General features: G+C 43.4%; 165 protein-coding genes (1 of these 165 cut by a window edge). 133 read left to right on the forward strand and 32 right to left on the reverse strand.

The features are described from left to right. The 16 genes from flhA to rfbA all read left to right on the forward strand — a co-directional run. Positions 1–1,646, forward strand: the 3' portion of a protein-coding gene (gene flhA / locus AC0J20_RS01030) for a flagellar biosynthesis protein FlhA (protein WP_473020272.1). It extends 454 nt beyond the left edge of the window; only the last 1,646 of its 2,100 coding nucleotides appear in the window; its start codon lies off the left edge, out of view; its stop codon occupies positions 1,644–1,646. Positions 1,647–1,673: 27 nt separating this feature from the next. Further along, positions 1,674–3,062, forward strand: coding sequence for a flagellar biosynthesis protein FlhF (gene flhF / locus AC0J20_RS01035; protein WP_229529429.1), 1,389 nt, complete (start codon positions 1,674–1,676; stop codon positions 3,060–3,062). Continuing rightward, a complete protein-coding gene (locus AC0J20_RS01040; RefSeq protein ID WP_229529428.1) occupies positions 3,059–3,925 on the forward strand; it encodes a MinD/ParA family protein in 867 nt (288 codons plus the stop codon). Before flhF ends, AC0J20_RS01040 begins: the two co-directional genes overlap by 4 nt. Beyond that, on the forward strand, positions 3,922–4,647 hold the full coding sequence (locus AC0J20_RS01045) for an RNA polymerase sigma factor FliA (protein WP_229529427.1): 726 nt from the start codon (positions 3,922–3,924) through the stop codon (positions 4,645–4,647). The genes AC0J20_RS01040 and AC0J20_RS01045 overlap by 4 nt, the downstream gene beginning before the upstream one ends. Before the next feature lie 43 nt (positions 4,648–4,690). Further along, positions 4,691–5,074 carry a chemotaxis response regulator CheY gene (cheY, locus tag AC0J20_RS01050; protein ID WP_229529426.1) on the forward strand — a complete coding sequence of 128 codons (384 nt, stop codon included), beginning with the start codon at positions 4,691–4,693 and terminating at the stop codon, positions 5,072–5,074. Between the two features lie 33 nt (positions 5,075–5,107). Next, positions 5,108–5,866, forward strand: a complete 759-nt coding sequence (locus AC0J20_RS01055; protein WP_229529425.1) for a protein phosphatase CheZ — start codon at positions 5,108–5,110, stop codon at positions 5,864–5,866. Between the two features lie 14 nt (positions 5,867–5,880). Next, positions 5,881–8,142, forward strand: a complete 2,262-nt coding sequence (locus AC0J20_RS01060) for a chemotaxis protein CheA (RefSeq protein WP_473020273.1) — start codon at positions 5,881–5,883, stop codon at positions 8,140–8,142. Between the two features lie 32 nt (positions 8,143–8,174). Continuing rightward, positions 8,175–9,302: a protein-glutamate methylesterase/protein-glutamine glutaminase gene (locus AC0J20_RS01065; RefSeq protein ID WP_229529423.1), complete on the forward strand. Its 1,128-nt coding sequence runs from the start codon at positions 8,175–8,177 to the stop codon at positions 9,300–9,302. A gap of 62 nt (positions 9,303–9,364) precedes the next feature. After that, positions 9,365–10,144 carry a ParA family protein gene (locus AC0J20_RS01070; protein ID WP_229529422.1) on the forward strand — a complete coding sequence of 260 codons (780 nt, stop codon included), beginning with the start codon at positions 9,365–9,367 and terminating at the stop codon, positions 10,142–10,144. After that, positions 10,141–10,887 carry a chemotaxis protein CheW gene (locus AC0J20_RS01075; RefSeq protein ID WP_473020274.1) on the forward strand — a complete coding sequence of 249 codons (747 nt, stop codon included), beginning with the start codon at positions 10,141–10,143 and terminating at the stop codon, positions 10,885–10,887. Before AC0J20_RS01070 ends, AC0J20_RS01075 begins: the two co-directional genes overlap by 4 nt. Positions 10,888–10,919: 32 nt before the next feature. Beyond that, the gene (locus AC0J20_RS01080; RefSeq protein WP_229529420.1) at positions 10,920–11,411 is read left to right on the forward strand and encodes a chemotaxis protein CheW; all 492 of its coding nucleotides are present in this window, start codon (positions 10,920–10,922) and stop codon (positions 11,409–11,411) included. A gap of 69 nt (positions 11,412–11,480) precedes the next feature. Beyond that, positions 11,481–12,833 carry a phosphohexomutase domain-containing protein gene (locus tag AC0J20_RS01085; protein ID WP_473020275.1) on the forward strand — a complete coding sequence of 451 codons (1,353 nt, stop codon included), beginning with the start codon at positions 11,481–11,483 and terminating at the stop codon, positions 12,831–12,833. Between the two features lie 8 nt (positions 12,834–12,841). After that, positions 12,842–14,269 (forward strand): mannose-1-phosphate guanylyltransferase/mannose-6-phosphate isomerase, encoded by a 1,428-nt coding sequence (locus AC0J20_RS01090; RefSeq protein ID WP_473020276.1) that lies wholly within the window; start codon positions 12,842–12,844, stop codon positions 14,267–14,269. A 45-nt stretch (positions 14,270–14,314) separates the two neighbouring features. Then, the gene (locus tag AC0J20_RS01095; RefSeq protein ID WP_229529417.1) at positions 14,315–14,779 is read left to right on the forward strand and encodes a DUF2802 domain-containing protein; all 465 of its coding nucleotides are present in this window, start codon (positions 14,315–14,317) and stop codon (positions 14,777–14,779) included. A 107-nt stretch (positions 14,780–14,886) separates the two neighbouring features. Then, positions 14,887–15,933: a dTDP-glucose 4,6-dehydratase gene (gene rfbB / locus AC0J20_RS01100; protein WP_473020277.1), complete on the forward strand. Its 1,047-nt coding sequence runs from the start codon at positions 14,887–14,889 to the stop codon at positions 15,931–15,933. Next, positions 15,923–16,804: a glucose-1-phosphate thymidylyltransferase RfbA gene (gene rfbA / locus AC0J20_RS01105; protein WP_229529415.1), complete on the forward strand. Its 882-nt coding sequence runs from the start codon at positions 15,923–15,925 to the stop codon at positions 16,802–16,804. Before rfbB ends, rfbA begins: the two co-directional genes overlap by 11 nt. A gap of 53 nt (positions 16,805–16,857) precedes the next feature. Here the strand turns inward: rfbA and AC0J20_RS01110 are convergent, their stop codons facing one another. Together AC0J20_RS01110 and AC0J20_RS01115 are read right to left on the reverse strand one after the other, a co-directional pair. Further along, a complete protein-coding gene (locus AC0J20_RS01110; RefSeq protein ID WP_473020278.1) occupies positions 16,858–17,172 on the reverse strand; it encodes an EscU/YscU/HrcU family type III secretion system export apparatus switch protein in 315 nt (104 codons plus the stop codon). A gap of 1 nt (position 17,173) precedes the next feature. Further along, positions 17,174–19,339 carry a hypothetical protein gene (locus AC0J20_RS01115; RefSeq protein WP_473020279.1) on the reverse strand — a complete coding sequence of 722 codons (2,166 nt, stop codon included), beginning with the start codon at positions 19,337–19,339 and terminating at the stop codon, positions 17,174–17,176. A gap of 287 nt (positions 19,340–19,626) precedes the next feature. Here AC0J20_RS01115 and ccmA point away from each other — a divergent pair, with 287 nt between their 5' ends. Genes ccmA through AC0J20_RS01165 form a run of 10 tightly spaced genes read left to right on the forward strand, consistent with a single transcriptional unit; the run spans position 19,627 to position 27,470 of the window. Next, on the forward strand, positions 19,627–20,250 hold the full coding sequence (gene ccmA / locus AC0J20_RS01120) for a cytochrome c biogenesis heme-transporting ATPase CcmA (RefSeq protein WP_473020280.1): 624 nt from the start codon (positions 19,627–19,629) through the stop codon (positions 20,248–20,250). Beyond that, complete coding sequence (gene ccmB, locus AC0J20_RS01125; RefSeq protein ID WP_473020281.1) at positions 20,250–20,915, forward strand: heme exporter protein CcmB; 666 nt, start codon at positions 20,250–20,252, stop codon at positions 20,913–20,915. The genes ccmA and ccmB overlap by 1 nt, the downstream gene beginning before the upstream one ends. After that, positions 20,915–21,661 (forward strand): heme ABC transporter permease, encoded by a 747-nt coding sequence (locus AC0J20_RS01130; RefSeq protein WP_473020282.1) that lies wholly within the window; start codon positions 20,915–20,917, stop codon positions 21,659–21,661. The genes ccmB and AC0J20_RS01130 overlap by 1 nt, the downstream gene beginning before the upstream one ends. A gap of 2 nt (positions 21,662–21,663) precedes the next feature. Beyond that, on the forward strand, positions 21,664–21,885 hold the full coding sequence (gene ccmD / locus AC0J20_RS01135) for a heme exporter protein CcmD (protein WP_473020283.1): 222 nt from the start codon (positions 21,664–21,666) through the stop codon (positions 21,883–21,885). A 36-nt stretch (positions 21,886–21,921) separates the two neighbouring features. Then, positions 21,922–22,401: a cytochrome c maturation protein CcmE gene (gene ccmE, locus AC0J20_RS01140; RefSeq protein ID WP_473020284.1), complete on the forward strand. Its 480-nt coding sequence runs from the start codon at positions 21,922–21,924 to the stop codon at positions 22,399–22,401. Next, positions 22,401–24,398 carry a heme lyase CcmF/NrfE family subunit gene (locus tag AC0J20_RS01145; RefSeq protein ID WP_473020285.1) on the forward strand — a complete coding sequence of 666 codons (1,998 nt, stop codon included), beginning with the start codon at positions 22,401–22,403 and terminating at the stop codon, positions 24,396–24,398. The genes ccmE and AC0J20_RS01145 overlap by 1 nt, the downstream gene beginning before the upstream one ends. Beyond that, a complete protein-coding gene (locus tag AC0J20_RS01150; RefSeq protein ID WP_473020286.1) occupies positions 24,391–24,978 on the forward strand; it encodes a redoxin family protein in 588 nt (195 codons plus the stop codon). The genes AC0J20_RS01145 and AC0J20_RS01150 overlap by 8 nt, the downstream gene beginning before the upstream one ends. Beyond that, a complete protein-coding gene (locus AC0J20_RS01155) occupies positions 24,971–25,450 on the forward strand; it encodes a cytochrome c-type biogenesis protein (RefSeq protein ID WP_473020287.1) in 480 nt (159 codons plus the stop codon). Before AC0J20_RS01150 ends, AC0J20_RS01155 begins: the two co-directional genes overlap by 8 nt. After that, positions 25,447–26,715 (forward strand): c-type cytochrome biogenesis protein CcmI, encoded by a 1,269-nt coding sequence (gene ccmI / locus AC0J20_RS01160; protein WP_473020288.1) that lies wholly within the window; start codon positions 25,447–25,449, stop codon positions 26,713–26,715. The genes AC0J20_RS01155 and ccmI overlap by 4 nt, the downstream gene beginning before the upstream one ends. After that, entirely contained in the window at positions 26,715–27,470 is a 756-nt protein-coding gene (locus tag AC0J20_RS01165) for an MlaA family lipoprotein (RefSeq protein WP_473020289.1), read from the forward strand. The genes ccmI and AC0J20_RS01165 overlap by 1 nt, the downstream gene beginning before the upstream one ends. A gap of 40 nt (positions 27,471–27,510) precedes the next feature. On the opposite strand, the gene AC0J20_RS01170 is transcribed toward AC0J20_RS01165, so the two are convergent. Next, entirely contained in the window at positions 27,511–27,789 is a 279-nt protein-coding gene (locus AC0J20_RS01170; RefSeq protein ID WP_473020290.1) for a DUF6170 family protein, read from the reverse strand. A 263-nt stretch (positions 27,790–28,052) separates the two neighbouring features. On the opposite strand from AC0J20_RS01170, the gene AC0J20_RS01175 reads away from it, so the two are divergent. The 39 genes from AC0J20_RS01175 to AC0J20_RS01365 all read left to right on the forward strand — a co-directional run bounded on the left by AC0J20_RS01175 (position 28,053) and on the right by AC0J20_RS01365 (position 72,790). Then, the gene (locus AC0J20_RS01175; RefSeq protein ID WP_473020291.1) at positions 28,053–29,561 is read left to right on the forward strand and encodes a peptide MFS transporter; all 1,509 of its coding nucleotides are present in this window, start codon (positions 28,053–28,055) and stop codon (positions 29,559–29,561) included. Positions 29,562–29,759: 198 nt separating this feature from the next. Continuing rightward, positions 29,760–32,513 (forward strand): SLBB domain-containing protein, encoded by a 2,754-nt coding sequence (locus AC0J20_RS01180; RefSeq protein WP_473020292.1) that lies wholly within the window; start codon positions 29,760–29,762, stop codon positions 32,511–32,513. A gap of 8 nt (positions 32,514–32,521) precedes the next feature. Further along, positions 32,522–33,598, forward strand: coding sequence for a UDP-N-acetylglucosamine--undecaprenyl-phosphate N-acetylglucosaminephosphotransferase (gene wecA, locus AC0J20_RS01185; protein ID WP_473020293.1), 1,077 nt, complete (start codon positions 32,522–32,524; stop codon positions 33,596–33,598). 67 nt (positions 33,599–33,665) lie between these two features. After that, positions 33,666–34,064: a type II secretion system major pseudopilin GspG gene (gene gspG / locus AC0J20_RS01190; RefSeq protein ID WP_229529399.1), complete on the forward strand. Its 399-nt coding sequence runs from the start codon at positions 33,666–33,668 to the stop codon at positions 34,062–34,064. Beyond that, on the forward strand, positions 34,061–35,710 hold the full coding sequence (locus AC0J20_RS01195) for a GspE/PulE family protein (RefSeq protein ID WP_473020294.1): 1,650 nt from the start codon (positions 34,061–34,063) through the stop codon (positions 35,708–35,710). The genes gspG and AC0J20_RS01195 overlap by 4 nt, the downstream gene beginning before the upstream one ends. Then, a complete protein-coding gene (locus AC0J20_RS01200) occupies positions 35,710–36,915 on the forward strand; it encodes a type II secretion system F family protein (protein ID WP_473020295.1) in 1,206 nt (401 codons plus the stop codon). Before AC0J20_RS01195 ends, AC0J20_RS01200 begins: the two co-directional genes overlap by 1 nt. Positions 36,916–36,930: 15 nt before the next feature. Further along, the gene (locus AC0J20_RS01205) at positions 36,931–37,311 is read left to right on the forward strand and encodes a type II secretion system protein (RefSeq protein WP_473020296.1); all 381 of its coding nucleotides are present in this window, start codon (positions 36,931–36,933) and stop codon (positions 37,309–37,311) included. Beyond that, positions 37,308–37,730, forward strand: coding sequence for a type IV pilus modification PilV family protein (locus AC0J20_RS01210; RefSeq protein WP_473020297.1), 423 nt, complete (start codon positions 37,308–37,310; stop codon positions 37,728–37,730). The genes AC0J20_RS01205 and AC0J20_RS01210 overlap by 4 nt, the downstream gene beginning before the upstream one ends. After that, positions 37,727–38,416, forward strand: coding sequence for a type II secretion system protein (locus AC0J20_RS01215; protein ID WP_229529394.1), 690 nt, complete (start codon positions 37,727–37,729; stop codon positions 38,414–38,416). The genes AC0J20_RS01210 and AC0J20_RS01215 overlap by 4 nt, the downstream gene beginning before the upstream one ends. Beyond that, positions 38,409–39,206: a hypothetical protein gene (locus tag AC0J20_RS01220; RefSeq protein ID WP_473020298.1), complete on the forward strand. Its 798-nt coding sequence runs from the start codon at positions 38,409–38,411 to the stop codon at positions 39,204–39,206. Before AC0J20_RS01215 ends, AC0J20_RS01220 begins: the two co-directional genes overlap by 8 nt. A gap of 2 nt (positions 39,207–39,208) precedes the next feature. After that, positions 39,209–40,330: a hypothetical protein gene (locus AC0J20_RS01225; protein WP_473020299.1), complete on the forward strand. Its 1,122-nt coding sequence runs from the start codon at positions 39,209–39,211 to the stop codon at positions 40,328–40,330. Beyond that, positions 40,323–40,868, forward strand: coding sequence for a hypothetical protein (locus AC0J20_RS01230; protein ID WP_229529391.1), 546 nt, complete (start codon positions 40,323–40,325; stop codon positions 40,866–40,868). The genes AC0J20_RS01225 and AC0J20_RS01230 overlap by 8 nt, the downstream gene beginning before the upstream one ends. Continuing rightward, complete coding sequence (locus AC0J20_RS01235; RefSeq protein WP_229529390.1) at positions 40,861–41,391, forward strand: hypothetical protein; 531 nt, start codon at positions 40,861–40,863, stop codon at positions 41,389–41,391. The genes AC0J20_RS01230 and AC0J20_RS01235 overlap by 8 nt, the downstream gene beginning before the upstream one ends. Positions 41,392–41,405: 14 nt before the next feature. Beyond that, positions 41,406–43,463: a secretin N-terminal domain-containing protein gene (locus AC0J20_RS01240; RefSeq protein ID WP_229529389.1), complete on the forward strand. Its 2,058-nt coding sequence runs from the start codon at positions 41,406–41,408 to the stop codon at positions 43,461–43,463. Positions 43,464–43,683: 220 nt separating this feature from the next. Beyond that, positions 43,684–45,084, forward strand: a complete 1,401-nt coding sequence (locus tag AC0J20_RS01245) for a hypothetical protein (RefSeq protein WP_229529388.1) — start codon at positions 43,684–43,686, stop codon at positions 45,082–45,084. Between the two features lie 135 nt (positions 45,085–45,219). Next, the gene (locus tag AC0J20_RS01250) at positions 45,220–46,827 is read left to right on the forward strand and encodes a tetratricopeptide repeat protein (RefSeq protein WP_473020300.1); all 1,608 of its coding nucleotides are present in this window, start codon (positions 45,220–45,222) and stop codon (positions 46,825–46,827) included. Beyond that, a complete protein-coding gene (locus tag AC0J20_RS01255; protein ID WP_473020301.1) occupies positions 46,827–47,972 on the forward strand; it encodes a glycosyltransferase in 1,146 nt (381 codons plus the stop codon). The genes AC0J20_RS01250 and AC0J20_RS01255 overlap by 1 nt, the downstream gene beginning before the upstream one ends. Before the next feature lie 177 nt (positions 47,973–48,149). Beyond that, positions 48,150–49,838 (forward strand): Wzz/FepE/Etk N-terminal domain-containing protein, encoded by a 1,689-nt coding sequence (locus AC0J20_RS01260; protein ID WP_473020302.1) that lies wholly within the window; start codon positions 48,150–48,152, stop codon positions 49,836–49,838. A gap of 23 nt (positions 49,839–49,861) precedes the next feature. Then, positions 49,862–50,986, forward strand: a complete 1,125-nt coding sequence (gene wecB / locus AC0J20_RS01265) for a non-hydrolyzing UDP-N-acetylglucosamine 2-epimerase (protein ID WP_473020303.1) — start codon at positions 49,862–49,864, stop codon at positions 50,984–50,986. Between the two features lie 46 nt (positions 50,987–51,032). After that, complete coding sequence (wecC, locus tag AC0J20_RS01270) at positions 51,033–52,313, forward strand: UDP-N-acetyl-D-mannosamine dehydrogenase (protein ID WP_473020304.1); 1,281 nt, start codon at positions 51,033–51,035, stop codon at positions 52,311–52,313. Positions 52,314–52,333: 20 nt separating this feature from the next. Continuing rightward, positions 52,334–53,524 (forward strand): UDP-N-acetylglucosamine 4,6-dehydratase, encoded by a 1,191-nt coding sequence (locus AC0J20_RS01275; protein WP_473020305.1) that lies wholly within the window; start codon positions 52,334–52,336, stop codon positions 53,522–53,524. Positions 53,525–53,528: 4 nt separating this feature from the next. After that, positions 53,529–54,689, forward strand: a complete 1,161-nt coding sequence (locus tag AC0J20_RS01280) for a LegC family aminotransferase (RefSeq protein WP_473020306.1) — start codon at positions 53,529–53,531, stop codon at positions 54,687–54,689. Further along, complete coding sequence (gene neuC, locus AC0J20_RS01285; RefSeq protein ID WP_473020307.1) at positions 54,629–55,852, forward strand: UDP-N-acetylglucosamine 2-epimerase; 1,224 nt, start codon at positions 54,629–54,631, stop codon at positions 55,850–55,852. The genes AC0J20_RS01280 and neuC overlap by 61 nt, the downstream gene beginning before the upstream one ends. Next, positions 55,852–56,925, forward strand: a complete 1,074-nt coding sequence (neuB, locus tag AC0J20_RS01290; RefSeq protein WP_473020308.1) for an N-acetylneuraminate synthase — start codon at positions 55,852–55,854, stop codon at positions 56,923–56,925. Before neuC ends, neuB begins: the two co-directional genes overlap by 1 nt. After that, positions 56,918–57,565, forward strand: coding sequence for an acetyltransferase (locus AC0J20_RS01295; RefSeq protein ID WP_473020309.1), 648 nt, complete (start codon positions 56,918–56,920; stop codon positions 57,563–57,565). The genes neuB and AC0J20_RS01295 overlap by 8 nt, the downstream gene beginning before the upstream one ends. After that, the gene (locus tag AC0J20_RS01300; protein ID WP_473020310.1) at positions 57,562–58,620 is read left to right on the forward strand and encodes a nucleotidyltransferase family protein; all 1,059 of its coding nucleotides are present in this window, start codon (positions 57,562–57,564) and stop codon (positions 58,618–58,620) included. Before AC0J20_RS01295 ends, AC0J20_RS01300 begins: the two co-directional genes overlap by 4 nt. After that, the gene (locus tag AC0J20_RS01305) at positions 58,617–59,585 is read left to right on the forward strand and encodes a Gfo/Idh/MocA family protein (RefSeq protein WP_473020311.1); all 969 of its coding nucleotides are present in this window, start codon (positions 58,617–58,619) and stop codon (positions 59,583–59,585) included. The genes AC0J20_RS01300 and AC0J20_RS01305 overlap by 4 nt, the downstream gene beginning before the upstream one ends. Next, entirely contained in the window at positions 59,582–60,292 is a 711-nt protein-coding gene (locus AC0J20_RS01310) for an acylneuraminate cytidylyltransferase family protein (protein ID WP_473020312.1), read from the forward strand. Before AC0J20_RS01305 ends, AC0J20_RS01310 begins: the two co-directional genes overlap by 4 nt. Further along, positions 60,285–61,037 (forward strand): oxidoreductase, encoded by a 753-nt coding sequence (locus AC0J20_RS01315; protein WP_473020313.1) that lies wholly within the window; start codon positions 60,285–60,287, stop codon positions 61,035–61,037. Before AC0J20_RS01310 ends, AC0J20_RS01315 begins: the two co-directional genes overlap by 8 nt. Positions 61,038–61,055: 18 nt before the next feature. Further along, positions 61,056–62,201, forward strand: a complete 1,146-nt coding sequence (locus tag AC0J20_RS01320) for an N-acetyl sugar amidotransferase (protein ID WP_473020314.1) — start codon at positions 61,056–61,058, stop codon at positions 62,199–62,201. Continuing rightward, complete coding sequence (gene hisH / locus AC0J20_RS01325; protein ID WP_473020315.1) at positions 62,198–62,809, forward strand: imidazole glycerol phosphate synthase subunit HisH; 612 nt, start codon at positions 62,198–62,200, stop codon at positions 62,807–62,809. Before AC0J20_RS01320 ends, hisH begins: the two co-directional genes overlap by 4 nt. Next, positions 62,809–63,582 (forward strand): HisA/HisF-related TIM barrel protein, encoded by a 774-nt coding sequence (locus AC0J20_RS01330; RefSeq protein ID WP_473020316.1) that lies wholly within the window; start codon positions 62,809–62,811, stop codon positions 63,580–63,582. The genes hisH and AC0J20_RS01330 overlap by 1 nt, the downstream gene beginning before the upstream one ends. Before the next feature lie 45 nt (positions 63,583–63,627). Further along, positions 63,628–64,602 carry a Gfo/Idh/MocA family oxidoreductase gene (locus AC0J20_RS01335; protein ID WP_473020317.1) on the forward strand — a complete coding sequence of 325 codons (975 nt, stop codon included), beginning with the start codon at positions 63,628–63,630 and terminating at the stop codon, positions 64,600–64,602. Further along, the gene (locus AC0J20_RS01340; protein WP_473020318.1) at positions 64,587–65,552 is read left to right on the forward strand and encodes a Gfo/Idh/MocA family oxidoreductase; all 966 of its coding nucleotides are present in this window, start codon (positions 64,587–64,589) and stop codon (positions 65,550–65,552) included. Before AC0J20_RS01335 ends, AC0J20_RS01340 begins: the two co-directional genes overlap by 16 nt. A gap of 35 nt (positions 65,553–65,587) precedes the next feature. Beyond that, complete coding sequence (locus tag AC0J20_RS01345) at positions 65,588–66,850, forward strand: polysaccharide biosynthesis protein (RefSeq protein WP_473020319.1); 1,263 nt, start codon at positions 65,588–65,590, stop codon at positions 66,848–66,850. Further along, positions 66,847–67,524 (forward strand): SGNH/GDSL hydrolase family protein, encoded by a 678-nt coding sequence (locus AC0J20_RS01350; RefSeq protein WP_473020320.1) that lies wholly within the window; start codon positions 66,847–66,849, stop codon positions 67,522–67,524. Before AC0J20_RS01345 ends, AC0J20_RS01350 begins: the two co-directional genes overlap by 4 nt. Before the next feature lie 29 nt (positions 67,525–67,553). Next, positions 67,554–68,762 carry a hypothetical protein gene (locus AC0J20_RS01355; protein WP_473020321.1) on the forward strand — a complete coding sequence of 403 codons (1,209 nt, stop codon included), beginning with the start codon at positions 67,554–67,556 and terminating at the stop codon, positions 68,760–68,762. Between the two features lie 64 nt (positions 68,763–68,826). After that, on the forward strand, positions 68,827–70,602 hold the full coding sequence (locus AC0J20_RS01360) for a hypothetical protein (protein WP_473020322.1): 1,776 nt from the start codon (positions 68,827–68,829) through the stop codon (positions 70,600–70,602). 217 nt (positions 70,603–70,819) lie between these two features. Beyond that, positions 70,820–72,790 carry an O-antigen ligase family protein gene (locus AC0J20_RS01365; protein WP_473020323.1) on the forward strand — a complete coding sequence of 657 codons (1,971 nt, stop codon included), beginning with the start codon at positions 70,820–70,822 and terminating at the stop codon, positions 72,788–72,790. Positions 72,791–72,866: 76 nt separating this feature from the next. Here AC0J20_RS01365 and AC0J20_RS01370 read toward each other — a convergent pair whose 3' ends face one another. Beyond that, a complete protein-coding gene (locus tag AC0J20_RS01370; RefSeq protein ID WP_473020324.1) occupies positions 72,867–73,763 on the reverse strand; it encodes a sulfotransferase in 897 nt (298 codons plus the stop codon). 589 nt (positions 73,764–74,352) lie between these two features. Between AC0J20_RS01370 and AC0J20_RS01375 the strand changes: the two genes are divergently transcribed. The 16 genes from AC0J20_RS01375 (at position 74,353) to AC0J20_RS01450 (ending at position 92,997) form a co-directional block, all read left to right on the forward strand. Beyond that, positions 74,353–75,813: a hypothetical protein gene (locus AC0J20_RS01375; protein WP_473020325.1), complete on the forward strand. Its 1,461-nt coding sequence runs from the start codon at positions 74,353–74,355 to the stop codon at positions 75,811–75,813. Positions 75,814–76,375: 562 nt separating this feature from the next. Then, a complete protein-coding gene (gene asnB, locus AC0J20_RS01380; RefSeq protein ID WP_473020326.1) occupies positions 76,376–78,211 on the forward strand; it encodes an asparagine synthase (glutamine-hydrolyzing) in 1,836 nt (611 codons plus the stop codon). A 6-nt stretch (positions 78,212–78,217) separates the two neighbouring features. Further along, complete coding sequence (locus tag AC0J20_RS01385; RefSeq protein WP_473020327.1) at positions 78,218–79,885, forward strand: heparinase II/III family protein; 1,668 nt, start codon at positions 78,218–78,220, stop codon at positions 79,883–79,885. Between the two features lie 21 nt (positions 79,886–79,906). Further along, entirely contained in the window at positions 79,907–81,055 is a 1,149-nt protein-coding gene (locus AC0J20_RS01390) for a glycosyltransferase family 4 protein (RefSeq protein ID WP_473020328.1), read from the forward strand. A gap of 24 nt (positions 81,056–81,079) precedes the next feature. Further along, entirely contained in the window at positions 81,080–82,048 is a 969-nt protein-coding gene (locus AC0J20_RS01395; protein WP_473020329.1) for an NAD-dependent epimerase/dehydratase family protein, read from the forward strand. Positions 82,049–82,058: 10 nt separating this feature from the next. Next, entirely contained in the window at positions 82,059–82,751 is a 693-nt protein-coding gene (locus AC0J20_RS01400) for a PIG-L deacetylase family protein (protein ID WP_473020330.1), read from the forward strand. Then, positions 82,744–83,310, forward strand: a complete 567-nt coding sequence (locus AC0J20_RS01405) for a sugar transferase (protein WP_473020331.1) — start codon at positions 82,744–82,746, stop codon at positions 83,308–83,310. The genes AC0J20_RS01400 and AC0J20_RS01405 overlap by 8 nt, the downstream gene beginning before the upstream one ends. Positions 83,311–83,320: 10 nt before the next feature. Further along, the gene (locus tag AC0J20_RS01410; RefSeq protein WP_473020332.1) at positions 83,321–84,142 is read left to right on the forward strand and encodes a formyltransferase family protein; all 822 of its coding nucleotides are present in this window, start codon (positions 83,321–83,323) and stop codon (positions 84,140–84,142) included. A 272-nt stretch (positions 84,143–84,414) separates the two neighbouring features. Continuing rightward, the gene (locus tag AC0J20_RS01415) at positions 84,415–86,184 is read left to right on the forward strand and encodes a polysaccharide biosynthesis protein (protein WP_473020396.1); all 1,770 of its coding nucleotides are present in this window, start codon (positions 84,415–84,417) and stop codon (positions 86,182–86,184) included. A 79-nt stretch (positions 86,185–86,263) separates the two neighbouring features. Next, a complete protein-coding gene (locus tag AC0J20_RS01420; protein WP_473020333.1) occupies positions 86,264–87,466 on the forward strand; it encodes a lipopolysaccharide biosynthesis protein in 1,203 nt (400 codons plus the stop codon). Then, on the forward strand, positions 87,457–88,560 hold the full coding sequence (locus AC0J20_RS01425) for a glycosyltransferase (protein WP_473020334.1): 1,104 nt from the start codon (positions 87,457–87,459) through the stop codon (positions 88,558–88,560). The genes AC0J20_RS01420 and AC0J20_RS01425 overlap by 10 nt, the downstream gene beginning before the upstream one ends. Next, the gene (locus AC0J20_RS01430) at positions 88,538–89,617 is read left to right on the forward strand and encodes a glycosyltransferase (protein ID WP_473020335.1); all 1,080 of its coding nucleotides are present in this window, start codon (positions 88,538–88,540) and stop codon (positions 89,615–89,617) included. The genes AC0J20_RS01425 and AC0J20_RS01430 overlap by 23 nt, the downstream gene beginning before the upstream one ends. 91 nt (positions 89,618–89,708) lie before the next feature. Beyond that, positions 89,709–90,395 carry a glycosyltransferase family 2 protein gene (locus AC0J20_RS01435; RefSeq protein WP_473020336.1) on the forward strand — a complete coding sequence of 229 codons (687 nt, stop codon included), beginning with the start codon at positions 89,709–89,711 and terminating at the stop codon, positions 90,393–90,395. Between the two features lie 25 nt (positions 90,396–90,420). After that, complete coding sequence (locus tag AC0J20_RS01440; protein ID WP_229529343.1) at positions 90,421–90,789, forward strand: DUF2304 domain-containing protein; 369 nt, start codon at positions 90,421–90,423, stop codon at positions 90,787–90,789. Further along, the gene (locus AC0J20_RS01445) at positions 90,790–91,704 is read left to right on the forward strand and encodes a Wzz/FepE/Etk N-terminal domain-containing protein (protein WP_473020337.1); all 915 of its coding nucleotides are present in this window, start codon (positions 90,790–90,792) and stop codon (positions 91,702–91,704) included. A gap of 21 nt (positions 91,705–91,725) precedes the next feature. Next, positions 91,726–92,997 carry an O-antigen ligase family protein gene (locus AC0J20_RS01450; RefSeq protein ID WP_473020338.1) on the forward strand — a complete coding sequence of 424 codons (1,272 nt, stop codon included), beginning with the start codon at positions 91,726–91,728 and terminating at the stop codon, positions 92,995–92,997. Here AC0J20_RS01450 and AC0J20_RS01455 read toward each other — a convergent pair. After that, positions 92,963–93,394: a divergent PAP2 family protein gene (locus AC0J20_RS01455; RefSeq protein WP_473020339.1), complete on the reverse strand. Its 432-nt coding sequence runs from the start codon at positions 93,392–93,394 to the stop codon at positions 92,963–92,965. The two genes, AC0J20_RS01450 and AC0J20_RS01455, sit on opposite strands and share 35 nt — an antisense overlap. Continuing rightward, the gene (locus AC0J20_RS01460; RefSeq protein WP_473020340.1) at positions 93,391–94,254 is read right to left on the reverse strand and encodes a decaprenyl-phosphate phosphoribosyltransferase; all 864 of its coding nucleotides are present in this window, start codon (positions 94,252–94,254) and stop codon (positions 93,391–93,393) included. Before AC0J20_RS01460 ends, AC0J20_RS01455 begins: the two co-directional genes overlap by 4 nt. Before the next feature lie 39 nt (positions 94,255–94,293). Here AC0J20_RS01460 and AC0J20_RS01465 point away from each other — a divergent pair, with 39 nt between their 5' ends. From AC0J20_RS01465 to AC0J20_RS01480, 4 genes are read left to right on the forward strand one after another with little or no spacing between them, the layout of a single operon-like run. Then, positions 94,294–94,704, forward strand: a complete 411-nt coding sequence (locus AC0J20_RS01465) for a GtrA family protein (protein WP_473020341.1) — start codon at positions 94,294–94,296, stop codon at positions 94,702–94,704. Between the two features lie 6 nt (positions 94,705–94,710). Next, on the forward strand, positions 94,711–96,027 hold the full coding sequence (locus AC0J20_RS01470; protein WP_473020343.1) for an FAD-binding protein: 1,317 nt from the start codon (positions 94,711–94,713) through the stop codon (positions 96,025–96,027). Further along, entirely contained in the window at positions 96,024–96,761 is a 738-nt protein-coding gene (locus AC0J20_RS01475; RefSeq protein ID WP_473020344.1) for an SDR family oxidoreductase, read from the forward strand. Before AC0J20_RS01470 ends, AC0J20_RS01475 begins: the two co-directional genes overlap by 4 nt. Continuing rightward, positions 96,758–98,173, forward strand: a complete 1,416-nt coding sequence (locus tag AC0J20_RS01480) for a hypothetical protein (RefSeq protein ID WP_229529335.1) — start codon at positions 96,758–96,760, stop codon at positions 98,171–98,173. Before AC0J20_RS01475 ends, AC0J20_RS01480 begins: the two co-directional genes overlap by 4 nt. 101 nt (positions 98,174–98,274) lie before the next feature. Here AC0J20_RS01480 and AC0J20_RS01485 read toward each other — a convergent pair whose 3' ends face one another. Further along, on the reverse strand, positions 98,275–99,057 hold the full coding sequence (locus AC0J20_RS01485; protein WP_473020345.1) for a sulfotransferase domain-containing protein: 783 nt from the start codon (positions 99,055–99,057) through the stop codon (positions 98,275–98,277). 48 nt (positions 99,058–99,105) lie between these two features. Between AC0J20_RS01485 and AC0J20_RS01490 the strand changes: the two genes are divergently transcribed. The 11 genes from AC0J20_RS01490 to galU all read left to right on the forward strand — a co-directional run bounded on the left by AC0J20_RS01490 (position 99,106) and on the right by galU (position 110,133). Next, positions 99,106–99,309: a hypothetical protein gene (locus AC0J20_RS01490; RefSeq protein WP_473020346.1), complete on the forward strand. Its 204-nt coding sequence runs from the start codon at positions 99,106–99,108 to the stop codon at positions 99,307–99,309. Then, on the forward strand, positions 99,302–100,633 hold the full coding sequence (locus AC0J20_RS01495; protein ID WP_473020347.1) for a flippase: 1,332 nt from the start codon (positions 99,302–99,304) through the stop codon (positions 100,631–100,633). Before AC0J20_RS01490 ends, AC0J20_RS01495 begins: the two co-directional genes overlap by 8 nt. A gap of 1 nt (position 100,634) precedes the next feature. Beyond that, entirely contained in the window at positions 100,635–102,065 is a 1,431-nt protein-coding gene (locus AC0J20_RS01500) for a Coenzyme F420 hydrogenase/dehydrogenase, beta subunit C-terminal domain (RefSeq protein ID WP_473020348.1), read from the forward strand. A gap of 88 nt (positions 102,066–102,153) precedes the next feature. Next, the gene (gene rffA / locus AC0J20_RS01505; RefSeq protein ID WP_473020349.1) at positions 102,154–103,347 is read left to right on the forward strand and encodes a dTDP-4-amino-4,6-dideoxygalactose transaminase; all 1,194 of its coding nucleotides are present in this window, start codon (positions 102,154–102,156) and stop codon (positions 103,345–103,347) included. Between the two features lie 84 nt (positions 103,348–103,431). Next, positions 103,432–103,926, forward strand: coding sequence for a PssD/Cps14F family polysaccharide biosynthesis glycosyltransferase (pssD, locus tag AC0J20_RS01510; RefSeq protein ID WP_473020350.1), 495 nt, complete (start codon positions 103,432–103,434; stop codon positions 103,924–103,926). Then, positions 103,923–104,375 carry a PssE/Cps14G family polysaccharide biosynthesis glycosyltransferase gene (gene pssE, locus AC0J20_RS01515; RefSeq protein ID WP_473020351.1) on the forward strand — a complete coding sequence of 151 codons (453 nt, stop codon included), beginning with the start codon at positions 103,923–103,925 and terminating at the stop codon, positions 104,373–104,375. The genes pssD and pssE overlap by 4 nt, the downstream gene beginning before the upstream one ends. 18 nt (positions 104,376–104,393) lie before the next feature. After that, positions 104,394–105,578 carry a polysaccharide pyruvyl transferase family protein gene (locus tag AC0J20_RS01520; protein ID WP_473020352.1) on the forward strand — a complete coding sequence of 395 codons (1,185 nt, stop codon included), beginning with the start codon at positions 104,394–104,396 and terminating at the stop codon, positions 105,576–105,578. Next, complete coding sequence (locus AC0J20_RS01525) at positions 105,575–106,528, forward strand: glycosyltransferase family 2 protein (protein ID WP_473020353.1); 954 nt, start codon at positions 105,575–105,577, stop codon at positions 106,526–106,528. The genes AC0J20_RS01520 and AC0J20_RS01525 overlap by 4 nt, the downstream gene beginning before the upstream one ends. A 30-nt stretch (positions 106,529–106,558) precedes the next feature. Continuing rightward, positions 106,559–107,665, forward strand: coding sequence for a glycosyltransferase family 4 protein (locus AC0J20_RS01530; RefSeq protein ID WP_473020354.1), 1,107 nt, complete (start codon positions 106,559–106,561; stop codon positions 107,663–107,665). 232 nt (positions 107,666–107,897) lie between these two features. Continuing rightward, entirely contained in the window at positions 107,898–109,241 is a 1,344-nt protein-coding gene (locus tag AC0J20_RS01535) for a UDP-glucose dehydrogenase family protein (RefSeq protein WP_473020355.1), read from the forward strand. Between the two features lies 1 nt (position 109,242). Then, positions 109,243–110,133 carry a UTP--glucose-1-phosphate uridylyltransferase GalU gene (gene galU / locus AC0J20_RS01540; protein ID WP_473020356.1) on the forward strand — a complete coding sequence of 297 codons (891 nt, stop codon included), beginning with the start codon at positions 109,243–109,245 and terminating at the stop codon, positions 110,131–110,133. Between the two features lie 77 nt (positions 110,134–110,210). Here galU and AC0J20_RS01545 read toward each other — a convergent pair whose 3' ends face one another. The 4 genes from AC0J20_RS01545 to AC0J20_RS01560 are packed head-to-tail and all read right to left on the reverse strand — an operon-like array spanning position 110,211 to position 114,161. After that, a complete protein-coding gene (locus AC0J20_RS01545) occupies positions 110,211–111,158 on the reverse strand; it encodes a class I SAM-dependent methyltransferase (RefSeq protein WP_473020357.1) in 948 nt (315 codons plus the stop codon). A 53-nt stretch (positions 111,159–111,211) separates the two neighbouring features. Further along, positions 111,212–112,540, reverse strand: a complete 1,329-nt coding sequence (locus AC0J20_RS01550) for an asparagine synthase-related protein (RefSeq protein WP_473020358.1) — start codon at positions 112,538–112,540, stop codon at positions 111,212–111,214. Continuing rightward, entirely contained in the window at positions 112,524–113,456 is a 933-nt protein-coding gene (locus AC0J20_RS01555; protein WP_473020359.1) for a glycosyltransferase family 2 protein, read from the reverse strand. The genes AC0J20_RS01550 and AC0J20_RS01555 overlap by 17 nt, the downstream gene beginning before the upstream one ends. 12 nt (positions 113,457–113,468) lie before the next feature. Continuing rightward, on the reverse strand, positions 113,469–114,161 hold the full coding sequence (locus tag AC0J20_RS01560) for a WbqC family protein (RefSeq protein ID WP_473020360.1): 693 nt from the start codon (positions 114,159–114,161) through the stop codon (positions 113,469–113,471). Positions 114,162–114,341: 180 nt separating this feature from the next. On the opposite strand from AC0J20_RS01560, the gene AC0J20_RS01565 reads away from it, so the two are divergent. Next, the gene (locus AC0J20_RS01565) at positions 114,342–114,719 is read left to right on the forward strand and encodes a GtrA family protein (RefSeq protein WP_473020361.1); all 378 of its coding nucleotides are present in this window, start codon (positions 114,342–114,344) and stop codon (positions 114,717–114,719) included. A gap of 125 nt (positions 114,720–114,844) precedes the next feature. Here the strand turns inward: AC0J20_RS01565 and AC0J20_RS01570 are convergent, their stop codons facing one another. Both AC0J20_RS01570 and AC0J20_RS01575 read right to left on the reverse strand, forming a co-directional pair. Further along, positions 114,845–116,542, reverse strand: a complete 1,698-nt coding sequence (locus AC0J20_RS01570; RefSeq protein ID WP_473020362.1) for a tail fiber domain-containing protein — start codon at positions 116,540–116,542, stop codon at positions 114,845–114,847. Continuing rightward, positions 116,532–117,002: a hypothetical protein gene (locus tag AC0J20_RS01575; protein WP_473020363.1), complete on the reverse strand. Its 471-nt coding sequence runs from the start codon at positions 117,000–117,002 to the stop codon at positions 116,532–116,534. The genes AC0J20_RS01570 and AC0J20_RS01575 overlap by 11 nt, the downstream gene beginning before the upstream one ends. 791 nt (positions 117,003–117,793) lie before the next feature. Here AC0J20_RS01575 and AC0J20_RS01580 point away from each other — a divergent pair. The 4 genes from AC0J20_RS01580 to AC0J20_RS01595 all read left to right on the forward strand — a co-directional run bounded on the left by AC0J20_RS01580 (position 117,794) and on the right by AC0J20_RS01595 (position 139,005). Further along, positions 117,794–131,506 (forward strand): tandem-95 repeat protein, encoded by a 13,713-nt coding sequence (locus AC0J20_RS01580; protein ID WP_473020364.1) that lies wholly within the window; start codon positions 117,794–117,796, stop codon positions 131,504–131,506. A gap of 143 nt (positions 131,507–131,649) precedes the next feature. Further along, positions 131,650–133,560: a cytochrome c3 family protein gene (locus tag AC0J20_RS01585; protein ID WP_473020365.1), complete on the forward strand. Its 1,911-nt coding sequence runs from the start codon at positions 131,650–131,652 to the stop codon at positions 133,558–133,560. Continuing rightward, a complete protein-coding gene (locus tag AC0J20_RS01590; RefSeq protein WP_473020366.1) occupies positions 133,557–136,724 on the forward strand; it encodes a CRTAC1 family protein in 3,168 nt (1,055 codons plus the stop codon). Before AC0J20_RS01585 ends, AC0J20_RS01590 begins: the two co-directional genes overlap by 4 nt. Next, positions 136,702–139,005 (forward strand): thioredoxin domain-containing protein, encoded by a 2,304-nt coding sequence (locus AC0J20_RS01595; RefSeq protein WP_473020367.1) that lies wholly within the window; start codon positions 136,702–136,704, stop codon positions 139,003–139,005. Before AC0J20_RS01590 ends, AC0J20_RS01595 begins: the two co-directional genes overlap by 23 nt. 56 nt (positions 139,006–139,061) lie before the next feature. On the opposite strand, the gene AC0J20_RS01600 is transcribed toward AC0J20_RS01595, so the two are convergent. From AC0J20_RS01600 to queF, 7 genes are all read right to left on the reverse strand, one after another. Beyond that, positions 139,062–139,373, reverse strand: a complete 312-nt coding sequence (locus tag AC0J20_RS01600; RefSeq protein WP_229529324.1) for a ComEA family DNA-binding protein — start codon at positions 139,371–139,373, stop codon at positions 139,062–139,064. A gap of 181 nt (positions 139,374–139,554) precedes the next feature. Next, positions 139,555–140,559, reverse strand: coding sequence for an isocitrate dehydrogenase (locus AC0J20_RS01605; protein WP_473020368.1), 1,005 nt, complete (start codon positions 140,557–140,559; stop codon positions 139,555–139,557). 106 nt (positions 140,560–140,665) lie between these two features. Continuing rightward, complete coding sequence (locus AC0J20_RS01610) at positions 140,666–142,465, reverse strand: hypothetical protein (RefSeq protein WP_473020369.1); 1,800 nt, start codon at positions 142,463–142,465, stop codon at positions 140,666–140,668. Further along, positions 142,455–142,847: a DUF3192 domain-containing protein gene (locus tag AC0J20_RS01615; protein WP_229529321.1), complete on the reverse strand. Its 393-nt coding sequence runs from the start codon at positions 142,845–142,847 to the stop codon at positions 142,455–142,457. The genes AC0J20_RS01610 and AC0J20_RS01615 overlap by 11 nt, the downstream gene beginning before the upstream one ends. Positions 142,848–142,946: 99 nt before the next feature. Next, the gene (gene ppnN, locus AC0J20_RS01620; RefSeq protein WP_473020370.1) at positions 142,947–144,311 is read right to left on the reverse strand and encodes a nucleotide 5'-monophosphate nucleosidase PpnN; all 1,365 of its coding nucleotides are present in this window, start codon (positions 144,309–144,311) and stop codon (positions 142,947–142,949) included. 2 nt (positions 144,312–144,313) lie between these two features. Beyond that, positions 144,314–145,828: a GGDEF domain-containing protein gene (locus AC0J20_RS01625; protein ID WP_473020371.1), complete on the reverse strand. Its 1,515-nt coding sequence runs from the start codon at positions 145,826–145,828 to the stop codon at positions 144,314–144,316. A gap of 176 nt (positions 145,829–146,004) precedes the next feature. Further along, positions 146,005–146,841 (reverse strand): NADPH-dependent 7-cyano-7-deazaguanine reductase QueF, encoded by an 837-nt coding sequence (gene queF / locus AC0J20_RS01630; protein WP_473020372.1) that lies wholly within the window; start codon positions 146,839–146,841, stop codon positions 146,005–146,007. Positions 146,842–146,892: 51 nt separating this feature from the next. Between queF and syd the strand changes: the two genes are divergently transcribed. Then, positions 146,893–147,453, forward strand: coding sequence for a SecY-interacting protein (gene syd, locus AC0J20_RS01635; RefSeq protein WP_229529317.1), 561 nt, complete (start codon positions 146,893–146,895; stop codon positions 147,451–147,453). On the opposite strand, the gene AC0J20_RS01640 is transcribed toward syd, so the two are convergent. Genes AC0J20_RS01640 through AC0J20_RS01650 form a run of 3 tightly spaced genes read right to left on the reverse strand, consistent with a single transcriptional unit; the run spans position 147,447 to position 150,264 of the window. Further along, positions 147,447–147,731, reverse strand: coding sequence for a hypothetical protein (locus AC0J20_RS01640; protein WP_229529316.1), 285 nt, complete (start codon positions 147,729–147,731; stop codon positions 147,447–147,449). The two genes, syd and AC0J20_RS01640, sit on opposite strands and share 7 nt — an antisense overlap. Positions 147,732–147,758: 27 nt before the next feature. Beyond that, positions 147,759–149,234 (reverse strand): tryptophan halogenase family protein, encoded by a 1,476-nt coding sequence (locus AC0J20_RS01645; RefSeq protein WP_229529315.1) that lies wholly within the window; start codon positions 149,232–149,234, stop codon positions 147,759–147,761. Position 149,235: 1 nt separating this feature from the next. Continuing rightward, complete coding sequence (locus tag AC0J20_RS01650) at positions 149,236–150,264, reverse strand: LacI family DNA-binding transcriptional regulator (RefSeq protein WP_229529314.1); 1,029 nt, start codon at positions 150,262–150,264, stop codon at positions 149,236–149,238. 249 nt (positions 150,265–150,513) lie between these two features. Here AC0J20_RS01650 and AC0J20_RS01655 point away from each other — a divergent pair, with 249 nt between their 5' ends. The 8 genes from AC0J20_RS01655 to AC0J20_RS01690 all read left to right on the forward strand — a co-directional run bounded on the left by AC0J20_RS01655 (position 150,514) and on the right by AC0J20_RS01690 (position 161,919). Continuing rightward, entirely contained in the window at positions 150,514–153,189 is a 2,676-nt protein-coding gene (locus tag AC0J20_RS01655) for a TonB-dependent receptor (protein ID WP_229529313.1), read from the forward strand. A 150-nt stretch (positions 153,190–153,339) separates the two neighbouring features. After that, positions 153,340–155,901, forward strand: a complete 2,562-nt coding sequence (locus AC0J20_RS01660) for a family 20 glycosylhydrolase (RefSeq protein ID WP_473020373.1) — start codon at positions 153,340–153,342, stop codon at positions 155,899–155,901. A gap of 79 nt (positions 155,902–155,980) precedes the next feature. Next, positions 155,981–156,913, forward strand: a complete 933-nt coding sequence (locus tag AC0J20_RS01665; protein ID WP_473020374.1) for a glucosamine kinase nucleotide-binding domain-containing protein — start codon at positions 155,981–155,983, stop codon at positions 156,911–156,913. 11 nt (positions 156,914–156,924) lie between these two features. After that, the gene (gene nagB-II, locus AC0J20_RS01670; RefSeq protein WP_473020397.1) at positions 156,925–157,923 is read left to right on the forward strand and encodes a glucosamine-6-phosphate deaminase NagB-II; all 999 of its coding nucleotides are present in this window, start codon (positions 156,925–156,927) and stop codon (positions 157,921–157,923) included. A 15-nt stretch (positions 157,924–157,938) separates the two neighbouring features. Beyond that, positions 157,939–159,081, forward strand: a complete 1,143-nt coding sequence (gene nagA / locus AC0J20_RS01675) for an N-acetylglucosamine-6-phosphate deacetylase (RefSeq protein WP_473020375.1) — start codon at positions 157,939–157,941, stop codon at positions 159,079–159,081. A gap of 2 nt (positions 159,082–159,083) precedes the next feature. Then, positions 159,084–160,406, forward strand: a complete 1,323-nt coding sequence (locus AC0J20_RS01680) for a sugar MFS transporter (protein WP_229529309.1) — start codon at positions 159,084–159,086, stop codon at positions 160,404–160,406. 254 nt (positions 160,407–160,660) lie between these two features. Beyond that, entirely contained in the window at positions 160,661–161,029 is a 369-nt protein-coding gene (locus tag AC0J20_RS01685) for a DUF3192 domain-containing protein (protein WP_229529308.1), read from the forward strand. A gap of 245 nt (positions 161,030–161,274) precedes the next feature. Then, positions 161,275–161,919, forward strand: coding sequence for an N-acetyltransferase (locus AC0J20_RS01690; protein WP_229529307.1), 645 nt, complete (start codon positions 161,275–161,277; stop codon positions 161,917–161,919). 9 nt (positions 161,920–161,928) lie between these two features. Here AC0J20_RS01690 and AC0J20_RS01695 read toward each other — a convergent pair whose 3' ends face one another. Together AC0J20_RS01695 and AC0J20_RS01700 are read right to left on the reverse strand one after the other, a co-directional pair. Further along, positions 161,929–162,234: a DUF3301 domain-containing protein gene (locus tag AC0J20_RS01695; RefSeq protein ID WP_229529645.1), complete on the reverse strand. Its 306-nt coding sequence runs from the start codon at positions 162,232–162,234 to the stop codon at positions 161,929–161,931. 2 nt (positions 162,235–162,236) lie between these two features. Continuing rightward, entirely contained in the window at positions 162,237–163,247 is a 1,011-nt protein-coding gene (locus AC0J20_RS01700) for a DUF3549 family protein (RefSeq protein WP_473020376.1), read from the reverse strand. A 196-nt stretch (positions 163,248–163,443) separates the two neighbouring features. On the opposite strand from AC0J20_RS01700, the gene AC0J20_RS01705 reads away from it, so the two are divergent. Genes AC0J20_RS01705 through AC0J20_RS01715 form a run of 3 tightly spaced genes read left to right on the forward strand, consistent with a single transcriptional unit; the run spans position 163,444 to position 165,042 of the window. Beyond that, the gene (locus AC0J20_RS01705) at positions 163,444–163,821 is read left to right on the forward strand and encodes a YqcC family protein (RefSeq protein WP_473020377.1); all 378 of its coding nucleotides are present in this window, start codon (positions 163,444–163,446) and stop codon (positions 163,819–163,821) included. Further along, complete coding sequence (gene truC / locus AC0J20_RS01710) at positions 163,805–164,611, forward strand: tRNA pseudouridine(65) synthase TruC (protein ID WP_473020378.1); 807 nt, start codon at positions 163,805–163,807, stop codon at positions 164,609–164,611. Before AC0J20_RS01705 ends, truC begins: the two co-directional genes overlap by 17 nt. Next, positions 164,599–165,042 (forward strand): flavodoxin domain-containing protein, encoded by a 444-nt coding sequence (locus tag AC0J20_RS01715; RefSeq protein ID WP_473020379.1) that lies wholly within the window; start codon positions 164,599–164,601, stop codon positions 165,040–165,042. The genes truC and AC0J20_RS01715 overlap by 13 nt, the downstream gene beginning before the upstream one ends. Before the next feature lie 110 nt (positions 165,043–165,152). Here AC0J20_RS01715 and dapD read toward each other — a convergent pair whose 3' ends face one another. Genes dapD through map form a run of 3 tightly spaced genes read right to left on the reverse strand, consistent with a single transcriptional unit; the run spans position 165,153 to position 169,477 of the window. Next, a complete protein-coding gene (gene dapD / locus AC0J20_RS01720) occupies positions 165,153–165,977 on the reverse strand; it encodes a 2,3,4,5-tetrahydropyridine-2,6-dicarboxylate N-succinyltransferase (protein WP_229529644.1) in 825 nt (274 codons plus the stop codon). 38 nt (positions 165,978–166,015) lie between these two features. Next, complete coding sequence (glnD, locus tag AC0J20_RS01725; protein WP_229529302.1) at positions 166,016–168,646, reverse strand: [protein-PII] uridylyltransferase; 2,631 nt, start codon at positions 168,644–168,646, stop codon at positions 166,016–166,018. Positions 168,647–168,682: 36 nt separating this feature from the next. Continuing rightward, positions 168,683–169,477, reverse strand: a complete 795-nt coding sequence (map, locus tag AC0J20_RS01730) for a type I methionyl aminopeptidase (RefSeq protein WP_229529301.1) — start codon at positions 169,475–169,477, stop codon at positions 168,683–168,685. 321 nt (positions 169,478–169,798) lie between these two features. On the opposite strand from map, the gene rpsB reads away from it, so the two are divergent. The 18 genes from rpsB (at position 169,799) to tilS (ending at position 190,375) form a co-directional block, all read left to right on the forward strand. Continuing rightward, positions 169,799–170,530 (forward strand): 30S ribosomal protein S2, encoded by a 732-nt coding sequence (gene rpsB, locus AC0J20_RS01735; RefSeq protein ID WP_229529300.1) that lies wholly within the window; start codon positions 169,799–169,801, stop codon positions 170,528–170,530. Positions 170,531–170,710: 180 nt separating this feature from the next. After that, a complete protein-coding gene (tsf, locus tag AC0J20_RS01740; protein ID WP_473020380.1) occupies positions 170,711–171,583 on the forward strand; it encodes a translation elongation factor Ts in 873 nt (290 codons plus the stop codon). Positions 171,584–171,785: 202 nt separating this feature from the next. Then, entirely contained in the window at positions 171,786–172,514 is a 729-nt protein-coding gene (gene pyrH, locus AC0J20_RS01745) for a UMP kinase (RefSeq protein WP_229529298.1), read from the forward strand. Between the two features lie 19 nt (positions 172,515–172,533). Then, positions 172,534–173,091 carry a ribosome recycling factor gene (gene frr, locus AC0J20_RS01750; RefSeq protein WP_473020381.1) on the forward strand — a complete coding sequence of 186 codons (558 nt, stop codon included), beginning with the start codon at positions 172,534–172,536 and terminating at the stop codon, positions 173,089–173,091. A gap of 11 nt (positions 173,092–173,102) precedes the next feature. After that, positions 173,103–173,849, forward strand: a complete 747-nt coding sequence (gene uppS, locus AC0J20_RS01755) for a polyprenyl diphosphate synthase (RefSeq protein ID WP_229529296.1) — start codon at positions 173,103–173,105, stop codon at positions 173,847–173,849. A 12-nt stretch (positions 173,850–173,861) separates the two neighbouring features. Then, positions 173,862–174,725 carry a phosphatidate cytidylyltransferase gene (locus AC0J20_RS01760; RefSeq protein ID WP_229529295.1) on the forward strand — a complete coding sequence of 288 codons (864 nt, stop codon included), beginning with the start codon at positions 173,862–173,864 and terminating at the stop codon, positions 174,723–174,725. A 15-nt stretch (positions 174,726–174,740) separates the two neighbouring features. Beyond that, on the forward strand, positions 174,741–175,934 hold the full coding sequence (gene ispC, locus AC0J20_RS01765) for a 1-deoxy-D-xylulose-5-phosphate reductoisomerase (protein ID WP_473020382.1): 1,194 nt from the start codon (positions 174,741–174,743) through the stop codon (positions 175,932–175,934). After that, on the forward strand, positions 175,934–177,283 hold the full coding sequence (rseP, locus tag AC0J20_RS01770; RefSeq protein ID WP_473020383.1) for a sigma E protease regulator RseP: 1,350 nt from the start codon (positions 175,934–175,936) through the stop codon (positions 177,281–177,283). The genes ispC and rseP overlap by 1 nt, the downstream gene beginning before the upstream one ends. 57 nt (positions 177,284–177,340) lie before the next feature. Continuing rightward, positions 177,341–179,815: an outer membrane protein assembly factor BamA gene (gene bamA, locus AC0J20_RS01775; protein WP_473020384.1), complete on the forward strand. Its 2,475-nt coding sequence runs from the start codon at positions 177,341–177,343 to the stop codon at positions 179,813–179,815. A gap of 51 nt (positions 179,816–179,866) precedes the next feature. After that, positions 179,867–180,382, forward strand: a complete 516-nt coding sequence (locus AC0J20_RS01780) for an OmpH/Skp family outer membrane protein (RefSeq protein ID WP_377306809.1) — start codon at positions 179,867–179,869, stop codon at positions 180,380–180,382. 14 nt (positions 180,383–180,396) lie between these two features. Continuing rightward, a complete protein-coding gene (lpxD, locus tag AC0J20_RS01785) occupies positions 180,397–181,413 on the forward strand; it encodes a UDP-3-O-(3-hydroxymyristoyl)glucosamine N-acyltransferase (RefSeq protein ID WP_229529291.1) in 1,017 nt (338 codons plus the stop codon). Positions 181,414–181,494: 81 nt separating this feature from the next. Then, positions 181,495–181,941 carry a 3-hydroxyacyl-ACP dehydratase FabZ gene (fabZ, locus tag AC0J20_RS01790; protein ID WP_229529290.1) on the forward strand — a complete coding sequence of 149 codons (447 nt, stop codon included), beginning with the start codon at positions 181,495–181,497 and terminating at the stop codon, positions 181,939–181,941. Between the two features lie 3 nt (positions 181,942–181,944). Next, entirely contained in the window at positions 181,945–182,712 is a 768-nt protein-coding gene (lpxA, locus tag AC0J20_RS01795; RefSeq protein WP_473020385.1) for an acyl-ACP--UDP-N-acetylglucosamine O-acyltransferase, read from the forward strand. A gap of 34 nt (positions 182,713–182,746) precedes the next feature. Continuing rightward, entirely contained in the window at positions 182,747–183,895 is a 1,149-nt protein-coding gene (lpxB, locus tag AC0J20_RS01800) for a lipid-A-disaccharide synthase (RefSeq protein ID WP_473020386.1), read from the forward strand. Between the two features lie 2 nt (positions 183,896–183,897). After that, positions 183,898–184,461 carry a ribonuclease HII gene (rnhB, locus tag AC0J20_RS01805; RefSeq protein WP_267498235.1) on the forward strand — a complete coding sequence of 188 codons (564 nt, stop codon included), beginning with the start codon at positions 183,898–183,900 and terminating at the stop codon, positions 184,459–184,461. 13 nt (positions 184,462–184,474) lie between these two features. Next, complete coding sequence (gene dnaE, locus AC0J20_RS01810) at positions 184,475–187,951, forward strand: DNA polymerase III subunit alpha (protein WP_229529287.1); 3,477 nt, start codon at positions 184,475–184,477, stop codon at positions 187,949–187,951. Between the two features lie 67 nt (positions 187,952–188,018). Beyond that, a complete protein-coding gene (gene accA, locus AC0J20_RS01815; protein ID WP_229529286.1) occupies positions 188,019–188,975 on the forward strand; it encodes an acetyl-CoA carboxylase carboxyl transferase subunit alpha in 957 nt (318 codons plus the stop codon). A 62-nt stretch (positions 188,976–189,037) separates the two neighbouring features. Continuing rightward, positions 189,038–190,375, forward strand: coding sequence for a tRNA lysidine(34) synthetase TilS (tilS, locus tag AC0J20_RS01820; protein WP_473020387.1), 1,338 nt, complete (start codon positions 189,038–189,040; stop codon positions 190,373–190,375). Between the two features lie 5 nt (positions 190,376–190,380). On the opposite strand, the gene AC0J20_RS01825 is transcribed toward tilS, so the two are convergent. Beyond that, positions 190,381–191,274, reverse strand: coding sequence for a GGDEF domain-containing protein (locus AC0J20_RS01825; protein ID WP_473020388.1), 894 nt, complete (start codon positions 191,272–191,274; stop codon positions 190,381–190,383). A 101-nt stretch (positions 191,275–191,375) separates the two neighbouring features. Between AC0J20_RS01825 and AC0J20_RS01830 the strand changes: the two genes are divergently transcribed. Then, positions 191,376–193,340 carry a monovalent cation:proton antiporter family protein gene (locus AC0J20_RS01830; protein WP_473020389.1) on the forward strand — a complete coding sequence of 655 codons (1,965 nt, stop codon included), beginning with the start codon at positions 191,376–191,378 and terminating at the stop codon, positions 193,338–193,340. A gap of 62 nt (positions 193,341–193,402) precedes the next feature. Further along, the gene (locus tag AC0J20_RS01835) at positions 193,403–193,675 is read left to right on the forward strand and encodes a SemiSWEET transporter (RefSeq protein WP_229529282.1); all 273 of its coding nucleotides are present in this window, start codon (positions 193,403–193,405) and stop codon (positions 193,673–193,675) included. Here AC0J20_RS01835 and AC0J20_RS01840 read toward each other — a convergent pair. From AC0J20_RS01840 to AC0J20_RS01850, 3 genes are read right to left on the reverse strand one after another with little or no spacing between them, the layout of a single operon-like run. Beyond that, on the reverse strand, positions 193,670–194,329 hold the full coding sequence (locus tag AC0J20_RS01840; protein ID WP_473020390.1) for a patatin-like phospholipase family protein: 660 nt from the start codon (positions 194,327–194,329) through the stop codon (positions 193,670–193,672). The two genes, AC0J20_RS01835 and AC0J20_RS01840, sit on opposite strands and share 6 nt — an antisense overlap. After that, the gene (locus AC0J20_RS01845; protein ID WP_473020391.1) at positions 194,326–194,799 is read right to left on the reverse strand and encodes a patatin-like phospholipase family protein; all 474 of its coding nucleotides are present in this window, start codon (positions 194,797–194,799) and stop codon (positions 194,326–194,328) included. The genes AC0J20_RS01840 and AC0J20_RS01845 overlap by 4 nt, the downstream gene beginning before the upstream one ends. A gap of 18 nt (positions 194,800–194,817) precedes the next feature. Continuing rightward, the gene (locus AC0J20_RS01850) at positions 194,818–195,402 is read right to left on the reverse strand and encodes an HD-GYP domain-containing protein (RefSeq protein ID WP_473020392.1); all 585 of its coding nucleotides are present in this window, start codon (positions 195,400–195,402) and stop codon (positions 194,818–194,820) included. Between the last annotated feature and the right edge of the window lie 64 nt (positions 195,403–195,466).

Consider the following 195,466-nt stretch of genomic DNA (forward strand, 5'->3'; position numbering starts at 1 on the left):
GTGCTCGCTTTACCTTAGATGCTATGCCAGGTAAGCAAATGGCCATTGATGCAGACTTAAATGCAGGTTACATAGATTCTGATGAAGCGCGTAAACGCCGGGAAGAAATCACCGCTGAAGCGGACTTTTACGGGTCGATGGACGGTGCTTCAAAGTTTGTAAAAGGTGACGCCGTCGCCGGTTTGTTTATCATGCTGATCAATATTGTTGGGGGCTTGTTTATCGGCATGATCCAGCATGACCTGGGATTCGGTGATGCAATTGAGATATACACCCTGCTGACTATTGGTGATGGCCTGGTAGCGCAAATTCCGAGCCTGTTACTGTCTGTTGCAACCGCCATAATTGTGACGCGGGAGAATGACACCCAGGAGATGGGCAGCGAGTTAACAAATCAGCTGGCAAATCCACAAGCCATGTATGTTACTGCTGGTATTTTGTTTGTTATGGGTATTGTTCCTGGTATGCCGCATCTGGCGTTTTTAGGCTTCAGTGCCATTATCGGTGGCTATGCTTACTATCAGCAATATCGTGCCAAAAAAGAAGCTGAGCAACCTGCGGTGGTTGAGAAGAAAAAAGATTCAACTCCGCAGCCTTCAGAGATTAAAGAGTTAGGCTGGGATGATGTACAACAGGTGGATACGATTGGTCTGGAAGTGGGCTATCGCTTGATTCCGCTGGTGGATAAAACCCAGGGCGGCGAATTGTTAACGCGTATCAAAGGGGTGCGCAAGAAACTATCGCAGGAGTTAGGCTTCTTAATTCCGCCAGTGCACATCCGTGACAATCTGGATTTGACACCAAACAACTACACCATCTCCATGATGGGGGTAAATGTGGGCGAAGCCGATATTCATCACGATGAAGAGCTGGCCATTAACCCCGGGCAGGTATTTGGCAAATTAAACGGCACAGCCACTAAAGATCCCGCATTCGGGTTGGACGCATTGTGGATCAAGCCTTCTCAGCGGGAACACGCACAAACCCTGGGCTATACGGTCGTTGATGCCGCCACAGTGGTGGCCACTCATCTTAGTCAGCTTCTGACTAACAACGCTTATCAGTTATTGGGCTACGAAGAAGTGCAACAGTTGCTGGATATGTTGGCGAAATCTAATCCTAAACTGGTAGAAGGCCTGGTACCAGATATCTTACCACTCAGCACTGTGGTGAAGGTATTACAAACGCTACTTTACGAAGGTGTGCCAATTCGCGATATGCGCACTATTATTCAGACCTTGTCTGAGTATGGCATTAAGAGTCAAGATCCCGACGTTCTGGTTTCTGCTGTTCGCATCGCACTAAAACGCCTTATTGTTCAGGAAATCAATGGCGGTACCAAAGAAATTCCGGTTATCACGCTTTCTCCGGAGCTGGAGCAGATGTTACATCAGTCGTTGCAGGCAGGCGGACAAGATGGAGCCGGTATAGAACCTGGCCTGGCGGAGAATTTACAAAACTCATTGAATCAGGCGGCGCAACAGCAAGAGATGGCGGGTGAGCCTGCCGTGTTACTGACATCAGGAATGCTACGCCCCGTTCTGTCAAGATTCCTTAAGCATATGGTACAAGGATTGCATGTGGTGTCTTATCAAGAGGTTCCGGACGACAAACAAATAAAAATTGTCAGTGCGATAGGACAATAACCAGGCACCAATACCTGAGGTGATGAAATGAAAATTAGAAGATTTTTTGCGAAAACAATGCACGAGGCCTTAAATGAGGTTAAAGCGGAGCTGGGCGGTGATGCGGTTATCATGTCCAATAAAAAAGTCGCTGACGGTGTTGAAATTGTTGCCGCCTATGATAATGAGCCTGTCAAAAAGCCCGCACCCAAAATGACAGAGTCGCAACAGGCGCCCACTTTGGCGAAACCCTCGGGCAATGGGACGCCTACGTTGAGTGAAATTATTGGCGATTCCGGCGCTGACAGCCTCAAAGAGCTATTGGAAAAACAAGGTGTCGCCGGATTCAGCAGTGAACCTGAAACCAATACCTATTCGAAAGCAAAAACACAACTTGTTGCAGAACCCGCGCGTCCGGCGGTAGCCAGTGCGGCCGCACCAGACAGCATGCAACAGGTTAAAGAAAAACCATCCCAGAATAATTCGACTTCAGTCAGTCTGCAATCAGGTGACAAAGCGATCCAATCTATTCAGGAAGAGTTGAGATCATTGCGCAATGTGTTGCAATTCCAGGTAGGGGGACTTCTAAAACAGGAGCATCGCAGAGGTCATCCGTTGCAATCTTATTTAGTTGACCGCCTGGAGGCCATGGGCATTTGCTCTGAACTGGCTGAAGATGTGGTTTCCTACGCGCCGGAAAGTGCCAATGAAAGAGAAGCCTGGTTGTTTATCCTCAAACTTTTGGCTAATAGACTTAAGACAACCCGTAACGATATTCTGACGCAAAGTGGCGTGATGGCATTTCTTGGTCCCACAGGCACAGGAAAAACCACCACCATTGCTAAACTGGCGGCTCAGTATGCAAAACGTTACGGCGCTGATCAGGTTGCACTGGTAACAATCGACAGTTACAGGATTGCGGCGTATGAGCAGTTAGCCACGTACGGTAAAATTATTGGCTGCACGGTTAAAAAAGCAGCAAACGCACAAGAGTTATCCGACGTTTTATATCAATTTAGGAATAAAAGGTTAGTATTAATTGATACAGCTGGTTTTGGACAGCGAGACACAAGATTAATCAAGCAGTTAGATACTTTAAATGAAGCATCTTGTGCTAATATCAAAATGTACATGGTATTGCAGGCCAACACGCAAAGACACGTCATGGAGCATACTTTGCGTATTTATAATAAATTGCCGGTACAAGGTTGTATCTTTACCAAAATTGATGAATGCTTCTCCTTAGGTGAGGCTATCAGTGTCGCAATTCAGGAAAGATTACCGGTTGCTTATTTGACTGATGGACAAAAGGTGCCAGAAGATATAAAAATAGCAGATGCGAAATATATAATTTCATTGGCAGCAAAGCTTTATAAAAAATATGAATTGCCGCATACTTCAAAACAAAGAACAGTACATTCAGCAGTAGCAGTATGATTGAGGACCAGGCGAGTAGTTTAAGAAAAATGAGCCAAAATAATTTAACAAAAGTCATAGCAATAACCGGTGGTAAAGGCGGTGTAGGGAAAACTAATGTCACCCTGAATACCGCAATTGCAATGGCTAAGCTGGGTAAAAAAGTACTGGTTCTTGATGCTGACCTGGGTCTGGCTAATGTCGATGTTATGCTGGGATTACGGGTAGGCAAGAACATATCCCATGTATTGTCTGGCGAGTGCTCCCTGGAAGATATCCTGATTGAAGGCCCGCACGGCATCTTAATCGCACCTGCCACCTCCGGCACGCAAAACATGGCCGAGTTGTCACCCACCGAGCATGCTGGTCTAATTCGGGCATTTAGTGAGTTAAAAATTCCAATTGATGTACTGCTGGTCGATACGGCCGCAGGTATCTCTGATATGGTGTTGAGTTTTTCCCGTGCCTCGCAAGATATTATGATGGTGGTCTGTAACGAACCCACCTCCCTGACAGATGCATACGCTCTGATGAAAATACTGAACCGCGATCACGGTGTCTTTAAATTTAAGATCGTGGCTAATATGGTCAGAAATGCCAGAGAAGGTCAGGAACTTTACGCTAAACTGTCAAAAGTGACTAACCGATTCCTTGACGTCGCGCTGGAACTGGTGGCTACCGTACCTTATGATGAAAACATCCGGAAGGCAGTGCGCAAGCAAAAAGCCATTGTTGACGTATTTCCCGGATCACCGGCAGCGCTTGCAATCACCCACCTGGCTAAGCAGGCGCTTTCCTGGCCGATCCCGGCGCAACCTGGTGGTCATCTGGAATTTTTTATTGAACAACTGGTCAAACGGCAGGCAGCGAGTAATCAGGCGTGAACAGCAAAGCAAACGCTTACAAACAACATGATGACAAAAGGTTACTTGTCGAAAAACATGCACCTTTAGTTAAGCGTATTGCTCATCACCTTATGGCCCGACTTCCCGCCAGTGTTCTGGTCGAAGATTTAATACAAGCCGGTATGATTGGTTTGTTAGAAGCATCGCGAAATTTTGACGGTACCAAAGGGGCCAGTTTTGAAACTTTTGCCGGCATCAGGATCCGTGGCGCAATGCTGGATGAAATTCGCAAAGGCGACTGGACACCCCGCTCGGTACACAAAAACGGTCGTGCTATCGCTGAAGCCATCAGTGAAGTCGAACGCGAAATTGGCGGTGACGCCAAAGATGTTGACGTTGCTGAAAAAATGCAGGTGTCACTGGCGGATTACCATCAGATGTTGTCCGAGGTAAATGCCGGTAAGATAATTGGCATAGAAGATTTAGGTGTTACCGAAGACGTACTGACCACCGATAAGAACAAAGGGGAAAATACTCCCTTTGACGACCTGATGGAAGGTTCCTTCCAAAAGGCACTGGCAAATGCAATCACAACTTTGCCAGAACGTGAGGCAATTGTTTTGTCTCTGTACTATGATGAAGAACTGAATTTAAGAGAAATTGGTGAAGTGCTGGATGTTAGTGAATCCAGAGTGAGCCAAATTCATAGTCAGGCTATGCTTAGATTGAAGTCCAGAATGCAGGCATGGCAAGCTGGATAGCGTATAATAATAAAATTTGATTGAATCCTCACTGGAGGCGGTTTTGGATAAAAACATGAAAATTCTCGTTGTTGATGACTTTTCTACAATGAGACGAATCATCAAAAACTTGTTGAAAGATCTCGGCTTTACCAATGTCCAGGAAGCTGATGATGGCAGCACGGCTTTGCCAATGCTACAACAAGGTGATTTTGATTTTGTAGTCACCGACTGGAATATGCCAGGCATGCAAGGTATCGATTTGTTGAGAGCAATTCGGGCCGATGACAAGCTGAAGCACACACCGGTATTGATGGTTACTGCCGAAGCGAAGAAAGAACAAATTGTTGCTGCTGCCCAGGCCGGTGTAAATGGTTATGTTGTTAAGCCGTTTACCGCTGCTACGCTAAAAGAGAAGCTCGACAAAATTTTTGAGCGTCTTGGTTAGTTCAGGACAGTCCTGAGATAAAACGGAGCTGAAATGACTAATGAGAAAAGCTCTCCCATTTCGCTTGAAGATGCTAAGCAGTTAGTTGCATTTTTAGAGCAAGGGGATGATGAGGCCGCCAGGGCCTTACTTGAAGCCAGCAAAATCCAGGATTCCATGGAGTTATTTGCTGAGGTGGGTAAATTGACCCGCCAACTTCACGATTCATTGAATACCTTTAACATTGATTCGCGAATCGTTGATCTCGCAAACGAAGACATCCCGGATGCACAAACTCGCTTGAATTACGTTATCGAAACGACAGAGCAGGCTGCAAACAGAACCATGGATGCAGTTGAAAGTAGTATGCCGATAGCCGAAAAGATCAATTCAAGCATCAGCCATATTCTGCCTGAGTGGAAAAAACTCATGACCCGCCAGCTGGAACTCGGTGAATTTAAGTCACTTTGCCATGAACTTGACGGTTTTTTGGAACAAGCCAGTAAAGATTCTTCGCAATTGAACGATTTATTAACTGAGGTTCTGATGGCGCAAGGGTATCAGGATCTGACCGGGCAGGTTATTCGGCGCGTAATTCAACTTGTAAAAGAAGTTGAAGACAGTCTCGTTAACATGCTCACTGTGTTTGGTGAACCTGAAACCGAGCTTAAAAAAGTCGTCGGCAAAGTAGAAAAATCGAAGAAGGCAGATGCAAGTGAAGCAGAAGGCCCGATTATTGACGCTGCGGACAGAGATGATGTCGTACAGGGACAAGACGATGTAGATGATCTGCTTTCGAGCCTGGGTTTTTAACGTGGAGTTGATGCATGTCGTTTGATGTTGACGAGGATATACTTCAGGACTTCCTGGTGGAAGCCGGAGAAATTCTGGAACAATTACAAGAGCAACTCGTCGATCTGGAAAATAATCCTGAAGATGCGGATTTGCTTAATGCAATATTCAGAGGCTATCACACCGTAAAAGGTGGAGCGGGTTTCCTGTCGCTAACCGAATTAGTGGATATTTGCCACGGCGCAGAAAACGTTTTTGACACTATGCGCAACGGTCAACGTCGACTGACGCCGGAACTGATGGACGTCATCCTTCAGGCGACCGATGTGGTTGTTGAGATGTTTGAACACGTCAAAGCAAGAGAACCACTCCAGGCGGCTGATCAAACCTTGCTGGATACATTACATAGGTTAAGCCAACCGGAAAGTGCTGATGAAGCCGCTGCACCGGTCCCGGCCCCTGAAGTACCGGCTGTTGACGATACAGACGACGATGATGACGAGTTTTTTGATTTTGACACTGACAGTGTCAGCGCAACTGACGACGGCGGTATTGATGAAATTACCGAAGATGAATTTGAACAACTATTAGACGAATTGCACGGTTCCGGTGGTGCACCAGGTAAAAAAGAAGAGGCCGCGGCTTCAGCGAAGCCAGCTCCGGTTGCGGATAGTGCCGGCGGTGATGAAGACATCACCGATGAAGAGTTTGAAGCGCTGCTTGACCAGTTGCATGGAAAAGGCAAGTTTGCCGGTGAATCCGATTCCGGCAGTGCACAACCAGCGAGCGCACCGGCGCCTGCTAAGGCTCCGGCACCAGCACCTGCAGTCGCTGTAGGTGATGACGACGATATCACCGATGAAGAATTTGAAGCGTTGCTTGATCAATTACACGGATCAGGTAAAGGTCCTGGTGCCGAGGAGGCAGACAGCAAACCTGTGACGCCTGCGCCCGCGCCAAAAGCCGCTCCGGCTCCTAAACCCGCTCCGGTACCTGCGCCTAAAGCAGCGCCTGCTCCCGCTCCAGCCGCTGCTGCGCCCAAAGCTGCTCCGGCGCCTGCGCCCGCTAAAACGGAGCCAGCAGCTAAGAAAGAAGACAAAAAAGCTGCCGCTGCCGCGCCACCTGCAGAAACCACAGTCAGGGTTGATACAAAACGCCTGGATCAGATCATGAATATGGTGGGTGAGTTAGTGTTGGTGCGTAACCGGTTGCTCAGTCTCGGCATTAATCTTAACGATGAAAACATGTCGAAAGCGATCGCGAATCTGGATGTCGTCACCGGCGATCTTCAGGGTGCGGTTATGAAGACCCGAATGCAGCCCATTAAGAAGGTTTTTGGCCGTTTCCCGCGAGTGGTACGTGACTTAGCCCGAAGCCTGAAAAAAGATATCGCACTGGAACTGAAGGGTGAGGAAACCGATTTAGATAAAAACCTGGTTGAAGCTCTGGCGGATCCGTTGGTTCACCTGGTGAGAAACTCAGTCGATCACGGTATTGAAATGCCTGATGACCGTGTCGCTTCAGGTAAACCGGCACGAGGTACTGTGACCCTGGCAGCCTCCCAGGAAGGTGATCATATTTTGCTAACCATCGATGATGATGGTAAGGGAATGGATCCGGAAAAATTAAAAGAAATCGCCATTCGGCGTGGTGTTTTGGATGCCGACGCAGCTGCCAGAATGTCGGATGTTGAAGCGTTCAACCTGATATTTGCCCCAGGTTTCTCCACCAAGACCGAGATATCCGATATCTCCGGACGCGGTGTGGGCATGGATGTGGTTAAAACCAAAATTAACCAGCTGAACGGCTCTGTGAGTATTGATTCCGAGCTGGGTAAAGGAACCCGCCTGGAAATTAAGGTGCCGCTGACGTTGGCTATTCTGCCGACATTGATGATTATTGTCGGTGAGCAGACGTTTGCACTGCCGCTGTCCTCAGTTAATGAAATTATTAACATGGACCTAAGTAAAACCAATACGGTTGATGGACAACTAACCATGATTGTGCGCTCTAAGGCGATCCCGTTGTTTTATTTACGCGAGTGGCTAAGGCGCAAACCAGGTGAATTAGACAGAGCATCTGGGCATGTTGTGGTCGTTCAAATTGGTACCCAACAAGTGGGTTTTGTCGTTGATTCATTGATTGGTCAGGAAGAAGTAGTCATTAAACCTCTGGATGCGTTATTACAAGGCACTCCGGGAATGGCGGGGGCGACAATCACCAGTGATGGTGGTATTGCACTGATTCTGGACATACCCAGCTTGTTAAAACGCTATGCAAAAAAGGCTTTAAAGTAGGTAAAACCAAAACTGCGAAATGACTATCTGTAATGCCATATAAAGTCCTGGTTGTTGATGATTCCACTTTCTTTCGCCGGCGGGTTTCGGAAATATTAAACCAATCCCCTGATTTGGAAGTTGTCGGGGATGCCCGCAATGGGAAAGAAGCCATTGAATCAGTGAAGCGGCTGAATCCCGATGTCGTTACTATGGATATCGAGATGCCGGTTATGGATGGTATCAGTGCGGTTAAAGAGATCATGCGGTCTCAGCCGGTACCCATCATCATGTTTTCGTCTCTGACTTACGAAGGTGCTCAGGCGACACTGGACGCGCTGGAAGCCGGGGCGATGGACTTTTTACCTAAACGGTTTGAAGATATTGCCCGCGACAGAAAAGAAGCGGTGGATCTGTTACAACAGCGGGTCAAGGCATTAGGGCCACGTAAATTACGCATGAGAGCAATGCGTGCGCCAGCATCAAGTCCTTCGGAAAAAAGCGCACCTACGTCATTCTTTTTAAGACAACGCAAAGACAGCACTGAACTGGTAAAAGAGCCCGTTACAAGTTCATCTGTTGGTAGTGCTTACAGGGCGTCAGGTAAGCGCTATAAATTGTTAGCTATTGGCACCTCCACCGGAGGACCAGTGGCCCTGCAAACGATTTTGACAAAGTTTCGCGCCGATTTTCCGCATCCTATATTACTGGTGCAACACATGCCGGGTACCTTTACCTCTGCGTTTGCCGAAAGGTTGAACAACATGTGTGAAATCAAGGTTAAAGAAGCTCAAAATGGTGATGTACTTACACCTGGTGTCGCTTATCTGGCGCCGGGCGGACGACAGATGCTATTGGATGGTACTGCAGCCAGAACCACCATTACCATTACCGATGTACACAATTCTGATCTGGTTACTTACAAACCCAGTGTGGATCTGACGTTTTCTTCTGTTGCCAGGCTGTATGGCGGAGAAGTCCTTGGTATCATTCTCACCGGAATGGGCGCTGACGGAAAAGAAGGTTGTAAAAAACTTAAAGCTCGTGGTGCGACTATTTGGGCGCAAGATGAGCGTTCCAGTGTGGTCTATGGTATGCCGCAAGCGGTTGCCAGTGAAAAGATTGCCGAGAAAAGCATCGCACTAATGGATTTTGCAGAAATGATTCAGAAAGAGATGTAATTCAGTCATAATGCACAATTACTTATCACATTATATTAATTGTCTTTAAAGAGCCCGTATTCGTGATCATTTGGACTGTAGCAAATCAAAAAGGTGGCGTTGGAAAAACCACCACCACAGTGACCCTCGGAGGATTGTTAGCACAACGAGGTGAGCGGGTGATTTTGGTGGATACTGATCCTCATGCCTCGCTGAGTTACTATTTTGGAATTGATTCTGAAGAATTAAGCGCCAGTGTTTACGATGTTTTTCTGGCAGGTAAAAACCTCACCAAAGATCGCGTACTGGATTGCCTTTGTCCTACCAAATTAGACTCGCTGTTTATCTTGCCTGCGACTATGGCATTAGCAACGTTAGACCGAAAGTTAGGTTCGCAAGGCGGTATGGGATTGGTGTTAAAGAAAGCGCTGCACCTGTTAAAAGACGAATTTGATTTTGCGTTGATCGATTGTCCGCCGGTATTGGGGGTGCTAATGGTCAATGCACTGGCCGCCTGTAGCCGTATTCTGGTGCCGGTACAAACCGAGTTTCTGGCACTGAAAGGCCTGGACCGTATGATGCACACGCTGGAGATAATGGAAAAATCTCAAAATACCAAATTTAATCATACAATCGTGCCGACTATGTACGACAAGCGTACTAACGCCGCGCTGGACGCCTATAAAAAACTACGGGCCACTTATGGCACGTCGGTCTGGTCGAGCGTAATACCCGTGGATACCCGGTTCCGGGAGGCCAGTCAGGCACAAACGCCACCTTCGGTATTTTGTCCTAAATCCAGAGGGGTTTTTGCGTATAATAGTCTACTCAGTTACGTTGAATCTATGGAGCCTTCCCGATGAGCGGGTCCTTTGCGAATGAAGATGTGATGGAAGAGTATCTCTCTGCTTTGCTGACAGAGGATCAAGCCCCGTCTGAAGATACTGTACAAAAGCAGGCAGTTGCCCGGTTATTGGAAGGGGTTAAGCCGGAATTGCCAAAGGCGGCACCTTCGGTAGAAAAGCCGCTTCCAGTTATTGAAACAAAAACTGCGCCAGTAATTGTACCAACACCGGCAGAGCCGAAAGTTGAAACGCAACCGGAATTGCAGACTGAGCAAGGTGCCGGCGGCGGCGACACAGAGATCAATGGGCGGGTCATAGCCGGCAGTTTTCAGTCGTTGTTTTTTAATGTTGCAGGATTAACCCTGGCGGTTCCTTTGACGGAATTAGGCGGAATTCACAACCTGGAGAAGCCCGGTCCATTATTCGGAAAGCCTGACTGGTTTATGGGCGTCATGCTTTATCGTGAAGAAAAGTTGAATGTGGTCGATACAGCAAAGTGGGTGATGCCCGAAAAGTGCAATGAAATACTGGAAGATTCGATAAAATATCAATATCTTATCATGTTAGGCGATAGTGGCTGGGGATTAGCCTGTGAAGAGTTGGTTAATACGGTAACATTGCAGTCTGAAGATGTTAAGTGGCGAGACATTGGCGGTAAGCGCCCTTGGCTTGCCGGCATGGTTAAAGAAAAAATGTGTGCTATGCTCGATGTTAAGCAATTGATTAAAATGCTTAATAAAGGGCTTGGTAGTAACGATTAACAGGTTAACACGCTTATACTGGAGCACCTCATATGAGTGATGAAAGAAGTTCAAATACAGCTGAAGATTTAAACGACGAGGTACTGCAATGGGTAACCTATCGTTTAGGAGAAGAAACTTACGGTATTAATGTAATGCAGGTGCAAGAAGTATTGCGTTATACCGAAATTGCCCCTGTACCGGGCGCACCTGATTATGTATTAGGTATAATTAATCTGCGTGGTAATGTCGTCACTGTCATTGATACCCGTGCCAGATTTGGTCTTCCACCGACAGATATCACCGATAACACTCGTATCGTGATCATTGAGTCTGACGAGCAGGTGGTCGGTATTCTGGTGGACAGCGTGGCGGAAGTGGTTTATCTGCGTTCTTCAGAAATCGACAGTGCACCGAATGTAGGCACCGAAGAAAGTGCTAAGTTTATTCAGGGCGTTTCTAATCGCGATGGCGAATTACTCATTTTAGTGGACCTTAATAAATTACTGACCGATGACGAATGGGACGAAATTTCCAAGATGTAATCATCGGGCTGATGTTGATTATCAGTGCTAAGCCGTCTTTGGGACGGCTTTTTTGTGTTGGAGTAAAATGTGGCGTGTTTTAAGAAATACGACATTCGCGGTGTTGTTGATGTTGAATTAACCGAAGAAATAGCTTTTCGGGTGGGACAATCTCTGGCAAAGGTAAAATCAGCGGCGACCGCTGTGATAGGTAGTGATGCCAGGGAATCCAGCCCCAGGCTGAAGCAGGCACTGATAAAGGGGCTGCTACACCAGGGCGTTAAGGTTTATGACATCGGCCAAACCGGTACTGAGGAAGTGTATTTCGCCTGTCAGCATTTAGACACGGATTTGGGAATCGAAGTCACGGCTTCCCACAATCCCATTGAATATAACGGTATTAAATTTGTAGGTAAGAAGGCAAGGCCTTTTTCAGACGATGAGTTTTTACAGGTAAAACAATACACTCAGGACGAGTGCTTTCCACCTGTGGCGGTTAAAGGAACACTGGAACTTTATAATCATTTGCCTGCTTATGTGGCTCACCTGATGAGTTACATTGTGCCGGTCAAAGTGAAGCCATTAAAAATAGTAGTGAATGCCGGCAATGGTGTGGCAGGGCATGTAATAGATGCTCTTGAAGAGGCTTTTGCACTGAATCAGATACCCATCCAGTTTAGTAAACTTTTTCACGAACCTGATGCGACCTTTCCCAATGGTATACCAAACCCTTTGTTGGAAGCTGACCGTTATAAAACCACTGAGGAAGTTCTTGAGCATAAGGCTGATTTTGCAGTTGCCTGGGACGGCGACTTTGATCGCTGTTTTTTGTTTGATGAGCAAGGTGAGTTTATTGATGGCATTTATATTGTCGGGCTATTGGCAAAATCTTTTTTACTGGATAACCCCGGCGGCACCATCGTTCACGATCCCAGAGTATATTGGAATACCCGGGATATCGTCGAAAAGTATCAGGGCAGGTTGGTGAGAAGTCTCACCGGACATGCCTATATCAAAGCTGCGATGCGCAAAAATGATGCCATTTATGGCGGAGAGATGTCTGCCCACCATTATTTTAAATCATTTGGTTATTGCGACAGTGGCATGATCCCCTGGATGTTAGTGGTAAAATTGTTGAGTCAAAGCGGGAAGACGCTGTCTGAGGAAGTGGCCGCAATGAGACAACAGTTTCCTGCGTCGGGTGAAATCAATTTTAAAGTTGCGAATGTCACAGATGAATTAAATAAAGTGATGCTGGCATATCAGAAAAAAGCCAAAAGCTATGATACATTCGATGGCTTAAGCATGACATTTGAAGATTGGCGATTCAATTTAAGAGGCTCTGCAACAGAACCGTTACTCAGACTCAATGTAGAATCACATCGCAATGCGGGATTAGTAAAGCAGAAAGTGTCTGAAATTTCGTCGTTAATAGGAAATTAAAAAAAGAAATGACGTTACCTAAAGAAAAACAAAGCGTAATCCCGGTGATCCTCTCCGGCGGCGCCGGTACCCGATTGTGGCCAATGTCGAGAAAACAATACCCCAAACAGTTTATCGACATAACGGGGGCGGGTAATACCATGTTGCAACTGGCTGCAATGAGAACCCATTCTTTTGGTGATCCAATTATAGTTTGCAGTGAACAACATCGTTTTATCGTAGGCGAACAATTACAGGCCGTGGGCATTACACCACGGGCAATCATATTAGAACCCGTTGCCAGAAATACGGCGGCCGCCATTGCTACTGCGGCTCATGTGGCCAGGGGAATTGATGAAAACGCTATAATAGCGGTATTCCCTGCCGATCATATGATCAATGATGTTAGCGGGTTTACTAAGGCGCTGGAGCAAGGAATCGAAATCTGTCAAGGTGGTTATCTGGTTACCTTTGGCGTCACACCTGATAAACCAGAGACTGGATACGGCTATATTCATACTTCTGACAAGCCGGTTGGCAATGGCTTTGAAGTAAACCGGTTTGTAGAGAAGCCTGACCTGGATACCGCATGCAAATTTTTAGCGGATGGCAATTATCTGTGGAACAGCGGCATGTTTATGTTTTGTGCTGATGTATTGTTAGCCGAACTCAACCAAACCGAAAGTCGCATTGTAGAGAATACTGCTCAGGCGATTGCTGTTGCGAAGCAGGATCTGGACTTTTTAAGACTGGACCCGGAGGCTTTTGCGCAATGTGAAAATATTTCCATAGACTATGCGTTAATGGAAAAATCAGAACGCGTGGTGTCTGTTGCCTTGGATGTGGGCTGGAGCGATATAGGCAGTTGGGAGTCTATCTGGCAACAGGCAGAAAAAAATCAGGACGATAATTTGCTGATTGGAGATGTTATCAGTCAGGATAGCTCGGGCTGTCTGGTGCATTCTCACGAAAAACTAACGGCGATAGTGGGCGTGAATGATCTGTTGATTGTTGATACCGATGATTCCTTATTGATTGTCGATAAAAAAGCGTCGCAGGGTGTTAAACAGGTGGTGGAATTACTGCAACAACAGGGCCGAAAGGAGCGTTTGCATCACCGGATTGTGCACCGACCATGGGGCAGCTATGATGCCATTAAAAACGGTGAACGCTATCAGGTTAAGCAGCTATTGGTGAAACCCGGCGCCTCATTATCCCTGCAACTCCATCATCACCGGGCTGAACATTGGGTGGTGGTTGAAGGTACCGCTCTTGTGGTTTTAGGCGAAGAACAAAAAATTCTTGCGGAGAATGAGTCTATTTATATTCCGGTGGGAGTAAAACATCAACTGAGCAACCCGGGCAAACTGCCACTGAAGGTGATCGAAGTGCAAAGTGGTGCTTACCTGGGTGAAGACGATATTGTTCGCTTTGAGGATATCTACAACAGAGAGTAGTATGGTGATTAAACCATTGATTTGCGCTGATAAAGAGGATTGATAATGGAATTTTGGGTAGCCAACAAAGCGATTGTCATAGCTATCGGTGCTCTGCTATTCAATGTGGTTGTTTGGGGGATTTTTGCTCTCAAACAACGGACTGAAAATGCGCGCATTGCTGCGCTGGAAAGTGAAATTCGCAACCTCAAGCAAAAACAGAAACAACAGGAAGAGTTTCTCAATGAGCTTCGAATGGCGACTCAGGGCATGTCACAAAAACTCACTTCACTGCAACACAAAGAACCGGAAGACATGGTCAGACAATTTGAGTTTAATGAATTGCAGCAAAATGTGCAGGCCTTACAGAGTAAGCTGCAAACATTGGAGACCGAAGACCCTAATTCCCGTCTCTACACCAAAGCCAGTAAATTAGTGGCTTCCGGCGCCTCCATTGAAGAAATTATGCAGGAGTGTGACTTACCTCGCGCCGAGGCCGAGTTGGTGATGAGCCTTCACACAGCAAAATGAGCCAATCCAATATGTAAAGCGGTTTTTTTTATATGATTAAATTAAAGCTAGAAATTCAAATGCAAAGTTGTGAAATATCGCAATAGGGACAGGGTACATTAGGGGTTATGGAAAATTTAAAAAGAATAATTGTAACTGGCGGTGCTGGTTTTATTGGTTCCAGGTTGGTGAAAAAGTTGTTATCCACAACCGAATTTTCAATATTAAACATAGATAAACTGACCTATGCAGGGACAAATCATACACATTCCAATGCAGTACGTAGTGATCGTTACCAATTTTTTAAGGCTGATATATCTGACAAAGCAAGAATATCTGAAATTATTAACCACTTTAAACCTGACGCAATTATTAATTTAGCTGCTGAATCTCATGTCGATAGGTCGATCAGCGGGCCTGAGGTTTTTTTGCAAACTAACATAATGGGCACATTTGTATTGTTGGAAGCTGCTCGGGAGTATTGGGAAAAGCTAAGAGGAAAAAACCGAGAATCTTTTACTTTTTACCAAATATCCACTGATGAAGTGTTTGGTGATTTGAGTAGTGGTGCCCCTGCAATGGTTGAAGAAGGACGTTATAATCCTAGCTCACCATATTCAGCAACTAAAGCGTCCGCCGACCATTTGGTCAATGCCTGGCATCGGACGTATGGGCTGCCAGTGAAGTTGAGCTTCTGTACTAACAATTATGGTCCATACCAATATCCCGAAAAGTTTATTCCTCTTATGATAAACAATGCCATTCAAGGAAAAGAACTACCGTTATATGGAGATGGTAGTCAAATCAGAGATTGGTTGTATGTCGATGATCATGTAAATGCGATTATTTCCATTATGTTAAACGGAAAAATCGGGCAGAGTTATAACATAGCCGGCAATAATGAAATCACTAATCTTGAAATACTCAATCATCTTTGCATTTTATTGGACCAGATGATGCCATCAAAAGAGTCCTATGTAGATCAGATCCAGTTTGTCCAGGATCGCCCTGGGCATGATCGTCGTTATGCTTTGGATGACGGTAAATTACAACGAGAATTGGGGTGGAAACCGCAAGTGAGTTTAATTTCAGGACTCAAATTGACCATCAAATGGTACCTTAAAAACCAAATCTGGATTAAGAACGCACTGGAACATAAAACAAATGGACTATAAGGGAATCGTTTTAGCAGGAGGAACTGGTGGGAGAATGTATCCGGTTACCAAAGGCACAGTAAAACAATTACTACCGGTTTATGACAAACCGATGATTTATTACCCTTTGTCGGTACTTATGTTGGCTAACATTAGAGAAATTCTCATCATCACAACCGCAAGAGATCAGGCTTTATTTAGAGAATTGTTGGGAGATGGGACTCGATTTGGTGTGAGTTTAACTTATGCGGTTCAGGAAGAACCCAATGGCATCGCTGAAGCTTTCAAAGTCGGCGCCAATTTTATTGCTAATAGCAAGGTTTGTCTCATCTTAGGCGACAATATATTCTATGGGCAAGGCTTCCTTAACAAGTTGGAGTCAGCAATGGAATTTGAGAATGGAGCTTCGATTTTTGGTTATCAGGTTAAAGACCCTGGAAGATTTGGTGTAATAGAATTTGATAATGAACGCAAGGTGTTGTCATTAGAAGAGAAGCCGGAATTTCCCAAAAGTCGATTTGCAGCAACAGGCTTATATTTTTTTGACAACGATGTCGTTGAAATCGCTAAAACTATGGAACCTTCGGAGCGAGGAGAACTGGAGATTACAGATATCAACAATTATTACTTGCGGCAAAATAAATTGAGGGTTCAAATTCTAGGGAGAGGGTTTGCGTGGCTGGATGCAGGCACGCCAGATAGTTTGCTTAAGGCCAGTCAATTTGTTCAGACCATTGAAGAAAGGCAAGGTTTTAAGTTAGCTTGTCTGGAAGAAATGGCCTACAGAAAAGGATGGGTTAGCAATACTGAGCTAATTCGATTGGGTAAAGAGGTTGATTATTCTGAGTACGGGCAATACTTACTTGAAATTGCAAGGGAGACTCAACATTGATTTGCGTGTAAGTCTAAGATCTCCATTATTTTGAGATTGAACGTTAGCTATTTCTATGTTTTATAGGATAACTGTCCCGGTTTCGGCTGCCAATTTTCAGGGGTCTTACCCTGTAGCAGATAAGAAAAAGCAATGAGTTCGGCAATGACGTAGTAGAGATTTTCTGGAATTTCCTGTCCCAAATCCATGCGGGCCAGGAGTTCGCTTAAGTAGGGATCTTCGTGAACTAATACCCCACTTTGTTTCGCCAGGCTGACGATCTCATCGGCTAAATCCCCAAACCCTTTGGCCACTACAGTCGGTGCATCACTACCGTCATACTTTAGTCCAACTGCACGTTTTTTTTGTTTATCTGAATCTGTATTCATATCAGGCTCTGGTTTGCAATATCTGATAAGGGTTTTGCGCTAGTTGCTCAGGAATATGACCGCGTTCGCAGCGACCAATTTCCAGGTTGAGCCCCAATGTGTCGAAGCGTTTTTTTAACGACGGAAGATATTCCATTACGGTGTCTTTGAGCGAATCGTTGGATGCATAAAAGTCTACTTTGATAGCGTCGTCATTGACTTTTGTTTTGGTTAACAGTTCGCCCAAATCGCCTACCGGCAGTTTCATCGTGAGTAACCAGGCTTTGTTGTCGGTAGTTTTATTGTGCTTGTCCTGCTCTTCAGGCTTGTCCCGGGTAATTAAAATTTCAGGGCTGGCATGTTGTTCACTTTGTCGAAACGGCAACACATAATAAAAGGCTTCCTGGCCTTGCAAGGTACGCTCTGCGTTTTGCAGTTTTTGTTTTGAATGGTGATTAACCAGATCGCCCAACAACTTTACCAGATTGTGCTTTTGATCAATCTGAGACAAGTCTTTTACACCTGTGCCTGGCGTTTTACCAGCCGTGGACTGTTTGCCACTGCCGGCAACAATATTGCTGATGTTGTTTGCTATTTTCTCAGTGAGTTCGTTATTGTTGCGACTCAGTCGTGCCGCCAGAGATACTTGCAGAAGATTAATTAAACCAGCCACCATGCCACCTGCGGGAGGAGATATTATACTTACCGGTGTAATGGGAAGTGCCGGGGATTGTAATAGTTGACGGATAGATTGCATGTCCGGTAACGATGTGGCTGCTTTATTCACATCGGTTCCAGAGGACGATACCTGTTTGCGAACAAAATGCTTTAGCTCTTCATTCACATTCAGACTTTTTAGTATTTCATCCACCGCCGGTGCGAGTTTTTGTAACTGGGTTTCTGAGCTGTTGGTCACTTGCTCGGATAAGCCGCGAATGGTATTTAAAACCTGATTTGCCTGACTGCGCAGGGCTGCTGATATTACTTCTGGTTTTATAGTCGAAGTGGGTGATGATGGCGGCTGTGATGATTCCCGGCTAGTACTGAGTGATACCATCAATTTTTCAATATTCTTAAGTACCAATTCCTGCATGTTGGGCATGGAACTAGATTGCAGTGTTTTTAACGTCTGTAATATTTGTTGTGCAGCATTGGATAATTTAGGTGCTTTTACATCATTGTCGCTGTTTGGTTCCGGAGCTGATTTTACGCTCTGTGTTTGCTGGTGTTTTTGTTCGCTGATTTTTATTTCCGGAATCACTTTGTTTACGTTAAGTTGGGTAAACTGTTTTTGGCTTTCTGCAATTGTTTTATCAATATCCGGTGACACCGGTTGTGCTTGCCTGTCGTGAGGCATTTTATAGGTCATGGCTTGGCGCTTGTCTGAGACCGGATTTGCCGATGAAAGAGTATTAGCCGTGACTTTTGCCTGTGTCGCGCGCTCCATCGACGGGGTGTCAGTTAACGTCTGAAGATTTTGCATTAATTGTCTCAGTTGATTCATCTGAGCTTTTTCCAATGGAATTGTGGCCAGTGGCTTGGTGCCAAAATCCAGTTGGACAAGTAACCGGTCTTCCTGGTTACGTACCTGTATCCTTGGAATAGATTCGGGCAGCTGGCTTTCGGTGAGTTTATTCAGCAGCGGGTGAACGGCTTGTCGTCCGTTGGAAGACAATTCCAGCGTTTTGTTAGGTGTAACCTGTTGTAATATTTTTGCGACGTCTTCGGGTGATACTCTCAATGACTCCTGTGTTGCGCCTGCGTTTATCCTGGCTTCCCAGCCAAGTGTGCCAGCGTTTACTTGCAGTTTAAGCACTTCTTGCAGGGTATAACGCTGTGGTGATTTGACCGGCAATTTCAAGGTTTCGCTATTAACACTGACCTGGATACTACTGGCCTGAATAGCAACAACATTTGCCTTAACCTCAACCGGTGTTGCGATGTTGGCGGGATTTTGGGTGATTTGCTGCAGTAACATTTGAGATTGCTGAGGTGTCAAAGCAATGCGTTGTTTGAGGTATTTGGCACTAATATCGAGCAAATTTGCTGATGTGTCAGGATTTAACTTAAAGGATATTGCTTTACCTGATTCAAGGAGTAAGGGTATCTTTGGCGCGGGTACTGTCAGCTTGCCTGTTGCTGTGCTTAAGGTGAGCTGGGCGTTGCTGGTCTGTTGTACTATAGCCACAGTGCCTGTGCTACTAACCGACTGAAAGCTGGACGATAGTGTGCCTGTCGAATTTGAATTCGAGGCTTGTTGAATATTTGCGGTTATAACACCAGAACCAGAAAACGTGCTCATACGTAAAGTCTATCGGCATTTGTAATAAATTACTGAATTTTCAGTTCTTACAATTTTAAATTGTAGTGGAATTGTCATTCTATATCAGAACACAGAAGAAATTATTGCTATAGCATAAAAATACCCGGCAGAAATATGGTATATTCTCGCGGCATTAATTAGGAGCATTGGGCTTGGATCGTCTCACCGTTTCAGATCTGCAGTGTATTAAACAAGATCGAGAACTTTTTTCGCAGTTGTCCTTTCAGGTATGTAGCCGGGAGGCATGGCACATCGTCGGAGACAATGGGGCGGGTAAAACCAGTTTATTGCGCATTGTGGCCGGTTTATCTCAGGCTCAGCAGGGGGCCGTTCACTGGAATGATGAGCCAATTTCGCAATGTACTCAGGACTACAACCGCAGCCTGTTGTATCTGGGGCATAAGTTGGCGTTAAACCAACACCTGAGTGCCATCGAAAATCTGAAATTCTGGGCCGGCATTCAGCAACTGGCCGAGACAATCGATCCCTATCCGCTGCTTGCAACTTTAGGACTGGCAGGGCTTGAGGATATCCCTGTGGCCAATCTGTCTGCCGGTCAACAAAGACGGGTGAGTCTGTGCCGTATCTGGATGAAAAAGGCGAGCTTACTCATTCTGGATGAACCCTTCAATGCATTGGACGTGGACTCAAGAGCGTTGCTCGAGAGTAAACTTCGACAACATATTAGTGAGGGAGGCATGTTGTTGTTTACCTCACATTGGCAGTTGGCATCAGATATCAAGATCAAGGAACTGCGCCTGGAGTATCAACTCTGATGCATCCGATCTGCGCCATATTCAAAAAAGAATTTTCACTGCTGGCAAAAGGCAGCGCCGAAATGATGATGCCGCTGCTGTTTAGCGTTATTGTCGTCAGTTTGTTTCCTCTGGGTGTTGGCCCGGGTCCTGATACCTTGCAACTCATTGGTCCCGGGGTCATTTGGGTGGCTGCCTTGCTCAGTGCACTGTTAGGGCTTGAGCATCTGTTCCGCGACGATTTTCAGGATGGTACGTTAGAGCAATATTTATTGTCACCAGCCAGTCTCACCATGATGCTGATGACACGTCTTTTTTGTCACTGGTTGTTCGTTATTGTTCCTTTGATTTTGATTTCTCCCTTGCTGGCTTTGTTTCTTAACCTGACGCTCAATATGTACTGGGCGTTACTCAGTACCTTATTGGTTGGCACGCCGCTGTTAAGTCTGGTTGGCGCCATTGCCGTGGCACTAACCTTATCTATCAACAAGGGCGGTGTGTTACTGGCGGTGTTATTGTTACCGGTATTTATCCCGTTACTAATTTTTGCTACTGCAGCCATCAACAATGCCGCGCTGCAATTGACCTGGTATGGGCAATTAGGCATTATCGGCGCCATGTTGATTTTTGCTCTTGCGCTATGTCCCTACGCAATTAGTTATGCTATCAAAGTGAGTCATCATTAATGTGGAAATGGTTACATCCTTACGCTAAGACAGAAGCCACTTATAAATTGGCTGGTCAACTTGCCCCCTGGTTTCTGCTGGTGGGTGCTTTTGCGCTGCTTATTGGTACCCTTTGGGGATTACTGTTTGCCCCTGCCGATTATCAGCAGGGTGATGCGTTCAGAATTATTTATCTGCACGTCCCTTCTGCCATCTTGTCGATGGGGTTCTATTCCGGGATGGCAATCTGTGCTTTCATTGGTTTGGTTTGGCAGGTAAGAACTTGCTATATGGCGATTGTCAGTATCGCCCCCATCGGGGCCTGCCTGACATTTATCGCTCTTTGGACTGGGGCAACATGGGGCAAGCCCATGTGGGGCACCTGGTGGGTGTGGGACGCCCGGTTGACATCGGAATTGATTTTGTTGTTTTTATATTTCGGCGTAATGGCACTTTATGCCAGCTTTCAGGATAAGCTTCAGGGCGGCAAAGCGGCTGCTGTCATGGCGCTGGTGGGGGTTATTAATCTGCCAATTATTCACTTTTCGGTAGAGTGGTGGAATACCCTGCATCAGGGGGCCACAATAACCAAATTTGCCAAGCCTTCAATGGCACCTGAAATGCTGTGGCCCTTGATGTTAAATATAGTGGCATTGGCCATTTTTTGTGCCGGATTGGTGTGTCGCCGTTTGCAAAATGAGATCTTTTTGCGGGAAATTCGACGCCCCTGGGTGATAAAAATGGTGAAAAAGGCAGAGGTGAAGTAGTTATGCAATTTGCCAGTATCGGTGAGTTTTTCGCCATGGGCGGTTATGGATTTTATGTCTGGATGGCGTTCGGTATTTCATTTTTCTTACTCATTGTCATGTGGTTTGCAGGGCGTTGGCAAAGCAAGTTGCTGTTTAGTAAGGCGCAACAGGAGCTGGCCCGGGCACAGAGAATAAAAACCGCCAGAGCTGCGAAAAAGTCCAGTCAGCCAGATAATTCGTAACCATTAACATTTACTTTTTGGAGCCTAAACAGAGTCATGAATCCCAGACGTAAAAAGCGCCTTTTGGCGGTGACCGGCATCGTTGCTCTCATTGCTATTTCCGTGAGTTTAATGTTGTATTCGTTAAATCAAAATATTGATTTGTTTTATACTCCCAGCGAGATTGTCAATGGTAAAGACGGTCGTTTGCCGGTAGCCGGACAGCGTCTGCGGGTAGGTGGTATGGTGGTTGAAGGCTCTGTGGAACACGACCAAAAGGAGCTGGCGGTCACCTTTAACCTGGTGGATATTGGGCCAGTGGTCAAGATTATTTATAAAGGATTGCTACCGGATTTGTTTCGCGAAGGGCAGGGTATTGTAGCCACCGGAAAATTACTGGATGCTAATACCATTATGGCCGATGAGGTCCTGGCCAAACACGATGAAGAATATATGCCGCCCGAGTTGGCTGAAGCCATGAAAGGTATCAGGCATGAAAAGCCAAAACAGATCTATGATGCTGAAGGTCGCAACTGATGATCGCTGAGCTGGGGCAACTATCTTTAATCCTGGCCATGATGGCCTCAATGTGCCTGGGTTTTTATCCCATTGTTGGCGCAATTCGAGGTGAGCCGCGTTTGCTCATCATGGCAAAACCGATGGCATTCGCCATGTTTGCATTTACCTTACTGGCCTATATGGCACTGACTCATGCCTTTGTGACTGATGACTTCACCATCAAATATGTGGCGAATCATTCCAATAGCCTGTTGCCTGTCTACTACAAATACACGGCAGTCTGGGGCGGGCATGAAGGTTCTTTTTTGCTCTGGATGTTGATGCTGTCGGGGTGGACATGTGCCGTCGCTATTTTCAGCCGCGGGGTACCGCTTATCATGGTCGCAAGAGTTTTGGGTGTACTGGGAGCGATTGCCCTGGGCTTCTATTTGTTTTTAATTCTGGCCTCCAACCCTTTTGAATCCTTGTTACCTTATTTTCCTGTCGATGGCCGGGATTTGAATCCCTTACTGCAGGATATCGGTATGATTATTCATCCCCCTATGTTGTATATGGGGTATGTCGGATTTTCCGTGGCGTTTGCGTTTGCCATTGCTGCATTGATGGCTGGCCGTCTGGATTCCACCTGGGCGCGATGGGCAAGGCCGTGGGCACTGGCAGCATGGGGGTTTCTAACCCTGGGGATTGCGCTGGGAAGCTGGTGGGCTTATTACGAGCTTGGCTGGGGTGGCTGGTGGTTTTGGGACCCGGTGGAAAACGCATCATTTATGCCCTGGCTGGCAGGTACCGCGCTGATCCACTCTTTGGCAGTAACTGAAAAGCGCAAGGTGTTCAAAGCCTGGACCGTATTGTTGGCGATCTCTGCATTTTCGCTAAGTTTGCTGGGGACCTTTTTGGTGCGTTCCGGCATTATCGTTTCAGTGCATTCCTTTGCCAGTGATCCCGAACGGGGATTGTTTATTCTTGGCTTGTTGGTACTGGTTATTGGATGTTCGCTGGCGCTGTTTGCCATGCGCAGCTCTATGTTAAAGAGTAGCAGTCGTTATCAGTTGGTTTCCCGAGAGATGATGCTGATAGGCAACAATGTTTTTTTAACTGCGGCCACCATTGTTGTGTTATTAGGTACTTTGCTGCCTTTGGTGCACAAGGAGCTGGGGCTGGGGTCTATTTCAGTGGGAGAACCATTTTTTAATCAGATGTTTACCTGGTTAATTGTGCCGTTTGTTGTATTACTGGCAATGGGGCCAATGAGTCGCTGGAAGCGCCAGGCAATCGGTGATTTAAAGAGTCAGCTTTTATGGGCAGTATTGTTGGGTTTGGTAATGACTGCACTGCTTCTGACCAGCTTTGAACGATTCTCAATGTTAGCGGTATTGGGGACTTTCCTGGTATTTGTTATCGTGCTCACTACCATCCAGGAAATTTTGTTGCGTACCAACCAGCAAATCAACTGGCGAAATTTACGCAAGTTGTCCCGCAGTCACTGGGGGATGGTGCTGGGCCACCTTGGATTTGCCGTTACTTTACTGGGCATAACCCTGACCAGCAATTTTAGTGAGGAGCGCGAAGTCCGGCTGAACATCGGTGACAGTGTGGAGCTGCAGGATTATCAGTTTACTTTTAAGCAGGTAAGGCACATCGAAGGACCAAATTACAGCGCAGATGGTGGAGTCGTGACGGTGACCCGAAACGGCGAATTTGTTACTGAGTTGCTGGCGGAGAAGCGCTTTTATCCGGTGCAGCGCAATGTAATGACCGAAGCCGGAATAGACAGCAACCTGCTTCGAGACTTGTTTGTGGCACTAGGGGATGAATTTACTGATGGCTCATGGGGCCTCAGAGTGTATGTTAAACCCTTTGTTCTGTGGATTTGGTTGGGCGCGGCCATTATGGCGTTGGGTGCACTACTATCCATCATGGACAAACGTTATCGCCTGGTCAGTGTCAGCAAAGCAAATCAGGCTAAGAACATAGAAAACAGACAAATATCAGGTACAGGAGCTGATTTTGGTTAAGAAGTACTTACTTTTATTTTTACCTCTGGTGCTATTCCTGCTTTTGACATTTTTTCTGGTTAAGGGGCTGTTTTCCGAAGCCAGGTACCAGGTATCCACACAGGTCGATAGGCAACTACCTGAATTTTCTCTGCCAGACGTAATGGATGAAAATCAGCTTTATACGCGACAGGTATTTGAAAATCAGGTGACCTTAATTAACGTTTGGGGCACCTGGTGTGTGACCTGTGCCATTGAGTTACCCTTTTTAACGTCTCTTCGGGAGCAGGGGGTAAGAATTGTAGGCTTGTATTTTGAACAGGACCTGGACCCGGACTTTGGCGGGAAAAGCCTGCAGCAAATCCGCACTGATATACGCCAAACGCTAAATCAGTTGGGCAATCCCTACCAGTTTAATATTTTCGACGTAAACCGCGACTACTCTATGGATCTGGGCGTAACTGGGGCACCGGAAACCTTTTTGGTGGATATGCACGGTCGGGTACTTTTGCATCATGTTGGCGATTTAAATGAGCGGGTTTGGCAAGACAAATTCTTAGCGCTTTATCAACAAGCCATGTTGGAGCAGAAAAATGGTTAGCCGATGGGTTCTGTTTATTTGGGTTTTACTCTTTAGCCTGGTTGCCAACGCCGAAGAAAAATATCAGTTTGAAAACCCTCAGCAAAGAGCTGATTTTCTGTTGCTCACCAAAGAACTGCGCTGTCCGAAGTGTCAAAATCAAAATATCGCGGATTCCAATGCATTGATCGCCAATGACATGAAGCGCAAGGTGCATCAGTTGTTACTGGAAGGTAATGATAAACAACAAGTAATTGAATTTATGAAGGTACGCTATGGCGAATTTGTCCATTATCAGCCACCAATGACCCCGGTGACATTTTGGTTGTATTTTGGTCCTGTGTTGTTCGTGCTCACTTGTTTTGGATATTTTATTTATCAACGGCGTCGGAATGACGGGCAAAATTCAGCGCAGAACATTACGGGGTCTGTTGATGACCAGCAGATTGAAAAATTAAAACGCGCTGAATCAGCGCTAAAGGATACGCAATGACGGTGTTTTATGCAGGCGCGACAGGTCTGCTCATCCTTTTTGTATTGTTTTTAGTGATCCCGTTTTGGCGGGCGACACGAACCGAAAAGCAAAAAGAATCCGCGGTCAGTAACCCGGAAATAGTCCGGCAACGACTCAATGAGTTACAACAGGAAAAAACGGAATCGTTATTAACAGCAGAAGACTATGATGAAGCGGTTATTGAAGCTAAATTGAATTTAGCGGATGAATTAGATTCTGCTTCCGGCATTACATCCACTGAAAATAAAAGAATGCGTTTGGTGGTTTATGTCGCCATGTTTTTGGTCATTTTGGTTACCACTGCCTGGGTATATATCAACAATAACCAATTGAGTCAGGTGGAGTCCTGGTTACAGGCGCAGCAAAAGTTACCCGAGTTGGGCCAGCGTATTGTGGTACAGGCTGATGAACAGATATCTCGTCAGGAGTTGGCGGAGTTTGCATTGGCACTAAGAACCAAACTCAGCAGGCAACAGGACGATGCTGTGGGATGGTTATTACTGGGACGCGTGTTGTCTTCTTTCTCAGATTTTGAAGGGGCCATTGATGCGTTCAATAAATCGTTGGCCATTGAACCCGAACGACCTGGCGCACTGTTTAGTCTGGCTCAGGCGTTACTGGTCACCGCTGAGTCAGAAAATATGCACAAAGCAGAACGTATTTTATTGCGCTTGCGAGCAATTTCACCGGAAGACGATAATGTGCTGGGCTTACTGGCGGTGACTTTGTCCCGCAATAACAAAACTCAACAGTCAATTGACGTCTGGCAGGAGCTACAGGCGCGGCTGGATGAAAACGACCCGATGCAGGCAACGATTGAGCAGCAATTGGCGCAGTTGCGCACTGGTTCGGAAGCTCAGCGTGGAGCAATGGAACAGGCAGAAACAAAAATACTTGTTTCCGTTTCCATTGCCCCTATATTACGTGGCAAGGTTCCGGCCGACGGACAACTATTCGTATTTGTTCAGGATGCTGAATCTGACAACCGTATGCCGGCAGCCGTTGTTAAGCTCCCTGTAGACAGTCTGAACGCCTCGGGCTCAATTTCTGTCACATTGGCGGATGCTGATGCCATGCTGCCAAATTATCAGTTGTCCAGTTTGACTTTGGGGCGCGTTATTGCCCGTATTTCCAGTGATGATATGGTGACTGCCGAGGCCGGTGATTTGCAGGGGCAAAGTACGGTTTCTATTGTTGTGGGAAACACCATTGAACAAGCCATTTTGATAGACAAGGAATTATAGTGAAGAGCAAATTTTTCGGTATTCTCGTGTTGCTATTGCTGACTTCTGCCTGTGCCTCGAATCAACAGGTGCAGGAGCAGGCACAAGCGTCAAATAAAGATCCCTTAGAATCTGTCAACCGGACGTTTTGGGAGTTTAACTGGGACATATTAGATAAACATGTACTCAGACCTGTTACCGTAGCCTACGTTGATTACACACCAGAGTTGGTGCGAGGCAGTTTGTATAACGCAGCCAGAAATCTGGATGAGCCGGGCAATACGTTAAACAATCTGTTGCAGGGTAAGATGTCTGATTCATTGGTGAGTCTGAGTCGATTCGCTCTGAACTCCACTTTTGGTATTTTTGGATTGTTTGATGTCGCCAACGATTTAGGGTTGGAGCGAAAGCGGGAAGACTTCGGGGAAACCTTGGGTAAATGGGGGGTGGACACAGGTGCGTATCTGATGATACCGGGAATGGGCCCCAGTGATGTGCGCAGTACGTCCGGTGATATTGTCGATTCTTCTTACTGGCCCATTGATGACTTAAATATCTACTTCACGGTGTTTTCTGGTGCAATCAAAGCATTGGAAGCCCGGGCACAGCTTATGGCGCAGGAGCAACTTATCTATGACTCACTGGATAGCTATGCTTTTGTAAAAGATGTGTATTTCCAGGATTTAGCACACAAGGTCACCGATGGTAAGGTGCAGGAGCCTGAACTGACCAGTGAAGAAGACGCTGAGCTGGATGCGTTACTCGAAGAGTTCTAATCACGATAAATCTCAATTGCAGGCACCTCTGTGTGCCTGTTCATTTCAGGTATTTTCGACACATATTAAATTGGATTGGCCGAATCAATAACGGGTATAACGCAATGACCAGGGCCGCCCAGATTAGCGTTTTCCAATCTTCACCAGCCCGCAATATCAAAGCAAACACCGGCGCCAGCACGAATAACTTAAACAGATTAAGCAACAATCGCTCAGGCGGCGTCAGTTTGTTGTTCGCGTTTTGCAGCGCCTCTAATCGCTCTGACAGGGATTTGTTTTGCAGTTCTGGTAAAGAGCGATGGGTGAAATAAAATTTCATTAAGTTTTCCTGAATACTAATCTGTTGATGATTCTATCAAAGTTTTCCTTTGGCACCTTATCTGTGTGCAAAATTCCGGTTTGTTTTATTAACAAGGTTGTAACAATTGACAGATGTGGCTTGAGATTAGCCGACACTTCTTGTATAACACGACGCTGCGGTTAGTGCCTTCTGCAAGGAAAACTAACCCAGGCAATACATTCAGATAACAAATCACAATAAGAACATATCCAAAAATTATTCCTAACAGGCAGAAATTGATAATGAGTGAATCCACCCTCAATTCCCCCTCAACCGCTGAGAAACCGAAAGAGTTTTTTGGTCATCCGGCTGGTTTGCAAACCCTATTTTTTACTGAAATGTGGGAGCGCATGAGTTATTACGGCATGCGCATGTTACTGGTGCTCTACATGACTGCGGCGATGCAGGAAGGTGGGCTAGGTATTACCGTCGCTGCGGCAACCGCCATTTATGGTTTGTATACCGGAGCTGTTTATTTTATGGGGCTACCTGGCGGCTGGATGGCAGACCGATTAATTGGCGGCCAAAAAGCGGTTTGGTACGGTGCCTGGATCATTATGGCCGGCCATATTGTACTGGCGATACCCAGTGATAAGACTTTCTTTTTGGGTTTAGTGCTGGTGGTTTTGGGGACTGGTTTGCTAAAACCCAACATTGGTGCAATGGTCGGAATGTTATACAGCGCTGAAGATCAGCGTCGGGACGCCGGATATACCTTGTATTATATGGGGATAAACCTGGGCTCAGTGTTTGGCTATTTCTTGTGTGGTTGGTTGCAGGTTGAATACGGTTATCACTATGCCTTTGGTGCCGCGGCTATCGGGATGGGGATTGGTATTATTCAATTTCGCAAGACGGCCGGTCGCCTGGACGGTGCCGGCGCAAAACCGCTGGAGCCTCTGTCACCGAAAGGTAACAAAATGGCATGGTCTGCCATTGGCGCTTTTTTGGTCGGACTTGCAGTTGTTATATTGGCGATGATGAGCGGAGCACTGACGATTGATCCGGTTATTGTAGCGCAATATGTTGTGACCATTATTACGATTGTATTTTTGGCTTATTTCGCCTTTATCTTTTTCACCGGCAACCTCAATGGCAACGAAAAGCGTAGTCTCGGGGCATTGTTTTTGGTCTGTATTGCTTCCATCTGTTTCTGGGCGGGGTTCGAGCAAGCCGGTTCCTCGCTAAATCTGTTTGGTCGCGATTATACTGATCGACTCATTGGCACCTTTGAAATACCTACGGGTTGGTTTCAGTCTTTAAATTCGTTATTCATTATTACCTTGTCGCCGTTTGTTGCTGCTTTGTGGATAAATCTGGCTAAACGCATGATTCGTCCTTCATACGGATTTAAATGTGCCTTGGGTCTGGTCATAATGGCCACTGGTTTTATCGTGATGTTTTTTGCTGCGCAATATGCGGCTGCGGGTTTAAAGGTAGCACCATACTGGTTGGTGGCCACTTACTTCCTGCATACAGTTGGTGAATTGTGCCTGAGCCCGGTAGCGTTGAGTGCGGTCAGTAAATTATCACCAAAGCGCTTCGCGGGACAGATGATGGGGGTATTTGTCTTAACCTACTCCATAGGTAACGTCGTTGCCGGCCTGTTGGCGGGTAACTTTGATCCGGAGAACGTGGCTGAAATGCCCAACCTTTATCTGCAAATCAGCTTATTTAGTATTGCAATTGGAATAGTTATCCTGCTCCTAACGTTTAAAACTAATAAGTGGGAAAAGCTGGCAGAAAAATAACCGAAATACGCTGTTATTTTGCGAAGGCTCCCTTGAGGAGCCTTTTTTGCGTTTTTAAATACAAATTGTAGAGATTTTTCTCAAACAATTGAGTTAAAATGCGCGTTGTTTTGTGTGATGTAACCTGCACGTAAACAATCATAATTATAAAAAAGTCTTCAGCCCAATAATTAAGCACAGGATTGGATTCGAACTCATATGTTGGAAAAAAGAGTTTTAACGACACTATTTGCATTGCTGTTAGGTATGACGGCATTCATTGTCAATGCGCAATATAATCAAGCGCCAACCGCACAGCAAATTGAACAATTTAAACGCTTGCCGGTGCAACAACAGCGGATTTTGGCTCAACAATTAGGTATGGATTATTCGATGATCCAGTCCTACCTATCCGGCAGTGGTGCAGCAAGTCAACCCAATATTGATACCACAGATACGACTGTGTATCCCAGAGGCACTGAGTTTGATGAGCTGGGAAACCCGGTCAGTTACGAAGATCCCATCGCCAGGTTTTTGAAAATCGAAAGCCAGGAGCTAAAACCTTACGGGTATGAATTATTCGCAGGTAGTCCGTCTACTTTTGCACCTGCCACAGATTCCCCGGTTCCGGCAAATTATTTATTGGGAATTGGTGATACGCTCGAGATCCAAATCTACGGAAAAGAGAACAAGAATTATACGTTGCAGGTTGACCGTGAAGGATTGATAGTGATCCCTTCCATGAGCCCATTGAATGTTGCCGGATTGACTTTCAGCGAGGCGAAAACCTTTATCTCAGCAGAAATTTCCCGCTATTTGTTAGGTGTTGAGTCCCATGTGAGCATGGGGCAATTGCGCAGTATGCGTATCTTCGTTCTTGGTGAAGCCTATAAACCCGGTGCCTATACGGTGAGTTCTCTGACTACCATGACTCAGGCGTTATTTTTGAGTGGTGGTGTCAATGATATTGCTTCATTGCGCAATATTCAGTTGAAGCGAGCCGGTAAAACTATTTCTACTCTGGACCTGTATGAGCTTTTAACCAATGGCAATACCAAAAATGATGCCCTGTTACAGCCCGGTGATGTGGTCTTTATTCCAACGATCGAATCTTCGGTTACCATCAAGGGCAATGTAAGACGTCCCGCTATCTATGAATTAAAAAACAATACCACCTTTGCTGAGGCCATTAAGCTTGCCGGAGGTTTCGCCTCTGATGCCTATCAGGGGGAAGTCAATGTACAGCGGGTTTCTGATGGGGCTATTACACAGTTGACAGTGAGTTCATCGCAAATGAATACTCGTGTCGAGAGTGGCGATGTTATTGATGTGTCAGGGGTGTCTGATAGTCTCGATAGTGCTGTCACCCTGGTAGGCGCTGTTGCGCGTCCGGGACCGGTGCAATGGTATGAAAACCTTAAGCTGAGCAATCTTATCCGCAATCGCAAAAAAGATCTGTTAGCCGAAGTGGATTTAGATTATGCCCTGATACTCAGGGATTATCAGACCGGTGAAAATCTGCAAATTATGCAATTCCAGCCAGCTAAACTATTAGCCGGTGACAGCAATCATGACTTTACGCTTAGCAAAGAAGACATCATTGTTTTCTTTTCTCAGGTTGAGTCCACCAGTCTTGGTGATGAAGATATTCAGTCTTTGGCGTTGACTAAATCAGGTTTAAAAGACAAAGAAAAACAAGCCTGGAAGGAACGTATCGAAGAACGGTTGTTTTGGCAGCAAATCGGTTTTAATTATCAGGCGGCCGAGCTGGAAGAATTGGAAAGCGAAGAGGATACACTGAACCCAACAAACTCAACTGAGCCACTAATCAGGCTGACGCAGTTAGAAATGGAGAATCTGGGTAAATTCCACGATGCCACCGCATATTCCCGTACCCGACTATTAGCACCTATTATCGAAAAATTGCGTATCCATGCTTCATTTGAGCGTCCCTTAAAATTGGTGGAAATTTCGGGTTCCGTACAATACCCTGGACTGTATCCTTTACCTGATAATGGCAATCTGTCGGATGTGTTTTTAGCCGCCGGTGGTCTTTCAGAATCCGCGTTCTCACAGCAGTCCGAAATCACCCGATATAATCAAACCGAAAGTGGCGACTTACAGGTTAACAATATCCAGTTCAGCCCGCAAAGAGTAGTGGCTGGGGAGGTGCAGTTTGATTTGCAAAGCCGGGATCGTATTAACGTGTTCAGAAATCCTGAATGGCAGGAGCAACTCAGTGTCGAGTTAAGAGGAGAGGTTACATTTCCAGGGACTTATACCATCAGTCGTGGAGAAACCTTGTCCAGTGTCCTGGCTCGCGCCGGAGGGTTGACTCAATACGCAGACCCTAATGCGTCAGTGTTTCTCAGAAAATCTTTGCGTTTGCAGGAGGCTGAAAATTTACGACGTCTCACCGAAGACCTGCGCAAGGAAATTGCTTCTGAAAGTCTGCGTAAAGACAGCGGCGCTGGCTCGCTGGTTAGTTACAGCGAAATACAAAAATTATTGAGAGACTTAACTAGTGTTAAGGCCCTTGGCAGATTAGTTATTGATTTACCAAAAGTTATGGCAAGTCAGGCAAGAGATATCGCCCTGGAAGATGACGATGTTTTAGTGGTGCCGGGTCTGAATAATACGGTGAATGTCATTGGCGAGGTATACGTACCCACTAGCCACCTGTACGAAGATGACGCTTCTTATACCGCTTACATTAATCAAAGTGGTGGCTTTAAAGGTTTTGCAGACAAAGAAAGAACTTACATTATAAAGGCTAATGGTTCAGTCGTTATTCCGGATTCAGACGGTTTTTGGTATCAATCTTCCGGCAAAAAAGATTTTGCGGTTAATCCGGGAGATACCATAGTTGTGCCGTTTGATAGTAGTCATGTGGATAATCTGACCTTATGGACGAGTGCTTCACAGATTATGTATCAATTTGCAGTGACTATTGCCGCAGTTGGCAGCTTATAGGGGATAACATGATAACAACTACAACAATTCTTGCACTGCTGCTGGCTTCGTTAGGCTGTTACGCAGCAATTAAACTGGTTAAACCTTTTGCGCTGAAGGTAGGACTGGTGGATATTCCTAATCACCGGAAAATACATTCCGGTGAAGTCCCCCTGGTGGGAGGGATTGCCGTTTACTTAGGCGTATTAACGGCAAGCTCGGTGCTATTGCCACAAGGTCAGTTGATTAATATTTATTTGATTTCTGCTGGCCTTATCGTATTACTGGGAGCACTGGACGACTACAAAGATCTCTCCGTTGGCGTCAGAATTATTGCTCAGATTTTAATTGCTTCACTGATGGTTTATGGTGCCGGGATTCACCTGACAAACTTTGGTGATATTTTATTTGGTTTAAGTACTCAGCTGGGTTGGTTTGGTTACCCCTTAACGATACTTGCGACTATTGCTGCCATTAATGCTTTTAATATGACCGATGGTATTGATGGTTTAGCCGGTATGCTTAGCCTGGTGGCGTTTGCCGGTATTGCCTTGCTTATGATGTTTGGCGGAGAACCTTTATTTGTTTTACCGCTAATTCTGGCATCTTCTATTGTGCCTTTTTTATTCTTTAATCTGGGCATTATTGGCGGACGGGCAAAGAAAATTTTTATGGGAGACGCTGGCAGCATGTTTGTCGGGTTAAGTATTGTCTGGCTTTTGGTTATCGGTACACAAGGAGAGCAAACTACTTTCAGGCCCGTAACAGCATTGTGGCTGATTGCTGTGCCGTTTCTAGATATGTGTGCGATTACCATCCGTCGCCTGTTAAAAAGACGCTCCCCGTTTAAACCTGACAAAGAACACGTTCATCACATTGTGATGCGTTTAGGATTATCAGCCCGTTCTGCCCTGGTGTTCATCACCTTGATCTCTCTTATACTGGCGGCATTTGGCTTATGTGGTGAATACTATCAGTGGCCGGAAAGCTTCATGTTTACCACGTTCATGATGTTGTTTGTGGTGTACTTTTTTGCACTAAAACATGCCTGGAGAGTCAGTAAATTCATCCGCAAATTTTTGTTAAAAAGGCCTTCATTTAATTAAGCCTTTTTTATTCAGCCTTAGTTAATAGTTGCACTTTAAGATGTGTGTCAGTCTTAAGAGGAAGTTTATGAAAGTTAATTCTGGTTTTACGCTTGTTGAGTTATTGATTGTTATAGTCATTATTGGTTTGTTGGGCTCTTTGGTTGCTCCCGAGATGTTCTCAAAAATTGGAAGCTCCAAGCAAAGTACCGCTAAAGCACAGATGCAAATGTTCGAGACATCGCTGGATACTTTTTACCTGGATGTTGGTGATTATCCGTCAAATCTTGAAGAATTGCGCAATAGCAGTAAACCCGGTTGGGATGGTCCATACATCCGCAAAGAGATCCCATTGGATCCCTGGGGAAATGAGTATCAATTGCAGGTACCAGGTGGAGAAGGCAGTCCATATGCCATTAAATCATTCGGTAAAGATGGCCGCGAAGGTGGCGACGGTGAAAATCAGGATATCGTAGTAAGCGGATGAATCTGGAAAAATTACTGGTTGAGGAGTTTCAGGTTTCAACGGTAGATCTGGAAAAAGCCAAAAATTACCAACAGCGATTTGGTGGTAGGCTGGAACAACTGTTGGTTAACATGGGAAGTTTGTCAGAAGACGCGCTTCCCAATTTATTTTCAAGTCTTTTATCAGTCCAGTTACTTACAGATATTGATGCGTTGAGCGAAGACTACGGGCTTCCTGAGTGGGCCGCAGCGCTTGATGTTCAGTATCTGGTTAAACACAGCTGGATCCCTTTACCGGAAAAAGCTCATTTTATATGTGCGGATCCGTTTGACTGGGAAGTTAACCAATACTTACTGCAAAATGATTATGAGCCTCAGTTTTCGATCGCATCTAAAGATCTGATAAATGGCTTAATCGCTGAGCACTTCAATCAGGAAACCGCTGAAAAAAGCCATACGCTGAACGAACTGGAAGAAGATCGCCTCAGAGAGTTGGCGTCTGAAGCGCCGACAGTAAACCTGTTAAACAGTCTGATTGCTAAAGGACTTAAACTAAAAGCTTCCGATTTACATCTGGAACCTGTGGCTGGGCGCTACCGCATACGCTATCGCGTTGACGGTGTGTTAAATGATGATGGGGTACTACCCTCAACCCTCAGTTTACCGGTTATTTCGCGTATTAAGATCCTTTCAAATATGGATATCGCGGAAAAAAGGCGTCCTCAGGACGGTAAAATTGAAACCAAAATTGCCAACATTGAACTGGATATTCGCGTTTCTGCATTGCCGCTGAACAAAGGCGAAAGTGTGGTTTTACGTTTCTTGCGCAAAGACTCAGTCACCTATGATATGGATGTATTGGGTATTTCCTCTGATATTCGTCAAAAGATAACTCAGGATCTGAAATCAACAGCCGGTGTTATTTTATTAACTGGCCCAACAGGTAGTGGTAAAACTACCAGCCTCTATACCTTTCTCAATGAACTGAATAGTGACAATGTTAAAATTATCACTTTGGAAGATCCTGTGGAATATCAGTTAGAAGGTATCAATCAGGTACAGGTGAATTCTGAAATAGGTTTTGATTTCGCTGCGGGTTTACGCAGTATTGTACGTCAGGACCCTGACATTATTATGTTGGGGGAAATTCGGGACCAGGAAACTGCGCGCATTGCTATGCAATCAGCGCTTACCGGTCACCTGGTATTTTCTACGGTACACACCAATGATGCGCCCAGCGCATATACCCGCTTAGTGGATTTGGGTGTGGAGGAATTTTTGCTCAATGCTGCGATTATTTCTGTGATGGCGCAACGTCTGGTAAGAAAGGTTTGTCCTCATTGTGCTGTGGTAGATGATGAAACTGAATTGCATGAACGCTTAAATATAGCGGAGCTATTGGCAAAGGCAAACATCGCTTCTCCGAAATTTGTGAAAGCTGTCGGTTGTGAACATTGTGATAACAATGGCTACAAAGGCCGAATGTCAATCATGGAGTATTTACCTTGTGACGACGCTATTCGCGCGATGGACAAAGACAGTTATTTTATTCCGGAAGCCAGGGCGCACAACAAGGCCTCCGGCAATCGAACGCTTTTAGAGGACGGCTTACTGAAAGCCTCACAGGGACTGACAACGATTGACGAAGTATTAAGGGTATGCTCCTGATGCCGTTTTTCAGTTATAAGGTTTATGATAAGGATGGTCATGTTGAAGAGTCTGAGTTAGAGGCGGAAAATATCGCTGAAGCGCGAAGTAAGTTACAGCAACGAGGTATGCTGGTGACTTATGTCAAGCCAATCGCTGACTCAGGCGTCATTAAGTTTCCCTGGCGTAAAGATTCGGTCACCTTAAATGATTTGGAATTTATTACCTCTGAGTTATCAATCCTGCTCAATAGCGGGGTGAAAATTGATAAGGGTCTTAAGATTGTTGCTAAAAACCGTAAATCCGGTGGTTTGGCAAATCTGGTTAATGAAATACTTAAGAACCTGAAAATGGGTAAAGGTGTAGCTGAGTCATTTGATACCAAAGACAAAGTCTTTGACTCTCTGTATCTGAATCTGATTGCGATAGGGGAAAAATCCGGTAAGTTGCCGCAGGTCTTTGAAGGATTGGCCAACGATCTTAAGTTTAAAAAAGAACTCAAAGCCAAGGTTACTCAGGCGCTGACTTATCCTGCCGTGATCCTGTTTGTCTGTATTGCCTGTCTGGTGTTTGTATTCAATTATATTGTGCCGCAATTGGCGTCTATATTTGCTGAAGGCGATGACATACCGGTATACACCGCACTTTTGATCAATACCAGTAACTGGATGCTGAAATATCAGTTGTGGTTGGTGGCTTTAGCGGCCATTGTCGGCGCTTATCTGTATCACAAACGCAATGATCCGGCGTTGAAAAGCCTGATTGCAAAGCGAGCATTTGCACTACCTGTTTTATCAAATCTTATCAAACAGACAGAATGTATCAGGTTCAATTCAGCCATGTCATTGATGTTAACAGCCGGTGTCAAAGTCGATGTTGCCATTGCTTCAGCAACCAGAAATATCAAAAATGCCATCATCCGTAAAAGCCTGGAGATCGCCAATGAAAAAATCAAAAAAGGTGGTGCTATTTCAACCAGTCTTGGCATGACTCCACTGTACCCCGACTTTTATGTTTCGCTGCTTGAAGTGGGTGAAGAAAGCGGCGAATTAGAACGGATTTTTGATGAAATTGCGGTGCGCTCCAAAACTGAGTTTGAAAATTGGACCAATAGAGTGACAAATATCCTCGAACCCCTGTTAATACTGGTAATGGGTGGGATTGTAGGTAGTGTAGTTATCACTATGTTACTCAGTGTTGTTTCTGTTAATGATATTTCACTTTAGTCAGGCTTGTCAGCGATGCAGAGGTCTTCCGGTTTTACGCTAATAGAGTTGTTAATCGTGATAACGATCTCTGCGATGGCAATAAGCCTTGTTGGTGGGCTGACCATTGATTCCATCACTAAATTCAAAGCCAAAGCTGAACAAATAAGACTAAAGTCATTTTTAAGGCAAAGCAGTCATCAGGCTTTTATTCACGAAAAACAACTAACAGTAAAATCAACCGCCAATTCCTTGAGATTACTAAGCGAAAATAAAAGCGTTCATATTTTGCAGTTTGAGTATCTGATCTTTCAGGACGGAGAATTACACATAAATCCTGCTGGTTTTTTTTCCGGAAGTCAGCTGTCTTATGTGCTCAATGGCCGACGTATTACCTTAGGTCTGCAGTCGCTGTGAACTCCAATAAAAAGACAGCCGGCTTTTCGCTGATAGAGGTACTGGTTGCCTCTTTTATTTTGTTTATGGTGATCAGTGCCTGTTCAGGCATTTTTTACGGTGCCGTCAAAAGTAAAAAGACTGCAGAAGACTATACCTTATCTACCAGTTTTGCACCGCTATTGGCTGAACACATCGGGTTGCAGATAAAAAATGGTGATACTTCAGGAAATGGTTATTTTCTGGGAGTCACTTACCGTTGGCAGGCTAAAACATTGAAGTCTGCGGCGGTCAACTCTTACACAGCGGTAGGCATGAGTAGCGGTGGTTCAGGTGACGTCGTGGGTAATGCGGTATTGTGGCAAGTGAGCCTGTCTGTTGATAGTAAATTTCGCAGTGACGATTTTTCCTTTAATACAACCACCTGGACTGCAATATGAAGTCCTCAAAATCGACAGGTTTTTCTCTGGTTGAGCTACTGATCACCATGACCATCCTTATCATGGTATTGTTCATCGGAACCATGGCTTATCGCCAGTACTCTGTATATTGGCACAAAGAAATGGGGCAGTTTGATGAGAAATTACAAACCGCGAAAAACATAGTGCAAATCCATTCAATTATTAAAAATATCAGACCGCACATGGTGAAGTTTGAAGAAAATGTCTGGGGGCATTATTTTGAAGGGGCAAGTACACTCATTCGCAGTGTCACTGAACACGCCATAAGCCAACCCGGGAATGCCGCTATTTTTGAATTGAGCGTGGTTGCCGACGGCGAATCCAGAACCCTGGTGTATCGCGAAAAACCTATCGTTGAATCCCCGTTTTTTAATTACGAGGCGGACCATCAATATACCTACGAAAAAAGATTTGATTTTAGGTTCGATGAGTTGCAATTCGAATACTTTGGCTGGCGACATGTGGATGAATATTTTACAGCTCTGGAGTCCCCGGACCGATTCAGCCAGGCCTGGTATGGTGCCTACAGCGGCAGAGACTCAATGGTCACCCCTAACATCATCCGGATCACCATTGCGATTGACAATCGCAACTCCCTGTTAGAAGTTCCCGTTTTACAGTTTATCCCTGAATACATTCAAAATTACGGGCAGGGCAATGAATAACATCAGACAGCAGCGGGGCGTTGCTTTAGTTCAGGTTTTGTTAATCACCGCAATGTTATTAATTTTGACCATTGAATTAAGTAAGGATTCCCGGAGTCAGATCAAGACCGCTATAGCATTGAAGCAAAAGGCACAGTTGGTATTACAGGCGCATAGCCTCAAAGAGCAATTGAAGTATGATTTAATGGTATCAGTTAAAGATAATACCAGTGGAGTAAAGGAAGCCGATTATCGCTTTGACAGTACGCCGGTTAAACAGGGCAACCTGACATTCACGGTACAGGATGAGGACGGTTTAGTGAGTTCTATGTACGGTGGCCAGTATCTGGATAAATTACTGGGCGAAAGCAGTGCCAAGTTAATTACAGAGTATCAGGGAGGTGGCAATTTAACCGTGCTAACTCCTGAAATGCGTGGTGGTATCGTACCGTCTCTGAAGGAGTTGCGCATGGTGGACTCAGGAAATAAAGCTATTAAGTCCGCCGAAATGACACAACTACCGACATTACAATTTAACCTTTACAATTCACCGAATGGATTGCTGGAAAGGTTATTTGGTGCGGAACAGGCACAGCAAATTATTGCGCTAAAACAAGCCGGAAACGCAAATCATCAAAGCTGGCAGGAGATAACCGGCAGGGATAGCGAGTATGATGTAAGCTTCTTGCCAGGCAACTTTCTTGTGCTAACAATAACGGCTAAACATGACGATTTGGAAATAGTGAGAAAAACAAGGTTAATGATGAATTTTGACATACAGCCGTTTATGGCGGAAATAGTGGCGGAATAACGATGAAGTTGGTGCATTCTTATTTACGCAACAACCTGTTTTTTATCCGGGGGCAGCAACTTTATCGGATAATCGATAAAGAATTTAAACCAGTTGATGATGACGTATTTCTCAAAGCCCCTTTTCCGGTGCTGCTTATTGCGCGGGAGAATTTAACCGAAGTCATTAAGAAGTACCCGGTAACGGATAAAAGTGACTTGCGAGAAATCATTCGCCAGGAAGTCGCGTCAGTAGCTATGTTGACAGAGCCTGAGATACGAGAGCATGATTCAGTAGTAAAAATCTGGACGCCTCAATCTCACCTTTTTGAGCGTTTTAGCCACAAACTGTTCGCCTGGTTACCTGAATCATTATTGTTGGCTCAATTTGATAAAGATCGTTTATTCCAGATTCAACGGTGTGGTAGCAGTGTATTTTCGTTTAACGATATTAATGGTAATTACACCGCAGCCAGATTGGGGGCGTTTAAATCTGCTGAGTACTTTTTGATGTCCATCGGTGCCCCCGTTATCGCCAGTACTGAAATTCAGGAAACGGATTATGCGCACAGTCTATATGAACAGCTATTCAAAATATCAAAGTCACACGGCTTAGCGATTGTTAAAGCGCAGCAATTTAGGCAGAAAATCGCCAAAATGTTTAACTGGCCGTCCATTTTACTGGGGGCTTTTGGTGGGGCCTTACTTTACTATTTCAGTCTGATTGGATTTTATGCCTTTAACATTAATCAACTGGAAAAAGACATTGCAGATCAAAACATTGCCAGCGTAATTAAAACCCGGCAATCCATTCTGGAAAAAAGAAAAGTATTTGCAGAATTCGCTAATCAGGATGCCGGGCAAAATATTGATATGCAGATGTGGCGTTTTCTGGGAGAAGTGATGCAAAAGGATATATCTATAATAAAAATCCGCACCACTAACGAGGGAATGTGGGTCCGATTGCAATCTAAAGTGGCCACAGACAGTTTGAGTTATGTAAAACGACTGCCCTATATTAAGTCCGCATCCTTCGCCAATGCAGTTCAAAACTTTCGTGGTCAGCAAAGATTCAATGTGAATATTACGTTTCAGGCAAATGCAGCAGTAAATGCTGCTTCTGCACAGGGGACGAATAATGAATAGACAACAACTTATGCTGCTTTTGGTCGCTTGCTTAGTGATCATCAAATTTGTGTTTATGCCACTGGATGAATATACCGAGTCTCAGGTGTCTGAAATTGAACAACTGTCGGAGCGATTGAGCAAAGGCAAATCCGTGATCCGTGAAGTTAACAAAATGCAGGAGCAGGAAGCTGAAATTGATAGTCGTTTGAGTGATGCAAAAGCGCAGTTTGAAGTAGCGCAAAGTGCAGAACAGGCTCAGTTTGACTTTCAACAACGTCTGGAGGAAAAGGCTAAAGCCGTGGACGCGAAGATTGAGAGTCTGGAGTGGTCGGGATCTACCACAGGTGTTCCTTCAAGTTCGCTGTTGAAAGTTGTATTTGATGATGATCTGGAAAGGGTAATGTTGTTACATAGCGATATCAAAAATCTCGGATTTGGTGTTGTCACCAGTGACTTCCAGTTATCTGTGCAAAGACAAATTTTGAGTCGGAAACTGCTGGGTAATGCATCAGGTCATTTTACGGTACGGATATATTATTTGGTGAATGATGAATAAAATAGCCCTCAGTACAACATTAAAAGTTTTGGCCTGCTTTTGGTTAATTCCATTATTGTTTTCGGTTGTCGGGAGTTTAGGGGGAAACAATATTTCGTCTAACTCAAACCTTCAGGATTATCAGGTACCTGAGATATCGATCGCGGAACAGAAAAAGGTTAATAATGAAACCCTCATCGCTTTGTTCGACACGCTGTTACCAGACAGAAAGAAAATAAACCAGGACAGCATTGAAGAAGAAACGCAAGTCGCGAAAGAAAAAGTTATTGATAAAACGTTACTGCCTAATTTCAGCAACTTTGATGATCAGCACCAAATTTCACTGGCCGGGATATTCAAAGAGCGAGATATCTTTGCCGTGGTGCAGCTAATCAACTACGAAACCAGGGCCAGTGAGTTTCGCAAATTAGAACTGAACAATCAGATTGGCGATTTTGAATTAACCGCAATTTTTGAAAACAAAATTGAATTGACCAGTGGTACTTCACAAATCCACCTCGAATTATTTAAACAAGATTCTTAAGGTAACTCATCGCAATGGATAAAATACTACAACACAGCATTTGCTCAACTATCATAATTATGGTTTTGACTGCCTGTTCAACTACACAGCAGTCCAGTGAAAAGTTCGAACCTACCCGGATTGGAAAATCTTATTTATACGATGAAAATGGCAAACTAAAAGACGTTGACGGTGCCGTTGAAGCCGAGCGTGAAGAGCGCACTCAGGGGTTTAAGCGACTGCAAAGCATCGGCTCTGAAAAGCAAAATGTTGTTACCCGCAAAGCCATTGATTACTTTGAAAAAAACGAGGCAACGGTAACTTTTGCTGCGGATAGCATGCCGGTAGCCAGTTTTATTCATTATATTTTCGGTGAAATTCTAAAAGCTAATTATGTAATCGGCCCTGATGTGAAAAATGACAAACAGACATTGACTCTGAATGTTTCAGAAACTGTTACGAAAGCACAGGTGTACGATATGGTGGCTGAACTGCTATCCCGAAATCAGATTAGTATTGATTTCGAAAGCAATACATTTTTCTTTCAAAAAGCTGCACTAAGCAGAGCGAAAGCGGCGATTGGCATCGGCAATACATTGGAATCTATTCCACAAACTAATGGTCAAATTCTGCAAATTATTCCGTTGAAATACGGCATCAAATTGGCAGTTGAAAGAACCCTGGGCAAAATGATTGATGCCGAAATTACTGCGGATGTGGAGCAAAGTTCCTTATTTGTGTTGTCAGATCGACTGAATGTTGTCAGGGCGATAGAGCTTATCAATCTTTTAGATGTCCCCGCCAATAGAGGAAAGCACATCGGTTTACTTTCGCTGAAATACATCTCAACAGAAAACTATTTGTTGCAAATTGCCGATGTTTTGCGCAGTGAAGGTATCGTATTGGGAGTGGGCTATGAGCAATACAAAAATGTATTGTTGGTGCCTTTACCGCAAGTGGCAGCGATCGCCGTTTTTTCACCTGATGAAGCGTTGTTAAACCGGGTACGGTACTGGAGTAATATTCTGGACCAACCTTCTAAAGGCGAGAATGTTCAGTATTTTGTTTATACACCCAGATATGCCCGGGCTGCGGATATCGGTGAAAGTGTCGGCCAATTACTCACATTGGGTGGACCTTCGTTGCGAAAAAACAGGACGAATAGTGGCGCTAATGCTCAGCAATTGGAAGCTGAGACACAGCAAGGCGAAGCTCAAAAAACAACCTTTAGTAGTTCTAATGTATCCTTTGTGGTGGACGAACGCAGTAATTCGCTCATTTTTAGCACCACAGGTAGCACATACAATAACTTACTACCCTTACTGAACAAGCTGGATATATTGCCCAAACAAATCATTCTGGAAGTAATGATTGCTGAAGTTACCTTGTCTGATGAGTTTCGTTACGGTGTAGAGTGGGCGTTGAGAAACAACTCTGAAGTATCAGGCTCTGGTACATTTGGTTCTTTTACTCAGGCAATTGGTAGTACCAATTTTACCTGGCTGGGAGACAGTACCAGTCAGGTAACAGCGTCATTTTTTAGAGAAAATAGCTTTGTTAATGTGATATCGAATCCGTCATTGTTGGTCAGAGACGGGGTCTCGGCTGCTATTAATGTGGGGACTCAAATTCCTGTTCAGGCGGGGACTGTAGTGGATGATGGTGTGACTTCTACAAATGTTCAGTATAGAGATACCGGTGTCGATGTCTCTGTTACGCCCACGGTGAACGCACAAGGAGTAGTGATAATGAACATTAATCTAAATATCAGTAATACCGTGGCAGCCACCGCCGATAGTAGTACGCCATCTATTTTTCAGAGGACGCTGTCTACAGAAGCTGTGGTAACCAGCGGTCAGACTGTCATTCTCGGAGGGCTGATCAGTGAAAATGCATCTGACAGTGACACTAAGGTACCGTTTTTATCTGAGCTGCCTTTGGTGGGCGAGGCATTCAAAGGCAAAAGTAAGACTTCTACGAAAACTGAGCTGGTAATGTTGGTCACACCGAAAGTGCTGGAGTCAAATGAAGAGTGGCAAAAATTGCTTTCTGATTTTCAAAACCAGGTACAGAATGTACAATTTGTGCAATGAACGAAAGTTGTTAAATAATTGTGCTGTAAAACACTGATTTATTGCATTTTGTTGTTGACATAGCCTTACTCATACATAAGAATTGTCAGAGGAAGCGACTTGGCATGATGCCTTCAGTCGCGATCCTTAAACCCTAGGTAAAATTAAGGAACTGGAACCGGAGCAAGCACACTTATAAAATGCTAATGCTCCCAATTTCATGAAATTGGAGAATTGATAAATGAATTCTATTCTTAGAAAAACACTAATTGCTGCTGCTGTTGCTGGAACTTTCGGTGCAAACGCTGCAACTATTACTTCTGTTGATAACGGCGCTGCTGCTGGTATCCAACAGGTGATTTCTTCTCAAGGCCTTGTGGCTAATGCAGGTGAAATCGTAGTAGGTAATACACCTAACTCTGCTGACAGCAACGAATTGCGCGTTGGATGGACTCCATCTGTAGCTTACAACGATAACGACGTATTGGTTTTCACCTTCTCTGGTGCAACTATTGACACAACTGCAACTACAGTTTCTACAGTTGGTCTTGAAAATGCTGCTGGTGCTACACGTGTTGGTGCAGGTCTGACCAGTGTTATTGATGTTACTAGCACGTCTGTTACTATCAGTGTTGATGCGGATAACGTATTGGCAGGTAGCACTGCTTACTACCTGACTGGTATTACTTTAGACGTTACTGATACAGCTGCTGGTTCAATCTCAGTTGCTTCTTCAGCTCAGCGTGGTAATGCAAACTTTGATACTGGTGCTGCTACTACTATCGCATCTGTTGCCAGCCAGTGGACACTGGGTGCAACAGGTGATACCGACCTGAACGGTGTAATTGACGTAACTAATTCTCGTTACTCTTTCTCCGCTAACAGCGATGGCGATGCCACGTTAGACGAGTTCGACATTACTGTAACTACTGGTACTCACCTGATGACTACTACTGCTACAGCGGTAACTTCAGTTGTGACTACTTCTGGTAGCTTCGACTGGACTCTGGATTCAGACGGTGACTTCGATACTGCTACTGTAGACAACACAGTTGCTGCTGGTTCTGCTACTGCTACTGAGTCATTGAATGATGACATGGACGAGTTGACACTGACTCTGTCTGGTGATGCTGATAACGGTATCTCCACATGGCAGTTCGACGTACCTGGTGACGTTGCTCTTACTGAGAGCATTTACAATGCAGAAACTACTGTTTCTTATTCTTTTGACGTAGACGGTGCTGGCGCTGAGCCTGCAACTCCAGGTACATTGAACCTGGGTTCCAGCTCAATCGGTGCGTGGACACTGGGCGGTACTTCTGCATTTATCGAGTTCATGCCTTACGGTTCTGGTCTGACTCAGTTCATCTATGTTGCTAACACTTCATCTGTTGATGCAGGTATCGAATTGTCTGCAATTTCAGATAGCGGTGAAACTGCTAACTGTGGCGAGCTAAGCGTTTCAGCAGCTGGCAATGCAGTAACCAGTATTGGTGGTGCAGTGCTTACAGCGCTTGAGTCTTGTGGTCTGGGTAATAGCGGTGACCGTCTGGCTCTGACTCTGACTATCAACGCGGATTCAGCAGCGATTGACGTAACTGCCGGTTACAACTCTCGTGGTGACCGTGTCCTGATCGACTAATAGTTATTTACTATTTAGTTTAAAAGCGGGCCTATGGCCCGCTTTTTTGTAGTTTGAAATTTCAACATCTGATGAATCCGATACCATCACACCTTCGCATACTGTTTTTTGTTAATAACTCCCGGCTATAAAAATATGAAAACGAACAGAGCTTATTATTTGTTTTTTGCGCTAATAGTCATACTTGTTGGACTGGCTTACTTTCCCTCGTTGAGCGTGCCATTTTACCTCGACGATTATGATTCAATTGCAAATAACCCGGTTATTCAGTCCCTTGACTTCAATGAGATCAGTAAATGGTACTCAATGCGTGAAGTGGGTTACCTGACTCTGGCCCTGGATTATCAACTCTACGGTACTGAGGTGCCTGGTTACCATTTAAGTAACATCGTTATCCATTTACTTGTGGTTTGTGCCGTGCTTTTTTTTACAAGAACAATTTGTGCAGCATTGAAATTATCTGAAAAACAAACCGTTTATTTATCCTTGGTCGCAGCGATAATTTTTGCCATCTTACCTTTGAATTCGCAATCTGTAGTGTATGTAATACAGCGACTAGCGATGTTGACCGCGCTATTTTATATTCTGGGGTTAGGCTGTTATATCAAGTTCAGAATTTCAGACTCTAACAAGGTGTTATGGCTTTTGACCACCGTTGTATTGTTTGTTTTAGGTTTGCATACAAAACAAAACATTGCCACGTTTCCAATTGCCATACTACTGATCGAAATACTATTGCTTAAAGAACTTGATCCACGACGGATCACTGGATTGTTATTAGCCGGTTTGGTGGGTTTATTCTTGTTGCATTTGGTGGATTTTGTTAACGGTGGGAAGTATGTCAGTTTACTTGATAGCGCATCCCGGGAAACAGACTTTTATACCCGATGGGAATACCTGACCCATCAATTTTTTGCTATCTGGATGTATATCAGTAAATTTTTCTATCCATTTCCATTGCGCCTTGAATACGGTTGGGAAAATTTAACCTGGTCATCTTCGTTGGTTTGGCTAGGGTTTGGTCTCACCATAGCCGCGCTTAGCATTGCGTATAAGTTGCGCGCAAAACATCCGGTTATCGCTTTCTCAATTCTATTGTATTTTGTGTTGCATTTAGTGGAATCAAGCTTAATCCCCATCAGAGACCTTTCTTTTGAACATCGCGCTTACCTGCCAAATGTGGCACTGACCTTACTGGTGGCCTATTTGTGGTCGATACTGTTCAGCCGGTTCAAAGCGCTTGTTTTGCTGGCTACTTGTGGTGTTGTGTTATTTTTTACCTACGTTACTCATGACAGAGTCACCTTGTGGGGTGATCCAATTGAGTTTTACCGACATGAACTACGTCAGGAAGGTGAAAATACCCGGATGTACAGCGGCCTTGCTGTTAAATTTCTAAAAAAAGGAGACAGAGTCAATGCCACCAAGTGGTTTAAAATCACCTTCCAGGTGGCTGAAAAGCTAGGTCGAATTCAGACTGGAACTGTTGTTGCCTACATCGATTTATTAAATTCCCAGGGCAAAGAAGGCGAAGCTAAATATTATGGCATTAAGGCGTTGGAGCTTGCCAGTCGCAATCAGGATAAAGCAGATCTACTCGCTGTTATGGCTAAACTAGATGTTGCTCAGGGGCAATGTCGTGACGCGATGGGAATGATTAATCGTGCGTTGCGCTACCACCCTGAAAACATCAATGCCAATTTACTGAAAAAGCAATGTGAACAACAATTGCAGGTAGATTAATGAAAGTTCTGCACATCGGAAAGTACTTTCCCCCCAGGTATGGGGGCATTGAGACCTTCATGTCGCAACTTATGGAAGAGCAAGTTAATCAGGGACTGGAAGTCTCTGCTCTGGTACATGCGGACAGTTTGCAATCTAAATCAGGCGAGTACACATGGAAGGGTTGTAAGGTAATAGAAGCAAAGAGTTATGGGCAATTCATATTTGCACCGGTTTCGCCTATTTACCCAATCAGATTGATCAAAGCGATAAAAAATGTAAAACCTGATATTTTACATATTCACATGCCAAATTTATCGGCATTCTGGTTATTGCTAGTCAATAAATTGTCTCTAAAGAACTCGAAGCTGATAGTTCATTGGCACTCTGATGTTTTGGGAGCAGAGCCTAATTTCTGGGTAAGGATGCTCTATCCAGTTTACCGTGTTTTTGAAAAAGCTATGCTAAATACTGTGGATACTGTTGTGGTAACGTCACCACCCTACCTGGATACAAGTGAACCATTGCTGTTATTTAGAGAAAAGTGTCATGTTATCCCATTGGGTATTCAGTTAAACAATAGTGATATTCCCATTAAGCAAACTTTTAATTTCACTGAAAAGCTTAAGTTAGTAATGATAAGCCGCTTAAGTTATTACAAAGGGCATCAGGTTGTTTTCGAAGCGTTAAAAGTTCTTTCTGATAAAGGCGGAAAATTCGAATTACATATAGTTGGGGCCGGTGAATTAAAAGAATCTCTAAATAGCCAACTTAAAAAGTTATCACTGGAAGATTCTGTTCATTGGTACGGCGAAGTTTCCGTTGTCGAAAAAGAAACACTTTTATCAAACAGTGATATCTTGTTATTGCCCTCATTGGAAAGAACCGAAGCATTTGGAGTAGTGTTACTAGAGGCAGCCAAATTTAAGGTACCTGCTATCGTTAGTGATGTGATTGGGTCGGGGATGTCATGGGTAGTTGACAATGGGAAGACCGGTTTAGTTGTCCAATCTAATAATCCCATCGATTTGGCCAATACAATTCAGGAGGTAGATAAACATCGAGGTATGTTACAGAGTATGGGGGAGAACGCCTTTCAAAAGTTACGTAAAAATTTTAATATTCGTGTCGTAACAAAAGACATTATCAGTATCTATGATCATTGAAATGAGTATAGTTTAGGTAGCGGGTAATACATATATTGTTACGCTTAGTACAATACGTGGAAAAAAGTTAGTGTTGAGTAAAATTGCCGCGATTATTTTCTATTACTTGGAAGCACCTTAGATATTAGATACAATCCCTCCGCTATAATCCAGACAGGCCTCAAGAATACTTTTAACATGGACAGAAAATACAAAAGCGGTAATCAAATCTCAGAATCCAACCTGATTGACAACGACGAAATCGACGTCATTCAAATCATCGAAGATATTAAGAAAGGCTGGTTAAAAATCCTAATAGGCACAGTATTAGGCTGTGTTTTTGCTCTTTTGATAGCACTATCAATTACCAAAGAGTACAAAGTGGACGCGGTGTTCACTTTTCCCAATAAAGTTAATGTTGAATTGTATAACGCAAATTCCAATATCCCATTGTCAAAAAGTGAAATGTTTGCTGAGTTCTATACAGAACTCGGTTCTGCCATAAATTTGAGGGAATATCTTGAGACTAAGAACATGTTTGAATCGCTGTATCCTGACAGCAAACTGGAAACTTCAGTGTTACTTGACAGAACTTTACAACGAATTGATGTTAGCTTAATTGATACTGTTTCTTCCGACGATCAATATGTGAAACCACCAATCAAAGGCATTATTTCAATGACACATTCAAATGAAAAAGTTGTTGTTGAATTGCTTAACGACTTTCTTGATTTTACCAGTGATAGGGTTATTGAATCTCTAAAAAAACAATCAGAAGCTATTAGAAAATCAAAGATCAGTGAGTTATATAGGGAATTAGAAGTAAAACGTGAAAGCGTTAAAATGAATTATGAACGGAAAATAAAAATAAAGGAAGAAAATAACAAAAGTAAAATCGAATTACTTGAGCAGCAAGTCGAGTTAGAGATCTTAAAGATCAAACAAGATAGATTGAATAAAATAGCAAAAATTAATGAAGAAAACACAATAAAGTTGAATGAGTTGCACCAAGAATTTGATTTACTAATACAAAAAGCAAAAGACGACAGAACAGTAGCTATCGCAAGAAAAGAGCAGGAAGTAAAGCTTGAGCTGGATGTAGCACGACAAGAATACGATTTGTTGGTGAATAAAGCGTCGGAGCTAAGAAGCGCTCAAATACTCTTAGCCGAAGAGGCTTTAGTGATAGCAACAGAGCTTTCCATAGAATTACCTACTTCCATAAGCGAATTCAATGCTAGCAGAAGCTCTGACACTACAATTAACCTTTTTGATACTGGTGAATTACCGCTGTATCTGATGGGGGAGAAATACTTAAAGGTGAAAATTAAAAACCTTAAAGAGCGTAGTAGCAACGAGATATATTTGGACGAGTTGCAGGAGTTGCACGATTTGAAAGTCAAGATTGACATATTGGAAGAAAATAAAGAGTTGGAGCACCTTAAAAGCATCAACAACGATGAAAATCTATTGCCAGAACTCAATGCACTTAACAAACAAATGTCTAAGATAAAAAACGATGAACGCCTTAAAGTACTTAAAAATAGTATTAATGACGAATTCTATTCAGATAAAATCAGTGATTTGAGGTCACAAATATCACAGCTTAAAGATGATAAAGAACTCGTCGCTTTAAAAGCGGTCACTGATTTTGACCTCTACATTGAAGATTACTCTGAACTGATGGTTAGCATCAAAAGCCTGGAGTCTAAAGGTGGAAATTTAGATGATGTTTGGCCTATTACTATAATCAAACATGCAATACCGACTAACAGGGTCATCAAGCCGAACAGACTAATGATTTTAGCTGTTGGTGCGCTACTATTCTTTTTCACGTCCATAATGTGGGTCGTATATTCTAACGCTTTAAAGAGACGCGGATCTTAGCAACGCATTTTAGACCAAAAATTATGAAAAAAATCTTACTAGTCTTTGGTACCAGACCAGAAGCAATAAAAATGGCCCCTCTGGTTAAAGAATTAAAAGAAGATATCCGGTTTGATGTCAAGGTGTGTGTTACTGCGCAACATAGAGAAATGTTAGATCAGGTGTTAGAACTATTTGAGATAACGCCTGACTATGATCTTGATATTATGCAAAAGGGGCAAACCCTTCCTGATCTTACGAGTCGCATATTACTTGGGGTTACGCCGATCATTCAGGAGTTCAAGCCTGAAATTATATTAGTACATGGTGATACCGCAACTACGTTTGTGGTTAGTTTAGCCGCGTATTATGAACAGACTAAAATTGGCCATGTTGAAGCAGGGTTGCGAACCGGAAACATCTATTCTCCCTGGCCAGAGGAGGCTAACAGAAAGTTAACAGGAGTGCTGACCAGGTACCATTTTGCACCTACAGAATCTGCCAGAGAAAACCTATTAAAAGAGAATTATTCTCCAGAGAATATTTTTATAACTGGGAATACGGTAATTGATGCATTGTTTTGGGTTAGAAGAAAACTAGAAAGGGATGGTGAGTTAAGAAATTCTCTGGCTTCTCAGTTCAAGTTTCTGGATGAGTCAAAGAAACTTTTGTTGGTAACAGGGCATAGAAGAGAGAGCTTTGGTGGAGGATTTGAGAGAATCTGTAAAGCCTTGAAAACTCTCGCTGAAATGCATGATGACCTACAGATTTGCTATCCGGTACATTTAAACCCCAACGTGAGAAAAACCGTAAACTCTCATTTGTCTTCGTGTAAAAATGTATTTTTAATAGAGCCACAATCTTATTTACCCTTTGTGTATTTAATGAATCGCTCCTACATAATTTTAACCGATTCTGGTGGTATACAAGAAGAAGCTCCGGGTATTGGAAAACCGGTTTTAGTGATGAGAGATACAACTGAGCGACCTGAAGCTGTTGAAGCTGGTACTGTAAAATTGGTTGGCACCAATGAAGAGTTAATTGTTGAAGAAGCATCAAGATTGCTTCTGGACAAAGCCTGTTACAACGAGATGAGTTTTGCCCATAATCCTTACGGTGATGGCAATGCTTGTCAAAGAATAGCCAAAGCTCTAATTGAGGCGTCGTAATCAGTAACTTAAAGTACTGAACAAGAGAAAAAACTAAGGGTTTAAAATGTCATTTAGAACGATTTCAGTGATTGGACTCGGTTATATTGGTCTCCCCACGGCGGCTATGTTTGCATCAAAAAACATTCAAGTCATCGGTGTAGATGTTAATCAGATCGCGATAGACACAATAAATCGGGGGGATATTCATATAGTTGAGCCTGAACTTAAACAACTAGTTAGCTCAGCAGTAACGGAAGGCTATTTGAAAGCAACTAACATTCCAGAAGTCGCGGATGCATTTTTGATTGCTGTTCCAACCCCCTTTAAAAGTGGTAGTCATGCTACTCCTGAGCCTGACTTAAGTTATATTAAATCGTGTGCAAAGTCGCTTTCACTAGTTTTGAAAACTGGGGATCTGGTCATATTAGAATCCACTTCACCTGTGGGAACAACGGAACAGTTAGCCCAATGGCTTTCTGAGTTGAGGCCAGATCTTAGGTTTCCTGGTGCCAAGGGTAACGATACAGTAGATGTCAATGTCGCATATTGTCCTGAAAGGGTGTTACCGGGGCATGTTGTAAGAGAACTGGTAGAAAACGATAGAATTATTGGAGGATTGACTCCCGAATGTTCTGAAAGAGCGATATCCCTCTACAAATTATTTGTAGAAGGAGAATGTATAGCTACAACTGCAAGGACTGCGGAAATGGCAAAATTAACAGAAAACTCTTGCCGTGATGTTCAAATTGCATTTGCCAATGAATTGTCGATGATTTGTGATGAATTAGCGATTGACGTGTGGGAGTTGATATCCCTGGCAAATCGGCACCCCCGAATTAATATCTTGCAACCGGGCCCCGGTGTTGGGGGCCACTGTATTGCTGTTGACCCTTGGTTTATTGTTTCTAAAACACCTGAATTGGCAAAGCTTATACATTTAGCCAGAAATGTTAATGACAGCAAGCCTGGATGGGTAATTGAAAAGCTAAAAATTGCCATTGCAGATTGCTTAGAGGCGGAGCCAGGCAAAAGAGCCAAAGATGTTAATATTGCATGTTTGGGCTTATCGTTTAAGGCGAATATCGATGATTTGAGGGAAAGCCCAGCATTAAATATTGCTGCGCAGATCAGCGACTTTCATCGAGGAAAAGTTTTTGCTGTCGAACCAAATATATCAGTTTTACCTGATTATATTAGAGATAAAATGTTACTCACACCGTTGGCTGAAGCTGTTTCAGAAGCAGATATCATTTTGGTCTTGGTTGATCACGATGAGTTTAAGAACATATCTATTGAGGCGGATAAATTGATTATCGACACCAAAGGTATATTGAAGCGTAAGTAAACTAATTCCGGAAAAAAACAATGTTATCAACTTTAAGCCTATTAGGAAGAGACACGCCATTATTTGAAAGCGATATCACGCAACACGAAGAAGAAATTTCTTCAATTGTGTCAGGTTCTTCATTTTTGGTCCTGGGGGGAGCGGGTTCAATTGGACAGGCAGTAACAAAAGAAATTTTCAAAAGAAACCCGGGAAAATTGCATGTTGTTGATATTAGTGAGAATAACTTAGTTGAACTGGTGAGAGACCTTAGAAGTTCTTTTGGATACATTAGTGGAGAGTTTCGAACTTTTGCATTAGATATTGGTTCATTGGAATATGATGCATTCATCAAATCAGATGGAAAATATGACTACGTATTAAACTTGTCAGCGCTAAAACATGTCAGAAGTGAAAAAGATCCTTATACGCTGATGCGCATGATTGACGTGAACATTTTTAATACTGATAAGACCTTACAGCAAGCGATTTTTCATAATGTTAAGAAGTACTTCTGCGTGTCAACTGATAAGGCTGCTAACCCAGTTAATATGATGGGTGCATCAAAGCGGATCATGGAACTGTTTTTAATGCGAAGGAGTGAGTCCATTTCTATTTCTACAGCCAGGTTTGCGAACGTGGCATTTTCTGATGGGTCCCTGTTACACGGATTTAATCAACGATTATTGAAACAGCAGCCTATAGTTGCTCCAAACGATGTTCGGCGATATTTCGTTACCCCTCAAGAATCCGGAGAGCTTTGTTTAATGTCTTGCTTATTTGGTGAAAGTAGAGATATTTATTTTCCAAAATTAAGTGAAGCTTTACACCTTATTTCTTTTTCACAAGTCGCGATTCAATATCTCGAACAAAGAGGTTATAAACCCCTTTTGTGCGAGTCTGAAGAAGAGGCTCGACGCGCCATTTATGATTGCAAAGGTAAAGCAATTTGGCCCTGCCTATTTACAGAGAGCGATACTACGGGAGAAAAAGATTTCGAGGAATTTTTTACTAGTAGTGAAACTCTGGATATGAATAGGTTTAACAATATCGGTATTATTAAGAACAATCCAGGTTACTCAAGGGATTTGCTGGTGGAATTTGAGCAGACAATATCAAGGCTACGTGAGAACAAAGCATGGGATAAGCAAGATATTGTTGATTTGTTCGTGAAAATGATTCCTGAGTTTGGTCATAAAGAAACAGGCAAATACCTGGATAGTAAAATGTAATCCTATGAATTTTGAAGCTAAATTAATTGATTTTGTACGTAGTCATTACGGAAGCAATGACTTTATTCCTCTTCATGCCCCAATTTTTAATGGCAAAGAGCGGGTTTATGTCAATGAAACTTTAGACAGCACATTCGTATCTAGTGTCGGTAAGTATGTTGATGAGTTTGAATCTAAAGTGAGTGCATTTACGGGGGCTGCCGCGGCTATAGCTACAGTAAATGGAACCGCAGCGCTCAATACAGCCATGTATCTTGCCGGAGTGGTACCCGGTGATTTCGTCATTACTCAAGCATTAACTTTTGTTGCGACCTGCAACGCACTCAAGCATATGGGCGCGGACCCAATATTTGTAGATGTCGATATAGACTCAATGGGGCTCAGTCCAGAAGCACTAGAAAATTACCTTGATGAGTTTGCTTATATTGATGACAGTGCAGTTTGCAGGCATAGAGCTTCTGGTAGGAGGATTAAGGCAGTTGTACCAATGCATACTTTTGGTCACCCCGTAAGGTTGGATGAGCTGGTAGATATTTGTAATAGATGGAATGTGATACTTATCGAGGATGCCGCTGAAAGCTTAGGTTCCTTCTACAAAGGTAAACATACCGGGACGATAAGTCAATTTGCTGCATTGAGTTTTAACGGCAATAAAATCATTACTACCGGTGGTGGTGGAATGGTATTGTGCACCAATTTAGACGATGGATTGCGGGCTAAGCATTTGACAACTACAGCTAAAGTGCCACACAAATGGGAGTTTTTCCATGATGAAGCGGGGTTCAACTTCCGACTTCCAAATTTAAATGCAGCTTTAGGCTGCGCGCAAATAGAACAACTACCTGATTATCTTCTTTCAAAGCGAAAGTTGGCGATGCAGTATAAGGAATTGTTTTGCCACTCGGAATATGAGTTTATCCTGGAACCAGCTTACGCGCGATCAAACTATTGGTTAAATGCTGTTATATGTGAAGATCAAAAGGCACGTAATAACCTACTTGAAACAACCAATAATGCAGGTGTTATGACAAGGCCAGTTTGGACGTTAATGCATAGACTTCCAATGTATCAAGCTGCGGAAAGAGGGAAACTGAGCAACTCTGAATGGCTGGAAGCCCGTGTCGTCAATATCCCAAGCTCACCGCTACCCAACACTATAAAATAACTATGAAAAAAATCGCTGTATTTACCGGTACAAGAGCTGAGTACGGGCTATTTTATTGGTTACTTAAAGATATAGAACAAGATCCTGATTTGGAATTGCAACTCATAGTCTCAGGCTCCCACCTGTCTCAGCAATTCGGATATACAAAAAAACAAATATTAGCTGACGGATTCTATATTAACGCAGAAGTTGAAATGTTAATTTCATCAGATACTTCAGTTGGAACAGTAAAATCGATTGGGGTGGGTTTAATTGGTTACGCAGATGCATTAAAACGTTTGGCGCCTGATTTTTTACTTATTTTAGGGGACCGTTATGAGGCCTTGGCAATAGCTCAGTGTGCTATGTTGATGAAAGTCCCGATCGTTCACTTACATGGTGGAGAAAAAACAGAAGGTGCATATGATGATGCAATCAGGCACGCAATTACCAAGTTAAGTCACTATCACTTTACTGCAACTGAAGAATATAGAAAGCGAGTATTACAATTAGGCGAGGAGCCATCACGGGTATTTAATGTCGGGGCAATAGGATTAGATCATTTAAAAAGGAGCCAATTACTTAGTTTATCAGAACTGGGCGAATCGTTAGGGTTTCAATTGACCAAACCATACTTTGTGGTTACCTATCATCCGGTAACACTGGCTAATGAAACAGCAAAACAAGCAGTGCAAGAACTCCTTAATGCTTTGGAACGGTTTCCATTACATCAAGTTTTGCTTACTTATCCTAATGCGGACGATGGTGGTCAGGTAATAATTAATTTGTTAAGAGAGTTCGCTTCAGATAATACTGATAGAGTTTATCTTACTGAGTCATTGGGGCAGATACGTTATTTAAGTGCGGTCAAATACGCCGATGCTGTTATTGGTAATTCGTCAAGTGGCATTATTGAAGTTCCATCGTTTAATGTACCTACAATAAATATTGGGGCAAGACAGAAAGGGCGAATCGCTGCCCAAAGCGTAGTCAATTGTGAATCCGATGAATCTTCTATTTTCTCAGCAATTGAACTGGTGCAGAGTGAAGTGTTTCGGGCGAATAAGGCGCGTTATCAGAATCCATATGGAACCGGAGATGTGTCGCAAAAAATATTACAAACACTCAAAAAGATAAATCCTGAACTCATAAAACAATTTAACGATATTACCTGGGAAGAATAATGACTTTAATAATTGCAGAGGCAGGGGTCAACCACAATGGTGACGAAAAGTTAGCGTTTGATTTGATAGATGCCGCTGTTGATGCAGGAGCAGATATTGTTAAGTTTCAGACTTTTAAATCTAAGAAACTGGTGTCAGGAAATGCTAAGCAAGCCCGTTACCAGATAGAGAATACCGGAGTACAAGAGTCTCAATTATCTATGTTGAGTCGACTTGAACTTAGCTATAAAACACATAAAAAAATGCTGAGTTACTGCCAAAGCAAAGGAATCGAATTTCTGTCGACAGCGTTTGACTCTGAAAGCTTAGAGTTTTTAACGTTGGAATTAGGTATAAAACGTTTAAAAATTCCTTCTGGTGATATTACTAATTTGCCGCTTGTACTAGCACATGCCAGACTCGGAAGAGAATTTATCGTTTCTACAGGAATGGCTACTCTAACTGAGATTGAAGCAGTCTTGGCTACTATCGCTTTTGGAATTATTTCGTCAAAGAATGAAACCCCTGGAATAGAAGCTTTTTTTCAGGCGTACTTCTCCGATGAAGGTAAGCAAGCACTGAAAGAAAAAGTAACGATTCTGCACTGCACAACTGAATATCCAGCACCATTGTCTGATATCAATTTGAAAGCTATGGATACAATTGCGCAAGCTTTTAAGTTGCCTGTTGGTTATTCTGACCATAGCGAAGGGATTGTTGTTCCTATTGCTGCTGTAGCTCGGGGAGCGAAAATCGTGGAAAAACATTTCACGTTGGATAGGAATCTACCAGGACCAGACCATAAAGCATCACTTGAACCCGATGAGCTAAAGAGAATGGTCTCCGGGATTCGACAGGTAGAGCAAGTCTTGGGCGATGGGATAAAAGGGCCGAGACCTTCAGAAATTGGTAACAAAACTGTCGCCAGAAAAAGTTTGGTAGCAAGTCAAAATATTAAAAAAGGTGAAATATTGTCCCCTGAAAACGTGGATGTCAGACGGCCTGGAACAGGAATTAGCCCTGTAAATTATTGGGATATGATGGGCAGGCCAGCAGTTGCAGACTTTGTCGCTGGGGATTTAATCAGTGGCTAAAAAATTGGTGATGATTGGAGCGGGCGGTCATGCAAACGTAGTCTCTGATATTCTCGAAAGAGAGAACTTTACGATATCTGCTTATGCAGACCGTGTAAAAGTTGATTGTCATCACCGTTTTTTTATTTTACCGCAAATTACTGATGAAAAATTATTGTCGGAGTCTCCACTCGATTACATGTTGGTGAATGGTATTGGTATGCTTCCGGGTAAAAGCTTTAGAATTGAGATTTATAACCGTTTTAAACTGGCCGGCTTTCGGTTTAAGACGATTGTAGCTCCCGATTCCAACTGTTCTCAATATGTGGTTTTTGAACAGGGAGTACAAGTATTATGTGGAGCAATAGTTAATAGTGGCGTTGTGATAAATGAAAATACAATTGTTAATACCGGAGCTATTGTTGAACATGATTGTGTAATCGGAAGCCATTGTCACATTGCCCCAGGGGCGACACTAAGCGGAGCGGTAAAGATGGGGAATTGTGTGCATATAGGAACAAATGCCACGGTTATTCAGGGAATTAAAATAGGCGATAACTGTGTTATTGGGGCTGGTGCTGTAGTAACTAAAGATATCCCTTCCAATCATATAGTTTATCCCGCCAGAACTGAAATGAAAAATTTAAGGAACATAGAATGAGCCACTGTTGGAAAAACGTAATACTTGGCCCTGGTAGTTCAATAAGAGAGGCGTTAACGATTATAAACGAAGAAGCCTTGCGTGTAGCTATTGTTGCGGATGACAGTAAAAAACTCCTTGGCTTGGTTACGGATGGCGATATTCGAAGAGGGCTTTTACGTGATATTCCTTTATCATCTCCGGTGGAAATGATTATGAATAGCTCACCGCTTGTTGCCACTAATGACCGCTCCAGAAAGGAGCTTGTCGAGTTGATGGAAGAAAGAGATATATTAGCAATTCCAATTGTAGATAGTGGTATTGTGATTGGCCTTGAAACTCTGCATGATGCACTTTTAGTCCCCAAAAAGGACAATCCGATTTTTTTAATGGCCGGTGGCTTCGGGAAACGATTGAGGCCATTAACAGACAATTGCCCTAAACCAATGTTAAAGATCGGTGAACGTCCGATCCTTGAAACCGTATTAAATAGCTTTATAAAGCTAGGTTTTCACAATTTTTATATATCTACACATTATATGCCGGAGCTTATTCAACAGCATTTCGGTGATGGGAGTGATTGGGGGGTTAATATTACATATGTGCATGAGGACAGCCCACTTGGTACCGGTGGTGCTCTGGGATTGTTACCTGCAGATATACATGAGTCGCCAATAATAATGATGAATGGTGATGTCCTTACAAATGTGGATTTTGGAAAGCTTCTGGATTTTCATGAGAAGTCTGATGCTGATCTGACAGTTTGTGTCAGGGAGTATGAATATCAAGTTCCTTATGGTGTCATTAATAACAATGAAGAAGATATCGTAGCATTGGAAGAAAAGCCTATTTTTAGGTATTTTGTTAACGCCGGAATTTATGTCGTTTCCCAGGAGGTTGCCAAGTCAATTCGTAGAAATCAGGTCATTGATATGCCGGATATTATAGAGGAAAGGATTGCTAAAAAAGCTAGAGTGAAAATGTTTCCTGTGCATGAATATTGGCTGGATATTGGCAGACTCGATGACTTCAAGCGTGCCCAGAACGATATAAGATCGCTGAGGATTGGCGATTGAGTGAGTTTATAGGTGTAGTTGGGGTCGGCAACATTTCATTAAGGCATCGAAGAAACCTCAAGACCCTTTTCCCTTCTGAAAAAGTTATTTCGGTATCCTCAAGTGGTAGAAAGCTTACGGATATTCCTGAGTATGCCGATTGTATAGCAGAAAATTGCTCAGAATTACTGGCTAAAAAACCGCGCTTTGTTGTGGTAGCTTCGCCTGCGAGCCACCATTGTGAGCATAGTTTGCCTTTTCTTAAGGCGAAGATTCCCGTACTGATTGAGAAACCTGTAACCCTCACATCTCAGCAATTAAAAGAGGTTAAAGGAGCCATAAATGGTGAAGTACCTTTTTGCGCTGTTGCCTACTGTCTGAGGTACATGCCAGGTTTAATCAAATTAAAAGGTGTTGTTGATTCAGGTGTACTCGGTAACATATACAACGTTTTTGTTGAAGTAGGGCAGTTTCTTCCAGATTGGAGAAGTAATACTGATTATAGAAAATCAGTATCTGCTTCAAAAGCTCTGGGGGGGGGGGTACTATTTGAGTTAAGCCATGAACTGGATTATGTCCAATGGCTTTTTGGACGTTTGGATGTTGAGTATGCGAGGTCAAGAAACTCTAGTGAGTTGGACTTAGATGTAGAACAAATTGCCGATCTGGTATTGAAAAGCAAGCAAGGCACTCTGGTTTCTGTTCATTTAGATTTTTTACAAAAAAAACCAGTTAGAAAATGCACAATAGTAGCTGAGCATGGGCGACTGGAGTTTGACCTTGTGGCCAATCAACTGAATTTTGATACGGCAATCGGACGAGAAGAGCTTCTAAATCAACCATCTTGGGATAAAAACCAAATGTATCTTGATATGTTGAAAGATTTTCACGAAGCGATCTCTGGGCAGCGAGGCATATTGGCTTCGTTAGATGAAGCTGGTGACACAATACGGCTTATTGAGAGAATAAGGAGTGTATGTAATTGAGCGATAATCACCCGAATACCTATGCATTTATTTTTGCTCGAGGTGGTTCAAAAGGACTGCCGGGAAAAAATATAAAGCCGTTATTAGGTAAGCCATTGATTTGTTACTCTATCGAAGTGGCAAAGAAAGTTAATGATATACAGGATGTTTATGTTTCAACTGACAGCGACGAAATTGCCGCAGTGGCAGAAAGTGCCGGGGCTAAAATTATTCGTAGGCCTTTAAATTTAGCGCAAGATAGGAGTCCGGAGTGGGCTGCGTGGCAACATGCGATAAATTGGATGGTAGAACGAGGCATTACTGTAGATGAATTTATAAGTTTGCCTGCCACCAGTCCATTGCGAAGTAAGATGGACGTCGAAGCTGCGCTGACAAAGTTTAGGAATAGTCGCTCAGACATTTGTATTTCAGTTACGGAAGCATCACGTAGTCCGTATTTCAATATGGTCAAAATGAAAGACGAATCACTGGTAGAGAGAGTGATTACACCTGATGTTGATGTATCTCGGCGACAAGATGTACCAGATGTATTTGACGTAACTACAGTAGTTTATGTTGCTTCCCCTCAGTACATTTTGAAGGCAAGGCATTTATTTAGTGGTAGTGTCAGCAGTATTTTGGTTCCAAAAGAAAGGGCTGTTGATATCGATGATATTTATGATTTTAGGTTGGCCGAGTTGTTAATGGCGGAGAGGAACAATGACTAATCGCAATAAAGTACTCGTGGTTGGTGCAGGAGGGCTTCTGGGACGTCAACTGGTTGCTCAATTACTGAGGAAAGGTGAATCGGTTATTGCAATGGACGTAGCTTTAAATAAAATCAGTGAGCTGTCAAACATATGCAATGATAAAAGTAAATTACAACTCGTTGAGCTTGACCTTACCAATGAGGTAGCTGTTAAGAGTTTTTTTAGTGAACAGACCAATCTCAAAGGCGCTGTGAATTGTAGTTATCCGAGGAATAAGCAATACGGTGCTCATTTCTTTGATGTAACGTTGGCAAGTTTCAATGAGAATGTATCATTACATTTAGGGACAAGCTTTTTATTCGCTCAGCAATGCGCCTTGTTTTTTAAAAGAAACCAAACTGAATTTAGCCTTGTAAACATCGCTTCTATTTATGGCACCGTAGCGCCAAATTTTGATGTATACAACGGAACCAGTATGACAATGCCTGTGGAATATGCTGCAATTAAATCAGCAATTATTCATCTGAATAAATATATCGCGTCATATGTGTCCGATAGTCGCTTTAGAATAAATAGTGTCAGTCCCGGTGGAATCATCGATAAGCAACCTGAAGCATTTTTATCGCAGTACCAAAGTTGCACATTGGGGAAAGGGATGTTGGCTGCTGAGGACGTAATCGGTACGATTCTGTTTTTACTTTCTACTGAATCAAAATATATTAATGGCCAGAATATTTTGGTTGATGACGGATTTACATTGTAAAGAATTGGAGAAATTGAAATGAGTGAGAAAATATTCTGGTGCAAAAACTGCCTTAACATGTCGACCCGACCCAGAATTGGCTTTGACCAAAGAGGTTGGTGCAATGCTTGTGTTTGGAGTGAAGAGAAAAAGGTGCTGGATTGGGAACCGCGTAAACAGAAATTGATGGAGCTTTTAGATAAATACCGCTCCAAAAATGGTAATGGTTTTGACTGTGTTGTTCCCGTGAGTGGAGGAAAGGATGGGTCATACGTATCATACATGCTAAAGCATAAGTATGGAATGAATCCTCTAGCTGTAACAGTAAAGCCAGCGTTGTCATTGCCTTTAGGCGATGAAAATCTGAATAATTTTATTCAATCTGGCTACAATCACATACATATATCACCTGATGTTAAGGTGATGCAAAAACTTAATAAACACGGATTTATTGAAAAAGGTTTTCCCTATTATGGTTGGCTAATAGCCATAAAAACGGCTGTAATTCAAACAGCGATGAACTTTAATATTCCTCTTATCTTTTATGGGGAAGATGGTGAGGTGGAATACGGTGGTTCTACAGAAAGTAAACATGATCCGCTGTATGACATTGAATATATGAAACGTGTTTACTTTGAAGGTGGATACGACAAAGTTTTCGATATTGTCTTAGCTGATCCTGAGATTAGCGAAGGGGATTTGGCATTTTGGCGGTTCCCAACAGATAAACAAGTAGCGGAACATGATTTGGCGTTTACTCATTGGTCATATTACGAAAGTTGGGACTCTTACCGTAATTATATAGTTGCTAAAGAGCATTGTGGCCTCAAAGAAAAAGAAGAAGGGACAGCTGGCACCTTTACCAATTTCGCGCAAAACGATCAGGCTCTGTATGCTTTACATGCTTATCTGATGTATTTGAAGTTCGGTTTTGGACGCGCAACTCAAGACGCCGGAATCGAAATCAGGCGGGGGGCCATGGTTCGGGAGCAAGCAGTCAATTTGGTTCGGGCGTATGACAATCAATACCCCTATGATTTTATTGATATGTATCTTGAATATTATGAAATGACTAAAGCTGAATTTGATGCAGTGCTTGACCGGTACGCAAATAAAGCGCTCTTTGAAAAGATTGATGGGATTTGGCAGCCCAAGTTTATGGCGGGTGAAGATTTCAATATATGAAACTAGCGATTGTAGATTATGGAATGGGTAATATTCATTCTATAATTGGAGCCTTAAATTATATTGGCTTGGAGCGGATAGTTTTAACCAATAAAATTGAAGAGATTGTAGCTGCGGATAAACTACTACTGCCGGGTGTAGGAAACTTTGATACTGCGATAAGAAAAATCAAGCAACTAAGATTGGATGACGTACTTTTGGAACAAGTTCTTGAGTATAAGAAACCGATATTAGGCATTTGTCTTGGAATGCAATTGCTGGGAAGTTCCAGTACAGAAAGTGGTTTTAATGAGGGGCTTGGTATCATAAAAGGAGAAGTTACGGAGTTTCCTCGTGGCAATCAAAAAGTACCACATGTTGGCTATAATCAGGTGAGTGCATGCGAGAATAGTCGGCTGTATCGTAATGTCCGGGAAAAAGCTGATTTCTATTTTACTCATAGTTTTAAAATGCTTTCTGATGCCAATATAGGGCAGTCGACTTGTCATTATGGTTTGGATTTTGTGGCTAGTTTTGAAAAAGATAATGTCGCAGGCGTGCAATTTCATCCAGAGTTGAGTCAACATAATGGGCTATCGCTGTTGAAAAACTTCATAGAACTATTTTAATGCTTAGAAAAAGATTGATTTTTGGTCTCATTTACAACAATGGGGCCTTTATGCAAAGTCGCAACTTCAGATTGCAGCGTGTCGGGGATAGTAATTGGCTTGAGAAAAACTATCAGTTTCAGAAAATATCCTTTTCATTAGATGAATTGATGGTTGTTGATGCAACAAGGTCGACTAAAAATATATCCCAGTTTGCGATGGTTGTAAGGCGCTTGGTAAACAATGTGTTTATTCCGGTTTCCGCGGGTGGTGGAATAAGAACCATAGAAGATGCCACCGTACTGTTTGAAAATGGTGCCGACAAAGTAATTGTTAACTCTGCGTTACACTACAATCCCACTTTGGCTACCGAAATTGTAAATACATATGGAACGCAAAGTTTAGTCGCAAGTATCGATTTTAAATGTGAAGACAATGGCGTTGCAGTTTATGTAGATGATGGTACAACTCGATTATCTATACCCTTGGACGAACATATTAACAATTTACAGCAACTGGGTGTTGGTGAAATACTGTTAAATTCAATCACAAAAGATGGAACCGGATTTGGTTACGATATCGACGTGATAGAGCAGGTAGGACAAGGGTTATCAACCCCTCTTATTATTATGGGGGGAGCCGGGAATGAAAAACACCTTGAAGTTGGTTTAGAGTACGACTTCGTTTCTGCAGTGGCCACTGCGAATTTGTTCAATTTTATAGGTAATGGGTTACCCAAGGCGAGGGAGTATTTGCTGAAAAATGAAGCCAATCTCGCTAATTGGGAAAATTGACATTTTAAACCTCTAATTCCACATATTTTCAATTAAGGATTTATAATGAAAGTCGCAATTATCGGTGCCGGTCAACTTGGAAGCCGCCACCTGCAGGCATTTTCTTTGTCTGTCTCGCCAGTAGAAATTCAGGTCCTGGATTTAAGTGCTGACTCGCTCGCTGTCGCAAAGCAAAGAATGAACCAAACGAAATACGATAAGAATCTTATTCATGTTGAGTATGTCGACACTTATAGCAATTTGGCAACTTCGTTTGACTTTGTGGTAATTGCGACCGGAGCAGATGTTCGATTCAAGGCATTAGAATCACTTCTGGAAAGGTCGGAGGTTAAATATGTTTTGCTTGAAAAAGTGCTTTTTCAAGAAACCTCAGAATATTTGGATGCACTAAACCTACTTGAGAAACATAAGGTTTCTGCATGGGTTAATTGTCCTCAAAGGACTTGGGGCATATATCAGCAAATAAAGTCGAAATTAAAGCCAGGTTGTGAAATTGAAATGTCTGTTACCGGTGGTGAATGGGGGCTTGCCTGTAACAGTATTCATTACATCGATCTGTTTTCTTACTTATCTTTTGGCGATGTTACTGGAATATCTACCAAACATCTTATGTCAAAAATTATTCCAAGTAAAAGGGAGTCATTTGTAGAAATAGTCGGTTGCCTGAACGCCTGGGATAGTCTTGGTAGCCATTTAAGCTTAAGAAGTTTCGAAAATAGTAGCGCTCCCGCTAAAGTGATGATTGAAACATCTGATGTGCGTTTTGAAATATTTGAAAATGAGCGCACTTATCAGTTTAGCTCAGTAAATTCGGGTTGGGAGTGGCAAAAGTCAGATTATAAAGTCCCGTTTCAAAGTCAGGTTACACAACTTGTTGCCGAACAATTATTAACACGTGGTGCTTGCGGACTGTCAACGTACAAAGAGTCGATGGACCTACACTTACCACTAATAACTGAACTGAATTCGTTTATTTCCGAAATTACAAATGAAAGGGTATTAAGATGTCCAATAACCTAAATGAAAAAAACGTTTGGCTCGTTGGTACTGGATATATGGCGATCGAGTACGCCAAAGTTTTAAATGCTCTCGGTGTAAACTTTAAAGTAATAGGTAATGGTTCAGTTAACGCCAACAAATTTGAGAATGAAGTGGGGGTCAAACCATTCATTGGTGGTTTAAATGCATTTTTAAGCACTCACCCTAAACTTCCTGATTATGTCATCAACGCGATCAGTGTCTCTGGTCTTTTTTCAAGTACTAAATTGCTACTATCATACGGAGTTAAGGCAATTCTGTTGGAGAAACCCGGAGCGGTAAGGTCTGATGAATTGCAAAGTTTGAAGAATATAGCTGAAGTGGACAAGGCAGATATATATATTGGGTACAACCGTCGGTTCTATTCATCTGTACAGAACGCTTTGGCCATGATTGAACAAGATGGCGGAGTCCGGTCTTTCAACTTTGAGTTTACGGAATGGAGCCACCGTATAGAAAAGCAGGACATCGAAAAGGAAGTGGCCCATGAGTGGATTATTTGTAATTCTTCGCATGTTATTGATATGGCTTTTTTCATGGGGGGATGGCCAAAAGAACTTAAAGCATTTAAGTCGGGTTCGTTGTCCTGGCATCCTGCAGGCGCTGCATTTACGGGGGCTGGAATTTCTGAATCTGGTGCATTATTTAGTTATCGTGCAGACTGGGCGGCGCCAGGGCGATGGGGAGTAGAAATCCTAACCGGCAAGAGAAAGCTAATATTTTGTCCGTTAGAAGGGCTCAAAGAACAATTGCTCGGGTCAATACAAGTATCTGATTTAAATATTAATGACGAGTTAGATATCGAATTTAAACCAGGGTTATTTAACCAGACAAAGTGCTTTCTTACCGGAGTAAACGAGCACCTATTGTCAATCGCAGAACACTATCACCACGTTGTTAATACATATGACGTCATTAAAGAATGTAAGTAAAAATCTTTAGAAAAATCTGGTGCGCTTTATTTTTTATGATGTTAAGTAAGGTAATTTTTTATTCGGTTAGCAAGTATATAGAACTTGGATTGAGCGCTGTTGTCTTGCTCCACTTTGCAGGCCTTGTTGGTGCCGAAGGGTTTAGTGAGGTTGCCCCTGCACTGTTAGCTGTGACTTATTCGGCTTTTTTAGTAATGGGAATTAATGGCGCTTATGTCAAAGTCTACTCCAAGACTTCTTCTTCTCTCATCATGAAGCGGCTATCAACTTATTGTATTAGTTTTAATGTGCTAATTGCCGGATTAGCATTTATTTTAGTAAACGCGTTGTTAGACAACGTAAGCTCTATCTTAGTTGCCGGAATTTGCGCGTTAAACTTGATTAAAGGTGGAATACAATCAGTCTTAAGGGCAACTCTGAAAACATCTGAGTTGGCAATACTAAATTTCTTATATGCTACAGTATACCTTATTGGTTATTTGTTTTTACTGCAAAAGCTTTCAGGTGTTGGAGCTGATACTCTGTTCACGAGTTGGCTTTTTGCTCAGAGTATTGGCGTTTTTTGGGGCGTGAGCATATTGTTTAGGCTGAATCTTCTAACTTCTCCGTATAAAGCTACATTTGTTAGATTTGCAAGGCTCAGAAGTAAAGTGATGTTTAGTAATGGAGTTAAACTTGCGGCACTGACCCTCACATCCATCTTATTTACTTCCTCAGATCGGTTCTTATTGATTCAATTTGATTTCGATCAAGCCTTAATTGGCGGCTATCAATTTGCTGATAGTTTTTCGAACATTTTCTACATGGGTAGCAGTGCGTTACTATATCTTTTGACGCCATTCTATACCAGGCAACTGCACGAAGGAAAAATTAGTCGGTCATATTTCACCATGAAAAGTCTTTTGATAGGTGGAGGATGGTTTTTTGTAGTAGGTCTTTTTGTGTTAACCGCTTACCTGGCGTGCTTATGGTATTTTACTGATTATCAGCAATATGTGGCGGTAATTGCTTTATTGAGCCTGGTAAAATACCTAATGTTGCTTATGTTCATACCGAGTACAATTTATATGACTTGGAATGTTGAGTTGAATTTATTGAAATATCAACTTGTTGCGCTCGTGTTACATTTGGGAGTTCAGGTATATTTGTGTATTTATCACAGTGACTCTGTGGATATATACTTGCCATTGGTATCTGTATTTTCCATTACTTTTGTTTTGATCTATAGCCTGTTTAATGCTCAGAAACAGATTTCAATGACAGCTATAGATAGAAGTTACGGCGCTACAAACAAATGAAAAATAAAAAAGTTCTATTTATTACAGACTCGTTAGGATTGCCCCGTCTAAACCCTGAACCTGTTTATGATGAACAATCATGGCCAAATATAGTCGCGTCGGAACTCGAAGGGAATTATAGATTCTATTTTTATACGGTAGCTGGTTTGCATACAGCAATGTTAAGGCAAGCACTGGCTTTTCAAGTTGGAGCATTTAAACCCGATATTATTGTACTTCAAGTTGGAATTGTAGATTGCTCACCCAGAGCGTTAAAGGAAAATGAGAGAAAAGTGTTACAAAGACTCCCAGGGACGATCGCCAATGTTATACATAAATATATTAAAAAGAATTATAGCAGCATTGTTAAAGCCCGAAACATAACTTATGTTGACCTGGATAGCTTTCTTAATAATTTGCAAGCAATCAATGAATATTTTAAGGGTGTTAAATTTATAGTAATCCCAATTGCCCCTTCAAATAGTAAATATGAGCACAAAAACCCTCTTATAAGAGAGTATATAGCCAACTACAATGCGGTATTAAAAGACGTTTTTAACGATGGGTTTGTAGAGCAACTCTGGCAAGATAAAGATACGGAAAAGTTATTTCTTTCTGACAACCATCACCTTAGCGTCTACGGGAATTCCGTAGTGGCAAAGCAGTTACAAATTCAGTTACAGCACCATTTGTAAGTTGGCATCTTTGAATTTTTGGTTTTCTAATGAAAATTTATAAATTAGTAGCAATTTACTACTCAGCTCAATTATTTATTCTGGTGATAAGTGGTGCTTCAGTTATTCGCCAATTGGGCATTTTTGATATAACCAGATTGCTGCTGGTAGCTTCTTGGTTTGTAGACCTTGCTTTTGTGGTACTGATGACTTTATCAATTCGGAAATGGGTCTTTCCATCATATCTTTTTTGGCCTGTATTGTTGTTCTGTGTCGCTCCTTTAATGGGAGTCTTGAACAAACAGTTTAACCATACGTTTGTTACTGATATTGTTGTTTATACTACGTTTTTCCTCAAAATTCTCATTTTCCATCAATTGTTTTCAGTTTCACATTATGCAAATCAATTTGCTGCATTTCTTGTGAAGTTTTGTAAATGGGCTGTTTTTGTTGGAGTGTTAACTGTCGGCTCTATGTACGTTTTGAGTTTTGCAGGACATGAGTTTTACTTTTCCGCTACCCCTAATATTACATATAGTTATGCATTAACCGTTATTTCAGGTAATACACTATACAGTTATTTAGTTTTTCTCTTGGGGTTGGCTACCGGAAAAAGAATGATAATAATTGGTTTGTTTGTAATTTTCGTATTGACCTTTAGAAGATTTTCTCTAAGGTGGAAGGAGTTTCTCTTTTTGTCTGTAGTTGTGTTCTTAGGTTTCAGTTACATTTCTATCAATGCAATTGAAAGTATTCCGGGGGTTTCTAAGGTTCAATTGCTGTTAAATTTTGAATTTAGCTATGACAAGCTCATGGAGTTAGACAGGCATCGTATGAGTGAAATCTTAGGGATCATTCATGTTTTGGAATGGTACGATTATGTATTTGGGAAAGGGTTTGGCTTTAGGTATTTTTGGTTTGACAACCCTGAACTTCAGGCTGCAGGAGTAACTCATACTAATGCACATTTCACCCCCTTGGGTATAATCTCCAAATTTGGTGTAATAGGGTTCATTTCTATTTCCACTATGTTTGTAACAGTAATCTGGACTGCTTTTAAAATCCGATTAACCAGACCTCTTGCATATATGAACTATGTATTCCTTGTCAGTATGATTGTGCAGTCAATGTTTGCTTATATTTTATTTAACAACCCATTGATACCTCTCGTAATTGCGTTTGTTATGAGCTCAAAACAAAGACAATTGGAGTCGAAATATAGAGAACATCCGGTGCGTGGACTGGATGTAAAAAACTGATCCCATAACCGGTTAATAAACTTTCAGTACCGCTTTAAAGTACTGTTAACTGCGATAGCAAAAAATGAAAATTTACGTAGTATTTACAGATGAAAACATAAGTGATTTTTTGCGCACAGTCTCAAAAAATGATGTTGTTATATCCAAAGTAAAACCTGAAATACCTTGTATATTCATTGATGTTATGAACCTTTCAATACCCCATAACCTAATAGGTTCTGAATTCACATCTATGATTAATGGATTCCGCAGTGACCTCAGGAGCCGGTTATTGCCTTATGCTAATAATTTGTATCAATGTAGTGTAGAGCCCGTTTTTCGCTATTTTTATGCTTTAAAAAAAGCGATTTCATTGGGTAATAAAGAAAATCAATTCGTGATTCTTCAGGAAGCTCAAACTGTAATTAGAACTTCGACTTATTATATGGCAGAACATGAAACTCAGGGATATCGTTGGTATCAACGAGGGGCTGTTTTAGGTTTTTATTTATATCATTTTTGCAAAAGTAGCGGTATCGAAGTTGAAATTTTCAAAGAAACCAGCAAGAAAAAGCTATTGCTTCACAACTCACTAAGAATCTACGCAGTGATTGCTGTTAAGTTTTTCAAATCTTTGGTTGAACTACTAAAATATAAAGTTAACCAAGGTGAAATAGCAGAAAGTAAATGTAAAAAGGATTCTATTGTCTGTGTAACACGCTCAAAGTCGCAATCTAAGTTTTTGTTCCCATATTTAAATCGCACTAATTTGGACGTAGATTTGATTTACGGTGAATCCACGATTGATTTTGGTATGAATCAAAAGTGGCTTTTTGGTAACAATAATCCATTGAAATTTGCTATGCATAGCCTGTATGGGAAAGCTAATGCACTCTCATTATTGTCATTGTACTTCACACTTTTTAGACTGCTCTATGATGTTGGTAAGCAATCTACTTATTTGGAGATAGATGGCTTTAAATTTGATCTAAGAGGAGCCTACAGAGAAGCGTTGATTTTATCTGTTGATCTTATGTTATATCAGCAATGTTTGGAAAAAAGTGTTTCCAGCTTAAAAGTAAATACCATTGCTATGATAACGACAGAGCAAAAGTCACCTCATGCATTTATAGATGCTAAAGTCGCTAAACAGTTTGGTTTACCTTGCTTGCAAATTATGTCATGTGATCAGGAATATTGTTATATCCCTTTACCTGTTGCAGGTGACTTTTTAATTGTGGATACGCCTTATTCCAAAAAGAAATTTAAAGCAGTATTTCCTGAACAGGCTATTGAGTACATAGGATCGTTAAAAGGCATTACAGAAACGGCGACATGTGAATTTCGCAATAGCCTTTGCTTTTTCACTAATCCTAAACGTATTGATGAAAACAAGGGTATTATACGACTCCTTCTGGACATAGAAGCAGAAAACTGTCTTGAACTCACAGTAAAGCTGCACCCTAGAGACAATATTGAAAATTATAAGGCGTTCTTCAACCAGATAAAAATTATAAAACACTCAGATCCTGAAAGTGAAGTGTTATTACAAAAGGTAAAATTAGCAATTACCTACAATTCGGGCATTGTGTTGGATCTGCTCTATGCAAACGTGCCTTACTTATTATGTAGAACAGCCCCTGAAGATCAACTTGATCTTCCTTATTTAGATAACGAATTTAAAAATGTGTGTAGGGACACCTCACACCTTCGTGACATGGTTATTAACCTGGATCGGTCCCTCTTAGAATTTAATTCGTTTCGTGAGCGATTTTTCTCTAAAAATAATATAATTATAGAATGTGACAAAATTGACGATGCCTTAATTGAGCTGGCTTCACGTGTTTCTGTAAATGATTAAATGTGAGCTTGAGCTAGGTTAGATTCACAATTATTCAAATGAAAGGGCACATTTCTAAACATGAAACTTATTTAAATATCTAATGCTAAAAGTGAATTCACATTCTCAGTTGAGGTTTCGCCATGTCGGGGCTTTTACTTTATTGTTTCTACTATCCGTTATCCAACCTACATCCATTTGGCCATCTATACCATTTTCATTCGCACCAGTAACGCTTTTGATTCTGGTCGTTTTGTTGATAAGCAAAATAATTAATACAATTGGCTTACAAAACTTTTTCAAGAATTATAGGTGGGAATTATGCCTTGTATCACTATATCAATGCTTATGCTTTATTTCACTCATCTATAATAGAGAGCGCTTTGAAACTAGCAATGAATTTGCAAGCTGGGGATTAACCTTGGTTATTGTTCAATTTGCTCTCCCCTTGACAGTGTGGTTGTTCTCTCTCCCACAAGGACAAAATAAGTTGTCACTTTCAAGACAAAGATATGGTTGGGTTTTCATCGCCGCCATATTTTTACTTATCCCTTTCGTAGCAATTTGGCAAAAGTTAGACAATCAAAGTGCATTTTCTTTTTATCGTTATTTTATTGCGGGCAATATCGGTGATGTCGGAAATATAAGGAGTGTATTTGCTATAAGTACTGATTTAGGTGCTATCACCGCAATAATTTCGATTTCTTGTTTTAGTATAGCTGCGTGTCTGGCAAAGCAGGGGGCCAAGTCTGAGACCTTGATTTTTACCCTCGTTGGGATGCTTAACTTAGTATCTGGATTCTTGAGTGGGGCGAGAGTTTTTATCTTGATGATAGCATTGACCATTATTGCAGTTTTGATTTTACGATTTCGTAAGCGTATTGATTTACTGGTGTTGTCCGCTCTCATTTTTATTTTAAGTACCGTTTTAATTGTGCAGCTTTCTCCTGTTACAGCGATTGTAAAATTGGGGGGGATTTTTCCTGCGGTGTTTTCTGTTAATTTAGGGACGGAGTTATTGCTATCGGATAGCATTCCCGTATTTGCGGAAACCGAACAAAGAATAGCTATTTGGACTCGAGCACTTTCCTATATTGTAGAAAACCCATTACTTGGTATTAGTAACGGTGGGTTCAGACTCACCGGTGATTCAATGGGCAACAATACGCACAATATCTTACTGCAGACGGCAATTGATGGTGGGATTTTCGCCACACTTGTGTTCGTAATACTATTAATTTTAATATTGAAAAGGAGCAATTCAACGGCAATAAGAGTCCTCGTACTCTCCTGTTTTTGTGGACTGATGGTGGACAATTTTTCCGATCATAGTTTGCCTTGGATGGTTGTTACAGTTGCCTGTGTTGCTTCATTTACACAAGATTGGCACCCTCGTATGACGCCACAAGAAATCAATCAACGTTTGTCTACTTGGTTCGCAATTGTTGGTTTAGGAATGTTGATTTGCGTCCTGTTTATTCACTATTCAAAATCTAGTGCACTAAACAAAATGCATCGATTTGAACAACTGGAACTCGTTTATCCAATTTTTTCAGGTAAACGAAAACAAGGCTTTCCGGTAATTGTAAATCAGTCGTTTATTGGGGCTGACTTTGGGGAGCCGTTACCGCCAATTCTAAGACTTTTTACACAGATTGACGAGAAATACCTCTGTAGTTATGCCTACCCAGATAGTGTAATAGTGAGCAACTCGCTGGAAAATATTGAATTTAAACATTCAAGGAATATATCTGAGACATTGACCCTTTATTCGGAGCCTGTGGGAAATTGTGAATTAGCGCTAAGTAGTCCACTTGGCCTTTCTAATTGGGTCAGTAATAACGCGGACTATTTTGGCAAGCAGATTCTGAATCAAGGCTTATCGGAGCTTTGGCTGTCTGATGAAAGCGTAGTCGTATGGTCACCAATTTTTGAGCCTACACACGAGCTCCTTTCATTCGATGTCGAGGTATCATCATTAGTTAGTCAAACTTCTATCATGAGCGTGAGTTTACATTGTGGTTTTTCTGGTGAAGTTATCGATATACGGGAAGTGAGCTTCAATACGAATGTAAGCAAGGTTAGTTTCAATTTGAGCACGGTCTCACAGTCCAAAGTTTATATTGGTATACAGCTAGAACAGATTGATTCTGATGCAAACGGAGCAATAAAAAGCTCGTTCCTGGTACATAATTTTGCATTGCAATAGGTAGCAATAGAACAATTTAAAAAACGTCGTCCTATCTGCTATCCATTGCAAACATCATTATGAACATCGTTGTTGATTAAGCACTTTGTTCTGAGTAGTACTCAAGTTCATCTCTAAATTCATTGTGTATTTTGGCATTTAGTTCCGTAACGCGACTTTTTACTGTTGGTTTTATCTGCTCGATAACCTCTTGCGTGCGTGGACCAAAATTGAGGCCAAGTTTGCTTGCCAATGTGTTAACTGTCTCATTAGGGGCGTCAAGCAACTTACGATATTTCAAATCAATTCTGCCGGGGATATTATCTGCAGCTTTGTTTATTTTGATGTAGTAGTATGCGCATCGGTCAATTTCACTAAGTCCACACCATTTTTCACGATCTTCGGTATCAACAAAATAAGGTATTTTTCTCTCATTGTAGCGAACAAATGGCCATATTAAATTGTGATTTGCGTTGTCATCGCTAAACCATCTCTTGTCTATCATTGAACTGATGGTACCAACTGCATCCCTCCGAACAATGACAATTTTACTGTCCGGGTAATATGACTTTAATTTTGGTAGATAATGCGTTATGTCTGGTAGCTTAATCGCTATATGGCTATTCAACCCCTTACTTTCGGAATCTGACTTTCTTACGGATTTCTCGAGTCGTGCATTGACTTCTTTCTCAGTTTTAACATTCCAAATAGATGAATCATCAGCACGGTTGCAATTGATTCTGCGACCACAAAGCGCATCAATAAAGAAATCTTCATAAAGATATGTTTCAAATAACAATTTCCAATGCTCAGCCGGTAGCTCGTTAATTAAAGGCAGGAGAGAAAATATCATAGGAGGCTCGTGATTGAACTCTACATTCTCAAATGTATGGATAAGTTTGCCTACTATCGTCGTGCCACTTCGGGCAGCCCCACTGATTAAAATGTGTTCATTGACCTTTTGGCTTGCAAGTTCAGAAATTTCGTAGCGCATATTGTACCTAATTTAAATGTTTCATTGGGGAGTTGAAAATCAATAAGTGCCACATTGTATGAAACAAGCAGTGGCTTGTGAATAAGAAATCACGGCACTGATTTTTTCTCGCAGCTTTCCAATATGATGTTAAATGTATAGGTAGAAATTGTCGTAGCAATTATGTTGCGATATTATTTCTACTCGCACATTTAATATTCATAACTTATTATTGTTGACAGGAACTTAGGTTCCCCCGAAGTATAAATATTATCGTAAGGCTGAATTAGTTATGCTGCTGGCTAAGTGAATTAAAGTAGATATGTCCACATTCTGGGCAAGATTTCATCAGAACCATACAGAATATGCACTCTTCCCGGGTTTGCAATTGTGTTCGTGGGTTGGAGCAATTCAAAAAGTCCGACCCAAATAGTTGAGCAAAGACTGGATTTTTACTGGCCACTGTGAAATTGCTTTAGTCAAAAATCAGAAAAGGACGGATTTTTAATTGGGAACACCAAGCAAGTCTTTTCAACTACATTTTCCATCAGGTCTATTTTTATTATCTGGCCTTGGGTTCGCGCTATGCCTTCTCCTTAACTGGATGCCAATGATAGTCGCATCTAATGTGAGTGAACATTATGTTTATGTTAATGCATGGGATGAAGAGACTTATCTTACTTTACAGGTCGCAGAGCAAGTTAGAACTACGCCTGGATATTTATTGCTAAATATCAATTATGTTTTGTTGCGTTTTGGACTGTCTGGGGCTTACCAAAATGTCTTGTTTGATACTGTGATATTGGTAGCAATTGCTATTTCTGTTTGGCATATCTTCCGAAAAATAGGTGTTTCCAAAGTAATATCATTTGCGTTGTTGCCCATTATTTTGTTTAGTTCTGTGCTGGTCAATTATACCAACCCATATATTAAGGATTGGATGGGGTTACCCAGAGCTTATCAGATGATAGTTTCAGGGTGGGAAGGAAACGCATCCATAATGCGTACACCTGAGCCACAACTGTCTTATTTGTTAATTTCTCTTTGCGCTATCTTGTATTTTCGATACAAAAAAGCTTGGCTACTTCTGATACCTTTACCTTTTGTATATTTTTTTGTCGGTGTAGGGTATTTCATGTTCCTTAGTTGTCTAATGCTCAATCATTGGGCAACTAAAAATGATCAGCTTAAATGGTCATTCCTTAGACTAATTGCTTCTCCAGTAGCTACATATTTGTTTTTGGCATCATTTGCGCTTTTTGCTTTACACATTTTGCAAATATACGTCCCTCAATCCTATGAAGTTATGAGTAGTCAATTGATATATTCTCGAAACCTTTTTGTCCCTATTCATGGACTACTGGCACTACTAATGTGTATTGTTTGTTTGATACAAATAGGTACCGGAAACGCATTGCAATGCCGGTTTTTTAGGTTGGCCACTCAGATTACGATTCTTATTTTTCTGTTGGCTAACATACAATTGATTGCTGGATTTACAATATCGCCTAAAAACTACTTTGACTATACGCTTCCGATTATGATGGGAGCAGCAGTTTCACTATACTTTATAAGTCTTAGCAGAAATGGTGCTTTGATTACCGCCGCACTTTTGTGCGCAAGTTTATCTTGTATTATTGTACAGTTGGTGTTTAGTAGTGTTGGTTGTTCCGTTGAAAACAGGCAGTGTCGATTTTTCATTGGTTACCAATTGGGAAAAGACCAGGTTGAAAAATACAGACAAAATCCACTGGGTACGATCAGCTCTGTTAGAGGTGTAACTGAAAAATTGAGTTATTCTCATGCAGAATTATTTATACCTCCATTATCTTATCAATATAGTTTTACCGCTTATGATCCCAAATTGTTGGAAGAGGCTGTTAAGGCTGCAAGAGAATTTTATGGTGAGAACTCCGCTAAGTACCGGGAAATTAAAAAAACGCAAGAAAGAATAATTCGCAATAAATCCTATTTGCTTGGTAGAGGTGAAATAGAACTATTGTCATTAAAGCCCCCAGGTTTTGATTTTATAGATCCTATCAAAGGGCCAGTTTATATTATTCAGTTCTAACTCAATTTTTAAATTTTGATTATTAGCTAACGTTAGAACTTCAATTTTGTGCAATTTTGCTTTTGGGGATTACCTATACAGTATATACTTGACGGTTTTTTGTGGGATATCAAGACGGATTGAAGTCTGCTAGGGAAAACGGTATTAACCTGCCTAATTATCTTAATTTGCGTGTATAATTCTGTAGTTTCAGTAGCCAACTTCTTTAACAAGGGGGCTCTTTCTGACATAGTCCTGTCTTTGGTCTAATCCAATGAGCCTATAGTAAATTTCCCTAAATGTGGCGAATGTAAATTTGAGATGGTATTCATGTGCGTGAAGACACTTAGCGATGAATTTAAAATGTATAAAATTGAGCTGTGATGTATGTTTTGTAGTCAATATGAACGTCCATGGAAGTCTGTCGCTTAAATGTTATATAGAACAAGTCCAAATGAGGGTGAGTACTGTAGATTACGGAAAGCAATCACGTTGAACGATCCTTTGTTTTACACACGGGATAGAAGCAATCCAACTCGCATGTGCGGGCAACTAAAATATATTTTAAAAAGTGAATAACTGAATGTGTGGAATTTCGGGTTACATAAGTGAAACTAATCAAGAACAGCAACTTGTTCAATCCATGGAGGCTATGCGTTACAGAGGACCTGATTCATCAGGGTATATACTCCAGGAGATCAATAATCTGAATTACGGTGTTGGGCACGTAAGGCTAAAAGTAATTGATCTGGACGAACGGTCTTCGCAGCCTTTTTATGCGTCCAGCGGTAAGTCTCTTGTTGTATTCAATGGTGAAATTTATAACTTTAAAGAACTTAGAAATTTACTGCCCCACCAGGAGTGGAAAACCACGTCTGATACAGAAGTGATTACAGAGCTATTAGATCAGCTAGGCGTGGATATCGTTCGTCACTTTAACGGTATTTTTGCAATTTCATTTCTTTGTTTAAAAAGCGGAAAAATGTCTCTAATAAGAGATCCCTTAGGTGTTAAACCTCTTTATTACTATAAAAAAGACCAGGCATTGTATTTTGCCTCAGAAATTAAAGCTTTATCTAGCTTTAGTGTTGACCTGGAATTTGCTAATGAAGACATTTTAGAGGCCATGAGCTTTGGTTATGTTCATGAACCTAATACTGGTTTTAAATACATTAAAAAAATTGCACCCGGTGAAATAGTTACATTCGACAACAGACTGTTTCACTCAGATACTTTTGTTTACGAACAAAGTTCTGGTGCATTTAGTAATGAAACGGTCTCATCAGCAATAGAAAGGCAATGTGTTGCAGATGTACCTTTAGGAACTTTTTTTAGTGGTGGGCTTGATTCTACTGTAATCGCTGCTGAGGTAAATACAGACTTATTATATATTGATGGTCACATGGATGAAGGCATAAGCGAAGAAGAGCAGGTGGTCAGAAAGTTAGCCACCACTTTGGAGCGAAAGCTTGACGTTGCCAAGCTACCGAGGACCAGCAAATTTGAAGATATTATTGCTGTAGTTGATCAAGTAATTGATGGAATCGAAGAGCCCGTTACGGATTTAACTTATTTGGTTTCTTACGACCTTGCAAAAATTGCTAAAAACAAGGGATTTACGGTCATGCTCTCTGGAATGGGCGCAGACGAATTGTTTGGCGGGTATTTAAGATATTATATTACTAAGTTCAGTTGGATATTTAATCCGGCACTTGCTGTTTACTCCACTATGGCTTCTTTGTTTAAATTTGGCTCAAAACACAAACTGGACAGAATTAAATATTATCTTAAAGAGAGAAATTTTCTTGGTAGGTATACGAGGCTCGTGGGGTATTTCTCCTCTGAGGAATTAAAATCGCTATTTGGTAGCGAGCAACACAAACAGTTAGAGTCACAAATGCATAATCGCATAGATGCTCTCATTCCAAATCCAGCGAAGAAAAATCCATTCTTATGTATGAGATACCTAGAGATGCGAGGCTTTTTAGCACATAACTTGCTGGTAGCAGATAAGTCATCTATGAGGGCTTCAATCGAAATGCGGGTACCATTTCTTGACTTGGAAGTAACTAATAAGTGGTTTGATGAATCAATGGCGAGTGCGGGTTGGTGGAGTTTAGGTAAAAAGCCTCTGTTACAACTTTTGCAAAAAAAAATAAACTATAAATGGTCTCCGTTTACTAAAACTGGATTTAATCCATCTATCCCTGCGTTTTTTGAAGGGCTTGAAGCGACGGATATAGAACGACTGATGATAAACTCCAAAGTGACTGCAATTTTGAAAGAAGATGGATTAAGTCTTGTTTTGAAGTCTTGTTTTGAAGGTGGAGCAATAAACTACCACAAAGTGTGGCAAATGATTTTTATTACCAGGTGGGTAGAGTATTGGCAAAAAAAACAAGAAGAAAAACAGGTTTAATAATAGATGACTCGTGCAAGGAAACAACGCAAAACATTGGGTTCATTGGTACTTAAATTACGCCGCTATGTAACGACTATTTATTTTCTTAAAATTACCCAGATATTTTACCAGATATTATATCGGCTTTTACCGCAACCTTCGTTGCGGAACGCTTCAATCTATAAACCGGTTAAGATTGATAAGATAAATTGGCCTTCATACCTCTCAATATCATCTACAGATGGTCAGGTATTTAAATTTCTTGGAATTGAAGGTGACCTGAACGATGGATGGGAGCAAGACAATAAAAGTAGGCTTTGGAGTTACAATCTTCACTACTTGCCAGATTTAGCTGTTTTTTCATCGGCTATTAGTGACAGAAAAAAGGAGTCGCTGCTTCAACAGTGGTTGCAACAATGCTCTTCTCCCTCCGGAATTGGCTGGGAGTCATATCCGATATCTTTGCGACTAGTTAATATACTGAAGTTTTGTAGCAACAGTAAAAACCTAAAATTGAGTGAAGAATTGTGTAAAAGTTTGGGAATGCAAGTCGAGTATTTATTTCATCGACTCGAGTATCACATTCTTGGTAACCACTTATTTGTCAATGCGAAGGCGTTGATTTTTTATGGATTGCTTAGTGAAAGTGAAAGAGCTTCTGAAAAATACCTCCGTAAAGGAATAGCTATCATTGAACGAGAACTATCCGAGCAGTTTCTGGAAGATGGAGGCCATTTTGAATTAAGCACTATGTACCAGGCTCTGTTATTATGGGATGTATTAGATCTAATTTACCTGATCAATATAGAGCAACGTTTATCTTTGCAAAATGTAAAGAAGCAGTTAAGTAAAATTGCAATAAAAGGACTTAATTGGTTGTCTGTGATGTCTCATCCAGACGGTGAAATTAGTTTCTTTAATGATGCGGCTTTTGATATTGCGCCAAACATTAAGGAATTGCTGGCCTATGCTGACCAGTGTGGGTTGAATGTTCCAACATTAAAACCACAAACTTTGGTGACACTATCTGACTCAGGGTATTCACGTATTGAACAACACTGTCATTCGCTTTTATTCGATCATGGGTCTATAGGTCCTGATTATTTGCCTGGCCATGCTCACGCTGATTCGTTGTGTTTTGAATGGTCAGTCAAGGACCAAAGAGTATTAGTCAATTCAGGGACGTCAGTATATGAAGCCGGGAAACTTAGAGCATTTCAGCGGAGCACCAGGGCTCACAATACAGTTGAGGTCAACCATTTAAGTTCTTCAGATGTATGGGGGGCATTTCGGGTTGCCGACAGAGCCAGAACAACGTTGATTAAACGAGATTTGGACGGAGAAAGTGTTACCTTACAAGCGCGTCATGACGGGTATCAAAACTTAATTCACGACCGAATGATCCGATCAACTCCTGACAGTATTAAAATCATTGATTCGTTGTTAGGTCAATTCGAAACTGCAACTGCAATTTTCTATTTACATCCTGCAATACAAATCGTCAAAAAGGAAACAAACAAGATTGTCCTGGAAGTTGCGGAGGGACAAAAAATATTGGTGACATCGTCGGGCACTATTGAAATTAAAGATGCAACCTGGTTTCCAATATTTGGCGAGTCACATGCTAATAAAGCTCTTTTGATGAATTTTGAAACTGAGACTGTAAATACGCAATTTACATTATTAGGGTGAACAAAACTTGGGTTTTAATACGTGAAAATATTAGTATTGTCTTTTTATTATGCGCCAGATTTGTGTGCTGGCTCCTTTCGCTGTACAGCATTGGTTGAGAGGTTAAAAAAATATCAGGGTGTTGAAATTGATATTCTAACAACTATGCCAAATCGCTACGCTTCATTTGAAGTTCCCGCTAAAGAGCATGAGGTGGATGGAAATGCAATAATTAAGCGCATCAAAATTCCATCTCATAACAGTGGAATGATTGATCAGATTAGGTCATTTTACGTTTACTACCGTGAGGTTCTTAGGTTAATCAAAGGACGAGATTATGACGTGGTGTTTGCCACCAGTTCCAGATTGTTTACTGCATTTCTTGGAGCTCAAATTGCGAGGCAAAAGAGCGTTAGACTATATTTAGATATTAGAGATATATTTGTTGATACTATCGAGGATGTGATTAAGTCCAGGTTTGTTGTTTTGTTGAGGCCATTGTTGAGATTTATTGAAAACTACACTTTTTCTAAAGCAAATCATATTAATCTGGTGTCTAAAGGATTCGAAAAGTATTTCACTCAGCGTTTTCCAAAGCCCGCTTATAGTTATTTTTCAAATGGTATTGACTCTGTTTTCATTGAAAACATTTCTCGCTTTAAAAATACCGAGTCAAATGAAATGCCGACGGTCCTTTATGCTGGCAATTTAGGAGAGTCTCAGGGATTACACTACATAATTCCGGGTATGGCTTTACTAATGCCCGAGTTCCTATTTAAGGTAGTGGGAGATGGTGGCCGTAAAATGCAATTACAGGATTCGATCCAAAATTTGCCAAATGTCCAATTGCTGGCGCCAGTATCAAGAGAAGAACTGCTGGAGCATTATACCAATAGCGACGTTTTATTTATGCATCTAAATGACCGTCCTGCTTTTGAAAAAGTTTTGCCTTCAAAAGTATTCGAATATGCAGCAACAGGTAAACCTGTTTTGGCAGGTGTAGGTGGTTATGCCGCAGATTTTATTCACGATGAAGTTGACAATGCTTGCGTTTTCCCACCGTGTGATGCACAGCAAGGTGCAGAGTCACTTCGCGCTCTATCTTTGATAAATACAGACAGAAGCGAGTTTATTAAAAAGTATAGTCGCGAATTTATAATGAAAAATATGGCAGACTCTATCATGAGTTAAATAGCATATTTGAATTGTACAATTATGATTTTTTCACCATCCATGGTGGATGTTGGAAGTGTTAGTTGCGGAGACAGTAATATTAGTATTTTGATAACCGGTGCGGGTGGATTTGTAGGTCAGGAACTCTGTCAGTACTTTGCTAAAAGCGATATCGACTTTGTAGGTGTTACGCGAAGTCCATCGCAACACTATCATCGCACAGTTGGAACATTCTGTAGTGCAACTGACTGGCGGGAACATTTAAAGGGAGTAACAACAGTTTTTCATTTGGCCGGAAGAGCCCACATGAAAGACAACTCCTCGGAAGATGCTCGGCGTGAGTTTAATACTATCAATGTTGAGGCTACAAAAAAGTTACTTGTTGATTGCGCCGTGCGCGGAGTAAAGCATTTTATTTATGTAAGCAGTATAAAAGTTCTGGGTGAGACAAGTGCACCGGGCATGCCAATAAACGAAGACGTTACGCCGTGTCCGGAAGACCCCTATGGGGTCAGCAAGTTGATGGCGGAAGGTATCGTAAAACATTTTTGTAGACAGCATGATATTAGGTTTACAATTGTCAGGCCCACTTTAATTGTTGGTAAGGGCGCTAAGGCTAACCTTAGCGCGCTCAAAAGCGTATTGGTAAAAGGGTTTCCACTACCATTGTTTTCCTCAACGAATCAGAGGAGCCTAATTCATATTAGAAACATGATTACGTTTCTGAGCGCGATTGTAACAAATGAAGCTTCATATGATCAGACCTTTAACCTGGCTGAAGATAAATTTTTTAGCACTGCTGAAATTATTAAATTAATAAAAATGCAGGTGAATTCTCGCTCTATTTTGTTTCCTGCCCCTGAGTTGTTATGGCGCTTTTTGTTTCGCTGTTACGGTAAGCCTCAATTGGTTGACAAATTGTTGTGTGACCTTGCTGTTTCAAATCAAAAAGCAAAGTCATTAATAGGATGGCAGCCTGAAAGTAAGTATTGGCTCGATACAGTAATTTGATGTGGACGTTATGAATGAAATAAATCTATTAGTTGTTGCTCATCCAGATGATGAGGTATTAGGTTTTGGGGCAACCGGAGCAAAGTTGGTTAAAAATGGTCAGGTTGTTCAGCCCGTTATTCTCTGTGGACAAGTTGATGTTAGGCATAAAAGGCCCAACGATGAAGAGTTGTACACAGACATGATTAATGCCAATAGTCTATTGGGTTTTTCTAAACCCGTTTTAGGGAGTTTCCCAAACTTACGGATGAACACAGTTGCACATGTTGAAATGGTACAATTTATTGAGCAACAAATTAGAACGTTTTCGCCAACAAGAATCTTCACCCATCATCCCGCAGATTTGAACGATGACCACCGGCAAATAAGTAAGGCATGTATGGTAGCCTGCCGATATTTTCAGAGAAGGTCTGATATCAAAGCTCCTGAGATGTTGGCATTTATGGAAATCCAATCTGCTACTGATTGGTCTTTTGAGAGCGAGGGGGACCGTTTCAATGCGAATCTCTTCATTGAAATCGAGCAGGAAATCGATATTAAAATTCAGGCACTACAATGTTATCGAAATGTAATGCGTGATTATCCACATCCCAGGAGTGTGGAAGCTATTAAAGGGCTGGCTGCATATCGAGGTGCTCAAATTGGGCAAATGTATTCTGAAGCTTTTCAGGTTGTTTTTCAAAGAGGTTTAACTGGTGTATAAACAAATAGGGAAAAGGTGTTTAGACCTATTAATCGTATTAAGTGCGTTTTTTGTTTTAAGCCCTTTGTTACTTTTGATTGCTGTGTTGATCAAAGTATTTGACCCGGGCCCCGTGATATTTGTGCAGGAAAGAATAGGAAGATGCGGGGAGCGATTCCGCTTTTATAAATTTCGGAGTATGCCGGTAAATACTGGAAATTTGCCGTCTGATCAAATTGGTGAAGTACAACTGACTTGGGTTGGGAGATTAATAAGAAGGACTAATTTAGATGAATTACCACAGCTCTATAACATACTAAAAGGTGATATGAGTGTAGTTGGGCCTCGTCCTCCTATACCTGGGCAATTGGAATTGATTGAATTAAGACGTGCAAACGGTTCATTGCAATGTTTGCCCGGTTTAACTGGATTAGCACAAGTAAATTCATTTGATGGAATGAGCATCGCTCAAAAAGCAGCATTTGACGGTAATTATGCCAACAACGTCAGTTTGAGTATTGACTTCAAGATTATTTTTGAAACACTCAACTATTTAGTGAAACCACCACCGACCTATTGATGAGGATGTTATGAAATTTGGATTTGTAACTTGCGTAAAATTGGGTCTTTCGTGTATGGAAGCTATTTACGAGGGAGGGAAGTCACTTGAACTCGCTATTACACTCACCGATGATATGGCCAAGAATAAATCAGGGCGTGTTTATTTGGATGATTTTTGTCATAAGCATGCTATCCACTTGGCGAAAACAACTCACATAAACAATAGCGAATGTATCAAATTGATAAATGATTTTGATATAGATTGGTTGTTTATTATTGGATGGTCACAAATAGCGGGTACAGAAATACTAAATGCACCAAACAAAGGGGTTATCGGAATTCATCCTACCTTATTGCCTGAGGGTAGAGGGCGCGCGGCAATTCCATGGGCAATCCTAAAAGGACTGGAACGGACTGGTGTTACTATGTTTAAACTTGACCAGGGCGTTGATACCGGTGAAATCATTGCGCAGGAGCTGATTCCTTTATCGGACAAGACAGACGCCTTTGCTTTGTACAACGCGGTGAATGAAAAACATATAAGCATTATTCGCGATTCTATAATGGCCTTGAGTAACAATGATATAGAGTTGCATATACAAGATGAATCAAAAGCGACTTATTGGCCAGGTCGGAAACCCGAAGATGGTGAAATAAACCTGGAAGGCTCAGTGATTGAGGCGGAGAAATTAGTCAGAGCAGTTACTAAGCCATACCCCGGCGCATTTTACTTTAATCGTCATGGACAAAAAGTAATCGTTTGGAAGGCCAGAATGATAAGTCATGCAAAAGCCGCTGAAAATGTTATTCACTTTAAGGACGGAGCGTTGGAGTTGCTCGAATACGAGTAAGTTATCACTCACTAGCGACAGTTTTAATAGAGTAGACATGGTGAAAGGGGCGTTGGCCGTCAATCGAAATAATTCCGCAAGTAGATTATACAATGAGATTTGTGTTTAAGTTTTTTGAAATTCCACGTATTTGGAAGCGAGTGATAACCTTATCATGTGATGTGATGTTTATTGTGTCATCGTACTTTCTTGCGTTTGTTATTAGAATTGGTGAGCAGGACATTAGTCTTTGGATAACTAATGATCATATCCTGGTTGTAGGTATCACCTGTATGGTTTCAATTTTTGTCTGGATACGACTTGGACTGTACAGATCTGTCATCAGGTATATAGATGTTAAGGCATTATCAAATCTTACGCTGGGAAGCTTGGTATCCGCGGTAACTCTGCTAGTTAGCAGCTATGTTCTAAATGCGAATATGCCCCGTTCCATACCGTTCATTTACTTTACCTTAATATTAATTCTTACCGCTGGTTCACGCTTGTTTATTAGAGGGTTGATACATTCTCAGCACAATTCGGCGAGAGAAAAAGTGATTATATATGGTGCGGGGTCTTCAGGCCGACAGTTATGTTTGTCGTTGATTCATGGCAAAGAATACACTCCTGTTGCGTTCGTTGACTGTGATCAACATATACAAAATACAACAGTCGCAGATGTTAAAATTTATGGACCTGAAAAAATCGCGAAACTAGTTGAAGAGTACAATGTTCATAAAATTCTATTGGCAATCCCAAGTGCAACTGAACAACAAAAGAAGAATATCATCAAGTCTGTTGAGTCACTAAAAGTTAGAATATTGACTATACCGGGTAGCGCAGATTTAGTAAGTGGAAAAGTTAGTGTTACACATTTAAGAGATATAGGGATAAAAGATCTACTGGGAAGAGATGCTGTGCCTCCGGAAAACCGTTTATTAGAGAAGTGCATTCGCGAAAAATGCGTAATGGTGACGGGGGGCGGGGGCTCAATTGGCTCTGAGTTATGCAGGCAAATCATCAAACTTGAACCGAAAACACTTATTATTTTTGAAACCTCAGAATACAACTTGTATGCCATCGAAAGTGAGTTGGCAGAGTTAAACGTGGACGTTGAAGTTGTGCCAATACTCGGCTCAGTTTTGGATAAAAATCTCATTGAAGAAGCAATTACTGAGTTTTCTATTGAAACTATCTATCATGCTGCCGCATATAAACACGTGCCTTTGGTCGAAATGAATGTTGAGCAAGGCATTAAAAATAATATCACAGGCACCAAAATCGTAGCAGAACTTGCGGCTAAGTACAGTGTCAGCCATTTTGTACTTATTTCAACTGATAAAGCAGTTAGGCCCACAAATGTGATGGGGGCCACAAAAAGAACTGCAGAATTAATTGTGCAAGACTTTGCTTCTCAAGATACAAAAACTATCTTTTGCATGGTCAGATTTGGCAATGTGCTGGGATCTTCAGGATCGGTAGTTCCGAGATTTAAAAAACAGATTTCTGAGGGGGGCCCCGTTACTGTTACGCATCCAGAAATAACAAGATATTTTATGACTATTCCAGAAGCTGCAAGTTTAGTCATTCAAGCCGGTGCAATGGCAAAAGGTGGGGAAGTTTTTGTTTTAGATATGGGGCAACCAGTCAAAATCCGAGATCTTGCAGAAAATATGATTAATTTGATGGGGTTAAGGGTGCGTTCTGACACAAATCCTGGTGGAGATATAGAAATTCAGTACACGGGGTTGCGTCCTGGCGAAAAACTGTATGAGGAGTTATTAATTGGTAGTAATGTCGAAGGGACAAGTCATGCGCGTATCATGAAAGCTAAAGAGTTATGCTTGACTAAAAAAGAATTAGAAATTTTCCTGGATTCAATACAATCAAGTATACAGAATAAAGATATGGCGTCGCTTCGTGAAGTGTTGATGACAGGTAAACTGGGTTATAGTCCGGTATCTGAGATCAATGATGTTTTATATAAGAGAAAAGGACGTAATGAACTCCTGAAGAACAAAGACAAAAACGTTTGCACTCTTAAAAGTGAGCAAAGGGGTTAAGCGCTTTTTGTACTTCCGCTTGGCTTAGCAATTTGTGCCTGTATGAATTAAATATTGTTGAACAACAGAATTTAGCAAAGTGAAAGCTATAGAGACTAATAATAATATAAAGAGCTTTTGGTTTTATGCTTGTGCAACATTGACCAATTTTGTCTGTAGCTATGCAATATTGTATGTTTTGACTAATTATTTATCGAAAACACACTACGCTGACTACGGTCTATACAACTCTATTTTTTCTTTGTGTCTAATCGTATTCAATTTTGGCATAAAAGAATCTGTTTTCAAGTTAGCCAGCAAGCGAGAATTTAGTGAATTAAAAAATACTCTAAATTGGTTTGTTAATTGGCAATGTATTGTATTTACTGCAATTTTAATTCTCTGCTGGTGGGATTATACACTGGCAGTGGTTGCGATGACCTTTGTTGTTCTTTCCTGGTTATTCGTGGCTGCGGCCTACTTTAGGGGAATCTCTAACTATCTAAAAGACGCTTTCTGTTTACCTGTTCAGCGATTGCTTTGGCTGTTGAGTCTTGTTGCAATGCTTTTTCTTTTGCCATCAATTTCTTTTGTCCATATTTTTGTAGCAAGTTTTATCGCAACCTTGTTTACCTTATTGATGATGGTAAGAGGGGAGCGTTATATGTATCAATTTAAATCCAGGTTCAAACCACCAACGCTTGTATATAAATTCTTTCTTATAGAAGCTGCAATTCTGACTTATACCAGAGTCGATGTGCCATTATTAAAGGGGGTGGGTATCGAGAGTTACGCAATTGCAGAGTATTACATTTCTGTTCAAATCTTTGATGCAGCGGTTTTAGTTTTAACTCCAATTAGTTATTTCTTTTTTAATAGCATTGCTGAAAAACTCAAGTTACAAATGTCGGGGCAGTATTCTCTGATGATTAAGTATTCGGCTTGTTTATTAAGCTTGGTAATAATAGGGCAAATTTCGTGGCATTTTCTTGGAGATTTGTTTTTAGCCTGTTTTGCCAGTCAGTATCTGGAATCTGGAGAGAATATCTCGCTTTTTATTTGGGCGTTGTACCCTCTGGTTGTAAACCTTATTTTGTCTTCTTATCTTATTTTACGCGACGCTGAAACCTCTTATGGAATTGCCTGCTCTGTTGGATTGCTATGTTACCTTCTTGTAGCCTGGGTTTTGATTCCTGATTTTGGTACACGAGGAGCCATATATAGTCGCTTAATTGTTGAATCATTGTTGACAATCTTTCTGGCAGCATTAATTTTTATAAAAAGGGAGGATGCGTGTCAGTAGTAATTGTTTACGATCATTTTATTGCTCGAGGAGGTGCTGAAAATGTCTCTCTATCTCTTTGTAATGAACTTGGAGAGGCACATATTGAAAGTGCCTATGTTGACAATAAACTATTTGAAATGGAGTTAAAAAATGAGCAATTGAAACCAGGTAAGTTTCGTCCTGGTGAAGGGCCATTAAATTCTTTCAGGTTATTACTATTTTACTTATTAAATTATTGTTTGCCTAATACCCGGGCTGCAATGATATCTGGTTTGTTTGCTCCACTATGTTTACTGAGGCGGCAGAAGCCCGGACGGAAAATTGTATACTTCCATATGTTTCCGGTGTTTCTTGAATGGTCTTTTGCAGAGCTTCGCTCGCGGTACGGAGTTTTTTTAGCATTGTTAGCTTTGGGCTTTATAACGACTTATCGTATTTTACTCTGTAAGTCAGTGGAGCGAGCTGACATGGTTTTTAGCAATTCAAGACAAGCACAGCAGAAATTCCATCAAGCGGGTATTCGTACATCTTTACTTTATCCACCAGTTAAGACTGGAAACATTGCTGAAATCCACCGCGACGGGTTTTTTCTATCTACTGCCAGACTTGAAGAAACCAAAAGGGTACGATTGATTGCAGACACATTTGTATCTTTACCTGATAAGGAGGTGGTATTTGTCGGGGGAGGGTCATTGTTGGATGAATTTAAACGTATATACGCTGCGTATAAGAACATTCGATTTGTCGGGTGGGTACCCTTAGAAGATGTACAACAATTTTATGCAAAGGCTCAATGTTTAATTTATGTACCTGAAAATGAAGCGTTTGGTATTGCTCCAATTGAAGCCCTGGCATCGGGAATTCCAGTAATTGGTGTAGCAGAAGCAGGACTATTGGAAACGATTGTTGATGATCGACTTGGTACTTTGATTCCTTTACCGTTAACTAGGCATAAGTTGGCGCAAGTCATATGCCGGTACCACAACAAGGTAGGTAACCTTGAAGAAATCCGGTACAGAAGAAAATATGCATTACAGTTTGATGAGACCGTGTTTTACAGCGAAATAACAGCTGCATTAGGAGACGTTTATGAAAAAGCTCCTGATGTATGACTATTTACAGGCAAGAGGGGGAGCTGAAGCCCTGTCTTTGGAGTTATGTAACAATATAACAGAGACGGATTTGTTAGTCAGTTATATTGATTTACACAACTTTCCTGACGTAACTATCGCTAATGGGGAAATTAAGTCGTTGGGTCTCCCCGCTCGACACCCTGTTTTGCAGGCAATTTGGGGCATTAGAGCGTTTTCAAACCTAAAACATGATATTAATCAGTATCACAAAGTTATGTTCAGTGGTAGTTATGCTCCTCTGGCAGTAGCTAACAGAAATATTGGCCAAAATTTCATGTATTGTCACACGCCTCCGAGATTCGTTTACGACCTGAAGCAGCATTACCTGGCAGAAATTCCAGTTTGGCAACAACCCGCTTTTAATGCGTTAGTAAATTGGTTTCAACCGAAATTCGAGTTAGCAATAGAGCGTATGGATGTAATAATTGCGAACTCAGAAAATGTGAGAGGTAGACTCCAGCGATTTTTACAAAAGGACGCTGTGGTTGTGTATCCACCTATTAAAACATCCGAATTTCAGTGGCAGGAAGACGGAGATTACTATCTTTCAACAGCGAGATTGGAGCCATATAAAAGGGTTGACCTAATTGTCAAAGCGTTTATGCAAATGCCTGATAAAAAACTGGTTGTGGCATCCGGCGGTAGTCAATTGCGTGAGTTGCAAAATATGGCCAAAGAAAGTCGTAATATTTCATTTACAGGCTGGACAAGCGCAGAAAAGTTAAAGGCTTTGATCGGTAGGTCTTTGGCGACAATATACATTCCAATGGATGAAGATTTTGGCATGTCGCCCGTTGAATCAATGGCTGCTGGCAAACCAGTGTTTGGCGTCGCTGAAGGAGGTGTTAAGGAAACTGTTCTTGAAGGCTATAATGGCTTTTTGTTACCGAAGAACCCCACTATTCAGGATCTCAAAACACAGTTGAATAACATTGATGTGTCGGTATTGCGTAAGATGAAAAAAGACTGTATTGAATTTGCTAAAAGGTTTGATTCACAAGTGTTTATTAACAAAATGAAGGGATACTTTAATTAACATGCTTATTGGTCTCCATTATCTTCAGTTTTCAATCGCTAATCTTCGGTATTTCAGTATAATTCTGTGCCTGGGAATATAGAGGTGTACTGTGGATTTTAGACTGGCAATTGTAATCCCGGCTAAAAATGAAGCAAACAGTATTCAAGCTGTTATTGATGGTATTAGAACTTTAAGTATCAAGCCTCATATTATAGTTGTAAATGATGCGAGCACTGACTGTACAGCAGAAATTGTAAGGAATTCTGGTGTAATTTGCCTTAACCATATGGAAAGCCTTGGGGCCTGGCAAGCTACGCAGACAGGCCTTATTTATGCACAGACGCAAGGCTATACCGCTGTTGTTACGATGGATGCTGATGGTCAACATCTTAGCTCTGAGATTGAAAAGTTAGTTGCGGTCGTTAGCGACTTCGAGGCACCAGACGTGGTAATAGGGGCGTGCCAGGGAAGAGCAAGTTTTGCAAAAAAAGTAGTGTGGAATATTTTTCGTAAAATCTCTGGAATAAAGATTGGCGATATCACGTCTGGATTTAGATTGTACAATCGAAGTGCATTGGCACTTTTGATATCTCAACGGGCAAGTTTGCTGGAATATCAGGATGTTGGCGTTCTACTGTTGTTAAAAGCATCAGGGCTAAAGGTTATTGAAGTACAGGTGTCAATGGATAAAAGATATGACGGTAATTCCAGAATTTTTTCTTCTTGGTTTAAAATTCTTTATTATCTGGTCAGTACGCTATTAATAAGCTTCTCGAAAATATTTCATAAGAAATAGTAAGCAGATAACCTGGACCAATTACATGACTTTTTTTAATCCTCAAATCGTCTCTGCCGTTCTGGCATTGAGTATCGCAATGTCTATCTTTTGGCTGATTCGAAGAGATTATTTAATTCAGCGCGATGGTATTAAATGGATTGTGATTGCTCTGGGCGTTTTGCTGTATGGAATAAATCCCGCCCTCAACGATTCTATTGGTAATGCTCTGGGTATAGGTTACCCGCCGATCATCGTTGTGTTGATTGCACTTGCAGTCACATTGATAAAGCTATTGATTGCAGACATAGAAAGGGCAAAATTACAAATGTCAGTCACTCGTCTTATTCAAAAAGTCGCAATACTAGAATCAAGATTGGAAGAAAGTTTGGCAAGTTCACAGGAAAAGCAATAAATGGAAAACTCGCAATTGGATTATAGCTTACACAGTCTGCTTAAGTTTCTTTTAGCTAAAAAGTTGCTTATTGTTTTAATTCCTTTTGGTGTGGTGTTGCTGACAGCATTATGGACATTAACCATATCTAACACTTACCTAAGCGAAACTACACTCTCTCCAACAGAGGAAGCCAGTGGCGGTGGATTGAGTAACTTATCTGGGCAGTTGGGTGGTTTAGCGTCTTTAGCCGGTATTTCTCTGGGTGGCGAATCTACTGATCAGGTCACGGTAGCCCTGGAGATTATTAAGTCTCGACAGTTTATTGCCAACTTTGTCTCAAAATACAATATTAAAAAGGATTTGATGGCGTCGTCTGAATATGATGCTGACAATAACCTGTTGGTGATAGATCCCGATCTCTACGATGAGCAATCGCAAACATGGACTCGCCCGTCTATCAATGGTCGCCCGCCAGAGCCGACTAATCTTGAAGTATATGAGAACTTTTTACAGAGACTGACTGTTGAGCGTGATCCCAATACCGGACTCATAAAGCTGGCGCTGGAGTTTTATTCTCCTCACCTGGCACAGGAATGGTTAACGTTGCTGGTCAATCAGTTAAACAGTGACATGCGCCGCAGAGAGATTCAATCTGCCAAGGAAAACATTGAATACCTGGAAGCCAAAGTGCAGCAAATTGGTGATATCGAAATGAAAACGGTGTTTTATCAGCTCATTCAGGAACAAACCAAGCAGTTAATGTTGGCGGAAGTCAGAACTGATTTTGTGTTTACCATCATCGATCCCCCTTATACGCCTGAACTGAAACATGCTCCGCGTCGTGCTTTGATTTGTATCGCGGCGGCCTTTCTGAGTGGTTTTTTGGTCATCGCCTGGTTTACCCTGATATTCCTTATAACTCCTCGTCGATAAATTGCCTGCTTTCGGGTTTGTATGAATCGGCTTAATCAATTTTTCTCGTCTGGATATGATGTTCAGGCGAGATATGTCTCTGGTCAAAACAGCGAGTCTGAGCGACGGCATTTGTTTGAGAATGTCTTGCTGTTTTTACTGGGTATCTACCTGTTTATTGATACCGTCAATGGTTTATTTGTCAAAACCCTGGGCTTACCTAACTTACTTTCTGCCGGCTACAAGCAGTTTCTGTTTGGCCTGATGCTATTGTTTGCATTCCAGTTTGAACCGCGTCGTTTTTTTTGGTGCCTGGTCTGTACCGCTTTGATCTTCTGTTGGGCTATATTGCGCTTTTTTCTGGTGGACAATGTCTGGTTTTTTCTGGCATTCCAGGAGGCCATAAAAGTAATTTATTTGTTTGTTATGGTATTGGTGATCAGCTCCTTCAGACACCTTTCCCTAAATAAACTCAATCTTATTCTGGTATTTAGTATCGGCATTATTTTGTTGAATGTGTTGTTTGCGTTGGTGGGAATTGGACAATCTACCTATCAAAGCTTTGGGGCTAAGGGATTCTTTTATTCAGGAAACGCGGTATCAGGGGTTATTGTCATTTGCGCTGCGTGGTTGTTGACCACAGCGTTTAAACGATCGTTACTGCAATTTGTTTTGTTAATTCTGTTTTTGTCGGCACTTGCCTTATTGATTGGTACTAAAAGTGGTTTTTTAGGGGTGATAGTGTGTGCCTGCCTGATCATTTTATTTAATCTGGATGCCAGGGCATTGGCGTATGGATTTCTGCTGCTGTCAATTGTGATTGCCGGTATTGTCATTTTGGGCGAGCAACTTCAGGAGCAGCCATTGTTTCAACGGGTGCTGTTTTTTTATGAAAACGGTGGTATTACGCGGGTGATGTTTTCTGGACGTGATCAAAAGTTAATGGAAATTTGGCCTTTGTTTGTGTCTGCGGATATTTGGCAATGGTTATTGGGGCTGGATATGCAGGCGATGCAACGCGCTGGGATATGGCGTGTTGAATTCGACTGGATGGATATGCAAATCAACTTCGGGATCTTGTTATCCCTGACCGTATATAGCGGTTATTTAATATTGTTTACCCGAATGCTGACTCAGCCTAAAAATGCTGTGGTGGTCGCTGCCCTTATTGCCTTTATTGTATTGATCCTGGTATCGGCCATTGCGGGGCATGTGTTGTACAACGGTATGGTGACCCCGCTTTGGGCAATGTTAACTGCGGCCGCCTTTAACCCGGGGCTTAACCGGCAAATGTCTCAAAAAATACAAAACTAAGCCCGGCAGCCAGGGCACCGGTGAAAACACCCGCCAGAATTTCAATGCGGCTATGTCCCATCCGTTCTCTGACTTTCGGTATAGCATCTTGCTCGTTGAGTAGTTGATTAATGGCTTGCGCCTGTTTACCCACCTGTTGTCGCAAACTGTTTGCATCTAGCATGACGATGAACGCCAGCGCTACTGCAACTACCAGCGCCGGGGATTGCAGCCCTTCTTTAAACCAAATAATAAAGACCGCACTACTGACAATCGATGAGTGATTGCTGGGCAGTCCACCATAACCAATCAGGTCAAACGCCAGGCGTTTTGCTTTAATGGTATTGATGGCAAATTTGAGACATCCGGCACACAGCCAGGCAAAAAAAGGCGTAATCAGATAACTTAGATCAATCATGCGCTCGCTCCCATCAGTGCATATGCACAAGCAATAACCCAGGCAATGATCGTCAACTGAATTTGAGTATCTTTAAACAGGGCGTCTGTGGGGGATTCACCTTCTTCGTTTAACTCCACCACATACCAGTACCGGAACAAACCAAACAAAACAAAAGGGATGGTGAACACCATGTCTGGTTGATCTGAAATCACGTAAAGACTATAAAACAACAACGCGCAGGTGGCGGACATTTCAGCATATTTATCAATTAATTGGGTATTGTAAAAGCGCAGCACTGAGCGCGCCTTCTCACCGCTTTTAGCCAGCTCCTGGCGTCGCTTAATGGCAGCAAGATAAAGGGCCAGTGACAGCGTGGTAATAAACATCCAGGAAGATAAGGGGACAGCAAGGGCCACTGCGCCAGCGTAGACTCTTAATACAAAGCCGATGGCGATGGTGAATATATCCAGCACAGGTTGGTATTTGAGATAAAAGGTATAGGCCATATTGAGCAGTAAATAAGCAACAATTACCGTGACTACGGCTGGTTGCCAAAAGTAAGCAAGGGCGACGGACCCATAAAGTAAGGCCATCAATACCTTTGCCTGGCCTGGACTGACAGCTCCAGATGCTAAAGGGCGAGTTTTAGACTTAGTGGGATGTTTCCTGTCGCTTTCAATATCATTGTAGTCGTTTAACACGTAAGTGGCCGATGAGCCTAAGCAAAACAAAAGCATCGCGATTGCAGCTTGTAAAATCGCATCAGTTTGGGTAAAAAGGCCGGAAAAAATTAATGGTGCGATGACAAACGAGTTTTTAATCCACTGTTTGGGACGCATTAATTTCAGCATGGCTAATACTGAGACTTTGTTTTGCATGTTTGTTACTATCACTCTTTTTGTGTTGAAAAATAACTGATGAAAATTGCCGCACTTTATATCATTTTTGCCGTGATCGCGACGGCTGCCAACCTTATCAGCCAGGAGGCAGTGAGCCAAGCCTACGGTGGCAGTTATTCGCTATATTTCAGCATTTTTTGCGGAACACTTATCGGTTTGGTAGTGAAATACTGTCTGGATAAAAAATACATTTTTCAGTTTCAGGCGCAAAACAAATCCAAAGATGCACAAGCTTTCCTGTTATACAGTGGCATGGGGGTTATCACCACATTGATATTCTGGGGAACCGAAATCCTGTTTGACATGATGTACGGCACCAAATTTATGCGCTACCTGGGAGCGGTATTAGGGCTATCCATCGGTTATGTCGTTAAATATCACCTGGATAAAAAATATGTTTTTGTCCAGCCGGCCATGGCAAAGGTTTGATCAAACATGGCGACTATTAGTCAAATTTCAGGGTGGGGTAATTATCCGGAGATAGCCGCTGAAATTCACACACCGGCCAGGCAATCACTTCAGCAAGGAATCGCACTGCCTTCGGGGCATGGTTTTATTCCGAGGGGAGCAGCCCGCAGCTATGGTGATAGTGCTTTGGCCCATCGCGTACTGAGCAGTCGCTGTTTAAACCGATTTATCAGCTTTGATAATGATTCGGGACTGCTCACCTGTGATGCCGGGGTTACGCTGGATGAAATACTCACCACTTTCGTACCCAAAGGCTGGTTTTTGCCAGTCACCCCGGGAACAAAATTTATCACTGTCGGTGGCGCTGTCGCCAGTGACGTGCATGGTAAAAACCACCACCTGGACGGCTGTTTTTCGGAATTTGTTACAGAAATCATCGTGCAAATTGGGGATCAGGTTTATCAGTGTAGTCGTCAGCAGCACGCCGATCTATTTCATGCTACCTGTGGTGGCATGGGGCTTACTGGCCTGATTACTCAGGTGAGTTTTTCTCTAAAGCCCATTAAAAGTGCCTATATCCGCCAAAAGAGCATCAAAACCTCCTGTCTTGCTGAGTCGCTCCGGGTCTTTGACGAATACGTCGAAAGTCAGTATTCGGTTGCCTGGATAGATTGCCTGGCAACGGGGGAAGCGTTAGGGCGCTCAATTATCTCGGTGGGTGAGCATGCAGACCAGGGGGCACTTGAGCCACATCAGGCTCCCAAATTGAGTATACCTTGCCACTTTCCGGACTTTGTCTTAAACCCCTTCAGTGTGCAGGCATTTAATTTTTTGTATTACGGTAAAGAGAAAGCCAGCCCGGAAGAACAGCTGTTGCATTACAATCCGTATTTTTACCCCCTGGACGGCATCGCAAACTGGAATCGAATGTATGGCAGAGGCGGGTTTACCCAATATCAGTTTGCCTTACCTAAAACCGCAGGCCTTGAGGGGTTGAGTGCCATTTTAGATAGGATTGCAAAATCAAAACAAGGCTCTTTTTTGGCAGTGTTAAAGGCGTTTGGAAAGCATAATAATAATCCTCTGTCATTTCCTGTCGAGGGGTACACGTTGGCCCTGGATTTTAAAATTAACGCCAGAATCTGGTCGTTACTGAACCAACTGGACGAGGTGGTTTTACACTATGGTGGGCGTCTTTATTTGACCAAAGACGCGAGAATGACAGAGCGCTTTTTCAAAGCCACTTACCCCCGCTGGCAAGAGTTCAATGCCATTCGGGATAAATATGGAGCAACGCAATTATATTCGTCGTTGCAATCACAACGACTAGGGATATCCAGATGAAAAATATACTGATTTTTGGTGCCACGTCCGCTATCGCTGAAGCATTGGCGAAGCAGTATGCCAATGACGGACATCAGTTAACGCTGTTTGCCCGCAACGAAGACAAATTGGCGTTGATTGAACAGGACTTACGCGTACGGGGAGCTTCCGGGGTCGCCTGTGTTTCCTTTGATGCCGGCGCGGATGATTGTATCGCAAAGTTACAGCGGCAATTGGCGGATATCGCCGATCCTATTGATATTTGTGTTATTGCCCATGGCAGTTTGCCGGATCAAGGTGAATGTCAGGAGGATGTGCAAAAAACCTTATCGGAGATTCAGGTCAATGGTACCAGTGCGATCGGTATTCTGACCCTGGTCGCCAATCGCATGGAGCAGCAAAAAAATGGTGCAATTGCTGTAATTACCAGTGTTGCCGGAATTCGCGGCCGTCAGTCAAACTATGTGTATGGCGCCGCCAAAGGGCTGGTATCGGTGTTTTTGCAAGGACTGGGGCAACGATTGGCGAAATCCGGCGTCCATGTTTTGGATATTAAACCCGGCTTTGTCGATACACCAATGACCGCTCATATTGAAAAAGGCGCACTTTGGGCTCAACCAGAAAAAGTCGCCGAGATTATTTACAAGCGGATCGCTAGAAAAAGCCATGAAAGTCACACGCCATTCTTTTGGTTTTTTATTATGACCATAATCCGGTTCATACCCACAGCCATTTTTAACAAATTAAAATTATGATTTATTCGCGCTATTTACTGTTAGCCATTCCCTTTTTGCTGGTTTTGCTGACGGGCTTAACTCATGGTTTTTTGCCGCCAGATAACATCAATTATTTGACCATGGCTGATACCCAGTTTGGCCAGATATGCCATGTGGGGGGGCAGCCATTCGGGTTGTTTCCATGCGCCTATCCACTGGCAATAAATGCGGTTCATTGGCTGACGGGACTGGATTTGTTTTATGCCAGTAAAATACTAAATCTGGCTTTGCTGGTAGCGACCTTTTATTGTTTTCATCAGGTGGTCAGGTCTGTTAATTTAGCACTGGTGTTGGCATTTAACCCCTTTACCATCCAGTCTGCTATTGAGTCCGGTGCTGAAATTGGCTTTTTGTTTGCTTTTGCCCTGTATTGCCTGATGGTACACCTCATCAAAGAAAAGGACGAAGTGAAAGTTCAGTACTTCCTGGGCGTCCTGATAGCCATTGTCATCGGTTGTTTTTCCCGATACATGTTTGCACCTTTTAGCGTTTTGTTATTTCTGTGTAGTTTTTTACTGCTGAAGCAAAAAAACTGGAAACTGCTACCGGCATTTGTTCTGGCGGCCGCGTTGTTTGTCCTGTATCGCTATTATTTGCGCGACTTTGATATGGAGCGTATTCCTGCCCCTGAATCTCAACTACTGATATTTTTTCAGTTTATCAAAAGTAGTATAAAAGCCGTTGCGTTTATGTTGCCACCCGTCTTAATTGGTTTGTGGTGCTGGAAAAAATCCGGGTATAAACTGGATTACCAACAGCGCTGGAGTTGGTTTTTTGGCGCGGTTGGCCTGGCCTATCTGGTTATGATTTTAACCTTGAGGTCAATGTTCCAGTTTGACTTTTTTGGCATCCGGTTCGTTGGTTTGGGCTATGGTCTAATCCTGGCTGCAGTACTGCTGATGTTGCAAAAAGAAGTGAATAAAGTGCGACTTCCGCTGGTTATTGTGGGCATTGTACTCATGTATCTTGCCGTTACTGAAGCATCAGTGTTCCGTCATCCAATGGTTACTGCCGAGGTAAAACAGGCGTTAAATAATACTATTCGCTTGAAAAAGCAGGACAATAAACCGAAAGATTACGCGTTGGTGGTAACTGATCGCCAGTGGATTCATCCGGAGGTGGCCGTTAAAGGCGTTTTTGATACGTGGCGTGATGGGCATGTGGTTTTTCTACCAGATCTGCCCTATCAGCGGCGCTACGAAATGGATGTGGTGCAGCAGCGTTTGTCAGACAAACCCTGTAAAATTTACTTTGATTTACAGCAGGATATTAACACGTATATCAATCAAAAATATCGCACTGGTTTGTCTGAGTATCAACTGCAATTCTCTGCCACTGCACGGGATTATTTAGTGCGCAAGTATACGGATAACGACAACAACTGCTTTTAGCATATTGTATGGCAATGAGTGTCACTGAGTCTGGCTTGAAGCGGACTCAGTGCAAACCACTCGTGATCTCTTGCCATTTATCAGGGACACTAAAGACTGACTTACTCGTCGAAGAATACGGCCCATTCCGTGTCTGCAAAAGCCGCTTTGAGTTCAGCGTAGTTTTCTATCAGGTTACTTAATGATTCCGGGTTTTGTTTTCGTAACTTCGTTTCAGGTGCCATCGCTTCAACCCCCAGAAAGTTAGTAACACGACGGAATTCCTGTTCCGGATTACTGATCATTTTTTCGTATTCTATTTGCAGCATTGGGTGGTTGGCAAAATCAACCAGGGCATTTGCCTCCCAGTTTTTGGTTTTGTTGAACCCCTCTTCCAGCTCTGCTTTGGTAAAGCTGATGGTTTTTACCTTTACCTTGTCTACTTCACTTTTCTTTGACGCTGTCCAGACATCGGATTGCATCGCGATTTTACGGGAGATATGCATACGCAGCATGTTAGTTCGCTGTAACTGAATAACATGGATACTGGGATCGGCTTTTAATATGTCCCAAATTTTACTCTGTTCTTTATTGTCCATCGGGTGATGGTAGAAAATTTTAAAGCCTGCTGCCTCTATTCCCTGAGGTTGCTTGTTGAACACCATTTTCAAAATTTGTTGTTCGGTCTTGTGGCGCTGATGGGCGAAAATTTCGCCTTCCATGTGGATAGCGGGATGCGAATTCAGGTAAGACAATAAGAGGTTCGATCCGGTTCTGGCCCTGCCTATGACAATGACTTTTTTGAATTGTGATTGACCATTTACTCTTTGCAGAATGCGGTGATGTAGCACGCGAGCGGCTTTTTTAGGCTGCTTAATGGCTTTTTTCAGTATTTCCGGCATCATTTTTTGTAAATCTATCCTGATGGAAGTGGTTGTTGATTGTGAGGAGCAATGTATTCCTCGCCGAGGGGGCCGGATTATGCCACTGAATTGCAATTTGGTACAGTATTTCGCAGCATTGTAAGTGACAGCCTGAGCGGATTAGCCTATAATTTCGCGCCTTTTGCACATGCATTTATTCGGTTATCCGGGCAGCCATCCGGTGGCGGTGCAAAAATGCTAAAATCGGCTTTGATACAGATAGAAGATGTTTAATTTAAGCGCTAAAAAATTAGCCACCAATACAGGGTGGTTATTGATGGAAAAAGTATTAAGGATATTTGCAGCGCTGTTTGTTGGTATCATGGTATCCAGATACCTCGGGCCAGTAAAGTTCGGTCAGCTATCTTACACCATTTCTCTGGTTACTATCCTGGCGATGCTCTGCCACCTGGGGCTGGAAGGATTGACGGTCAGGCATTTTGTCAAATTTCCGGAATCCACACAGGAAACCTTCAGTACTGCAATTTTGCTCAAATTATTCGGAGCGATTTTCGCTTACTCTGTTTTACTGGTTTTTGTGTTTTTAACCGAGCAGGTTAACAGTCCGTCCTTTTGGCTGCTCATCGTCGCCGGCTTGTATATTTTTGCTGAGCCCATTCTGGTGAGTTGTTTCTGGTTTGAATCCCAGGTTCAGGGTAAGTACACCGCAATAGCAAAAACCATCGGTCTGCTCACTGTAGCCATTATTAAACTGGGTTTAATTGCAGCGGGTGCCAGTGTTGTTGTGTTTGGTGCGGCGTTTGCGTTGGAAGCTCTGTTAAGCGCTGTGGCCTTAGTCATTTTGATAATTAAGCGCTCATCCTTGTCCTATTCGGCGAAATTTTATAATGCCGGGTTAGCTAAAACCTTGATGTCACAAGGCTGGATGGTAATGTTTGGCGCTATTTTTGCCGCCATTTATCGCAAAATAGACCAAACCATGTTGATGTGGATGGATTCCGCTGCGGAAGTCGGTATTTATGCCGTTGGGGCTCAGATATCTGAAATTTGGGGATTTATTCCTGTGGCTATCGTGGCCAGTTTGTTTCCGTCCTTGATTAAAATGAAGGATCGCGACGAAAAGTGCTATCAGCAGAGATTACAGCAGATTTTTGATTTCCTGGCCTTGTTATCTATGGGACTGGCTATCGTGCTCAGTGTTATTGCTGAGCCACTGATATTACTTTTGTTTGGTGAGCAATATGCAGGGGCAGGTTATGTGTTGCAAATTCATATCTGGAGCTGTGTGTTCGTGTTTTACCGGGCACTGTTTAGCAAGTGGATCCACATAGAACAGGTACTGATGTTTTCGCTCATTACCCAGGGCATTGGGGCACTGGCGAATGTGGCTTTGAATCTTTGGTTAATTCCCTTATACGGCGCTTTGGGCGCAGCGTGGGCGACTTTGTTGTCTTATGGTAGTGCGTCATTTTTGTGCTTAGTGGTACACAATAAAACCCGAGTTGTATTTTGGATGATGCTGAAAGCATTTTTTGTCTGGCCGAGACTGCCTTGGGTGGCCAGAGGATTTTATCAGTTAATAAGAGCGGAGAAGTAAGGTGTCTGAAGCGAATAAGCAACAGGATGTTGTCAGCAAAGTTACCCAGGGGGGTTATTGTATAGGGTGTGGTGCGTGCGCGCATTTGTCCACCGCTGTATCGATGCAGGCGAATCGCTACGGGCAACTTATCCCGGTGGTAACCGAAGACGGTTTGTCAAATAACGAGAACGATACGATAGCTAAGGTTTGCCCCTCAGGGCCGGCAGGATTAAATGAAGATCAGATTGCTGAACTACATTTTGGCACATTACCCAGGAATTCCCGTATCGGCCACTTCGACAAAGTGTTTGCCGGTAAAGTAACTACGGGTGAGTTCTATCAAAAAGCCAGTTCGGGTGGTATTGGAAAGTGGTTATTAACCCGATTGCTGGAATTGGGTGACGTGGATTATGTTATTCAGGTCACCGAAGAGCAGCGACCCAATGAACGCGGACTGAGTTATTTTTACAAAGTGTTTAGCAAGGCTGAAGAAATTAAAACCGGTTCAAAATCAGCATATTATCCTATTGAATTGAGCGAAGTGCTGGACTTTGTCAGACAAAACCCGGGGCGCTACGCCATTACCGGTATTCCCTGTTTTATTAAGACTATCAGGCGATTGTGTGAGCAAGATTCTGAGCTAAAACAGCGTATAAAGTTTACACTTGGCGTGGTCTGTGGGCATTTAAAAACCAAGGCCTTTGCCGAATTGATCGGATGGCAATTAGGCGTTAAACCTGCTGAATTGGCCACGGTGGATTTTCGTGAAAAACTTCCAGGTAAAAAGGCTAATCAAAAAGGAGTCAGGGCTACCCGACTTGATGGCAGTCAGTCAGACAGCGAGATAGTGCAAAACTTGTTTGGTACCAATTATGGGCATGGCTTGTTTAAATACAACGCATGTGATTTTTGTGATGATGTTCTGGCAGAAACCGCCGATGTTGCTGTGGGAGATGCCTGGTTACCTCAGTATATGCATGGCGGAACCAGTTTGGTTGTTACCCGAAATAAACGTATTACTGAAATTTTAGCGCAATATCGCGATATTGAAGTGCAATTAGATGAACTCACTGATACCGATGCGGCCAACTCTCAGGCAGCTGGATTGAGACATCGAAGAGAATATTTGAGTTACCGGTTGTTACTAAAACAGCAGGCTGGTCTTTGGGCACCACTTAAGCGGGTACTACCTGCAGATGCGCACCTGACCCGGAATCAAAAGCGCATTGTGGTATTGCGCAGTCAGATTTCAGATAAAAGCCATGAACTATTTGCCAAAGCGAAAGAGCTAAATGACCTGTCTTACCTGAAAAAGCACCTGTTACCCCTGATGGAAGAAATGCATGATTTGCGACTCAGCGGCTGGAAGTTTTTATTAGTAAGAGTACTAAGAAGGTTTAGAGTGTATGAAGCGATCGCAAAAATAAAAAAATTTAGAGTTATGTACTAAATTGCATGTTTGACATTGTATCTTCTGTTATTTTGCCATTGAAATTTAAGTATAAGCGCAAAAAGTCCGCGGCGATGTAGTACATAAAATGTTATTTACAGAAAATTATCTTTTAAATGAAAACCTAATGCAGAATTCCAACTCTATCAGTTTCAATATCCCATTTGTTGGAAGCGAAGAAATACAGTTTTTAACGGACGCTATTCATCGCCGAAACTTGTCTGGTGGCGGTGAGTTTACAGAGTTAGCACAAGCGATATTGAAAGAGCAACTTGATGACTGTGGTGATGTATTGCTGACGACCTCCTGCACGCATGCACTAGAAGCTGCTGCCATACTATTAGATTTAGAGCCTGGCGATGAAGTTATAGTACCCTCGTATACTTTTTCCTCAACAGCTCTTGCATTTACAATGCACGGAGCAAGAATAGTTTTTATAGATAGCCGTCAAGATAATTGTAACTTAAATGAGAGTCTTCTTGAAAAACATGTAACTAAAAAAACAAGAGCTATCGTTGTGGTGCATTACGCTGGGGTTGCATGCGAAATGGACACTATTTTAAACATTGCAAAGAAGCACAATTTAGTCGTTATTGAAGACAATGCTCATGGATTGTATGGACGATATAAGGGCAAGCCACTTGGCTCAATTGGACACCTGGCTTGTCATAGTTTTCATGCAACAAAGAATATTACTTGTGGAGAAGGCGGTGCATTGGTTATTAACGATCCACAATATTTGAAAAGAGCTGAAATTGTATTGGAGAAAGGAACAAATCGAAAGCGGTTCATTCAGGGAGATGTCGATAAATATACTTGGGTAGATAAAGGTTCAAGTTATGTACTATCAGATTTATTGGCAGCAATGTTAGTTTCACAACTTAATAAAGCCAGAGAAATTCAGAATCTAAGGAAAGGGGTTTGGAATTTTTACTTCGAGAATCTTGCCGATTGGGCATACAAAAATGGGGTCAAGCTTCCATTTATTCCCGAAGGGGCAGCCCAAGCTTATCATATGTTTTATATGTTATTACCTGATACACACAACCAGACTGCCTTGATGAATCATATGCTAGAGAGAGAAATTCCAACTCATTCTCACTATCAGTCCCTTGATCGATCTGATATGGCTAAGAAATGCTCGGAGAGGCAAGATCATTGCCCTGTGTCGCATTTTATTAGTGAGCGACTTTTGCGCCTTCCGTTTCATGCACAGTTAAATCAATTACAATTAGACACAATTGTTGAAGCGATTCAAAGTTTTAAGGTGAAACATCGGTGAGTTTCAATTATGCGTTTTAACAGCTTAATTGAAAGCTTCGTTCATTAATGAAGGTAGATTAAATGATGGGATATACAGGATAGAATGTTGGGATCAGTGGTATTAATTGTCTATGGCGTGGGTGGTCACAAAGAAGAAGCAGAACGACTGATGGACAAGCTGCATCAAGCCAATGGCAAGCCGCTTAAACTGATTGCGTTGTGTGAAGAAGGCGTTAAGCCTTCTGCAAGTGTCCTGGAAACTTGGTATGTCCCTGAATTCAGGAAAAAAGACGTCAGGCCACTGTTAAGCTTGTTTGATATGCTTCGCTGCTCTGTTTGCGTTTTGCGTCAGTTGCTCAAATTAAGACGTCAATACCGTGTGAGCCTGGCGATCAGTACCGGACCTGGTTTGGCTATTCCTGCCTTTTTTTGGTGCAAGATAATTGGTATTAAAACCTTGTTTGTTGAGAGTTGGTGTCGTTTTTATCAACGCTCTTTTTCCGGTAATGTTTGTCGATTTATGGCTGACCGGTTTTACTATCAAAACAAGTCGATGCAGTCGCTGTATCCCAAGGGAAGATGGAGTGGTCGCCTGTGAAGATTCTGGTAACGGTAGGCACCACCCGCTTTGATTCACTGATTACCGCAGTAGAAACAAGCCAGTTTTTGCAATCACACGAGGTCACAGTGCAATGTGCAAACGGGCAAAAGAGCAAAAACTTTGATTGCACCGAATTTATTGAAGATATCGATGCTGCCTACCAGCAGGCGGATCTGATCATTACGCACGCCGGTGCTGGCAGCGTGTTTCGATTACTGGAAGCGGGGCAACGTATCCTGGTAGTACCAAATCTCGAACGCGAAGACGATCATCAAAAAGAGCTGGCGCAATTTGTAGACGATAGCCAGTATGGCCTTGTTTGTTATGACCTGGCCAGGTTAGATGAGACCCTGCACAGAGCTGCTACTTTCAGTGCCGAACCCTACAAAAAGACAGAATTCCATGCAGCACAAGAGATTGTTGAATGGATAAAAGAACTTGATTAATAAGGATTTAGAATATTTATGAATGTCGTGATTACCGGTGGAGAGCTGTTTAACAAAGGGGCTCAATCCATGACTTTCACAGTGGTTAACGAAATCAGACGACGCATGCCGGAGGCTCAGATCACATTGCTTTCCACACCGGATTTTGTGCGCAGTGAACAGGAAAAACAAACTTATAACTTTGATATTTTGCCATGGGATTTGCGTTTTAAGCTGAGACGTTATGGCATTTTTAAGCCGCTGATTAAAACCAAATACTATTCTACAGAATTAGAACAGCAGGCCTGGCAGCGGTTCAGTTCTGCGGATTTACTGATGGATATCAGTGGCTTTGGTTTATCTTCCGTCTTTGAAGCGCAGCGCATTGCGCAATATTTATTAGATTTGGCTTTGGCAAAACGCAAGAAGGTGCCGGTTGTATTAATGCCGCAATCTTTTGGCCCCTTTAATTTCAGTGGCGTTTCCAAAATCTTATTTAATCTGTTTGCGCCCACCCTGATTAAGTACCCTAAACGCATTTTTGCACGGGAAATGGATGGTATTAAACATCTGCAAAACCTGGCGCCGCTGCAGTCCGTTAGCAAATCCGTTGACTTAGTGTTGCAGTCAGAAGAGATAGACGCTGAGCGAGTCTTTAAGCAGCCACCTGTATTTGATTTTAAAGCGAATGACGCGTCTGTGGCGGTAGTGCCTAATCAAAAGGTAAAGTTGCATGGTTCGGCGAATAGTGTGGAGCAGATGTTTAGCGACTTAATTCAACGCTTGCTGGACAAGGGAAAGACTGTTTACTTGCTGCGGCATTCATTTGAAGATAAAACATTTATTGATACGTTGAAATCACGCTTTGCTGAAAATGACAAAGTGATTTCGCTGGTTGAGGATATGAATGCGCTGCAACTGGAACATATAATAGCGCAAATGCAGTATATTATCGCATCCAGATACCATGCGGTCGTGCATGCTTACCGTCAAAATATTCCTTGTTTAGTGTTAGGTTGGGCAGTGAAATATCAGGAACTAACTGCCCTGGTGAAACAGCAGGAATACTGTGTTGATTTAACGCAAGCTGTCGCCGGTGAGGTAGTGATGAGCAAACTGGAAAAGCTCAATGCGGCATTTACACAAGAAAATCAGGTATTAGCCGGGGAAATGAGCAAAGTCCGACAGCAATACAATGTTTTTGAAGAAGTGCTAAGTTCATGACAGAACATCCTCTGGTAACGGTCGTTATTCCTACCTACGGACGCAATGACGCCCTGCATAACACTATTGACTGCATTCGGTCGCAAACCTACCTAAACTGGGAAGTCATCGTTGTTGATGACAACCCCAGGGAGTCCGAACAACGCAATAAAAATCAGGCATTTTTTGCTGGTTTAGCCGAAGAACACCGTATCCGCTATGTCGCCCACGCAGATAATTTAGGCGCCTGTGCTGCCAGAAATACCGGCGTAGAAAATGCCAGCGGTGATATCATTGCCTTCTATGATGACGATGATGTCTGGTTTGCCAACAAGTTGGAACGGCAACTTGATTTCATGCGTGAACATGAGTTGGACTTTACGTTTTGTTGGATGAATGAACTTTATAACGGTTATCGAAAAGTTATCGAGTTCCGCGGTGAGCCTGATTTGTATAGCGCGTTATTGCGCAAAGGGGATGGTATTTGCACTTCGGCCATAATGGTAAAGAGAGCTGTTGCGCTGCAAAGTCCATTTGATGTGAGCTTGCAGAGTTTTCAGGATTTCGATTACTTACTGGCATTGGCAAAATCCTTCAAGGGGCAGGTTCAGACGGAAATTTTAATGGATTATCAAATCAGCCTGCAGGGAATTTCCAGAAATCCATCGAAAAAAGTGCAGGGTTTGCAGTTTATTATCGACAAATATGGTGCTGAATACGAGAGCATTAACTTTCCGGCGGGCCTCGCCGAACTGCATCAAAAACAAGCGGACTTCAAGTTATTACTGGATCACAGATGGGCTGCGTTGCGCGGCTATTTCAAAGCTATCAAAATTGCACCTGGAGCGTTGAAAAGCTGGATAAAGCTGATTGCCGCTGCAATAACAGGTAAATATGTGTTAACCCGGGTGATATCCAGAAAACAAGCATTACAATGGCAAAAAGCCAGTGAAAAAAGCGCTTCAAATTAAACTCATCAATACGCGAACATCAGGTTCACCATGAAAAAAAATACAAAACAACAAGTGGTCATTCTGTCCAATATGTACCCGAAATCCCATTCTCCCCAGTATGGTATTTTCGTTAAAAATTGCGTGACCGGATTGCGCAATGCCGGATTTGAGGTATTCCTGGGGGTGATCGCAGGTCAGGGACGAAATGTCTTTGAAAAAATCTGGAAATACCTTAAGTACATAGTACAAGGTACCTGGGTGGTATTGTCAAAGCCGCAAGCCACCGTTTACGTGCATTATGTCGCTCAGTCTGCCATTCCTTTTTTGTTAGCCAACCTGCTGGTGAAGCGTAAATTAATCGCGCATATTCACGGGGGAGATATTTTGCAGGAGTTTGAATCCAGGTTTTATTACCGGGTAAAAAACTGGCTGGCAAAAACCTTGTTGCTCAAAGCGGATCTGATTATTGTGCCTTCTAAGTATTTCGCAGAAGTTGCAATGCAGGTATTTCCGCTTGATGAAAGTAAAATATTTGTCAGTCCGTCTGGTGGGGTCAATTTGCAGATTTTTAATCCTGAAAGTAAGCAACAGCATCAATTCAAACATGACGGCGTGCTTAAAATTGGTTCTGTGGGACGGCTGGACCCGGGCAAAGGACTGGAAACGCTCCTGCAAGCCTGTCAGCAATTATCAGAACAAGGCATTCTGTATTCTTTGAATATTGTCGGTGAAGGTGAACTGGCGTCTAAGCTCAATGCAATGGTGACGGAGTTTGGAATTGAACAACGGGTTCGCTTTTCCGGCAACGTGCCACAAGTGCAGTTAAAATCGGTATATTCTGATTTAGATTTCTTTATTTTTCCGACAGAGCGAGATACAGAAAGCCTGGGCCTGGTGGGGCTTGAGGCACTGGCTTGTGGCACTCCTGTTATCGCTGCTGATATCGCAGGACCGAAGGGCTACATAGACGACAGCCACAATGGCTACTTGTTTACCTGCGGGAGTGTCAGCGATCTGGCAGAAAAAATTCAAAGGGCGGCAGGTAACAATAATGAACAATACGCCGAACTGAGTCACAATGCAGTGACATCTTCAAAAGCCTTTGATAGTGAGCAGGTAAACAAAAGTCTGACGCAAAAAATTGCGTCAATTTAGAAGATTTATTAAATACCCTTTTTAAATTAATGCCAGGTTGAAGCGTGAGATAACCTTTCTGACATATTCATCCGGTAAAATTGAGCGTTTTGAGGCGTAAAGCAGAATAGCCATATAGCGCCAGAAATGCTTCTAACGCAATGCGTAGTTACAGATTGGCAAAGTTAATGAATAAAGTAAATGTTTCGACGTTGCTGGGGACTGGGCAACCAGGGGATATCAGGAGAACTGCATGAAAGTCACCGTTTTTGGAATTGGATATGTTGGGTTGGTTCAGGCTGCGGTGCTGGCAGATTTAGGGAATACTGTCACGTGTGTTGATATCGACCAAAATAAGGTCGATGCGTTAAAGCAGGGGATAATCCCGATTTATGAGCCGGGCCTTGAATCTTTGGTGAAAGACAATTTTCGCGGGAAGAGATTGCTGTTTACTACTGATGCCAGTCAGGCTGTAGCCGGGGCTGAAGTCATTTTTATTGCTGTTGGAACACCCATGGACCAGGATGGCTCGGCAGATTTGCAATATGTCCTTAACGTGGCAGACACCATTGGACGCAATCTTACTGATTATTCGGTAATTGTTAATAAATCTACTGTACCGGTGGGAACCGGAGATAAAGTGGAAGAGGCCATCCGCACTCAATTGCAAACACGCAATGCCGATATTGCCTTTGATGTGGTATCCAACCCTGAATTTTTAAAAGAGGGAGCCGCGATCGCAGATTGTTCAAAACCCGATCGCATCATTTTGGGCTCTGATAGTGCAAGAGGCTTGGCTGTTATGCACAATCTTTATGCACCATTCAACCGAAATCACAAAAGAACCATTGTAATGGATCGTCGTAGTGCAGAGTTGACCAAATATGCTGCAAACTGCATGTTGGCCACTAAGATCAGTTTTATGAATGAAATGGCGAATATTGCTGAGCAGGTTGGGGCCGACATTGAAATGGTACGTAATGGCATCGGCTCGGATCCACGCATTGGTTACCACTTTATTTATCCTGGTTGTGGCTATGGCGGCTCCTGTTTTCCTAAGGATGTCAACGCATTAATCAAAACCTCATTGGACTACGGTCACACTCCAGCCATTCTGCAAAGTGTCGAATCGGTCAATGCCAGACAAAAGATAAAACTGGAAGAAATGGTATATCGCCATTACGGTGAAAACCTCACTGGCATGTCAATTGCTGTATGGGGAGGGACGTTTAAACCCAATACTGACGATATCAGAGAAGCGCCAAGCCTGGTGGCGATGAGCGCATTATTGGAAAAAGGAGCAAAGATTCATTTGTTTGATCCGATTGCCAATGAGGCTCTGAAGTCGAAGTTGGGTTCACCGGAAGGACTCTTCACGTTTGAGGACCCAATGGCAGCGTTACAAGGCACCGATGGCCTAATGATTTGTACTGAATGGAAAATGTTCAAAGCCCCTGACTTTAAACAAATTAAGGCAGGCTTAAATCATCCGGTGATATTTGATGGGCGTAACCTATACGACCCGGAATCTATGGCGGCACAGGGTATAGATTATTATGCCATCGGCAGAGGAAAATCAGTTAAAAGGTTCAGTTAATATGACTAAAGTGACTAAAGCGGTAATTCCTGTTGCGGGACTGGGAACCAGAATGTTACCCGCCACAAAGGCGATTCCAAAAGAAATGTTACCCATCGTGGATAAGCCGCTTATTCAGTATGTTGTTAATGAATGTGTTCAGGCTGGAATTAAAGATATTGTTTTGGTAACCCACGCCAGTAAAAACAGCATAGAAAATCACTTCGACACCAGTTTTGAATTAGAAGCGACGTTGGAACAACGGGTTAAGCGACAGTTGTTGGCTGATGTACAGTCCATTTGCCCGCCTGGTGTCACCATTATGCACGTGCGTCAGGGACACGCCAAAGGACTAGGCCATGCCATATTGTGTGCCAGGCCTCTGGTGGGAGATGCCCCCTTTGCTGTGGTACTTCCGGATGTCATCATAGACGATGCCAGCAGTGATTTACGGGTGGATAACCTGGCCGATATGGTTAAACGTTTTGATGAAACTAACGCCAGCCAGATAATGGTAGAAGCCGTACCGCAAGAGCAGGTACACAAGTTTGGTGTGGTTGACCTTAATGGGGTGGATCTGCAGGAGGGTGAAACTGCTAAAATTTCGCAGATGGTAGAAAAACCACCAAAAGGCGAAGAGCCTTCTAATCTGGCTATTGTGGGGCGTTATGTCTTAACCGCTGAAATTTGGCAACAACTTGAGCGTACCGCACCAGGTGCTGGTGGGGAAATACAGCTTACCGATGCCATAGCGGCTCTGATGGAACTGCAAACCGTGGAAGCGTATTTTATGAAGGGCAAAAGCCATGACTGTGGCAGTAAGATGGGTTACATGAAGGCGAATGTGGAATATGCACTCAGGCACCCAGAATTAAAGGATGAGTTTAATACATGGATTAGGTCACTAAATTAATTGAACATTCCGCTAGTAATTGAGTTGAAACCAGAACCTAATCTACGGGAATTAGTAGGTTGATTTTTAAATCAACCTCACTTACTTTTTGTTGCTACTGCAACTACTGAACCCGTAAAGCTTGATATGTACCGTTTCCCTGAAATTAACCATAATACTTTACATAAGCTTTTGATTATATTGACAATAATGGTATAAATTAAACCTTCAGTCGATTCTCTGGCACCGGGCTCAATAACAATATCCTGAAAACCGTTTTCTGCTAACATTGCCCCAAGGGTTTTGTCCGAAAAGTCATAGAGATGCCGGGGAGCACCAAAAGGCATGATGCGTTTTTTTAATAAACGGTTGATATTGAAATAACCCTCAGCAAAGGGAACACGAATTATAATTTTGCCACCGGGCTTAAGGCGTCTTTTACATTCTTCAAGCACGAAAGAAGGGTTTTTAAAGTGTTCTAATGAAGCAATTAAAGCGATAACATCAAATTCCTGTGCTTGCAGCTCCGCCATCGCTAACTCGACGGTAGTATTTATTATTCTTGTGTTGGGAAACGACGTTTTTAATTGCTCAGCTAAACTTTGATCGGGTTCGATACCTGTTACTTTAAAGTCGGTATATCTTTCTAGTATGGTGAGGAAATGGCCGTATCCACTTCCCACTTCTAGTATTGTTGCCCCTTTAGTTTCTGGGAATATATTTTGGAGCAATTTCTGTACTTGTTTGAAAGAGTGTTTGTGTAACCATGCTGAGCTATCTGGAGAATCAGCTGTCACAAAAAAGTCTTCATAGTAATGATGGAGTGTTTCAAAGGAAGGTTGCGGAGATACATACACTAATCCACATTTTCTACATTTTATTACCGAAAACGTGGATTCTTCTACGAACATACAGTCCTCAGGTAAATGTTGAGCACCACATAAATTACAATTGACGTGCTCTAAATCATGAATTTGAATCAAATGATTTGAGCTCAACTTTTGAAAGACAGGTTTTGTAATTGTAACATTTGTATTATCTGACATATCTACTTTAAAAGTCCTGTGTAACCAATTTAGAAATCACTGTGACAAAGGCCTTAGTATACTTTTTTTATAGCCGTCATAAGCATGAAAATACTCCAAAGCTGCCACCCTTGGTTTTTGGTCCCGTCAATTGTTGTTTTAATCATTGCGTTTATGATCTCTAAATTAAAAAACTCTTGCGCCAAATTTGTATCAACACAAATTTTCGACACTAACTCGTTACAATCATAAAGTTTGAAATAAGGTGCCAGATCTAAATGAAGTCCTGTTTTTTGGAAGTTTTTAATAAAGTCAGGGTAAAGATTTGAAAAGGTTTTACGCATGAAAAGTTTCTGCGCCATAGAATTGTATTTGAGATTGTCTGAAAGTGCAAAGCATCCTAGTCTGATCTCAGGTAACATGAAAGGGCTAATTATTTGTACCGGAAAACCTTTAGCAACTCCGTGATGAATGACATTCCACGAATCGGTTAAAGCGCGGGCATCGTATAACAAGCGGTCAGTAAGAGAAAGGGGGTTAGGGCAATTGTGCCAATATGAATCTATCTCTTTATGAAGAGGATGTTTTACCAGTTTAGTAAGCGTGTTTTCAGGGGTGACTCGCAAACGTCTTTGGTGCTTATAGGGATCCATATATTCTGGTGAATGCCATGGGTACCCAGCAAGGCAGTCGTCCGGCCCTTTTCCGTTGACGATAAAGGAACGCTCTTCTGCGACAATGTTTTTGTCCAGCAAATATTCTACAAGATGGCTGGGGTGTGCCAATGGGTAGTTTATCATCTTGATAAGTTCTTCCCCAGCAGAGAAAACGTCTACATCGGTAAAGTCAAATACCGTCAAATCTGCCCCAATATTATCAACAAGTCTTTGACAATTTTCTACTTCATCAGAAGCTCCTTTTCCTCTTGTAATACAGGTATACAAATGCAGTTTATGGGCAGGGTGAATCTGTGCTGATATTAATGCTATTAAAGATGAGTCTAGCCCGGAACTTATATGAAATCCGGTTACTTCTGGAACGATTTCACTTAGTTGCTGTACCAATAACTGTTTAAACCGATTAGGTGAGATTGGTTCGGAGTTTGGCATTGTGTAAGAATGTGAGACGTCACTATTTGCAGAAAACGAAACAGTCTCACCGGGAGCTAGTTTTCGCACATCGCTAAACAGCGTCCTTGATGTCAGCGGAGCTTGATATGCCAGGTAGGATTGCAAATAACAAAGGTCTATTCCAACCGGCCTTTTGTATTTTGCTAATTCCAGAGGGGTATCGCTAAAAAGCAGTTCGTTCTCAAATTTTCTATAATATATAGGAGTGTCAGCTTCGAAAGGACGGCAGATTTGGGGCGGCTCGGTGGTATTATTTTTAATCAGCTTTTTCATCTTTATTCTCGTATATCCGCCGAATGATTGTTGGTCTGGCTTTAATTTCAGCATAAACTTTCGCCAAGTAGATACCTATAATTCCAGTACACATCATCGTAATACCACCAACTGTCCATATCGAAGCGATTAACGAGGCAAACCCTGTTTGTAATCCGAATACTAATTTTTGGAATATAATCCAGCCGATATAAACCCCTGAAATTGCAAAAATGACGCATCCAAGTCCGAAAATAATATACAACGGCTTGTTAGAAAAGGAAGTAATTGCGTTTATTGCTTGTTGCGTACTTCGGCTTAAGTTGTAATCTGATGAACCTTTAAAGCTAATATCTACACAAATTGTTCTTTGATAAAACCCGGTTAATTCACATAGTCCAGCAAAAAATAACTCGTGTTCTTTATGATTAAGCAGTGCGGTAACATACCTTTTAGTCATTAGCCGGGCTATAGTAACATTTGAAGGTATAGAAATGGAGGATAGCTGATTGAACAACCAAGAAAATAGATTGCCTCCAATCCGTTTCATCGTATTTCCGTGAGCGCTGTTGCGAACAGCAACGATGGCGTCCGCATCAGTTTCTTCTGCCTCCTGGATAAATTTATGCAGCCATTCCGGCCGCTGCTCAAGGTCTGAATCAAGTAAAAAGACTTGTTCACCAGAGCTATGGGCTAAGCCAGTCATTATTGCCTTGTGGTGGCCGAAGTTGCGGGATAAATCGATAATTTTGACTCGTGAATCTTTGATATGCAGTGTTTTAGCTAACTCTAAGGATGAGTCTGTACTTCCGTCATTAACCATGACTATTTCGAAGTCATCGCCATATGCTGAAGCCGCTTCAACTGTTCGACTGTAGAACTCTTCGATATATTGAGCCGAATTATACAAGGTTGTTACTATGGATATCGATGTCATAGTGAAAAGTTCTCAATTATGATCTTGGCGAATAAATTTTATAGCACGAGGGCCTACATGGAATATTAAGTCCAATATGCTTACTTTATGAATGAAAGTGTCACCAAATTGCGGATATTCAGGGTATTGATAACGCATCCAATGCAACCTAATATTATTTTCGTCAAATATATCTTCCGATAAATAATCTCTTGCGGCAGGTCCAGAAACATAATCTGTTGCTTCTAGTTTTTTCAAGAGTTCCAATACCCTTTCGGCTTTACGTGTTTTGAGTTGATAATTTCTCGAATCAAGGAATATAGTTTCCAAGTTTAGAACTTCACGCGCAATCCATTTAATCATATACTGGCACAGCTCAGATAAATTTCCCCATTTTTTAGAAAGATAAAAATCCTCTAAAAAAGGTCTGTACAAATTAAAATATGGCGATTTGCGGTAAGCTTGGTAGAGTAATGACCAGTGTTTTCTCTGCCATGATGGGTCTTGCAACACTACATCACAAATCAATCGTTTTTCTTCTCTTCCACATGGAATAGTCAACCACTTGGTCTCGTTTCCCCATTTTATTAGGTTTCTATTGCGCCAGTCATTTTTGGTATATTGCAAATCGTCATGAAAAACAAAATAATCTGAACGACTAATCAAGTCAAAATAGCCTTTCCAGGGCGCATAACCAGACTGCAGTATTGCGACAGTCTTTGACATATTTTATCGACACCCAGGTATTAAAATGGCGAAAAAGTTTACTTATCGCCTCTGTTTCTGTCAAGGTGGTGGGTAGTGTATGTCTTCATCAAATTCAGTTTATACCAGCTGAGTTTTATGTTTCCGTACATTTTAGATGGCCGTTTTACATTAGTGTTTTTAATTTACGAGTTTTAATGGATGAAAGTATTCTCAGACCAAGTTTCAAAATTTTTAATTGTAGGAATAGCCTTAAATTTATTAGCTTTTATTTCATTCACTATATCAACTGAATCAGGTGGTGACCCCATAGTTACCTTTTCGATTATTTATCCAGTTTTATTAATTTTGAACTTTAAACTCAACAATGACTGGACATTCGAGAGCAAACGGATAAAAGCGACAAATTTTGGTCGCTTTTTAGCGGTCCATGTAATTGGATATTTTTGTAACTTAGCTATTTTACATGTTTTGGTCGATCTAATTGGAATAAGACCTTACATAGCAATGACACTATTGATTTTGGGGATGACCGGCTATTATTACCTAGCGATGAAGGTGTTTGTTTTTAAGGGATAAGTATTTCGTGGTTGCTTTCTTAATCAAAATCATAAAATTTGGTTAGAAATAAAACCCTCGTTCTGTTTTGGAAAGAATGCCGCCTCTCGCGCAGGAATAATGCATCACAAAAAAACAGAGAGAGGCTACTTCTGTTTAGCCTCTAACTTCTTGATTCGTTGATTTAAATCATTAATTGTTTCTTGTTGATTTTCAACAATACTCTGTTGTTCTTTCAATACCTTTGTTAATACTGCTACTATATCCATAGATGCAAGTCCTTTGCGGTCATTTGTTGCAACTAGTTCCGGTACATCCTCGGCGATAAACCCGACATAGTCTTCATTACTTTCAGCTTTATAAGTGTAGGTTACAGGTACGAGTGATTTGAGTGCTCTAAATGCCGCCTCTGTAGACAAATGTTTGATGTTCTCCTTTAGCTCTCGACTGGATGCATTTGTCCAAACCCCGCCAGTTGTAAGATGTGCTCCACTTCTCGTATCAATTGCATGCAATGTGTTGTTATTAACACCGACACTATCACCAATAAATAACGAACCACTTTGGTGTATTGTTAACACTTCGCTGCCTGATGCATTGTACCAAGCAAATCGGTCGTCAGCGTCTGCATTAGTGTTGCTAAATTCATGCCTGGAACTTACTAACCATTTAGCAACACTATTTGCGCCAAATGCGATTGTTGCTGCATGTGAAGAAGAACCTGAATTAAGCAACATTACAGCATGATCTGAACTTCTGTTGATATTGATGCTTCCTTGAACACCAAAGAGCGTTGGTGGCGTTTCTGAGCCTACTGTTAAAGAGCCATCATCTGCAATACCAAAGACCGTTGCTGTGTTGGCATTGTTACGCACTGCTACTCGGCCGGAAATTGAATCAGTACCAATACCAACATTACCAGAATTATTAATTAAGAATTTTGAAACGCCAGAAATCTCAGTTTCAAATAATCCTGCTGGAACTCCAGTTGTACCCATGCCAATACCCACTTTGCCGTCGGTGGTTACCATAAATCTGGAGTTTCCACCTGTAGTCTGCACATCAAACTGTCCTCGGGGCAAAAAACTATTATCTATATTTATCCCAAAAAGTCCTGTAGAAGACACCAAGATTGAGTGGTTATTCGGGTCGGAGCGACTCGCCAAATCTAAGATACCATCAGGTGATAAAGTACCTAAACCTATGTCTCCATCTGGCGCAATAAACAGCGAACCATTTGGGGCGTTGGGCTGAATTCTGAATGGCAATGTATTGTTTGAGGCGTCTCTTACAAAAAAGTTGGTCTCATTTCCCCCTATGTCCCAGTTTTGTGCCGTAAAACCACTTGATTGGTCTTGCTCCAACCTAATTGTAGGAGAGTTACCATATTTTATATGTTGGGTGACCAAAGGTGTACTTGTCCCCATACCGATGAAACCATTAGTCGATAAATATAATTGGTTGTTTTTCCCTACGTCTGAAATGACAAATGGGATAGTACCGGCATCAATATTTTGTATGTAAAACTGGTTTTTTCCACCATTACCTGATTCATTGACTGTAATTTCCCAATCACGAGTTGGAAATGTGCTTGTAGAGCTGGAATCGATAAAGCGTATACGCAGATTATTTTCTTTTAATCTTATGGTATCAAAATTGAAGTTTTCTCCAGAATTACAATCAACGCCTACGCAAATGCTTCCTTTAACGACAATATCATCGTTAAACAATTGATCTGAATAAACATTTACCGTTCCAAATGTACTGATCGCGGTAAGAATAATAAGATAAAGTGAAGAGCCAGAAAGTCGCCTTGTATTTCTCTCCATAATTCTACCACTCACTGTACGAATCCTCTTTTATCTGCGAATATTGAACAATTGACCCTGACTCAACAACAAAACTGCCGGAAATAGAAACTGGCGTACCGGCATAAGTGAAATTTTCATCTCCGCGACCATTGTCTAATGTATCTTGAATCAATTGCAACGCGCCAACGTGAGCTGTCACTTGATAATCATATCGACCTGCCGGAAGTCTTTCTGTACTGTCAAGCAGGTTTAGTGAAAGAGATTGTTCCGAAAAGGGCTGACTCAGGCTGAAGCCCTCAGGTCCTGAGATTGTAATTACGCCTCCATGATTTCTTGCACTAAGCAACAGAGAAAGCAAACTACCTGATGCTTGCGTTCTAAATAGCTGTTGTGGCTTGGAGGTTAGGGGATTAGAAAATAATGATTCTGTCTCAATGGCATTTGAATTGAAGATGCATGAAGCCAATATTGACAATAGAACCCCTTTTTTCATTTGTTAATACCTGTATTGGCGCTCGTTAGCGCACGCATTTTTGGACTTGATTATTAATATAAACAGATTTTCAGATTTTGCCATCTACAATTTCGGAAATTTTTCATGTAATTGCTTCACAATCGTTTCTTTGAGTGTTAATTGAGGAAAATGTGGCTTAATACAGCTAAAAATACTTTTTCTAATTTATGCTAGTTGTATATGTGAGAAACGTTATCTGTTTGCTAAGTAAGTGATCTCATTGTTGGTGAGTTACAGCATTGTATCGAAATGGATACTAATTGTGGGAATACCTTTGATGCAAATAAACGTGATATAGAGCATTGATTTTACAAAATTACATAACAACTTATAGTGTTTCTCCGTATTACTGTGTTCTGAACGGTAAACAGGTTGTTCGGATTTTTAACCGCATCTTGAATATATTTTTTGATTGACTTTGAGACCGTACTAACTATCAGACAAGTATCTTATATTTTTAATGAGTTCGTGAATATCAATAGATTAGCATGCTAAGTCTTTTATTAAGTTTTAAAAAAGTTTAAAGGTCAAAATCAAATACAGTTTTCGTATTTATTTGCGTTTACCTCTAATATATTTAAATTCATGGAAAGCAAACCGGAAATGTATCGACACTAAGGAATAAGAGTGCTCGGTCAACAAATCTATCCTTGATCTCTTTTATTTAGTCCAAATTTGCACTTTTTATTGCAAAATCGTAGCGCTTAGCATCGCTATTTCCTATATTACATGCAATACAAATTATTGCCCTCAAATTCGGATTTTCAAGAATGTTACGAATTCATCTGTTTGGAATCATTTTCTTAAGTTTAGTTATTTGTAGTAAAGCTCACGCTGGAGATCCGATATTTACGGCTGCGTTTTCGCCGTCAACAATAGCTCCAGAGGTAACGTCTACACTCACTTTTACTATTGACAACAGTAGTAATGATACTTCGCTCGGAGAAGTGGCGTTTTCTGCGACTTTACCTTCGGGAGTAGTTATTGCAACAGCCCCTAACGCAACGACCGATTGCTTGTTTGCGCAATACACTGCGACAGGGGGGGCGGACGCTATAAGCTTTTCTGGCGCTCGCATTAGTACGAGTGAATCATGTACATTTGTATTAAACGTAACCAGTTCTGCTGCCGGGACGCACTCATTGACGACGGGAGCGTTGTCTTCAAACGCAGGCACACACACTACTGCGAGTGCAGATTTGACAGTGAGTGCATCATTGCCAAGTTTTACTATGGCTGCATCACCAGGGACGGTAGCCCCGAATGGTGTTACAACTTTAACCTACACTATTGATAATTCTTTAAATGGTTCAAATGCAACATTTATTGATTTTTCTGACTATCTACCATCTGGTTTCGAAGTCGCCAGTACAACGAATCTGATTTACGATTGCCCATTGCGCACTATTTCTACATTTGTTTTGGGCTCAATTACTGTAAGCAGTTCGGGACGGAATATCACGGTGAATGACGTAGAACTAAATGCCGGCGCAAGTTGTACGATTCAATGGGATGTAGTAGCGCCTCCGAATGTTGGTGTATATACTTTTCAAACTCGAGATTTAACCTCTTCAGCTGGTACGTCTGGACCAGCAAGCACACAGTTGACTGTGGAATCTTCAGTAAGCTCTGGCTCAGTTCTTGCCATGAGTTTACCGCAGCAGGTAGCGCCCGGTGAGACAGTAATTCTTGATTTCTCAATAGTCAATGCTGACAGAGATAATGAAATTAGTGGCCTCAATTTTACAGTTGATCTAAACGATGCATTGGCTGGTTTTTCGGCTCTATCTTTACCGTCAACCGGATTTTGTGGTGAAGGAGCCATAATTTCAGGTAGTACTAACTTGAGTATAAGTAACGTGAGCCTTGCTCCTGAAGCGAGTTGTGACTTCTCGGTGACAGTCTTGATACCTGCGAATGCAGCTGCAGGTGACTATGCTGTAGGCTCTAGTATTATAAATATGACCCGTGGCATAGCAACCACAGCTACTGCAGCTAGCGCACAATTGCGGGTGCGGAAAGCTCCATTGCTCAGTATGGAATTTCTTTCGTCATCAGCGTCACCTCAAGAAGATGTATCATTACGCATTACTATATCTAACACTGATACTGTAAATTCGGCTTCTAATATTAACTTTTCAGTATTAACGGCCGATGTAATTCCAGGGTTTATTGTAACCACCTTTCCTTCTGCAAACTATTGTGGTTCTGGGTCTAGTATGACCACAACAACTGAAGGGGCTACTGTAACCGGGTTTACTGTTTTGGCCGCGCAAGTTGGCGCTGGTGCCAGTTGTACATTTGATGTGGTTTTAACTGTCCCGGACACTGTGCAGCCTGGAAGTTATGAATTTTCTACCTCAGATGGTTCTGCGAGTGTAAATAGTCTGAATTTAGGGTTAACTAATGTTTCGGCAAGCTTCTCTGTTGCTTCAGCTCCCACATTAAGCTTTTCAGTAAGCGAAATCAGCGTTGTTCCAGGAGGAACTGTTACGTTAAACTTCGCTTTGGACTATAGCGAAAGTGCTACTGCGGAGGCCACTGGAGTTGGATTTACTGTTGATCTTGATTCAGCGCTGACAGGACTTTCGGCGACTAATTTACCTTCTGATGATTTTTGTGGAGAAGGTGCTTCTGTTACTGGTTCGTCTTCTTTAGTTTTCAGTGGAATGTCACTTTCAGCTGGTGAACGTTGTGAGTTCAATGTATCAGCATTGGTTCCGTCTGGTGCATCCCCCGGTACTGTAACTTTAACTACATCAAGTATTTCTGCCAATGTATCCAGTTCGGCTGTTACATCTGGTGCTATATCAGGAGACTTTATCGTATCTGGGCTAGTGCTGAGTCATCAATTTTTAACTAATCCGACGTTGCCAGGCTCCAATACCGTCGTCAGGTACACATTAAGTAACGATTCGAATGCCCCGGCAGCGACATCCATAGCCTTTACGCACACATTGAGCAACATTGTTTCATCTTTGACCGCTACCGGTGTCTTGCCATCAACGCCCTGTGGTGGTTCAAGCAATATCTCCGGTACAACTAATTTAATGTTAACAGGGGCTGAGTTATTGCCTGGGAACAGTTGTAGTTTTGATGTCTCATTGGCTGTACCTTCGGGAGCAACAGATGGCCTCTATACCAGTGTCACCAGCGCGCCTTCGGCAACAGTAAATAGTTCTTCTGTTGGTTTTAGCGCATCACTTTCCACCCTGGAGATTGAAACACTTACTGTATTATTGAGTACAAGTGAAGATTCCCCGACCTCATTAACATCTATTCCTTTGGCAATTACTTTTAGTAGAGATGTGACGAATTTTGATGTTAGTGATTTGGTGGTTAGTAATGGTTCTGTAAATAACTTTTCAGGGGACGGAAGCGAATACAGCGCTATCATTGTTCCAACAGTTTCCGGGAATGTAACTGTGGATTTGCCTGCCAATGTTGTAGATGATGCCGTTGATAGTTCCGTAAAAAATCCTGCTGCTTCTCAATTATCAATAGAGTTTGATGCCACTCCCGTCGTTGCAACCCCTTCTGTTGTCATTGGTTCCCCCAGTGCTACTCAAACGAATACCGGTCCAATTACTTATGGGATTACTTACACTAATATAGATGAGGTTAATTTAAGCACGGCTTCATTAGAGTTGAATACAACGGGAACAGCGACCGGTGAATTAAGTGTAGCAGATGGAACTACTTCAACACCTGTAGTGTCAGTTTCTAATATTACTGGTGACGGTACTATCGCAATAACTGTGATTGGAGGTGCATCACGAAATGGGGCAAAAACGGACTCTGGGGCGGGACCGTCTGAGACGTTTTCAATAGATAATACTAGTCCAACGGTCAGTATAGTTGATTTTGTGACAAATCCTTTCAACGCTGACTTTACCGTTACCATAACTTTCAGCGAAGATGTAACAGGGTTTACCGTGAGTGACCTGTCTTTTTCGAATGCGACTCTTAGTAACTTTTCTGCGACAAGTGCAAGTGTTTACACTGTTTCAGTGTCACCTATTGCTGATGGTGAGGTCGTTGGTAATCTGGCGGCTGACTCTGCACAAGACGCAGCAGGGAATGGCAATACAGCGGCACCCGGCTTTGCAATGATCTTCGATACTACTGCACCGGTTCCGGTAGTAAGTAGTTCCAATACCTCTGTGAATGGTCCATTTTCAGCAACGTTCACGTTTCAGGAAGCGGTTTCTGGATTTACTGTGGACGACATTGCTGTAACTAATGGGTCTGTAGGAAACTTCAACGCTGTTAGTAGTACTACTTATTCAGCCACAATAACTCCCGATTCCGAAGGGACTATTAGTATTAATGTCGGGGCTGATGCAGCTACAGATGTTGCCGGCAATGCCAGCACAAGTGCAGTTCAGTATGAGGTAGAATATGATGTAACTGCTCCATCATTAACTCTATCTACCGCAGAAAATCTGATCCAAAAAAGCGCACTGGTGACGTTTACCTTTAATGAAGATGTTTCTGGATTTTCTGCTGCTGACATTTTAGTTGGTAACGGATCTGTTTCCAACTTTTCAAGTCAAAGTGACGCTGTGTATACTGCCGTTGTTTCGTCTACAAATGACGGAACGATCACCATAGATGTTGCAGCCAATATCGCGCAGGATGCTGCCGGAAACAACAATACAGCTGCTACTCAGTTGATTATTTCAGCTGATGCGACTGCTCCTACGCTGTCAAATACGCTGCCCGCGGATAATGACTCGGGGATTGCTACCAATAGCCATTTAGTTCTAACATTCAGTGAAAATGTTGCGTTGGATACTTCCTCAACAGGTAATTTGGAAGTAATGGAATTGTCTGAATCTGGTTCGCTGGAGCAAACTTTAAGATTTGAAGTAGTCAGCAGTGTTCTTTCTGGTCCAGGTACAGTATCGATAAACGACAATATACTTGATATTGAGCTAGACAATGACATGTCAGCAGGAACCTATTACGCAGTACAGATTAGCGATGATTTATTACAAGATGTTGCCGGTAATCATTACACCGGAATAGCAGACAATACTGTATTTAATTTCACCACACGCCCGGCCGTAGTACTTTCTTCGAACCAAGTTACTTTAACAGAAGAAACCAGTGAGCAAGCAATGGTTTCTGTTGCTCTGATAAACTCACTGAATCAACCGTTTAATGCTCCTCAGGACGTGACGGTATTGTTTTCGTTCTCTGGTTCACAGGCGGTTGCGAGTTCGGACTATACCATAGAAGGTTTGACTGGCGATGGTATCACTATAGCTACAGGAGCCAGTAGTAACAGTTTTACGGTAACTGCAATAAATGACAGTGTGGATGATGATAACGAAACTTTGCAAATTGCTGTTGATTCTATTTCTACCAACAATGCTGATGTAGTTGAAGAGCAAGTCATTACAATTGAAATTGTTGAAAATTCTGTACCTAACATGACTGGTGTGCCGTCGACGTTCACGCTTTCTGAGGATGTTAAGGGCAGGTTAGATTTTTCAGATACGAGCATTACTGATGAAGAAAACGACTCACTAACACTAACATTTTCTGTTGATACAGGGCGAATTGTTTCACCCAAAGGGACAACGGGGAATGTTACTGTTACACCTATAACCGCGAAATCCGTAAGGTTGAATGGGTTGGCCACCGCGCTGAACAGCTATTTAGATTCACCTGAAGCAATTGCGATAGTGCCGCCCAAAAACCATAATAGCTCTATGACGCTTTCACTGGTGTTAGAGGATGGTACTGAACAGGCGGAGGCACAAGTAGTGCCGATTACAATTACTCCTGTCAATGACCATCCTAGATTAACAAATGGTTCGATCGCTGAATTTGAAATGTCCGGTGGAACGCTACATTCAGGATTAGTTTACTCTGAGACTCATGTTGATAGAACTATGACTGTTACTTTAGATGCTGGAAACCTGAATAACCTAGATCTTAACACATTAGGTGGTAGTACCGATGAAGCGCTGTACTCTGATTCAGAAGCATCTACAAATCTAGTTACCGTTTCCTTTGATCAAAAAGTTAATCTGGAATCATTGGTATATTTCTTTAATGTTGGTAGCGCACCAGAGTCAATTACTTTTACGCCAACAGGTGCAAGAGGGCAGGCCGTTACCATCACTTCTAGTGACTTTACAGTTGATGAAGCGGGGATTTTAGTGAACCTGACAGGTTGGTTGGGAATCACTAGTTTTTCAATTACGAGTAATTCCGGTGCTTTTGCGCCAGGTCTCGATACTATAGTTTACTCTTTACCACCGGAAAATTTTAGTTTTCGTGAAGAGCAAACTGATTATTTGGATTTTTCGTCATTATCATTAACCGATGATGATAGTGATTCTGCGATAGTCAGCATTTCTGTAGACTCAGGAACACTTTCACTTCCTGCAGGTCGAACTTCAAATAATGTTTCATCTTTGACAAATACGCTATCAATTTCAATAGAAAATAATGTTATTCAGATCGCTGGTAGTGTCACTCAAATTAACAACTATTTGGCTAATGCAACCTCGATTCAGTATACACCTGGAGCTGATGTAGATGGTGTTAATGCTGCTTCTGTATACGTTTCTGTGGATGACGAGGACGGCAGTGGTCAAGTTGAATTGCAATCCATTAGTATTGATATTTCGTCGGTGAATGATGCACCAGTTGTTTCTAATCTTAACGGAGATACTATAAGTTTTATTCAGGCTGGTGGTGCAGTAAATATTGATTTAGAGGGAGACGCAATAGCGACTGATGTAGATAACGACAATTTTGACGGTGGTAGTCTGATTGTTGCCATCACTGCCGGTGGCAATTCAGCCGAAGATTTACTCTCTGTAGATGATTCGATATTTCTGAGTAGTCTAAATAGCGGTGCAACTGTTTCCGTTTCCGACACTGTCATTGGTACGCTCGAATATGCCATTGGTGAGGGCAATGATTTTGTTGTTAATTTTAATTCTGAGGCCACGGCAACTCGAGTATCTAAACTGATTAATGGTATTACGTTCGAAAATACCAATGAAAATTCTCCGGCTACGGGTAATCGCACGCTTTCTATAACGCTGAATGACGGAGATGATGATTCTGTTGCAGTTGAAGTGACGGTAGGTATTACGACATTGGATGAAGATACTAAAGTTGAGTGGATTTCAATAGATACCAACTTTACACCTTTAAATAGCTCATCTTCAAATGCTGTTAATCACTATGTTCTGATGCTGGAAGATACTGGGGGCGATGGTATTGATACAGTAATTACCAGCATATCTTTCTCGCTAGGTGGAACAATAGACTTTACTAATTTAACTTATCTATTGGAGTACATACCAATAAATAGTGTTACGAGTGATAATCCGGCCGGGGTTCCAGAGACGCAAGCCGGTGTTTATAACAACGGTAAAGTTACATTTTCAAACACTATTCAAATAGACAATAATTCACGTTATTCAAGTTTGTCTTTGCAAATTTATCTGAATGAAACTACAGATTTAATTGATCACTCTACTTTGAATGTATCACTTGACACTACACAAGATATTCAAGTTTCTGAAGTTAGTTCCAGAATTGGAACAACAGGAATTCTAAGTACTTCAGATTTGCCACTCCAATTAGAAATCACTGCCACTCAATTGGTATATACAACTGAGCCTGCAGGTTCAATATCTGGCTTTGCGTTGTCAACGCAACCGGAAGTTGAGGCACAAGACGATTTTGGAAATCTGGATAGCGATTTTGTCGGGACAATTCAATTACAAGAACATTCACAGGGGAGGCTGGTTAACTATTCGAAAACTGCTGTTGGTGGTGTGGTGTCATTTAGCAATGTTACATATTACGCATCAGTTGATAACGAAGGTTTTTGGTTACAGGCTAGTGTAAGTGGTGGATCATCAATTTCCGATGTAACTTCTAACTTAGTAAACTCTGATGTTATTGCGACACGGATAAGGTTTGCAACACAGCCCAGTCCAACAACAATTAATGCTAAAACAGACGTATTGTTTACCACTGAACCTGTGTTACACGCGGAAGACGTACACGGCGTCACAGATACTGACTTTGCGTCCAGTGTAGTCTTAAGTACTATCAATGGAGTCGGTAGTGCAATAATGACGGCACTCGCAGATAGTGATATCAGCACTTCAACCGTAACCAAATCGTTCAGTTCTGGTGTGGCCAATTTTGAAGGTTTGAGTATTAATTATCAAACTACTGGAGTTGGAAATGAATCTTTTAATCTTCACGCCAGCACTAACGGACTTGCGCCAGCTACAAGCGTTGCTATTAGTGTAAATGACCTGCCAACGATTGCAGGATTGCCCTCTGAAATTGTTGTTGTTGAAGATGAAGTAAGCGCCCTTGATTTGAGTGGAATAGAACTGAGTGATACTGATGGAAATGAGTTAATTTTAACACTTTCGGTCGGTACAGGTCAGTTAGTTGTGGCGAATGGCAATGGCGTTAGCAACAACGTTACAATTACCGGAAGTGGAACAGCTATTCTGCAATTGCAGGGAACTGTAATTGATTTGTTGTCTTTATTGAGTAGTGCCTCAGAAGTCTATTATATCAGTGCATTAAATGACGATACTGACGCTACATTAACAATTCTGGCAAATGACGGTGATGCAGATAGCGCAGCTAGTTCGGTAAGTCTGTCTATCAGTGCTGTAAACGATGCTCCGACAATATTAGGAGGAGTGGATACTACAATAAATCAAGACGAATCATTTGAATTGACCGTTAGTGCATATGATGTTGATGGAGATAATTTAACATTTGGTGTGCAAAATTTGCCGGGGTGGGCGACATTTGATACGCAGTTAGGCAGACTCAATGGCCAGCCAACTAATAGCGATGTTGGAACTTATTCGGATATTGTGATTACGGTTTCAGATGGTGCATTGACGGCCAATACTGAGAGTTTTGAATTATCAGTATTAAATGTAAATGATCCACCAGTGATTTCAGGAACACCTGCCACTGTAGTAACTGAAGGTATTCTGTACAGTTTTGTTCCAATAAGTAATGATCCTGATGGTGATGCACTGTCATTTTCTATAATAAATTTACCCACTTGGGCCAGTTTTAATGAGGAAACTGGTGAGATTTCAGGTTTACCCGGCGATAACGATGTTGGTATTTTCGCTGGTATAGCCATTTCGGTGTCAGATGGGATTCTTTCTGTTACTTTGGATAGTTTTTCGATTCAGGTTCTTGCTGTAAATGATGCCCCTGTTATTTCAGGAGTGCCTGATACGACTGTTATTCAAGGTGAACAATACATCTTTACCCCAGATGTGCAGGATGTAGACAGTGAAAATTTGATGTTTAGCATTGATAACCAGCCCTTTTGGACAAGCTTTGACATTCTGTCGGGCACGTTATCTGGTACCCCAACAGCAAACGATATCGGTGAGTACAGTGACATCCGGATCAATGTTAGTGACGGTGAGTTTACTGTCAGCTTACCTGTTTTTTCAATAAATGTAGTTTCTTCTAATTCAGCACCAGTGATCTCGGGGCAACCTGCATCGGTGATTACAGCTGGTAATGCATATCAATTTTTGCCAGTTGCAACTGATGTTGACGGTGATGTTTTAATATTCAATATTGACGGTTTACCTTCATGGGCCTCATTCGATAGTGATACAGGTGCGCTTTCTGGTACACCCAGTGAAGCCGATATTGGTACATATCCAGCGATTGAAATAAGTGTTTCAGATGGGCAATTTTCTGCCAGCCTCGATGCATTTGATATAGTTGTTTTGACTGGTAACACCATTCCTGTAGTCTCGCCACAGCAAGTATCCACTAATGAAGACACAAATATTCAGATTCAACTTGTTGGAAACGACGCAGATGGTAATGAGTTAACGTATCGAATTGAACAGTCCACAGTTTTTGGAATATTAGAACTGACAGATGACATTGTATCTTATACACCAAATCATGACATTTCAGAGGTTCAGGACCAATTTTCGTTCATTGCAAATGACGGAATTTCGGACTCAGAAAGCGCTACAGTGACTATCACAATTGTTCCTGTTAACGATGCGCCAGAAATAGCAGGTACTCCTGTGAAGCAAATAAAAGTGGAAAAGTCCTATCAATTCGTACCAGTTGTGACAGATATTGATAGTGACGAGTTTACTTTTACTGTAACAAATCGTCCTGATTGGGCCCAGTTTGATCAATCAACTGGACAATTAATTGGCACACCTCAATCAGGGGATGCAGGAACCTATAGTAGCATTTTAATAAGTGTTAGTGATGGGGAGTTGGAAGCGAGACTGTCAGAGTTTGATATTGTCGTAGTAAACAATAGTACTCCCGATTTATCTGGTTCCCCAGATGTAGTAGCACAGACAGGAGCGAATTATATGTTTCAACCTGTTGCCATTGACAGAGATGCTGATCATCTGACATTTACTGTCACTAATTTACCATCTTGGGCGCAATTTGATGCCAATAGTGGATTGCTTAGCGGTATTCCAGATGCTGCACACATTGGTATGTTTGACAACATTACAATTTCCGTAACCGATGGTGTGAATACTGCGTCTTTGCCGACATTTAGTATTCGGGTGTGTGATATATGTGACAATTCTCCTCCTTCAATTACAGGGACGCCTGAGGCTTCGGTTTTCGCAAATGCAACCTATCAATTCATGCCAAATGCAGTAGACATAGATCAGGACGAGCTACAATTCTCTATCAAAAACGCGCCACCTTGGGCTACTTTTAGTGTCGATTCTGGAAGATTAGAAGGAGTGCCAGAAGAATCCGATGTTGGCCTCTATAGTAATATCATAATCAGAGTCAGTGATGGTGTGGATACTGTCGCTATGAGCGCATTTACCATTGAAGTATTAAGCGCGAATTCTATCCCAGTGATTTCTGGAAATCCGCCACTAACAGTGTTTAAAGGTGAAGTCTATGAGTTTACACCAACAGTCGTTGATGTTGATGATGACCAATTGACTTTTAGCATTCAAAATAAACCAAACTGGACATCTTTTAATCCGAAAACAGGAAAGCTTAGAGGAACTCCACAAGGAACTAATGTTGGTTTATACAGCAATATTAAGATTAGTGTGGCTGACAGTATTAATGGCTCGGTTAGCCTTCCACCTTTCAATGTAGAAGTTATCGATAAAAATTCTGCACCGACAATTTCAGGCACGCCTAAAACTAGAATTACTGTGGATAAGCGGTACAGTTTTTCTCCCTCCAGTAGTGATATAGATGGTGACCCATTGAGCTTTAGTGTATTGAGTTTGCCACAATGGTTATCTTTTAATAGTGATACAGGTGCTCTTCAGGGGACGCCAACCACCAATGAAATTGGCATATATGAAAGCATTGAGATTCGAGTGTCGGATGGTACTGAGGAAGTGGCATTGAGTTCATTCGATATCACTGTTACGGCAGAAAATATTGCTCCTATCGCTAACAATTCAAATGTTTCGCTTCAGGAAGACAAGTCGATTGATATTATCGCAGTTGTAACGGATGAAAATCAGGATGAACTCACCATCAGTGTGTTATCCGGTCCTTCAAATGGAGATCTAACATCTACAGAATTTGGATGGAGTTACGTACCTTTTGAAGATTTTAATGGCTCTGATTCATTTACATATATTGCAAGTGATGGAGAACTAGAGTCTGATGTCGGCAGGGTGGATATCTCCGTTTCAGCAATCAATGATCACCCTATTGCAGTAAATGATGACATTGTTTTAGACCAGGTAGAGTCAGGAGTTTATAGCCTGAATGTCCTGCGAAATGATATTGATGTTGATATCGCCACAAATGGCGATGAGATCAGTCTTCAAAGGGTGTCTTCCAGTTATGGCACGGCACTAATTGTTGACGATCAAATTCACTTGGAGGCTGGTGCCAGCTTTATTGGCGATATTAAGCTCACCTATTCAATTCGGGACACTCTTGCAAGAAATTCAACGGCCCATGTTAATTTGACAATTGTCGGAGTGGCGGAAGTCAATGCCCCTACTATTGAATTACCTGACAATATTGAGATTAATGCTACTGGATTGCTCACTAAAGTGACTCCAGGAATTGCTTCTGCATTTGATGCTGAAGGGCGACAGTTACCGGTAACTCTGTTGTCTGAAACACTTAATCTTACTCCCGGACTGCATAAATTATATTGGCAAGCGGAGGATAGCTTTGGCTCTACCACCACAGCCATACAAGAAGTTAGAATTCATCCAATATTATCAGTTGTCGCAGCTGAATCAGTTGCTGAAGGCACGGATGTGGAGTTTAGATTTCTTCTAAATGGTGAGGCACCTGCGTATCCTTACGTAGTTGGTTATGCAATTGATGGCACAGCGGAAAATGGGGGAATAGATCATACAGGTCAATCAGGTAATATGGTGTTTACTGATGGCCAAGACGTTGTATTGAAATTTTCTGTTTTAGAAGATGGTGAAATCGAAGGCGATGAGAGTATTGTATTAACATTGGACGACGGGCTAAATGTGGGGGCAAGAGGGACTGCAACTGTAATTATTACCGAAGAAAATATCGCCCCTGAAATATCTCTATTTTTGCAACAGGAAGGGGTTGTTACCTCTGTTATCGCCCAGAATTTTGGTAACGCTGTAGTTGCAACACAAGTCTACGAACCCAATCCACAGGACTCTCTCAGTTATGAGTGGACATCAGACACCTTGTCGAATGTGTCATCTGATGAAACATTTTTTGAGTTTAACCCGTCGCAAGTAGATGCAGGGTTACATACTGTCTCTTTGTATGTGTATGATGATGGCGAACCCATACTGGACGCTAATGAAACCTTGCTAATTGAAGTGGTTGTATCTCTGGACACACTCAGTGATTCTGAAGATGCAGATGGCGACCTTATCCCTGATGCTCAAGAAGGTTATCAGGACTCTGACGGAGACGGAATTCCTGATTATCTGGATGCTATTGATGAGTGTAATGTAATCGCCGCGATGGCTGAAAATCAGAATGAATTTTTGGTGGAGTCGGACCCAACTGCCTGTATGCGTCTTGGAGAAATTGCCTCTCAAAACGAATCGAATGGTGTCCAGTTGCTTTTGGACCAGCCGCAAGAGAGAAAATCAAGGATCAATCTTTTCGGGGAAAGAGTCGTCCTGTTAGCCCCTGAATTGCCAGAAGATATTGGCTATGAGAATGATGGGGGCATATTTGACTTTATTAGCTATGATATGTCGGTTGTGGGCGGCTCTTCTCGGGTAGTGTTGCCACAAACAAACGCTATTATGGATAGTGCTAGTTTTAGAAAATATAATTTAAAAACTCTTCGATGGAGTAGCTTCTTAACCGATGACGTAAATAAAGTTTCATCATCGCCTGGCGCGCAAGGAAACTGCCCTCCCCCCGGTGATAAGGGATGGCAACCAGGTGTTACTGCTGGTCATTGGTGTGTGCAGTTGAGGATAGAGGATGGTGGCCCCAATGATGCAGATGGCTTTGTGAACGGGAGCGTATCTTTAACTGGAGGTGTATCAGTATTCGTGAGTGATAATCAAAACCCAGTGGCACAGTCAGACAGTGTTAATATTCAGTGGAATTCTGAAACTGACATTGCAGTACTTGATAATGACAGTGATCCTGATGGCGATGAACTTACAGTTACAAATGCGAGTGCAAATACGGGATCTGTTGAAATTATTGACGAGCGAATAATCAGATATACAGCATTGTCAGGATACTATGGTAAAGATACAGTCAATTACGCTATTTCAGATAACGCAGGTGGTAGAGCAAACGCTAAAGCACTAATCCAGATTAATGGTAACAGAGCCCCGGGAGCGGTTGATGATTTTGCAGAAACCGATAGCGCAACTGCTATTGAAATTGATGTTATTGCTAACGACAACGATATTGATGGGGATCAAATGTTGATTGTTGCAGTTCAGGCTGAAGTTGGAATGGTTTCGATCAGTGAAAATAACACGCTGATATATACACCGAGACTTAATTTTACAGGCGAAGATTCAGTCATCTACTCAGTGATTGACAGCGCTGGGGCTAGTGATAGTGCAATAGTCCATATTTTGGTTAGTGGAAACAGTGCGCCAATTGCAAATAATGATATAGCCATGACTGATTACGAAACGGCGACAATCTTAAATGTTTTGGACAATGACGAAGATCTGGATGGTGATACGCTGTTTATCGTTTTTGCAAATGCAGATAGGGGCACAGTTATAGTCAATAATGATAGTTCGTTGACCTATTCGCCACCACAAGGGTTTAGTGGCATTGATACTGTGTTGTATGGAATATCGGATGGTCAACAGGAGGCCACAGGTATTGTCACTATCACCGTAGCTGAAGATACTATTGAAACTGTCAAGGTTGAATCTAAATCTGGTGGTAGTTCAACTCCCTTATCACTTTTATTATTGTCTTTTGCTATGTTGCTCAGAGCCAATACTTATCGCAAATTGCGACGGTAATTTGTCATTTACTGTGTTGTGGATGGGACGCCATCCACGATAAAGTTACTGAGTTTATGTGCGCAAAAAGGTTTTTTTACTTTTACTTTACAGTCTTCGTTACTTGCATTTTTTCGTGTGTCGCTTTTTCTGAAGAAGTTACATTGAGAGATGATATTGAATCCAATGAATTTGGGTATGTGGATAGTAATTTGTGTTCCACTTGTCATGTTGTTCAGTTTGAAGGTTTCAAAAATGTTGGCATGTATCAATCGTTTAGAGCGGCATCATCTGATTGGCTGAACAATGAAAAATTGAAAGAACTACCGTTTTTTCATTCATTATCGAATCGTTACTATAATCTTTTTTCTCGGGGAGAGAAGGTATACTTTCAGCGTTACCAACTAGACGATAACAATGAAAAACTCAATGAAATTGTAATACAAATTGATTATTTACTTGGCTCAGGTAATAAAACCACCAGTTTGTTGTTTAGGACGGATAACGATGAACTTTTTCAACTCCCTATTAATTGGTATTCAGAAACCGGCAGTTGGGAAATGGCGCCAGGTTTTGAGACTGCACAACACTATGGAATAAGCCGGAGAGTTCAAAGGGAGTGTATGTTTTGCCATAATGCTTATCCACAAAATATGTCCCATGATGGATTTTTAGATAGAGATACATTTCCCGAAAACTTAAAGCAAGGAATAGATTGCCAACGTTGTCATGGCCCCGGGCTGAATCATTTGCTTGCAGTTAAATCACCTGGTGCAAATATTAAGACCATTCGAGATACTATAGTTAATCCGGGTAAGTTAGATAATGCAAGACGTGACTCTGTTTGTTTGCAGTGCCATTTATTGCCCTCAGTATCAATGATGGGAACGCGCCGGTTTAATAGAAGTGATTATTCTTTCAGGCCCGGTGAAATATTGTCAGATTATTTGATTCATGTTCAGGTGGAAGAGTTAGGCCGTTCTGTTGAAGAAAGATTTGAGATAAACCATCACGGCTTTAGACTGCAGCAAAGTACCTGTTTTAGCCAGTCCAAAGGGGATTTGACCTGTATTAGCTGTCACAATCCTCATTCTAAACCCAGTAAACTAGATTTTTATGAGAAAATAGATACTGTCTGTGCGAGCTGCCATACAGATGTACAGAACCAGCATAACATTGCGGGCTTTAAATTGAATGCAAAAAGATGCGTCTCTTGTCACATGCCTCAAAAAAGAGCGCAAGACGTTCCTCATGTACTAATGACCGACCATAAAATTGGTGTGTATTCAGATCTAAGCTCCCTTACTAGGGAAGTGGTAAAAGACTCTCCGATTCTAACTGATTTAACTCTTTTTGATGACGGCCTATCACTTACACAGCTAGAAACTGATATCTATCGTCTAGTTACAATTCTACTTGCATCGCCATCTTATGAATATGCCGCACATCTGAAGTCCAGGTTATTAAATACTCACTATTCACATGTCAAACCATACATTGTGCTTGCAGAGACATTCATTCAAACAAAGCACTATGATGAAGCTCTTGAAGTCTTAAATTACATAGAAAAAAACTTTGGAACTATGACTAAAGTATCTGAGCTATTTGCTATGCTATTTGTTGCTACCGATCATGGAGAAAAAGCGGAGAAGGCTTACCAAACGCTGTTGAAAATAGATAAGGGAAGCGCTGAAACCTATTTTAACTATGGATTGTTAATGTACAAGCGAGAAGAGTTCAAAGAAGCTCTTAAATATTTCTACAGATCTGCAGAGTTAAGAGGCAATTTCGCTTTACCTCTAATGTATATTGGACTATCACTGGAGGCATTGGAACAACATCAAGAAGCAATTGATGCTTATATACAATCCACTTCGATTGACCCATTGTTGGAGAGAAGTTATGTTCGATTGATTCAACTCCTTCACCATATGGACAATAAAGTTGAAGCACTTCGCTATTACAAAGTGGCGTTGGAAAACCTGGGCGAAACTGTCGCACTTCTTAGCTTGTCAGGTGACCCTGACTATTATTACATACAAAAACATCAAAACATTAAGCGAGTAATCAATTGAGAAAGTTAATCAGAAGTGGGAAAAATGGTTTTATCACAATGGCACTGGGCTTTACGATTTCAACTTTCTTTTTTAATAAGGCACAGGCAAGTGAGTCTTTTCAAATTGAGCAAATTTTAGGACACATAGAAGCGCTTGAAAATGTGAGAGATCCCAAGTGTTATGCAACTGCATCACGATTAGAGGACTTTATTTATGGTACACCGTTAGATTATGAAGCCAGATTTAGTAAAAACCTGTTGCAAAAAGACTGGATAAAAGAAGTTTGGGCTTCGGCCAGCAACTTCGCCGATTCGCGTGGTGCACCCGAGGTTAAGTCTGAAGATGTTAGCATGGCAATACGGAACATAATTGATTGGTCTGAAACTGAAAAAAAGCATTGGCGAATAACGTTAAAAAATGGCAAAAAATTATTAATTCATGCTGATGACAAACGTCAGTATAGTACTATTGCATACTCATTGAGATCATTACTTGCTGTACAGCAAGAAATGTTAATTGACAATACCGGAGGTAAATTGCTTCCACTGAGCATGTCTGCAACAGATTTGTTGGTCGAAGCGTTGGATTTTTACTTGTTGAGTGTCTTACAAATTTTAGATTATGACGCGCGAACTAATAATCGTTATGAAATATCAAAAGTCGCATTGGAAACTGTTTGGAATTCTTTGCTGCATATGACGGAACAAAGACCAGATAACTTCCCAAGCAAGACTGAGAAAAAAACTGATTATAAACCAAAAATAATCAAACCTATTATGCTGACCGAAATGGTAGAGCAAAAGTTGCGTTCTTATAATCAATATAACTCTCTGAATAATAAATTGTTTGTTAGGAATCTTCAGGTGTTTTTTGCTCGCAATAGATGGCCGGAAAGCAGTGTTGAAGCCACACAGTTTCGGCAGACTTTTACCGAAGATTTAATTCGGTTCAGTGCTGAGTTATATAAAGGTGCTCAAGAAATAGCATTGCGGAATGAACGAAATGTTATTTTAGAGGAAGATGTACATCAGTTTGCTCAGTCTTTGTTGCCACATGAAATAAATGAGTATGAGGATGCTATTTTTTACCCAAACTTGCCATCTGATAAACAGGTGACAATAGAAGCATACGACATGGATGCCTTTAGAGATAGCGGAATTCACTGGCTTTATTTGAGGTATGCATTGAGTGACAACAGCTTCCCTATTTATCTGGAACCCGACCCATTTGCCGCTGAATTGATTGTGGAGAATATCGCTCAATATGGGGTATTAGTGCTAAGGACAACGGGTGATATTGGGCGTGCCTCAGAGAATCATCGAATTAAGCTGTCTCACTTTTCAGACGCTGTTAATGAAGTTCACTATTTGGCAAGAGAAAACAACACCACCCCAATTGTACCAACAGTGTCAGAACAGTTGTTAAGTGCTCCTGAGTCGGGTTATAAGGAGAGGAAGAGCTTGTTGTTTAATGATATTAGCACACAATCAAATGTAGATTATATGCATCGCTCAGCCGATTGGCTCAGCCGATTGTTGCGCAGTTACCTGGTTGATAGGGACGGTAAAGGTACTATTGTTATTCCACCGGCATTTGGTGGTGCTGGTATCGCTGCTGGTGATTTAAATAATGATGGGTTTGATGATCTATTAATATTGGGAGGCCTTGGAAACCAAATATTTATAAATGATGGTGAGGGAGGGTTCCGTGATGAGACCGCAAAGGCTGGCATCGCCTGGATAAGAGAGCAAGATAATAGACCTGGGGAGCCTAGGCAGCCGATTATAGCGGATTTAGATAATGATGGCTGGCAGGATATTGTTATCACTTATGTAAATGATGTGCACAGGGTCTATAAAAATTCTGGAGATGGTACATTTGAGGATAAAACGGTGATAGCTAAATTAGGAGGGCAAGACTTGGTTGGTGGGCCTGCGACTGTCTTTGACTATGATGGTGATGGGCTTTTAGACTTGTACATCACATACTTTGGCAATTACTTGAAGGGGGTACTTCCAACCTTAAAAAGAAGGAATACCAATGGTTCTCCGAATATGCTGTTTCGGAACATGGGGAACTTCAAGTTTTTAAATGTTACTGACGGGAGTGGTCTTGCTAATACTGGTTGGGGACAAGCTGTAACTCACACAGATTTTAATGGTGACGGAAAACAAGATCTTATTGTTGGAAACGACTTTGGTGTTAATTCGTATTATCAAAATCTTGGAAATGGCAAGTTTATAGATGTTGCAGAAAAATTAGGTACCAATAAGCCTTCTTATACAATGGGAATAGGTTTGGGGGATTTGAATCAAGATAAAATCTCAGATATTTATATTTCCAATATTGTCACAATGAATAAAGATGAAAAATACGTGCTTCCATCATCTGATACTGAAATGAAATTTAATCCTAACAAACTAGCAAAAATGCGAGTAGTGGAAGCAAATGATCTTTTTATTTCCAGGAAAAATAAAGACTTAAGTTTTGAATTGAGTGATAAAGTTGGTAGAGGCTATTCTTCCACCGGGTGGTCATGGGATGCTGATTTTTTTGACTTTGATAATGATGGTGATGATGAGCTCTATGTTTTGAATGGAATGAATGATTACAACGTTTATAGTCGGGAAAATCCTTATTATCAAGAGCCTATTAATGGTACTGACGTTGATGTTCTTTTTCCGCCATCAAATAAGGAAAAGAACGTATTTTTTAATAATGAAAATGGAATTTTGAAAAATATTAGTGAAGAAAGTGGGTTAGATTTTAGTAGTAATGGCCGCAGTGCTACCTATCTGGACATAGATAATGACGGTGACTTGGATGTGGTGACAGGAGATTACCACGGAAAAACTCGAGTTTTTGAAAATAACAGTAATGAACTTGGTAATCATTGGTTAAAAGTTAAGTTAATTGGTTCACCAGAAATGGGAGTCAACAGAGATGCTGTTGGAGCAAAAGTTATTGTATTTAGTTCGGATGGCTGGTCGCGTACCAGAGAACTGAGCAGCACCATTGGTTATATGTCAGTGCACTCGAAGGTTTTGCACTTTGGACTTGGGAAGAACAATGTGGTGACCGTTAAGGTTGTTTGGCCAAACGGCCAACTTGATGAGTTTGGCGAGATTGAAGCAAATCAGGTTTTAGAGATTCGATTAAATGAATCATCAAAAGTTCACTGAACCAGGTACAACGGTTGAGCTCAGAATAAAAAAGGTTTTTTGGAATAAGACGCTATTAAGGTTGATAGTGTCGGCTTTTTACTTTTCTCTAATTGCGAGTTCACTTGCTCAACCCCGGTCATATGCCGGTAGCGAGGCTGAATCGCACGAGCGGTTAAAAAGATTTCATCAATTGTCGAAAGAACTAAAGTTAGATCTGTCTGATGGTGCATATTTAAATTCACTGATCTTTTCTGATTCTTTATATTTGTTGAAACATGCGACGAACCCTATCGGTTGGCAGCAATGGTCGGTTAATGCTTTAGAGCAAGCTAAATCAAACAATAAGTTAATTTTTATTTCTGTAGGTTTCATGGCTTGTTATTGGTGCCAGGAAATGGAAAGATTTAGCTTTCGTGACGAAAATGTAGCAAAAATTCTAAATGAGAATTATGTCGCTATAAAAATAGATAGGGAGGTTTTACCAGCAATTGACGCGTTTCTCACGCGAGCCCTGACACAGCTAAAAGGAACTTCTGGATGGCCCATTAATGCGGTCCTAACACCTGATGCCGATCTTATCTTCATAGACTCTTATTTGGAGAGAGAAGATCTGTTGAACGTGATTTTAGGAATGGCAAATGAATGGAAAAATAGCCCTCAAAACTTGATTAGAAAAGGAAAACTATTTAATAGTATTTTAACAGTAGTTCCCGAATCCAACACTACGGCTGAGTTAGGGTCGCAAGACTATGATTTTTTGAATAGCCAGCTATTGATGCAATTAGATTATAAGTATGGAGGGTTGAAAGGCAGTCCAAAATTTCCAGAGCCAGCAATGCTCATGTTTCTTGTGAAATCCTTACTAACAAAGAATGAAGCTAAATTGATGGAAGTGCTAATCAAGCAACTGGATAATATGAGTAGCAGGGGCCTATATGACCCAATTTATGGAGGTTTTCATCGTTATGTTAGTGACGAAAGCTGGTCAATCCCCCATTATGAAAAAATGCTTTATACGCAAGCACTATTACTGGAAGTTTATAGCCTGGCTTATCGGCTGAAACCTGATCCCGTATACAAAAATGTAGTACAAGGTATCGTAAATTTTTTAATGACTTTCTTACAAAACGAGGAAGGTAGTTATTTTGGCTCTCTGGATGCAGTTTATGACTCAATTGAGGGAGGGTTTTATCTATACTCTGAACGAGAATTATCAAAATTAACTTCCTTGCCTATCAATGCTTCCTTTCTAAAACTATATCAGAAGGATAACTTTTTTGGTTTTCATGTAATCCAACCTTTCCCTGAGTCATTTGATTTATTGCGAAAAGAGTTGTCTACGTTGCGTGTGAAAGAAGACCTTACAGTGGATAAAAAAATTATAACCTCTTGGAATGCATTACTAATTTCCGGGTTCGCATCCGCGTACCTGTCTTTTGGCGACGAAGTTTATAAAACTCTTGCTCTTGAAACGGCGCAAGCTTTGGAAAAACAGCTACTTTCAGGCAGACAATTATATAGAGTGAATTATAGAGGAAACTTATCTACTGAGGCGACACTTGAAGATTATGCTTATTTAATCAGAGCCTATCTGGATATTTACGATATTTATAATGACGATCATTGGCTGAAATTATCAGAAAAATTAATTAATGAGAGTGTGCATCAACTATATAAACCTGATTTAGGTTTTACTTTCTCTGGAAATCAACAATTGATTTCAATGACGGAAAAGTTGCAAGATGGCGAACTTTTGAATCCATGGGCTGTTATGCTCGAAAACCTAAAGAGATTTAAGCTGAGGAGAAAAAACGACAAGTATATTGAGATTCGGTCACACTTAGAGGAAATCTTAAGAGCAGGGTTACGTCGCGGAGTAATGGGGCAGTTTTACAACGCTTTGACATTGTCAAAAAAGTTGTCCCTATTGTCACCAGTACAGTTCTTTGCAAATGGAAATGGAAGGGTGCAATTAAAATCGCAGGTTGATGGTAGTTATTTACTAATTTTTAATATGAAATATGGATGGCATATTAATTCCAATGTTCCATTAACCAAAGAACTCATCCCTACAAGTGTTACTGCCCCAGAATTGCCCGGTATTCATGTCTATTATCCGGATGCTGCAATTACCGTGTTTGGTGAATCTAATAAGGAAATTTCGGTATTTGAAGACACATTTACCCTAATATTGAAGAGTGCGTCGGGTCAAGTTTCATTGGAACTTCAGGCCTGTTCTACCACTGAAAATGTGTGCTTATTACCCGAAACCATAGACTTTTACTTACCTGAGAATTGATTTAAGTCACAGATATTCAATAAAACAATGCGCGCCTGATGGCGCGCACCGCTCATCTACACCTTGATCAGTGTTTCGAGACGCTGATAGGCTTTTTTACCAATACCTTTGACATTCTGAATGTCTTCAGTGATCAGAAACTCGCCGTGTTGATCACGGTAGTCTACGATCGCCTGTGCTTTTTTCTGCCCAATACCTGGCAACGATTGCAACTGCTCAACAGTGGCAGTGTTTAGGTTGATTAGTTGTTCCTGCGGCATTACAGCAGCCGTATGGGTTTCAGACTCGATTGCTGCAAGGGTTGGATTGCTTAACATGGCACCGGTTAACAGTAGTGCGCTGGTGGTTTTCTTGAACATATCTTTCATGCTTTTCTCCTTAAGATTAAATTCCGTGTTGAAAACTGCTCGTTCAGTCTTCGGAGAAAATTACACGCCTTTTTGGCTTCAGGTGCAACTGTACTAAAGTACAGTTTTTCAGCAAACGACTAGCATAAAAAAGGCCAGCGACGCATTAGATGCGAGCTGGCCTTCGAATGTGTGTTGCCGGTTAAACTCTGTCTAAAACCGCCTGCGTGAAATCAGTAGTACCATGGCTACCACCCAGATCACGCGTCGTACGATCTCCGGTTTCAATCACTTCTTTCAGAGCATTGCGCAGTTTCTCTGCCTTATCACCCATTTCCAGATAATCTAACATCTGGGCTGCCGCTAACATGACAGACGTGGGGTTTGCCAGGTTTTTGCCGGCAATATCAGGCGCTGAACCGTGTACCGCTTCAAAAATCGCACAATCCTGCCCAATATTGGCACCCGGTGCCATACCCAGACCGCCTACCAGACCAGCGCACAGGTCAGACAAAATGTCACCAAACAGGTTAGTGGTGACCATAACGTCAAACTGATGAGGATTCATCACTAATTGCATGCAGGTATTGTCTACGATCATCTCAGCAGACTCGATATCCGGATATTGCTCACCGATTTCCCGCGCAACTTTCAGAAACAGGCCTGAAGTGGATTTAAGTATGTTGGCTTTGTGTACAGCGGTGACTTTTTTGCGACCTTCCCGACGTGCCAGTTCATAGGCAAAGTGCACGATTTGTTCAGCGCCTTTACGGGTGATCTTGCTCATGGCTTCGGCTTCTGAACCATCTGCAGAAACTATCTGGCCCAGACCTGAATACATGCCTTCGGTATTCTCGCGAATCGTAATAATGTCAATGTCTTCATAACGTGCTTTGGTGCCTTTAAAAGAGCGCACCGGACGGACATTGGCATACAAATTAAATTGTTTGCGCAAGCTCACATTGATCGATGTAAAGCCTTCACCCACAGGTGTGGTTAACGGACCTTTCAGTGTGACTTTGTTTTTGGCGATCAGATCCAGTGTTTCCTGAGGCAGCAATTCGCCGTGGTTCTCTAATGCCATCAGACCGGCATCTGCGTAGTCGTAGGTAAAATCACAGCCTAATTTTTCTAACACCTGAATGGTGGCATCTACGATATCCGGACCAATACCGTCACCGCGAATAACAGTAATTCGTTGCGTCATCTAAATTTTCCCGATTAATTAAGGTTAAGCTACTTGAAGTGTAGACTTAAAACTGACGAAATTTGAAAAGAATAAATCTGCGCCTTTATACCACTTTTTTGAGTATTTAGCCATTTTCGAACACGCACTTATTGGATATAGGCCAGTATGTGTGGGAATTTTTCATCGTTTCTTCGATAACTGTTGCATATTCAGCGGCGTCAAGGCGAAGTCGGGTACAATAATGTTGTAAATATTCGTCAGAATCATAATCCGGGATTTCGCCTTTGAAGAATATTGAAGATGCCAGATTGAGGCTGAGGTTTAACAAGGTATGGGCCAGTGTGCGGGGTGCTGTAGGGGGAAATGGCTGTTTTACCGGAATATCCCGCAGTGCGTCGCGCAGTTCTTTATCCTGTGCCCAGCAGGCCGCCAATTTGTATGCGTGATGCCACAATAGTTGCGCTTCTTTCAATTTTATTCTGTGATTATCCCGCTTGGCTTCACTGTCGACAAACTGCCAGTTTTGTTTCAGTTTCAGCTCGGCATGTGTGAACAATCCGGATGCCGCAAAATAAACCCAGCAGCTGGCCTGTTCGGGCAACATACGGGGATGATACTGCGCTATCGCAGAAGCAAAAGACGCCCAGAGTTTAACAAACTGATAAATGACATCTTGCAGCGGAAAATGATGTTGCGTCAGGCGGGTTATCAGTGCTCGTTCAACCAGCACACTGTGGCTGCGTTCAAAGCCATTCATCAGCAAACCGTGTTTCACACTTTTAATTTTTATGTTTTCTCTGGATTGTTGGGTTGCGGTCATTTGAATATGATCGGCAAAGCTGGCTTCGTTCTGAATTAAACTGATGAGTTTATCCACCTCAATATCCTGTTGGTTGAGGTGTTCGATAATACCGACCAGTGACTCGGGCGGGCGGTCTGGTCGAAATCCTTTGGGATACAATTTACGGCTATCCGGACTTTTATTCAGGGCCTGCACCTCCGTCCACTGAGGTCCCCACCATTTTTCTACCAGTTTAATGTGATTCAGGTTAATTGGTGGCGCGACTTTCTGGATCTGAGCTTCGCTGATGACGCTGATATCATCGCTGTAGCGCTTTTCCGCTGCATTGTAGGCCAGGGTATAGAATTCGCTTTGGTGTTTTCCCAGATACAAAGCATGCTGATGTCCGCTGATGGTTAACGCGCTGCCAGGTAAAAATATCCCCGGATAATCCAGCAAAGGCTCCAGTTGTCCCAGCCCGATACTGTGACTGTTTTGCACCATCTTTTGCAACGCATGGGTATAACTCAATCCGGGTTTATGGGATTTTCGGGTTATTAAGGTGGCAAAGTAAAGCGCCAGGATCAGGAAATTAGAATGTGGGCTGGTGGTATTTCTGGCCTGCATAAAGCCACTTAATTTGGGCAGTTCACTGGCGCTGATACTGGTTAACAGCGAAACCCATATCTGACGCTGAAAGTGATTTAAAACCCGAATTGTCTGTGCCTTGACCTGATTGTTCTGAGCGGCAGAGGCGTTTGTATGTGCATCATCAATCTGAGCCTTAGCGGTAATCGTCCAGGTAATGATGCCACACAAAATTTGTTGTGCGGTGGTGAGGTTCAGATTATTCCTGAGCACCAGCAGCGCTGCAAAAGTAATGCTGTTAAACTGAAAATTAAAAAAATACGGCAGGTTAGGTTTATTAAAGTGTAATTGTGCCAGCAGGGGATTGGGTGATGCGATCAATGATTCCAGAATCTGCTCAGCCAGTTGCTCGGTCAGCTCAATGTGTTGCGCTGATACTGTTTGCGTGTCAAACCGGGTGTTAAGGCGGATCAGCTTTTTATAAAGTGCAGAAATAACCTGAGATATTGGTTCAGCGGGTGTCGCGGTGCCTGTAGTGTCAGCCTCAGTACTCATTCTCAAATTGTTTTTCTGCTTTTTCCCCTAAGGCTACCAATTTATCATTTTTAAACAAGAGCGGTGTACATTCATCTTGCGAGGTAATGCCATCCGCCCGCTTGTGCTGGGTGCGATAATACATGACCTGAATCTTATCGGCGCCCGACATCTTAGCCTCGCTGATGTCAGGTCCACCCAGCATAGTCAGGATTTCTTTATGAGATATACCATTTTCCAGCCCGGAATCTGATATTTTTTCTATCTGCACCTTATTAAAATCCTGACGATCTTCCCAATCCATTTTTTCAGGCTTGTCAGGATAATACATTACTACCCCTGTAAAAAAGGCGGTATAAACCGCTAAGCTCACAGCGACACCTTTAATGATCTTGTTTGCCATGTATTACCATTAACTTACTATTTGGTTGAGATTTTAAACAAAAATGACAATAAAATGAACGCTGTTAATCGTACATTTCGTACCGTTAAACCCGATGCTTTATGATTCCGCAATCACCTGATAACAGGGAACATAGGGATCGCCACCGGGGATCTTCATCCGGTGTTGCTGTACAAAAGAGATCAGCAATTTATCTATCATCGCCATCAGATCTTTGTCACCATTGAGCTTAAAAGGCCCGTGCTTTTCTATTTCTGCAACACCTTCAGCTTTTACATTACCGGCAACGATACCGGAAAACGCGCGTCTGAGTGCGGCTGCCAGTGACGCTTTTGGCTGGTCATAGTGCAAATCCAGCGATGCCATGTTAGCGTGATTAGGTACAAAAGGTTGTTGGAAATCAGGCTCTATTTTTAACGCCCAGTTGAAATGATAAGAGTCACCGATATTTTTGCGAAACTCCTTTACATTGGCTTGTTGCTCTTTGATATAACGGGCAACTTCCACCGGATCATCGACTATGATTCGATACAAGGATTGTGCTTCCGGGCCTAAAGTACGGGCGACAAAATTGTCAATGGCTTCAAAATAACCGGCACTTTCTTTCGGACCTGTCAGGACGATTGGCAACACCTGTTGCTTGTTTTTCTCATGTAACATGATGCCCAGTAGGTAAAGTAACTCCTCGGAAGTTCCAACGCCGCCGGGAAAGATGACTATCGCATGCGCCATACGAACAAAGGCTTCGAGACGTTTTTCGATATCTGGCATTATCACCAGTTCGTCAACAATCGGGTTAGGAGGCTCTGCAGCGATAATACTGGGCTCGGTTAAACCCAGGTACCGGCCCGTTGTGATACGCTGTTTTGCGTGACCGATGGTAGCCCCCTTCATAGGGCCTTTCATGGCACCAGGGCCACAACCGGTACAAATGTTTTGGCCGCGCAGGCCTAACTGATAACCGACTTCTTTAGTGTATTTGTACTCAATATCGCCGATAGAGTGACCACCCCAACACACCACCATGTTGGGCTCGTTGGTCGAGGGAAGTGCTCTGGCATTGCGCAACATATCAAATACCGCGTGGGTAACATGGGATGAGTCAGTAAAATCTAATTCATGACTTTCCAGCTTAACACCCATGTATAGCAAATCGCGTAGTACGGCGAACAAATGTTCGTGGACACCCTGAATAAGGTGGCCATCAACAAAGGCCAATTGGGGGGGATTAATCAGTTCTATTTTTACCCCCCGCTCACGACGGATCAGGTTTACTTCAAAATCTTTGTAGGGTTCAAACATTTGTTTAAAATCGTCAATTTCAGCACCGCTGTTAAGCACGGCCAGACAGCAGTTTCTGAACAGGGTGTGCAACTCCCGGTTATTGGTAAAATTAAGACGATCAACTTCTAATTGGGACAATTGGCTCATAGGGCCAAGTGCATTTAACTGAACTGAATTCATTTTTATCCTTCGATGATGATACAGCGATTTCGACCACTATTTTTGGCTTCATAAAGTGCTTTATCGGCACGTTCAAAAGCGGTAACAATGGAGTCACCTGAGACGAAATCGGTGGCGCCGATAGACGCCGTGATTGTGACCGCCCGCTCCCTGAATTTAAACGGGATTTTTTGGATTTGCTTGCGAATAGTTTCGAGCGGTTTTCTGATTTGGTCTAATGGGGTTTGTGGTAATAACACGACAAACTCTTCACCTCCCCACCGGGCAAAGAAATCCGTTGTGCGTAAGCACTTACTTATATTTTTGGCGATAACCTGCAATGTTTTATCACCTGCAGAGTGGCCAAAGTGGTCGTTGATATTTTTAAAATGATCTATGTCTACAACTGCCAGGCAAAGTGGATGTTGATGCCGCTTCCAGCGTCGATACTCGAGTTCAACACGTTCGTTGTAAGCATTGCGGTTGGGCACCTGAGTAAGAGAATCCCGATAGCTGTGATATTTTTGCTCCAGTAATCGTTGCTTGTAGGATTCGGTTTCCCGTTCCAGCGTTGTAAGTTGAGACTTCAGGCCAGACAATAATTCCATCAATGACACCTGCTCATCTTTGTCGCAGGCTTCTCTTTTGGTCAGCGTTGAGGCCATTTTATCCAACATTTCGTTGGCCTGTTGTTTCAAAATCGCCAGATCCAGAGCGTTGTGTACTTCAATGCCGAAGTCATCGATTTGCGCCCGTAACTGTCGCGAATGATCCAGTTTTATCTGATATTGCTCCTGGGAGGCTTTAATGGACGACTCCACTTTTTGGCCGACACCGGTCAGGGACTTTTGTAAACCCACCACATAACGCTCTGCTTGTTTTCGCTCTTGCAGGAGTTCGTCGGTTAAGGTGCGCAATATCACCAGGCAACACTGCATTAATTCCTGACGACTCAGACCGCTGTTCAGTTGTATTGCTATGTCTCTCAGAGTTTGATCATCTGGCGTGGTAGACAGTAGCTGATTGATAAGCTCTTTAAATTCCAGACAAATTTTGTCGTGTAATTGCCGGGTGATCTCATCATCGGTCAGAACACTGGTATCGGTTTCATCAGATTGTTTATCCACCAGGTCATTGAACAGATCGATGCCCTGTCTTAATCGCGCAGAAATAAATTCGATATTCAGACTATTGCCATTAATCTCACTGATGTAGTCGTTGACTAACTGCTTAAACTCAACGTCAGTTGCGTCGCTATTGAGCAAGTGATTAGCAAATATCTCTAACTGGCTGATCGTATCATGATTGAAGGCGCGCAGAGCATCGGCGTGTTTTAAAACCGGGCCGGTTAATTCACTGATCGTATTTTCCGCGTATAACCAGTTGGCAGACGATTTTAAATGATTGCGCAAGGTGTGAAGCTTGGTATCTATTTCAGGAAAGCCTCCGTCGTACACCTTGGTAAGTCGGATTATAAATTCGCTTAAGTTAGCGACCTGATGTTTCAGCAGCTTGATTTGCTTTTGCTGGTTTTCCACTCTTTTTCCCGTAATACTTCAGGGGCACCTTTGCACAGTTGAACTAAACCGGATGGGTTTACATTGGTGTTCTGCAGCATTGCTGTCGCTTTTTACGCAACAAATATCCCTGATTACTTATTGTTAGCACAATTTCTTATATCTTGACAGGTATAGCCTGGTGATTATGTGACGAATTATTGCCGTACCAAGCGAAAATTGCCGATTTGCTCTAAGCAGGTACTGCGAAATGGATTGATATCCAATCCACCACGGCGTGTGTAACGGGCTAATACAGACAGCGTCGTGGGGTTACAGGTTGTCATCAGATCACAAAAGATTCGCTCGACACACTGTTCGTGGAATTCATTGTGTTCACGGAACGATACAATGTATTGCAGCAAAGTGGCTTCGTCTATCCTGGGGCCCTTGTAATGGATGTATAAGCTACCCCAATCCGGTTGGTTGGTAATTAAACAGTTCGACTTTAACAGGTGGCTGACCAGCTTTTCCTCGATAATTTGCTCAGGGTCTGAGCGCAGTAACCCACTATCTGGTTGGTAAGTGGTAATCTCCACATCCAGATGGTCAATGCATTTTCCGTCTAATTCTACCACCGGTAAGTTGTTCGAAGCGAGATCGTTAAGTGTAACCGACACTTCGCATCCCGCCGTTGCGCTTAAATCTTTTTGCAGCAATGCAAGAACCTGTTCCTGTGATTCAAAACGACTTTGGTTAAAGCTATTGAGATACAACTTAAAGGACTTTGATTCGATAATGTTAGGGGAGGTGACCGGCACACGACATTCCAGTAGTGCCACCAAAGGCTTGCCTTTGGTATTTAACCAGGAAAATTCATAACCGTTCCACAAGTCTTCACCGTGAAATGGCAATGTTGTCTCAATGCCCAAAGGGATGCGGTTCAGGCTGCGCGCTACCGGTTGTAACAGCGTGGGATCGTAGCAATCCGGATAGTCAACGCTTTTGCCCAATGACAGGCTGTTGAGTGAATCTTGGTAGGGATTTTCTTTCATTATTTGTTAATCTTGCCACTAATTCGCTAATTTTAAGATTGTGACCCGGGAATGACAACAGACATCAACGATTCTTTCGATAAATTTGTTAACCGATGGCTGAGATATCAGGCGCAGGAAAACATCCATTTACTGCTCGACAGTGATGCGCAATGGCCTTCTCCGGCCGAAGATGGACAACCGGATGAATCAGGCAAAGTCCGGTGGCAACCTGTTCGGCAAAATCAAAACCACGATTTACAGGCGCTGGTAGATGGGTTGGGGTTACAACCGGATAAGCAGTTGGAAAGCTATTACACGCGTTATTACGGTGACAACCTGAATGCCCGAACAACTCGCGGAGATCTGCAATTACTGGTGCCCTGGAATCAGGATGATTTTATAAGGTTGCAGGAAAACCTGATAGCACACGTTATGATGAAGCGTCGCTTAAGGCAGGCTGAAACCTTGTTTTTTGCGGTTACTGATGAAGAAGATTTTATTTTATCTGTGCTTAACGACACCGGCGAGGTTGCCCTGGAGCAGGTGGGCAAGGAGCCTCAGGAAATACTGGCCAATAGCCTGGCAGAATTTCTGGATACGCTGCAGCCCGTGGCTTATGAGGCTCAGTGAGATAGTTCCAGTTGCGCGATTCGCTGTTCCATCGCAGCAATGCGGTTTTCCAGTTGGCTGATACGTTCAGCATCGGAGAGTGGGGCTGTCACAGTCTGAGCTTTTGGGGTCGCCTTAATCTCAGAAATGGCCTCCGGGTTTTGTTTACAATATTGCACCGCCCTGATTATTTCGGAATAGGGCGTGTTGCCAGGTAAACGGGATTTCAACATACCGGTGGAGACCGTCTTACCTTCGCGGATAAGTTGTTGGCAAATAGCAATGACTTCTGGGGACATGATCCTACTCTGTGTAACGTACCTGAATTAAAGCACAATATTATCACTAAAGTATTTTTGCGTAATGCGATTACAGTAGTCTTTAGATATTTTTACCGGACCTGCTTTGCTGGTGGCTTGTAATCGCTCCGGATGACGTCCCATACCGGACAATATGCAATACCATGACGGCCGCAAATACACTAACTCAGATTCTACTTTCTTCAGTGCGGCTTCAAAGTCTTCCCCTCTGTCCCAGGCTTTGATCAAAAACTTCAGGTTCTCAGACACCTGAATTTCTTCTCTGGCATCAATCCAGTACTGACTGTCTTTGCGGGTATTCAATAGGTAATGTAGGGATACGTAGTCTTTGACGCCGTCAAACAGGCGGTTCATTTCGCTATTGTAATGGCGAATATCGACATTGGAAAAGTTACCGGTTTCCAGGATTTCCGATAGGTTTTGTATCGCAAATTGAACCAGCATCAACGCCGTTGCTTCCAGCGGCTCAATAAATCCCTGAGACAATCCAATGGCAATGCAGTTCCCGGACCAGTGTTCGCTGACGCGACCCACTTTCATGTTCAGGTGCCTGACCTGCACATCTGCATCAGGCGCTAAGCCCAATTCTGCTTTTAATTCGTGTTCTGCATGCAGCGCAGTAGTGTGACGGGAACTGTAAACATAGCCATTTCCCCAACGGCTGGTTAATGGAATTTGCCACATCCAGCCATTTTTCAGTGCTTTCGAACGGGTTTGGGTTTTAAATTTGTGAGGCGTATCAGGTGGAGTCTGAATAGCCACGGCGGCATCGTTAAACAGGGTGTCCTGATAGCTGGTAAATTCCCGCTTTAAGGTTTTTTGCGTTAACAGTGACTTAAATCCGGAACAGTCAATAAACAGGTTACCGGTTAATTTTAGCCCGGTGTCTGTCATGACACTTTTAATCTGTCCGGATGGATCTGTTCCAACACTGGTGACATTAGCAATATGATGTTTGACGCCGTTGGCTTTGGCTTTGTCCCGTAAAAAGTGTCCGAGTTTGGTGGCATCAAAGTGGTAGGCATAGTCCACATAAGTGTCTTGCGGATTTATCAATTTGGGGCTTTTAAATTGCTCTGCAATGTATGCGGCTGTGAAATAGTTGTCCGGATTGGCGTCAGCGTCAAAGCCTCTGCGGCGAAGGCCACAGTTGTAGAAAAACATTTCAGCGGGCTTTTTATCAAATGCGTTGAAAAAAGGGTGAAAATAGCTTTCATACCCTGATTCGTGACTCCAGTCATCAAAGCGAATTCCCGATTTATAGGTGGCATCTGTGGCCTGCATCCATTGCGCTTCATCAATGTTTAAGGCCTCGAAATACTGTTTTAAATAAGGTGTTGAACCTTCGCCAACGCCCACTGTGCCTATGTCCTGAGACTCCACCAGGGAAATATTGACATTGCTGGACAGTTTGTGTGAAAGGTACAGGGCTGTCATCCAGCCTGCGGTACCACCACCTACGATGAGAATTGAATTTGCCATACTAATCACTGAGGTGCGTTGACTCACGCACCACTAACTCCGGTTCAAAATATTGATTGTGAATATCTTCTTTATCGCCTTTGCGCTTGTTTTTTATAGTGCGAATTAACAGTGAAGTCGCTTTGCGGGCAATTAAGCTGGTGGGCTGGGCTGCTGTCGTCAGCTTGGGCCAGGTTTGGCGGGAAAACGGGTTATCCTCGAAACCGGCGATAGCAACGTCTTTTGGTACATCAAAACTCATCAGGCGCGCTGCGAATAATGCTCCAGCGGCGATTTCATCGTTACAGGCAAAGATGGCCGTCGGGGGATTGTTCAGACTCAGTAAGGTTTTTGCCCCTTCTACGCCGGCCTCAAACGAATAGTGACCGTCGATAATTAATTGTTCTTCCACCGCTAACTGGTGTTTCAGCAGTGCGGTTTTATAACCCTGTAAGCGCTCATCGGTAGACTGGTGATCTTTGTCTCCGGTGATAAAGGCGATGCGCTGATGAGCCAGGGTAATCAGGTGCTCTGTGATCTTTTCACTGGCACTGCGGTCATTAACCAGTACGCAAGGGCCGGTAGTTTGTTTGTCACCTGCGCCGGACAAGATTCTCACATAATTCATATTGATTTCGTCCAGAGCCGCCAGTACTTCCGGCATTTCAGACAAAGGGGGAGACAACACCAGACCGGCCAACTGAGAGCGACGAACCATGTCTTTGACCTCAGAGACAATGTTCTCATCAGATGCATTGCAGGGGTGAATGATAAGTTCAAAGCCATTGCTCAGGCATTCCTTGAGGATACCGTTTTGCATATCAATGACATAATAGGCATTTGGGTTATCGTAAATATACCCTATGGCAAATGACTGCGTGGCGGCCAGGTTACGGGCCGAGCTATTCGGTCGGTAACTCAATTCATCTATCGCGGCCTGTACCTTGAGTTCGGTGTCGGGTTTAACCGAGTCTTCTTTATTGATGACTCGCGACACGGTTTTGATTGATACGCCGGCTAATTTTGCGACGTCTTTTATTGTTGCTTTCAAAAAATCCCCTGAAACGGCTGATATTGCTCAGTTTTAACGCACTCTTGTGAATGGATTGTAACGACTTAGCTAAAAAAAAAGCAATTAAATGGTTGCATTGCAAAATTTGTTAGATTAATGTTACGGGAAATTGACAACGTTGTCATTTCATTTTTTAACCTGAAATAATGAAAACCTGACGACCGAGTCAAAATTTTTTGAAGTAAAATGACAACGTTGTCAAAACGGCAAACTGAGGAAAATGGGAACATGAACACAACAAATCTTACCAGGCTGTCTCGTGGCATTAAGGTCGCTCTCGCTTCAGGTGCACTGAGTCTTTTGGCTCAACCTGCACTGGCACAAGAGGAGACTGCTGATAATGTCGAAACTATCGAAGTAACCGGTATTCGTGGCAGTCAAAAAGCCAACATCAATGCGAAGCGTTTTTCTAACGCCATCGTGGATGCCATCAACGCAGAAGATATCGGCAAGTTTCCGGATAAAAACGTGGCTGAATCTTTGTCGCGCATTCCGGGGATCACCATTGACCGTGATTTCGGTGAAGGGCAGGGGGTAACGATTCGTGGTATTCAACCTGATAAAAACCTGACATTGCTGAATGGCCAGGCAGTAGGTACTGCACAGTGGTTTGTATTAGATTCAGCAGGTCGTAACTTTAACTTTGAAATGCTGGCGTCTGAAATGGTGGCAGGTCTGGAAGTCTACAAGTCAGCGCAGGCCGATATTGATGAAGGCGCAATCGGTGGTACGGTGATTTTACGGACGCGCAAGCCGTTAGATCTTGAATCAGGTACCATGCAGGCCTCTGTTGAAGCCCAATACAATGATTTGTCAGAAGACACTGACCCGTCTTTATCCGGCCTTTACAGCTGGAAAAACGAGGACGAAACCTTTGGTGTGTTAGTGTCTGCTTCTTTCCAGGAGCGCAATGTACGTCGTGAAACGAATGAAGACTTTGGTTGGTTTGGCCCGTCTGTTGCCCGTATTGAAGAGGCTTTAGAAGCTCCCGCCGGAGCATCGCAAAAAGGTGCGGTTGCCTGGGGTATGGGGTCAGCATTATTCCAGCAGGAACGTGAACGCATCGGTTATGATATTACGGCGCAGTGGGCCCCCAGTGATGATCTGGACATGACACTGCATTATCTTAGCTCGACATTAAAAGCGTCCAATGTGAACTCTAACCTGATCGGTATCCCGTTCCGTGGTGTGTTCGCGATGGGCGATAACCCCAATCCTGGTACAGTCAACAGCGATGCAGTGATTGACAGTATTCAGGTTTTCGGTGTTGACAACCGTCCAGGTTGGGCGCGCCATATGGCTTACGATAATATCTTCCGCGATGGTTCAGAAGCCTCCACTGAGTTGCTTGATTTTGAAGGTAACTACAATACTGAGTCAGGTAAGTTGCATTGGCAAATCGGTCGCACAGTGGGTGAAGGTATCAACAACGACTTCTTCACAGAGTTTTGGGTAGACCACACCGATCCACGTGCTGCCTTTAACTACTACAACCCGGACAGCACCAATCCTTATATTGATTTCGTAGGCCCCAGCCCCTGGTTACAAAACCCTGGCGACGAAATGTGGTTAGGCGGCATCTTCGACCAAAGTAACGTGTCTGAAGACGAAGAAACATATCTGCAGTTGGATTACACCCACGACGTCAGTTGGGGCGCAGTCAACAGCATTAAATCGGGTCTTAAAATTCGCAATCGCTCGTTTGAACAGAATCGTTACCGGACTACACTAAACAACCTGGCCCCAGTTGGTGAGGGTAGCCTTGGCCCGGCCAGCCAATTCTGGTCAGGTGATATGGTTGATGTATCGCACAGTAATACTAATGGTGTTGCGGCTTCTTACTTCATGCCAGACAAAGACGCTATGTACAACGCAATGTATGCTGTGGCAGAGTGTGTGGGTGGTGAAACCGAACTTTGCCGCACCGACAACGTGTTCCTGAGCGAAGCTTCTTATGCCATTGACGAAGACATCACTGCCCTGTACACCATGGCTAATTTCGAAGATGAGAACATTCGCGGTAACATCGGTTTGCGTTATGTTACTACTGATCAGGATTCGCAAGGTTATGATCTTGCCACTGGCACACCCACTTCCGAATCTGATGATTATTCAGCCTGGTTGCCCAGCGTCAACGTATCTTATGATTTAACCAGTGACGTGGTATTACGTGCTGCTGCTGGTAAAACCATTGCACGTCCTTCACCGTTTCAATTGTCAGCGTCTTACAACCTGACACCGGAAACCAGTTCAGGTAGTGCCGGTAACCCGAATCTGAAAGCCGAGCGCGCAACCAGCTTTGAAATTGGTGCCGAATGGTATTTCACTGATGCGTCTGTCTTTGCTGTAACGGCATTCACCAAGGACCGCTCTGACATTATTGTTGATAAGATCATCGCCAAAGAAGTGAATGGGGTTCTGATCAATCAGTTGAATACCCCAATCAATACGGGTACGGCAACGGTTGAAGGTATTGAAATTCAATTGCAACACGCCTGGGACAACGGTTTTGGTGGTTACTTCAATGTTACCTATAACGATGTCAGTGAATTAAAAGACGGTGATACTCTGATTGACTTGCCTTACAACTCAAAAGAGTCTTATAACCTGGGTGTGTACTATGAAAACGATTTGTACAGTGCGCGTCTGAACTATACGCATCGCTCCGAGTATTTCCTGGCCTTAACTGAGTTTGGTAATCGTTATCGCGACGAACAATCGCAGTTGGATGCGCAGTTTAGCTGGAACGTGACCGAGGATATTACGCTGAAGTTTGAGGCGTTGAATATCACTGATGAGATCTGGGAAAACTACTACGAGCGCGCCACTGACGGACATCGCGTAGGTGGTACCCAAAGCTCTAACGGCAGACGCTTCTTTGCCGGAGCCAGCTTTAAGTTTTAATAAAGTGTGTGTATGTCAATTACCCGTTTTGTACGCTTAATCGGGTAATATCTACAAGGATGTAGAAAACTGGCATAGTGTGTTACTGGCTCTGTTGCTGATGTCGCAGAGCCAGCTTTTACAAACATTCTGAAAGTAAGGTGTTGGTTAATGAGATTGCTAAGTAAAACGTTGATTGTCATGAGTATTTGGGCGATAGCTTCAAGTGCTGCAACTGCCAGAGCAATGTCATTAGCCGATTTATCTGAAAATTTACAGGTGCAATACCAGGTACTGTCTAACCTGGATGACACCGATTGTGAAACCTTGTTCAAAGGCCCCTGTTTTACCGGGCAAATTCGCCTGTCATTACCCCAGCGGAATTCAGTTGCGCCCTTTGCTCTGTATTTCAGTCATATTGCACCTATAAAGTGGGATGATCATGAGCAATTGGATATTCAGCATATCAATGGTGATTTACATCAGATCCGCTTTACCGGCACGGAGTTCAGTCAGTTAGCAGAACAGACCATTGGTTTTAAAGCTGCCTTCTGGCATGCGTCACACTCCGACGTTATGCCCAATTATTTTGTGGTGTCGGAAACCGGTGAGGCCTTGCTGGTAAAGTCTACTGAACCAGAATCAGACACTGAAACCGGATTGCAACGCTTATCTCATTTGGTACCTCACATCAAACCTGAGCAATATCGTCGCCATGCTGATGACAAATTAGCCTTGGCGGATGCAAACTGGCACTACCGGCATTACCAGGCCATGTTGGGCAATAACCCGCAACCTGATGCTACGCCCCGAATAATCCCGGCGATGAAACAGGCGAACTGGTCTTCACAAGGGCTAGTGTCTTTGCAAGACGGTGTGGCGATAAGTTGGGGGAGCTTTGTTGAGAATAGCCTGCTAACTGAGTTATTGGCGCAGGCGGGGGTAAGCGCTAACGCAGAGGCAACCCAACTGGTGCTTAACAAAGATGATAATTTATTGCCGTCTCAGTACCGACTGAGCTTGTTTGAGAATAAAATCTTGTTGTCCGCTGCTGATGAAACGGCGTTGCAGTACGGGTTTGTCAGTTTGTTTCAGTTACTTGCATTGCACGGTTTGCAATTGCCATTGGGTGCGATTGACGATGCACCACGTTATCACTATCGCGGAGTGCACGTTGATTTGTCACGCAATTTTTTGGGTAAAAAAACGCTGTATCAGCTGTTAGAGCAGATGTTTCTGTTGAAACTGAATAAGCTACATTTACATCTGGCCGACGATGAGGGCTGGAGACTGCAAATTCCTGGACTACCGGAATTAACTGACGTAGGCGCATTCAGGTGTTTTGACCCGGCGGAAGATCAGTGTTTGTTGCCGCAACTGGGCAGTGGTCCACACCGTGAAAATACGGTGAATGGTTATCTGACGGTACAGGACTATCAACAATTACTGGAATATGCCCACGCTCGGCATATCGAAATTATCCCCTCCTTTGATTTACCAGGCCATGCCAGAGCCGCGGTTAAAGCAATGGAGTCTCGCTACCGGAAATTCAAAGCCAGTGAAGATATTGCCGCTGCAGAAGAGTTTTTGCTGTCGGATTTTGGTGACGATACTAAATACAGCTCGGTGCAGTTTTATCACGACAATACCGTGAATCCTTGTATTGACTCGACCTATCATTTTATTGATACCGTCATCGGTAAAGTAAAGCAGTTGCATCAGCAAGTGAATGCGCCTTTAACAACCTACCATATTGGCGCTGATGAAACCGCGGGTGCCTGGATAAATTCGCCCGCTTGCCGTCAGCTGATTGCCGAACGTGAAGATTTAACTGGCGTACAGGATATCAAGCCAATGTTTCTGGCAAGAGTGATTGATATCGTCGCGCAGCACGGTTTAAAGGCCGCTGGCTGGAGCGACGGAATGCATAAGGTTATCGATTCGCAGGCACAACAAGGCCATCAGGTGAATGTCTGGGATACTTTATTCTGGGGTGGGCACAAGATAACCAATGAGTTTAGTGAAAAAGGCTGGACCACGGTGTTGTCAAACCCGGATGTGCTGTACTTCGATTTCCCCTATGCGAATCACCCGCAGGAAACCGGCTATTACTGGGCATCAAAGAATACCGATGAATTCAAGGTATTCCAGTTTATGCCGGAGAATCTGGCCGCCAACGCCAGTCAGTGGTTGGATCGTATGGGTCAACCTTATCAGGCTGTCAATGAATTCAAAAACAGTTCCCGCGTTGCCGGAATGCAAAGTCAAATCTGGACTGAGGCAGTGCGTACACCGGGAACTTTTAACTATTTGATGTATCCAAGATTACAGGCTTTTGCTGAACGTGCATGGCACCAGGCTGGCTGGGAGATGCCGGCACAATATCAACAGTCATTCGAGTTTCAGGAAACCGCAACGTTTCGCCAACTGCAACTTCAGGACTGGGTGGGATTTAGTGCGACACTAACAAACTATTTCAGCAGTCCATTGTTAGCGAATGTGCCCTTCAGATTGGGCCCTCCGGGAATACAGGTTGAAGGCGAACAGGTGAAGGTCAATACGGCCTGGCCGGGGCTGGAAGTCCAGTGTCGTTGGCAGGGTGAGGAATGGTTGCCAGTGAATAACACGATACCGTTAAAGCAGGGCGAATCTCAGATTGAATGCCAGACGGTAATGCCTGAAATCCAAAAGCGCAGCCGCATTGCGAGCTTGCCTTTAGCATCGGGAAACTGATGTTTTTATGACCAAAAATGACAGCGTTGTCATGTTTGTGTGCGCTATCTAAGCGATAAACAGCAGCAGGAGAGAAAAATTGATTACCGAAGAAACTCTGTTTTTGGGTGTTGATGGCGGTGGCAGCAAGTGCCGTGTCGTCCTACAAGATGCTCAGGGCAGAACATTGGGAGAGGGATTATCCGGAGCTGCTAATTTGTTGCGCGGAGTGAAAGCCTCACAAAATGCAGTCATGACTGCCTATTATCAGGCCCGTGAGCAGGCGGGACTGGAAAGAAAGGATGACCATCGGGTCATTGCCGGCCTGGGGCTGGCCGGGGCGAATATTGAACACCTGAAGCAGGCGTTTTTGAGTCAATGGCAAGTAGACTTTGCCGGGGTATATTTAACCACCGATTTAGAGATTGCCTGCCTTGGCGCACACAAAGGCGAGCCTGGCGGGGTAGTGATCATAGGTACCGGAAGTTGTGGATTAGTGATTGCCGAGCAGCAAAATTATGCGCTGGGAGGGCATGGCTTTTTATTGGGTGATAAGGGCAGCGGTGCCTGGTATGGCCTGAAAGCGATGCAACACTGTCTGGAAGCGATTGATGGTTTGCAACCCAAAGGTGAACTCGCGTCTGCCGTGATGGCATTGACCGGTTGCCAGGATGAATCTGATCTAATCACCCGTTACGCCAATGCTATGCCAAAAGAGTTTGCGGTGTTGGCGCCACTGGTCTTCAAACAAGCGCAGTTGGGTGAACCGGCAGCCAAAAAGTTATTGCAGGAAGGTGTCGGCTATATTGAAAGTCTCTGTTTAAAATTACTGGACAAAGGCCCTTGCCGGTTCAGTCTGATCGGCGGGTTATCGCCTCTGGTTGCCCAGCAGTTGTCGGCTGATCTGCAGCAGCGTCTGTCACCGGCGTTAAACGATCCGGAAGTCGGCGCGATTCTGTACGCCAAACAAGCCTTGCACCTGTCGAAGCAATACCAGGCTTCAGACACCACAAACACCTATTCTGAAACTTAAAGAGAGCACTTATTATGAGCAGTATCATGGCGCGTGAAGCGTTATCAACACCAGCAATCATTCAGCATCAAATACAAGCGAACCAGCCTGTTATTGAAAACCTGGTACAGGAAATAAAAGCCAGGGACATTAAGATGATCATGATGGTAGGGCGTGGCTCGTCGGATCATGCAGGGGTGTTTGCAAAGTACTTATTTGAAGTGGAATTGGGAATCCCCGTTTGTTTTGCGGCTCCGTCGGTAGGGGGGGTATACAAAAAAACCTTAACCCTGGAAAATACGCTGGCAATTATCATTTCTCAGTCTGGTAAAAGTCCTGATTTGCTGAATCAGACCAGGGCAATCCAGGCGGCAGGCGCCTATTGTGTGGCACTGGTAAATGACGGTTTTTCACCATTGGCCGCGATGGCCGACGCGGTGTTGCAGGTCAGAGCGGAAGAAGAACTGGCCGTGGCCGCCACGAAAAGTTATCTGGCAACCCTGTCTGCCTTGTTGCATTTAACGGCCGTGTGGAAGCAAGATGAGATTTTGCTCAATGATTTACACAAACTGCCTGAAGCCTTGGGTCACGTGTGTGAAGGTCAGGGGCAACTGAAATCCGAGTTTTTACGGGGCTTGCGTCACTGTGTCGTACTGGGTCGAGGATTTGGTTATGCTATTGCCAGAGAAATCGCGCTGAAACTTAAAGAGGTGTGTAGTATTCACGCTGAAGCTTTTAGTAGTGCTGAGTTCATTCACGGACCGGTGACGCTGGTAGAAAACGAACTTGCCGTGATCAGTGTTGATATTCAGGATGAGTCCCATCAGGTGCATCAGGAGCAGGTAAACAATGTCAGTCATCGCGGTGCGAGAATGGCGACTTTGACACACCATGCTTCCGCTTTGTCACCGCGTCTTTTACCTTTGTTGGTTATGTTGCGTTTTTACCTTGACGTTGAACAGGTGGCACAAACTATGGGGATGAATCCTGATGCGCCTCCCGGGCTGAAAAAAGTAACGGAAACTCACTAAACAGGATTGTATCAGATGACAGACAGGCAGTTTACCGTAGACAACGCACTCACCGACAGCGGTTGGTTACAACAGCCGTTGGTTTCGATCAGTGCGGGAAAAATTGTGGCAATTGAGCCTGCACAACAAAAGCAGGCGGAACATTTTACCGGTACGTTATTGCCAGGTTTATTCGATTTACAGGTCAATGGCGGTGGCGGTCAGTTACTGAATCTGTCACCGACATTACAGACCATTGAACAGATGGTGGCCGCTCACCGGCAGTTTGGCACGACGGCGATGTTACCCACCCTGATAACGGATCAATATTCGGTGATGCAAAGCAGTGCAGATGCCGTCGCTGAGGCTCTGGAAAGCGGATTGGAAGAAGTACTGGGGGTGCATTTTGAAGGACCCTTCTTAAACCAAAAGAAGAAAGGTGTGCATCCTGAGCACTTCATCCGGTCCATATCAGATAGGGAGCTGGCGCTGTTTTGTCGAAAAGATCTTGGCAAAGTTCTGGTTACACTGGCACCCGATAATGTCTCTGCGGACGTTATTAAAGATTTGGTGGGGCAGGGTATTCACGTGTGTCTGGGTCACTCCAATGCCACTTATGAACAAACTTGTGCTGCTCTGGAAGCCGGAGCGACGGGATTCACGCACATTTATAATGCAATGTCACCATTGCAATCTCGTGCACCTGGCATGGTAGGCGCGGCATTGGCTGACAAATCGTCCTTTGCCGGGTTGGTGCTGGATCACTACCACGTACATCCTGCCGCCAGCCGATTCGCGATCGATTGCAAAGGCATTGACAAGGTATTTTTAGTGACCGATGCCATGGCACACGTAGGCAGCCAGTCTGACGAACTCCCGTATTTTGATAGTGTCATTCGACGCCAGAACAATAAACTGACAACGCCGGATGGCACGCTTGCGGGCTCCTGTCTGGACATGTGGCAGGCGGTTTTGAATGCCCATCGAGATCTTGGGTTGTCATTGCAAGATGCCGTTATTATGGCCGCAAAAACGCCAGCCAGTTACCTTGGACTTGATAATGTCGTTGGCAGTATCAAACCTGGAAACCGTGCCGATTTTATTTTAATCAATCAGGATCTTGCTATTGATAAAGTGTTTGTAGCAGGCGACATTAGATATAACGGAGCAGGAGCCTAAAAATGACCAGTAATTGTGAAACTCAAAGTATGCCAGAAACAAAAAGTAGCCTTATCCCTATGTTAATCATAGGTACCCTGTTTTTTGTGTTTGGCTTTGTAACCTGGTTAAACGGAGCACTGATCCCCTTTTTGCAAATGGTCTGTCAGTTGTCAGAGACTCAGGCGCTGATGGTGGCTTTTTGCTTCTATGTGGCCTACGTCGTCATGGCTTTACCGATGGCCATGGTGTTGGAAAAAACCGGTTACCGCATGGGCATGGTGATCGGTCTGGGGTTGATTGCACTAGGGGCGTTACTGTTTGTACCGGCGGCACTTTCCAGAGAGTTTGCGCTGTTTTTAGGTGCGCAGTTTATCATGGGCTCTGGTCTGACTATTTTGCAAACCGCTTCCAATCCATACATTGTTAAAATCGGCCCGGAAGAAAGTGCAGCTGCCCGTATCGCTGTTATGGGCTTGTTGAATAAAGCGGCAGGTGTATTGGCTCCGCTATTATTTACCGCTTTGGTATTGGGTGACTTTGCCCACATCACCAGTTCTGCACTGGAGAGTATGAGTGAAGCTGACCGCTTGTCACAGATCGAAATGATGTCTACCGGGCTGGTGACACCTTACATCGGTATGGCAGTGGTATTGGTATTGCTCGCTATCGGGTTAAAGATGTCTTCTTTGCCTGAAATTTCACTTAATGATGCCCAGGAAGAAAGCAGCACAAGCACCGATTCAGTATTGCACTATCCGCAATTGGTTTTAGGGGCTGTGGCTTTGTTTTTCTACGTCGGTGTTGAGGTTATTGCCGGTGATACCATTGGTCTGTACGGTTCTAAACTGGGGATCGCCAATGCCACGTCACTGACCTCTTTGACCATGTTTGGCATGGTAGCTGGTTACCTGGCAGGGCTGGTATTGATCCCCAGGTTTCTTAAGCAACAACAGGCATTGTTGATTTCGGCCATACTGGGATTAGTGCTAACGGCCATGATCTTATTCGCGGATGTTGAACAACAAAACTTTTCATTCCTATGGGCGTGGGCAGGCTTTGAAGGCGTACCAGATGTCATCACCTGCGTGGCACTGTTGGGTTTGGCCAATGCTATGGTTTGGCCGGCACTATGGCCACTGGCGTTGGCGGGGTTAGGTAAACTGACCTCGAAAGGCTCCGCAATCTTAATTATGGGGATTGCCGGCGGCGCGGTAATGCCTTTGGGGTATGGTTTGCTGTCAGACAGTTGGGACAGTCAGTCCGCCTATGTGATCATGCTGCCCTGTTATCTGTTTATCCTGTTTTATGCATTGGTGGGATATCGTCTTCGACAATGGCGATAAGCCACGCATATTCGACAATGGCCGCATAAGCGGCCTTTTTTGTAATTAATAAATTCACTCTTTTTTGGTGATATTCACTAAGTTTTGGTATTTGATTCACTTTTGATTAAGCCAAAATTCATACAATCAAGCTATAACTCTATATAAATCAAAGGTTTGAAAACCTGGTCTGCATATTGAATTCCAGTTTCACAAGCGACGCTACATACCGTGACTGCAGCGTTAATAGAACACACCTTAATGGAGAAATAAAAATGAAAAAGCATTTATTAGCACTGGTTGTTGCCGCCCCTTTAGCCTTTGGACTAGGCGGTTGTGTGATTTCAGTGGACGGTGATGGTTGGGACGGTCATAACGTCGATTGGGAAGACCGCGAATACAAAAACCGTAAAACCATTGCTAACCTTGAGTTGGATCTGGGTACTGAACAGGTCAAGTCACGATTAGGGGTGCCGGACTTTAACGAAACATTACGTCGTGATGGTGAAACTTTCACCGTATTGTTCTATCGCACACAACGCATGCACGGTGACGGAAAAACCACCAAAGACGAATGCACACCGTTAGTGTTCAAAAACGGTCTACTGATAGGTTGGGGTGAAACTGCATTAGACCGAATCTGATTATTTAGTTATCCGCATGTTTTGATGGGAGAGTAGTGCCCCCCATCTCTCCCTGATGACACAATACCAGTTCCATTATGTAATGGCACTGGTATCAAGCTGGCTTAGCCAGCTTTTTCCTTTATTGAGGCCCGTCACGTCGCACTTGTCAGACCACTACCCGAAACTGTGATTTATTGTTAACGCTTTGTTAACAAATGTTGTGTCTTATTGTACATTCAAATAAACCGGTAACAGGAAATGTGATGAATACCAGCGAAGCACAGGCGCTCAATAAAAATATCAAAGCGGTATTTCTGACTGCGGAAGATCTCAAAGTGGCAGGCTCTATCTTATATCAGGCCTATCATGATGATCCGCTTTTTATCGATATTTTTCAGGCTCAAAAAGAAGGTTATGAACAGCGCCTGCGTTCAGCGATTCGGGAGGAGCTCAATGCGTTCTGGATGGCAAAACAACCCATGGTGGGGTTATTTCAAAAAGAACGGTTGCTGGCGGTTGCCTGCCTGACTCATTCTGATTCGGCGTTTGAGCCAGGGCGCTTTTGGCATTGGCGGTTAAAAATGCTGTTAACAGCAGGCTTTTTTTCTACCAGACAAATGATCGAAAAAGACCAGAAAATTCAACAGAATGTGCCCGCAGAACATTATCATTTATTGTCGTTTATTGGTGTTCATCCCGATGAACAGCATCACGGCCTGGGTCATTTACTGATGTCAGCTGTGGAGTCGGTTATGCTGGACAATGCCAACAGCAGCGGCGTTGCTGTCTATGCCACCTTACCTAAGTACATGCACTTCTTTGAAGACACCGGCTACCGCCTGGTAAAAGAACTTGAGGTGGGTCATATCAGCGGACATCTGATGTTCAGAGACCGTCCCGGGCAATAGTCGTCGGGGCTAATTCATGCGATAGGGAGGCACTGTGGCCGACAAGGCGCGAAGCCCTTCCATTTCCAGTATCCCCTGATATTTGTCTTCTCCGTTACCGGAAAACTCAAAAATAAATTGGGTTTTCCAGTCGGGCTTTCCACGCACCAGGCCGAAGCGGGTTTTATCTCTGGCAACACTGATCAACTGCAGTCCTTGTTTTTCACAATAGTTACTCAGATAGCGATTGGCGGCTTCACTGATGGCTCTTATCCGCCAAAATTGCGCGATGACAACCACAATAATTAAGATAAACAGAATATCGACAAGGGATATCATTAATTGCTACGTCCAAATAATTGATTTATACCTTTTGCCAGCAGCTCACTGCGCTCAGGATCCCTGAGGCGTTGCAGCATGATGTCTCTGAGTCCGGGAATTTGTACCAGGTCGGAATACAAGGCGGGCAGTAAATCCAGTCGGGCCGCTTCCTGCATGTACGCAGTTAAAAACGGGTAATCTTCCAGTAACTGCCAGTGGCGACCGGCGATTACAATCAGGGTATCAGCAGTACTCAGAGATTGTTCCAGGATAACCTTCAGGTTAGCGCGAAGCTCTGTTAAACCATCAAAATGAGTTAACGCTCGCAGCAGGTGATTAAAGATTTTTTCTTCTGGCCTGGCGGCTTTTAGCTGCTGAAACAAGAATTGGCTTAATGCTTCGGGCAATGCCGTGTTTTCCATTGATGCCAGCAATGAATGCTGAACCACCTGGTCATAACTGGCAAAGTTTTGCTCGATGTGTTTGGCGTTGTGGTCCAGATTGAGATTAAACACCACGTCACTTAAACCTTCCACTGCAACGATTTGCCAGTCATGCAAGTCAGGCCGGGCGATATAGTTTTTGGCATCGTTATAAAATTGCCCGGGGGGCAGACCCAGCCTTTTTTTTGCGAAACTATTGAAGTCAGCCAGTTGTGCCTGATTAGGGGTAAACAGAAAAGGATTATCGGGTAGCGATTTTTCGCTGTCGTCGTTTAACAGTTCCGTGCCCAGGGCCTCAACCACTATGCTGAGAAACTGGTCGCGCTGTGCAGTAATAACATTGCCTCGTTCATCCAGTGGCAGTTTGATAAACCAGATATAATGTTGGCTGGACAAACTTTTATTCCAGAATAAAATGCCCAGCCACATCATTTGTTGCCTGGGCAACGGTGCCGGTGCGGCTGCCGTTTCGATATTCAAAAATGCCTGGTTGTCCAGCAATCTGAAAGCCCGGCCCATATCTACGATGCGATATTCGGTACCGGCTTCTAATAAAAACTCGCTTATCGTAGTGATTCTGGTCATGTAGCTCTCTGAAATTAATTGCAAATCGCGGTATTATACCCAAACTAAACGCTTTTTACTCAAGTCCCTGGGCGCATCCTGTCGACGGCGTTATTGTGCTGCGTATGCGGCCGGGATCGTTGGCCCCTTTTTCACGCAGGCGACAGCTTCAAAGTCGCAACTGTGAATTAAGCTTACCTGGGTAATGCTAATCTATTTGTTATCGTGTAACTGGAGGTGGTTTCTGACCGGCACAGACTCAAACGCCAAATGCGCTCAACTGGCTCTGTCAAACCAGTTGCAGGAACTGGAGGCGACACTGAAAAAATTCAACCTGTGGCAATACAATAAGTTGTCAGTTGCTCAGGTAACCAATCCTTTTGGCGTCGGCCAGATCAGCTTTTCGCAGTGGCTGCAGTTTATTTATTTGCCAAAAATGCGTTTGCTTATTACATCAGGGCAAACCGTACCAGTGGCCAATATCACTCCCTACGCTGAAGAAGTGTTGGCCGGACATGAGGCAAGGACTGCGCTTTTGCGCATCTTAGCCAGCCTGGATAATCTGTCTGCGAAGTGCCATGAACCTGTCCTCTGAACCTATGTCCTGCCCTGAATTACATATTCCGGAACAGTTGCCCCTGTTGTATCAGGATGAGTGCATGGTCGTGGTGGACAAACCCGCCGGACTCCTGGTGCATCGCAGCATGATTGACCGGCATGAAACCCGGTTTGCCATGCAGATGGTGCGTGATCAGATTGGTCAACATGTATTTCCGGTACATCGCCTGGATAAACCGACGGCCGGCATCCTGGTATTTGCTTTGAATTCAGAAACCGCCCGCTTACTCAGCGAGCAACTGGCGCAACATTTGATGGAAAAGCGCTATCTGGCGGTGGTACGTGGATATATCGCAGAGCAAGGTATCGTTGATCATCCTCTGCAGGAAAAGCTGGATAAGATTGCCGATAAAAAGGCCCGACAGGACAAGCCTGCACAGGAGGCGATATCGGCATTTCGTTGTTTACAACAGGTGGAATTACCCCATTCGGTGGGTAAGTATCCTACCGCCCGTTACAGCCTGGTACTATTGGGGCCGCAGACCGGACGCAAACATCAATTGCGTCGCCATATGTCCCATTTGCGACATCCGATTGTGGGTGATGTGAATTATGGCGACAATAAACACAATCGTTTTTTAAGAGAGTCTTGTAATTTCCCCGGTCTGGCATTATGGTCCCACCAAATTAAATTCAGTCATCCCCATAGCGGTGAACAGATAACACTTAATTGCAGTTTGTCTGACCGTTTTCAGAAATTATGGACGCAATGGGGCTTGGACGAGACAACGATTAATCATTTATGGAGAACCTGGTGGCCAGTGTAAGTATTTTTGTCGGCTCGGTATACGGCAACGCCCAGCATGTTGCTGAACAATGTGAAGAGAAATTGGTTGAGATGGGGCACGATGTCACCCTGTTTGGCGAACCTGAAATTGGCGATTTTAAAGACGCAGAAAATGTGGTGGTCATCACCTCTACAACCGGGCAAGGAGACTTACCACCTAACATCGAATTTTTTGCCCAGGATTTGCGCGATCAGATGCCATTAATGACCGGTAAATCCTTTGCAGTCGCAGCTTTGGGTGATAGCAGTTATGGCGATACCTTTGGCGGTGCTGGTCGCACTATGTTTGACCTCCTCACCGAGCTACAGGGCAGCCCACTGGCGGACTTGTTTATTGTCGATGCCATGGAAACTTTTGAGCCAGAAGCTGAAGTCGTGCCCTGGGTGGAGCAGTTGTTTAAGATTAATTAAAGCCTGTTGAACTGCTATCGAATCCCATAGCAAAAAATCAACAGACTGCAGAAATGGGTGGGGCAGGAGGAAAGTCATTCCGCCCCACATTAAGCGGTGTTTTGGCGGTGTTATTCCGCGCCGCGAAGTAGCGCATTAATGCCGACTTTCGAGCGGGTTTGCGCATCTACTTTTTTCACAATAATGGCGGCATACAGGCTGTACTTGCCATCTTTTGAAGGCAGGTTACCCGGTACCACAACGGCGCCAGCCGGTACGCGACCATAGTGAACTTCGCCGGTTTCACGGTCGTAAATTCTTGTGCTTTGACCTATATAAACACCCATTGAAATCACGGCGCCTTCTTCAACGATCACGCCCTCAACAATCTCAGATCGGGCACCGATAAAGCAATTGTCTTCGATAATGGTGGGGTTGGCCTGCAGTGGCTCCAGTACGCCACCGATTCCCACACCACCAGATAGGTGCACGTTTTTGCCAATCTGTGCACAGGAGCCAACGGTCGCCCAGGTGTCAACCATGGTGCCTTCATCCACAAAGGCGCCGATATTGACGTAGGAGGGCATCAGTACCACATTTTTACCTATGTAACTGCCGGTACGTACTGTGGCCGGAGGTACGACGCGCATACCTTCCTGTTGAAATTGTTCGGCGCTGTAATCGGAGAATTTTAGCGGGACTTTGTCGTAAAAGCGGCTTTCTGCACCGTCCATGACGGCGTTGTCATGCAGTCGGAAAAACAGCAAGACGGCCTTTTTAAGCCATTGATGAACCACCCATTCACCGGCAATTTTTTCGGCTACGCGCGCTTCACCTGAATTCAGTAGGGCGATGGATTGTTGCACGGCCAGTTTAACAGCGTCATCTGCTGTAGCCGGAGTGATATTGGCGCGCTTTTCAAATGCTGCTTCGATGATGGTTTGCAAGTCTGACAAATTGCTCATGCGGTGTTTAGTTCCTGTTGGTTCAATAATTAGTGATTGTCTGACAGTCGCTCAGTGACTTTTCGTTTTAATTCCACCTGTTGCTCATTGCTCAGGCATTTTCCTTCGCCATTGCTGAGAATAAAGAGATCTTCTGCTCGTTCACCGATGGTGGTGATCTTAGCGTGGTGTAACGAGAGATCCTGTTCGACAAAAATGTGCCCCAATTTGGCCAGTAACCCTGGCGCATCTAAGGCTTCTAACTCCATCATGGTAACGTCATCCTGATTACCAAAAAAGCGTACTTTGGTGGGTACTGCGAGTTGTTTAAGCTGCCTGGGGATGCGGCGTTTATTCACGTGTTCTACGCCAGGTTTTTGTAATTGTGTCACAATAGCGTCTTGCAGGCTTTTCAATCTGCTGGGGGAGCTTATGCGTTTTCCGTCCTGTTCCAAAATAATAAAACTGTCAAAGATATAACCATCTTTGGTGGTCATTAGTTGGGCGTCCTGAATCGAGCAGTTGCGACTGTCTAAAACAGAGGCCACCTGTGCAAACAGGCGAGGGCGGTCTGCGCCGTATAACATCAGCTCGGTGCCACTTTTTGCGGTGCCATCGGTTACGGCGACCACCAATGGGTATTGTTCATTGTATTGGTTGTGCAGGACAATATGCGTGTGCCAGGCGATTTGTTCCGGTTTAAAGCGGGCAAAGTAGTCTGGTGGAAAGTTTTCCCAGGCTTTCAGGACCGCTGACTCTTCATAGTCTTCCAGCAGCGATTTCATAGCGCTGGCCTTGTGCTCATCTTCCCGGGACTGCAGGTCCACTTTGTTTTCCAGGCCGTTCTCCAGGGCTTTTTGGGTCATGATGAACAGCTCTCTCAACAGCGAAGACTTCCATTCATTCCACAAGTTACTGTTCGTGGCTCTGATATCCGCCAGGGTCAAGGCGTATAAGTGCTCCAGATGTTCCTGGGTTCTTACTGTCGCAGCAAACTCCTGGATAACTTCCGGATCATAAATATCGCGGCGCTGGGCAACCACCGACATCAACAGGTGGTGTTCTACCAGCCATTTAATCAGATTCTTGTCTTTTTCGGGAATGTCATGCAACTGGCAAAATTGCTCAACATCTTGCGCCCCTAATTTGGAGTGATCACCATTGCGGCCTTTGGCAATATCGTGAAATATTCCGGCTAAAAACAATAATTCAGGTTTATCTGCGTTGCGCATAATGCGGCCACAGCGAGGAAATTCATGATCATTTTCTTTGCGGTTGTAACGGGCCAGGTTTTTAATCAGGCGGTGAGTATGTTCGTCTACTGTGTAGGCGTGAAACAAGTCGAATTGCATCATGCCAACGATGTGGTTCCACTGCGAAATATAACTCTGCATGATGCCGTGTTTATGCATCAGATCCCAGGCCAGCTCAAAGAACTCTGGTTTTTTGACCAACTCTAAAAAGACCGTACGACATTCCGGGTACTGACACAAAAAAATGTCCTGCTCCTGATATACCCGACGTGCATTGCGCAAAAGTCGCAAGGTAGTGGCGTGCAGTCCTGTGATGTCAGAATAGTCAGAAATAATGTGAAAGAAATCCATAATTTTGACCGGACTGTCAAAAACTTTATCGTGTTTGGCGTGGATCAGGCCGCCTAACACATTAAAATCAGCTGAAATGTCAGCGGTAACCTTGAGCTTTTCCCGCAACATTTCATGGCGGAAATGGCCCAGCAGCATCTCATTCAGCTCCCGTACCCGGCGCACTACACGGAAAAAGGCTTTCATCATTTTTTCGACAGAGGCTTTGCCATCATCACCGTAGCCAAGTCGACGGGCCACTTCTGGCTGATAATCGAATAACAAACGGTTTTCACTGCGACCAGCGATAATGTGTAGTACGAAGCGAATACGCCATAATTGGGTGCGACATTCGGTCAGTTCATCTAACTCTTCGCGGGTAAAATAACCGTAATCTACCAGGTCTTTTCCTTTGAGCACGCTAAAATGCTTTTTAGCGACCCAACCAATACATTGGATGTCCCGCAAACATCCGGGGTTCTCTTTAATATTGGGTTCCAGGTTATAACTGGTGCCATTGAATTTGGCATGCCTGATTTGCTGTTCATCGTATTTGGCAGTATAGAACAATTTGCTAGGCCAAAACGCCCTCGACTGCATCTTGTCGTGTAAATCTTCAAAAACGGTTTTGCTACCAGCCAGCACTCTGGATTCAATCAGATTGGTGGCAATGGTGACATCTTCTTTGGCCAGTTTGATGGTTTCTTTTACTGTTCTGACCGATTGACCTATGTCCAGTCCGATGTCCCAGAGTATGGTGATAAATTGTGTCACCTTTTCCTGGATGGTTTTATCTAACGCTTTGTGAGACAGAATAAGCAGGTCAACATCCGAATGTGGTTGCAGGTGACCGCGCCCATATCCGCCCACGGCCACCAGGGCCAGTTGCGGCACATCCTGTAAATCCAACAAGCGCCAGATATGGCTTAAAACGGTATCAACAAAGGCCGCACGCCCTGTCACCAGGGTATTTACATCGGTGGTTTCGAATTCCTTTTCCAACCACTCGTAGGAGTTACTAATACATTCTTTAAATGCCTGAGTATTGCCGGGGCTGGTGATTAACCGCACCTGGCTGAGTAGACTTTGAAATGCCAATGCTGTGTCCCCTGCAATAATATGGTGGCGAATGAGTTAAGCGGCTTTAATGACTCTGTCGATGGTTTCGTCAGAGCGAAGCGTGAGAATTTCGCAACCATCACTGGTTACCAGCAGGGTATGTTCCCACTGTGCACTCAGGCTTCGGTCTTTAGTGACCACGGTCCAGTCATCTGGTAATAGTTTGCTGTAGCGCTTTCCGGCGTTGATCATGGGTTCGATGGTAAAACACATGCCTTCCTTGAGTACTTCTCCGGTTCCCGCTTTGCCGTAGTGCAGGATTTGCGGTTCTTCGTGGAAACTGGCACCTATGCCATGACCACAATATTCCCGCACTACTGAGTAATGGTGTTTTTCTGCGTGTTCCTGAATCACTGCGCCGATGTCACCAATACGTGTACCTGGTTTGACGATTTCGATACCTTTGTACAGACATTCCTGCGTGATGGTGATGAGTCGTTCTGCCAAAATACTGGGTTTGCCCACCACAAACATCTTAGACGTGTCGCCGTGGTAGCCGTCTTTAATTACGGTGACATCGATATTAACAATGTCGCCATCTTTCAGTTTTTTGTCCGACGGGATGCCATGACAAATAACGTGATTCACCGAAGTGCAGATAGATTTTGGAAAAGGCGGGTTGCCATAATTTAACGGTGCAGGAATTCCCCCCTGCACGTTGACTATATAGTCATGACAAATTGTATTAAGTTGGTCTGTGGTCACACCTTTTTTGACGTGCTCACCGATCATTTCCAGGACTTCTGATGCAAGTTTTCCGGCTACTCGCATTTTTTCAATTTCTTCCGGGGTTTTGATAGTTATCGTCAAGATTCTTTCCTGATAGAAGGTTTATTACATTTTAAGCCGGTAAGTTTACCTGGTCTGGCATTAGATGTATAGCCAGGCGGACAGCCAGGTCGCCACCATATCCAGATAAAAGCCTTAAAAACGTTGAGTTAGAGGCTGATAAATGGTATAAAGCGCCGCGCCTGAAACATGTGCTCAAAATCTGAGTTGTGTTCCAGCGTATAATTTTATTTAAAACACACATACATCGACACGATTTTCGGGGTGTCTGGCTTTTCTCACGGGAAACAGGATCGAAAATTGGGATGTATGGAGGCCTAACCCCAATTGAGGAAATTAATTATGGCAAACGTGTCTATGCGTGACATGCTGCAAGCTGGTGTTCACTTCGGTCACCAAACTCGCTACTGGAACCCAAAAATGAAGCCTTTCATTTTTGGCGCTCGTAACAAAGTTCACATCATTAACCTGGAAAAAACAGTTCCTTTGTTCAATGATGCACTGTCTTACTTGTCTTCTGTTTCTGCTCGTAAAGGTAAAATCCTTTTCGTAGGTACTAAGCGCGCTGCTGGCGAAGCTGTAAAAGAAGCTGCATTGAAATGCGACCAATACTACGTAAACAAGCGTTGGTTAGGTGGTATGTTGACTAACTGGAAAACAGTGCGTCAGTCAATCAAGCGTCTGAAAGATCTTGAGCAACAATCTCAGGACGGTACTTTCGACAAGCTGACTAAGAAAGAAGTATTGATGCTGACTCGTGAAATGGAAAAGCTGGAAAGCAGCCTGGGTGGTATCAAAGACATGGGCGGTTTACCAGATTGTCTGTTTGTTATTGACGCTAACCACGAGCACATTGCTATCGCGGAAGCGCGTAGCCTGGGTATCCCTGTGGTTTCTGTTGTTGATACTAACACTGACCCAGACGGTATTGATTACATCATCCCAGGTAACGACGATGCGATCCGTGCGGTTCAGCTATATTTGAACGCTGCTGCTGATGCGACTCTTGAAGGTCGTGAGCAAAATCTTGAAGCAATTGCTGAAAACGACGATTTCGTTGAAGCTGCTGAGTAAGATTTAACACAGCATTCATAAATGCATGTTACAAGTCGTAAGACTTGATGAAAACAGGGGCTATGCCCCTGTTTTAAAATAATCTGGTAAATAGAATTTACCCCATATTTTTAAAATGAGACCGACGTCTGGTCTTGTTTTCTACGATGAAATTTAAAACTTATTCCTGAGGATATACAGATGGCTGTAACTGCTGCTCAAGTAAAAGAACTTCGCGAGCGTACCGGCGCCGGTATGCTGGATTGTAAAAAAGCATTGCAAGCGACTGATGGTGACATCGAAGCGGCGATCGAGAACATGCGCAAATCTGGCCAAGCAAAAGCGGCTAAGAAAGCAGGTCGTATTGCTGCAGAAGGTGTGATCCTGACTTCTGTGAACGCCGGTGTTGCCACTATGATGGAACTGAACTGCGAAACTGACTTCGTAGCGCGTGACGAAAGCTTCCTGGCGTTTGGTAACAAATTGGTAGAATTCGCTGCAGTTAACAAGATCAGTGACGTAGAAACTCTGAATGCATCTGAAATCGACGGTGCTGCGGTTTCTGACCTGCGCGATACTCTGGTTGCAAAAATTGGTGAAAACATCAACGTACGTCGCGTTGTTACTGTTGAAGGTGACAACCTGGGCGCCTATGTTCACGGTGCACGTATCGGTGTTATCGCGGTACTAACTGGCGGTTCAGAAGACTTGTCTAAAGACGTTGCTATGCACGTTGCTGCCAGCAGCCCACAATTCGTTAAGCCTGACGATGTACCAGCTGACGTTGTTGAGAAAGAAAAAGCGATCCAAATCGACATCGCGATGCAAAGCGGCAAGCCTGCTGAAATCGCAGAAAAAATGGTTATGGGCCGCATGAAGAAATTCACTGGCGAAATCAGCCTGACTGGTCAGCCTTTCGTTAAAGATCCTTCCATGAGCGTTGGTCAGTTGCTGAAAGACAACAGTGCAGACGTTATCAACTTCATCCGTTTTGAAGTGGGTGAAGGTATCGAGAAGAAGACCGAAGACTTCGCAGCAGAAGTTCAGGCACAAATGGCGGCTGCTAAGCAGTAAGCTGTTTGTAAATAAATCTGACAAAAGCTTTTGCATTAAAGCATTGTCATATAAACTACAGGCACCTCAAAAGAGGTGCTTTTTTTTAAGTACGTTGTTTTTAAAGCACGATTAACACGTTTGTGGTGCTTTTCAGGTAATGTTTACTGAAATGGTTTTTGTTCCCCAATCCCCTGACAATCATTGAGGATGAGAAGTTTTCATGAGTATCAGCTCTAAGCCAGCCTATCGAAGAATACTGTTAAAATTAAGTGGTGAAGCCCTGATGGGTAATGAGTCCTTTGGCATCGACGCCAAAGTCCTGGACCGCATGGCCGCGGAAATTAAAGAGCTGGTGGAACTGGGTATCCAGGTTGGACTGGTTATCGGTGGTGGTAACCTGTTTCGTGGTGAAGGGCTGGCTAAAGCGGGCATGAACCGGGTGGTAGGCGACCATATGGGTATGTTGGCCACGGTTATGAATGGCCTGGCAATGCGCGACGCCTTACATCGCGCCTTTGTAAATGCCCGACTGATGTCCGCAATTCCCCTCAACGGCGTATGTGATGCTTACAACTGGACTGAGGCCATCAGCCTGTTGAAATCCGGTCGTGTGGTTATCTTTTCTGCCGGTACGGGAAATCCGTTTTTTACCACTGATTCGGCTGCCTGTTTACGCGGCATTGAAATCGAAGCCGATGTAGTATTAAAAGGTACCAAGGTCGATGGCGTCTATAATGACGATCCTAATAAGAATCCCGAAGCGGTTCTGCACAAGCACCTGAATTACAGCGAAGTGCTGGAAAAAGAATTAAAAGTGATGGATCTGGCGGCATTTACCCTGGCGCGAGATCACAATATTCCGATTAAAGTCTTTAACATGAATAAAACCGGCTGTCTGAAAGCTGTGGTGATGGGTGAAGACGAAGGTACGTTGATAGACAACAACTAAAATATTTAAGGTTAAGAAAATGATTGATGAAATTTTTGCAGATGCAAAAGAGCGCATGGAAAAAAGCATTGCCGCGCTAAAGGTAAACTTCAGTAAAATCAGAACCGGTCGTGCCCATCCAAGCTTACTGGATAACGTGATGGTGTCTTACTATGGTGCAGCGACACCGTTGCGCCAACTGGCTAACGTAGTGGTTGAAGATTCGCGCACTCTGGCATTGACCGTGTTTGATAAAAGTGCAATTCAGGCTGTCGAAAAAGGCATTTTGCAATCTGATTTGGGACTGAACCCTATCACTGCCGGTACCACTATGCGAATTCCACTACCACCGTTAACGGAAGAGCGCCGTAAAGACCTCATTAAAGTTGTACGTGGAGAAGCAGAACAGGGCCGTATCAGCATTCGCAACATCCGTCGTGATGCTAATGGCGACGTAAAAGATTTGCTGAAAGAAAAAGAGATCTCCGAAGACGAAGCACGCGCAGCAGAAGACAACATTCAGCAAGCTACTGACCGTTTTGTAAAACAAGTTGATGAGTTGCTGAAAACCAAAGAAGCTGAATTAATGGAAATTTAGAAGCTGGCTTAATGGCAGATCTAAATAAACCAAACGGCATTATGCCGCAGCACGTTGCCATTATTATGGATGGCAACGGGCGTTGGGCCAAACAAAAAGGCAAGCTTAGGACTTTTGGACACAAAGCCGGCGCTGAAGCGGTGCGTTCTGCGGTGGGCTATTGTCTGAAAAACAATATCAAAGCCCTGACGTTGTTTGCCTTTAGCAGTGAAAACTGGCTGCGTCCGGCTGATGAAGTTAAAGCCCTGATGGAGCTATTCGTCTGGGCACTGGGGAGTGAAGCCAAAAAGCTCAATAAGAATAATGTCAAGTTGCAGGTCATTGGTGATTTAAGCCGCTTCGATAAAAAATTATTCGCCAAAATTCAGGAAGCTGAAGCGCTGACTGCTGACAACACAGCAATGGTCCTCAATATTGCTGCCAACTACGGTGGTAAGTGGGATATAGCCAATGCCTGCAAAGCTTTGTATCAGGAAGTTAGCGCGCAAAACGGCGATATCAACCAGATTACCGAAGCGGATCTCAACAAACATATTCAGTTATCGAATTTACCGCAGGTGGATTTGTTGATCCGTACCGGTGGTGAACAACGCATTTCTAATTTTTTAATATGGCAGTTGGCCTACGCTGAATTGTACTTTACCCCTGCCTTGTGGCCTGATTTTGATGACGCAGAGTTTACCAAGGCTGTGACTGAGTTTTGCGGCAGGCAAAGACGGTTTGGTATGACCGGTGAACAAATTGAGAGTCAAAACTAGGAACTCCAGGTTATGTTAAAACAACGAATTATAACCGCCTTGATATTGGCTCCACTCGCGCTTGGGGCAATCCTGTTTTTGCCAATCCGGGGATTTGAACTGGTTTTTGCGGCAGTGATTGCGTTGGGCGCCTGGGAATGGGCTAATCTGACCGGCCTCACCATTCCTTTATTAAAATCGATTTACACCGCTATTGTGGCAGGGCTATGCATTGCTCTGAGTTTTGTGGTGCCGGTGGATGCCGTCTGGGTGCAGGGGGAGTTGGTACCCTTATATAAAAATATTCTTATTGCCGCCGGCGTCTGGTGGGCGTTATCACTCTTTTTGATCATTGCCTACCCGAGGTACAGCCTGGTTTGGCGCTCCAGTGTATTACTGCGAGGCATTTTTGGGTTACTAACACTGATCCCCACCTGGGTCGCCGTGGTGGTCTTGCGCACCAGCCTGTTCGACGTCGATCCGCTATATGGCGCGTCTCTGATTTTTTACGTTTTAGGCATCGTTTGGGCCGCTGATGTGGGCGCCTTTTTTGTGGGCGTTAAATTCGGACGTCACAAGCTCAGACCCAATGTGTCCCCGGGTAAAACTATCGAAGGCTTACTGGGTGGTGTTGGTGCCTCCTTTGCTATCATTGCTTTTGCGGCAATGCATTATCACGTCGACCCATCGCGCATCTGGTTGCATGTCCTGGTGGGCGGTCTTACAGTGGCGGTCAGTGCCCTGGGTGATCTCAATGAAAGCATGTTCAAACGCTGCGCTGGTTGTAAGGATAGCGGGAACCTGTTACCCGGGCATGGCGGTATTCTGGATCGGATCGATAGCTTAACCGCGGCTTTTCCGATTTTCGCCCTGTGTTATGTCATGTGGATGGCCTAAGCTGAACTTCTTGCCATGATCCAGTCAAACGCTAATACGACGCAAAATATCACCGTCTTAGGTGCTACCGGCTCTATCGGGTTAAGCACGCTGGATGTGGTGTCACGCCATCCCGAAAAATACCGGGTATTCGCATTGAGTTGCCATTCCCGGGTAAAAGAGCTGGTGGAACTGGCTAAGATACATCAGCCGAAACACCTGGTGACCAGCAGTAAGGCCGATTATCCGAAATTAAAAGCCTACAGTGAAGAGACGGGATTAGCCTGTCAGGTACATTTGGGAAATGACGCACTTTGCATGATCGCTGCAGACGAAGAAGTCCAGGTGGTCATGGCGGCTATTGTGGGCGCGGCAGGGTTATTGCCTACTCATGCAGCTGTGCAGGCGGGTAAACGCGTGTTGTTAGCGAATAAAGAGTCCTTAGTAATGTCCGGCAATTTATTTATGGATGCAGTACAGCAAAGCGGTGCTGTATTACTGCCGGTAGACAGTGAACACAACGCAATTTTTCAATGTCTGCCACAACAGGGTTTTTGCCAAAAGTCGATTCGCAAGATTTTGTTAACCGGCTCCGGTGGTCCGTTTTTACAACGCGACCTGGCAACGTTTGCCGATATTACGCCGGAACAAGCCTGTAAGCACCCTAACTGGTCTATGGGACAAAAAATATCTGTAGATTCCGCTACCATGATGAATAAGGGCCTGGAGTTTATTGAGGCCTGTTATCTGTTTGGTGTGGCGGGAGATGACATTGAGGTGGTTATTCATCCTCAAAGCATTGTGCATTCGATGGTGCAATATGCCGATGGCTCTGTGTTGGCGCAAATGGGGCAGCCGGACATGCGCACTCCCATTGCGCATACGCTGGCCTGGCCTGAACGTATTGAATCGGGGGTGGCATCGCTGGATTTCTCACAACTGACAGACTTACAGTTTCTCAAGCCTGACTTTGCGCGTTTTCCCTGTCTGCAATTAGCGATAGATTGTGCTTATAAAGGCCAGGCTGCTACGACTGCCCTGAATGCCGCCAACGAAGTTGCTGTGGCCGCTTTCTTGGCCAAAAAAATTCGCTATACCGATATTTTTAAACTGTGTTTAGCGACGGTAGAACAAACCCCTGACAACAAGTTGTCATCACTTGCAGATATCCTTGAGTGTGATAAACATAGTCGTTTGTTTGCGACGAACTATATGGAGACTCTGCTTTAATGTTGGATTTTTTGCAAAACCTGACCGCGTTTATTGTGGCGCTTGGGATTCTGGTGGCAGTTCACGAATGGGGGCATTTTTACGTTGCCCGGCTTTGTGGTGTGAAGGTACTCAGGTTCTCTGTTGGGTTTGGCAAGCCATTGTGGCGAACGCACGACAAGCAGGGCACCGAATACGTGGTGGCCATGATCCCGTTGGGCGGTTACGTGCGCATGCTGGACAGTCGGGTGGATGATGTTAATGAGCAAGATCAGGCCGTTACCTTCAACAGCCAACATGTGCTAAAGCGTATCGCCATTATTGCCGCAGGTCCCCTCACTAATTTTGTATTTGCTATTTTTGCCTTGTACCTGATGTATCTGATGGGCGTTGAAACCGTGCGTCCGGTCATTGGTAATGTTACCTCGGGCAGTATTGCTGCACAGGCGGGGTTGCCCAAAGATGCGCAAATTAATCGCATTGGTGAGCGCGAAGTAAGGGACTGGAATGCGATCAATCTGGAACTGGTGTCTCATATTGGCAAGTCGTCAATGGATATTGGTACCTATACGGCCTCCAATATGACGGAAAAGCGCTATCAGCTTGACCTGTCAAGCTGGCAATTTGATCCCGAAACTCAGTCAGCGATTCGCTCTTTGGGTATCGAACCCTTCAGACCGGCCATTACCACCACTATAGGATTGGTGGCCGAAGATTCGCCGGCAGCGCGAGCCGGAATACAAAAAGATGACAAAATTTTAAGTATTGACGGAACTCCCATCGATAAATGGGAACAAATAGGGGAGTATCTCACCGGGCGCGGTGGTGATACCGTGGGCGTTATGGTGCTCAGAGAGGGGCGGGAAACCCCGGTTATGGTGCAGGTGGGCTTTCGTGAAGATAATCCGAATGTGGGTTATCTGGGCGTGGTACCTCAACAGGAACCTTGGCCTGAGGAGTACATATTTAACCAACAATATGGATTGGTTGCAGCCATGGGGGCTGCTATGGATAATACATGGCGCTTAATGACATTGAGTGTCGAGATGATCGGCAAATTGTTAACCGGTGATGTATCGGTTAAAAATTTAAGTGGCCCTATTTCTATTGCGCAGGGCGCAGGTGCCAGTGCAGGTTATGGCCTGGTGTATTTCCTGAGCTTTTTAGCGCTCATTAGTGTTAATTTAGGGATCATTAATCTGCTTCCGTTACCCGTCCTGGACGGCGGACATTTGCTTTATTACTTCATAGAGCTGGTGACCGGAAAGCCTGTACCAGAATCGGTTCAGGAAATTGGGTTTCGCATAGGTGGCATTTTACTCTTTATGTTGATGGCAGTGGCGATTGTAAACGACATCGGGCGTTTGTAGGACTCACGCTTTTTTTAACAATGCTGAATAAGTTTCAGTCAGGAAGAATATAAATAAATGAAGTTGAATCAGATACTTTTTGCATTGCTTTTTGTGTTTTGCACGGGAGCAGCAAGTGCAAATACAGCCAAAGAATTTGTCATCGATGATATCAAAATTGAAGGGTTACAAAGAGTTGCATTAGGTGCAGCGCTGACCTACATGCCGGTGCAGGTGGGTGACACGATGAACGGTTTCAGAATCGCTCAGGTCATTAAGTCGCTGTATTCCTCTACTCACTTTGAGAGCATAAAAGTCTTGCGGGATGGCAATACTCTGGTGGTCAGGGTAAAAGAGAGACCCACTATCAGTAATATCATTTTTGAAGGTAACGATGATATTAAAGATGAGCAATTGCAGGAAAGTCTGGATGGCAGCAACATTCGCATCGGTGAACCTTTAGACCGTACTGTATTGACTGGTCTTGAAAGTGGCCTTAAAGATTTCTATTACAGCGTGGGTAAATACAACGCCGATGTATCTGCGATTGTCACGCCGCTACCTCGTAACCGTGTGGATTTAAAGTTTTTATTTGAAGAAGGCGACGCTGCAAAAATTGCGCAAATCAATATTGTGGGCAATGAGTTATTCAGTGACGCTGAATTACTGGAAGGTTTTGAGTTGGGTTTTGATGCCCCCTGGTGGGACTTTCTGGCAGAGACCCGCTATCAGAAGCAAACCCTGGAAGGGGATATGGAAACACTGCGCAGTCATTATCTGGACAGAGGCTATCTGCAGTTCAATGTCAATTCCACTCAGGTGTCGATGACGCCGGATAAAAAGGGTATTTATGTTGCCATCAACGTCACCGAAGGGGAACAGTTCAATATCTCTGAAATTGAAGTCACCGGTGAATTATTAGGACATGGCGATACCATTCGCGCTTTATTGCCGCTGAAAAGTGACACCCTGTACAACCAGGCTCTGGTGACATACACCGAAGAATTCATCAGCAAGTATTTGGGGCGTTTTGGCTACGCCTATCCCTCAGTAACGACTATCCCGGACATTAATGAAGACGACAAAACGGTAAAACTGACGATAGCGGTTGATCCGGGCAAGCGTATTTATGTGCGCCGCATTAACTTTGTGGGCAACGACATCACTAAGGACGAAGTGTTGCGCCGTGAGGTCACACAGATGGAAGGTAGCTTCCTGTCTAACCAGGCGTTGGAAGTGTCTAAAGCGAATATTTCCCGACGACTGACCTTTGTGGATGAAGTGGAATTCGAAACCGTGCGTATTCCAGGTGAAGACGATAAGGTTGACGTTGACTTCAGCTTAAAAGAACAGCCGTCCGGATCGTTTAATGCCGGTATCGGTTTTGGTGACCGTACTGGTCTGAGTCTGCAGGCAGGTGTATCACAGGATAACTTCCTGGGTACCGGTAAACAGGTAGGCTTTAACATCAATACCAACCGTTACCAAAAGCAGGCTGCGATAACTTACAATGATCCCTATTTTACTATCGATGGTATCAGCCTGGGGGGCACCTTATCTTACAGCGAACTGGACGCTGGTGATTTTGGTCTGGTGCAATACAACACCAAAACCTATCGTGTTGGTGGTACTTTTGGTTTCCCAATCAATGAATACAACCGTTTGCGTTTTGGGTTAACCTATGAAAATGAAGAACTGGCGCAACGCGATACCTATGAGCAAACAGCCCGTTTTTACAATTTGTTTGTGGACGAGAATAACCCGGATGCGCCGATTAATTACGATTCCTTTGTATTGTCCGCAGCCTGGATTCGGAGCACCCTGAACCGTGGTTTGTATCCGACAGCGGGTTCTAATCAGACCTTGTCACTGACCGCCACAACGCCGAATTCCGATGCCAATTATTTCAAGGCTGAGTTCAATACGCGTTTCTACTTCCCAATATCTGATGATCAACGTTGGACGGTATTAACCCGCCTGCGTTTAGGGTATGGTAACGGTTACGGCACGATTAACGGTAGTGACCAGATCCTGCCCTTTACACAGAACTTTACAGCCGGTGGTTCGGGGACGTTACGCGGTTTTGAAAACAATACCGTCGGCCCAAGAGCAGTACAAAGAAGTATCACCACTGACAGTGGACCAGATGGCAGTTCAGTGGGTAATGGTGAATTATCCGATACCCTTTTTGTAACCGAGCGTTCCATTGGTGGTAATGCCATTGCTGTCGGTGGGGTAGAGCTGATTGTCCCTACGCCATTTATCGGTGAAGAATACGACTCCCAGGTGCGTTCCAGTATCTTCCTGGATGTGGGTACCGTTTGGGATACTGAATTTGACTACGATGAATTTAGAAATTTAAACATGAACTCCGTCAGTGCTGATCGCCTGCTGGATTTCGCTGACCCCAGTCTGTATCGGGCTTCCTATGGCTTGTCTGTACAGTGGTTGTCACCCATGGGACCAATGGTATTTAGCTTCTCGCGCGCATTGAAAGAGCAAAGCGGTGATGAAGTGAAGTTCTTCTCGTTCAACATTGGTCAAACATTTTAATCATATTTAAAATTGCAAAGATAATTAGCATAAGAATTTAAGGAGTAATCTGTGAAAGCATTAAAACTAACCGCCGTTGCAATGACCTTAGCTGCCTCAGTAGCCAGTGGCAGTGCCTATGCACAACAAAAAATTGGTGCCGCCAATGTACAGGCGATTTTTCAAAGTCTTCCTCAGGCGGCCACGATCCAGCAAAGTATCAATGCTGAGTTCAAGGACCGTATCGAAGAAGTCAATCGCATGGAAAAAGATCTGCAATATTATTTGGAAAAGCAAAAGCGTGATACGGCGACAATGAGCCAGCAGGAAATCACTGAGTTAGAACAAAAAATTACCAGCTTAAGAGATGAGTATGTTGGCAAAGCACAACCGTTGCAACGCGAGCTGGAGCGTCGTTCTAACGAAGAGCGCAACCGTTTATTGGGAATGATTCAGCAGGGCATCAACAAGGTAGCCGAAGCTGAAAATTACGATGTGATTTTAAATGCCGGTGCGATTGCCTTCATTGATGATCAGTACAATGTGTCACAAAAAGTGATTGAAGAAGTTAGTAAAAACGCTAATTAATTGAGAACTCACCCATGCTCAGCTACACATTGGCCGAGTTGGCGGAGATTATTGGTGCCGAGGTACGAGGTGACGCAACTGTTAGCGTCACTTCTATCGGCACGCTAGCTACCGCCACTGAAGGTCAAATCTCATTTCTGGCTAACGCCAAATATCGCTCTCAATTATCCGAAACTAAAGCCACCGCCGTAATCCTCAGTGAAGAAGACGCAAAATATTGCCAGACCAATGCGTTGGTCATGAAAAACGCTTACCTTGGCTTTGCCAAAGTGGCACAGGCGCTGGATACTACGCCCGATGCCGCGGATGGCATACATGAATCCGCCGTGATCGCTGCCGATGCAGTCCTGGCGGATTCTGTGTCAGTTGGTGCCAACGCGGTTATCGAATCAGGTGCCGAAATAGGCGTCGATGTGCAAATAGGCCCGGGGTGTTTTATAGGTAAAGGCGCGCGTATCGGTAATGGCACCAAGTTGTGGGCAAACGTGACGGTATATCACGACTGTATCATTGGTGAACATTGCCTGATTCAAAGTTCCGCAGTTATCGGTTCCGATGGTTTTGGCTATGCTAATGATGCCGGTAAATGGGTGAAGATCCCTCAACTGGGTCGGGCCGTGTTGGGTAATCGGGTAGAAATAGGTGCCAATTCCTGTGTCGACCGCGGCGCCCTGGAAGATACCATTTTGCATGATGGCGTTATCATAGATAACCTGTGCCAGATTGCTCATAACGTCGAAATAGGGGAAAATAGCGCAGTGGCAGGTTGTACTGTGATTGCCGGAAGTACCACGATTGGAAAACATTGTATTATTGCCGGTATGGTTGGCATTAACGGGCATATCAGCATCACCGATGGCGTTACCTTAACCGGATTCTCCATGGTCACCAAAGCCATTAAAGAACCCGGAGTCTATTCCTCAGGTATTCCTGCAATGCCGAATAAAGACTGGCGTAAAAGTATGGTGGGTTTGCGTAATCTCGAGAAGTTATCGCAACGGGTAAAAGAAATAGAAAAATATCAGAAATAGGGCATCCTATTTTACAGCACATGATTTGCTAACTGCCGCAGTGCTGCTCTATGATAAAAGTCAGAACAGGAGATGAGTGGTTTGACTGACGTGATTGAACGTGTAGAAATCGAAGAAATAATGGCTTTACTGCCGCATCGCTACCCGATGCTGCTGGTAGACAGAGTAACGGAACTGGAAGTCGGGAAGCGTATTAAAGCCTATAAAAATATCACCTTTAACGAACCCTGTTTTATGGGCCATTTTCCAGGAAAACCTATTTTTCCGGGCGTTATGATTCTGGAAGCGTTAGCACAAGCCGCCGGGATTTTAGGCTTCAAGAGCGCCGGCAATACCGATGATTTATATCTGTATGCGGGCATCGACAAAGCGCGCTTTAAACTGCCTGTGACACCCGGTGACAGACTGGATTTTGACGTGGATTTTATTAAAGAACGCCGGGGAATCTGGAAGTTTCAGGGTTATGCCAGTGTCAGTGGTCAGGAAGCCTGTAGCGCTGAATTTATGTGTGCAATGAGGAAGATGTAGAACGTGATCCATCCTACCGCTGTCATCGACCCTAAAGCGACGTTGGGGAACAATGTATCAATTGGCCCTTTTTCCGTTATCGGCCCGAATGTGGTTATCGGCGATGATTGTATTGTCAATTCGCATGTGGTGATCAAAGGCCCCAGCAAAATTGGTAAAGGCAATCATTTTTTCCAGTTTGCCAGTATCGGTGAAGATTGCCAGGACAAAAAGTACGCCGGTGAGCCGACAGAGCTGTTGATTGGTGACAATAACGTTTTTCGCGAAAGCGTCACCGTGCATCGCGGTACCATACAGGATGAGGGCAAAACAGTTATCGGAAACGGCAATCTGTTTATGGCTTATGCGCATGTTGCCCACGATGTTCGCATCGGCAATCACACAATCTGTGCCAATAGCTGTACGCTGGCGGGGCACGTACATGTGGCTGATTACGCGATTCTGGGCGGTATGACAGCGATCCATCAGTTTTGTAAAATTGGTGCTCACGCCTTTGTCGGTGGCGGCGCTATTATTTTGCGGGATTTACCTCCGTTTGTGATGTTAGGTAATGATGGCAAACCGCACGGCATCAATTCGGAAGGACTCAAGCGCCGAGGTTTCAGCCCGGAGAGTATCCGGGCTATAAAAAATGCGTACCGCGTTATATATCGACAGGGCAACAAAGCGGCAGAGGCCGTAGAGATTATTCGGGATATGGTGCAGGAAAACCCGGAAGTGCAGTTAATGTCTGAATTTCTGGAAGCCTCAGAGCGCGGTATCATACGTTAACCGCAACGCCTCAACGCTGTTCTAAGCGAATATTATGACAAATAAAACCATCAGAGTGGGTATTGTTGCCGGAGAGACCTCCGGCGATATTTTGGCCGCAGGATTGATTGCTGAATTTCGCAAACAATACCCTGACGCTATTTTCGAAGGCATTGCCGGCCCCAGAATGCAGGCCGTTGGATGCCAGTCCTTATTTGATATGGAAGAGCTTTCAGTAATGGGACTGGTGGAAGTGTTATCCCGTATCCGTCGACTGTTACATATCCGCAAAAGTGTTTTGCAGTACTTTACGGAAAATCCGCCGGATGTGTTTATCGGTGTAGATGCGCCGGACTTCAATTTAACCCTGGAAATGAAGCTCAAACAGCAGGGGATCAAAACCATACATTATGTCAGCCCTACGGTGTGGGCATGGCGTGAAAGCCGGGTTCACAAAATTGCCCGGGCTACCAATAATGTGTTTTGTATTTTCCCATTTGAACCTGCTGTGTATCAAAAGTTTCAAATACCGGCCGAGTTTGTCGGTCATACCCTGGCCGATCAGATCCCGCTTCAGGTAGACAGAAAGTCAGCCCGGGAATACCTGAATGTGGATGCCAATCAAAAGGTGCTGGCAGTGTTACCGGGTAGTCGCGCTGGTGAAGTCAGGAGCCTGTTAGACACCTTTATACTCAGTGCTGAAAAAGTAGCGCAGCAACATCTGGATTTGTTGGTGTTGATCCCGGTGGTGAATAAACAGCGCAAATCTGAAATTGACGAACGCCTGAACGAGCTTAAACCCAAAGTCAAAGTGCGCACTGTGTTTGGTCATTCTCAACAGGTTATGATTGCTTCAAACGCTGTGCTATTAGCATCGGGAACTGCCACGTTGGAGGCACTGCTGTGCAAGAGACCCATGGTAGTGGCCTATAAATTAAAAGCCATGACCTATCAGATGATGCGCTTTATGTATAAACAACAGTATTTTGCCTTGCCCAATATACTGGCTGGTAAAGCGCTGGTGCCTGAATTACTGCAGGCCGATGTCAATCCCACGCTGATTTCTGAGAAGTTGTTGACGATGCTGGAAGGGGATGCGCCGGAATTACAGGAAGAGTATCTGAAAATCCACCAATCCTTGCGTTGCAATGCCGATCAAACGGCTGCGCAATCGGTGGCAAAATTACTGAAACTGGAGGTTTAGTCTTGCTGATAGCGGGTGTTGATGAAGTGGGCCGAGGGCCACTGGTAGGCAATGTGGTCACCGCCGCAGTTATATTAGATCCGGCCCGACCTATTGCCGGACTCACTGATTCCAAAAAACTTTCTGAAACTAAAAGAAATAAACTATTTCCCCTGATCAAAGAGCAGGCGCTCTGTTGGGCAATTGGCGAAGCTACACCGCAAGAAATCGACGAAATTAATATCTATCAGGCCACCATGTTAGCGATGTCCAGGGCGGTGGCGGCATTAACCACTGCGCCGGATTTTGTTAAAGTAGACGGCAATAAAGTTCCCGCCTGGCAGTGGCCTGCAGAGGCGATTGTTAAAGGAGATTTAACGGTACCGGAAATTTCAGCCGCTTCGATTCTGGCCAAAGTCACCCGTGATCGGCAGATGGCAGAACTGGATCAGCAATATCCAGAGTTTGGCTTTGCCCAACACAAAGGCTATCCTACTAAACTGCATCTGGAAAAGTTAGCGCAATTCGGTCCTATTTTTGCTCACCGTCGCAGCTTTAAGCCGGTGGCGCTACTATTAGAACAATGACACTGGAAATATAATGACACAGGAAAGTAACGCGTCTTTCATTCATCTCAGAGTACACAGCGATTTTTCGATGTGCGATGGTTTGAATAAAATTCCTAAGATCATTGGCCGGGTTGCAGAACTCGGTATGCCGGCAGTGGCCATTACCGATCAAATGAATATGTGCGGCCTGGTTAAATATTATTATCAGGCACATGGCAATGGCGTTAAACCCATTATCGGTTGTGACTTTTGGTTGCAAAATCCGCTGTTGGGTGAGGATATCTTCCGTACCACCTTGTTAGCCAGCAACAACGCCGGTTATAAAAATATCACACTTTTGATTTCACGAGCCTACCAACGCGGTGCCGTGAAGGACAAAGCGGTGATTGATGCTCACTGGTTGGCAGAACACGCCGAAGGTATTATCGTGCTGTCTGGCGCAAAAGACGGTGAATTGGGTTTTGCACTGCAAAAGCAAAATCACAAACAGATTAATCAGTTGCTGGATTTTTATCTGCAACACTTTCCCGAGCATTTTTTCATTGAACTGCAACGCACCGGGCGCCCCGGAGAAGAAGATTATTTGCATGCAGCGGTAGCATTAGCTGAGCAGCGGGAACTGCCAGTAGTGGCGACAAATGAAGTGGTGTTCCTCAAAGAGACTGAGTTCCCCGCCCATGACATTCGAGTCAGTATTCACGACGGTTACACACTGGAAGATCCTCGTCGTCCCAAGCGTTTTAGTGAACAACAGTATTTGCGCAGTGCTGAAGAAATGCAGGCATTGTTTAGCGATATTCCGGAAGCCATAGAAAATACTGTAGAGATTGCCAAACGCTGTAATGTTACGGTGCAACTGGGAACCTACTTCCTGCCTAAGTTCCCTACCGGTGGATTGTCGGACGCAGATTATTTGGTAAAAGTATCTGAAGAAGGCCTGGAAGAGCGATTAGTGTTCTTGTTTCCGGACCCTGAAGAGCGTGCTCAGAAACGCCCCGAATACGATGAGCGTCTGCAAATAGAATTGCAGGTTATTAACCAGATGGGTTTTCCCGGTTACTTCCTTATCGTAATGGAGTTTATTCAGTGGAGTAAGGATCACGATATTCCGGTGGGACCAGGGCGGGGTTCCGGTGCGGGGTCGTTGGTGGCCTACGCACTCAAAATTACCGATCTCGACCCGCTGGAATTTGATCTGCTATTCGAGCGATTCCTGAACCCTGAACGGGTATCAATGCCGGATTTTGACGTTGATTTTTGTATGGATCGACGTGACGAAGTCATTGACCACGTTGCTGATATGTACGGCCGTGACGCCGTATCCCAGATTATTACTTTTGGTACTATGGCTGCAAAAGCAGTAGTACGGGATGTGGGCCGGGTATTGGGTCATCCCTACGGCTTTGTCGATCGCATCTCCAAACTGATCCCCGGTGATCCCGGTATGACCCTGGCAAAAGCTTTTGAGGTGGAGCCCCGTCTGCAGGAAGCCTACGACGAAGATGAAGACGTCAAAGATCTGATTGATATGTGCCGCATCCTGGAAGGGGTGGTGCGAAATGCCGGTAAACACGCCGGGGGAGTGGTTATCTCTCCCACTAAAATTACCGATTTTGCGCCGCTCTATTGTGACGAGGAAGGTAAATTTCCGGTCACCCAATTTGATAAGAACGATGTAGAAACTGCAGGGCTGGTAAAGTTCGACTTCCTGGGATTACGTACCCTGACCATTATCCAGTGGGCGCTGGACATGGTGAAAGAGCGCTCCGGTGATGTGGTAGACATCTCTGCAATTCCGCTAGAAGATAAAGAAAGTTTCGCGATGTTGATGCGGGCTGAAACGACGGCGGTATTCCAGCTGGAATCCCGCGGTATGAAAGATCTCATCAACCGTCTTCAACCGGATACCTTTGAAGATATTATCGCACTGGTAGCACTGTTCAGACCCGGACCATTGCAGTCCGGCATGGTAGACAACTTTATCGACCGAAAACACGGTCGCGAAGAAATATCTTATCCTGACGCTCAGTATCAGCACGAATGTTTGAAAGAAATTTTGCAGCCCACCTACGGCATTATCCTGTATCAGGAGCAGGTAATGCAGATAGCTCAGGAAATGTCTGGCTATAGTCTCGGTGGTGCTGACTTGTTGCGCCGGGCCATGGGTAAGAAAAAACCTGAAGAAATGGCCAAGCAGCGTGCCTCATTTGAGGATGGCGCCAAAGAAAACGGTATCGATCCCGAACTGGCGATGAAGATTTTCGACCTGGTGGAGAAATTCGCCGGGTACGGCTTTAATAAATCACACTCAGCTGCGTATGCTTTGGTGTCCTATCAAACTCTTTGGTTAAAAGCCCATTATCCGTCTGAGTTTATGGCGGCGGTAATGTCGGCGGATATGGATAACACTGACAAAATTGTAACCCTGGTGGATGAATGTAATCGCATGGGCATTAAAATTTCACCGCCCGATGTGAACTCCGGAAAATACAAATTTACGGTAAATCAGGAAGGTACCATTATTTATGGTATCGGTGCGGTAAAAGGTGTCGGGGAAGGTCCCATTGAAGCCCTGATTAAGGCGCGTGAAGAAAAGGGCTATTTCACGGATATTTTTGATTTTTGTGCCAAGGTAGATCTTAAAAAGCTCAATAAACGAGTAATGGAAAAGCTGATCTTATCCGGTGCCATGGATGAACTTGGTCCTCACCGGGCGTCGTTAATGGCCACGTTACCCGAAGCAATGGCTGCTGCTGAGCAACACGCAAAAGCTGAATCTTACGGTCAGGCAGATATGTTTGGCTTGCTCACCAGTGAGCCGGAAGAAGTCAACAACGCGTTTGTGATGGTGCCGGAATGGCCGGAAAAACAGTGGTTAGATGGGGAAAAAGAGACTTTAGGTCTATATTTAACAGGCCACCCTATTAACCAGTACCGGGAAGAGTTACAGCACTATTGCCGTGGACGACTGGTGGATGCCAAACCGGGAGACAGGGACTCTGTTTCAAAAGTTGTGGGACTGGTGATCGGCGTTCGTGTTATGGTAAACAAAAAGGGCCGACGCTGGGCTATCGTTACGCTGGATGATCAAAGTGCCAGAATGGATGCGCGATTCTTCCCGGATATGTTCGAAGAATACGAAGAAATGTTACAAACGGACAAAGTTTTGGTGCTTTCCGGACAGGTCAGCTTTGATGATTTCTCCGGGGGCAATACAATCACGGTCCGTCATGCTCAGGATATTATTCAGGCGCGTGAAAAACAGTTAAAGCATCTGTTATTAGAAGTGGATGCGCAATGGTGTCAAAACAACGGTATTGTGCAGTTGCAAAGGGTATTCGAACCCTTCCGCGGTGGGATCTGTCCGGTACAGCTCCGGTATTTCCACGAAGATGCAACGGCGTGCATATCTTTGGGCGCTGAGTGGTACTTATCACCACAAGATGAGTTATTATACGAAGTAAGAAACCTGTTGGGTGCGGATAAAGTGGAAATGATCTTTCACTAAATCATTGGCTAACAAAACGGTGCCGTACACAATAATACATTTAATGAAGTAATAATTAGGTATTTGAATGAGCTTACACTTCCTTGATTTTGAGCAACCCATTGCTGAACTTGAGGCAAAAATAGAAGAGCTAAAGTCCGTGAATCAGGGCGGCGAATTTGACGTCAGCCTGGAAGAAGAAATCACGCGTTTAAGAGAAAAAAGCTCAGAACTCACAAACAAGATCTTTTCCGGATTAGGGGCCTGGCAAATATCGCAATTGGCCAGACACCCAATGCGACCTTACACTCTGGATTATATTCCACGCATATTCACCGAATTTGATGAATTATGCGGTGATCGTGCCTATGCCGATGACAAAGCTATCATAGGTGGTCTGGCTAAGATTGATGGTACCCCGGTTATGGTCATTGGCCATCAGAAAGGCCGTGATACCCACGAAAAAATTAAGCGTAACTTTGGTATGCCCAAGCCGGAAGGTTATCGCAAAGCCCTGCGTTTGATGGAAATGGCAGAGCGTTTCAAACTGCCCATTATTACCTTTATCGACACCCCCGGGGCTTACCCTGGTGTGGGCGCCGAAGAGCGTGGTCAAAGTGAAGCGATTGCCCGCAACCTGAAAGTCATGTCTGGGCTGAAAACACCTATCATCTGTACTGTTATTGGTGAAGGTGGCTCCGGTGGCGCACTGGCAATCGGTGTTGGTGACAGAGTGAATATGTTGCAGTTCAGTACCTATTCGGTGATTTCACCGGAAGGTTGTGCTTCTATTTTGTGGAAAAGTGCTGAAAATGCTCCGTTAGCCGCCGAAGCGATGGGGGTATCTGCACCACAAATTAAAGAGTTAGGTTTGATCAATACCATAGTGAATGAGCCTCAGGGTGGAGCACACCGGGATTACGACACCATGGCGGCAAACCTTAAAGCTACGCTGAAACAGCAGTTGTCGCAATTAACCGGTTTGTCAAAAGAGGCACTGCTGGAAGAGCGATATCAGCGCCTCATGTCTTTTGGTTATTGTTAAGTTCTCATCCAGGTTACACTAAGCCGCAGTAATGCGGCTTTTTTATTGGTGCGCAATTTTGCATGGCTGAAACACAGAATCACTACCAACAGTTTGAAACTACGCTGCAGCGGTATCTGACGCCGGAGTGCGGCTACCAGACATTACTAGTTGCCTACAGTGGAGGTATGGATTCCACCTTGCTGCTGCATTTTGCTGCCGTTTATGCCGTTGAACACAAAATCCGTGTAAAAGCAGTACATGTTAACCATAACCTCAGCCCAAATGCCTCACATTGGCAACAGCATTGTCAGCGCCAATGTGACTTGTTAAATATCGAATTACACAGCAAGACAGTTAATGTTCGCGCTCAGGGGCAGGGCATTGAAGCCGCTGCCCGGGATGCCCGTTATAGGGCAATTGCTGACGTCGCCGATGCGGAGACTTTGGTGCTGCTGGGACAGCACAAAAGCGATCAGGTAGAAACCTTTATGTTGCAACTGTTGCGCGGTGCCGGACCGGCGGGGCTGTCAGCCATGGCAGAGTTTTCTGTTAATGACAATCAATGTCACTTGCTGCGACCACTGTTGAGTTTGTCACGGGCTGACATCGAGGCGGAAGTCAGGCGGCGCAATTTGTGCTGGGTGGAAGACGAATCCAATCAGGGGCTTGATTTTGACCGGAATTATCTGCGCAATCAGGTGTTGCCGCTGATTGCCGGGCGCTGGCCTCACTTTGAACAGACTGTAACCCGCTCAGTGGGGCACATTGCTGAACAAAATAGTTTGTTTCAGGAAACGGTAAGCCTGAAGCGGCAATCTTTGGCCGCAGGGCAGTCAGAATTGGATTTGAATAAACTGGCCGGGTATTCCTGGCAATGGCAAAAGCAGTTGCTCATGAACTGGCTAAAGTCTCTTGGCGTATCTCTGCCTTCAGCAAAAATTTTGCAAGCCATCCTCCAGGAATGCGTATCTGCCAAACCCGATGCGCAACCACGGGTAAAGTGGGGACAATGGCAATGTCAAAGATTCGATAATAAGCTCTATCTGTTACCACAAACAGAAGAAATAACACCAGAAAATTGTCGCCTTGACTTAGACCAGTGGAACCGGTTACCTCAAGGGGCAGGCCAATTGTGGCTGAGTCAGGAAGAAAACCCTAAAGGGCAGACACTGTATTTACCAGAAGAGAGCGAGTTTACTGCCACCTTTGGACAGTTTTCCAGGCGCTTTAAGCCACAGGGTAGTGCGCATTCAAAGTCAGTTAAACAATGGTTTAAGGCCTGGAAGGTGCCGCCCTGGCAGCGCCCGTTTACGCCTATTTTGTGTTGTCAGGGGATGATCGTGGCAGTCGGGAGCAGGTTGAGCAGTACAGAACCATTACCAGGTTATGTCCCTTTTCATATTGACTGGCAACGCTAACCTGTTTATGCGGCCCATTTGGCGCAGTTTCTGCCAGATTTTTTCGCCTGATAAAGGGCCTTGTCGGCGCGGTCAAACAAGGTGTTTTCGTCATCCTGAGCGTGTAGCATGGCCATACCAAAACTAACACTCACACCGTGTTTTTGCAGTAAAGAATCATTGGCTACAGCCTCCTGGATTCTCTCTACTATCAGGTTGTTAGCAGTTTCATCGGTGTTTGTAGTAATGCAACAAAACTCATCGCCACCGAAGCGGAAGGCATAGTCGGAGTTGCGCAGCGATTGATTGATAGCGCCGGCGACGCTCATGAGTACTTTGTCACCTTCGTGATGTCCGAATTGATCGTTCACTTGCTTAAACTTGTCCAGATCCATCATGATCAGGCTGACTTTGTCACCGTCGCGATGAGCTTTGCTGGTGGCTTTTTCCAGGGTCTCGTCAAATTGACGGCGGTTGCCCAGTGACGTTAAACCATCTTTTAAGGCCAGTTTTTGAATCTGATAAAATTGCAGGGCGTTGCGAACGGGATTTTTGACACACTGGTTAATGTCTTTCAGCAATTGGTTTTCGCGCAATGACAAGGTTCTGACAAAGCCGTATTCAATCTTAATACTGCCGTCGCGCCCTGACAGCAGATCAAAGCTTCTGACAACGGACTGATTGTCCTGTTCACCAAACTGGAATGTGCCAACCGGGCTGACAATATTGAGAAATGAGGCATTCAGTCGAGCTTTAACTTCTGTATAAACCAGCTCTCCAAGTTCTTGTAAATCAAGACTATTCGTCAATACTTGCAGTAACTGATTTTTTTCTTTATCGCTCATGTGAGTTTGCTGAGCGTGAATATTGAAAAAGCGATCAGTTATTGTGTTATCGTAGAACGGGGCTAAATTTTCCAAGATTTTCTCCTGCCAGAAAATTGGCGAAACCAACTTTTACCGTGTTATTGCTCTAGTTAAAGCAATCAACGTGCCAGATAAAAATAAACCGCGGAATTGGAATGGAAGGCAGTTTTACCGACATTTTGTTATTGATGGTGGTGGCAGTATTTGCCGTATGGTTGTTTAAACGCGTCAATCTACCGCCCATACTGGCTTACCTGGCCTGTGGTATCGTGGCCGGCCCCGATTTAATGCAGATCTACGAAGATCCGCAAGAAATGCATTTTTTTGCAGAACTGGGCATTGTTTTCCTGCTGTTTTCACTGGGGCTGGAATTTTCGCTGCCCAGGATGTTAGCGATGCGACATCTGGTGTTTGGCGTCGGACTGGGACAAATGATCGTTACCACCCTGGTCTTTATGGGGCTGGCCTTATTGTTTGGCTTTGAGCCGATACCCGCTTTTGTCATTGGCGGTATGGCGGCGCTGTCTTCCACCGCCATTGTGATTAAACAATCCAGTGAGTTGGGGATACTCAACACAGCGCGTGCGCAGATGTCGGTCAGTATTCTGTTATTTCAGGACCTTGCGGTAGTTCCCTTACTTATTGTGATCCCCTTATTTGCCGCGGATGGCGAACAGAGTTTAGCGGTGGCGATTTCGCTGGCGGTGTTTAAAGGCTCATTAGTTTTTATTATTTTGTTGTCAGTGGGCAAGTGGGTTTTACCCCGTATATTTAGCGAAGTCGCCAAAACCCGTACTGATGAATTGTTTGTGCTTACCACCATTTTGGTGGCGCTCATGGCCGCGGGCCTGACTCATTCATTTGGATTATCGATGGCGTTGGGCGCGTTTTTGGCGGGCATGATGTTGGGGGAGAGCCAGTACAAACACCAACTGGAGGCGGATATACGGCCCTTCAGAGATATTTTTATGGGCTTGTTCTTTATTACCATTGGCATGCGTCTGGAACTCAACACTTTTGTCACCAGTATTCATTGGATTTTGACCGGTTTGGTGTTGTTAATGGTGCTTAAAGTGGTGCTGATACGCTTTTCTGCATGGTTGTTTAAAGCGTCTGGCAATGACGCCTGGGCAGCGGGTATCAAGCTGTGTCAGATGGGCGAATTTAGCTTTGTAATTGTTGCCCTGGCAACAAATCACGAGATCTTGTCGTCTAAGGATGCGTCGGTCCTGATGAGTATCGGTATTTTAAGTATGGCGATTACACCCTGGCTGGTGACGAACAGTCCCAGGATCGTTGCCAGAATGAATCGCCGAAAAATAGAAACGCCGGTTCAGCCCGCGCCTAAGCCAGAGGCTTTGCAGGACCATGTGATTATTTTCGGTTTTGGCCGGGTAGGGCAATCAGTGAGTCGCCTGCTGAAGGTAGAAGCAATACATTATGTGGCGGTGGATGCAGATCCGGTGCGGGTCCATGAAAGCTGCGCAGCCGGAGAGCTGGTTTATTTCGGGGATGCGCAAAACAAAGATATTCTGCGCACCGTGGGTATCGACAAAGCCAAGCTTGCCATTCTGACCTTTGATGAACACGCCAAGGCTAAAGCGGTCATAGAATCAGTGGTCGCGCTTAATCCTGAGTTGCCGGTGGTGGTGCGTACCCGAAAAGATTATCACCTGGAAGAGCTGTACATGGCTGGCGCGTCGCAGGTGGTACCAGAGATTTTGGAAGGCAGCCTGATGCTGGTTTCTCAGGTGCTTCATTTGTGTGGCGTACCTATGTCTCGCATATTAAAGCGGGTACGCAAAGAGCGCAAAGAGCACTACCGCCATATGCACGGATTCTTTCCCGGGGAAACTACCGAAATGACTTACGGTAAACAGGATAAGTTAGAATTTATGCACGCTGTGGTGCTAACTCCGGACGCCCATGCTGTGGGCAAGCGTTTGTCGGATGTGAAAATCGACACTATGCGGGTTTCTATCAAAGGTCTGCGCAGGAATAATGCGGAAATTCCGGCTCCTGATTTGGATATCGAATTGCAGGTAAACGACGTGATAGTCATTTCCGGTAAGCCTCGCAGGGTGGAGCGGGCAGAGAGGATCCTGTTAGAAGGGCATTAGCGGAAGATTTAAGCACAATCGTCTTCGTTTGATACAACAACGGGATTTATGGAATAAAATCGATGATTGAAATTATTGGCTATGTAGCGGCAGTCCTGACCACTGCCTCCTTTTTACCCCAAGCCTTAAAAACTCTCAAAACCAGAGATACTAAGGCGCTTTCCCTGAGCATGTATTCGATTTTCTGTAGCGGAGTTTTACTCTGGTTGTGCTATGGATTGCTGATTGCGAACTGGCCTATTGTTGTGGCAAATGCGGTGACGTTTATGCTCGCCGGGTCCATCTGGATAGTGAAATTTCGGGCGGTGATAAAACGCCGTGCCGGAGGCTTATAACTCGAGAAACTTGCGGATCTCTTCCTGTCTTTTCAGGCCATCCTTGTAGCCTAACTGGATCAATTCGTTACAGAATTTACCTTCAAACATCAGGTAGCTGAGCAAACTGGATTCACCGGAGCGATTGACGCCGATCAATCGCAGCAAGGCTTTAATCCCTCCAGGCATTTCTTCGTAATGCTTCCAGGCCAAATCCTGAATACTTTGCGATGGATTGATGATTAGGCAATCTACCGGTTTTAAATCAGTCAATTTTTTCTGTTTGGGTGTTAACAGGTTAAGAGTCTGATTGACCCGGCGCATGCGTTCGATATCGGACTCCAGCGCGTCGGAAAATATCGTATCTAACAGGTGACCGGCTACCTGGGCACTGTTAAGTCGTTTGGTCAAATGTGGGTGCGGGTTATCGGGTTTGTCTTTGACCACACCAATGACCATGATTTTTCGGGCGCCCAGATGAATAGGAGCGCTCAATGGCGCAGATTCATGTATGGCGCCATCGCCATAATAATCTTCGCCTATTTTGACCGGTGGAAATACCAGTGGAATTGCAGAGGAGGCGAGTAAATGATCGATTTCCAATCTGCAAGGTAGTCCCATGCGATGGTGCCGTTTCCAGCCAGCAATAGACTCTTTACCCTGAAAAAAACTCACGGCATTGCGCTCTGAATAACAGGAGCTGAGATACAAATGGCATTGAGTTTCCCTGACATGATGTTGCGATCGATACGGGAAAAATCCATCATGCGTTTAATTAAGAACCGCAATGGTTGGTTGTTCAACAGGCTGCCTGGGCGTTTGCTAAAATAATCTGATCGCCAGGACGAGGCGTAGTTACGCAGTATGTACCCGGCGACTTCCGTAAACGAGGCATCATAGACCTGCGAGGTTTTAAAGTTCTTCCATACCCATTCCAGTTTTCTGACACCCAGGTGAAAACAGGAAGCGTAACAGGCCAGAGCGGTTGCATTAATGGCTCCGGCAGAAGTACCGCACAATACCGGAAAGGGCAGTTTGTGATTTCGTGGCAGGTACTGGGTCAGGGATTTCAAAACGCCCACCTGATACGCAGCTCTGGCACCACCGCCAGAGAGGATCAGGGCAAATTCATCGCGATCGGTCATGAGTCTGTGCCTGAATGACTAATAGACAAATCCCGGAATGTTATCCCAACTGACTTCATCCACCTGGTCGTCGCCAAGAAACGCGTCTGCATACTGTTGATAGACTTTTTCCTTCACAAAAATTTCGAACAGATCCGGATCGATATGTTGATCCTTACACATAAAGCCCATAATTTTCAGGCATTCACTCATTTTCTTAGCGGGTTTGTAGGGCCGATCTGAAGCGGTCAGGGCTTCAAAAATATCCGCGATTGCCATCATCCGGGCCGGGACTGACATCTGGTCCCGGGTAAGTCCTTTCGGGTAGCCGGTACCGTCCATTTTTTCATGGTGACCTCCGGCATATTCGGGCACTCTTTGCAGGTGTTTCGGAAACGGCAATGAATCCAGCATAGAAATGGTGATATCCATATGACGGTTAATGACCTGCCGCTCTTCGTTGTTGAGGGTGCCCCTTGCCACCTGCAGATTATAAATCTCTTCTTCGCTGAGCAGCGGTTGCGGTTCGCCATTGAGCTGAACAATGCGGGACTGACCGATATCGGCGATGCGCTGTTGATCATCCGGGGTCATAAACTCACCGCCGGTATCGGCGTTTTTCAAGGTAGTTGTCGCCTAAGCCGTTAAGCTGCTTCTTTTTTGCTCTCCGGATTAAGTTCCACAACAT

It is taken from the genome of Planctobacterium sp. R6, from assembly GCF_055755215.1.

What these genes read in the sequence shown, in the direction of transcription:
- AC0J20_RS01565 (WP_473020361.1), top strand. Translation starts at nt 114,342, where the DNA reads ATGAAAGTATTCTCAGACCAAGTTTCAAAATTTTTAATTGTAGGAATA.
- gspG (WP_229529399.1), top strand. Translation starts at nt 33,666, where the DNA reads ATGAAAGTTAATTCTGGTTTTACGCTTGTTGAGTTATTGATTGTTATA.
- AC0J20_RS01535 (WP_473020355.1), top strand. Translation starts at nt 107,898, where the DNA reads ATGAAAGTCACCGTTTTTGGAATTGGATATGTTGGGTTGGTTCAGGCT.
- AC0J20_RS01240 (WP_229529389.1), top strand. Translation starts at nt 41,406, where the DNA reads ATGGATAAAATACTACAACACAGCATTTGCTCAACTATCATAATTATG.
- AC0J20_RS01830 (WP_473020389.1), top strand. Translation starts at nt 191,376, where the DNA reads ATGGAAGGCAGTTTTACCGACATTTTGTTATTGATGGTGGTGGCAGTA.
- wecC (WP_473020304.1), top strand. Translation starts at nt 51,033, where the DNA reads ATGTCATTTAGAACGATTTCAGTGATTGGACTCGGTTATATTGGTCTC.
- ppnN (WP_473020370.1), bottom strand. Translation starts at nt 144,311, where the DNA reads ATGAATTCAGTTCAGTTAAATGCACTTGGCCCTATGAGCCAATTGTCC.
- AC0J20_RS01400 (WP_473020330.1), top strand. Translation starts at nt 82,059, where the DNA reads ATGAATGAAATAAATCTATTAGTTGTTGCTCATCCAGATGATGAGGTA.
- AC0J20_RS01275 (WP_473020305.1), top strand. Translation starts at nt 52,334, where the DNA reads ATGTTATCAACTTTAAGCCTATTAGGAAGAGACACGCCATTATTTGAA.
- AC0J20_RS01110 (WP_473020278.1), bottom strand. Translation starts at nt 17,172, where the DNA reads ATGAATACAGATTCAGATAAACAAAAAAAACGTGCAGTTGGACTAAAG.
- AC0J20_RS01530 (WP_473020354.1), top strand. Translation starts at nt 106,559, where the DNA reads ATGAAAAAAAATACAAAACAACAAGTGGTCATTCTGTCCAATATGTAC.
- AC0J20_RS01225 (WP_473020299.1), top strand. Translation starts at nt 39,209, where the DNA reads ATGAAGTTGGTGCATTCTTATTTACGCAACAACCTGTTTTTTATCCGG.
- nagA (WP_473020375.1), top strand. Translation starts at nt 157,939, where the DNA reads ATGACAGACAGGCAGTTTACCGTAGACAACGCACTCACCGACAGCGGT.
- AC0J20_RS01145 (WP_473020285.1), top strand. Translation starts at nt 22,401, where the DNA reads ATGATCGCTGAGCTGGGGCAACTATCTTTAATCCTGGCCATGATGGCC.
- wecA (WP_473020293.1), top strand. Translation starts at nt 32,522, where the DNA reads ATGATAACAACTACAACAATTCTTGCACTGCTGCTGGCTTCGTTAGGC.
- AC0J20_RS01355 (WP_473020321.1), top strand. Translation starts at nt 67,554, where the DNA reads ATGAAAATTTATAAATTAGTAGCAATTTACTACTCAGCTCAATTATTT.
- AC0J20_RS01475 (WP_473020344.1), top strand. Translation starts at nt 96,024, where the DNA reads ATGAAAAATATACTGATTTTTGGTGCCACGTCCGCTATCGCTGAAGCA.
- AC0J20_RS01495 (WP_473020347.1), top strand. Translation starts at nt 99,302, where the DNA reads ATGTTTAATTTAAGCGCTAAAAAATTAGCCACCAATACAGGGTGGTTA.
- AC0J20_RS01055 (WP_229529425.1), top strand. Translation starts at nt 5,108, where the DNA reads ATGACTAATGAGAAAAGCTCTCCCATTTCGCTTGAAGATGCTAAGCAG.
- AC0J20_RS01430 (WP_473020335.1), top strand. Translation starts at nt 88,538, where the DNA reads ATGAAAAAGCTCCTGATGTATGACTATTTACAGGCAAGAGGGGGAGCT.
- AC0J20_RS01525 (WP_473020353.1), top strand. Translation starts at nt 105,575, where the DNA reads ATGACAGAACATCCTCTGGTAACGGTCGTTATTCCTACCTACGGACGC.
- AC0J20_RS01330 (WP_473020316.1), top strand. Translation starts at nt 62,809, where the DNA reads ATGCTTAGAAAAAGATTGATTTTTGGTCTCATTTACAACAATGGGGCC.
- AC0J20_RS01215 (WP_229529394.1), top strand. Translation starts at nt 37,727, where the DNA reads ATGAAGTCCTCAAAATCGACAGGTTTTTCTCTGGTTGAGCTACTGATC.
- tilS (WP_473020387.1), top strand. Translation starts at nt 189,038, where the DNA reads ATGGCTGAAACACAGAATCACTACCAACAGTTTGAAACTACGCTGCAG.
- AC0J20_RS01375 (WP_473020325.1), top strand. Translation starts at nt 74,353, where the DNA reads ATGATAGTCGCATCTAATGTGAGTGAACATTATGTTTATGTTAATGCA.
- rfbB (WP_473020277.1), top strand. Translation starts at nt 14,887, where the DNA reads ATGGAAAATTTAAAAAGAATAATTGTAACTGGCGGTGCTGGTTTTATT.
- AC0J20_RS01230 (WP_229529391.1), top strand. Translation starts at nt 40,323, where the DNA reads ATGAATAGACAACAACTTATGCTGCTTTTGGTCGCTTGCTTAGTGATC.
- AC0J20_RS01595 (WP_473020367.1), top strand. Translation starts at nt 136,702, where the DNA reads ATGAATCATCAAAAGTTCACTGAACCAGGTACAACGGTTGAGCTCAGA.
- pssD (WP_473020350.1), top strand. Translation starts at nt 103,432, where the DNA reads ATGTTGGGATCAGTGGTATTAATTGTCTATGGCGTGGGTGGTCACAAA.
- AC0J20_RS01205 (WP_473020296.1), top strand. Translation starts at nt 36,931, where the DNA reads ATGCAGAGGTCTTCCGGTTTTACGCTAATAGAGTTGTTAATCGTGATA.
- AC0J20_RS01170 (WP_473020290.1), bottom strand. Translation starts at nt 27,789, where the DNA reads ATGAAATTTTATTTCACCCATCGCTCTTTACCAGAACTGCAAAACAAA.
- ccmE (WP_473020284.1), top strand. Translation starts at nt 21,922, where the DNA reads ATGAATCCCAGACGTAAAAAGCGCCTTTTGGCGGTGACCGGCATCGTT.
- ccmD (WP_473020283.1), top strand. Translation starts at nt 21,664, where the DNA reads ATGCAATTTGCCAGTATCGGTGAGTTTTTCGCCATGGGCGGTTATGGA.
- accA (WP_229529286.1), top strand. Translation starts at nt 188,019, where the DNA reads ATGAGCTTACACTTCCTTGATTTTGAGCAACCCATTGCTGAACTTGAG.
- AC0J20_RS01200 (WP_473020295.1), top strand. Translation starts at nt 35,710, where the DNA reads ATGCCGTTTTTCAGTTATAAGGTTTATGATAAGGATGGTCATGTTGAA.
- AC0J20_RS01685 (WP_229529308.1), top strand. Translation starts at nt 160,661, where the DNA reads ATGAAAAAGCATTTATTAGCACTGGTTGTTGCCGCCCCTTTAGCCTTT.
- AC0J20_RS01450 (WP_473020338.1), top strand. Translation starts at nt 91,726, where the DNA reads ATGAATCGGCTTAATCAATTTTTCTCGTCTGGATATGATGTTCAGGCG.
- AC0J20_RS01615 (WP_229529321.1), bottom strand. Translation starts at nt 142,847, where the DNA reads ATGGCAAACAAGATCATTAAAGGTGTCGCTGTGAGCTTAGCGGTTTAT.
- tsf (WP_473020380.1), top strand. Translation starts at nt 170,711, where the DNA reads ATGGCTGTAACTGCTGCTCAAGTAAAAGAACTTCGCGAGCGTACCGGC.
- AC0J20_RS01845 (WP_473020391.1), bottom strand. Translation starts at nt 194,799, where the DNA reads ATGACCGATCGCGATGAATTTGCCCTGATCCTCTCTGGCGGTGGTGCC.
- AC0J20_RS01560 (WP_473020360.1), bottom strand. Translation starts at nt 114,161, where the DNA reads ATGTCAAAGACTGTCGCAATACTGCAGTCTGGTTATGCGCCCTGGAAA.
- lpxB (WP_473020386.1), top strand. Translation starts at nt 182,747, where the DNA reads ATGACAAATAAAACCATCAGAGTGGGTATTGTTGCCGGAGAGACCTCC.
- AC0J20_RS01040 (WP_229529428.1), top strand. Translation starts at nt 3,059, where the DNA reads ATGATTGAGGACCAGGCGAGTAGTTTAAGAAAAATGAGCCAAAATAAT.
- AC0J20_RS01075 (WP_473020274.1), top strand. Translation starts at nt 10,141, where the DNA reads ATGAGCGGGTCCTTTGCGAATGAAGATGTGATGGAAGAGTATCTCTCT.
- AC0J20_RS01175 (WP_473020291.1), top strand. Translation starts at nt 28,053, where the DNA reads ATGAGTGAATCCACCCTCAATTCCCCCTCAACCGCTGAGAAACCGAAA.
- AC0J20_RS01095 (WP_229529417.1), top strand. Translation starts at nt 14,315, where the DNA reads ATGGAATTTTGGGTAGCCAACAAAGCGATTGTCATAGCTATCGGTGCT.
- AC0J20_RS01580 (WP_473020364.1), top strand. Translation starts at nt 117,794, where the DNA reads ATGTTACGAATTCATCTGTTTGGAATCATTTTCTTAAGTTTAGTTATT.
- AC0J20_RS01235 (WP_229529390.1), top strand. Translation starts at nt 40,861, where the DNA reads ATGAATAAAATAGCCCTCAGTACAACATTAAAAGTTTTGGCCTGCTTT.
- AC0J20_RS01360 (WP_473020322.1), top strand. Translation starts at nt 68,827, where the DNA reads ATGAAAATTTACGTAGTATTTACAGATGAAAACATAAGTGATTTTTTG.
- neuB (WP_473020308.1), top strand. Translation starts at nt 55,852, where the DNA reads ATGACTTTAATAATTGCAGAGGCAGGGGTCAACCACAATGGTGACGAA.
- pyrH (WP_229529298.1), top strand. Translation starts at nt 171,786, where the DNA reads ATGAGTATCAGCTCTAAGCCAGCCTATCGAAGAATACTGTTAAAATTA.
- AC0J20_RS01480 (WP_229529335.1), top strand. Translation starts at nt 96,758, where the DNA reads ATGATTTATTCGCGCTATTTACTGTTAGCCATTCCCTTTTTGCTGGTT.
- rseP (WP_473020383.1), top strand. Translation starts at nt 175,934, where the DNA reads ATGTTGGATTTTTTGCAAAACCTGACCGCGTTTATTGTGGCGCTTGGG.
- syd (WP_229529317.1), top strand. Translation starts at nt 146,893, where the DNA reads ATGACAACAGACATCAACGATTCTTTCGATAAATTTGTTAACCGATGG.
- AC0J20_RS01470 (WP_473020343.1), top strand. Translation starts at nt 94,711, where the DNA reads ATGGCGACTATTAGTCAAATTTCAGGGTGGGGTAATTATCCGGAGATA.
- rpsB (WP_229529300.1), top strand. Translation starts at nt 169,799, where the DNA reads ATGGCAAACGTGTCTATGCGTGACATGCTGCAAGCTGGTGTTCACTTC.
- AC0J20_RS01195 (WP_473020294.1), top strand. Translation starts at nt 34,061, where the DNA reads ATGAATCTGGAAAAATTACTGGTTGAGGAGTTTCAGGTTTCAACGGTA.
- AC0J20_RS01065 (WP_229529423.1), top strand. Translation starts at nt 8,175, where the DNA reads ATGCCATATAAAGTCCTGGTTGTTGATGATTCCACTTTCTTTCGCCGG.
- galU (WP_473020356.1), top strand. Translation starts at nt 109,243, where the DNA reads ATGACTAAAGTGACTAAAGCGGTAATTCCTGTTGCGGGACTGGGAACC.
- AC0J20_RS01465 (WP_473020341.1), top strand. Translation starts at nt 94,294, where the DNA reads ATGAAAATTGCCGCACTTTATATCATTTTTGCCGTGATCGCGACGGCT.
- AC0J20_RS01250 (WP_473020300.1), top strand. Translation starts at nt 45,220, where the DNA reads ATGAAAACGAACAGAGCTTATTATTTGTTTTTTGCGCTAATAGTCATA.
- AC0J20_RS01655 (WP_229529313.1), top strand. Translation starts at nt 150,514, where the DNA reads ATGAACACAACAAATCTTACCAGGCTGTCTCGTGGCATTAAGGTCGCT.
- AC0J20_RS01760 (WP_229529295.1), top strand. Translation starts at nt 173,862, where the DNA reads ATGTTAAAACAACGAATTATAACCGCCTTGATATTGGCTCCACTCGCG.
- bamA (WP_473020384.1), top strand. Translation starts at nt 177,341, where the DNA reads ATGAAGTTGAATCAGATACTTTTTGCATTGCTTTTTGTGTTTTGCACG.
- AC0J20_RS01610 (WP_473020369.1), bottom strand. Translation starts at nt 142,465, where the DNA reads ATGAGTACTGAGGCTGACACTACAGGCACCGCGACACCCGCTGAACCA.
- AC0J20_RS01410 (WP_473020332.1), top strand. Translation starts at nt 83,321, where the DNA reads ATGAAATTTGGATTTGTAACTTGCGTAAAATTGGGTCTTTCGTGTATG.
- AC0J20_RS01550 (WP_473020358.1), bottom strand. Translation starts at nt 112,540, where the DNA reads ATGAAAAAGCTGATTAAAAATAATACCACCGAGCCGCCCCAAATCTGC.
- neuC (WP_473020307.1), top strand. Translation starts at nt 54,629, where the DNA reads ATGGCTGGAAGCCCGTGTCGTCAATATCCCAAGCTCACCGCTACCCAA.
- AC0J20_RS01345 (WP_473020319.1), top strand. Translation starts at nt 65,588, where the DNA reads ATGATGTTAAGTAAGGTAATTTTTTATTCGGTTAGCAAGTATATAGAA.
- wecB (WP_473020303.1), top strand. Translation starts at nt 49,862, where the DNA reads ATGAAAAAAATCTTACTAGTCTTTGGTACCAGACCAGAAGCAATAAAA.
- AC0J20_RS01155 (WP_473020287.1), top strand. Translation starts at nt 24,971, where the DNA reads ATGGTTAGCCGATGGGTTCTGTTTATTTGGGTTTTACTCTTTAGCCTG.
- rffA (WP_473020349.1), top strand. Translation starts at nt 102,154, where the DNA reads ATGTTATTTACAGAAAATTATCTTTTAAATGAAAACCTAATGCAGAAT.
- ccmB (WP_473020281.1), top strand. Translation starts at nt 20,250, where the DNA reads ATGCATCCGATCTGCGCCATATTCAAAAAAGAATTTTCACTGCTGGCA.
- truC (WP_473020378.1), top strand. Translation starts at nt 163,805, where the DNA reads ATGAACCTGTCCTCTGAACCTATGTCCTGCCCTGAATTACATATTCCG.
- AC0J20_RS01320 (WP_473020314.1), top strand. Translation starts at nt 61,056, where the DNA reads ATGAGTGAGAAAATATTCTGGTGCAAAAACTGCCTTAACATGTCGACC.
- AC0J20_RS01700 (WP_473020376.1), bottom strand. Translation starts at nt 163,247, where the DNA reads ATGACCAGAATCACTACGATAAGCGAGTTTTTATTAGAAGCCGGTACC.
- AC0J20_RS01370 (WP_473020324.1), bottom strand. Translation starts at nt 73,763, where the DNA reads ATGCGCTACGAAATTTCTGAACTTGCAAGCCAAAAGGTCAATGAACAC.
- AC0J20_RS01395 (WP_473020329.1), top strand. Translation starts at nt 81,080, where the DNA reads ATGATTTTTTCACCATCCATGGTGGATGTTGGAAGTGTTAGTTGCGGA.
- flhF (WP_229529429.1), top strand. Translation starts at nt 1,674, where the DNA reads ATGAAAATTAGAAGATTTTTTGCGAAAACAATGCACGAGGCCTTAAAT.
- AC0J20_RS01415 (WP_473020396.1), top strand. Translation starts at nt 84,415, where the DNA reads ATGGTTTCAATTTTTGTCTGGATACGACTTGGACTGTACAGATCTGTC.
- AC0J20_RS01300 (WP_473020310.1), top strand. Translation starts at nt 57,562, where the DNA reads ATGAGCCACTGTTGGAAAAACGTAATACTTGGCCCTGGTAGTTCAATA.
- uppS (WP_229529296.1), top strand. Translation starts at nt 173,103, where the DNA reads ATGGCAGATCTAAATAAACCAAACGGCATTATGCCGCAGCACGTTGCC.
- hisH (WP_473020315.1), top strand. Translation starts at nt 62,198, where the DNA reads ATGAAACTAGCGATTGTAGATTATGGAATGGGTAATATTCATTCTATA.
- AC0J20_RS01445 (WP_473020337.1), top strand. Translation starts at nt 90,790, where the DNA reads ATGGAAAACTCGCAATTGGATTATAGCTTACACAGTCTGCTTAAGTTT.
- AC0J20_RS01090 (WP_473020276.1), top strand. Translation starts at nt 12,842, where the DNA reads ATGACGTTACCTAAAGAAAAACAAAGCGTAATCCCGGTGATCCTCTCC.
- AC0J20_RS01680 (WP_229529309.1), top strand. Translation starts at nt 159,084, where the DNA reads ATGACCAGTAATTGTGAAACTCAAAGTATGCCAGAAACAAAAAGTAGC.
- AC0J20_RS01130 (WP_473020282.1), top strand. Translation starts at nt 20,915, where the DNA reads ATGTGGAAATGGTTACATCCTTACGCTAAGACAGAAGCCACTTATAAA.
- AC0J20_RS01350 (WP_473020320.1), top strand. Translation starts at nt 66,847, where the DNA reads ATGAAAAATAAAAAAGTTCTATTTATTACAGACTCGTTAGGATTGCCC.
- dnaE (WP_229529287.1), top strand. Translation starts at nt 184,475, where the DNA reads ATGACACAGGAAAGTAACGCGTCTTTCATTCATCTCAGAGTACACAGC.
- AC0J20_RS01460 (WP_473020340.1), bottom strand. Translation starts at nt 94,254, where the DNA reads ATGCAAAACAAAGTCTCAGTATTAGCCATGCTGAAATTAATGCGTCCC.
- AC0J20_RS01220 (WP_473020298.1), top strand. Translation starts at nt 38,409, where the DNA reads ATGAATAACATCAGACAGCAGCGGGGCGTTGCTTTAGTTCAGGTTTTG.
- AC0J20_RS01490 (WP_473020346.1), top strand. Translation starts at nt 99,106, where the DNA reads ATGTATTCCTCGCCGAGGGGGCCGGATTATGCCACTGAATTGCAATTT.
- AC0J20_RS01340 (WP_473020318.1), top strand. Translation starts at nt 64,587, where the DNA reads ATGTCCAATAACCTAAATGAAAAAAACGTTTGGCTCGTTGGTACTGGA.
- AC0J20_RS01640 (WP_229529316.1), bottom strand. Translation starts at nt 147,731, where the DNA reads ATGTCCCCAGAAGTCATTGCTATTTGCCAACAACTTATCCGCGAAGGT.
- AC0J20_RS01385 (WP_473020327.1), top strand. Translation starts at nt 78,218, where the DNA reads ATGACTCGTGCAAGGAAACAACGCAAAACATTGGGTTCATTGGTACTT.
- AC0J20_RS01440 (WP_229529343.1), top strand. Translation starts at nt 90,421, where the DNA reads ATGACTTTTTTTAATCCTCAAATCGTCTCTGCCGTTCTGGCATTGAGT.
- AC0J20_RS01315 (WP_473020313.1), top strand. Translation starts at nt 60,285, where the DNA reads ATGACTAATCGCAATAAAGTACTCGTGGTTGGTGCAGGAGGGCTTCTG.
- rfbA (WP_229529415.1), top strand. Translation starts at nt 15,923, where the DNA reads ATGGACTATAAGGGAATCGTTTTAGCAGGAGGAACTGGTGGGAGAATG.
- AC0J20_RS01575 (WP_473020363.1), bottom strand. Translation starts at nt 117,002, where the DNA reads ATGAAAAAAGGGGTTCTATTGTCAATATTGGCTTCATGCATCTTCAAT.
- AC0J20_RS01080 (WP_229529420.1), top strand. Translation starts at nt 10,920, where the DNA reads ATGAGTGATGAAAGAAGTTCAAATACAGCTGAAGATTTAAACGACGAG.
- AC0J20_RS01835 (WP_229529282.1), top strand. Translation starts at nt 193,403, where the DNA reads ATGATTGAAATTATTGGCTATGTAGCGGCAGTCCTGACCACTGCCTCC.
- AC0J20_RS01645 (WP_229529315.1), bottom strand. Translation starts at nt 149,234, where the DNA reads ATGGCAAATTCAATTCTCATCGTAGGTGGTGGTACCGCAGGCTGGATG.
- AC0J20_RS01245 (WP_229529388.1), top strand. Translation starts at nt 43,684, where the DNA reads ATGAATTCTATTCTTAGAAAAACACTAATTGCTGCTGCTGTTGCTGGA.
- AC0J20_RS01660 (WP_473020373.1), top strand. Translation starts at nt 153,340, where the DNA reads ATGAGATTGCTAAGTAAAACGTTGATTGTCATGAGTATTTGGGCGATA.
- AC0J20_RS01605 (WP_473020368.1), bottom strand. Translation starts at nt 140,559, where the DNA reads ATGACGCAACGAATTACTGTTATTCGCGGTGACGGTATTGGTCCGGAT.
- AC0J20_RS01060 (WP_473020273.1), top strand. Translation starts at nt 5,881, where the DNA reads ATGTCGTTTGATGTTGACGAGGATATACTTCAGGACTTCCTGGTGGAA.
- AC0J20_RS01555 (WP_473020359.1), bottom strand. Translation starts at nt 113,456, where the DNA reads ATGACATCGATATCCATAGTAACAACCTTGTATAATTCGGCTCAATAT.
- asnB (WP_473020326.1), top strand. Translation starts at nt 76,376, where the DNA reads ATGTGTGGAATTTCGGGTTACATAAGTGAAACTAATCAAGAACAGCAA.
- AC0J20_RS01180 (WP_473020292.1), top strand. Translation starts at nt 29,760, where the DNA reads ATGTTGGAAAAAAGAGTTTTAACGACACTATTTGCATTGCTGTTAGGT.
- AC0J20_RS01690 (WP_229529307.1), top strand. Translation starts at nt 161,275, where the DNA reads ATGAATACCAGCGAAGCACAGGCGCTCAATAAAAATATCAAAGCGGTA.
- AC0J20_RS01485 (WP_473020345.1), bottom strand. Translation starts at nt 99,057, where the DNA reads ATGATGCCGGAAATACTGAAAAAAGCCATTAAGCAGCCTAAAAAAGCC.
- AC0J20_RS01260 (WP_473020302.1), top strand. Translation starts at nt 48,150, where the DNA reads ATGGACAGAAAATACAAAAGCGGTAATCAAATCTCAGAATCCAACCTG.
- ispC (WP_473020382.1), top strand. Translation starts at nt 174,741, where the DNA reads ATGATCCAGTCAAACGCTAATACGACGCAAAATATCACCGTCTTAGGT.
- AC0J20_RS01280 (WP_473020306.1), top strand. Translation starts at nt 53,529, where the DNA reads ATGAATTTTGAAGCTAAATTAATTGATTTTGTACGTAGTCATTACGGA.
- AC0J20_RS01335 (WP_473020317.1), top strand. Translation starts at nt 63,628, where the DNA reads ATGAAAGTCGCAATTATCGGTGCCGGTCAACTTGGAAGCCGCCACCTG.
- AC0J20_RS01520 (WP_473020352.1), top strand. Translation starts at nt 104,394, where the DNA reads ATGAATGTCGTGATTACCGGTGGAGAGCTGTTTAACAAAGGGGCTCAA.
- AC0J20_RS01255 (WP_473020301.1), top strand. Translation starts at nt 46,827, where the DNA reads ATGAAAGTTCTGCACATCGGAAAGTACTTTCCCCCCAGGTATGGGGGC.
- AC0J20_RS01600 (WP_229529324.1), bottom strand. Translation starts at nt 139,373, where the DNA reads ATGAAAGATATGTTCAAGAAAACCACCAGCGCACTACTGTTAACCGGT.
- AC0J20_RS01545 (WP_473020357.1), bottom strand. Translation starts at nt 111,158, where the DNA reads ATGTCAGATAATACAAATGTTACAATTACAAAACCTGTCTTTCAAAAG.
- ccmI (WP_473020288.1), top strand. Translation starts at nt 25,447, where the DNA reads ATGACGGTGTTTTATGCAGGCGCGACAGGTCTGCTCATCCTTTTTGTA.
- queF (WP_473020372.1), bottom strand. Translation starts at nt 146,841, where the DNA reads ATGAAAGAAAATCCCTACCAAGATTCACTCAACAGCCTGTCATTGGGC.
- AC0J20_RS01455 (WP_473020339.1), bottom strand. Translation starts at nt 93,394, where the DNA reads ATGATTGATCTAAGTTATCTGATTACGCCTTTTTTTGCCTGGCTGTGT.
- frr (WP_473020381.1), top strand. Translation starts at nt 172,534, where the DNA reads ATGATTGATGAAATTTTTGCAGATGCAAAAGAGCGCATGGAAAAAAGC.
- lpxD (WP_229529291.1), top strand. Translation starts at nt 180,397, where the DNA reads ATGCTCAGCTACACATTGGCCGAGTTGGCGGAGATTATTGGTGCCGAG.